Origin of the sequence: Planosporangium thailandense, from assembly GCF_011947195.1 — a bacterium.
Taxonomy (GTDB): domain Bacteria; phylum Actinomycetota; class Actinomycetes; order Mycobacteriales; family Micromonosporaceae; genus Planosporangium; species Planosporangium thailandense.
In genome coordinates this window covers 1-229,082 of record NZ_JAATVY010000006.1, presented here as the reverse complement: position 1 = coordinate 229,082, position 229,082 = coordinate 1, and the positions used below count along the sequence as shown (strand labels likewise).

Below are 229,082 nucleotides of genomic sequence, written 5' to 3'. Positions count from 1 at the left end.
TCGGCCAGGTGGCGCATGGTGAGCGCCTCGATGCCCTCGGCATCGAGGACGGCGAGGGCGGCCTCGGCGATCGCCCGTTCGTTCAGTCGTGCCTTTCTGGGCACCTCTCACGCTCCGTTCGGACCACGTCTCCCGATGTCGCTGCTCGTTATTCTTTACGCCGTACGTTTATACTGTAACGACGTACATCATTGAAGGGTAGCGCTCAAATGTCCATGGTCAAGTCCCCGGCCGGTGTTCGCACCGCGGCCCGGGTGGTCGGCGCCACGAAGCTCTACGGTCGAGGAGACTCAGCGGTCCAGGCTCTCGACAACGTGAGCGTGGATTTCCCCGCGGGGGCCTTCACCGCCATCATGGGCCCGTCCGGCTCCGGCAAGTCCACCCTGCTGCACTGCCTGGCCGGGCTGGACACGCTCACGGCGGGCCGGGTGTTCATCGGCGACACCGACGTCTCCGGGCTGTCCGACGCCGACCTGACCCTGCTGCGCCGCAACCGCCTCGGCTTCATCTTCCAGACCTACAACCTGGTCCCGACGCTGACGGCGGAGGAGAACATCGTCCTCCCGCTGCGCCTCGGCGGACGCAAGGCCGACCCGGCCTGGCTGGCGCAGGTCGTCGCCGCCGTCGGCCTGGCCAACCGCCTGAAGCACACCCCCGCCGAGCTGTCCGGCGGCCAGCAGCAGCGGGTCGCGGCGGCCCGCGCGCTCATCACCCAGCCGGAGATCGTCTTCGCCGACGAGCCGACCGGCGCGCTCGACTCGCGCTCCAGCGGCGAGCTGCTGCGCTTCCTTCGGCACGCGGTCGACGAGTACGGCCAGACCACCGTCATGGTCACCCACGACGCCACCGCCGCCAGCTACGCCGACCGGGTGCTCTTCCTGCGCGACGGCCGGGTGGTCGACGAGATGCGCGAGCCGACCGCCGACCGGATCCTCGACGCCATGAAGGGCCTCGGTGAGTGATGTTCGCGCTCACCCTCAAGGGGCTGTTCGCCCGTAAGGTACGGCTGTTCCTCACGGCGATCTCCGTCATGCTGGGCGTCGCGTTCGTGAGCGGCACGCTGGTGCTCACCGACACCGTGAAGGCGGCCTTCGACCAGCTGTACGCCGGGCTGACCAAGGGCACGGACGTGACCGTGCGGTCCAAGTCGGCGTTCACCGACACCAGCACGCTGCAGTCGACCAAGCCGGTGCCGGCGACCCTCGTCGACACCGTCCGCCGGGTGGACGGTGTGGCGTCCGCCGAGGGCTCGATCACCGGGTACGCCCTGATGCTCGACAAGACGGGCAAGCCGATCCAGCCCGGTGGCGCGCCGACCCTCGGCGCGGGCTACGTGACCGACCGCGAGCTGGCGGGCGGTTTCAGCCTGCGTAGCGGGCGCGGACCCCGGGCCGCCGACGAGGTGATCGTGGACGCGGCCACCGCCCGCAAGTACTCGTACCGCCCCGGCGACACCATCGGCATCATCTTCGAGTCCGGCGGGCAGCGGCGGTTCACCGTCGTCGGCATCGCCGGCTTCGGTCAGGCCGACAACCTGGCCGGCGCGACCCTGGCCACGTTCCAGATGTCGACCGCACAGCAGTTGCTCGGCAAGGTCGGGCAGTTCGACGCGATCGACGTGCGCGGCCGGGCCGGGGTGACCCCCGACCAGCTGCGGGGGCGGATCGCGCGCGTCCTGCCGGCCGGGACGGAGGCGGTGACGAGCGCGACGGTCTCCAGCGAGGCCAGCAAGTCGATCCAGAGCGCGCTCAGCATGTTCACCAAGATCTTCCTGGGCTTCGCGGCGGTCTCGCTGCTGGTCGGCTCGTTCATGATCTGGAACACGTTCTCGATCCTGGTCGCCCAGCGCGGCCGCGAGCACGCCCTGCTGCGTGCGATCGGTGCCGGGCGCCGGCAGATCCTGGGCAGCGTCCTCGCCGAGGCGGTCGCCGTCGGCCTGGTCGCCTCCGTCCTCGGCCTCGGGCTCGGGCTGGCAGTCGCCAGTGGCCTGCGCGGGCTGCTGGGCGCGGTCGGCATGGAGCTGCCGAGCGCGGCGCTGCAACTGCACGCCCGTACCGTGATCGCCGCCTTCGCCGTCGGCGTGCTCGTGACGCTGGTCGCGGCCCTCGCGCCGGCGTGGCGGGCCACCCGGATCCCGCCGATCGCGGCGCTGCGCGAGGCGGCCGCGCCGGCCAAGGGGGTCGCCCGGTGGCGGCTCGTCGTCGGCGCCCTGCTGCTCGTCGGGGGCGTGGCGGGGCTGGTCCGGGCGATCAGCGCGGACTCGCAGACGGCCGCGGCGGGCCTCGGCACGCTGGCGACCTTCCTGGGCGTCATGATGCTGGCTCCGGTTGCGGTCCGGCCGCTGGTACGCGTCCTGGGGGCGCCGATCTCCCGGAGCGTCACCGGTGGCATGGGCCGGCTCAACGCGGCGCGCTCCCCGCGCCGTACCGCCTCCACCGCTACCGCGCTCGTCGTCGGGCTCGCGCTCGTCGTGGCCGTGACCGTCGTGGCATCGTCGATCAAGGCGTCGGTGGGGGACGTGCTGGACCGCGCGAACAAGGCCGACCTGATCCTCAAAGCCAGCAGCCAGTTCGCGGCCGGCATCCCGACGGGCGTGGCCGACAAGCTGCGCACGCAGCCGGAGGTCGGCACGGTCTCGGAGATGCGCTGGGGCATGGCGCAGGTCGACGGTGCGACGACACCGGTGGCCGGACTCGACCCGGCCACCGTCGACCGGGTCGCCAACCTCGGCATGGCCTCCGGCTCGGTCGGCGCGCTCGGCCGGGACGGAATCCTGCTGTCGGCCGACATCGCCAAGGCGAAGGGGCTGCGCGTCGGCTCCCCGCTGACGGTGAAGTTCGCCCAGACCGGCGACCGGAAGCTGCGCGTGATCGGCACGTTCACCGACACCACCCTGATCGGTACCGGCTACGTGGTCAGCCTGGACACCTACAACGCCAACTTCTCAGACCGGCTCGACATCGCCGTGCTGGTGGCTGCCCGCCAGGGCGTCAGCACCGCGCAGGTCAAGCAGGTGGCAACGACGGCGCTGGCCGAGTACCCGAACGTCGCGATCTCGGATGCCAACGATCTCAAGGAAACCCAGAGCAAGAGCGTGGACCAGCTACTCGGCATGGTGTACGTGATGCTCCTGCTGGCCGTGGTGATCGCGCTGCTCGGCGTGGTGAACACGCTGGCGCTGTCGGTGCTGGAGCGGACCCGTGAGCTGGGCCTGCTGCGGGCGGTCGGCATGACCCGCCGGCAGGTCCGCGCGGCGGTCCGCTGGGAGGCGCTGCTGATCGCGGCCGTCGGCGCGGTCCTCGGCCTGGTCCTGGGGCTGGCGTTCGGCGCGGCCTTCTCGCGGGCCCTCGCCTCCATCGGCATCGTCACCGTCGACGTGCCGATCGGACAGCCGCTCGTCTGCGCGGTGATCGCGGCCCTCGCCGGCGTCGTCGCCGCGATCGTCCCGGCGCGCCGAGCCGCCCGGGTCGACATCCTGCGGGCCGTCGTAACGGAGTAACGCGGTAACGGAAGAAGGGAACCCCGGTACCCCGCGGGTGCGTCAGCGGCGCGCTCACGGGGTACCGGGACCATATGCGTATCGGTGCTCAGCCCAAGGGCGCCCGGGGGACCGTCGGGCACCCGTACAGCGCGCTGAACCTGCGACTGGTGCTCGCCGGCTTCGGCCTGGTCGCCTGCGCGCTGCTGGCGCTGGCGCTGGTGTGGACCGGTCACCCGGCCTTCGCGGCGGTCGCCGCCGTGCTCGCCGCGGTCGCGCTGGTCGACCTCGTCGTGATCCAGCTACGGCGCCGGCGCGCACGCGTCACCCGTACCGACAGCCACTCGCTGTTCGGCTGACCGGCTCAGCCCGGATGGGCTCCGACCGTGTCGCGGACCTGGACGCCCTTGTCCATACCGCTGTTGCGGGCACAGTTCGCACAGCAGAAGAACCGGCCGTCGACCTCCACCCCATGCCCGACGATCTTGACTTGGCACTGTTCGCAGACCGGAGCGAGGCGCTGGATGGCGCACTCGAACGAGTCGAACACGTGGACATCGCCGGCGGTGTGGATCTCGAACGACATCCAGTAGTCGTTGTTGCAAACTTCGCAAACGGCCATGTCTACGAGCGTGCGCCCGGCGGCCTGCGCCGGCAACCGGAGGAGCGCGGCCCGGCCGCCCGCCGGCCCGCCACCTAGGCTGAGCGGTATGACGACGAGCAGACCGACGATCGACCGTCCCGACGGCGAGCCCCCCACCGAGCTGCAGATCGACGACCTCGTCGTCGGTGACGGGCCGGAGGCCACGGCCGGACACGACGTGGTCGTGCACTACGTCGGGGTGGCCCACTCCACCGGCGAGGAGTTCGACGCCTCCTGGAACAGGGGCGCGCCGTTCACGTTCCCGCTCGGCGCCGGCCGCGTCATCGGCGGCTGGGACCAGGGCGTCCAGGGCATGCGGGTCGGCGGGCGTCGGCGGCTGACCATCCCGCCGCACCTCGGGTACGGCGACCGCGGCGCCGGCAACGTCATCAAGCCCGGCGAGACCCTCATCTTCGTCGTCGACCTGCTCGGGGTGCGGTAAACCGTCGGCCACGGCCCGCCGTCCGGTTTCGGCCGGGTTGGCGGGATACCCGTACGCTGAGCGGGCGCGGATGGCGTAGCCGTCCGCGCCGTCGCGTCGGGAGGTGGGCTTGCGGTTCCGCACGGTTGCGGTGGCGCTGCTGGTTGTCGTCGCCGTTGTCGGCTTGACCTGTTACGGCGCGTGGCGGGTGCTCATGCCGGCGGCGCTCAAGCCGCTGCCGCCACCGCGGGAGTGCGTGGCGCGGGCGGGCGGCACGGCGGCGCTCGAGCCCGAGCAGATGGCCAGCGCGGCGACCATCGCCGCCGTCGGAGTGCGCCGGCACCTGCCGGTACGGGCCGTTCAGGTGGCGCTCGCGACGGCGATGCAGGAGTCCAAGCTGCTCAACCTGTCCGGCGGCGACCGCGACTCGGTGGGGCTGTTCCAGCAGCGGCCGAGCCAGGGCTGGGGGAACCCGCAGCAGCTGATGGACGAGCGCTTCGCGTCCGCCGCGTTCTACGCCGCGCTCGTCAAGGTCCCCGACTGGCAGACGATGGACGTCGGTGACGCGGCGCAGGCGGTCCAGCACAGCGCCTATCCGGAGGCGTACGCGCAGTGGAGCGACCGGGCCGACGTGCTGGCCCGCGCGCTCACGGGTGGGGCCGAGCAGGCCGTCACGTGCACGCTCGGCTCCGGATCGGGTGCCGGCCCGGCGCCGCGGGGAGCGGCGGCGGCCCAGGCCGTGGTGGCCGGGCTGCGCGCCGACTGGGGCGCCGACGCGGCGGTGACCGGCTCGGACGGCGGTGAGGTGACCGTTCGGGCGGCGGATGCCCAGACCGGTTGGCGGTACGCCTATTGGATGGTGTCGCACGCCGCGGAGTGCGGCGTCGAACAGGTGCGCGTCGCCGGACGGACGTGGACGGTCAAGGACGGCCGATGGACCGGCTCCTCGGCGTCGCCCGGCGCCGCGGCGGACGCGGTCACCGTGACCGCCCGGGTCACCCGCGGAAGCTGACGCCAGCGGCTCTCGACGAGCCCGCCGCCGGGAGGGATCGACGACGGATGCGGCACTTGTCCTTTTCTGTGTGCCCCCGGTGGGATTCGAACCCACACTGTCGGAGGTTTGAGCTCCGTTCCTCTGCCGGTTGGGATACGGGGACCGACACGCCGTCATAGGGTACCGACTACTCTGAGCGGGGCGGTAACCGCCGTCGGAGTTTCGAGGTCGATCGGAGTGTCGCGAGTGGCTGACGTACCGAGCCGTCGGGTGCTCATCGCGGAGGACGAGGCGCTGATCCGTCTGGACCTGCGCGAGATGCTGGTCGAGGAGGGTTACGACGTCGTCGGCGAGGCGGCCGACGGCGAGACGGCCGTACGACTGGCCGAGGACCTGCGTCCCGACCTCGTCATTCTCGACATCAAGATGCCGATCATGGACGGTCTCGCCGCGGCGGAGAAGATCGCGGCGGGCCGGATCGCCCCGGTCGTCATTCTGACCGCGTTCAGCCAGCGCGAACTGGTGGAGCGGGCGCGCGCGGCGGGAGCTATGGCCTACCTGGTCAAGCCGTTCCAGAAGAGCGACCTGGTGCCGGCGATCGAGATCGCACTGTCCCGGTTCTCGGAAATGGCGGCGCTCGAGGACGAGGTCGCCAACCTGCAGGAGCGTTTGGAGACGCGCAAGGCGATCGAGCGTGCCAAGGGCATGTTGATGACGGCATATGACATGAACGAGCCGGAAGCCTTCAAATGGATCCAGCGCACCGCCATGGATCACCGGATGACAATGCGGGAAGTAGCCGACCGGATACTCGCTGAAGCTCCCACGAAGCCTTCCGCGAAGCCGGCATAGAGGCCGGTGTATTACACCTCACACCCCAAGAACGCGACCTCATGTAACGGTTCAGTCAAAGCCGTTCGCGGAGACTTACGGTCTGCTCGTTCCGTGCAATAGAGTCCCGCCCCAGACCGGACCGCGAAATTGGGATCCTCGTCACATCGTCGCAGCTCACGCGACGTCGGGCGGGATCCACCGGATGGAGGAGGGGTCAAGGCCTTGAGGCAGGGACTCACGCGTGCGTTGGGCGGGGTGGCCATTGTGGCGCTCGCCGCCGGGCTAGCGGCGTGCAATAAGAGCAGCAGTGGCGGCAGCGGAAACGCGGCCGAGGGTAAGAACTGCGGGTACGAGATTGCGTACCTGGGCGCATTGACCGGCCCGTCGGCCAATCTCGGCGTGAACATCGAGCAGGGCGCGGAGCTCGCCGTCGAGCAGTACAACAAGAAGAACGGCGCCAACTGCATCGTCATCAAGAAGTTCGACTCGCAGGGCAGCGCGGATGTCGCGCCCGGCCTTGCCCGCCAGCTCGTCGCGGACAAGAAGATCCTCGGTGTCGTAGGCCTGCCGTTCTCGGGCGAGTCGCAGGCGGCCAACCCGATTCTGAACGACGCCCAGATCCCCAACATCACGCCGTCGGCCACCAACCCGGTGCTGTCGACCAAGGGCTGGAAGTACTTCCACCGGGCCGTCGCCAACGACAGCGCTCAGGGCCCGGCCGCCGGCGCGTACATCAAGAACGTGCTGAAGGCGGAGAAGGCCTTCGTGGTCGACGACCAGTCGGCGTACGGCGCGGGCCTGGCCGACCAGGTCAAGGCCACCCTCGGGTCGGCGGTCGTCGACAGCGACAAGGTCGGCGGTGAGGGCAAGCAGACCGACTTCTCCGCCACCGTCACCAAGGTCGTCGCCAGCGGCGCGACCGCGCTGTTCTACGGCGGCTACTACCAGAACGCGGGAGTGTTCCGTAAGCAGCTCACCGCCGCCGGGTGGAAGGGCGTCCTGGTCGCCGGCGACGGCGTCAACGACAAGGGCTACATCGAGGCCGCCGGCAAGGACGCCGCCGAGGGCACGATCCTGACCTGCCCGTGCGCGCCGGCGTCGAAGGCCAAGGGCAGCTTCGTCACCGACTACAAGACGCGGTGGAAGGTCGACGCGGGTACCTACAGCGATGTGGCCTACGACGCGGCCAACATCTTCCTGGAGGGCATCAGCAAGGGCAACACCACCCCGGAGAAGCTGAACGACTACCTGAAGTCGGTCAACTACACCGGCGTGGCGAACACCTACAAGTTCACCGACACCGGGGAGCTCGACCCGACCCAGATCGTGGTGTGGGCGTTCAAGGTCAACAATGGCGAGGTCGTCCCGGACCAGGCGGCGCCCAAGGCGTGATCGGCTCTTCGCCGGTACGAGCAAGGACATGAGTCGACGGATCGGTGCGGTCGGGGAGGCTCCCGGCCGCACCGCTCCTTATCCGTACCTTGGAGCACCCCTTGCACTTCTCTAACCTTTTCCACCAGTTCGGCGAGCTGACCGTGACCGGGCTGGCGCAGGGCGCGATCATCGCGCTCTTCGCCCTCGGGTACACCCTGGTCTACGGCGTACTTCGACTGATCAACTTCGCCCACTCCGAGGTGTTCACCGTGGGCGCGTTCACCGCTGTCATCGTCTGGGGCGGCTTCGGGCTCAACCAGGACTCGCCAACCCCCGGGCTGGGCGGGTTCGTCGGCTACCTGCTGATCGGGCTGGTGGCGGCGATGGCGGCCTCGGCGGTCACCGCTTTAGTGATCGAACTGGTCGCGTACCGGCCGCTGCGCCGTCGCAACGCCCCGCCGCTGGCCTTCCTGATCACCGCGATCGGCGCCTCCATCGCCATTTCGGAGTTCGTCGGCGTGCTCACCCACCGCAACAACAAGGGCGTGCCGCGCCTGATCAAGCAGGAGGAGGTCTTCCCGTTCCTGGACGGCAAGGTCACCGACCTGCAGATCTTCATCGTCGTCGTCGCATTGGTGATGATGGTGGGGCTGGACCTGTTCATCAACCGCACGCGCCTCGGCCGGGGCATCCGCGCCGTCTCGCAGAACCCCGACAGCGCCGCGCTGATGGGCGTCAACAAGAACCGGGTCATCTCGCTGGTCTTCCTGCTGGGCGGCCTGATGGCCGGGGTCGCCGCCATCATGTACCTGCTGAAGATCGGCAACGTTCGCTACGACAACGGCCTGTACCTGGGAGTCGAGGCGTTCGCCGCCGCGGTACTCGGCGGCATCGGCAACCTGCGGGGAGCACTGCTGGGCGGGATCGTCCTCGGCCTGTTCGAAAACTACGTGGCGGGACTGTTCGCAACGAACTGGCACAGCGTCGGCGCGTTCGTCCTCCTTGTGGCGTTGCTGATGTTCCGGCCGACCGGCCTGCTGGGCGAGTCTCTCGGAAGGGCGAGGGCATGACGACCACCGCGGACACTCCTTCGAAGCCGCAGAAGGCGGCCCCGCCCCAGGGCAAGCGGGGCGGTGGCCTGCGCGGGCGGCTGGACAACCTGCCGACGCCGGCGCGCTGGGCGTTGATCGTGCTGGTGCTGGCCGTCGCGTATCTGCTGCCGTACGCCGGAGACGTGCCGATCATCGGTCCCCAGGTGGTGACGCAGGGGATCGACTGGCCGACCGCGCTGTTCAACATCTCCTACTACGTCCTGCTGGCCCTCGGCCTCAACGTCGTCGTCGGCTTCGCCGGGCTGCTCGACCTCGGGTACGTCGGCTTCTACGCCGTCGGCGCCTACACGGTCGCGTTGCTCGCCTCCGGCGACAGCAGTTTCGGCACGAAGTGGGTCTGGCTGGCCACCATCCCGGTCGCGATCGCGATCGCGATGCTCAGCGGGCTGATCCTCGGCTGGCCGACGCTGCGGCTGCGGGGCGACTACCTCGCCATCGTCACGCTCGGCTTCGCCGAGATCATCCGGATCACGGCGGACAACACACCTCATTTTCTGCGTGGTGACCAGGGCTTCGCGGGCATCCCGCACCCGCCGGGCAAGCACGCCGACGGTACCCCGATCTTCGGGGTCCGGGACGCGACCCCGTACTTCTGGCTGGGCGTGACCGTCATCATCATCGTCGTGCTCGCGCTGCGGAACCTTGAGCGCAGCCGGGTCGGGCGAAGCTGGCTGGCCATCCGGGAGGACGAGGAGGCCGCCGAGGTGATGGGCGTGCGCACCATCAAGTACAAGCTGTGGGCGTTCGCCATCGGCGCCTGCGTCGGCGGCCTCGGCGGCGTGCTGTTCGCCGGCGAGAACGGCTTCGTCAACTCGGCGATGTTCCAGCTGCAGCTGTCGATCCTGGTGCTCGCCGCCGTGGTCATGGGCGGCTCCGGCAACATGGCCGGCGCGATCCTCGGCGGCGCTTTGATCTCGTACATTCCGGACCGGCTGCGCGGAACGAAGATCCTGGGTACCGACGCGTACGAGTACCGGTACCTGATCTTCGGTGTGATCATCATCCTCATCATGATCTTCCGTCCGCAGGGGCTCATCCCCAGCCGGCGCCGCGCGCTGGAGCTCAAGGACCGCGCCAAGGAGGTGGCACCGCAGTGAGCGAGCCTCATGTCGAATCGACGGAATGGGAAGACGAGATGGCGCGGCAGCGGGTCGACGAGCCGATCCGCACGACCATCGGGGAACCGCACGAGGAGGCGTCGGCGGACGCCCGCCCCGACCGTCCCACGGCGGGCGCTCCGCTGCTGGAGGTTGACGACGTCACCCTCCGGTTCGGCGGCGTCGTCGCGCTGGACGGGGTGAGCTTCACCATCGGCGAAGGCGAGATCTTCGGCCTGATCGGTCCCAACGGAGCGGGCAAGACCACCTGCTTCAACGCGATGACCGGGATCTACCGGCCTACGTCCGGAGAGATCCGGTTCGGCGGTCAGCGGGTGACGGGCCTACGCAAGCACGAGATCACCTGCATGGGCGTCGCCCGGACCTTCCAGAACATCCGGCTGTTCCCGGAGATGACGGCGCTGGAGAACGTCATGGTCGGCGCCGACGCGCACCACCGGTCGAGCGTGCTGAGCGCGCTGTTCCGGCTGCCGCGCTACCGGCGCGAGGAGGCCGAGGGACGGGAGAAGTCGCTGCGGCTACTCGAGTTCGTCGGCATCCGGCACCGGGCCGGCCACGTCGCCCGCAACCTCTCGTACGGCGAACAGCGCCGGCTCGAGATCGCCCGGGCGCTTGCGACCGACCCGAAGCTGCTGTGCCTCGACGAGCCGGCCGCCGGGTTCAACCCGGCGGAGAAGGAGGAGCTGCTCCAACTGATCCGTGACATCCGGGACACCGGCGTCACGGTCCTGCTCATCGAGCACGACATGCGGCTGGTCATGGGCGTCACCGACCGGATCGTGGTGTTGGAGTTCGGCAAGAAGATCGCTGAAGGTACGCCGGCCGAGGTCCGGGACGACCCCAAGGTGATCGCGGCCTACCTGGGGGTGCCGGCAGATGCTGCTTGAGCTGGAGAACGTGACCCTGCAGTACGGGCGGATCCAGGCGCTGCACGGCATCAGCCTGACCGTCGACGAGGGCGAGATCGTGGCGCTCATCGGGGCCAACGGCGCGGGCAAGTCCACCACCATGCGGGCCATCTCCGGCCTGCGTCCGGTCGCGTCGGGCTCGATCCGCTTCAACGGCGAGGACATCACCCGGCTACGCGCCGACCTGCGGGTGGTACGGGGTGTGTGCCAGGCGCCCGAGGGTCGGGGGATCTTCCCGGGCATGACGGTGCTCGAGAACCTCGACATGGGTGCCTACACCCGCAAGGATCGGAACGGCATCGCCGCCGACCTCGAACGGGTGCTGACCCTCTTTCCGCGCCTGAAGGAGCGGGCCAAGCAGCTGGGCGGCACCCTGTCCGGCGGTGAGCAGCAGATGCTGGCGATCGGGCGCGCCCTGATGAGCCGGCCCAAGCTGCTGCTGCTCGACGAGCCGTCGATGGGCCTGGCCCCGATGCTGATCCAGAAGATTTTTGAGATCATTACCGAGATCAACCAGCAGGGCACCACGATCCTCCTGGTCGAACAGAACGCCCAACAGGCGCTGTCCCGCGCACACCGCGGGTATGTGCTCGAAACGGGGAACATCGTGCGCTCCGGCACCGGTGCGGAGCTGCTGCATGACCCCGCGGTGAAAGAGGCGTACCTGGGTGTGGCCTAGGAGCCGGCTGCGTTCGGCTCCACCGTGCCCGTTACCGTGCGAGTACAACTCCTCAGGAGGATTTGGCAACGATGTTTCTGACCACCACCCCAGGGAAGCGAGCCGCGGTCGGTCTGACCGCGGCCGCCGCGATGGCCCTCTCCCTCGCGGCGTGCGGCAGCAAGTCGGACTCCGACAGCGGGTCCAGCGGCACCGGGTCCAGCGCCGCCCCGAGCGTCAGCGTGGACAAGGCCCTGGCCGACAAGGTGCCCGCCGCCATCAAGGCCGACGGCAAGATCCTGGTCGGCAGCGACACGACATACGCGCCGAGTGAGTTCCTCGCCGACGACGGCAAGACCGCCGAGGGGTTCGACGTCGACCTGTTCGGCGCCGTCGCCGCCAAGCTGGGCCTCAAGGCCGAGTTCCAGACTGCCACCTTCGGCGACATCATTCCGGGTGTCACCGAGTCGGGTAAGTACGAGATCGGCGTCTCGTCGTTCACCGTCAACCCGGAGCGGCTGGCCCAGGCCAACATGGTGACCTACTACTCGGCCGGCACGCAGTGGGCGACCAAGAAGGGCAACCCGGCGGGGATCAAGCCGGACGACGCGTGCGGCAAGAAGATCGCCGTCCAGAAGGACACGGTCCAGGTCGACGACATCGGCGCCCGCTCCAAGAAGTGCACCGAGGCGGGCAAGCCGGCGATCACCGTCGACCCGTACCCGGGCCAGGACACCGCCACGAACGCCGTGGTGACCGGCAAGGACGACGCGATGCTGGCCGACTCGCCGGTCATCGCATACGCCGTGAAGCAGACCAACGGTCAGCTCGAGACGCTGGGCGAGATCTACGACTCGGCGCCGTACGGGTACGCCATCAAGAAGGACCAGACGGCCTTCGCCGAGGCGGTCCGCGACGCGGTGAAGGCGCTCATCGCCGACGGCACGTACAAGAAGATCCTCGAGAAGTGGGGCGTGCAGGCCGGCGCGATCGACAACCCTGAACTGAACCCGAGCCAGGGCGGCGACGCCAGCCCGAGCGCCAGCCCTAGCGCCTGACGATGAGTACCGACGTCACCGACGTGCGGGCACGGCCTGAACCGATCAAGGCCGTGCCCGTGCGGCACCCCGGTCGCTGGGTGTCCATCGCCGTTCTCGCCGTGTTGATCGCGATGTTCGTGCATGTGCTCCTGACGAACTCCGCGTTCCACTGGCGGTTCCTGAAAGAGAGCATGTTCCGGCCGCCGGTCGTTGACGGGCTGCTGCGGGGCACGCTGCTGATGACCCTCTGCGCGATGGTGGTCGGCGTTGCGCTCGGTGCGGTCATCGCGGTCATGCGGCTGTCGGACAACCCGATCCTGCGATCGGTTGCCTGGGCGTACACCTGGTTCTTCCGGTCCGTGCCGCGGCTGGTGCTGCTCACCATCTGCGGCAACCTGGGCATTCTGTGGAGCCGGGTGGAGTTCGGCGTGCCCTTCGACACCCAGTTGGGCAAGCTGTTCGGCATCTCCGCCCTGCATCTGCGCATCGGCGGGTTCACCTCGCGGGACGTCTTCACGGGCTTCTTCGCGGGCCTGCTCGGGCTGGCGCTGTCCGAGGCGGCGTACATGGCCGAGATCGTGCGCGCCGGCATCCAGTCGGTCGATCCGGGCCAGGGGGAGGCCGCTGAGGCGCTGGGCCTGACCCGCGGGCAGACGCTGCGGCGGATCATCCTCCCGCAGGCGATGCGGGTGATCGTGCCGCCGACCGGCAACGAGACGATGGCGATGCTCAAGGACACCTCGCTGCTGATCGCCGTGCCGGTCACGTACGAACTGTTCTTCCAGCTCGACGCGATCGGCCACAAGAAGTTCGACCCGTTCCCCATGTACGTCGCCGCCTGCCTGTGGTACCTGGTCCTGTCCAGCCTGCTGCTCGTTGGCCAGTACTTCATCGAACGGCACTTCTCCCGCGGCTATGGCCAGCAGGCCAGGGCGAGGATGAGGCTGCGCGGGCTCGCCGCCGAGCAGGGTGGCGGGGGAGAGGGGATCGCGACGTGAGCGACCAGCCGATGGTGCGCGCCGAGAACGTGCACAAGTCGTTCGGCCACTTGGAGGTCCTCAAGGGCATCGACCTGGAGGTACGCCACGGCGAGGTCTGCTGTGTCATCGGGCCCTCCGGCTCCGGCAAGTCCACGTTCCTGCGCTGCATCAACCACCTGGAGAAGATCAATGCCGGTCGGATCTGGGTCGACGGCGATCTGATCGGCTACCGGGAGCGTGGCGGCAAGCTGCACGAGATGCAGGCGAAGGAGGTTGCCGCGCAGCGCCGGTCGATCGGCATGGTGTTCCAGCGGTTCAACCTGTTCCCGCACATGACGGTGCTGGAGAACGTGATGGAGGCGCCGCTGCGGGTGCGCCGCGAGTCGAAGGCGCAGGTCCGCGAGCGGGCGATCGAGCTGCTCGACCGGGTGGGTCTGGCCAACAAGGTCGACACGTACCCGGGGCAGTGCTCCGGCGGGCAGCAGCAGCGGGTCGCGATCGCGCGGGCGCTGGCGATGAGGCCCAAGTTGATGCTCTTCGACGAGCCGACCAGCGCACTCGACCCCGAACTGGTGGGCGAGGTGCTCGACGTCATGAAGAACCTGGCCGCCGACGGGATGACGATGGTCGTCGTCACCCATGAGATCGGGTTCGCCCGGGAGGTCGGCGACTCGCTGATCTTCATGGACGGCGGCGTGGTGGTCGAGGCCGGTGCGCCGCGCGACGTGATCGCCAACCCGCAGCACGAGCGTACCCAGGCGTTTCTCGCCAAGGTTCTCTGAGCCGACGGTCGTGTGAGGCGGCCGGAAGCAGCGGGCTCCCGCAGCTTCCGGCCGTACCCGCAAGCCGCGCATCAATAGGAACAGCGCAGGTTGCGGGTTGGTCATGAGTCCGTGTCCACCGTGGGCGGTGCCGGCCGGCGGGGGCCGGAAAGGAGCCGGACAGGGAGCCGCTTGAAGCCGAACGTCGAACGATCGGCCTCTATGTGGTCGGCGCGGCGGTACGCCCGGGGGTACCGCCGCCCGGGGCTCCGCACCGTACCCTCGTTTTCGGCGTCAGTGGCCGTCGATCGATACGTGAACCGGCGACCGATGCCGCCGTCGGCGGAACTGAGGTAGGGGAGGTTCCGCCGACGGTGCCCGGCGCGGGCGCCCCCGCGCAGGTGCGCGCCCGCGTCGCCCGCGACCGCCAGGTACCGCGGTGCCGCCCACGTCCCCCGTGACCGCCAGGTACCGCGGTGCCGCCCGCGCCGGCCTTCCGCGTTTTGCCGCGCACCCGCCTGGGCAATCAATGGCGATCAGCGTTGTGCGCACCGGCGAGGAGGTGGCGGCCGTGGACGACGCCACGGACCGCGACGCGGCGGTCGACGGACGTCAGGAGACGTCCGCCGAGCGCGCCGACCGGAACTTCACCGAGCTGCTCCAGGAGTTGCGGGTCGCGCAGACGGGCGTCCAGATCCTGTTCGCCTTCCTGCTCACGCTGCCGTTCACACAGGGCTTCGGGAGGGTCTCCACGCAGCAGCGGGTGGTGTACCTGGCGACGCTCATCGCGACCGCGCTGGCCACCTCGTGCCTCATCGCCCCGGTCAGCCACCACCGCATCCTCTTCCGCCGCCGGCGCAAGCCGCAGCTCGTCGACGAGGCGAACCGGCTCGCTCTGGTCGGGCTGGCGTTGCTTCTCATCGCGGTGGTCGGAGCGGTGTACCTGATCTTCTCTGTGGTCGCCGGGGCGGCGCTCGCGGGCGTTGTCGCCGGCGCCCTGGGGCTCTGGCTGGCATTTGTCTGGTACCTGCAGCCGCTGCTGCAACGGCGGTCGCTGCCCCGCCCGGGCGATCTGAGGGTCACCGGCGAACGTCGCTGAGGCGACAATGCCGTGCCGCACACATGTCCTGTCGGTGGTGCCGACTAGAGTCGCCAGGCGTGACACCTTCGTCGGCTGAAACCACACCGCGACTCCTTCTGCTCGATGGCCACTCGCTGGCGTACCGGGCGTTCTACGCGCTGCCCGCGGAGAACTTCGCGACCAGGAGCGGTCAGACGACCAACGCGGTGTTCGGCTTCACCTCCATGCTGATCAACATGCTGCGCGACGAGAAGCCGACGCACATCGGTGTCGCCTTCGACGTGTCGCGGCAGTCGTTCCGCGCCGAGCAGTACGCCGAGTACAAGGCCGGCCGGGCCAAGACCCCCGACAGTTTCCCGGGACAGGTGGGCCTGATCCGGGAGGTCCTCGACGCGCTGGGCATCCGCTATGTGGAGAAGCCCGGCTACGAGGCCGACGACGTGATCGCGACGCTGGCCCGCCGGGGCCGCGACGCCGGCATGGAGGTCGGAGTCGTCACCGGTGACCGGGACGCGTTCCAACTCGTCGAGGACGCCATCACCGTGCTCTACCTCAAGCGCGGTGTCTCCGAGATGGACCGGATGACGGCCGAGAAGGTCAGCGAGCGGTACGGGGTGGGCCCCGACTGCTACCGGGACCTGGCGGCGATCGTCGGCGAGACCAGCGACAACCTCATCGGCGTGCCCGGCGTGGGCCCTAAGACCGCCGCGAAGTGGATCGGGCAGTACGGCAACCTCGACGGCATCATCGAGCAGGTCGATCAGATCAAGGGCAAGGCGGGGGAGAACCTCCGCGCCCACCTGGCCGACGTCATGCGCAACTACGAGCTCAACAAGCTGGTCGACGACCTCGAGCTGCCGGTCGGCCCCGACGACCTGCACTGGCGTGGGTGGGACCGGGAGGCAGTGCACCGGCTGTTCGACACCCTCGAGTTCCGGATCCTGCGCGACCGGCTCTACCAGTACCTGGAGGCCGTCGAGCCCGAGGCCGACGCCGGGTTCGACCTGGCCGGCACGGTGCTGGCGCCCGGCTCGGTGAAGGCCTGGCTGGAGGAGCACGCGGGGGTGGGCACCCGTATCGGCGTGGCTGTCTCGGGCACGTTCGGTCGCGGCACGGGTGAGCTGACGGGCGTGGCGCTCGCGACCGCCGAGGGGCCGGCGGCCTGGTTCGACCCGGCCGGGCTCGACGACTCCGACGAGCCGGCGGTCGCCCTGTGGCTCGCCGACCCGGAGCGGCCGAAGGTGCTGCACGACGTGAAGCCCGCGCTGCTGGCCGCTGCCGCGCGCGGCTGGGAGCTTCGCGGTGTGGTCACCGACACGGCGCTGGCGGCCTACCTGGCCAAGCCTGACCAGCGGTCCTACGACCTGACCGACCTGGCGCTGCGCTACCTGCAGCGCGAGCTGCGGGTCGAGCAGCCCGACGACGGCCAGCTCACCCTCGACGGCCTCGGCGACGAGGGGGAGGTCGAGCGCGGCCTGATGCTGCGGGCGCGCGCCACGCTCGACCTGGCCGACGCGATCGCCGCCGACCCGCTGCGCGGCGGCGACCACCACCAACGCCTACTCGCCGAGGTCGAGCTGCCGCTGTCGGAGGTCCTGGCGCGGATGGAGCGCGCCGGTATCGCGGCCGACACCCACTACCTGTCGGAGCTGGAGTCCCACTTCGCCGGCGAGGTCAAGGCGGCGGCGCAGGCGGCGTACGCGGTGGTCGGCCGGGAGTTCAACCTGGGCTCGCCCAAGCAGTTGCAGGAGATCCTGTTCAACGAGCTCGGGCTGCCGAAGACCAAGAAGATCAAGACGGGGTACACGACCGACGCGGACGCGCTCCAGTGGCTGTTCGCGCAGACCCAGCACCCCCTGCTGGAGCACCTGTTGCGCCACCGGGACGTGGCCAAGCTGAAGTCGACGGTCGACGGCCTGCTCAAGTCGGTCAGCGACGACGGGCGGATCCACACCACGTTCAACCAGACCGTCGCGGCGACCGGCCGGCTGTCGAGCACCGACCCCAACCTTCAGAACATCCCGATCCGGACCCAGGAGGGGCGGCGCATCCGGCGCGCCTTCGTCGTGGGCTCCGCCGACGGCGTGGAGTTCGAGACGCTGCTGTCAGCCGACTACAGCCAGATCGAGATGCGGATCATGGCTCACCTGTCCAAGGACCAGGCGCTCATCGACGCGTTCAACTCGGGGTTCGACTTCCACGCGGCCACCGCGTCGTCGGTGTTCTCCGTGCCGGTCGACCAGGTGACCCCCGACCAGCGTCGCAAGATCAAGGCGATGAACTACGGCCTGGCGTACGGGCTGTCCCCGTACGGCCTCTCCCAGCAGCTCGGCATCACCCCCGGCGAGGCGAGCGTGCTCATGGAGGAGTACTTCCAGCGCTTCGGTGGGGTTCGCGACTATCTGCACGCCCTGGTCGACCAGGCCCGCCGTGACGGGTACACCGAGACGGTGCTCGGCCGGCGGCGCTACCTGCCCGATCTCAACAGCGACAACCGGCAGCGGCGCGAGATGTCGGAGCGGATGGCCCTCAACGCCCCCATCCAGGGGTCGGCCGCCGACATCATCAAGGTGGCGATGCTGCGGGTCGATGCGGCGCTCCAGAAGGCGGGCATGCGGTCGCGGATGCTCCTGCAGGTGCACGACGAGCTGGTGTTCGAGGTCGCACCGGGGGAGCGGGAGGCGCTGGAGGAGGTCGTACGCACCCAGATGGGCGCGGCCTACCCGCTGGACGTGCCGCTGGAGGTCTCCGTCGGCGCGGGCCGCGACTGGGACGCCGCCGAGCACTGAAGGACGCCGCCGAGCACCGAAGACGCCGCCGGGCACCGAAACCGGTTGCCGAGTTCCCGGCCGTTCGCGAGCATCGCCGGATGCGTGCCGAGATTTTCGCGTACTACCGCCGGGGTGGGGAGACGGCCCGGCTGACCGACGGCGCTGGCCGGCTCGAGTTCCTCCGTACCTGGGACGTGCTCGGGCGGGTACTGCCGGCGCCGCCCGCTCGGGTGCTCGACGTGGGCGGCGCCACCGGCGTCTACGCCGCGCCCCTGACGGACGTCGGCTACACGGTGCGCGTCGTGGACGCCGTCGCCGAGCACGTTGCCGCAGCGGCGGAGTGGCCGGGCGTGACCGCCGAGGTGGGGGACGCCCGGGCGCTGCCGGCCGATGCCGCGAGTGTCGACGCGGTGCTGCTGTTCGGCCCGCTGTACCACCTGCTCGACCGCGCCGACCGGATCCGGGCCTGGCGGGAGGCGGCCCGCGTGGTGCGGCCCGGCGGCGTCGTCGTGGCCGCCACGATCACCCGGTTCGCGTCGCTGCTGGACGGCTTCGTGAAGGGCTACCTCGCCGAGCCGGAGTTCGGGCCGGTGGTCGACCGGGTGCTGGCCACCGGCGAGCACAGGCCGCCGGAGGGGCGCTGGTTCACGACCGCGTACTTCCACCACCCGGATGAGCTACCCGGCGAGGTGGCCGAGGCCGACCTGGAACTGGACCGGATCGTCTCCGTCGAGGGTCCGCTGGGGCTGGTGCGTGGCCTGGTCGGGGACCCGGACTGGGAGCCGGAGGTGCTCGCCCGGCTGCGTCAGGTGGAGACCGAGCCGAGCCTGTACGGGGCGAGCGGCCACCTCCTGACCGTCGCCCGCCGGTCTACGGAGTGATCTCGCGGATCGGCAGCCGGATCGGGAACGGCTCGGCGACGACGAACTCGTCGGCGCTGGTCGCCTGCTCCTTGTAGATGCCGTCGGTCAGCTTGTAGGCGTGCACCTGGACCGGGTTCTGCTCGACCCGCCAGAAGTAGGGGATGCCGGCGTCGGCGTACACGGCGGGCTTTTCTAGCCGATCGCGGCGTCGGGTGCTCGGCGAGACGACCTCGACCACCAGCATGACCTGGTGCGGCATCAAGTAGTGGTTGTCCTGACTCACCTCAGGCGAGAACAGCAGGACGTCGGGTTCACAGGTGCTGTTGGCACCGACCGCGACGCCGAGCGCGGTGCCGGCGGTGAGATGGGCCGGGCAGTGGGCGTGGAGCCATGCCCACAGCAGGTTGGCGATGCCCTGGTGCCCGACGGTGGGGGAGGGGACCACGACCATCACTCCGTCGACGAGTTCGACGCGGGGGGCGTCGTCCGGGAGGGCGAGCACGTCTTCGATCGTGTGGTTGGCCAACCGCTGCCGGACTGGGTCGGGAGACCAAGGCCGCGCGGTGGGGTCGATGGACTCTGCGGTCACGATGGTCACGCTACCCGGGAACCGGCGTCCGGGGAGGGGCCAGAACTAACCGGCTTTTCGGCCACGAAGATCGCCGTACCCGGGAAGATCCGGCCCCGCAGCGGGCTCCACTGACCCCAGATCTGCACGTGACCCTCCGGCCACTCCGGCTCGACCAGGTCGGTCAGGACGAACCCGGCGGCGACCAGTTCGCGGATCCGGTCGCCCAGCGTGCGGTGGTGTTCGACGTACGTCGCGGCACCGGTCTCGTCGTACTCCACGTACGGAGTGCGGTCGAAGTAGGAGTGGGTCGCCACCAGGCCGCCCTCGCCCGGGTCGTCGAGAAAGATCCAGCGCATGGGGTGGGTGACGGCGAAGACCCAGCGGCCGCCGGGGCGGAGTACCCGGAACACCTCGCACATCATCCGCGCCGAGTCCTCGACGAACGGCACGGCACCGAAAGCGGTACAGACGGTGTCGAACTGCCCAGTTGTGAACGGGAGGGCGAGGGCGTCGCACTGCACGAGCGGCACGTGTACGCCCGACCGCGCGGCGGCCTGCCGGGCGTGCCGGAGCATCCCGGCCGACAGGTCCGCGGCTACGGCGTGCGCGCCCTGGGTGGCCAGCCACCGCGCCGACGCCGCCGCGCCGCACCCGATCTCGAGCACCCGCCGGCCGGTGACCTCGCCTAGCAGTCGCGCGTCGGCCTCGCGCAGGCCTTCGGGGCACCACACGAAGTCGACGTCGCCCAGGAAGTCGCCGTGTTCGGCCTGGTACGCGTCCGCGTCAGCGTCCCACCAGCCGCGACTGGCCCGTCGGTTCTCCGCTGAGGTCACGTGTCTACGGGTAACTCCTGCGTCACTCACGAGCGACAACGGTACGGTCAGTCACATTCCACAAAAAGATCAGGCAGATAATCCGTCCGGTTGCGGGGGATCGTTGGACCGTGTGGTATTGCGCACGGTAGGCTGTTCGATGCACTCGTGGGCGCGTGTCTCGGCAGGGAGCAGACCCGCTAGTCGCCAGCACGCCCCGGTGTCCGCTCGGGACGACGGGGTAGGGGTGGTGACGAGTCCTCGAGAGCGTTACAGGTCACGCCTGACATCCATCCGACCGGAGCAACAACCCACATGACGAGCAGCATCGAGGCCACCTCGAGCGCACCCGCCGCCACCAGCGGCAGCAAGGTCACCGTCGACGACCTCGGCACGGAGGAAGCCTTCCTCGCCGCGATCGACGAGACCATCAAGTACTTTAACGACGGCGACATTGTCGAAGGCACCGTCGTCAAGGTCGATCGGGACGAAGTCCTGCTCGACATCGGCTACAAGACCGAGGGCGTCATCCCCTCGCGCGAGTTGTCGATCAAGCACGACGTCGACCCCGCTGAGGTTGTGTCGGTCGGTGACCACATCGAGGCTCTCGTTCTCCAGAAGGAGGACAAGGAGGGCCGGCTGATCCTCTCGAAGAAGCGCGCGCAGTACGAGCGGGCGTGGGGCACCATCGAGAAGATCAAGGAAGAGGACGGCGTCGTCCGCGGCTCCGTCATCGAGGTGGTCAAGGGTGGCCTCATCCTCGACATCGGCCTGCGGGGCTTCCTTCCCGCGTCGCTGGTGGAGATGCGCCGGGTCCGCGACCTTCAGCCGTACGTGGGGCGTGAGCTCGAGGCGAAGATCATTGAGCTGGACAAGAACCGCAACAACGTGGTTCTGTCCCGGCGCGCCTACCTGGAGCAGACCCAGTCCGAGGTGCGCACCGAGTTCCTGCACAAGCTGCAGAAGGGCCAGGTCCGCAAGGGCGTCGTCTCCTCGATCGTCAACTTCGGCGCGTTCGTGGACCTCGGCGGCGTCGACGGTCTGGTGCACGTCTCCGAGCTGTCCTGGAAGCACATCGACCACCCGTCCGAGGTCGTCGAGGTGGGCCAGGAGGTCGAGGTCGAGGTCCTGGACGTCGACCTGGACCGCGAGCGGGTCTCGCTGTCGCTGAAGGCGACGCAGGAGGACCCGTGGCGCCAGTTCGCGCGCACCCACGCGATCCAGCAGATCGTCCCGGGTAAGGTCACCAAGCTGGTGCCGTTCGGCGCGTTCGTGCGCGTCGACGACGGCATCGAGGGCTTGGTGCACATCTCCGAGCTGGCCGAGCGCCACGTGGAGATCCCGGAGCAGGTCGTGCAGGTCGGCTCCGAGGTCATGGTCAAGGTCATCGACATCGACCTGGAGCGCCGGCGGATCTCGCTGTCGCTCAAGCAGGCCAACGAGGGCTTCGTCGAGGGCGAGGAGCACTTCGACCCGACCCTCTACGGCATGGCCGCGACCTACGACCAGCAGGGCAACTACATCTACCCCGAGGGCTTCGACCCGGAGACCGGCGAGTGGCTGCCGGGCTTCGAGAAGCAGCGCGAGGAGTGGGAGCGGCAGTACGCGGAGGCCCGTGCCCGCTGGGAGGCGCACACCAAGCAGGTCCAGACCGCCCGTGCGGCCGAGGCCAGCGCCGAGGCGGCTCCCGCCGGCCCGACCTCCTCGTCGACCCCGTCGCCCGCTCGGGCAGCCGAGGAGCCGAGCGGCACTCTCGCCACCGACGAGGCGCTCGCCGCGCTGCGCGAGAAGCTCGCTGGCGGCAAGAGCTGACGTTCGTCGGCGACCAGCACTATCCGAAGCGGCCCGCACCGGCTCTGCCGGTGCGGGCCGCTTCGTGGTCAGCCGTCCATTGCTGTCAAAATCCCCGAGATCTACAACGGGACGCGTACCCGGTTGATCGGCACCTTCTGCGGTGCGGTTGACTCTGACCCGTGCTGATGGTGGGACTGACCGGCGGGATAGGCGCCGGCAAGAGCGCGGTCGCGGGCCGCCTCGCAACGCTCGGCGCGGTCGTGATCGACGCCGACCGGCTGGCTCGGGAGGCCGTCGCCGCCGGCTCTGCGGGGCTGGCCGAGGTGGTCGCCGTGTTCGGGCCGGAAGTGCTGGCCGCGGACGGCTCGCTCGACCGGGCGGCACTCGCGCGCCGGGTGTTCAACGACGAGGCCGCGCGCCGCCGCCTCGAAGCGATCATCCACCCCCGGGTACGCGCGCGGACCGCGGAACTGGTCGCGGCCGCGCCGCCGGACGCCGTCGTGGTCAACGACGTACCGCTGCTCGTCGAGAGCGGTCTCGCGCCGGCGTACGAGATCGTCATCGTCGTGCTCGCCGACGAGGAGACGCGCATCGCCCGGCTGATGGGCGACCGGGGGATGACGCGGGACGAGGCGGTCGCCAGGATCCGCGCACAGGCCACCGACGAGCAGCGGCGGGCCGCCGCCGACATCGTGATCGTCAACGACGGCACCCTTGAGGAGTTGGACCACAGAGTCGACGAGGTGTGGCGGGAGCGCCTGGCGCCGGCATGACAGTTGTCATGCCGAGGTCACGATCGACGGCGCTACGACGCGGACCCCGCGCCGACGGCCGCATTCGCCAGCACCGAATCTCCGTTCGTCATCGAGACCCGTGCCCTGCGGCGCCATGACGGCAGCACGGGACGGGCCGCGCGTCAGCGCCGACGGCGCGATCGTCGCGGCTGTCGCGGCGGGGCGGAAGCCCTGCGGAAGGGCGGGAAGCGTACGGCGCTCGCGGCGGCCGGTCAGCGCACTGCGCGCGACCGCTGCGGCGCGCTCACCGGCTAGGGCCGGGGCTGCGAACCGCGCGTCGGGGGACGGACCGGTATGTGGATCCGTCAGCGTCCCGATCGGCCGCCGCGAGCGGCCTACGTATTGACGGTAACCTGGTGATCTTCGGCACACAATCGCAATAGCGGGTCGATACTCGTGCGGGCACACCGGCGGGGGACAGCGACCGTCGGATCTTGTCATACGTCCGGCGTACGGTTGTGCCATGACGCTCGCCATTCCGCGCCTGGACCGTCGCTTCGAGGTCGTCAGTGACTACCAGCCCTCCGGCGACCAGCCGGCCGCCATCGAGGGGCTGGCCGAGCGCGTGCGCCGGGGCGACCGGCACGTGGTGCTGCTGGGCGCCACCGGCACCGGCAAGAGCGCCACGACCGCGTGGCTGGTCGAGCGGTTGCAGCGACCGACCCTGATCCTCGCGCCCAACAAGACCCTGTGCGCACAGCTGGCCAAGGAGTTCCGTGAGCTGATGCCGCACAACGCGGTGGAGTACTTCGTCAGCTACTACGACTACTACCAGCCTGAGGCGTACATCCCGCAGACCGACACCTACATCGAGAAGGACTCCTCGATCAACGAGGAGGTCGAGCGGCTGCGCCACTCGGCGACGATGAGCCTGCTCACCCGCCGCGACGTCGTCGTCGTGGCCACGGTGTCCGCGATCTACGGTCTTGGTACGCCGCAGGAGTACCTCGAGCGGGCGGTGAAGGTGCGGGTCGGCGACGAGATGGACCGCGACAAGCTGCTCCGCCGCCTCGTCGACGTGCAGTACGCCCGCAACGACATCGCGTTCAACCGGGGCACCTTCCGGGTCCGCGGCGACACCCTGGAGATCATCCCCGCCTACGAGGAGCTCGCGATCCGGATCGAGTTCTTCGGCGACGAGATCGAGCAGCTGTCCTACCTGCACCCGCTCACCGGCGAGAAGCTCCGCGAGACGGACGAGCTTCTGATTTTCCCGGCGACCCACTACGCGGCCGGTCCGGAGCGGATGGAGCGGGCGATCCGCGACATCGAGGCGGAGCTCGCCGAGCGGCTCGAGGAGCTGGAGCGGCAGGGCAAGCTGCTGGAGGCCCAGCGGCTGCGCATGCGCACCACCTACGACATCGAGATGATGCGCCAGGTCGGGTTCTGCTCCGGCATCGAAAACTACTCCCGGCACATCGATGGGCGTGAGGCCGGCAGCCCGCCGCACTGCCTGCTCGACTACTTCCCCGACGACTTCCTGACCGTCATCGACGAGTCGCACAACACCGTGCCGCAGATCGGCGGCATGTACGAGGGCGACGCCTCCCGCAAGCGGACCCTGGTCGAGCATGGTTTCCGGCTGCCCAGCGCGATGGACAACCGTCCGCTGCGCTTCGACGAGTTCACCGACCGGGTCGGTCAGGTGGTCTACCTGTCGGCCACGCCCGGGCCGTACGAGCTGGGCAAGACCCAGGGCGAGTACGTCGAGCAGGTGATCCGGCCGACCGGACTGGTCGACCCCGAGGTGATCGTGAAGCCCACCAAGGGCCAGATCGACGACCTGATGCACGAGATCGGCGTGCGCACCGAGCGCGACGAGCGGGTCCTTGTCACGACGCTGACCAAGAAGATGGCTGAGGACCTCACCGACTACCTGCTCGAGCACGGCATCCGGGTGCGTTACCTGCACTCCGAGGTCGACACGCTGCGCCGCGTCGAGCTGCTCAAGGAGCTGCGGCGCGGCGACTACGACGTGCTCGTCGGCATCAACCTGCTCCGGGAGGGGCTCGACCTGCCCGAGGTGAGCCTGGTGGCGATCCTCGACGCCGACAAGGAGGGCTTCCTGCGCTCCGGCACCAGCCTCGTGCAGACGATCGGCCGCGCCGCCCGTAACGTCTCCGGCCAGGTGATCATGTACGCCGACAAGGTGACTCCGTCGATGGCGCACGCGATCGACGAGACCAACCGGCGGCGGGCCAAGCAGATCGCCTACAACGAGGCCAACGGCATTGATCCGCAGCCGCTGCGCAAGAAGATCCACGACATCCTCGACGACATCTACCGCGAGGCCGACGAGGCCGAAGAGCTGGTTGGCGGCGCGGGCCGGCAGATGAGCCGGGGCAAGGCTCCGGTGCCCGAGACCCGCTCCCGTCGCAAGGCCGCCACTCCGTCCCGGGAAGGCATGGCCCGGGCCGACCTTGCCCAGCTGATCCAGGATCTGAACGAGCAGATGCTGGGAGCCGCGCGGGAGCTTCAGTTCGAGCTGGCCGCCCGCATCCGGGACGAGATCAGCGAGCTGAAGAAGGAGCTGCGCGGCATGGACGTCGCCGGCGTGCGCTGACTGCGATACTGGCATTCATGACGCTAAATGGAACCGCTGCCTACGGCGGCCGGGTGGACCTTCCGCCGCTGGTGGCTGCCGCCGTCGCGGCCGCGCGGGACAGCGGCTTCGCGCTGTCCTGCCTGCCCGCGCAGGGCGAACTGCTGCGACTGCTGGCGGCCGGGGTCGGTCCGGGCGTCATCGGCGAGACCGGTACCGGTTTCGGCGTCGGCCTGGCGTGGCTCGCCAGCGGGGCCGGCCCCGACGCACGCCTGGTCAGCGTGGAGCGCGATCCGACGGCCGCCGCGGCCGCCCGCGCCGTGTTCGATGGCGCGCCCAACGTGGAGGTCGTCACCGGCGACTGGACCGACCTGGCCGGGTTCGGCCCGTTCGACCTGCTGGTGCTCGACGGCGGCGGCCAGGGCAAGGGCGGCGGGCAGGCACTGGAGCCGGCTGAGTGGCTGCGCCCGGGCGGTGTGGTCGTCATCGACGACTTCACGCCCATCGACGGCTGGCCACCGCGCTACGGCGACGAGCCCGACGCGGCCCGGCTGCACTGGCTGCGCCATCCCCAGCTTCTCGCGTCCGAGGTGCGGGTGACCCCGGAGATGGCCACGATCGTCGCAACCTACCCGGGGCCCATGTGAGGCCAGGGTCCGGCGATCAGGCCGGCAGGTCGACGAAGTGCTCCACGCGGGGCGCGCCGTCGAAGTAGGGGCCGATCATCGCGCGCCACTCGGTGAAGCGGTCGGAGGCGCGGAAGTTGTCGATATGGGCCTCGACGGAGTCCCACTCGACGAGCAGGACGAACCGGGTGGGCGTCTCCACGCCCCGGGTCATACGCACCGAACGGCAGCCCGGCGTGGTCTCCACCAGGGACTTCGCCTTGGCGTAAGCGGCTGCGAAATCGTCTTCGCGACCTTCTTGCACGTCGATCAACGCCACCTCGATCACCATGCCGGCCAGCCTGCCACGTCGACGGCGGCCGCGCCGCGCCGGGGTGATGCGGTCCGGCGCGCGGTGTTGGCGGGCGGGACCCGTCGGTGACGGCCGACACGCGACACGCGCGTCATGATCTACCCGGCCGGTCGCGTACGCGGAAGGCGATAGGGGAGAATGGGTGAAGCAGGGAGGGGAGTATTCCCTCGCGACGACGTCGTCAACACGGCTGCCTCGGCCTTCGGGCCACCGGTCGCCCGGCGTCGCCGGTCGCCGACCAACGGCGGCGGGAGAGACCTCCGGAGTCACAACTGCACACCGCCGCACACCGGGCGCTGCCCGGTGCCGCCGGTGTGGCGTGCCTACCGGAGGATTTCTGTATGAACGTCGCGGGTTCGGTCTGGGCGATCAGTCTCGTCGGCCTCTGCGCGTTACTGCTGTTCGACCTCGCTGTCGTCGGCCGCCGTCCGCACGAGCCCTCGATCCGCGAGTGCGTGCTCTGGATCCTGTTCTACGTGGGCCTGGCGGTCGCGTTCGGCATGGGCCTGTTGGCGTTCCAGGGCGGCGAGTACGCCGGCCAGTTCTTCGCCGGCTGGATCACCGAGTACAGCCTTTCGGTGGACAACCTCTTCGTCTTCGTCATCATCATGGCCCGCTTCGCCGTGCCCCGCAGCGCTCAGCAGAAGGTGCTGCTGGTGGGCATCGGGCTGGCGCTGCTGATGCGGGGCGCGTTCATCGCCGTCGGGGCGGCCGCGATCAGCCGCTTCGAGTGGGTGTTCTACCTGTTCGGGGCGTTCCTCGTGTACACGGCCGTCAGGCTCGCGGCGGGTGGCGACGGCGACGACGAGGAGTTCAAGGAGAACGCGTTCATCCGGTGGGTCCGGCGGGTGCTGCCGCTGTCCGACCGCTACAACAACGCTCACATGACGATGGTGGTGGCCGGTCGGCGGCTACTGACCCCGATGCTCGTCGTGATGATCGCGATCGGTACGACCGACCTGATCTTCGCTCTCGACTCGATCCCCGCCATCTTCGGCCTCACCCAGGAGCCCTACCTCGTCTTCACGGCGAACGTGTTCGCCCTGATGGGGCTGCGGCAGCTGTACTTCCTGCTCGGCGATCTTCTCAATCGAATGGTCTACCTGTCGGCGGGGCTGTCGGTCGTGCTCGGCTTCATCGGGGTCAAGCTGTTCCTGGAGGCACTGCACAACAACGACGTCCCGTTCATCAACGGTGGGGAGCCGGTGGCGTGGGCGCCCGAGATCTCGATCGAGCTCTCGCTGGCCGCCATCCTCGGTACACTCGCGATCACCGCGGTGGCCAGCCTCATCAAGTCCCGCCGGGTCGCTCGCCGGGAGCTCGTCGGGCCGGCTGCCGCACCGCAACCCCCGTCCCCCGGCCGGGACCGGGTCTCGGACTGACCGGCGCCGCGCCGGCCGGAGGTGGCCCGGCCGGCCTGCGGACATCCGGCCGGCCGCACGGTCGCGCGCCACATGAGGCAGGCTGTCTCTCACGGGAACGACGTAACGGAGGTGGCATGCTCGAGCGTGGACTGGGTCTGATCGGCGCGCCGAACGCCCGCGACCTGGGGGGTATCGTGACCGCCGGCGGCGCGCGGGTGCGCGCGGGCGTGCTGAGCCGCTCCACCGCGCTGGGCCGCCTCACCGACGGCGACGTGGCGACGTTGGCGGAGCGCAAGCTCGCCTGGGTCGTCGACCTGCGGGACCGCAGCGAGATCGACGCGGCGCCGGCCGATCGCCTGCCCGCCGACCCGGCGCCCCGCATCCGCCACATCCCGGTGTTCGACCCGGAGCACCCGGTGTTCACGTACGTGTCGGCGGTTCTCATGGGCCACGACGTCGCGGTGGCGGCGCCGGCCGCCTCGGTCGACGGCTCGCCCGGTGCGATGGTCGAGATCTACCGCTGGATGGCCAACGACGCCCAGGCCAGGGCCGGGTTCGGTGCGGCGGTGCGGACGATCGGCGAGGCCGCCGGCGAGCCGCTGTTGTTCCACTGCAGCGCCGGCAAGGACCGTACCGGCTGGCTGACGGCGATCCTGTTCGAAGTCCTCGGGGTGGACCGGGACACGATCGTCGCCGATTACCTCGCGACCAACGACTACTCGCGGGCGACCAACGTATCGATCATGAACGCGATGCGGGCCAAGGGGCGGGTGGTGCACCCGGAGCACCTGCTGCCGCTGCTGGAGGTGCGTCCGGAGTACCTGGCGGCGGCGTACGCCGAGGTCGAGCGCGGGTACGGCGGCATGGACCGGTACGTGCGCGACGGCCTGGGCGTCCCCGACGACATCCTCGACGCGCTCCGGGACCTGCTGCTCGACCGGCCGTGAGCGCATCGACGGCGACTCCGGTCGCGACGAGTACGGGGTGGTCCACGTCGGCGCGGTACGCCGGACTGGCCGCCACGGCGCTCATGGCCCTGCTGTCGTGGACCGTCGGGGCGCTGCCCTGGCAGGATCCGGGTCAGCTGACGCCGGCGGCGCCCCTGCTGCCCGGGCCGGTCTGGCACGGGATCGGCCTCGCCCTGTGGGTGACCGCGGCGGCCGTCCTGATCGGCGCCTGGTGGGCGGTGGGCCGGGCGGCGCGCGAGGGTCGGGTCACCCCACGCGCCGTGCTGGTCACCGCGGTGCTGTGGGCGCTACCACTGCTCGCCGCCGCTCCGCTGGCCAGTCACGACGTCTACTCCTACGCCTGCCAGGGCCAGATCTACCTCGCCGGTGCGGACCCGTACCGGGTGGGGCCGGCGGACCTGCCGTGCCGGTGGCTGACGGCGATCCCGCCGATCTGGCGCGACCAGCCCGCGCCGTACGGTCCGCTCGCCGTTCTCGTCAGCGCCGCGGCTGCGCACGGCTCGCTGCTGGCCACCGTCGCGGCGCTGCGCCTGGCCGCGCTCGCCGGCCTGGCCGGGCTCGCGGCCGGCGTACCGGCGCTCGCACGGCGCTGCGGCGCGGACCCGGCCGTCGCGCTCTGGCTGGGCCTGGCCAACCCGGTCGTGCTGGTCCATCTGGTCGGCGGCGCGCATCACGACGCGCTTACCGTCGGGCTCGTCGTCGGCGGCCTCGCGGTCGCCGCGCGGGGCCGGGCCGTCGCCGCCGGCGCCCTGCTGGGGCTCGCGGTCGCGGTCAAGGCGACCGCCGTCGTCGCGCTGCCGTTCGCCGTGCTGCTCGCCGTGGCGTCGGGCCGCCGGTGGCCGCGAGCGGTGCTCTCCGCCGGGGGCGCCGCGGTGGCGGTCTTCGCCGCCGTCACGGTGGTCGCCGGGTTGGACGCCGGGTGGGTGACCGCACTGCCCGTGTCCCACCAGCCGGTGTCATGGATGTCACCGCCCAGCGCCGTCGGCGCCGTGCTCGGCGCTGTCGCCGCGGGGCCGCTGTCGCTGGCCGGCGTTCACGGCGCGATCCCCGCGACGGAGGACGCGGTGCGCGCGGGCGCCCTGTACGTCGTACTGCCCGTGACGCTCGTGGCGCTCTGGTGGCGGGCCGTGCGCTCCGGCGGTACCCGGTCCGTGACCGTCGCGGCGGGCCTGGCGCTGGCCGTGACGGTAGTGCTGGCGCCGGTCGTCTACCCCTGGTACGCGGCGGCCCCGGCCGCGGTGCTCGCGGCGGCGGCCGGCCCCCGGCTCCTGCGCGCCACCGCCGTGGCGGTGGCGGTGCTCAGCGTCGTCGTCGTTCCGGACAGCCACAACCTCGCCATCCTCACCCGCTGGCCGGGCGCGGTCGTCGAGGTGGCCGCCCTGGTCGCGCTCGCCGTGTGGGCAGCGCGGCGCAGACGTGCCCGGCCCGACTGACGCGCCGCCGGCGCGAGGCGGCCGGCGCCACCCTGTCGCAGGGGTGACGCCGGCCGTCTGCTCGACGCGTCAGTTGGCGTGCGCCCGGCGGCGGAAGATCCGCTCGCGCTCCTTCTGGTCGAGGTGGACCTTGCGGATCCGCACCGTCTCCGGCGTGACCTCCACGCACTCGTCCTCGCGGCAGAACTCCAGGGCCTGCTCCAGCGACAGCTTGCGCGGCGGGATCAGCTTCTCCGTCTCCTCGCTGGTCGAGGCGCGCATGTTGGTGAGCTTCTTCTCCTTGGTGATGTTGACGTCCATGTCGTCGGCGCGGGAGTTCTCCCCGACGATCATGCCCTCGTACACCTCGGTGGTCGGCTCGACGAACAGCGTGCCGCGCTCCTGAAGGTTCATCATCGCGAACGGGGTGGCCACCCCGGCGCGGTCGGCGACCAGCGATCCGGTCGCGCGGGTGCGCAGCTCGCCGAACCACGGCTCGTACGACTCGAACACGTGGTGCAGGATGCCGGTGCCGCGGGTGTCGGTGAGGAACTCGGTCCGGAAGCCGATCAGGCCGCGGGCCGGGACCAGCCACTCCATCCGGATCCAGCCGGTGCCGTGGTTGATCAGCTGCTCCATGCGGCCCTTGCGGGTGGCGAGCAGCTGCGTGATCGCGCCGAGGTACTCCTCGGGCGCGTCGATGGTCAGCCGCTCGACGGGCTCGCAGGTCTTGCCGTCGATCTCGCGGGTGACGACCTGCGGCTTGCCGACGGTCAGCTCGTACCCCTCGCGGCGCATCTGCTCGACGAGGATGGCCAGGGCCAGCTCGCCGCGGCCCTGCACCTCCCAGGCGTCCGGACGCTCGGTCGGCAGGACGCGCAGCGACACGTTGCCGATGAGCTCCCGGTCGAGCCGGTCCTTGACCAGCCGCGCGGTCACCTTCGCGCCCTTGACCCGGCCGGCGAGCGGCGAGGTGTTGGTGCCGATGGTCATGGAGATGGCCGGCTCGTCGACGGTGATGCGCGGCAGCGGCTGCGGGTTCTCCGCGTCGGCGAGCGTGTCACCGATCATGATGTCGGGGATGCCGGCGACGGCGATGATGTCGCCCGGCCCCGCCTCCTCGGCCGGCTTGCGCTCCAGCGCCTCGGTCATGAGCAGCTCGGAGATGCGTACCCGCTCGGTCGAGCCGTCCTCGCGCAGCCAGGCCACCGTCTGGCCCTTGCGGATGGTGCCCTCGTGGACCCGGCACAGCGCCAGCCGTCCGAGGAACGGCGAGGCGTCGAGGTTGGTGACGTGGGCCTGCAGCGGGGCGCCTTCGTTGTAGGACGGCGCCGGGATCGTGTCGAGCAGCGTCTGGAACAGCGGCTCGAGGGTGTCGGAGTCCGGCTGGCCGCCGTTGTCCGGCTGGTTGAGCGAGGCGCGCCCGTCCCTGGCGCAGGCGTACACGATGGGGAAGTCGATCTGCGACTCGTCGGCGTCGAGGTCGAGGAAGAGCTCGTACGTGTCGTCGACGACCTCTTTGATCCGGGCGTCCGGACGGTCGACCTTGTTGATGACGAGGATGATCGGCAGCCGCGCCCGGAGCGCCTTACGCAGCACGAACCGGGTCTGGGGGAGCGGGCCCTCGCTGGCGTCGACCAGCAGGACGACCCCGTCGACCATGGTCAGCCCCCGCTCGACCTCGCCGCCGAAGTCGGCGTGGCCGGGAGTGTCGATGATGTTGATGGTGACGTCGTCACCATCAGGACGGTGGTACCGGACCGCGGTGTTCTTCGCGAGGATCGTGATGCCCTTCTCGCGCTCGAGGTCCATGGAGTCCATGACCCGGTCGGCCATCTCGGCCCGGGAGTGCCAGGCACCAGACTGCCGGAGCATGGCGTCGACCAGGGTGGTCTTGCCGTGGTCGACGTGGGCGACGATGGCGACGTTGCGGAGGTCGGAGCGGGTCTGCATAAGTCTTATTGTCCTGGATGTGTCGTCTGCGGCAGGTGCCGGGGGGAAATGCGCAGCACACCACCGACGGTGGAGATGGTCGGGAGCTGTCGCGGAAGCTGCGCGCTGACGTGGTCAACGGTAGCGTGCGGGCGCGTATTCCGGGGCAACGGGCCGAACCTGGTCGGTGACCTGGCAAAACGCGATCGGGGCGGCGAACCGTCGGATGGTTCACCGCCCCGATCAGGCACGCCACGGATCGTCAGTCGGGCCATTTGCCGGTCAACCGGCGCACGCCGACGGCACCGCTCCGGTCGACCGCCGCCTTCACCACGGCGAAGATGGCGCCCTGCAGCGCGGCCGCGGCCAGGACCTCGGCCCAGCTGTACTCCTCCGAGGTGGCGTCAGGCGCCTCCTCCTCACCGGCGATCACCTTCCACACCTGCTTGAAGACCACCCCGGCCAGGACGCCCCCCGCCACGCCGAAGGCGAGGCTGAGGGGCTTGTAGAGCACCTTGGTCACCACCGACTCCTCCTCCACCGCACGAACAGCACGATCAGCGCCGCGGCGCCGGCCGCCACGACGAAGGGCACCGGGTTGCGGCGCACCGCACGGCCGGTGCGAGTCGCCAGCTCCTGGGCTCGCTCCGGCGCCTCGACCGCGGCCAGCCGGGCCTCTTCGGCGGCGTTCTGCAGCCCTTCCCGTACCCGCGCCTTGGCCTCCTGCCTGGTCTCCTGCAGGCGGGCCTTGACGTCCACCTTGGCCGCCAGCGCCTGCACGGTCTCGCCGAGCTCGGCGCGGGTGTGCGCGATGTCGGCCCGCAGCTCGTCCACATCCGCTGGTGGGGCGTACTGCTCAGGCCTGATGGCGCGCGATCCCGCTGAGCCGTCTGAGGCGCCTGGCGTCGTCGTCATCGATATCCCCTCTCCTTCACAGCCTCCGTGACGGTGCCGATGTCCTCCTTGAGGCTGCTGACGGTCCGCTCGGGCACGGGCGGGGTCGCCCGCTTGACCCGGGAGCGCCCGATCATCGCCAGCACGCCGGCCATGGCGAACAGCAGCACCGCGACGATGAGCGCGGACAGCCACGCGGGCAGCACCATCGCGAGGAGAAGCACGACCGTCGCCACGAGGGCGCCGCCCCCGTAGAGCGCCATCACGCCCGCGCCGCCCAACATGCCGGCGCCGATGCCGGCCTGCTTGCCCTTGCGGGTGAGCTCGAGCTGAGCCAGCCGCAGTTCGTCGCGGACCAGGTGGGAGATCTGCTCGGAGGCGAGCTTCACCAGATCAGCGGTGGAGCGGTGGTCGACCCGCTGCGTGATCCGTTCTTCGTTGATCAAGTCGGTCATTGTCGCTCCTCTCGGGGCCCTAACGGATATTTCCCCGTCGTGGCAGGTGCTAATCCCGGAATGTCAGTGGCCCGAGCGGGGTATGCGTGGGGGTCAGTTGCCGCGACGGGAGGACAGTGATGGATGTGACGTACCACGAAACGCCCGGCGACGTGGCCCGGCCCGGGCTCGGCGTCGATCCGGCGGCGTTGACCACCGACGACCTGCTGCGTGAGCTGCGCAGCCTGCACGACAGCAGGCACCTGACGTTCCGCCACGGCTCCGAGGACGCGCTGGCCCACCACGACCGGCGTACCGCCGAGCTGGAACGCGAGTACCTGCGCCGGTTCCCCGACCGGGAGATCGACCCGCAGCGGATGCGCGAGGGCTGAAGCTCGGCGAGGGCGACGTACGGTACGGGCGACGGATGAACCGTCGCCCGTACGTCTGCCGCCGTGGCGGTGACGGCGCTCAGCGCGGCGGAGTGCCGAGGTGGACCACCTTCGTCTGGGTCATCTCATCGAGGAGTTCCGGCCCGTATCCGTACCCCTGGCCGCTCGCCCGGCGCGGATGCGCGGCGCCGCCCGGCGCACCGCCGAACACGTTGTTGATCTTCACGGTGCCGGCGGGCAGCTCGCGCCACGCCCGGGTGGCGTGCGCCAGGTCGCGGGTGAGGACCGTCGCGGCCAGGCCGTACTCGCCGCCGCACGCCCGCTCCAGCGCCTCGTCGAACGTGTCGACCACCGCGACCGGGGCGACCGGGCCGAAGGTCTCCTCGCGCATGACGGCCATGTCGTCATTGCACCCGCTGAGGACGGTGGCCGGGTAGAAGGAGCCCGGCCCCGGCGGCACCTCGCCGCCGACGAGCAGTTTCGCGCCGCCGGCGAGCGCCTGCTCCACGTGCGCGTGCACGTGGTCGCGCATGCGCCGGTCGACCAGCGGGCCGAGCTGGGTCTCCGGGGCCAGCCCCGGTCCCGTGCGCAGCGCCTGCGCCTTGGCGACCAGCGCCTCGAGGAACGGTTCCGCGATCGCCTCATGGACGTAGATGCGTTCGACCGCCACGCAGATCTGCCCGGCGTTGGCGAACGAGCCGAGCGCCGCCTGCGTCGCGGCCCACTCGGGGTCGACGTCGGCGTCGACGATGAGGGGATCGTTGCCGCCGTTTTCCAGCAGCACCTTGGTGGGGCGGCCAGCGGCCGCGCGGGCGATCGCCCGGCCGGTCGCCGTGGACCCGACGTGGGCGACGACATCGACCGGCTGCCCGACCAGCAGCGACCCGGTCTCGCCGGCACCGAGCAGCAGGTTGAGCACGCCCTCGGGGAGGTGCTCGGACAGGATCCGCGCCAACAGCCAACCGGTGGCCGGGGTGCGCTCGCTCGGCTTGTACACGACGGTGTTGCCGGTGACCAACGCGGCGCCGATCAGTCCGCAGGAGACCGCGACCGGATCGTTCCACGGGGTGATCGCGGCGACGACGCCGCGCGGCTCGTACACCATGAGGTCGGTGGCGGCGATTCCGCCGTTGAGTGACCGACCACGGTGTACCGGGCCGAGCTCCGCGTACTGGCGCAGCGTGCCCACGCCCGCGTCGACCCCGCCACGCGCGTCCCCGAGCGGCTTGCCCATCTCCAGGGTGGTCAGCCGGGCGAGATCATCCGCGCGCGCGGCGACGGCGTCGGCGGCGCGGTGGACCGCGGCGGCGCGCTCGGCCGCGGGCGTGCGAGCCCAGGTCGCCGCGGCGGATCGGGCCGCGTGGACGGCCGCTTCGACCTCGGTGGGCGCGGACACCGGAGCGGCGAAGAGTTCGCGACCGTCGGCCGGATCGACGACGGTGATGCGCCGATCGCCGTCCACGGCGGCCCACTCCTGGCGGACGAGTCTTTCGATGTCGGTCATGGCGGCTACATGTCCCGATTCCGCAATTCGCAAACGCCGAGCGAAGTTGATCACTTCGGGTCGCGGTCCTCGATCTTCCGGGTGTGGTCGAGGGCGTGCCAGGTCGGCGCCACCTTAGCGGCCACCGCCGACAATCCGTTCGTACTCGCTTGATCGGATGACGGCGGCCGGCCGTCCGGACGTTCTTCGTCCACAGTGGTGCTTTTCGGAGCGGCCGAGAACGGGAAGTGTCGATTCGTTCACCGCTCGTAGGCTCCCTCCCCATGACATCGCTTGGGGAGGCGCGAATGTGGAAGAGGGCGTTCGTCGTGGCCGCCGCGGCCCTGACGCTGGCGGCGTGCGGACCCGACCAGTCGGATTCGCACGTTGGGACGGTTACGTCGACGGTCGTCGATGCGACACCTGACGCGTCGCCGAGCCCGTCGCCGTCCGAGGTGCCCGTGTCGCCGAGCCCGTCACTGGCCGCGCTGGTGCCGGCCACCCCGACGACGGCGGCTGTCCAGACCGGATCGGCGCCGGGCGGATCGGCTCAAGGCGGCACTACGCAGGGCGGCACGGCGCAGGGCGGGTCGACGGGCGGCGGCCCGACCCGCACGGGTACGTCCGGCTCGGGCGCCACCGGGGGTGGCAGCGCGGCCTGTGGTCAGGACTACTACCGCAACTCCGACGGGGTGTGCGTGCACCGCCCGGCCAGCGGTCCGGGCGCGCCGGCCGGCGCGACGGCGAGGTGCAAGGACGGGACCTACAGCTACAGCACCCACCGCTCGGGTACCTGCTCTCACCACGGCGGCGTCGCGGCGTGGCTCTAGAAGTCCGCTCCGGCGTCGCCGCGCAGCAGTGCCAGCATCTCCGGCAGGTCGAAGAACATGGCGGTGGCGACCGCGGACTGGCGACCAACTGTCGGGTCGGCCCCCGCGGCGAGCAGCGTCGTCACGATCGGCCGGGACTGGCGGAACACCCCGGCGCCCAGCGCCGTCTGGCCCCGGTCGTTGACCCGGTTGACGTCGGCTCCGCGCTGCACCAGCGCGGCGACGGTGTCGGGATGCGCGTGGTAGGCGGCGAGGATCAGCAGGGTGTCGCCGCTGCCGTTGGTGAGGTTGACCGGTAGCCCGGCGTCGACCTGAGCGGCAAGCTCCTCGGTGTGCCCGGAGCGGGCGAGGTCGAACATGCGGTGCGCGTACGCGAGGGTCTCCTCGTCCAACTCGTCGGCCACCGGTCCAGCGTATGCCGCCGCGAGCCGACGGATCTTGGGGAGTTTGACATCGCACGGGGGTGTCGGGCTCCCCAAGATTGGCGATAGGGATCTACTGTCGGGCATGACGCAGGCGAGATCGCATGACGTTGTCGGGGCTCTCCGGGATTTCGTCGACCGGATCGATGCCTTTGATCCTGAGGCCCGAACGGTCGGTGCGCTCGAAATCCGCGACGGCGACGACGAGGTACGGCTGACACTGCGTGCTCCGGTCGCGCGCGCCCTGGTCGAGGCGTTGCGCGGCTACCACGACCCGCGCGACCGGGGTACCTGTGACCATTGCGGCGGTCGGCGGCTGGATGACAACTTCCTGTGCCTGGACTGCCGGCGGCCCAACGGCCTGTTCGGCCAGCTGGTCATGGAACGCGCCGCCCGGCACTCTGAATCTCGGGGAGCCTGACTCGAATACGGTGTCAAACTCCCCGAGGTCCAGGGGCAGCCGCCTCCCGCAGCCGCGCGAACTCCTCGGCGAGCCGCTCCAGCGTGTAGTGGGCGTTGAGACCGCTCGGGTTGGGCAGGATCCATACGGGCGTCCCCGCGATCTTCGTCGGCTGCGGGCCGACCGCCGCCGCGCGGTCGCCGAACGCCGTCCGGTACGCGCCGACCCCCAGGACCGCGAGCCAGCGCGGACGGTACTCGTCGATCTTCGCGGTCAGCGCCGCGCCGCCGGCGACCAGCTCCTCGCGGGTGAGCTCGTCGGCCCGCGCCGAGCCGCGCGCTACGAGGTTGGTGATGCCCAGCCCGTACCCGAGGAGCTGTTCCTGCTCGTCGGGGCGCAGCTGGCGGGCGGTGAAGCCGCCCCGGTGCAGCGCCGGCCAGAACCGGTTGCCGGGTCGTGCGAAGTGGTGCCCGGTCGCCGCCGACCACAGGCCGGGATTGATGCCACAGAACAGTACGGCGAGGTCAGGGGCGATGACGTCGGGAATGGTCCGCCCGGCGGCCGCGGCCAGGTCGGCGGGGGAGGGGCGGCTGGGCGCCCGGTCAAGGCTAGGCACCGGGCAACATTGCCACACCGCCGCACCGCGACGGCCGTGGACGCCTACGCCGGGCCCACAGCCGGCGTAGACGCCCAGGGCCGTCGCGGTGGCCTCAGGCGACCACGGTCTCCAGCGGCCGGTCGTAGAAGCGGTGCGCCTCCAGCGCGGTGACGAACGCCGTGACGAACGCGTCGTCCGGGGCGCCGGACTCCTCGCGGGCGACGACGCCCGCGGCCGCACCGCCACCGCCCAGGCCGTTGGCGAACGGCGGCAGGTGCGCGGTCTCGAACAGCGACGTACCCGCCCCGAGCGCGGCGAGTGGCTTCGCGTGCTTGTACGCCTCGGCGAGGAAGTGCAGCGCCTGGGCGTTCGACCGCAGCGCCGCCGCGGCGTCCGTCCCGTCCGGCACCACCACGGCGTCGTAGAGCACGGAGGCGACGGTGCTGATCGCCCGGTCGACCGGCAGGCTCGCGCCGTCGGTGGTGCGCACCGTGCCGTCGGCCGGCGCCAGCAGCTCGGGTACGGCGTCGTCGCGCCGCAGCGCGTCGCGCAGGGCCGTCACGCTCGCCGCGTCGACCCCGTCGGTGACCAGGAAGGCGATCCGCAGCCCCTTGATGCCGCGGCCGCCCTTGTTGGTCTGGCTGAGCGCCGGCGAGCTGCGGCCGTGGTTGTCGACCGCCTTGGCCGGCTCGGCCACGCCGACACCGGCCGCCACGGCGACGGCCAGGTCGTGGTCGACGTGGTTGAGATGGTCGACGACGCGCTCGCGGATGTACCGGCGCTCGACATGGCCCAGCTCGAACCGGTACGCCTCGACGATGTGCTTCTTCTCCCACGCCGACATGCTGTTCCAGAACAGGGTCGCCTGGCCGTAGTGGTCGGCGAAGCTCTCCGGGCGTCGGCGCAGCTTGCGCCCGTCCTCCAACTCCGGGTAGTGGACGTACCCGTTCTCGCCGGGGATCTTCGGGTACCCGTCGCTGATCGAGTTCGGGTGGTAGTTGGCCTCCCGGCGCGGCACCTCGTCGTAGTGGAACCCGTCCTGCTGGTGGTTGACGACGGGCGCGATCGGCCGGTTGATCGGGATCGAGGCGAAGTTCGGGCCGCCCAGGCGCGTGAGCTGGGTGTCGAGGTACGAGAACAGGCGGGCCTGCATCAGCGGGTCGTCGGTGAAGCCGATGCCGGGCACCACGTTCTGCACGCAGAACGCCACCTGCTCGGTCTCGGCGAAGAAGTTGTCCGGGTTGCGGTTGAGCACCAGCCGGCCCACCGGCCGCACCGGTACCCGCTCCTCGGGCACGATCTTCGTCGGGTCGAGCACGTCGAAGTCGAACCGCTCGGCGTCGGACTCGGTGAACAGCTGAAGACCGAGCTCGTACTCGGGGAACCGGCCCGCCTCGATCAGCTCCCACAGGTCGCGCCGGTTGAAGTCGGGATCCCGCCCGGCGATCTGCTGCGCCTCGTCCCAGACCAGGGACTGCACCCCACGCTTGGGGGTCCAGTGGAACTTGGCGAAGGTCGACCGGCCCTCGGCGTTGATGAGCCGGAAGCTGTGCACACCGAAGCCCTGCATCGTGGCGAAGCTGCGCGGGATGGCCCGGTCGGACATCAGCCACATGATCATGTGCATGGTCTCGGGCTGGAGGGAGACGAAGTCCCAGAACGTGTCGTGGGCCGACGCGCCGGTCGGGATCTCGTTGTGCGGCTCCATCTTGACCGCGTGGACGAAGTCGGGGAACTTGATGCCGTCCTGAATGAAGAAGACCGGGATGTTGTTGCCGACGAGGTCGAAGTTGCCCTGCGACGTGTAGAACTTCGTCGCGAAGCCCCGCACGTCGCGTACCGTGTCCGCCGATCCCCGCGGCCCCTGTACGGTCGAGAAGCGGACGAACACCGGCGTCTCCGCCAGCGGATCGCGGAGGAACTCCGCGGTCGTGTACTCGGCAAGCGAATCGTCGTACGCCTGGAAGTAGCCGTGCGCCCCCGAGCCGCGCGCGTGCACGACGCGCTCCGGGATCCGCTCGTGGTCGAACCGGGTGAGCTTCTCCCGGAGGTGGAAGTCCTCCAGCAGGGTCGCGCCGCGCTGGCCGACTTTCAGCGAGTTGTCCGTGTCTTCGACCGGGATGCCCTGGTCGGTGGTGAGGTAGCTGCCGTGCTTCTCGACCGCGTGGGCGCGCAGCTGCTCGTCCTTGACCGACGTAGGTGGGTTGTCGTCGCGACGCTGGGTTGTCATGGCCCACCTCCTCAGAGGCTCGCTTGGAGAAGCGTCACCGCCTACTACCGCAAATGGAACCGTTCAACCCTGCGTCGATAGCCGGGATCGGCTCGCGACGTGTCGGGCTTCGATCGCCGGGTATAGCAGCGGTGCCGTCCGGACGCCTCGTGCGCCGGCGGCCCCTGGAGGTGGGTTCGGTGCCTTTGCGCGACGGCGCGACCGAGCAAGGACAAGGACAGAGCAAGGAGCCGCAGGGACAGAGCGGGGACCCGGACCGGCCGTTCGAGACGACGCAGCCGGCGGGCGAGCGCGACAGCCCCGCCAGTGAGAAGGTCGCCGTCGAGGAGGCCGCCGAGGCCGAGGCGCGCGCGCTGACCCGGGACAGACCCGAGCTGGGCAAGCCCGGCCCGCCGCTCAACCGCCGCTCGCCGTACATCGTGGGCATGTTCGGCGCCGCCGGTGTCGCGACCACGTACATCCTGCTCGAACTGGTGCTGCGCGCCGGCAACGTACTGCTCCTGATCGTGCTCGCGCTGTTCCTGGCCATCGGGCTCGACCCCGCCGTGCAGTGGCTGATCCGCCGCGGGCTGCCGCGCTGGGCGGCGGTGACGCTGGTGAGCCTGGTCATCGTCGGCGCGGTCCTGGGCTTCGTCGCCGCGGCGATCCCGCCGCTGGCGGCGCAGACCACCCAGCTCGTCAAGGAGCTGCCGACCTACTGGAAGCAGCTCAACAACCACAGCTCGACGCTGGGGCGGCTGGAAGCCCACTATCACCTACGCGAACGCGTCAGCCAGCTGTTCACCGCCGCCGGCGGGGCGAAGCTGTTCGGGGGCCTGCTCGGCGCCGGCATGATCGTGGTGGACGCCTTCGTCTCCGCGTTCACCGTGCTGGTACTGACCATCTACCTGCTGGCCGACATGCCCCGGATCCGGAGGCTGATCTACCGCCTGGTGCCCCGGACCCGCCGGCCGCGCGCGATCCTGCTCGGCGACGAGATCTTCGGCAAGGTCGGCGGGTACGTGCTGGGCAACCTGATCACCTCGGCGATCATCGGGGTCGGCACGTTCGTCTGGCTCGCGATCTGGCACATCCCGTACCCGCTGCTGCTGTCGATCATGGTTGCGCTCTTCGACCTGATCCCGGTGATCGGCTCGCCGCTGGCAGGACTCATCGTCACGCTCGTGGCGCTCACGATCTCGTTCCCGGTCGCGCTCTTCACCGGCATCTTCTACGCCGGGTACAAGCTCACCGAGGACTACGTGCTCGTGCCGCGCATCATGGGCCGCGCGGTCGAGGTGCCCGCGACCGCCACGGTCGTGGCGGTCCTGATCGGCGGAACCGCCCTCGGGCTCGTCGGCGCCCTGGTGGCCATCCCGGTGGCCGCCGGCATCCGGCTGCTGCTCCGCGAGGTCGTCTACCCCCGGCTCGACCGCACCTGAGGCGGTCCGGTCCGACCGCACCTGAGGCGGTCCGGTCCGACCGCACCTGAGGCGGTCCGGTTTGGCGCGCGGACCGGTGGGGTAGGTCGCGCCGGACCGGCGGACGAGAACCTTCGCGCCGCGCGGACTGCCCGTACGCGACTGTTCCGCCGTCAGGAGGCGTTTGCCATGAGTGACGCTCCTACCGTCGTCGGCATCAACCGGACGCAGGACGGCTCCGTCGCCGTGGTCACCGGCCCCGGGACCGTGTACAGCCTGCAGAAGGAGCGGCTGACGCGGCGCAAGCACCACTGGGGGCGGCTCGGCGACCTCGCCAACCTCTACGTGCCGGCCCTGGCAGCCCTGCGCGGGCCGATCGACCTGGTCGTGGAGTGCTACTCCTCCGACCCCGAGATCGAGCACCTGGCGGCGTACCGCGAGGAGATCGCGCAGTGCCTGACCTTCCGTGACGACCGCCGGGTGGCGACCGTTTCCCACCACCTCGCCCACCTGTACAGCGCCTTCTACCCCTCGCCGTTCGCACGGGCCGCCGTGATGGTCGTGGACGCGCAGGGCAGCCGCGTGAAGGACTTCACCGAGGAGTTTCCCTCCACCGAGGCGGCGCCGGACCTGCTGGAGGTCGCGTCGTTCTACACCTGCGAGCGGGGCCGCGTCGGGTGCGTCGGAAAGCAGCTCTGGCACGGCGACTGGGCCGATCCGGCCGGGCTCGGCTGCTTCTACTACCTGCTGACCCGCACGATCTTCCCCGGGGAGGGCAACGAGGGGAAGGTGATGGGCCTGGCCCCGTTCGGTCAGCCGCACGCCCTCGGCCTACCCGACCTGCCGGTCGACGGGTTCCGGGTATACATCCCCGACGAGTGGCTGGAGATCTTCGCCGACCGCGACCGGTTCGCGTTCTTCGCAACCGGCACCGGCACGTTCGAAGACTGCGCCAACCTGGCCGCCGAGGGGCAGCGCGCGTTCGAGTCCGCCCTGCTGAGGGTCGCCGGCTGGGTGTACCGCGAGACCGGCGCGGCCAACCTCTGCTTCGCCGGCGGAACGGCGCTCAACTGCTCGGCCAACGGCCGGCTCCTGCGCGAGAGCGGGTTCACCGACGTCTTCATCCCGCCCAGCCCCCACGACGGCGGCACCGCGCTGGGCTGCGCCCTCTACGGCATGATCGAGTGTCTCGAGCAGCCCAGCGAGTTCCGCTGGGTCAACGACTTCCTCGGTCCCGATCCGGACCCGGGCGCGGTGGAGGACGCGCTGCGCGCCGCGCCACCGGACCTCGTCGTCGAGCGGCCGGCCGACCTCGTCGACGAGATCGTGCGGCTGCTCGACTCCGGCCGGGTGGTCGGGCTGCACTCCGGCCGCAGCGAGTCGGGACCCCGCGCGCTCGGCGATCGGAGCATCCTCGCCGACGCCCGCCACCCGGAGCTGCAGCGGTTCATCAACTCGCAGGTCAAGGGCCGCGAGTGGTTCCGGCCGCTGGCGCCGATCGTGCTGGCCGACGCCGCCGCGACCATCTTCGACGTCGACCGGCCGGCGCCGTTCATGCAGTACGCGGCCGAGGTCCGGCCCGCCTACCGCGCCGCGCTACCGGCGATCACGCACATCGACGGGACCGCGCGCCTGCAGACCGTCGAGGAGGCCAACACCCCATTCCTGTACACGCTGCTGACCGCCTTCGCGGCGCGCACGGGCTGCCCGGTGCTGCTGAACACGTCCCTCAACCGCAAGGGCGACCCACTGGTGGAGACCCCGCGGGACGCGCTGGACTGCCTGCGACAGACGTCGATGCATGCGCTCGCGATGCCGCCGTACCTGGTGCGCAAGCGGGTGGAGCCCCCGGTTCCGGGCCGGTGACGACGGTGGTCGACAACGCGGTCGGGATCACCTGCCTGGGCCACGCCACGTTCCGCTTCACCACGCCCGAGGCGAAGGTGGTCCTGGTCGACCCGTGGACCTACGGCAACCCGCTCTGCCCCGAGTCGGCCAGGGACGTGGGCGCGGTCGACCTGATTCTGATCACGCACGGCCACCACGACCACCTCGGCGACGTGTTCACCGTCGCCCGGACCGGAGCGCCGACGATCGTCGCCGTGGCGGAGCTGGGCAACTGGCTGCGGTCGCGGGGTATGCCGCACGTACGGACGATGAACGTCGGCGGCATCGTTGACCTGGCGGGCGTGCGGGTGACGATGACGCCGGCCGAGCACAGCTCGAGCATCGACGGCGACCCCGGCGCGTACGTCGGCGTCGCCGCCGGTTTCGTGCTGCATTTCTCCAACGGCGCCCGGATCTACCATGCCGGAGACACCGCCGCGTTCCCCGGCATGCGGCTGATCCACGAGGTGTACCGGCCCGACCTTGCCCTGCTGCCGATGGGGGACGAGCACACGATGGGGCCCGAGGAGGCCGCCGTGGCGACCCGCCTGCTCGGGGTGGACCGGGTGGTGCCGATGCACTACGGGATCAGCCCCGGTTCCCGGGACGTGCCGGCCCGGTTCCGTCGCGCTCTCGACGACCTCGGGCTCGACCGGGTCGAGCTGATCGAGATGGCCCCCGGGCAGAGCATCGCGTGGGGCGGCCCGTCAGCCGGGCAGCGGGCCCGCCAGCCGGTCGAGCACGTTGTGGGTGATCCGGTCCACCGCCGGTGAGCGACCGTCGCGCAGCAGCCGCGCCCAGTCGGTGGTGGCGGCGGTGAAGACGGTCCCGTTCGCGGTGTACAGGCCCATCGTCGCGGCCCGGTTGCCGCGCCCCCAACCGCTCGCGGCGAGGTCACCGACGCCCAGGATCGTGAAGCTGTCCGGGGTCCCGTCGGCACCGGTCGGTCGGGCCGCCCACCCGCGCGCCAGCCGGCCGCGGTCGAAGTGGGCGCCGTCGCACTCGTACCCGACGAGGTACTCGTCCGGCAGGTCGCCGAAGCTGTCGCCGTCGCGCAGGCCGGTGCCCTCGTACACCCAGTGGTCGGTGTGCTGGGCCCGGTAGCCCACCGGGACGGGATGGGTGTCGCGGTCACGCTCCCCGCCGTTGCGGAAGCTCACGCCGGTGAGGGTGTTCTCGGGGGCACCGAGATCCGACCAGAAGGCCACCCGGCGGAAGGTGGCGTCGTCGTCGAACTCCACGCGCCACCAGCACGTGTTGCCGCCGAAGAAGGCGACGTTCCCGCCGGCCCGGACGAACCCCTCCACGTGCGCGCGCATCGCGTCCGACCAGTACTCGTCGTGGCCGACCGACAGCAGCAGCCGGTACCGGCGCAGCAGGTCCGGACCGCCGGCGTCGTGCACGTCGAGGTCGGTGCAGTAGTCGACGCGGTGGCCGGTGCGCTCCAACCACGAGATGAAGGGCGCGTCCCAGTGGGCGAACGTCTGCCGGGGGGTCGGGTCGTACGGGTCGAAGTTGTCGAGGTCCCACGGCGTGCCGCCCACCCCGCCGCCGGGCCGTCGCCAGGAGACCGATCGGGGGACCGGCGCCGGAACGTCACCGGGCTCGGGCAGGGTGTACAGGCACCAGCCGCCGCGGCCGGTCGTCGGGTCGTACCGGCGCGGTGTCACCTGGTTGTAGGCGTGGTAGGTCAGCAGCGGCAGCTTGTACAGGATGGACGCGCCGATCCGGTCGCCCCGGACGACGAACAGCGCCCTCGCGTGCCGGGCGTCCGGGCCGTGACCGTCCGCGCGCACGAGATCGCGCCCCCGGCCGTCGCCCTCGATGAGGGTCGCGAGGTACACCCCCGAGGGCCAGTCGCGCGGGATGGTGAACGGGTAGGCCGGCCAGCCCGGCAGCTCCTCCCCGTGCAGACCGGCGCCGGGCCGGCCCCAGTCCTGGTACGGCGGGTGGGCGGGCAGCCGGTGCCCGTCATACCAGGAGGATCGCGCGTGGAGCGGGATACCGTCGCCCCACCGGTGCAGCTCGACGCGGAACTCGGGGGCGTCCGTCGACACGCGCAGCGTCAGCCGGCCGCCGGCCGGCACGGTGGGGTGGTCCGGGTAGCCGTAGATCATGCGGGTTCCCGATCGGCTCGACGGCGACTGGCCAGCGCCGTCCTGCCTTCCCCGTCGTCCGGGGCTATTCACCACCCGTCGCGCGGCACCGGGTGTCGCGGGCGTCGATCACCAGCCCCGCGCGCGCCACTCCGGGATGGACGGCCGTTCGGCGCCGAGCGTGCTGTCGTTGCCGTGGCCCGGGTAGAACCAGGTCTCGTCGGGCAGCCGCCCGAAGATCTTGGTCTCCAGGTCGGTCATGAGCGAGTTGAAGTCGTGCGGGTTCGTCGTCCGTCCCGGCCCACCGGGGAACAGCGAGTCGCCGGTGAACAGGTGGGGGTGCCCGGCCGGGTCCCGGTAGAGCAGCGCGACCGAGCCGGGCGTGTGCCCGACGAGGTGGATGACCTCGAGCTCAGCGTCGCCGACCTGCACCCGGTCGCCGTCCTTGAGGGTCTGCGACACGATCGGGATCTCCGGCGCGTCGGCCTCGTGCGCCAGCGACTCGGCGCCGGTGATGCCGACCACGTCGGACAGGCCCTGCCAATGGTCGGCGTGCCGGTGCGTGGTGACCACGGTCGCGAGGCCCCCCTCGCCGAGCAGCGACAGCAGCCGGTGCGGCTCGTTGGCCGCGTCGATCAGCAGCTGCTCGCCGGCGCTGCGCAGCAGGTAGGCGTTGTTGTCCATGGGGCCGACGGAGACCTTGATGATGGTCAGGTCGGCCAGTTCGCGGATGTCCGGCGGACCGCCGGGGGAGACCTTGCCGGTGTACGTCACCACCACATTCTCACTTCCACACCGGCACGGTCGGTAGCGGCCCCTCCGGTGTCACCGTCAGGTCGGCGCCGTCGGAGCGACCGCTGAGCCACGCGGCGAGCGCATGGCCGCTGCCGCTGACGGTCACCGCCGGGCCGGTACCGATGGACAGCTCGTGGTCGAGGTCGGTGGCGTGCAGCCGGGCCGGCGCCATCCCGTCGGCCAGGTCGGTGGCGAGGTCGTGCAGCAGCCGGTGGACGAAGGCGTCGGACCAGTCGGCCGGCCGGTACCCGGCGTCGAGGTCGACCTGGTGGATCTCCAGTTCGCACAGCCGGGCCCAGGGAACGTAGGCCGCCGGCCGGGTGTGGCCCCCGCGCCAGCGCACGGTGTTCGCCCAGGCGTCCGGGGGCATCGCGGCGATGGCGGCGTCGAGCCGCGCCCCCGCCGCCGACAGGTCGGCGACCTGCTCGGCGACGGGCCGGCCGGCCCCGGCTTCGATGTCGGCGTCGCGCCGGCGGTCGTCGGGGTACATCGGCGTGTCGACCCCGGTGCGGGCGCCGGTCAGCAGGTTGACACACGCGTCGGCGTTGCGCGCGACGTGTGTCAGCAGGTGCCCGCGGGTCCAGCCGGGCAGCCGCGACGGCTCGGCGATCGCGGCGTCGTCGAGATCGCGCGCCATCTCGAGCAGCCGGGCCGTTGCCCGGTCGATCTCGGGAAGGAGTACGAGCGGGTCGGCGGTCATGACCACACTTTATGCCCGGTCCGGCGGCACGTTCCCGACGGCCGTGACCGACCGCGGCGAGCCGATATTCGGTTTCCCCGCCGCCGCCGCGCCCCTACCGTCGTGGGTGAACGCGTTCATCGTCATATCGGGCGGAAGGGCAGGTGGTGGGCGTGCAAGGCGTCTTTCCGCCGCATCCGTGGACCTCCACGGACCCGCCGCATCCGCAGACCTCCACAGACAAGGAAGACGATGACGTTCGACCTGGGGTCCCTGGGCTGGGATCCGTCCTTCGCCGCCGCGTACGCCGGCTATGACCGCCCCTCGCGGCGGCCGGGCCGGGTCATGCGGGTCGACCGTGGGGTCTGCACCGTCCTGGGCGAGTCCGGCGCGGTACGGGCGAGCCTCGCGGGTGCGGTCCTCGCCGCCGCCGCGTGCGACCCCGGCGTACTGCCGTGCGCCGGTGACTGGGTGGTCGTACACACCTGGCCGGACCGTCGGGTGACGGTCGAGTCCGTGCTGCCCCGCCGCAACGCGGTCGGGGGCGGCGGCAGGTATGGTCGGCCGCTCGCCGCCAACCTGGATGCCGTCGCCGTGGTCGAGCCGCTCGAGCCCGCCCCGGACGGCGGTCGGATCGCGCGGCTGCTCGCTCCGGTCGCCGCCGCCGGCGTCACGTCCGTGGTGGTCCTGACGACGGCGGGCCGGGGGGACGCGCGCCCCCGCCCGGTCGCCCCCGGCGTGCCGGTGCACGTGGTCGACGTCCGTACCGGCGCCGGGCTGGCGCACCTGCGCCGGTACACCGGGCGCGGGCGGACCCTCGGCCTGCTCGGGAGTTCCCGCGCGGCCCGGGCGGGCGTGGTCGACGCGCTGGCCGGGGCGACCGTGTTGACGACGCAGGCGCTGCGCGCCGACGGCCGGGGCAGGCGTACGACGAGCCTGCGGGGCCTGATCCCGGTGCCGGGCGGGGGTGTGGTGATCGACACCCCCGAGGCCGAGCCGGCCGACCTGCCGGCGGTCACGCTGCGGAAGCTTTCATGATCGTGGAGAGTTCGGGGGGCCATCGCCCCGCGAACTCTCCACGATCATGACTCGGAGCCGGGCGGGCGTGACCGCGCGCCGGGCCGCGTCGTTGGCCAACACGGAAGGCCCGTACCGCGACCGGCGGGGGCGGTGTGCTGCGTACTCTGGTGACGGCGGTCTGGCGGCGGCAAGAAATGTCAGACCCCCCGGATACAGTTGCTGCGGCACCCGGATGGGTGTGAATCGGGACAGACCAACTACTGAGGGCGGGCCGTGGCCGACCGACTGATCATTCGCGGAGCGCGGGAGCACAACCTGCGCGATGTCAACCTCGAGCTTCCTCGGGACGCGCTGATCGTCTTCACCGGGCTGTCCGGCTCGGGCAAGTCCAGTCTCGCCTTCGACACGATCTTCGCCGAGGGTCAGCGGCGGTACGTGGAGTCGCTGTCGTCGTACGCCCGGCAGTTCCTGGGCCAGATGGACAAGCCCGACGTCGACTTCATCGAGGGTTTGAGCCCCGCGGTCTCCATCGACCAGAAGTCGACCTCGCGCAACCCGCGGTCGACGGTCGGCACGATCACCGAGGTCTACGACTACCTGCGGCTGCTCTACGCCCGGGTGGGCGAGCCGCACTGCCCGGTCTGCGGCGAGGCGATCGCCAAGCAGACGCCGCAGCAGATCGTCGACCGGGTGCTGGCCATGGAGCCGGGCACCCGTTTCCAGGTGCTCGCGCCCGTGGTGCGCGAGCGCAAGGGTGAGTACGTCGACCTCTTCGCCGAACTGCAGTCGAAGGGCTTCGCCCGGGTCCGCGTCGACGGCGTGGTGCATCCGCTGACCGAGCCGCCCAAGCTCAAGAAGCAGGAGAAGCACACCATCGAGGTGGTCGTCGACCGTCTCGCCGTCAAGCCCAGTGCCAAGCAGCGGCTGACCGACTCGGTCGAGACGGCCCTCAAGCTCGCCGCCGGCGTGGTGATCCTGGAGTTCGTCGACCTACCCGATGACGACCCGCACCGCGAGCGGCGCTTCTCCGAGCACCTGGCCTGCCCCAACGACCACCCGCTGGCCATCGACGACCTGGAGCCGCGCAGCTTCTCGTTCAACTCACCCTTCGGCGCCTGCCCGGAGTGCACCGGCATCGGCACCAAGAAGGAGGTCGACCCGGAGCTGATCATCCCGGATGTGGAGCGCAGCCTGCGGGAAGGCGCGATCCAGCCGTGGTCGGGCGGCCACAGCCTCGACTACTTCCTGCGCCTGTTGGAGGCGCTCGGCTCCGACCTGGGCTTCAGCCTGGACACCCCGTGGCGGGCGCTGCCCAGCCGGGCCCAGAAGGCGATCCTGTACGGCTCCGGCGACCAGGTCCACGTGCGCTACCGCAACAAGTACGGCCGGGAGCGGTCGTACTACACGGGCTTCGAGGGCGTCGTGCAGTGGATCGAGCGCCGGCACAACGACACCGAGTCCGAGTGGTCGCGGGAGAAGTACGAGGGGTACATGCGCGATGTGCCGTGCGCCGCGTGCGGTGGCGCCCGGCTCAAGCCGGAGATTCTCGCGGTGACCCTCGACGGCCGCAGCATCGCCGAGCTGTGCAACCTCTCGGTGGGCGAGTGCGCCGAGATCCTTGGCCAGATGAAGCTGACCGGCCGGCAGAAGATGATCGCCGAGCGGGTGCTCAAGGAGATCAACGCCCGGCTGCGCTTCCTGGTCGACGTCGGCCTGGACTACCTGTCGCTGGACCGGGCCGCCGGCACGCTGTCCGGCGGTGAGGCGCAGCGCATCCGGCTGGCCACCCAGATCGGCTCCGGCCTGGTCGGCGTGCTGTACGTGCTCGACGAGCCCAGCATCGGTCTGCACCAGCGCGACAACCACCGGCTGATCGAGACCCTGGTCCGGCTCAAGTCGCTCGGCAACACACTGATCGTGGTCGAGCACGACGAGGACACCATCCGCACCGCCGACTGGATCGTCGACATCGGACCGGGCGCGGGCGAGCACGGCGGCAAGATCGTACACACTGGATCGGTCGCCGACCTGCTCGCCTGCGAGGAGTCGCTGACCGGGGCCTACCTGTCGGGCCGGCGGAGCATCCCGACGCCGCAGGTCCGCCGACCGCGTACGGCCGGCCGTGAGCTGACCGTGCACGGCGCGCGCGAGAACAACCTGCGCAACCTGACCGTGTCGTTCCCGCTCGGCCAGTTCGTGGCCGTGACCGGTGTGTCCGGCTCGGGCAAGTCGACGCTGGTCAACGACATCCTGCACGCGGTGCTCGCCAACCAGATCAACGGCGCCCGCCTGGTTCCGGGCCGGCACACCCGCGTGACCGGTCTGGAAAACGTCGACAAGGTGGTCGGCGTCGACCAGTCACCGATCGGGCGTACGCCGCGGTCCAACCCGGCGACCTACACCGGGGTCTTCGACCACATCCGGCGGCTGTTCGCCGAGACGGCCGAGTCGAAGGTGCGCGGATACGGTCCGGGGCGCTTCTCGTTCAACGTCAAGGGCGGCCGCTGCGAGGCGTGCGCCGGTGACGGCACCATCAAGATCGAGATGAACTTCCTGCCCGACGTGTACGTCCCGTGCGAGGTGTGCAAGGGAGCCCGGTACAACCGCGAGACGCTCGAGGTCCACTACAAGGGCAAGACCATCTCCGAGGTCCTGGACATGCCCATCGAAGAGGCGGCCACCTTCTTCGAGCCGATCTCGGCGATCCACCGTCACCTCAAGACGCTCGTCGACGTCGGCCTCGGGTACGTGCGCCTCGGCCAGCCCGCGCCCACGCTGTCCGGCGGGGAGGCCCAGCGCGTCAAGCTCGCCGCCGAACTGCAGAAGCGGTCGACCGGACGGACGGTGTACGTGCTGGACGAGCCGACGACGGGCCTGCACTTCGAAGACATCCGCAAACTGCTGCTGGTGCTGGAGAGCCTGGTCGACAAGGGCAACACGGTGATCGTGATCGAGCACAACCTCGATGTCATCAAGACCGCCGACTGGATCATCGACATGGGTCCGGAGGGCGGGCACAAGGGCGGCACCGTCGTCGCGGCCGGCACGCCCGAGGAGGTCGCCGAGATCCCGGAGAGCCACACCGGCCAGTTCCTGCGCCCGATTCTCGGGCTCGACGGCGAGCCGGCCGGCGGCACCGCCCAGGCGCGCGCCGAGAAGGCGAACGGCTCCGGTCGGCAGCCCGCGAAGAAGGCGGTGAAGAGCCCGGCCCGCAAGGCGGCCAAGCGGACGGCGACCGCCGCCCGCTGACGCTGTCCGTCGGTCATTGCCGGCGACCGCCTGGCGTGCTCACCCGACGCTGACCGCCGTGGACCACGGCGGTCGGCGTCAGGTACCCGTCTCATAATTTGTCGACCGTCGCGGGCACCGATACCGTGTCGCCCCGCACGCTGTCGTGGGCCGCGCTGAACCGGCCGGCACCCGGCTGCGTAAATACGGACGACAGAGGCTTTTCTACCGATGAGGAGCGAGATGAGCGAGACGACCAGGCGTAACGTGCTCGCCGGCGCCGCTGGCGTCGGTGCCGCCGCGGTGCTTGCCGCCTGTAGCGGTAACACATCCGACAACGGCGCAAGCGGGGGCGCGAACACCAACGCCGGCGGACAGACCGCTCCCACCACCGCCGCGCAGCAGCAGTCCGGCCAGTCCGGCCAGTCCGGCCAGTCCGGCCAAGCTGGCCAAGCCGGCCAGCAGGGTGGCGGCGCGGCGCTGGCGAAGAAGACCGACATCCCCGTCGGCGGCGGCAAGGTCATCGCCGCGCAGGGCATCGTCGTCACCCAGCCGGCCGCCGGCAAGTTCAAGGCGTTCAGCGCGAGGTGCCCCCACGCCGGCTGCATGGTCAACACCGTCGCGAACGGCACCATCAACTGCCCCTGCCACGGCAGCAAGTTCTCGGCGGCCGACGGCTCCGTCAAGGCCGGTCCCTCTCCGTCGGGGCTCGCGCCCAAGAACGTCACGGTCCAGGGCGACGAGATCGTACTCGCCTGAGCGTGCGTGGGCGTCCGGGTCGACGAACCGCCTGGGCGCCCACCGAACGCCGGTTTTGACATAGGCGCGGGCTACGCTCGCATACGTGCCTGATCCGTCCACGTACCGCCCCGCCTCGGGCACCATCCCCGAACAGCCCGGTGTCTACCGGTTCCGTGATCCGACCGGCCGGGTGATCTACGTCGGCAAGGCCAAGAGCCTGCGGCAGCGGCTCAACTCGTACTTCGCCGACGTCTGGACGCTCCATCCGCGGACCCAGCAGATGGTCACGACGGCGGGCTCGGTCGACTGGGTGACGGTCGGCACCGAGGTCGAAGCCCTCCAGCTCGAGTACGCGTGGATCAAGGAATACGATCCGCGCTTCAACGTCCGTTACCGCGACGACAAGTCATACCCGTACCTCGCGGTGACCCTCGACGAGGAGTACCCGCGGCTGCAGGTGATGCGGGGCGCCAAGCGCAAGGGCGTGCGCTACTTCGGTCCGTACGCCCACGCCTGGGCCATCCGCGAGACGCTCGACCTGCTGCTGCGGGTGTTCCCGGCGCGCACCTGCAAGGCCGGTGTGTTCCAGCGGGCGCACCGGATGGGCCGTCCGTGCCTGCTCGGAGACATCGGCAAGTGCTCGGCGCCGTGCGTCGGGCGGGTGAGCGCCGACGAGCACCGCCAGATCGTGCTCGACTTCTGCGACTTCATGGCCGGCAAGACCGACTTGCTGATGAAACGGCTCGAGCGCGAGATGCAGCAGGCCTCCAGCGAGCTGAACTTCGAGCTCGCCGCCCGGCTGCGCGACGATCTGATGGCGTTGCGCCGGGCCATGGAGAAGCAGGCCGTCGTCTTCGGCGACGGCACCGACGCCGACGTCGTCGCGTTCGCCGACGACCCCCTCGAAGCCGCGGTGCAGGTGTTCCATGTGCGCGGTGGCCGGGTGCGCGGCCAGCGCGGGTGGGTGGTCGAGAAGACCGAGGACCTCGGCCCCGGCGACCTCGTCCACCACTTCTGCTCCCAGGTGTACGGCGAGGAGGCGGCCGCGAACGGTGCGGCCAGCGGGATCCCGCGCGAACTGCTGGTGCCCGAGCTGCCGGCGGATGTGGACGCCCTGGCGGACTGGCTGTCCGGGCTGCGCGGCAGCCGGGTCACGATCCGGGTTCCCCAGCGGGGCGACAAGAAGACGCTCCAGGAGACCGTCGCGCACAACGCCGAGCAGGCCCTGGCCCGGCACAAGCTGCGTCGGGCCGGTGACCTGACCACCCGCAGCAGGGCCCTGGAAGAGTTGGCTGACGCGCTCGCTCTCGACAGCGCCCCGCTGCGCATCGAGTGTTACGACGTGTCGCAGATTCAGGGCACCGACGTGGTGGCGAGCATGGTCGTGTTCGAAGACGGGCTCGCGCGTAAGAGCGAGTACCGGCGGTTCGCGATCACGGGCCAGAGCGACGACGTGTCGGCGATCTCGGAGGTGCTGCGGCGCCGTTTCAGCCGGTACCGGCAGGAGGTGGCCGAGAGCGTGGCGGCCGCCGACCCCGGCGACCTGCCCGGCATCGATCCGGAGACCGGCCGGCCGCGCCGGTTCGCGTACCCGCCGCAGTTGGTCGTGGTCGACGGAGGCCAGCCGCAGGTGAACGCGGCCGCTCGGGTGATGGCCGACCTGGGCGTGACCGACGTGGCCGTCTGCGGGCTGGCGAAGCGGTTGGAAGAGGTGTGGATACCGGACGAGGAGTTCCCGCTGATCCTTCCGCGTACGTCGGAGGGGTTGTACCTGCTTCAGCGGGTCCGCGACGAGGCCCACCGCTTCGCGATCACCTACCACCGGCAGAAGCGGTCGAAGCGGATGGTCGCCTCCGACCTCGACGGCGTGCCCGGCCTCGGCGAGGTGCGGCGGAAGGCGTTGCTGCGCCACTTCGGCTCGCTCAAGCGGCTGAAGGTGGCGACCGTCGACGAGATCGTGGAGGTGCCGGGGATCGGCCGCCGCACCGCGGAGGCCATTCTGGCGGCCGTCGGCACGCCGGCGATCGGTGATCCTGCTCGCACCAACGGCCGACCGGCCTCCGGCCAAAGCGGCACAGTTCTCCCTACAGCGGGCATGACCGACGCCGATCGCGCGCCCGAGGCAACCTAGGATCGTTGCCGGGGTGAGCCGTCCGCGACGTCATCGCGGCAGCCGGGCGACGGGCGAGGGGGAAGCGTGACGCTACGAACGGCACCTACCGGGGAGACACCTGAGCCGCTGCGCTCGGACACCGACCTGGTCATCGTGACCGGCATGTCCGGCGGCGGCCGGAGCACCGTGGCCCGGGCGCTGGAGAACGTCGGCTACTACGTGGTGGACAACCTGCCACAGGCGCTCATGATCGACATGGCTGAGCTGGCGTTCGCCGCCGGCGGCTCGGCGCGGCGCACCGCGATGGTGCTCGACGTGCGCAGCCGGGCGTTCTCCACCGACCTGGCCGGCGCCATCAAGGCGCTGCGGGAGCGGGGTTTCCAACCGCAGGTGGTCTTCGTCGATGCCGACACGGACGTGCTGATCCGGCGGTTCGAAAGCGTCCGGCGCCCGCACCCGATGCAGGGGGAGGGGCGGCTGTCCGACGGCATCGCCGCCGAGCGGGAGCTGCTGCGGGAGGCGCGCGAGCAGGCCGACGTCTTCATCGACACCAGCCACCTCAACGTCAACCAGTTGCGGGCGCGCGTCGAGGAGATGTTCGCCGCGGAGGACACCCGCCGGCTGCGGGTTACCGTGCTGTCGTTCGGCTTCAAGTACGGGCTGCCGCCCGACGCCGACTTCGTCGTCGACGCCAGGTTCCTGCCCAACCCCTACTGGGTGCCGGAGCTGCGCGACAGGTCCGGCCGGGAGCAGGAGGTCAGCCGGTACGTGCTGAGCCAGCGCGGGGCCGTGACGTTCGTGGAGACGCTGGCTCGACTGCTCAATGCGACCGCTCCCGGTTTCGAGCGGGAGGGGAAGCGGTACGTCACCATTGCCGTCGGCTGCACCGGCGGCAAGCACCGCAGCGTCGCGATCGCGGAGGAGTTGGCGCGCCGGCTGCGCGAGGGGCGGATGGCCGCGTCAGCTCAGCATCGCGACCTGGGCCGTGAGTGAGTGAGTGAGTGGGCGGACCGGCGGGCACAGCGGGCCGGTGCACCTGCCCGGGGCGCCGGGCCGGGTGACGGCGTGCTTCCGGCCGGGGGAGCGGGGCTGCGCGACGCCGTCCGTGCCGTGCGGCTGAGAATGATCCGGCCCGCAGGGCACCGGGCGCCGAGCCGTACCATTCGCGGAGCGCACCGAAGGGTTGCCGTCACGAAAAGCGCAGCGGAGGGTCACCGTGGGTGAAGCGGATGCGGTCCGCGTCGTCGCGTTCGGCGGCGGGCACGGGCTGTCGGCGTCACTGCGCGCCCTGCGTCTGCTGCGCCAGCAGTGGAGTAGTGAGCGGCAGCCGCGGTCGCTCGACATCACCGCGGTCGTCACGGTCGGCGACGACGGAGGCTCCAGCGGGCGGTTGCGGGCCGAGCGCGGCGGGCTGCCCCCGGGCGACCTGAGGCAGGCGCTGGTCGCGTTGGCGGACGTCGACGGTCCGGATGGCACGCTCACGGCGGATCTCTTCCAGTACCGCTTCGACGGCGACGGCCCCCTGTCCGGCCACGCGGTCGGCAATCTCGCGCTGCTCGGCCTGATGGAACTGCTGGGCGACCCGGTGGCGGCGCTCGACCACGCCGCCGGGATGCTGGACTGCTGCGGCCGGGTGCTGCCCATGTCGCGCCACGCGGTGAGCATCGAGGCCGACGTGCTCGGTGGCGAGCCGGCGCGGCCCGACGACGTGGTGGTCGTGCGGGGACAGCACGCGGTCGCGGTGACCCCCGGCGCGGTGCGGCGGATACGCCTGCGGCCCGAGCACGTCGCCACCTGCGTCGAGGTGCTGTCGGCGGTGGAGGCGGCGGACTGGCTGATCTTCGGTCCCGGTTCGTGGTTCACGAGTGTCATCCCTCACCTCCTGCTGCCCGAGCTGGGCGCCGCGGTCGCCGCCAGTCGAGCGAAGCGCCTGGTCATCCTCAATCTGGTGGCGGAGAAGGAGACGCACGGACTCTCGTTGCCGGAGCATTTGGCCGCCTTGACCCGTTACCTACCGGGCCTCCGGGTCGATGTAGTACTTGCTGACGGGAAAGCGGTCGGAGACCCTGAGCCGGTACATCGTGCGGCAGAAACGCTGGGCGCACGGTTGTCGCTGGCGCCTGTCGCCGCGCCAGACGGGTCTGCTCGGCACGACCCGGCCGCGTTGGCGGCAGCCCTGGAGGCGGTGCTAGGTCTTCCATGATCGAGTCGGCCCGCTTGGGCCGGCGATGGATACTGACGCACAGACGACGGATCGGCCCACGAGGTGACGACACAATGGCGATGACCGGCGCGGTCAAAGACGAGCTCAGCCGGGTTAGCGTGACCAAGCCCTGCTGCCGCCGGGCGGAGATGGCGGCGCTCCTGCGGTTCGCGGGCGGCCTGCACATCGTCTCCGGACGGGTGGTGGTGGAGGCGGAGCTGGACACCAACGCGGTGGCCCGGCGGCTGCGGACCGAGATCGCTGAGGTCTACGGCTACGCCAGCGAGGTGCACCTGTTGGCCTCCGGCGGGCTGCGCAAGGCCACGCACTTCATCCTGCGGGTCGTCAAGGACGGCGAGGCCCTCGCGCGCCAGACCGGCCTGCTGGACGTCCGCGGCCGTCCGGTCCGGGGCCTGCCGGCGCACGTCGTCTCGGCCAACATGTGCTGCGCCGTCGCCGCCTGGCGCGGCGCGTTCCTGGCCCACGGCTCGCTGACCGAGCCGGGGCGCTCCTGCGCGCTGGAGGTCACCTGCCCCGGCCCGGAATCCGCGCTCGCGCTGGTCGGCGCTGCCCGGCGGGTGGGCATCACGGCGAAGGCGCGGGAGGTGCGCGGCGTCGACCGCGTCGTGGTCAAGGACGGTGACGCGATCGGCGCACTGCTCACCCGCATCGGCGCGCACAACAGCGTGCTGGCCTGGGAGGAGCGGCGGGTGCGGCGTGAGGTCCGCGCCACGGCCAACCGGCTGGCCAACTTCGACGACGCCAACCTGCGCCGCTCCGCCCGGGCGGCGGTCGCGGCGGCGGCGCGCGTGTCCCGGGCGCTGGAGATTCTCGGCGACACCGCACCGCACCACCTCTCCAGCGCCGGCAAGCTGCGGCTGGAGCACCGGCAGGCCTCGCTGGAGGAGCTGGGCGCCCTCTCGGACCCGCCGTTGACCAAGGACGCGATCGCCGGCCGGATCCGCCGGCTGCTGGCCCTGGCCGACAAGCGCGCCCGCGATCTCGGCATCCCGGACACCGAGTCCGCTGTCACCCCGGAGATGATGGCGAGCTGACGCCGCGCCCGGCCAGGGGAATCGACGCCAGCGAACCGGTCGGGATGATCGAAAATGGTCCCCCCGTGCGGCGGCGGATTCCCATTGGCGATATCGTCACGTTGTTCGGCGACGAGGCCGACTCGGTTCGCTCGCCGGGCGTCGCCGTCGCGTGGTCGGTCGGTCTAACGCGGTGGCACGGGCCGCGGCAGCGGCCGGATTACTCTGGGCTGCCGGCTGCCGAGGGCGCCGGCGACACGGCGAGGAGATGTGTCCTGTGACCATCCGGGTTGGCATTAACGGCTTCGGCCGCATCGGTCGTAACTTCTTCCGCGCGGTTGTGGACCAGCGCGCCGATGTCGAGATCGTAGGCATCAACGACCTGACCGACAACAAGACGCTCGCACACCTGCTCAAGTACGACTCGTTGCTGGGCAAGCTCGACGCCGAGGTCACCTACGACGACGAGTCGATCTCTGTCAACGGCAAGCGGATCAAGACGCAGGCCGAGCGCGACCCCGCCGCCCTGGGCTGGGGCGACCTGGGCGCCGACATCGTCATCGAATCGACCGGCCGGTTCACCAAGGCCGACGACGCGCGCAAGCACCTCGATGCCGGCGCCAAGAAGGTCATCATCTCGGCGCCCGCCAAGGGCGAGGACATCACCATCGTGATGGGCGTCAACGACGACAAGTACGACGCGGCCAAGGACAACATCATCTCGAACGCGTCCTGCACGACCAACTGCGTCGCCCCGATGGCGAAGGTGCTGCTGGAGAACTTCGGCATCAACAAGGGCCTGATGACGACGATCCACGCGTACACCAACGACCAGGTGATCCTGGACTTCCCGCACAAGGACCTGCGGCGGGCCCGTGCCGCGGCGATCAACATCATCCCGACCACGACCGGCGCCGCGAAGGCGACGAGCCTGGTCATCCCCGAGCTCAAGGGCAAGCTGGACGGCATCGCGATGCGGGTGCCGGTGCCGACCGGTTCGGTGACCGACCTGGTGCTGGAGTTGGGCCGGGAGACCACCAAGGAAGAGATCAACGCCGCGTTCAAGGCGGCGGCGGACGGCCCGCTCAAGGGCATCCTGCTCTACACCGAGGACCCGATCGTCTCCTCCGACATCGCCAACACCGCGCCGAGCTGCACCTTCGACTCGCAGCTGACCATGGTCAACGGCAACCAGGCCAAGGTCGTCGGTTGGTACGACAACGAGTGGGGCTACTCCAACCGCCTCGTCGACCTGGTGAAGCTGGTGGGTTCGCAGCTGTGAAGACCCTCGACGACCTGCTTGGCGAGGGCGTACGGGGTCGGCGTGTGCTCGTGCGCGCCGACCTCAACGTCCCGCTCAGCGACGGACAGATCAGCGACGACGGCCGGATCCGGGCCGTCCTGCCGACGCTGACCGCCCTGCGTGACGGGGGCGCGCGCGTCGTGGTCTGCTCCCACCTGGGCCGCCCCAAGGGTGCGCCGGACCCCAAGTACTCGCTGGCCCCGGTCGCCGACCGGATGGCGCAACTGCTCGGCTCGCCGGTCGCGTTCGCCACCGACACGGTCGGCGACAGCGCGCAGCAGACCGTCGGCGGTCTCGGCGACGGCGAGCTCGCCCTGCTGGAGAACCTGCGGTTCAACCCGGGTGAGACCAGCAAGGACGACGCGGAGCGGCTGGCGTTCGCGCGCCAGCTCGCGGCGTTCGGGGAGGCGTACGTCGACGACGCCTTCGGCGCCGTGCACCGCAAGCACGCGAGCGTCTACGACGTGGCCACGCTGCTGCCGCACTACGCGGGTGGCCTGGTCGTCGGCGAGGTGGAGGTGCTGCGCCGGCTCACGAGCGACGAGGTGGCCCGGCCGTACGTCGTGGTGCTCGGCGGCTCGAAGGTCTCCGACAAGCTCGCCGTCATCCAGGCGCTGCTGCCGAAGGTGGACAAGCTGCTCATCGGCGGTGGCATGTGCTTCACCTTCCTGAAGGCGCAGGGCCACGGCGTCGGCGCGTCGCTGCTGGAAGACGACATGGTCGAGACCTGTCGCGGGCTGCTCGCGCAGGCCGGCGACAAGATCGTTCTGCCGGTGGACATCGTCGCTGCCGACAAGTTCGCCGCTGACGCGCAGACGCAGACCGTGCCGGCCGACTCGATCCCGGAAGGATGGCTGGGCCTCGACATCGGCCCGGAGACGGTCGCCGGGTTCGCCGACGCGCTGACCGGGGCGAGGACGGTGTTCTGGAACGGGCCGATGGGCGTGTTCGAACTGGAGCCGTTCGCCGCGGGTACCCGTGGCGTGGCCGAGGCGATCACCAAGGTCGACGGGTTCACCGTGGTCGGTGGCGGCGACTCCGCCGCGGCCGTGCGCAAGCTCGGCATCCCCGAGGACGCCTTCGGTCACATCTCCACCGGCGGCGGCGCTTCGCTGGAGTACCTCGAGGGCAAAAAGCTGCCCGGTCTCGAGGTGCTGGAGTCGTGAGCTCGCCCGCTGGCCGCCGGCCGCTGATGGCCGGCAACTGGAAGATGAACCTCAACCATCTCGAGGCCATCGCGCTGGTGCAGAAGCTGGCGTTCAGCCTCACCGAGAAGCAGCTCACCGACGTCGAGGTGGTGGTGCTGCCCCCGTTCGTCGACCTGCGCAGCGTGCAGACGCTCATCGACGGAGACAAGCTGCTGCTCGGGTACGGCGCGCAGGACCTCTCGCCGCATGCCTCAGGCGCGTACACCGGTGACGTCTCCGGCGGCATGCTGGCCAAGCTGGGCTGCCAGTACGTCGTGGTCGGCCACTCGGAGCGCCGGATGTACCACCACGAGGACGACACGCTGGTGGCCGCCAAGGTCAAGGCCGCGCTCGCCAACTCCATGAGCCCGATCCTGTGCGTGGGGGAGGGGCTGGAGATCCGCGAGGCGGGCAACCACGTGGCGCACACGGTGGCGCAGTTGGACGCGGCGCTGAAGGGGCTCAAACCGGACCAGGTCGAGAAGGTCGTCGTGGCCTACGAGCCGATCTGGGCGATCGGGACCGGCAAGACGGCCACGCCCGAGGACGCCCAGGAGGTGATCGGCGCGCTGCGCAGCCGGCTCGCCGATCGTTACGGCGACGTCGCCGGCCGGGTGCGCATCCTGTACGGCGGCTCGGTGAAGGCCAACAACGTCGCGTCGATCATGGCCCAGCCCGACGTGGACGGGGCGCTTGTCGGCGGGGCGAGCATCGATGCCGACGAGTTCGTCCGGATCTGCCGCTTCAAGGAGCACTGACACCGCACGCCGACGGGGAAGGCGCGGTCCGGTCGGGCCGCGCCTTTGCCGTCAGCGGGAAATCGGTTTCCGCCGACACCGCCGTCCGGCGGCGACTCGTCCACCCCGGTGCGGCCGCCGTGATCTATGCTCGTGAGCGTCGGGCGGCCCGCCGGAGCCGCCCCATGGTGCGCGGGGGCGGCCCGACCCGGCTATCCTGGCAGACGCCGCACCTACGCGCGTTACTGAGAGGACCCGCCCCGCCATGATGGCGTTCGCCTACACCCTGATCGTGCTGCTCGTGCTGACCAGCATTCTGCTGACCATGCTCATCCTGCTGCACCGGGGGAAGGGCGGCGGCCTGTCCAGCATGTTCGGCGGTGGCGTTTCGTCGAGCCTCGCCGGCTCCTCGGTCGCGGAGAAGAACCTCGACCGCTACACCGTTCTCGTCGGGATCATCTGGTTCGCCTGCATCATCGGCCTGGGCCTGTGGCTGAAACTGGCCCAGAACGGCGCATCCTGACCTGAAACGACGGGCGCCCGGCGACACGATCCCGTGTCGCCGGGCGCCTTTCTTTCTGCCGTAGGCGCCGCTACCGGTCAGCGAAGGGACCGGAACCGCGGACCGATCTCGCTGGCCGCGGGCCGGTCCAGCAACCAGAGCGTACGTTCGACGCCGCGCACCCCTGCCGCGGGAACCTGCACCGGCCCGGCGCCGGAGAGTGCCAGGCGGACCGCGCTGGCCTTGCCGGTGCCGGACGCGATCAGCCACACCTCCTCGGCGGTGTTGATCGCCGGCAGCGTCAGGGTCAACCGCACCGGCGGCGGCTTCGGCGCGCCACGTACCGCCGCGACGGGCCGGTCCTCGTAGGCCACCGGATGCTCCGGGAACACCGACGCCACGTGGCCGTCCTCGCCGACCCCCAGCAGCAGCAGGTCGAAGTGCGGCAGCGCGGCGGTCCCCGGCTTGGCGGCCCGCGACAGCTCGTCGGCGTACCGTGCGGCTGCCGCCTCCGGGTCGGGGCCGTCGGGGCCGTCGGAGGGCGGCATGGGGTGTACCCGTGCCGGATCCAGCGGCAGCGCGTCGAGCAGCGCCTCCCTGGCCTGCAGCTCGTTTCGGTCGGGGTCGTCGTGCGGCACGAAGCGTTCGTCGCCCCACCACACGTCGACACGTCCCCAGTCGACCGCGTCGCGGGCCGGGCTGTCGCGCAACGCCCGGTACACGGCCGCCGCGATCGTGCCGCCGGTCAGCACCACGCTCGCCTCGCCCCGCTCGGCCTGCGCGTCGATCAGGCGGACCGCGAGCCGGGCCGCGACCGCCTGGGCGAGCATGCCCGCGTCCGCATGGACGATCACGCTGACTTCGCTCAAGGGTGCTCCTCAATTGAAATCGTGGACACGCGGGCCCGGAGGACCCACGTGTCCACGATCCGGTTGACTATTGCGGGGTGTTGCTCGTGTCGGCCGGCGCCCGGGTGTCCCCGGCGGCTTCGACGTCGCCGCTGACGCGCGCGCTGCCGGACACCTCAGCCTCCGGAGCGCCGGACGGACCCGTCCCCGCGTGCTCGGTCGCGCCGTCGTCGCTGCCCGCGATGTTGGCCGTGTCCGGCCGCTCCGCCAGCGCCGGGTCGTGCCAGATGTGAACCCGGTGCGGTGAGCGTCTCTCGAAGCCGTTCAGGCCGGTGGCGGCCGCCAGCGCGATCGCGTACGTCGGGTCGGGGTCGAGCCGGCGCAGCTCCTCGGCGAGGTCCTCACCCAGCGACCGGTCCGCCAGGGGCATCCTGCGGTCGGGCAGGCCGGTGCGCTGCACCAGGGCCGAGCCGTTCTCTCGCTGGATCTTCACCGTGCCCCCGTCGCGCATCTGCATCGTCAGGCCCTGCATGTGCGCGCCCGGCACCGGGAGCAGCTCCGGCTCGACGCCCAGCCGGCTGTGCAGCCAGCCGCTCATGAGCAGGGCGCTGGGGTCCTTCTCGGACGCCTCGATGGTGATCGTCGTGGGCAGGGTGTGCGAGGCGTCGAACACGCTCGCCACCAGGGTCCGCCAGGGGGTGATGCGGGTCCACGCCAGGTCCGTGTCGCCGGGCGCGTAGTCATCGGCCCGGGTCCGCAGTGCCAGGAGCGGGTCGTCGCACTGCAGCGTGTCGGTGATCCGGCGTTCGGCCACCACGCCGAGCGGGTCGTACGCGATGCGGTCCGGCGGTCCGCACCGCCACCAGGTGACCACCGGTACGTCCGGTGCCAGCAGCGGCATGACCACCGACTCGGCGTGCAGGGCGAGCCGTCCGCGCATGCGCATGACGACCGCCTCGCACGGGCCGAGCCGGCCGCCGACGACGACCTCCGCGTCGAGGCGGGATCGTGCGTGGGTGACCTCGTCACGGACGACGATCAGCAGCCGGCAGGGGTGCGCGGCGGCCGCGACCGTCGCGGCCGCCTCCGCGGCGCGGACCTCGCCCTCTTCGGTGATGACGATGAGGGTGAGGGCCAGCCCGCTCGTCACGCCGCCGGCGGTACGCCGCTCGGCCGCGAGCGCCTTGACGACCGCGCTGCCGGTCGTGTCCCAGAGCCCGATCATGACTTACTCCTGCGCTCGTGTTCAGCAATCCCGATCATGCCCGGCGCCAGGCCCGTCCGGTCCGCACCAGCATCTCGTCCGCGGCGCGCGGCCCCCACTCGCCGGCGCGGTACGGCTCCGGCTTGGTGCCCGTCCACGCCTCTTCCAGCGGGTCGACGACCTTCCAGCCGGCCTCCACCTCCGCGGCGTCCGGGAACAGCGTCTTGTCGCCGAGCAGCACGTCGAGGATGAGGCGTTCGTAGGCTTCGGGGCTCGCCTCGGTGAACGCCTCGCCGTACTGCACGTCCATCGTGATGTCGCGGACCTCCATGGTGGTGCCGGGCACCTTGGAGCCGAACTTCAGCGTAATGCCCTCATCGGGCTGGACCCGGATCACGAACTGGTTGGCGCCGAGCATCTCCACGTCCGACGGGGCGAACGGCAGGTGCGGCGCCTTCTTGAACAGCACCGCGATCTCGGTGACCCGCCGGGGCAGCCGCTTGCCCGCGCGGATGTAGAAGGGGATGCCGGCCCACCTCCGGTTCTGGATACCGAGCGTCAGGGCCACGTACGTCTCGGTGGTGGAGTCCGCGGGAACGCCCTTCTCGTCGAGGTAGCCCGGTACCCGCTCGCCGGCCACCCAGCCCGGCTGGTACTGCCCCCGTACGGTGTCGCGGGCGATGTCGGCGGGCAGCTTGATCGCCCGCAGCACCTTGAGCTTCTCGGTGCGGATCTCGTCGGCCGAGAATCCGGTCGGCTCCTCCATGGTCACCAGTGACAGCAGTTGGAGCAGGTGGTTCTGCACCACGTCGCGGGTGGTGCCGACGGTGTCGTAGAACGCCGCCCGGGTGCCGATGCCCACGTCCTCGGCCATGGTGATCTGGACGCTGTCGACGTAGAGCGAGTTCCAGACCGGCTCGAAGAGCGTGTTGGCGAAGCGCAGCGCCAGGATGTTCTGAACCGTCTCCTTGCCCAGGTAGTGGTCGATCCGGAAGACGTCGCCCGGCGTGAACGCGTGGTCGACGAGGTCGTTGAGCTGCTTGGCCGACTGCAGGTCGTTGCCGAACGGCTTCTCCACCACGACCCGGCGCCAGCCGCCGGACTTCTGGTTGTCGCTCATGCCGGTGCGCTCGAGCTGCTTGAGCACCACGGGGAACGCCGACGGCGGGATCGACAGGTAGAACGCCGCGTTGCCCTCGATGCCGTGCGAGGCGCGCAGCTCGTCGAGCGTCTGCGCGAGCCGGTCGAACGCCTCGTCGTCGTCGAACGAGCCGGGCACGAACTTGATGTTGCTGCTCAGCCGGTCCCACACCTCGTCGCGCCACGGGGTACGGGCGTGCGCCTGGGCGGCATTGCGGGCCAGGTCGGCGAAGTCCTCGTCACCCCAGTCGCGCCGGGCGAACCCGAGCACGACGAAGCCCGGCGGCAGCAGCCCCCGGTTGGCCAGGTCGTACAAGGCCGGAATCAGCTTTTTTCGCGACAGGTCGCCGGTGACTCCGAAGATCACCAGTGCGCAGGGCTCCGGGATCCTCGGCAGTCGCCGATCCTGTGGATCACGTAGCGGGTTCTTCATCGTGCCACCTCACCGCTTTCCACGGCACTCCAGTCGCTCATGACGCCGGCCTTTCACGAAACCCAGGGAAGTTCTGCGACAGCGGCGAGCAGCCGCGCCGTACCCGCCGCTCGATCGGTCAGGTGTAGTCGGAGGAGGGGACGGCGCCGCCCGGTCAGCGCCTCCCGGTCACCGGCCGCCTGCGCGGCCTCGAGCTGCCCGAACGTGTACGGCCGGCCGGGTACTGGCAGGTCTTCGGTCACCGCACCGGTGATCTGCAGGAATGTGCCGACCGGTGGGCCGCCCTTGTGGTACTGCCCGGTCGAATGCAGGTACCGCGGACCCCAGCCGAAGGTCACCGGGTGCGAGGTGTGGTCGGCCAGCCCGGCCCGGATCTTCGCCGCGTCGGACTCGGTGTACCGGTCGAGGAACGCCAGCACCGCGAGGTATCCGCCCGGGGTCAGCCGGCTGAGCAACCAGCCCAGCGCCTCGTCCACCGTGGATGCATGCCCGAGGTCCGTGCCGTAAACCTCGATCGGCCCGTCGATGAATGCCGGGCGCTCACCAGGAAGGCCCGACTGGAGAATGCGCCGGGTGTGCTCCTTGCTCTCGGCCACGTTCGGCTGGTCGAACGGGTTGACGCCCAGCAGCCGCCCGGCCACCGCCGTCGCGTACTCCCAGGCCAGGAACTGCGCGCCGAGCGGGCCGTTGACCGCGATGTGCGGGGTGATGCCGCTGCCGGGGACGGACTCCGGCGGAAGCGAACCGCCGACGGTCACCGTGAGCACGTCGTCGGCGGTCGCGCCCGGCGCGTCGGGCGCCTCCACGACCACCGGGAGGATCCCGCGTCCCTGCTTGCCGGTCGACTCGGCGACGAGCTGTTCGATCCAGTCGCCCAGCCCGACGATGCCGGTGCCGTCGGAGATCAGGGCCAGCTTGTCGCGGCCGGCGAGGGCGGCCGCGCCGAGGGCCGCGCCGAGCGTCAGCGCCGGGTTGTCCGCGTCGCCGCGCAGCGACGCGGCGAAGTCCTCGGCCTGGTCGAGAAGCTCGGCCACGTCGATGCCGGCCAGGGCGGTCGGCACGAGGCCGAACGCGGTCAGGGCGCTGTATCGACCGCCGACGTCCGGGTCGGCCAGGACGAGGTTCGCTCCCATCTCCTCGGCCCGCGCCTCGAGCGGCGAGCCCGGGTCGGTGACGATCACGAACCGCGACGCGCAGCCGGGCAGGCCCGCGTCCTCGAACGCCGTCGCGTACGCCCGCAGGTGGCTGTCGGTCTCGACCGTCGTGCCCGACTTGCTCGACACGACCACGACGCTGGTCGCGAGCCGGTCGCCGAGCGTCGCGCGTACCTGGTGCGGGTCGGTGGTGTCGAGGACCGTCAGAGCGACCCCGAGGGTGCGTGCGATGACCTCCGGGGCGAGCGACGAGCCGCCCATCCCGGCGAGCACGACGTGGTCGAGCCCCAGGGACTGCAGCTCGTCACGCAGTTCGGCCAGCCGGGGGAGCAGCTCCCGGCTGCGCCGGAACGTGTCGACCCAGCCCAGCCGGGACTTGGCCGCGGCCTCGGCATCGGGACCCCACAGGGTGGGGTCCGCGTCGGCGAGCCGCTCCGCTGCCCGGTCGGCGACGAGCTGCCCCAGCGCCTCCACAGCGCCGGGCACCGCTCGGGCTCCGTAGACGGCGAGCCCGGCCGCCGCCTGAACTTCGAGCAGTCCACTCATCGGTTGGTCTCTCTTGCCGTGTACCACCGGGCCGGTGCCCCCCGGCTCGCTGGCGCTCGACCGTCCTCCCGTGCCGCCCGGCGGTCCGCCGGGCTCACTGCTGGGCTTCAGTTTTGGCGCAGCCCGCCGCGGCCTTACCCGGGTCGTCCGCACCTGACTTCGCAGCCTCCAGCGACTTGGTGACACCGTCGAGAAGCTCGTTCCAACTCGCCGCGAACTTCTCCACACCCTCGCGCTCGAGCACGTCGACCACGTCGTCGTAGTCGATGCCGAGCCGGCCCAGGTCGTCGAGGACCTGCTGCGCGTCGGCGTAGTACGGGGTGATGGTGTCGCCCCGTACCTCGCCGTGGTCGGCGTACGCGTGGATCGTCGGCTCCGGCATCGTGTTGACCACGCCCGGGGCGATCAGCTCCTCGACGTACATCACGTCGCGGTAGTCCGGGTTCTTCGTCGACGTGGAGGCCCACAGCGGCCGCTGCGGTCGGGCACCCGCGTCGGCGAGGGTGCGCCAGCGGTCGCTGCTGAACGCCTTCTCGTAGTGCTGGTACGCCAACCGGGCGTTGGCGATCGCCGCCTTGCCCTTCAGCGCCGCCGCCTCCGGCGTGCCGATCTTGTCCAGGCGCTTGTCGACCTCGCTGTCGACCCGCGACACGAAGAACGAGGCGACCGAACCGATCGTGGACAGGTCGTGGCCGTTCGCCTTCGCCTGCTCCAGGCCGGTCATGAACGCGTCCATCACCTGGTCGTACCGCTCGAGGCTGAAGATCAGCGTGACGTTCACGCTGATCCCGTCGGCGAGCGCGGCGGAGATCGCCGGCAGGCCCTCGACGGTAGCCGGGATCTTGATGAACAGGTTCGGCCGGTCGACCAGCCACCACAGCGCCTTGGCCTCGGCCTTGGTGCGCTCGGTGTCCTTGGCCAGCCGCGGGTCGACCTCGATGGAGACCCGACCGTCGAGGCCCTTGGAGACGTCGTACGACGGGCGCATCACGTCGCACGCCCAGCGCACGTCGTACGTGGTGAGCATCCGGGTCGCCTCTTCGATCTCGACGCCCCGCGCGGCCAGTTCCTTGATCTGGTCGGCGTAGACGTCGGCGTCGCTGAGGGCCTTGGCGAAAATGGTGGGGTTGGTGGTGACGCCGGACACGTGGCACTCCCGCCGCAGCTTGTCCAGGCCACCCGTTACGAGGCGCACACGGGAAAGGTCGTCCAGCCAGATCGCCACCCCGGCGGCGGCCAACTGCGCCAGCCTGTCGCTCATCGTCGCTCCCTGAAGTTCAGTTGGTTCAGTTGCCGGTGGTTTCGCCCTTGATCGCGCTGCAGCGCGCCAACGACGCGTGCGCCGCCGCCACGACGTGGTCCGGGGTGAAGCCGAACTGCTCGTACAGGACCTTGTACGGCGCGCTGGCCCCGTAGTGTTCAAGGCTGACGCATTCGCCGCAGTTGCCGACCAGGTCGCGCCACGACATCGCGATGCCGGCCTCCACCGACACCCGGGCCCGGACGCCGGACGGCAGCACCTCCTGCTGGTAGGCGCGGTCCTGAGCGCGGAACCACTCCTGGCAGGGCATCGACACGACGCGGGTGGGCACGCCGTCGGCCTCCAGCCGCTCGCGGGCCGCCACGCACAGGTGCACCTCCGAGCCGCTGGCCATGAGGATGACCTCCGGCTGGCCGTTGGAGGCGTCGATCAGGGTGTATCCGCCGCGGGCGACGCCCTCGGCCGACGCGAACTTGGTCCGGTCGAGGGTCGGGACGTTCTGCCGGGTCAGGCACAGCGCGGTCGGCCGGTCGTTGTGGCCGAGCGCGAGCCGCCACGCCTGGGCGGTCTCGTTGGCGTCGGCGGGGCGTACCACGTCGAGGCCGGGGATGGCGCGCAGCGCGGTGAGCTGCTCCACCGGCTGGTGGGTCGGTCCGTCCTCACCGAGCCCGATCGAGTCGTGCGTCCAGACGTAGATCACGGGCTGCTTCATCAGCGCGGCGAGCCGCACGGCCGGGCGCATGTAGTCGCTGAAGACCAGGAAGGTGCCGCCGTACGGGCGGGTCGGGCCGTGCAGGGTGATGCCGTTGAGGATCGCGCCCATGGCGTGCTCGCGGATGCCGAAGTGCAGCGTCCGGCCGTACCAGTCGCCGGGGAACGCCTTGGTCGCGTGCTCGGGCGGCACGAACGACGGCGCGCCCTCGATCGTGGTGTTGTTGCTCTCGGCGAGGTCGGCCGAGCCGCCCCACAGCTCCGGCAGGACCGGCGCGATCGCGTTGATGACCTTGCCGGAGGCGGCCCGGGTGGCGATGCCCTTCTCGTCGGCGGGGAACTCGGGCAGCGACTCCAGCCAGCCGGCGGGGAGCTTGCGCGCGAGCAGGCGGTCCAGCAGCGCCGCGCGCTCCGGGTTGGCCTCCCGCCAGGACTCGAACTGCTTGTCCCACGGCGCGCGCGCCTGCCGGCCCCGCTCGATCAGCTCGCGGGAGTGCTTGAGGACGTCGTCGTCGACCTGGAATGACCGGTCGGGGTCGAAGCCGAGGATCTTCTTGGTCGCCGAGACCTCGGCCGCGCCGAGCGCCGACCCGTGCGACTTGCCGGTGTTCTGCTTGGTGGGCGCCGGCCAGGCGATGATCGTGCGCAGGTTGATGAACGACGGCCGGTCGGTGACCGCCTTGGCCTCCTCGAACGCGCGGTACAGCGCCTCGACGTCCTCGTGGTAGCCGTCCTCGCCGCGCCAGTTCACGTCCTGGACGTGCCAGCCGTACGCGGCGAAGCGCTCCGAGACGTTCTCCGAGAACGCGATGTTGGTGTTGTCCTCGATCGAGATCTGGTTGTTGTCGTAGACCAGGATCAGGTTGCCCAGCTTCTGGTGGCCGGCCAGCGAGCCCGCCTCGTGGCTGATGCCCTCCTCCAGGTCGCCGTCGGAGCAGAACGCGTAGATGAAGTGGTCGAACGGGCTCTCCCCGAGCGGCGTGTCCGGGTCGAACAGCCCGCGTTCGCGGCGCGCCGCCATCGCCATGCCGACCGCGTTGGCCACGCCCTGCCCGAGCGGCCCGGTCGTGGTCTCGACCCCGACCGTGTGGCCGTGCTCCGGGTGGCCCGGCGTGAGCGATCCCCACTGGCGAAGCTGCTGCAGGTCCTGCAGGCTCAGCCCGTACCCGGACAGGAAGAGCTGGATGTACAGGGTGAGGCTGGAGTGCCCCATCGACAGCACGAACCGGTCCCTACCCAGCCAGTGCGGGTCGGTCGGATCGTGGCGCATCACCCGCTGGAAGAGCAGGTAGGCGGCGGGGGCCATGCTCATGGCCGTGCCGGGGTGGCCGCTGCCGGCCTCCTCGACCGCGTCCATGGCGAGGACACGGACGGTGTCGACCGCGCGACGGTCAAGGTCGGACCAGTTCAGCTGAGTCACTTCGGTGCTGCTCCTTCAGGCTCCGTAGGTGAGATCGGGTGGGCGGCACGCCGATGAGCCGTCATAGATCACCCTACCCACCGCGACGGATCGCAAAGCACCGGTCGGCCAGTTATCGCGCATCGTTAGCGACGGCGGGTCGCGGGGAGTGTGACGTGGCGCGCAATGCCCGGCGGGGCGGCATCTGTACGGCCTGCCGCGTGTTCTACGATTCGTTGTCTTCACCCTGGCGGTCGTCGGGCTCGCCCGCTCGCCAAGCCGATGCCGGAAGGTGGCAATCCCGCGTGATATTCCCACCCGGGCGGTCAGTTGTCCGAGGGTGGCAGCGGTGAGCACGCTCGCCGACCGCGCCCCGTCCGCCGCAGAGCCGGAGGCCCAGGCCAGGAACGAGGTGCCCCTGCGCCCCACGGTGATCCGTGAGGTCGTCCCGCCGCGCTCGCGGCCCAAGGCGGTCTTCCAGGCGTACCTGGCGCTGACCAAGCCTCGCATCGTCGAGCTGCTCCTCGTGACCACGGTGCCGGCGATGTTGCTCGCCCGGCACCGGGTGCCGTCGGTGTGGTTGATGCTCGTGACGCTGGTCGGGGGAGCGCTCGCCGCCGGCGCGGCCAACGCCCTCAACTGCTACATCGACCGCGACATCGACCCGCTGATGCGTCGTACGTCCAAGCGGCCGCTGCCGGCCCACACGATCGGGCCCCGGTCGGCGCTCGTGTTCGGGCTGGTCCTCGCGGTCATCTCGGTGTCGCTGATGGCGGCATTCACGAATCTGCTCGCCGCGGGGCTGACCGCGGTGGCCATCGCCTACTACGACCTCGTCTACACGCTGTGGCTCAAGCGCACCACGCCGGCCAACACCTTCTGGGGCGGCGTCTGCGGTGCGATGCCGGTGCTGATCGGCTGGGCGGCCGTGACCGGCGGCCTGGCGTGGCCGGCCTGGGCGATGTTCGCGGTGGTGTTCCTGTGGCAGCCGCCGCACTTCTGGGCGCTGGCGATCAAGTGCAAGGACGACTACGCGCGCGCCGGGATCCCGATGCTTCCGGTCGTGGCCTCCCTGCGCAAGGTGGGCCTGCACTCGGTCATCTACACCTGGCTGACCCTGGCCGCGTCGATGGCGCTCTGGGCGCTGGGAATGAGCCCCTTGTACGGGGTGACCGCGCTGGTGGTGGGCGCGCTCTTCGTGCTGGAGGCGCACCGCGTGTACGCGCGGGCGCGCCGTGACGAGCCGGTCAAGCCGATGCGCCTGTTCCACTGGTCGACGACCTATTTGACGATCCTGTCGATCGCGATTTCGGTGGACGCACTCATCCACTGATACCCCGGTATTAATCCATTGGCGTCAATCGGTTCAATGTCCGGGTTTGGCGGTGACGCGCCGGTTCCCGCGTGTCGCACAGGTCCCTGGCGTGTCGCGCGTGTCGGCAGTGCGACATTTGTCGGTGGCTCTTACGCGGTTTTGTCCCAAATGCGACCCTCCAAGTCCCAAACATTATTTCCTCGTCAAGTAATGGTTGTCACAAATCGCCATTGAGTTGCGCGACTTTGACGGTGACTGTGGTTACGGTGTCGTTCATGGCAGAAGGTTCCGATACCACGATGACCCTTGATCCGCCTGTCCCCGGCAACCTTGTCGACGGGATCAGGTCGTTCGCCGGAGACCACGGCGGAGCGAAGGCAGTCGTCGAGTACGTCGGGCGGCGCGGTGCTCGCATCGTGCTCGTCGGTGAAGACGGTGCCTGGGCTGACCAGTTCGCCCCCAGCACCGACATCGCTCGGCAGGCCTGCACCAGGGCCGGCGTTGCCGTAGAGAACCAGTGGGAGCGCGAATTGATCGAGCAGATGCGGCCAGACCACGACACCTGGCGTGCGATGGGACGGCGGGCTCTCGCGCGGTGACGGAAAGGATTACCCCCCACGGTGCGACCCGGGCTGATGCCCGGGTCGCCCTTGTTACGTGCGCCGACCTGCCGGACCTGGAGCCCGACGACCGTCTGGTCATCGAGCCCCTCGCCGCGCGGGGCGTACGCGCCGAGCCGGCGGTATGGGACGACCCGAGCGTCGACTGGGCCGGCTACGACCTGGCCGTCCTCCGCTCGCCCTGGGACTACACCGACCGGCGGGAGAGCTTCGTCGAGTGGGCCCGCGGGGTCCCGCGGCTGGCGAACCCGGCCGACGTCGTGGCCTGGAACACCGAGAAGACCTACCTGGAGATGCTCGCCGACGCCGGAGTGCCGGTGGTGCCGACCGACTGGGTGCGCCCCGGTGACGGCTGGAGCCCGCCGGCCGGCGGCGAGTACGTCGTCAAACCCGCGGTGAGCGCCGGCAGCCGGGACACCGGCCGCTACGACCTCGCCGACCCGGCCCACCGCGAACTCGCGGCCGCCCACGTGGCGCGGCTGCAGGCGGCCGGCCGTCTCGTCATGGTCCAGCCGTACCTCGCCGCCGTCGACACCGAGGGCGAGACCGGCTTGATGTTCTTCAACGGCCGGTTCAGCCACGCCATCCGCAAGGGGCCGATGCTGGACGGCCCGGACGTACCGGGCGCCACGGGGCTGTACCGTCCCGAGCGCATCACCGCCCGGGAACCGTCGCCCGCTCAGCTCGAGGTCGCGGAGAAGGTCCTCGCGACCATCCCCGGCGGCGCGGACCGGCTGCTGTACGCCCGCGTCGACCTGATCTCCGGCCCGCAGGCGTCGCCGGTACTGGTCGAGCTGGAGCTCACCGAGCCGTCGCTGTTCCTGGACCGGTCCGCCGGCGCCGCTGAGCGGCTCGCGGACGCGATCGCGGCCCGCGTTTTCTCATGATCCGGAGACTTTTCCATTGATCCCGGAGACTTTTCCGGGTCCTGACCCGGAAAAGTCTCCGGGATCATGACGTCGGGGTGAGCACGGCCGGGCGCGCCTGCGCCGGCGCCGCGGGCGCCGTCGCAGGCGCGCCCGGCCGCGTCGTCTCCAGCACCGCGAGAGCGGCCACCCACACGAGGCTGGCGCCGAGCATGTGCAGCCCGACGGCGAGGATCGGCAGATGCGTGAAGTACTGCACGAAGCCGATGACGCCCTGCGCCAGTTCGACGCCGATCAGCCAGGCCGCCGCCCGGCGCGCGGCCGTCGGCGCACCCACGGCGCGCAGCGCGTACCACAGTGCCACCGACAGGCCCAGCAGTAGGAACACGGCGTCGGCGTGCAGTTGGGAGATCTCCTGCGGGTCGAGCCCGGTGCGCCGGGCGTGCGCGTCGCCCGCGTGCGGGCCGCTGCCGGTGACGATCGTCCCGACCGCCAGGACCGCCACCGTGACGACGGCGGTCAGCCGGGGCAGCGCCGCGAGGGGGCGGGGGAGCGTTGCGCCGGCCGGGGCGCCGGCCGTGCGTACCCACAGCTGGTAGGCCGCGGCGATGACCGCCATCGAGGCCAGGAAGTGCAGCGCGACCACCCACGGGTTGAGCTTGGTCAGCACCGTGATGCCGCCGATCACGGCCTGGGCCGGGATGCCGGCGAGCACCAGCACCGACCACAGCGTCAGCGGGCGGCTGCGCGGGCGCTGGTAGTACGCGCACACGACGCAGGCGAGCGCCAGCACGCCGACGACGAACGTGAGGGTGCGGTTGCCGAACTCGATCACGCCGTGCGCGCCCATGGCGGAGGTCGTGACGTACGAGGCGCCGGTGCAGCGCGGCCAGGTCGGACAGCCGAGGCCGGAGCCGGTCAGTCGGACGGCGCCGCCGGTGCCGACCAGCACGACGTTGGCGACCAGGGAGGCGAGGGCGAGACGGCGCAGCAGGACGGGCGCGCCGAGAATCCGGCGGATGGAGCTCACCTGAGCGATCGTACTGACCCCGGCCACCCATCCGGCCGTCCGCGTCGCGGCTACGGCGAGTGGTCCGGGTCACCGGGGCGCGGGTTTGCGCGCGGGGAAGGAAATACGTAACACTGGTGTTGTGAAAAACACGGCAGTGCTCGCCGAGCGTGTCGGATCCGCTGAGCAGGATTCGACCGACGGGCGCACCCGTGACCGCGTGGCCCAGCTGCTGCTGCAGTACGGGTCGGCGACCACGAGCGAGCTGAGCGAGGCGCTCGGTCTGAGCTGTGCGGCGATCCGTCGCCACCTCGACGCCATGCTCGGCGAGGGGATGGTCGAGGCGCGCGACCAGCCGGTCCGCGGCCCCCGTGGGCGGGGCCGGCCGGCCAAGGTCTTCTACCTCACCGACAGCGCGCGCGAGTCGTTCCCGCACGCCTACGACGACCTGGCCGCGTCCGCGCTGCGCTGGATCGCGCAGCACGCCGGCCAGGAGGCCGTGAGCGCGTTCGCCGCGGCGCAGGTCGCGGCGCTCGAGGAGCGCTGCCGCGCGGCGATGCGGGAGGCCGGCGACGATCCGATGGCGCGGGCGCAGGCGCTCGCGAGCGCGCTGACCGCCGAGGGGTACGCCGCGGGCGCGTCGACGATCGCGTCCGGCGGCCAGCTCTGCCAGCACCACTGCCCGGTCGCGCACGTGGCCGCCGAGTTCCCGCAGCTGTGTGAGGCGGAGACCCAGGTGATCTCGCGGCTCGTCGGCACACACGTGCAGCGACTGGCGACGATCGCCAACGGCGACGGCGTGTGCACCACGCACATCCCGACCTATCGCATGCCAGACAAGTCAGATCACGACAAGACCGATCCGATCGTGAGGACCGCCCGATGACCGAACAGATGACCGAGCCGATGGACCAGCTTGCCGGCCTCGGCAAGTACGAGTACGGCTGGGCCGACTCCGACATTGCCGGCGCGTCGGCGCGGCGCGGCCTGAACGAGGAGGTCGTTCGCGACATCTCGGCGAAGAAGAACGAGCCGGAGTGGATGCTGGACCTGCGACTCAAGGGCCTGCGGCTGTTCGGCCGCAAGCCGCTGCCGGCGTGGGGCGCGGACCTGTCGGGCATCGACTTCGACAACATCAAGTACTTCGTCCGCTCCACCGAGAAGCAGGCGACCAGTTGGGACGAGCTGCCCGACGACATCAAGAGCACGTACGACAAGCTGGGCATCCCGGAGGCCGAGAAGCAGCGGCTGATCGCGGGTGTCGCGGCGCAGTACGAGTCCGAGGTCGTCTACCACAAGATCCGTGAGGACCTCGAGGAGCAGGGCGTCATCTTCCTGGACACCGACTCCGGGCTGCGCGAGCACGAGGACCTGTTCAAGGAGTACTTCGGCACCGTCATCCCGGTCGGCGACAACAAGTTCGCCTCCCTGAACACCGCGGTGTGGTCCGGCGGGTCGTTCATCTACGTGCCGAAGGGCGTGCACGTGGAGATCCCGCTGCAGGCGTACTTCCGGATCAACACCGAGAACATGGGCCAGTTCGAGCGGACGCTGATCATCGTCGACGAGGGTGCCTACGTGCACTACGTCGAGGGCTGCACCGCGCCGATCTACTCGTCGGACTCGCTGCACTCGGCGGTCGTCGAGATCATCGTCAAGAAGAACGCGCGGTGCCGGTACACGACGATCCAGAACTGGTCGAACAACGTGTACAACCTGGTCACCAAGCGCGCCGTCTGCGAAGAGGGCGCCACGATGGAGTGGATCGACGGCAACCTCGGCTCCAAGGTCACGATGAAGTACCCGGCCGTCTACATGTACGGCGAGCACGCCAAGGGCGAGGTGCTGTCGGTGGCCATGGCCGGCGAGGGCCAGCACCAGGACGCCGGCGCGAAGATGGTGCACGCCGCGCCGCACACCTCCTCGAGCATCATCTCCAAGTCGATCGCCCGGGGCGGCGGCCGGACCAGCTACCGCGGCCTGGTCCAGGTCCTGGAGGGTTCGCACCACTCCAAGTCGACGGTGAAGTGCGACGCGCTGCTGGTCGACACGATCTCCCGGTCCGACACCTACCCGTACGTGGACGTGCGCGAGGACGACGTCGCGATGGGCCACGAGGCGACCGTGTCCAAGGTCAGTGAGGACCAGCTGTTCTACCTGATGAGCCGGGGCATGACCGAGGACGAGGCCATGGCGATGATCGTGCGCGGCTTCATCGAGCCGATCGCCAAGGAGCTCCCGATGGAGTACGCCCTGGAGCTCAACCGGCTCATCGAACTGCAGATGGAGGGAGCTGTCGGCTGACGCCGACAGCTGAATCTGGCCGGGTCGAGCTTCGAAACAGAAGGAAAGCATGACTGACACCATCGCGCCGCCGAAGACCAAGTCCCAGGCGCTGCGCTCCTACGACGTTGCCGATTTTCCGGCGCTCACGGGCCGCGAGGAGGAGTGGCGGTTCACGCCGCTCAAGCGGCTGCGCGGCCTCGCGACGGCGGCCGCCGACGTCGCGCGTGGTCCGGCGCCCAAGCACGAGTACGGGCAGCTGCCGACCGGCGTGAGCGTGGCGACCGTGGACCGCGACGACCCGCGGATCGGCTCCCTGCTGACCCCGTTCGACCGGATCAGCGCGCTCGCGTACGGGGCCGCCGAGCAGGCGCTGGTGATCAGCGTCGCGCGCGGGGCCACGCCCGAGCAGCCGGCCGTGGTGCGTGTCGTAGGCGGGGGTGCCGACGGTACCTCGTTCGGGCACACCTTCGTCGAGGTCGGTGAGCTGGCCGAGGCGACCCTCGTGCTGGAGCAGACCGGCTCGGCGGTGCTCGCCGACAACGTCGAGGTGTCGGTCGGCGGTGGCGCGCGGCTGACGTTCGTGACGGTCGCCGACTGGGCGGGCGACGCCGTCCAGGCCCAGCACGTGCGGTTCCGGCTCGGCCGCGACGCCAAGGTCACCCACGTCCAGGTGTCGCTCGGCGGTGACCTGGTGCGCCAGTACACCAGCGTCGAGTACGCCGACCGGGGCGGCGAGTGCGAGGCCTACGGCCTGTACTTCGCCGACGCGGGCCAGCACCTGGAGCACCGGCTGCTGGTCGACCACGCGGTGCCCGACTGTCGCAGCTACGTCGCCTACCGCGGCGCGTTGCAGGGCGCCGACGCGCACACGGTGTGGGTCGGCGACGTGCTCATCCGGGCGGAGGCCACCGGCACCGACACGTACGAGATCAACCGCAACCTGGTGCTGACCGACGGCGCGCGCGCCGACTCGGTACCGAACCTGGAGATCGAGACCGGCGAGGTCGCCGGCGCGGGTCACGCGAGCGCGACCGGCCGCTTCGACGACGAGCAGCTGTTCTACCTGCAGGCCCGGGGCATCCCTGCCGAGGAGGCGCGCAAGCTGGTGGTTCGCGGCTTCTTCAACGAGCTGCTCGGCAAGATCCCGGTCGAGGACCTGCGCGAGCGCCTGGCCGCCGCGATCGAAGCACGGCTGCAGGAGACTGACGCGTGAGCGAGCGGAGCGAGCGAACCATGGGCTCAGTGTGCGGCGAACGCATCGCCGAGCGAAGCGAGGCGATGGCGTGAGTCTTGTACGGATCTGTCCTGCCGACGATGTCGCCAAGGGCGAGGTCATCGCGGTGACGGTCGACGACACCCAGTTGGCCATCGTGCACTGCGAGGACGGCACCTTCCACGCCATCTACGACGAGTGCTCGCACGCCGCGATCCCGTTGTCCGAGGGCGAGGTCGACGGCTGCACGCTCGAGTGCTGGCTGCACGGGTCGCGCTTCGACCTGCGCACCGGCAAGCCGAGCGGGCCGCCGGCCACCGAGCCCGTACCCATCTATCCCGTCGAGGTCCGCGACGGTGACATCTACGTGAACCTGAGCGAGGAGAGCAAGTGAGCACCCTGGAGATCCGCGACCTGCAGGTCTCGGTCAAGCTGCCCGAGGGCGAGCTGAAGCCGATTCTGGCCGGGGTCAACCTGACCGTCCGGTCCGGCGAGACGCACGCGATCATGGGCCCCAACGGCTCCGGCAAGTCGACACTCGCGTACTCGCTCGCCGGCCACCCGAAGTACGAGGTCACCGCTGGCAGCGTGACGCTCGACGGCCAGGACGTGCTGGCCATGACCGTCGACGAGCGCGCCCGTGCCGGCCTGTTCCTGGCGATGCAGTACCCGGTCGAGGTACCGGGTGTGTCGGTGGCGAACTTCCTGCGTACCGCCAAGACGGCGATCGACGGTCAGGCGCCGAAGCTGCGCACCTGGTCGAGCGAGCTCAAGGGCGCCATGGAGCGGCTGCACATGGATCCGGCGTTCGCCCAGCGCAACGTCAACGAGGGCTTCTCCGGCGGTGAGAAGAAGCGCCACGAGATCGTGCAGATGGAGCTGCTCAAGCCGAAGATCGCGGTCCTCGACGAGACCGACTCCGGCCTCGACGTCGACGCGCTGCGGGTGGTCAGCGAGGGCGTCAACCGGGTCCGCGACACGGGTGAGACCGGCCTGCTGCTGATCACGCACTACACCCGGATCCTGCGGTACGTGAAGCCGGACTTCGTGCACGTCTTCGTCGCCGGCCGCATTGTGGAGGAAGGCGGCCGCGAGCTGGCCGACAAGCTGGAAGAGGAAGGCTACGAGCGGTACCTCGCCGGTGCCGGCCCGGCCAACGCGTAGGACGGAGTTTCGATGACCGCCACCCTCCCGACGTACGACGTGGATACCGTGCGTGCCGACTTCCCGATCCTGAGCCGGCAGGTCAACGGACACCCGCTGGTCTACCTGGACTCGGCGGCCACGTCGCAGAAGCCCCGTCAGGTGCTCGACGCGCTGCGCGCGCACTACGAGGGCTGTAACGCCAACGTCTCGCGCTCGGTGCACACGCTGGGCACCGAGGCGACGGAGGCGTTCGAGGGTGCCCGGGCCAAGGTTGCCGCCTTCATCGGCGCGGCCCGGCCCGAGGAGGTCGTCTTCACCAAGAACTCCACCGAGGCGATCAACCTGGTGGCGCACGCCTTCTCGGAGCGGGCGATCGATCCCCGGTTCCGGCTGGGGCCGGGGGACGAGATCGTGATCTCCGAGATGGAGCACCACTCGAACATCCTGCCGTGGCAGCTGCTGTGCGAGCGCACCGGCGCCACGCTGCGGTGGTTCGGCCTCACCGACGACGGCCGGCTGGACGAGTCCAACCTGGACGAGCTGGTCAACGAGCGCACCAGGCTGGTATCGCTCGTGCACGTGTCCAACATCCTGGGCACCGCCAACGACGTCGGGCCGATCGTGGCGCGGGCCCGGCAGGTCGGCGCGTTGGTGATGCTCGACGGCTCGCAGTCGGTGCCGCACCTGCCGGTCGACGTCGCCGCGCTCGGGGTGGACTTCCTCGCCTTCACCGGGCACAAGATGTGTGGCCCGACCGGGATCGGCGGACTGTGGGGCCGGTACGAGCTGCTGCAGGCCATGCCGCCCTTTCTGGGCGGCGGCTCGATGATCGAGACCGTGACCATGCAGCGGTCGACCTACGCCCAGCCGCCGATGAAGTTCGAGGCGGGCACACCTCCGATCGCCGAGGCGGTGGGGCTGGGCGCGGCCGTGGACTACCTGTCCGGCATCGGCATGGACGCCATCCACCGGCACGAGAAGGAGCTCGCCGGGTACGCGCTCGACGCGCTCGCCAGCGTGCCGGACCTGCGGGTCATCGGGCCGCGTACGGCCGAGGGGCGGGGCGGGACGATCTCGTTCGCGCTCGGCGACATCCACCCGCACGACGTCGGGCAGATCCTCGACACCGAGGGCGTGCAGGTACGGGTCGGTCACCACTGCGCCCGCCCGGTGTGCGTGCGGTTCGGCGTACCGGCGACCACCCGCGCCTCGTTCTACCTCTACACCACCACTGACGAGGTGGACGCGCTGGTGCGGGGACTGGAGAAGGTGCGGAAGGTGTTCGGGTGACGAAGGTGGACGACCTCTACCAGGAGATCATCCTGGATCACTACAAGCACCCCCACGGGCGGGGGCTGCGCGAGCCGTACCTGGCCGAGGCGCACCACGTCAACCCGACCTGCGGCGACGAGGTGACCCTGCGGGTCAACCTGGCCGACGACACGATCACCGACGTCTCGTACGAGGGCATGGGCTGCTCGATCAGCCAGGCGTCGGCGAGCGTGCTGCACGAGATCATGGTTGGCCTGCCGGTCATCGAGGCGCTGGCCCGCCACGACGCGTTCGCCACCCTCATGGCCGGCCGCGGCGAGGTCGAGCCCGACGAGGAGGTGCTCGGCGACGCGGTGGCGTTCGCGGGCGTGGCCCGCTACCCGGCGCGGGTGAAGTGCGCGCTGCTTTCGTGGATGGCGTTCAAGGACGCCCTCGCGCGGGCGGCGGAGGAGTCAATCGTGGAAGGAAGCGCATCGTGACCGAGGCCACCGCCAAGGCGTCTCTCGACGACATCGAAGAGGCGATGAAGGACGTCGTCGACCCGGAGTTGGGCATCAACGTGGTCGACCTGGGTCTGGTGTACGGCATGCACGTCGACGACGAGAACGTCGCGACCATCGACATGACGCTGACCTCAGCCGCCTGCCCGCTCACCGACGTGATCGAGGACCAGGCCCGGCAGGCGCTGTGCACGGGGCCGGGTGGCGGGCTCGTCAACGACGTCCGCATCAACTGGGTCTGGATGCCGCCGTGGGGTCCGGACAAGATCACCGAGGACGGTCGCGAGCAGCTGCGGGCGCTCGGCTTCAACGTCTAGGTTCTGCGCGATCTTGGACACTTGGCGGGCCTATGACCCCGCCAAGTGTCCAAGATCTCAGATGTGCTTGAGCGCCTCGCGTACCGACAGCGGCGACAGTACGCGCTCGTGCGCCCGCACGAACGCACGCACCCGGTCCGGGTCGATCCTCGCGTACTCACGCAGCGCCCATCCGATCGCCTTGCGGATGAAGAAGTCGCCGTGCGCCGCCCGGGCCAGGCAGTACCGGAAGAGCCGCTCGGCATCGGTGCGCTCCCGGTAACGCAACTGGTGCAGGATGGCCGTACGGGCGAGCCACAGGTTCTCGTCGCGCACCCAGGCGTCCATCGTCGCGCTTGCCTCCGGGTAGCGGGCCACGATCGCGCCGACAAGGTGGGCGGCGAGCGCGTCGACGGTGTCCCACCACGACTTCGTGGTGATGAGGGCGCGGGCCGTATCGAGGAACGCCGGCGAGCAGGCGCCCGCGTGGCGGATCAGCCAGTCGCAGGCGAAGTACTGGTACTCACGCTCGCTCAGCTCCCAGCACGCGAGCGCGGTGGCACGCAGGTCGTCCTCGCCCGGGCGGGGCAGGCCCGCGAGGACCTCCCGCGACAGCGTCCGCCGCTGGGGCGTCGGGATGCCCAGGAACGCGAACTGGTCGCGCATGTAGGCGCGCATCGGGCCAGCCTGGGCCGCGTCGGCGGCGGTGCCGAAAACGGCGCCCAGCCGGTCCAGCACGGTTCGCGCGAGCGGGGTGGGATCCATCCGGTGATCGTGCCAGCTATCGTCATCCCGTGGTGAGCAGGCCGGCGGCGGGTGGCGGGCGGTGGGTCGAGGTCGCTCCGGAACGGCTGGCCCGCTGGCTGGCCGGGTTCCGGGAGCGGCACGGCGAGGTCGTGCTCCGTCCCCTCGCCGACGGCCTCGAGATCGCCGCCGCCGACGGCGAGGTGGCCGAGTGCCACCTGGTGGTCGGAGCCGCCACGGACCTCGACGGCCTGGTGGCCGAGGCGCTGCGACCGCGCCGGCTCGGGCTGCTCCTGGTGCGCCGGGGCGGGTACGGCGTCGGTGTCGCGGCCGGGTCCGAGCTGACCGCGTCCAAAGTGGGCAGCCGGTACGTGCAGAGCCGCACCGCCGCCGGCGGCTGGTCGCAGCAGCGCTTCGCCCGGCGGCGCGACAACCAGGCGCGGGCGGCCGCCGGCGACACCGCCGAGGTCGCGCAGCGGATGCTCGTACCCGCCGCCGGCACGCTGGACGCGCTCGTCGCCGGGGGAGACCGCCGGTTGGTCGACGAGGTGCTGTCCGACCCGCGGCTGGCGCCGCTGCGGGCGCTGTGCGCCGAGCGGTTTCTCGACGTACCGGATCCCAAGCTGGCCGTGCTGAGATCGGCCGTCGTGGCGGCGCGCAGCGTCCGGATCAGGCTGCGGTCGGCTGCCGACTGAGGCCGCCGGTCAGACCCCGTTGCCGAACGTGTCGCAGGACTTCGGATCGCCGGACTGGTAACCCTGGCTGAACCAGTGCTGACGCTGCGCCGCCGAGCCGTGGGTGAACTTCGACTCGTCGACCTGGCCGTTGCCGAACTTCTTCTGGATGGTGTCGTCGCCCACCGCGGCGGCCGCCTGCAGGGCCTGCTGGATGTCGGAGTCGGTGACGTTGGTGAAGAACGCCTGGCCGGTGGCGCTCTTGGTCTGGGTGGCGTGGTTGGTCCAGACCCCGGCGTAGCAGTCGGCCTGCAGTTCCAGCATGACCGAGTAGCGGTTGGCGTTGTTCGGGTCACGCTGCTGCGCCCGCCGCATCTGCGCCTCGGTGCCGACGAGGTCCTGGATGTGGTGGCCGTACTCGTGGGCGAGCACGTACGGCTGGGCGAACTGCCCCGGCGCGCCGAACCGGCTGGCCAACTCGTTGTAGAAGGTCAGGTCGATGTAGACCTTCTTGTCGGCCGGGCAGTAGAACGGCCCGACGCCGGAATCAGCCTGCCCACACCCGGTGTTGACACTGTTGGAGAAGAAATGGGTGGGCGCCAGGCTGTACTGCTTGCCGAAGGTCTGCGGCAGTTCGGTCTTCCAGAACGCCTGGATGGAGTTGACGTAGAGGACGTTGCGACAGTCGGTGTCGGAGAACCGGTTCGGGTTGCTGGCGGCGCACTTCTGGTTGAGCGACGTGTTGTCGCCCTGACCGCTGCCGCTGCCGCCGTTCAGCAGGCTCCGGCCGAAGGTGCCGCCGCCGACCAGCAGGCCGATCACCACGACGACGACGGTGACGATCAGGCCCATGCGGCCGCCGCCGATCGGGATCGGCAGGCCGCCGAAGCCGCCGCCACCGCTGAAGCCACCGCCGCCGGATCCGCGTGCGTCCTCGATCTGGCTGGTATCGAGATCAGCGTTCTCGTTGAGGTCCATGTCGTCGTCCCCGATCGCCACTCGTCCGCCCGGTCCCGCAGGCGGTGCCGCTGTCACCACACCGAATGGTTCGCCCCGCCGGCTTCGTACCCTACGGCCACGGTCGATAACCGTGCCGACGTCCCCGGCGGGGGAGGCGGGTACAATGGTCCGGTGCTCGCCTGCAGAGACTGACCTGCTCCACGCCGACCGCTGATGCGGCCGGCGTTGCCGTGTGCCCTGGTCGGTTCCGATCCCAAGAGAGCGAGCTTTCCCACATGATTACCGCTTCCGCCCTGGAGTTGCGCGCCGGCGCCCGGATCCTGCTGTCCGACGCCACGCTGCGCATCCAGCCCGGTGACCGGATCGGGCTCGTCGGCCGCAACGGCGCGGGCAAGACCACCACCCTGAAGGTCCTCGCCGGCGAGGGACAGCCCTACAGCGGGTCGGTCGACAGCCGCGGACCGGTCGGATATCTGCCGCAGGATCCCCGTACCGGGGATCTCAGCATGTCGGCGCGGGACCGGGTGCTGTCGGCGCGCGGGCTCGACACGCTGATGGCCGAGATGCACAAGATCGAGGTCGACCTGGCCGGGTCGCCGCCGGAGCGCGACGCGCTGCTGCGCCGCTACGGCACCCTGGAGGACCGGTTCGCCGGTCTCGGCGGGTACGCCGCGGAGGCCGAGGCGGCCCGCATCTGCGCCAACCTGGGCCTGCCCGACCGGGTCCTCGAACAGCCGCTCGGCACCCTTTCCGGCGGCCAGCGCCGCCGCATCGAACTGGCGCGCATCCTGTTCCGCGACGCCAGCGAGACCGGCGGCGGCATCCTCCTGCTCGACGAGCCGACCAACCACCTCGACGCCGACTCCATCACCTGGCTGCGCGGCTTCCTGTCGGGCCACAAGGGCGGCCTCGTGGTGATCAGCCACGACGTCGGGCTGCTCGACGCGGTCGTCAACAAGGTCTGGTACCTCGACGCCAACCGGTCCACGATCGACGTCTACAACCTCGGCTGGAAGGCCTACCAGGAGGCGCGCGAGACCGACGAGCGCCGCCGGCGCCGGGAACGGGCCAACGCCGAGAAGAAGGCCGGCGCGCTGATGGCGCAGGCCGACAAGATGCGCGCCAAGGCGACCAAGGCGACCGCCGCGCAGAACATGGCCAAGCGGGCCGAGAAGCTCCTGTCCGGGCTGGAAGAGGAGCGGGTCGCCGACAAGGTGGCGAAGGTCCGCTTCCCGGCCCCGGCGCCGTGCGGCAAGACGCCGCTGACGGCGAAGGGACTGTCCAAGAGCTACGGCTCGCTGGAGATCTTCGTGGACGTCGACGTGGCCGTCGACCGCGGCTCGCGGGTGGCGATCCTCGGCCTCAACGGCGCGGGCAAGACGACGCTGCTGCGGATGCTCGCCGGCATGCTGCCGCCCGACACCGGCGAGGTCGTCCCCGGCCATGGCCTGCGCATCGGGTACTACGCCCAGGAGCACGAGACCCTCGACGTCGACCGGACGATTCTCGAGCACATGCGCTCGGCCGCACCCGACCAGAGCGACACCGACCTGCGCAAGATCCTGGGTGCCTTTCTGTTCAGCGGCGACGACGTCAACAAGCCGGCCGGAGTGCTCTCCGGCGGCGAGAAGACCCGGCTCGCGTTGGCCACGCTCGTCTGCTCCGGCGCCAACGTGCTGCTGCTCGACGAGCCGACCAACAACCTCGACCCGGTCAGCCGCGAGCAGGTGCTCGACGCGATCGCCCGCTATCCCGGAGCGATCGTGCTGGTGACCCACGACCCCGGAGCGGTCACCGCGCTCAAGCCGGACCGGGCGATCCTGCTGCCCGACGGCGCCGAGGACGCCTGGAGCGACGACCTGCTCGAGCTGGTGGAGCTGGCGTAGCCGGTCCGCACCACGCGATGGCCCGTTACCAAGGGGTGGCGAGCACCGCCTCCACGACGACGGCAACGACAACCCCGAGCACGGTCAGCAGCAGCGGGGCGGCCACCGGCGGTCCGGCCTGCCGCTCCGGCGCGACGGCGGCGACGGTCAGCCACGGGAAGAACGGCAGCCAGGCGTGCTCCACGCCGCCGCGGGCCAGCCCGGCCAGGACCGAGAACAGCACCGCCGTACCGGCGCCCACCAGGAACGGCCAGGCGGGCGTGTTCCGTACCTTCCGCAGGCTCGCCAGCAGCGGCGGCCCGACCGCGAGCAGCAGCGCCACCAGGCTGATGCCGCTCCACCACAGCGCCGACCGGTGCGGCGCGATCCGGACGGCCCAGTCGGCGTGCGCCACCCGCAGGCCGGCCGCCCACGAGAATCCGAACACGTCCGAGGCGATCAGGACCGGAACGAGCGCGCCGATCCCGCTCGCGAGGTTGAGAAACGGCCGCCGCCGGGCGAAGTACAGCAGGATCAGGGCCAGGCCCAGCCAGGGCACCGCGTACGAGAACAGCGCCGCGCCGCCGGCCAGCAGCCCGGCCACGCCCGCCCAGGCGCCGGCGCGCCACCCGGTACGCTCCCGCGCGCTGGCGTGCACCCCGGCGGCGACCATGGCGGCGCCCAGCGTCGCGACCACGGCGTCGAGGCTGACCGCGGTCCAGATCGCGTACGGTGCGAGGACCAGCACCGGCAGGTAGCGCCGGGCCGCGGTCTCGCCGCAGGTTCCGCGGACGGCGGCGAGCACGAGCGGGACGGCGAGCGCGCCGAGCGCGGTGATCAGCAGCCCGAGCACCAGGTTGTCGCGTACGCCGGCCCGGTGCAGCCCCCACAGCAGGAGCACCGGGCCTGGCGGGTGGCCACGCGCGGCGACCGAGAGCTGGCCGGCGTGCTCGGTGAAGTGGCGGACGAAGTGGGCCGGGCTGCGCCCGACGGCCGCCAGGTCGGCGGAGTACTCGTCCGGTGAGCTGAGCGCCCGGGTGAACCCGGCGGCGCCGTCCACCACGGCAAGCGCCAGGGCCCAGGCCAGCGTGCACAGGTAGGACCAGCCCAGCACGGCCCACCACCGCGTCCGGTCCAGCCAGCCGCGCGCGGCGAGCACGATGACGGCGGCCGCGACGGCGGGGGCGAGGATGCTCGACGGTCCCAGCTGGAAGCGGTACCGGCCGAGAAAAGGCGCGCTGGCGGTGCCCAATTGCGCACCCACCCTTACCGCGGCGGCGGTCAGCGCGAGACCCGTGACCGCGAGGACCGACCAGCCGGCGGCGTCGCGCCACTGCCGGCGCGCCTGGTCGGGCAGCCGGCCTGGCTGCTCCGGCTTGCCGGTGGTCGCGTCAACCCCCGCTGGAGTGGTCACGGGCCACCACGGTATCGGGTGGCGACACGGGCGTGCGTGTCGGTTGGCGCGGGTTCGATATCTGGCGCATGATCGCCTGAGGCGGTCTAATAGGTGGGACCGCACCAACCGCTCAGTCTGGGACGTGAGGAATCAACATGGCAGCCACCGCCACCACCACCAGCACCGAGAAGGGTCGCCGGATCGTCGGAGCCGAACGCCAGACGCTCGCCAAGGATCTGGTCAAGCGCTACACGAGTGGCGAGAGTATCCGGGCGCTGGCCTCTTCGACCGGTCGCTCATACGGCTTCGTGCATCGTGTTCTGACGGAGTCGGGCGTTCAACTGCGCCAGCGCGGCGGAGCGCGTCGGCGGAAGAAGGCGTGAACGAGCACGACAACGCGACCACACCGACAATCGGGGTACGACTAGATCGTGAGGGGCCGGTCGCAACGGTGACGTTGTGCCGGCCCGAGGTCCTCAACGCGCAGACACCGGCCATGTGGGCGGCGCTCCGGGACTTCAGCCGTGAGCTGCCCGGTGACGTCCGGGTCGTGGTCGTGCGCGGTGAGGGAAGAGCATTCTCGGCGGGCCTCGACCTGTCCGCGGCCGGAGCGCTTGCGTCAGGTGGCGAGGCAGCGGGGGGCCGGGCCGCGGGTGAGGAAAGCACCGTCGACGGTGTCGCGGGCGCCGGCGAGTCGTCGGCGCCGCGCGGCACGTTCACCGAGCTCGTGTCCCTGCCGCCCGAGCAGGCGGCCGAGGGCATCGCGCGGTTCCAGGAGGCGTTCTCCTGGCTGCGCCGGCCTGACCTGATCACGATCGCGGCCGTGCACGGGCACGCGATCGGCGCCGGTTTCCAGCTCGCGCTCGCCTGCGACTTCCGCGTCGTCAGCGACGACGCGGCGTTCACGATGGCCGAGGTGAAGCTCGGGCTGGTGCCCGACCTGACCGGCACGAAACGGCTGGTGGAGCTGGTCGGGTACGCCCGGGCGCTGGAGATCTGCGTGACCGGTCGCCGGGTGCCGGCGGCGGAGGCGGAACGGATCGGACTGGCCAATCTCGTCGTCGGGCGCGCCGAGCTCGACGCGGCCGTCGCCGACCTGACCGCGGCGGTCCTCGCCGCGCCGCGCGACGCCGTCGTGGAGATCAAGGCGCTGATCGCCGGGGCTGCCGGGCGCAGCTTCGCCGAGCAGGAGGCGGCGGAGCGCGCCGCCCAGGTGCGCCGGCTGCGTGATCTCGCCGGCCTCGGCGAATAATCCTGCCCAGGCGACCGTGCGTAATCGCGTTCCGCCGGCCCTGCGCAGCCGTGCCCAGGTAGCCGTGCGGGACAACACACCCGGACCGGCCGGGAAGAAAGCGTTTGCATCCAGGGTTGTCATAGCCGTTCGCGACACTGTTGCGCGGACGCGACGCGGAGGTGTGCGGTGACAGGCCCGATGGGTGGCATGGCCGGCTGGGAGATGTTGCGCTCGATGCGGCGCGGCAACGACCTGTCAGGTCGCAAGGTGGGGCGGCAGACGGCCCGGCGCGTCTTCGCGTTCGCCCGGCCCTACCGGCGCGACATCACCGTGTTCCTCGTCACCGTCGTCCTCGACGCGATCATCGGGGTCGCCACCCCGGTGCTCGCCGGTCGGGTGGTCAACGAGATCTCGCACGGCGGTCACGCCGCGGTGCGGGCGGTGGTGCTCACCGCTGTGGTCATCGCCGGACTGGCGATCGCCGACGCGCTGTTGTCGCTGGCCCAGCGGTGGTACTCGGCCCGCATCGGCGAGGGCATCATCCTCAACCTGCGCACCCAGGTGTACGACCACGTGCAGCGGATGCCGTTGCAGTTCTTCACCCGCACCCAGACCGGCGCTCTCGTGAGCCGGCTCAACAACGACGTGCTGGGCGCGCAGCGGGCGTTCACGTCGACCCTGTCCGGCGTGGTGAGCAACGTGATCCAACTGGTGCTCACCGCCGCCGTCATGTTCACCCTTTCGTGGCAGATCACGGTGCTGTCGCTGGTGCTGCTGCCGGTGTTCGTCCTGCCGGCGCGGCGCATCGGACGTCGGCTGGCCGACATCACCCGGGAGTCCTACCAGCTCGACGCGAAGATGAACGCGACGATGACGGAGCGGTTCGGAGTGGCGGGCGCGCTGCTGGTGAAGCTGTTCGGCCGGCCGGACGTCGAGGCGGCGCGCTTCGCCGACCGCGCCACCCGCGTGCGCGACATCGGCATCGAGTCGGCCATGTACAGCCGGACGTTCTTCGTCGCGATGCTGCTGGTCGCCTCGCTGGCGCAGGCGCTCACGTACGGTCTGGGCGGCTGGTACGCGGTGCGCGGCCTGATCCTGCCGGGCACGGTGGTGAGCCTCGCGCTGCTGCTGACCCGGCTCTACGGGCCGCTGACGGCGCTGTCGAACGTGCGTGTAGACGTGATGAGCGCGCTGGTGTCGTTCGAGCGGGTCTTCGAGGTGCTCGACCTGGAGCCGGCCATCCGGGAGGTGCCGGACGCGCGCCCGGTCCCGCGGGGCGCCGGCCGGGTGGAGTTCCGCGACGTGCACTTCCGGTACCCGAGCGCGTCGGAGGTGTCGCTGGCCTCCCTCGAAGACGTCGCCATGCTCGACCGGACCGCGAGCGAGCCGGTGCTGCGCGGCGTGTCGTTCACGGTCGAGCCGGGTCAGATGGTGGCGCTGGTCGGCCCGTCCGGGGCGGGCAAGTCGACCACGGCGATGCTGCTGCCGCGGGTGTACGACGTGACGGACGGCAGCGTGCTCGTCGGCGGCGTCGACGTGCGGGACACGACGCTGGCGTCGCTGCGCGACACGATCGGGGTCGTCACGCAGGACTCGCACCTGTTCCACGAGACGATCGCCGAGAACCTGCGGTACGCCCGGCCGGACGCGACCGACGAGGAGCTGTGGGCCGCGCTGGACCGGGCCCAGGTCGGCGATCTGGTCCGGGAGCTGCCGGACGGGTTGGACACCGTGGTGGGGGAGCGGGGCTACCGGTTCTCCGGCGGCGAGAAGCAGCGCATCGCGATCGCCCGGATCCTGCTGAAGGCCCCCTCGATCGTGATCCTGGACGAGGCGACCGCGCATCTGGACTCCGAGTCCGAGGCGGCCGTGCAGCGGGCGCTCAGCGCGGCGCTGACCGGCCGGACGGCCCTGGTCATCGCGCATCGGCTGTCGACGGTCCGCGACGCCGACCAGATCCTCGTCCTCGACAAGGGGCGCATCGTCGAGCGGGGCACCCACGACGATCTGGTGGCCGCGGGCGGCCTGTACGCCGAGCTGTATCGCACCCAGTTCGCGGTCGCCGACTCGCCCCGCCCGTTCGGCGAGGCGGAGCCGGTGACGACGGCGCCGGGGGCGGAGCTGGTTGACTAGTAGGCGCGGATCGAGCCGCCGTCGACGGGTACCGCCACACCGGTGAGGTAGCTCGCGGCGGGGGAGAGCACGAACGCCGCGACCCGCCCGAACTCCTCGGGTTCGGCGAGCCGGCGCAGCGGGATCTGCCCGGCCGCCTCGGCCTGAGCTTTCTGGGGATCGTCGGCCCCGGCGAACAGCTCCTTGTTGCGGTCGGTAAGGATCCGACCCGGCAGCAGGCTCACCACCCGGATTGCGCGCGGGCCGAGCTCGTCGGCCATGTCCCTGGCGACGCCGGCGAGGCCCGGCCGCAGGCCGTTGGAGATGCCGAGGTTGGGTATCGGCTGGCGGACCGAGGTGGAGAGCACGAACCCGATGGCGCCGCCCTCGCCGAGGCGGGCGGCGACGGTCCGGGCGGTGCGGACCGCACCGAGGAAGACCGTCCGGAACGACTCCAGCCACTGTTCGTCGCTGACGTGCAGCGCCGTCCCCTGCGGTGGGCCGCCGACCGAGATGAGCGCGCCGTCGAGGCGGCCGAACCGCTCGTACGCCAGGTCCACGAGCCGGTCGGGCGTGTCCGGGGCGGCGAGGTCGGCCGCCAGGCCGGCGGCGGCGTCGGTACCACCCAGCTTCTCGACAGCCGTGGCGACGCGTTCGGCGTCGCGGGAGGAGATGACCACCCGGGCGCCGTCGGCGACCAGACACTGCGCGGTGGCGAAGCCGAGACCGCGGGAGGCACCGGTCAGTACGTAGACCCGGTCGGCCAGTCCAAGGTCCATTCTCACAAACTCCTCAGCAGGAAACGCGGGTTCAGCGCAGGTGTCGGACGGTCTCCTCCACCAGGTCCAGGACGGCCTCGAGCTCGTCGGCGGGCCGGCCGGTGGCCAGGTGGAGCACCAGACCGTCGTAGGCGAGTTCGAGGAACTGGGCGAGCACGTCGACGGGTACGTCCGCGCGCAGCACGCCGGCTTCGCGCTGGCGGATCAGGCGTTCCCGGGTGGCCGCCGCGATGGCTTCCGAGCGCGCCGCCCACCGCTTGGCGAACTCGGGATCGGTGCGCAGCCGGCGGGACACCTCGAGCTGGGTGCCGAGCCAGCCGGCCACCTCCGGCTCGGCGGTCGCCTCCACGGCGGGCTCGGCCGCTCTGGCGAGCAGGTCGCGCATGACCTGGACGAGGCCGTGCTCGGCGACGGTGGCGACCATCGTGGCCGCGTCGTCCTCCGCGACCGCCAGGAACAGCGACTCCTTGTCGCGGAAGTGGTGGAAGATGGCGCCGCGGGACAGGCCGATCTCGTCTTCGAGCCGGCGTACGGTGGCGCCCTCGTACCCGTGTCGGGCGAAGCAGGTCCGCGCGCCGGCGAGGATTTCGCGGCGGCGCGCGTCGAGTTGATCCTGGCTTACCCTGGGCACGAGTCGATCGTGACAGTCCGGGCCGGTCTCCCGCAATTTCGGAAGGGATGATCATGCCCACCTCTGTCCGGTTCGCGGGCACGTCAGCCGCCTCCCGGCAAAGAGGGGTGTCCGCAAGCCGACAAAGTCACGTAGGGTCCCGGCGTGCCCCTGTTGCTAATCAGCCTCGACAACACGCTGATCGACCGCGAAGGGGCATTTCGCGCGTGGGGGCGGGACTTTCTCGAACAAATCGGAGCACCTGACTACGACCTGGACTGGTTGCTCTCGGTAGACGCTGACGGCATGACGCCGACCTGGGATCTCGCCGACGCGATCGAGGACCGGTACCGGCTGCGCATACCAGCCCTCGACCTCGTGGAGATCGTGCGCGAGGGCCTGCTCGAACGGCTGCGCCTCGACCCTCTGATCGCCTGCGCGCTCGGCATCGCCGAGGACTCCGGCTGGGTGCCGGTGGTGGTGACCAACGGCGAGACCCGGATGCAGGAGGAGAAGCTGCGCCGTACCGGTCTGGACCGCTACCTGGCCGCGTGGGTCATCTCCGACGAGGCCGGGTGCCGCAAGCCGAACCCCCGGATCTTCGCGATCGCCGCGGAGCGGGCCCGCGTCCGGCTGCGCGAGGCGTGGGTCATCGGCGACGCGCCCGAGGCCGACATCGGCGGCGCGGACGCGATCGGCGCGCCGAGTATCTGGCTGCGCCGGGGTCGGACCTGGCAGGAGCCGAGGTTCGCGCCCACCCGTGTCGTCGACTCCGTGCTCGAGGCGCTGGCCCTCGTGCTCGGCGTCGACGGCGTGTGAGCGGGCTGCTCAGTCGTCGGCGCGCTCGGCTCAGTCGTCGGCCCGCCTGTCTCAGTCGTCGGCCCGCTCGGCCGCGCTGCGCTCGACGCAGAACTCGTTGCCCTCGGGGTCGGTGAGCACCACCCAGCCCTTGCCGTCGGAGGTGCGCCGGTCGTCCACCTGCCGGGCGCCGAGCGCGAGGAGCCGCTCCACCTCGCCATCGCGGGTGCGGTCCTGCGGGCGCAGGTCGAGGTGCAGCCGGTTCTTGACGGCCTTGCCCTCAGGCACGCGGATGAACAGCAGGATCGGGTGGCCGTCGGGCGCCCGCAGCCAGGCCTCGTCGGCGTCGGGCTTGACATCGGGGTCGATCGGCCAGCCGACGACCTCGCTCCAGAACCGCGCGAGTTCGTGGGGCCGGGCACAGTCGACCGTGATGCTTGCGATGGCAGAGCTCACGCGCTCCTCCTCGGTCCGGGGGTGACGCGTCATTGTTGCACACCGGCAAAGGGATTTTGCTGGTTATCGAGCGGCCCGATCAGGCGGCGCGCGGGGCGGGCAGGCCCCGGCACGGTACGCGGTTACTGGAGGTACTCTTCGACCTCCTCGACCGGGCGCGGAGCGACGGCGTTGGGGTCCTCGTCCCGCTCCGGAGCCGTACGGCGGCGGCGCAGCAGGTCCCACAGCTGGTCGAGTGACTTCTCGACCTGGCGCAGCCGGGCCTGCTCCTCGTCCGAGGACAGCTCCCCGCTCTGCACCCGGGACCGCAGCCGGTGCTCCTCGTCGATGAGCTCGTGGATGTGCCCGAGGATCATCTTCTCGTCCATGTCCGTCAGGCTTACCCACCGTCGTGGCGGGCAACCCGGATGCGCAGGTGCCCCTGCCACCGCCTTCGAGGCGGCGACAGGGGCACCTGTCGGGTCGGTCGGTGGACCGGTCAGCTGGCCAGCATGCGGCGCAGCACGTACTGCAGGATGCCGCCATGCCGGTAGTAGTCGGCCTCACCGGGGGTGTCGATGCGCACCACGGCGTCGAACTGGACGCCGGTGTCGGTGCTGACGGTGACCGCCCGCGGCGTGGTGCCGGCGTTGAGCGCCTCGATCCCGGTGATCGTGAACGTCTCGGCGCCGGTCAGGCCCAGCGACTCGGCGTTCTCGCTGGCCGGGAACTGCAGCGGCAGGACGCCCATGCCGATGAGGTTGGAGCGGTGGATGCGCTCGTAGCTCTCGGCGATGACCGCCCTCACGCCGAGCAGCATCGTGCCCTTGGCGGCCCAGTCCCGCGACGAGCCCGAGCCGTACTCCTTGCCGGCCAGGATCACCAGCGGCACGCCGGCGTCGGCGTATGCCACCGAGGCGTCGTAGATGGTGGTCTGCTCGCCGGTGAGGTGGTTGACGGTGAACCCGCCTTCCACGCCGGGCACCAGCTGGTTGCGCAGCCGGATGTTGGCGAACGTGCCCCGGATCATCACCTCGTGGTTGCCCCGACGGGAGCCGTACGAGTTGAAGTCGCGCCGCTCGACGCCGTGCTCGGACAGGTACCGACCGGCCGGCGAGTCGGGCTTGATCGACCCGGCCGGTGAGATGTGGTCGGTGGTGACCGAGTCGCCGAGCTTGGCGAGCACCCGGGCGCCGTTGATGTCCGACACCGGGGCCGGCTCGGCCGCCATGCCCTCGAAGTACGGGGGCTTGCGCACGTACGTCGAGTCGGGCGCCCAGTCGAACGTGTTCCCGGTCGGCGTGGGCAGCGACTGCCAGCGCTCGTCGCCGGCGAACACGTCGGCGTAGTCGCGCGAGAACATCTCGCTCGCGATCGCCGAGGCCATGACCTCCTCGACCTCCTGCGCGGTCGGCCAGATGTCGCGCAGGTACACCGGCTCGCCGTCGCCGCCGGTGCCCAGCGGCTCGTTGGCCAGGTCGATGTCCATCGTGCCCGCCAGGGCGTACGCGACGACAAGCGGCGGTGAGGCCAGGTAGTTCATCTTGACGTCGGGGTTGATCCGGCCCTCGAAGTTGCGGTTGCCGGACAGCACGCTGACCGCGGTCAGGTCGTTGTCGTTGATGGCGGCGCTGATCTCGTCCTGCAGCGGGCCCGAGTTGCCGATGCAGGTGGTGCAGCCGTACCCGACCAGGTTGAAGCCGAGCTTCTCCAGGTAGGGCGTGAGGCCGGCACGCTCGTAGTAGTCCATGACGACCTTGGAGCCCGGCGCCAGGGTGGTCTTCACCCACGGCTTGCGCGCCAGCCCCCGGTCGACGGCCTTCTTCGCCAGCAGCGCGGCGCCGAGCATCACCTGCGGGTTGGAGGTGTTGGTGCAGGAGGTGATCGCGGCGATCACGACCGCGCCGTGGTCCAGCTCGAACTTCGCGCCGTCGGCGAGCGTCACCGTCACCGGTTTGCTCGGCCGGCCGGCGGCGCCGACCGCGGCCGAGATGAGGTCATGCGGGGCGTCGGCCGGGTCCGTCACCGTGCCGACGGCCGGCGAGTCGCTGGCCGGGAACGACTCCGCGCTCGCCTCGTCGGCCTTGCCCGCGACGCCGTTCTGCGCGGCCTCGACGGGCCCGGGCACCGGCGCCTTCACGTAGTCCTTGAGCGCGGCCCGGAAGAGGGTCTTCGCCGACAGCAGCGGCACCCGGTCCTGCGGGCGCTTCGGGCCGGCGAGGGACGGCTCGACGGTCGACAGGTCCAGCTCCAGCCGCTCGGAGTACTCCGGCTCGGCGTTCGGGTCGTGCCAGAGGCCCTGCTCCTTGGCGTACGCCTCGACCAGCGCGAGCTGCTCGGGCGAGCGGCCGGTCAGGCGCAGGTAGCGCACGGTCTCGTCGTCGATCGGGAAGATCGCGACGGTCGAGCCGTACTCGGGGCTCATGTTGCCGATGGTGGCCCGGTTGGCCAGCGGTACGGCGGCCACGCCGGGGCCGTAGAACTCGACGAACTTGCCGACCACGCCGTGCTGGCGCAGCATCTCGGTGATCGTGAGCACGAGGTCGGTCGCGGTCGTGCCCTCGGGCAGCTCGCCGCTGAGCTTGAAGCCGACGACCCGGGGGATGAGCATGCTCACCGGCTGGCCGAGCATCGCGGCCTCGGCCTCGATGCCGCCCACGCCCCAGCCGAGGACGCCCAGGCCGTTGACCATGGTCGTGTGCGAGTCGGTGCCCACGACGGTGTCCGGGTAGGCCACGCCGTTGCGGGTCATGATCGTGCGGGCCAGGTACTCGATGTTGACCTGGTGCACGATGCCGGTGCCCGGCGGGACGACCTTGAACTCGTTGAACGCGGTCTGGCCCCACCGCAGGAACTGGTAGCGCTCCTGGTTGCGCTGGTACTCCAGGTCGACGTTGCGGACGAAGGCGTCCTCGCGGCCGAACAGGTCGGCGATGACGGAGTGGTCGATGACCAGCTCGGCCGGGGCGAGCGGGTTGACCTTCCCGGGGTCGCCGCCGAGGTCGCGGACGGCCTCCCGCATCGTGGCGAGGTCGACGACGCAGGGGACGCCGGTGAAGTCCTGCATGAGCACCCGGGCCGGGGTGAACTGGATCTCCACGCTGGGGTCGGCGTTCGGGTCCCAGGAGCCGAGCGCCCGGATGTGATCGGCGGTGATGTTGGCGCCGTCCTCGGTGCGCAGCAGGTTCTCCAGGAGGATCTTCAGGCTGTACGGCAGTCGCGCCGAGCCCTCCACCTGGCTGATCTTGTAGATCTCGTAGCTGGCGTCACCGACGCCCAGCTGGCTCCGGGCGCCAAACGAGTCGAGGCTGGCCACGTAGTACTCCTCGCGTCATTGGTTGGTCGGCTAGCAGTCTCCCGCAGTCGGGCTCGGTCGGCTGCGGCGGGTGGGTGGGTGCCCATCGCGACCGTCCAAGAAAACCGTACGTCCGTCTTGTTAAGTTGAGCAAGCAGATGATCGTCACACCTTCGGTCGATGGGTTTCTTGCAAGGTCTTGCTGAAATTTTCGGTTACCGATACGTTTCGGCCACCCCCCCATCGAGGATGGCCACTATGAAGATTCGTCGATCTGTGACCGTCGCGCTCGGCTGCGTGCTGGGCCTCGCCATGACCGCCACCGCGTCGGCCGCGGTCGTCAACCTTCCGGAACGACCGGTCTCCGCATCCGGAACCATCTCCGGCGCGCCGACCTGGGACCGCGAGCCGTCGGCCGCGTCGCTGGCTGACGCGGCCGACGGCTCGCGGTCCCACGCCGAGCAGTTCTACTTCGCGCTGCCCGACCGCTTCGCCAACGGCGACACGGCCAACGACCGCGGGGGGCTCACCGGCGACCGGCTGGCCACCGGGTACGACCCGACCGACAAGGGCTTTTACCACGGCGGCGACCTCAAGGGCGTCACCGACAAGCTCGACTACATCAAGGGCCTGGGCACCACCGCGATCTGGCTCGCGCCGATCTTCAAGAACAAGCCGGTGCAGGCCAACGGCAGCGACGTGTCCGCCGGCTACCACGGCTACTGGATCACCGACTTCACGCGGGTCGATCCGCACTTCGGCACCGAGGCCGACCTCGACAACCTGGTCAAGGCAGCCCACAGGAAGGGCATGAAGGTCTACCTCGACATCATCACCAACCACACCGCCGACGTGATCCGGTCCGGCAGCGAGTACGTCGGCAAGGCGGATGCGCCTTACAAGGACGCCAGCGGCCACCCGTTCGACGACGCCAACTACGCCGACGGCACCCACGGCTTCCCGAAGGTCAACGTCAACTCGTTCCCGTACCAGCCGACGTTCCCCACCCCGGCGGACGCCACGGTCAAGAAGCCCGCCTGGCTCAACGACCCGACCATGTACCACAATCGGGGCAACTCCACCTACGCCGGCGAGAACGCCACCTACGGCGACTTCGTCGGCCTCGACGATCTGTGGACCGAACGGCCCGACGTGGTGCGGGGGATGACCGACATCTACGCGAGCTGGATCGGCCGGGCCGGGATCGACGGGTACCGCATCGACACCGTCAAGAACGTCGACCTGCCGTTCTGGCCGCAGTTCGCCGCCGGGGTCGAGCAGGCCGCGCGCAAGGCCGGCAAGCCCAACTTCTTCATGTTCGGTGAGGTCTACAGCGGCGACCCCGAGGTCGACTCCACGTACGTCCGGCAGGGCCGCCTGCCGGCCACGCTGGACTTCCCGTTCCAGGCCGCGGCCAGCGACTACGCCGCCCGTGGCGGCTCGGCGGGCGAGCTCGCCGCGCTCTACGCCAGCGACGACCTGTACACCACCAGCGGCACCGACGCCCGCCGGTTGCCGACCTTCCTCGGCAACCACGACATGGGCCGCATCGGCTCGTTCGTCCGGGCCGCCGGCGGTGACGCCACCACCCAGCTCGACAAGGACATCCTGGCCCACCAGCTGATGTTCCTGACCCGTGGCCAGCCGATCGTCTACTCCGGCGACGAGCAGGGCTTCACCGGACCGGGCGGCGACAAGGACGCCCGGCAGGACATGTTCGGAAGCCTGGTGCCCAGCTACCTGACCGATCCGCTGCTCGGCACCGACCGTACGCACGCGGTCGACCAGTACGACCCGAACCACCCGCTGTACCGCACGATCGCCCAGCTCGGGGCGCTCCGGCAGGCCAACCCGGCGCTGCGCGACGGCGTCCAGGTCACCCGGTACGCCGCCGACGGGCCGGGCGTGTTCGCCTTCTCCCGGATCGACCCGGCCCAGCGTGTCGAGTACGTGGTGGCGGTCAACAACGCCACCACGGCGCAGACGGCGACGTTCGGTACCTACGGGGGCAGCTTTGCGTCCATCTACCCGAGTACCGGCCGGTCGGTGGCGAGCGCGAAGGACGGCAAGCTGACCGTCACCGTCCCGCCGCTGTCGGCGGTGGTGTACAAGGCCCGCAAGGCCCTGCCCAAGCCGTCCGGCGCACCGAAGATCACGATCACCACCCCGGCGGCCGGCCAGAAGGTGCCCACCCGCACCCGGGTCGTCGCCGACGTCGCCGGCGACCCGCTCGCGTCCGTCTCCGTGGCGGTGCAGGTGGGCAACGGGCCCTGGCAACTGCTCGGCACCGCGACCCACGCCCCGTACGCTGTCTACCACGACCTGACGGGGCTGGAAGGGAACACGCGACTGCGGTACAAGGCGGTGGTCCGCGACGGCGCCGGCCACACCGCGACCGCGACCACGACCGCCTACGTCGGCACCCCGCCGGCCGCGACCGACCGCGACTACCTGGTGGTGCACTACCAGCGGCCCGCCGGCGACTACGCGCCCTGGGGCCTGTACGTCTGGGGTGACGTCGACCCGTCCTCGGTGACCACCTGGCCGGCCGGGCAGCCGTTCACGGGCGAGGACGCGTACGGTCGCTTCGCCTGGGTGAAGCTCAAGCCCGGCGCGCGCAACGTCGGCTTCCTCGTCGTCGACGCGAACGGCGTGAAAGACGTCGCGAGCGACCGCAGCGTCGATCCGAGCCAGACCGGCGAGATCTGGCTCAGACAGGGCGACGCTACGGTGTACCCGTCCGATGCGGCGGCCACGAAGACCGTGGCCGTGCACTACAACCGCCCGGACGGTGCGTACACCGGTTGGAGCCTGAGCGTCTCAGGCGCCGACCGGCAGCCCGACGGCACTGACAGCTACGGCGTCTACTGGAACGTCCCCGTCGGGGACCCCACCAAGCCGGTCACGTTCACCGTGCACAACGGCGCCACCAACGATCCGGGGGCGGACCGGTCGGTGCTGCCGGCCGCGGCGGGGGACGCCTGGGTCCGCTCCGGCGACCAGACCGTGTACCCGAACCGGGCCGCCGCCGAGCACTCCGCCGTGCTGCACTACCGGCGGCCGGCGGGCGACTACACCGGCTGGGGCATGCACGTGTGGGCCGGCGCCGCGAAACCGACCGACTGGGGCGCGCCGTTGCCGCCCGCCGGGCAGGACGCCTACGGCGACGTGTTCCGGGTCCCGCTCGCCGACGGCGCGAAGAGCCTCAGCTACATCATCCACGATGGAGATAGCAAGGACCTGCCGGCCGACCAGTCGCTCGATCTGGTGAAGACGGGCAACGAGGTCTGGCTCCTGGCCGCCCAACCGCGCTATCTGTTGCCCATGGCGGCCCCGTCGGCACCCGACACCGACATCACGAAGGCGAAGGCCCAGTGGATCGACCGCGACACGGTGCTGTGGAAGCCCGGGCCCACCGACGGCCGTACGTTCGACCTGCGGGCGGGCGGCCAGACCATCCGTCTGCACGCGGGCGTGCTGACCGAGGCGCAGCGCCAGAAGTACCCGAACCTGTGGGACTACCAGGCGTTCACCGTCGACCCGGCCGACCGGGGCAAGGTGCGCGACGCGCTGCGCGGTCAGGTCGTCGCCTACGAGCGGGACGCCGACGGCAAGGTGCTGGCGGCCACCGGGGTGCAGCTTCCCGGCGTACTCGACGACCTGTACGCGGCGGCGACCAGGGCGACGCTCGGACCGGTGTTCGCCGGCAATCGGGTGACGCTGAGCGTGTGGGCGCCGACCGCGCAGACCGTCTCCCTCGAACTGGCCGACGCGCCGACGGCCAGCCCGACGCTGGTGCCGATGCGCCGCGACGACACCACCGGCGTGTGGTCGGCCTCCGGCGCCTGGAAGGGCAGGTACTACCGGTACCGGGTGACCGCCTGGCAGCCGGCCGCGCAGAAGGTGGTGACCGCCAGCGTCACCGACCCGTACTCGGTTGACCTGTCGGTCGACTCGACCTTCAGCCGCGCCACCGACCTGAACGACCGGTCGCTCGCGCCGGCCGGCTGGTCCGGACTGCGCAAGCCCGGCGTCGACCCGTCGAAGATCCAGATCCAGGAGCTGTCGGTCCGCGACTTCTCCAGCTCCGACGACAGCGTGCCGGCCGCCCACCGGGGCACCTACCTGGCGTTCACCGACGCGAACTCGGCCGGCATGACCCACCTGCGCGACCAGGCGAAGGCCGGGCTCACCCACGTACACCTGCTTCCGGTCTTCGACTTCGCGTCCGTGCCGGAGCGGCGCGCCGACCAGCAGACCCCGGCGTGCGACCTGGCGAAGATGGCGCCCGACAGCGACCAACAGCAGGCGTGCATCGCGGCGGTGGCGAACTCCGACGGCTACAACTGGGGCTACGACCCGCTGCACTACACCGCGCCGGAGGGCTCGTACGCGGTCGACCCGGACCGGCGGATCACCGAGTTCCGGCAGATGGTGGCGGGCTTGAACAACGCCGGACTGCGGGTGGTCATGGACGTGGTCTACAACCACACGGACGCCGCCGGCACCGACAAGTTCTCCGTGCTCGACCAGATCGTGCCCGGCTACTACCAGCGGCTGCTCGACGACGGCACGGTGGCCAACTCGACCTGCTGCGCCAACACCGCGCCCGAGCACGCCATGATGGGCAAGCTCGTGGTCGACTCCGTCGTCACCTGGGCCAGACAGTACAAGGTGGACGGCTTCCGGTTCGACCTCATGGGCCACCACCCGAAGGACAACATCCTGGCCGTACGCGCGGCGCTCGACAAGCTCACGCTCGCCCGCGACGGCGTCGACGGCAAGAAGATCTACGTGTACGGCGAGGGCTGGAACTTCGGCGAGGTCGCTGACAACGCCCGGTTCACACAGGCCACGCAGGCCAACCTGGCCGGTACCGGGATCGGCACCTTCAACGACCGGCTGCGCGACGCCGTACGCGGCGGCGGCCCGTTCGACGCCGACCCGCGCATCCAGGGCTTCGCGTCGGGTCTGTACACCGACCCCAACGGCGACCCCGTCAACGGCTCGACCGCCGACCAGAAGGCCCGGCTGCTGCACTACCAGGACCTCATCAAGGTCGGGCTGACCGGCAACCTGGCTGGTTACCGATTTGTCGACTCGTCCGGAAAGGAAGTGACGGGCGCGCAGGTCGACTACAACGGCGCCCCGGCCGGGTACACCGCGTCGCCGCGCGAGGCGATCACGTACGTCGACGCGCACGACAACGAGATCCTGTACGACGCCCTCGCCTACAAGCTCCCGCAGCGCACGTCGGCGACGGACCGGGCGCGCATGCAGGTGCTCGCGCTGTCGACCACGATCCTCGGTCAGGGCGTCGGGTTCAGCGCGGCCGGCTCCGACCGGCTGCGCTCCAAGTCCCTGGACGGCAACTCGTTCAACTCAGGGGACTGGTTCAACGCGATGTCCTGGGACTGCCACGCCGGCAACGGCTTCGGGCGCGGCCTGCCGCAGGCCGCCGACAACAAGGGCAAGTGGCCGTACGCGAAGCCGCTCCTGGCCGACCCGAAGCTGGTGCCCGACTGTGCGGCCGTCGACGCGACCAGCAACGGCTACGCCGACCTGCTGCGCATCCGCGACAGCTCGCCCGCGTTCGGCTTCGCCACCGCGGCCGACGTGCAGCGGCACGTGTCGTTCCCGCTGTCGGGCGCCGGGGAGACGCCGGGGGTCATCACGATGACGGTGACCGGTGACCCGCACTGGAAGTCGATCACCGTCGTCTTCAACGCGACCCCCGGGACGGTCACCCAGACCCTGGCCGGGCTGCGGGGCGCCACGGTGGCGCTGCACCCGATCCAGGCGGCCGGGAGTGACCCGGTGGTCAAACAGTCCGGCTTCGACGCCGCGACCGGCGCGCTGACCGTGCCCGGCCGTACGGTGGCGGTGTTCGTCCAGTCGTGACGACCGCTTCCATGATCCTGAAGGGTTTTCCGTGTGCCGACACGGAAAACCCTTCAGGATCATCGCGTTGTAGCGTCGGAGGTCAACGGCAACCGATGCGCCACACGGAGGAGACCATGGAGTACCGCACCCTCGGCGGGACCGGCACGCTGGTGTCGACGCTGTCGCTGGGCACGATGACGTTCGGTGCCGAAAGCGACGAGAAGACCGCGTACGCGCAGCTCGACCGGTTCGTCGAGCGGGGCGGCAACCTCATCGACACCGCCGACGTGTACACCCGCGGCGCGGCCGAGGAGATCGTCGGCCGGTGGCTGCACGACCGGCCGGGCGCGCGCGACCGCGTCGTCATCGCCACCAAGGGGCGCTTCCCGATGGGTGACGGGCCCAACGACGCCGGACTGTCCCGCGGGCACCTGTCCCGGGCCCTGGACGCCAGCCTGCGGCGGCTCGGCACCGACTACGTCGACCTCTACCAGGCACACGCGTGGGACCCGCTCACCCCGATCGAGGAGACGCTGCGGTTCTTCGACGACGCCGTACGCGCGGGTAAGATCCGGTACGCCGGCGTCAGCAACTTCACCGGCTGGCAGCTGCAGAAGGCGGCGCTGCTCACCCGGCACCTCGGGCTGGCGCCGATCGTGACCCTGCAGCCGCAGTACAACCTGCTGGCCCGCGACATCGAGTTCGAGCTGACCGACGTCTGCCGCAACGAGAACATCGGGATCCTGCCCTGGTCGCCGCTTGCCGGCGGGTGGCTGACCGGAAAGTACCGGCGCGACCAGGCGCCCACCGGCGCGACCCGGCTGGGGGAGAACCCGCAGCGGGGCGTCGAGGCGTACGAGCGGCGCAACAACGAGCGCACCTGGCAGGTCCTCGACGCGGTGCGCGCGGTGGCCGACGGTCGCGGCGTGTCCACCGCTGTCGTCGCCATCGCCTGGCTGGTCGACCGGGCGGGCGTGACGTCGGTGATCCTCGGCGCGCGCACCCTCGAACAGCTCGACGACAACCTGTCCGCCGCCGGGCTGCACCTGACCGCCGAGGAGACCCGCCTCCTCGACGAGGCGAGCGCGCCGCTGGTGTCCGACTACCCGTACGGGGCCCCGGGCGTCGAGCAGCGCGACCGCCGCCTTCCCTAGCGGATCCTGGACGCCTGGCGGGCCTGTGGCACCGTCAGGCGTCCAGGATCTCCGAAGGGTTACTCGGCCAGCCGGCTGACGGCCGTCGCGAGCAGCCAGCCCGGGTCGGCGCCGGCCGCCGCGCCCTGCAGTCGCACCATCACCACGTCGTCGCCGCGGCGGGCCACGGCCCACCCGTCGCCGGCGTACGCCTCGTCGCCGACCCCGGGCAGCGGCGCGCCGCGCGTACGGGCGCGCATCGCGAGCCGGCCGGCGAGCCCGTGCGTGCGCGCCAGGTAGACGGCCGGCCGCGCATCGCCGGTGGTGAACGTCTGCGCCGACAGCACGCCCGCGACCGTGCCACCGGCGTCCCGGACGACCACCGGAAGGCCGATGGCGCCGGCGACGTCGTTGGCGGACAGGAGCCGGCCGGTCGTCAGGTCAGGCGTTCCGACCGCCGACGGCGGGACCGGGGCGTCGCCGGCGCCCGGGTCGGCCGCGACGTCCCCGGTCCGATGCGCGACCACGGTCAGGTCGACGACGCGGCGGGTCCACCGCCGGGCCGTCAGCCGGACCACGTCACCGACCGCGCAGCGGTCGTACCGCGCGGCGGGCAGGGCCCACGCGGTCGTCCGGTCGTCCGTCCCGTCGTCGACGGCGAGGTAGTACAGCCACGGTGTGGACGGCCGGTTGTCACCGCCCCGGGTGACGCGCCACGGCTCGGTCCACAGCACCTCGCCGGTGACCGTCACCGGCCAGGCGAGGTCCGCGACCGCCCGGACCAGCCGGTACCCGGCACGCGCCGCCACGGCCGCTCCGAGCAGCGTCATAACGAGTCCGGTCGGTCCGCGCCACCGGACGGGCAGCCCGTCGACCATCGGGTGCCGGTACCGCAGCAGGGCGTACCCGACCACCAGCCCCGCGAGCGCCCGGATGAGCAAGGGGGCGGCCCTGCTGCCGTAGCGGGCCCAGAACACCGGATACCGGACGCGGACGCGGTGCCACGTACCGCCGTACGACGACCACACCCGCCTGCGGTCGCCCAAGCCGAGGTCGATCACGGCGCTGCACATCCGGGTCGTGCCCAGCGCGGCGCCGTACGACAGGTACCGGTCCCAGACCGCCACCGCGGCCGGTGGCAGGTTGGCGAAGGCCTCGTCTCCGCGCAGGTAGGCGCGAAGGCCCAGCCAGCGGGTGGCGGCCGCGTGGCCGGCCGCCGTGTCGCGCTCGCCGCGGACGGTTCCCGCGAGCACGCACAGCCCGAAGAACGTGCCCAGCGCGGCGTCGAACGCCTCGTTCCGGGTGGTGTGCGGGCCGGTGTGACGTGCGCCGATCAGCGCCGCCACGAAGACGGCGACGGCCGTGACGGCGGCGCCGGCCAGGAGCAGTGCCAGGATCGCGGGGGAGAACCGCCGCCGGGACAGCCCGCGCGCCCGGGCGTCCGCGACCACGTCGGCGCGCAGCCGCTTCGCCCAGCTCTTCGCCTCGGCCTCAGCGCGGAAGGTCAGCGCCGTCAGCGGCACCACGCCGTCGACGGCGAGGCCACGCACCCGGTCGAGCACCCGCCGCTCGTACGCGGTCAGGTCGTCGTCTCCGGTGTTCCGGACGTGGACCGTGGTCTGCGCCGGGTCGTCGACCGGCTGGCGCAGTTCGACGAGCCGGCGCGCGGCCAGGTCGAGCAGGGTCGACTCGGCCGCGTCGGCGGTGACCTCCCACCGGTTGGCGAGCAGGCTCACCACGGCGGGCGGCTCGGCGCCACCGAACTCCTGCGTCGGCGGGGCCGCCGGGACCGGGCGCGGCCGGGTCAGGACGAGGCAGCTGGCGAAGACGGCGAACCAGCCGGCGAGCGCGCCGCCCCCGACGATCAGCGCGACGACCATCCCGTTCAGAACCGGACCTGGACGTCCTGGCGCTCTTCACCGGCCGCCTCGAAGTACGGCTCCGGCCGGAACCCGGCGACGCCGGCGACGAGGTTCGTCGGGATGGACCAGACAGCCCCGTTGTAGATCTGGACCGCGTTGTTGTAGAACTGCCGGGCGTACGCGATCTTGTCCTCGGTGTCGCCCAGCGTGGCCTGCAGCGCGCGGAAGTTCTCGTCGGCTTTGAGCTCCGGGTACGCCTCGGCCAGGGCGAACAGCCGGCCGAGCGCCTGCGTCAGCGCGCCCTCGGCGGCCGCCTGCGGGGCCGGGCCGTGCGCGGAGGCCGCCGCGCCGCGTGCGGTCACGACGGCTTCGAGGGTGCCGCGCTCGTGCGCGGCGTAGCCCTTGACGGTCTCCACGAGGTTGGGGATCAGCGAGTGGCGGCGCTTGAGCTGCACGTCGATCTGCGCCCACGACGCCGTCGCCCGGGTGCGCAGCCGCACGAGCCGGTTGTACGCGGCGATCGACCAGCCGATCACCAGGAGGAGCAGTCCGACGACGAGGACGCCGAACACGACGACCAGCGGGGGACGGGAGCCCATGGCGGGACCTTTCGACGCGACGGCGATTCCCGCGCCCGATGGTCCCCTGGGACGCATCGATCGGCAGCACTTTGTCCAAGATCCGACGGAGGCGCCGGCGGGTCCGCCGACGCCTTCGTCGATCAGCAGGTCAGCCGGGCAGCCGTGGGCCCGCTTCGCGCTGAGCCGCCAGCCACGCCTCCACCTCGTCGGACGTACGCGGCAGGCCGGCCGACAGGTTGCGCGCGCCCGCCGCCGTCACCAGCACGTCGTCCTCGATCCGGATGCCGATGCCGCGCAGCTCCGCCGGGACGAGCTCGTCCTCGGGCTGGAAGTACAGGCCCGGCTCGACGGTCAGCACGTGCCCCTCTTCCAGGCTGCCCTTGCGGTAGCGCTCGCTGCGGGCGTGGGCGCAGTCGTGCACGTCGAGGCCCAGCATGTGGCCGAAGCCGTGCAGCGTCCAGCGCCGGTACAGCGTCGAGTCCGGGCTCATCGCCTCGTCCACACTCACCGGCAGCACCCCGAGGTCGGCGAGGCCCTCGGCGAGCGCCCGCATGCAGGTCTGGTGGATGTCGTCGTACTTCACGCCGGGCCTGATGAAATCGATGCCGGCCTGCTGCGAGCGGTACACGATGTCGTAGACCTGCCGCTGCAGCGGCGTGAACCGGCCGTTCACAGGCAGCGTACGGGTCACGTCGGCGGTGTACAGGTTGACGTTCTCCACGCCCATGTCCATCAGCAGCAGGTCGCCGGGCGCGGTGCGGCCGTCGTTGCGGGTCCAGTGCAGGATCGCCCCGTGCGGGCCGTTGCCGACGATCGAGCCGTACCCGACGTCGTTGCCGTCGTGGCGGGCGCGCAGCCCGAACACGCCCTCGAGCAGCCGCTCGCTGACCGGCCGGTCGGCCGGCAGGATCCGCGCGACGTCCTCGAACCCGCGCACGGTCGCGTCGATCGCGTCCTGCAGCTGGGCGATCTCCCACTCGTCCTTGACCAGCCGCAGCTCGGAGAGGACGCGGGCCAGCTCGGCGTCACGGGAGCCGTCGTCGGTGACCCGGACGGCGGCGTCCACCACCGGGTCGTAGCCGCGCAGCACCCGGGTGCGGCCCGGCGCCAGCTCGTCGAGCGCGGCCGGCAGCGTCGCCAGGTGCGCGGTGTCGACGCCCAGCTCGGCCGACTTCTCCGCGAGCGTGTGCCGGCGACCGATCCACAGCTCGCCGTACATGCGGTCGCGGAAGAACTCGTCGGTGTCGCGGGGCGAACGGGGCCGGATGTACAGCGTCTCGTCGCCGCCCGGGCGGATGATGAGCACCGCGTCCGGGTCGTGCTCACCGGTCAGCCAGACGTGGTCGCTGCCGGGGCGGAACGGGTGCTCGGTGTCGTTGGCGCGTGTCTTGGCCCGGCCGGACGGGATGACCAGCGTCTCACCCGGGAACGCCGCGGCCAGCGCCGCCCGGCGCTTGGCGTGCTGCGGCGCCTGGGGGCGTGCCGACACGTCGAGGGCGGTGTCGCGCCAGCCGGTCCGCATGAACTCCACGAAACGCTGGGGGAACTCCGGATCGTGCGACTGCGTGCCCTCGGGGCGCTGTTCGGCCTGCTCGTTCATGCTCTGACGGTACCTCCGCCCGGGTCCGTCCCGTGGGACGGTACGCGTAGGCGTGACAAGAAGACGGTGCGCAGGCGTGACAAGATAACGGCCATGTGCGGTCTGCTCACCTTTGTCAGCGCTCACGGTCGCGCGTCGACCTGTCAGGATGGCGTCGCGGAGGCGCTCGAGAGCATCCACCATCGAGGTCCGGACGAGACCGGCGTCAACGTCGTCGACGACGACGTGGTGTTCGGCTTCAAGCGGCTGTCGATCATCGACGTGGAACACAGTCACCAGCCCCTGGCGTACCCGCCGACCGGACCGGAGGCCAACCGGTACGTCATCACGTTCAACGGCGAGATCTACAACTACCTGGAGCTGCGCGAGGAGCTCATCCGCGAGCACGGCGCCGAGTTCGCCACCACCGGGGACACCGAGGTGATCGTCGCGGCGTACCACCACTGGGGCCCGGCGGCGGTGAGCCGGCTGCGCGGCATGTTCGCGTTCGTGATCTGGGACCGGGCCGCGCGCCGGGCGTTCGGCGCCCGTGACCCGTTCGGTATCAAGCCCTTCTTCCACCTGGCCACGTCCGAGGGCATCTACTTCGCCAGCGAGAAGAAGTCGCTGCTGCCGTTCGCGGAGGCCGCCTCGGCCGGCGACGCCGGCGTCGACGCAGCCAACCTGTCGCACTACCTGACGCTGCAGTACGTGCCCGAGCCGGGCAGCCTGCACAAGGGGATCGGCCGGATCGGCTCGGGCGAGTCGTTCGTCTACGCCCCGGGTGAGAAGCTCACCACGCACCGCTACTACCAGCCCACGTTCCGCCCGACCCCGACCAGCAGCCCGCAGGCGCTCTACGACCGGATCCGGGAGACGCTGCGCGAGAGCGTGCGGGTACACATGCGCTCCGACGTGCCGGTCGGCGCGTTCCTGTCCAGCGGCATCGACTCCACCGCGGTGGTGGCGTTGGCCCGTGAGTTCAACCCGAACATCCTGACCTTCACCGTCGGCACCGACGTCAACGGCTACTCCGAGATCGACGTCGCGCAGGACTCCGCACGCCACCTCGGGGTCACCACGATTCCGACGCTCATGGGCCCGCAGGACATGATGGACGCCCTGCCGAAGATCATCTGGCACCTGGACGACCCGGTGGCCGACCCGGCGCTCGTCCCGCTGTACTTCGTGGCCAAGAAGGCCGCCGAGCACGTCACGGTCGTGCTCTCCGGCGAGGGCGCCGACGAGTTCTTCGGCGGGTACACGATCTACCGGGAACCGCTGTCGCTCGCCGCGATCAACGGGCTGCCCGACCCGCTCCAGAAGGGGCTGCGGGCGGTGTCGAAGGTGATCCCGGAGGGCGTGAAGGGCAAGAGCTTCCTGGAGCGCGGCACCACGCCGATCGAGGAGCGCTACTACGGCAACGCGCGGATGTTCACCGAGGAGGAGAAGGCGCGCCTGATGCGCCGGTACGACGGGAGCGTGCGGTACACCGACGTCACCGCGCCGATCTACGCCGAGGCCGCCGCCATGGGCCTCGACGAGGTCACCACGATGCAGTACGTCGACCTGTACACCTGGCTGCGCGGCGACATCCTGGTCAAGGCCGACCGGATGTCGATGGCCCACTCGCTGGAGCTGCGGGTGCCGTTCCTGGACAAGGAGGTCTTCGACGTCGCGGCGACCGTACCGGTCGACCTGAAGCTGCCGCCGAAGACCAACGAGACCAAGTACGCCATGCGCCGGGCCCTCGAAGGGGTGGTGCCGCCGGCCATCGTCAACCGCAAGAAACTCGGCTTCCCCACGCCGACCCGGGTGTGGCTGCGCGGCGAGATGTACGAGTGGGCGCGCGAGATCTTCCTCCGCTCGGGCGCGGACCACCTGCTGGACCTCAAGTACGCGGTGCAGCTGCTCGACGACCACCAGCAGGGCAAGGCGGACAACTCGCGCAAGGTCTGGACGGTGCTGGTGTTCTGCATCTGGCACGCGATCTTCGTGGAGCGCTCGCTCGACCCCGGCATCACGCGTAACCAGTCGGCGCTGCTGACCAAGCCGGCGATCGGCTCGGTCGTCGGCTAGTGGTCTCCCCTCGTGATCGCGGAAACTCTTCTGTGCCGGGACACGGAAAAGTTTCCGCGATCATGGGGAAGGGGCGGGGTGGCGTGGCCGAACTGATCGAGGACGCGTCGTTCGACGACGAGGACTGGTACGGCGAAGAGCTCGCCGACCGCGCCTATACCAGGTGCACGTTCTCCCAGGTTGACCTGACCGAAGCGCAGACCCAGGGCGTCGTCTTCACCGACTGCGCCTTCGTCGACGTGCGGTTCAACACCTCCCGGCACGCCTCCTCGGCGTTCGTCGGCTGCACCTTCGAACGCTGCAATCTCTTCGACGCCGAGTTCGTCGGCTGCAAGCTGACCGGCAGCACCTTCCACAAATCGGCGCTGCGCCCCCTGCGGGTGATCGGCGGCGACTGGTCGTTCGTCGGGCTGTCCGGCGCCGACCTGCGCGATGCCACGGTTGAGGGGACGCGCATGCGGGAGATCGACCTCACCGGCGCCAACTGCGAGGACGCCGCCTTCACCAACGTGGACCTCTCCGGCGCGCAGCTTCGCGGCGCCACTTTCCGGCGCTGCGACCTGCGGGGCAGTGACCTGTCCGCGTTCGAGCCCGGCGAGGTCGGCCTGGCCGGCGCGATCATCGATGCGGCCCAGGCCGTGGTGCTCGCCCAGGCGCTCGGCGTGCAGGTCCGCTGACGGCGACGCGCCCCGCGATCATGCTGAGGTCGTCAGGAAGGGCGTCAGCAGGCCGGGGGTGGCCCGATCGGCCAGCCGCAGCGCCTCGTGTACGTCCACATCGGGCACCTCGTAGCGCTGGTGCCCGGCGGCGGTGGTCGCCGTGAGCGTCGCCAGGCCCGCCCGGCGCTGGAAGAACGACTGCCTGACGTTCCAGCCGATGATCCCGTCGCAGTCCAGTGCGCAGCGGCGCCGTACCAGCGAACCCTGCCGGGTGACCAGCCGGCCACCGACCAGCGCGTGACCGAGGCTGCCGGTCCGGTCGTACGCCACGAGCCCGGCCACCGGCAGCGCGAGCAGCGCGACCTGCCAGGTCCACGCCGGCCACGCGGCCCACCACGACCCGGCGACCGGCACCGCCACGGCGAGCGCCGCCGCGCCGAGCGCGCGAGTGTACCGGCGGCGCCCGGCGCGCGGGCCGTGCCCGGTCAGCGGCGCGGTCACCGGCTCCGCGGCGTGCAGGACCTCGCCGGCCACCCGCTCGGCCTCGGCACGCGGGGCGGGCGGCAGCAGCAGGGTTCCGCCCCGCTCCGCCCCGCGGCCGACCCGCAGGCCGGTGGCGATGGCGATACAGCGGGCACCGCCCGCCGCCCGCAGCAACAGCGGCTCGCTGACCTCCACGCCTCGCAGCCGCCGCTCCTCGATCGTCGTGGCCCGCGCGGTGACGAGCCCCCGCGTGATGTGCAGCGTGCCGGCGCTGTGCCGGGTCAATCGAAAACCCCAGAACGCGAGTACGTACCCGGCCGTCGACGCCGCGGCCACCACCAGCAGGCAGGCGCCGAGCACCTCGGTGACCGCGAGGCCGAGCGGCACGCGCGACAGGTGGCCGGCGAGCGTGCGCAGCGGCCCGTACCGGGTGGGGTCGACGTGCGTCTCGTTGATCGCGCGGGACACGAACGCCGCGACCACGCCGATCGCGACGAAGCCCGACAGCGTGAACGGGCCGTAGCGGATCCAGCCCGGCCGCAGGGTCGCCAGCGCGACCTCCGTGTCCGGCGGCGCCTGTGCGACGGCTTCCGCTGCGGCGCCGACCTCCGTTCCGCCGCCGGCCTCCGCGGCGGCGACGGCTTCCGCGCCGGCCGCCCCCGGCACCGGTCCGCTCGCCGGCCGGGGCCGGCGGTGCAGCAGCTCCTCGCGCAGCCGCGCCGCCTCCGTAGCGGTCAGCCCGTCGAGGTGTACCCCTTCGTCCGTGCGGTCGGAACGGCCGGTGCCGACGGTCACCCGGGTCAGCCCGACGACCCGGTGCACCGCGTGCGCGGTGACGTCGACGGTGCGGACCCGGTCGCGGGGGACCGACAGCTCCCGGCGCCGCAGCAGGCCACGGCGTACCTGCACGTAGTCGGGGGTGATGCGGTAGGTGGTGGTGAACCAGCGCAGCATGGCGCCGACCACGACCGCGCCGAGGCTGACCAGGCCCCACCAGTCGTGCCCGCTGGTACTGCCGGCCACGAAGACGCCGAGGATCGCCGGCAGCGCACGGGGCAGCTCCAGCAGCGGGTGCACCAGCAGCATCCGCCGGCTGAGCCGGCGCCACGACGGGTCGACGTCGATGGCGGGCCGGACCGGCGGCCCGGCCAACGTCCCGCCGGCATCCTCGCCCGCGCCGTGCCATGTCACGTCGCGTCACCCCTGGTCGCCTGCGTGTTGGTGGTCAGCTCGTCGACGAGTCGCTGCGCGGTGGCGTGGTCGAGCCCGTCGATTTTGAGTGGGCCGGCCGCCGACGCGGTGGTTACCGTGACGTTGGCCAGCCCGAACAGCTGCTCCAACGGGCCCCGTTCGCTGTCGACGGTCTGGATGCGGGAGACGGGAGCGATCCGCCGCTCCTGGTTGAACCAGCCCGCCTGGGTGTACACGGCCTCCGGCGTGGCCTCCCAGAGATGGACCCGGTAGCGCCACCGCGGCATCACGACCAGGTGGATCACGGCGAGGGCGGCGGTCACGAGCAGGGCGGCCAGCGGAGCGCCGGAGGCCCGGCTGCGGACCAGCCAGATCACTTCGATCACCGCCAGGATCAGCCAGCCGCCGAGGGCCCGCACCGTCCAGTACCAGATGGCCTTGCGGCTGACCCTGTTGCGCGGTGGCCGCAGGGTGACCGGCTCGGTGCGATCCGTCGAAGTGTGCTGCACATTCTGACCATGGCACGTCCGGGCAACGGCTGGCAGGGCGACACCCGGAATGCCCTGTTGATCAATGGATATCGATTAGCATGTTCGCGGTTTCGCGGCGGCGGGAATACCACGGGTGAGAGGAGGCGAGTGGGGATGTCACCCGTCCAGATAGTCGTGATCGTCGTTGTGGTGATAGCGGTGGCGCTGGTCGCCGCCGGTGTGGTGATGGCGGCGCGGCGCCGGTCCCTGCGCAGCCAATTCGGGCCCGAGTACGACCGCCTCGTGGCCGAGCGCGACGACCGGCGGGCCGCCGAACGTGAGCTGCGGGAGCGTGTGCGTCGGCACGCCCAGCTCGACCTGCGTCCGCTGTCGGAGGAGTCCCGGGCCCGGTACGAGGCCGACTGGGAGGAGATCCAGGCCCGGTTCGTGGACACGCCGGTCGAGGCCGTCGACGCCGCCGACAAGCTGTTGAGCCGGTTGATCGCCGAGCGCGGCTACCCGACCGGGGATTTCGACGAGCTGACGGCCCACCTGTCGGTCGAGCACGCGCGGACGCTTCAGCGCTACCGGGACGCCCGTGAGGTCGGTCGGCGCACCGCTGACGGCGAGGTCGACACCGAGCGGCTGCGCCAGGCGCTGGTGCACTTCAGGGCACTGTTCGCCGACCTGCTCGGCGGGTCCTCGGCCGGTCAGGCGTCCGAGCGTCGTCCCGCCGCGCCGACCGTCCGGTGAGAGGAGCAGCGATGTCGAGCACGTCTGACCCCGCGGCTGGCGCTGACACGGCGCTCGCGCAGCGGACCGCCGGAGACGACGACGCGTCGATCCGGTGGGAGCGCGACCCCGCCGACGCCGAGGACACCGAACCGGTCGTGCCGGTCGCACCAGCCTCGCCGGCCGCGCCGACCTCGCCGGCCGTACCGGTCTCGCCGGCCGCACCGGTCTCGCCGGCCGCGCCGACCTCGCCTGTTGAGCGGCCGGCCGTGCCGGCCGGGTCGGCGCGGCTGTGGTCGGACGACGCGGCGCAGGACTTCCGGGGCAGGTGGCGGCAGGTGCAGCTACGGTTCGTCGACGATCCCAACGCCGCCGTACGCGACGCCGAGGCGCTCGTCACCGAAGCGACCGAGCAACTGGCGGCGATCGTCGCCGCCCGGCGCGACGAGCTCGGGGCGCCCGGCGACGCCGACACCGAGCGGTTGCGGGTCGCGGTCCGCCGGTACCGGGCGTTCCTGGACCGGGTTCTGGAGCTCTGACGGTCACCCCGTACTCAGGTGACCCGGCCCGACAGCTCGGCGTAGCCGCGGCGGACGGCCACGCGCGTAGCGTCCGGGTCGAACGGCGCGCGCGTCACCACCTCGTCGACGGTGGCGCCGTCGGTGTGCCCGTCGCGGATGAGCCACTCGAGGGTGGTGAGGTCGGCGTGCTGGGTCCGGACGAACGCGGGACCGACCGTCGCGCCGTGCCCGGGCACGACCACGGTCGCCGAGGTCGTGAGCTCCAGGAGCCTGACGAGCGTCTCCGGCCACTCCAGCGGGAACCCGTCGTCGAAGCTCGGCGGCGCGCCCTCCTCGACCAGGTCGCCGGCGATGATGACGTCGGCGTCGGGGACGTGGACGACCAGGTCACCCGCGCTGTGCCCGCGACCGAGGTGACGCAGCACCACCTGCCGGTCACCGAGATCGAGGGTCGCCTCGAGGTGCACCGGGTGGTCCGGCGGCCGAACCGTCACCGCCGCGAGCCCGGCGGCGAGGTCGGGGTCGGCGGTCACCCATTCGGCGTACCACTGCCGTTGCAGCCGTGCCGCCTCCTCGCCCAGCAGGCGGGCGGCCTCCTCATGCGCCCAGATCGGTCGGTCGGGGGCGGCGAGCACGGCGTTGCCGAAGCAGTGGTCGAAGTGGTGATGGGTGTTGACCACGGTCAGCGGGTACGACGTCACCGCCCGGACCGCTTCCCGCAGCTCCCGCGCCTGCGCGTCGGTGGACAGCGTGTCGACCAGCAGCGCGGCGTCGGCGCCGACGACGAGGCTGGCGTTGACGTCGAGGACGGGGTAGCGCAGGACGTACACGTCCCGTGCCACCTCGGTGAACGCGGTCATCCCTCGCCGAAGGCCCGCTCGACGAAGCGGTGCCGGTCGACGAGGATCCGCTCGACCCGGCCGTCGGCCACCACGGCGTCGCCGTCGCGCACGATGACCTCGAACGTCAGCCGTCGGCCGTCGGCCTTGGCCAACCGGGCCTCGGCGACGACGGTGCGCCCGACCGGAGTGGGCGCCCGGTGGTCCAGCTCGACGCGGATGCCGACGGTCGTCGCGCCGGGCGGCAGCCGGTTGGCCGTCGCGCCGACGGTCGCGGCTTCGACCAGCGCGAGGACGCGCGGGGTGCCCAGCACGGGAACGTCCCCGGAGCCCACCGCCTGTGCGGTGTCGGCGTCCGTGACGGTCAACTGCACCCGGCTGGCCGCGCCGACCCAGCCTCCGGTGGCCTCCAGCGCGCGGTTGGATCCGCCGCTGAGGTGCCGCTGGCCGACCGCGGGATCCGGCTGGCCGTCGATGGGGGCTGCCGCGCCCCCGGCTGGCGACAGGGTCTCGGGTGTCTGGTCATCCGGGCGCATACCGGCAGCGTAAGCCGTCGCCTCAGGTCGATGCCACGAGTTCGCCACCTTTGGCGACCCCTCGCCGGGCCGAAAGCTGGCCCGATCGGTTGAGGATGGGTGGGATGTTCGGATCTCAGTCATAGGGTATTTGTCCGGCTCATGGTGGTCCAGACCGGGAGTTGCTGTGACCGCCCGGGAGGACGCCATTAGCCTGGTGGGCGATGACGCTCACGTTCCGTCCCGAGGCTCGCACCCCCGACGACCGGGCATCCGGGTCCTCCACCCAGCACAAACGCCGCCGCCTCGTGGCGATGCTGCTGTGGGCCGCCGGCTTCACCGCCTGGTGGCTCCTGCTCGGCCTGCCCATGACCGATCCGATCCTGACGTTCGGCTGGCTGTGGCTGGCCGCGGTCGCCTGGGGCATCAACCGGCCCTGGCGCGACCACGTGCGGTTCGGTCGGGACTGGGTCGGAGTCGTCCTGCTGTTACAGATTTACAACCTGTCGCGCGGCTTCGCCGACCAGGGCGTGACGCCGCACGCGATGGAGATGGTCGCCGCGGACCGCGGCATGTTCGGCTGGCTGACCGGCGGGGTGGTGCCGACGCTGTGGCTGCAGCACCACCTTTTCGACCCCGACCGAATCCACTGGTGGGACGTGGCGGCCAGTTGGGTGTACTTCTCGCACTTCGTGGTCACCCCGGTCGTCGCGGTCGTGCTGTGGCTGCGTGACCGGACACGGTGGGCGGCGTTCGTGATCCGCTGGATCCTGTTGTCCGCCGCCGGCCTGGCGACCTACTTCCTGTACCCGGCCGCGCCACCGTGGTGGGCCGGGCGGTACGGGCTGATCGCCCCGGTGTCGAGGGGCTCCACCCGCGCCTGGGACGCCATCGGGCTGCACGGCGCGGGCAACGTCATCAACGCCGGCCAGTACTCGTCCAACCCCGTCGCCGCGATGCCGTCCCTGCACACGGCGTTCGCGCTGTTCGTCGTGGTGTTCTTCATGCCGCGGGTGCGCCGCCGGTGGTGGCCGCTGCTGCTGGCGTACCCGCTCGCGATGACCTTCACGCTGGTGTACAGCGGCGAGCACTACATGATTGACGTGCTCATGGGCTGGACCTACGTCGGCGTGGTCTACGGCGTCGCCGCGCTGGCGGAGCGGTGGTGGGCACCCATCTCCCGGGCCCGGGCGGCGCGCGCCACCGATGCGAGCGTCGCCGCCAACGCGTAGGCCTCGTCCACGTCCCGGTGCTCGCCGACGACGTGCAGCCGGCCGGCGGTGTCCACGTGGACGTCGGCGAGCCCGAGCAGCCGTTGGATCGGCCCCTGCACCACCCGTACGCTCTGCGCCCGGGCCAGCGGGGCGATGACGAGGCGGCGGACCAGCCAGCCGTCCCGGGCGTACACCAGCTCGCGGTCGTGGCCCACGGCCAGCAGCCGGTACCGCAACGGGGCGAGCCACCGGGCGCGGCGCGGCGCCGGAACCAGCGGCGGGGCCAGCAGCTCGGCGCCGAGCACCGCGCCGAGGACCGGGTGGGCGGTCCGGAGGTCGGCCACCGGCAGCAGCAGGCTCGCGTGCTTGCCGGCCTCCCGGTCGTAGGCGCCGTATCCGGCGACGTCCATCCGGGCCTGTAGCCAGCCCAGCGGCCGCCACATCAGCGGCCAGGTCACCCCGATCGCCTGGATGCGCGGGCGGGGCACGGTCTGGCTGCGGGTGCTCAGCAGCCCGTGGTACAACCGCAGGCCCGCCTCGTCCTCGCGGATGTGGAAGTGCCAGTCGTCGACGATGCGGCGTAGCGGCACCTGCACCACGCCGAGGACCGCGGTGAGCAGGCTGCCGACGGCGACCAGGTTCCAGCCCTGCTGGCTCCGGTAGGGCAGCACGGCCACCACGAGTCCCAGCGGCACGAACCAGGTGTGCGGCGTGAGCAGCTGCGCCAGCAGCACCCGGCCGTTGCGGACCCGGTGCACGATCCGCTCGGCCGGCGGCCCCGCGGTGGCGCCGTCGCGCCCGCCGGCCAGCGACAGCAGGTGCTCGCGCAGCCGGGACGCGACCGGCAGGCTGAGGTAGGCCAGCGGGGCCTCCGCCCGGTACGAGCCGATGACCTCCAGGCGAAGCTCGGCCACCCCGGTCAGGCGGGCGAGCAGGGGACGGACCACGTCGACGGTCTGGAGCCGCTCCAGCGGGATCGCCCGGGTCCGCCGCCACAGCAGACCTTCGGAGATCCGCAGCTCCCGCCCGTGGACCTGGTAGCCCGTCGTGTACCAGCTGACCGCCGCGAGCACGGACGCCACGACCAGTACCCCGGCCGAGCCGAGCGCCCAGCGCAGCGGACCGAGCTGCTGGTAGCCCTGCCACGAGAAGATGCCGATGACGATCGCCAGCACGTGTACGCCGCGCAGCAGCGGGGTCAACGGGTGCAGGCGATGGCGTGGCTCGACCGGCGCGACCGCGATCTCGGTGATCGGCGCGTCGCCGGCCGTCGCGGCGACGGCCGTGCTCGGCGCGGCGACGGTCGCGCTCGTCGTGGAGACGTCCGCGCTCGTCGTGGAGACGTCCGCCGTCCTGGCGGTGTCCGCCGTCGTGGCGTTCGTCGTCGGCGCGGCGTTCACAGGCCCTCCGAGCGGGTGTCGCCGAGCGACGAGAGCCGGTCTCTCAGCCGCGCCGCCTCCGCCGCCCGCAGGCCGGGCACGCGGGCGTCGCTCGCCGCGGCGGCGGTGTGCATCGTGACCGTGGCCAGCCCGAACGCGCGCTCCAACGGGCCGGCGGTGACGTCCACGAACTGCATCCGGGCGTACGGGACGATGGACAGCTTGCGCAGGAAGAGCCCGTGGCGAACGAGCAGGTCGTCGTCGCGTTCGGCGTACCGCCAGGTGCGCACCGACCGCAGCACGACCACCGCGCTCACCAGGCCGATCGCGGCGGCGAGCCCGGCGACGAGCAGCGGGACGCGGTTGTGGACGAACAGCCGCGCGGCGAGGTTGGCGGCCACGACGACGACCGTGCTGGCGAGCACCTGAAGCTCTTCGATCACGATCAGGCGCCCGGACACCCGCCGCCAGGCGATCGTGTCCGGCGCCGGCTCGAGGGCGATGGCCTGCGTCACAGGCCTGAGCCTATTGCTCAGGACAGGGGTTCGACCTCGCGTAGGAACCCGCGGATCCTTAAGAATTCCGCAAGTCCTGCTTTGTGATCGTCACACGCCAGCCAGGTCTTACGGCGTGTCTCGGCGTGGATACGGGGATTGTTCCAGCGCAGCGCCCATCGGGCGGCTTCCTTGCAGCCCCTCGCGGAGCAGATCAGGGATTGCGGGCTGTCTGGCGGCACGATGTGCAGTCTGCCAGCGGCCTCGAAGACGTAAAGCGCCGGGCGACCACGGGGGAAGCCGCCCGGCGACGGGTGAATCGTACCCTCGGGTCCCCCGGGAATGTCTACCCGTCTCCGCTGTTCGGTAGACCCTCTCGGCGGGCCGGTCAGCGGGCACGTCCGGGTGCCCCGGCGCGATCACGTGTGCGTTCATGCGAGGCTTGGATGCGATCGTTAGCTTGTCTGGCAGTTGTGGAGGACCGGTGGCCGAATCGACCATGCCCGCGATCCCGTCCGAGTCGAGTGGCGAACCGCCCTCCGTTACGGGTACGCCAACCACGCCGGCGCAGGACGCGACGCTGCTCGAGCGGGCTCTGTTCGAGGTCAAGCGGGTCATCGTCGGCCAGGACCGGATGATCGAGCGCATGTTCGTGGCGCTGCTGGCCCGCGGCCACTGCCTGCTCGAAGGCGTGCCCGGGGTGGCCAAGACGCTCGCCGTCGAGACCATTGCGCGGGTCGTGGGGGGCACCTTCGCACGCATCCAGTTCACGCCCGACCTGGTGCCCGCCGACATCGTCGGCACCCGCGTGTACCGGGCCTCGAGCGAGAAGTTCGACGTGGAGCTGGGGCCGGTGTTCGTCAATTTCCTGCTCGCCGACGAGATCAACCGGGCCCCGGCCAAGGTGCAGTCGGCGCTGCTGGAGGTCATGGCCGAGCAGAAGGTGTCGATCGGCGGCGAAACATACCCGGTGCCGCAGCCCTTTCTGGTGATGGCGACCCAGAACCCCATCGAGCAGGAGGGCGTGTACCCGCTGCCGGAGGCGCAGCGCGACCGGTTCCTGATGAAGATCCAGGTCGGGTACCCCACGGACGCCGAGGAGCGCGAGATCGTGTACCGGATGGGGGTGGCCCCGCCGGAGCCCTCGGTCATCTTCAGCCCCGCGGACCTCGTCGGCCTTCAGCGCAAGGCCGACGAGGTCTTCGTGCACAACGCGCTGGTCGACTACGCCGTGCGGCTCGTGCTGGCCACCCGCTCGCCCGTCGAGTACGGCGTGCCGGACGTCGCGCAGCTCATCCAGTACGGTGCCAGCCCGCGGGCGTCGCTGGGCATCGTGCGCGCCACCCGGGCCCTCGCGCTGCTGCGCGGGCGGGACTACGCGTTGCCCCAGGACGTCCAGGACGTCGCCCCCGACATCCTGCGCCACCGCCTCGTCCTGTCGTACGACGCCCTCGCCGACGACATCCCGGCCGACCGCATCGTCGACCGGGTCCTCGCCGCCGTTCCACTGCCGACGGTCGCGCCGCGACAGAACGCCGCCCCGCAGCCGCCGGCGACGTGGCCGGGGAGGCCGGCGTGACCGACCCCGCCGCTCTCATGATCCTGAAGGATTTTCCGTGCCCGGACACGGAAAATCCTTCAGGATCATGGCAAGAGGAGTGTGGATGAGTCCCGGCTTCCCTCCGGCCGGCTCGGCGTTCGACGATGCCCGCGCCGAGCTGGTCCTGCGCCGCCTTCAGTTGCTGATCACCCGCAAGCTCGACGGGCTGCTGCAGGGCGACTACCTGGGCCTGCTGCCGGGGCCGGGCACCGAGGCGGGGGAGTCCCGCGAGTACCGGCCGGGCGACGACGTGCGCCGCATGGACTGGCCGGTGACCGCCCGGACGCTCGTGCCGCACGTGCGCCGGACCGTCGCCGACCGGGAACTCGAGACGTGGCTGGCGGTGGACCTGTCGGCGAGCCTCGACTTCGGCACCGCCTGCTGCCTCAAGCGGGACCTGGCCGTCGCCGCGGCGGCGGCGATCACGCACCTGACCGTACGGGGCGGCAACCGCATCGGCGCCGTGGTTGGCACCGGCGACACCCGGGTACGGCTGCCCGCCCGCACCGGTCGCAAGGAGGCAAACGGCCTGCTGCGCCAGATCGCGGGTACCCCGGCGAAGGCCGGCCGTGACGATCTCGGCGCGCTCGTCGACCTGCTGAACAGGCCACCGCGCCGGCGCGGCATGGCCGTGGTCATCTCCGACTTCCTCGCGCCGGTCGAGTCGTGGGCCCGGCCGATGCGCAAGCTCGCCGTACGCCACGACGTCCTCGCTGTGGAGGTGCTCGACCCGCGTGAACTGGACCTGCCCGACGTCGGGGTGATCGCGTTCGTCGAACCGGAGACCGGACAGATGCACGAGGTACAGACCGCCGACCGGCGGCTGCGGGAACGCTACGCGGCGGCGGCAGCCACGCAGCGCGCCGCCATCGCGGGCGCGATCCGCGGCGCGGGCGCGGCGCACCTGCGGCTGCGTACCGACTCCGACTGGATGCTCGACATCGTGCGATTCGTCGCCGCTCAACGCCATGCCCGCACCAGGGGGACCACCCGATGATCCGTTTCCTCGAGCCGTGGTGGCTGCTGGCCGTCCTTCCGGTCCTGGCCGTGGCCGGCGCGTACGTGTGGCGCCAGTGGCGGCGCAAGGCGTACGCGGTGCGCTTCACCAATGTCGACCTGCTGCGCGTGCTCGCGCCGCGGGGGATCGGGGTGCGCCGGCACCTTGCCGCGGGCGCGTTCCTGGTCGCCCTGCTGGTGATGGCCACCGGGATGGCCCGTCCGTCGGTCGACACCCGGCAGCCGCTGGAACGGGCGACCATCATGCTCGCCATCGACGTGTCGCTGTCGATGGAGGCCACCGACGTCACACCCACCCGTATCGGCGCCGCCAAGCAGGCCGCCAACGAGTTCGTCAAGAACCTGCCGCCGAGCTTCAACGTCGGCCTCGTCGCGTTCGCCAAGGCCGCGAACGTGCTGGTCTCGCCGACGAAGGACCGGGCGGCGATCGAGCAGGGCCTCCAGGGGCTGCAGCTGGCCCAGTCCACCGCGACCGGCGAGGCGGTCTTCTCCTGTCTGGAGGCGCTGCGCAGCGTGCCGGCCGACGGCGCGCAGGGGCTGCCGCCGGCACGGATCGTGCTGCTGTCCGACGGGTACCGCACGTTCGGCCGGTCCATCGAGGAGGCCGCCGCGGCGGCGTCGGCCGCGAACGTACCGGTCTCGACCATCGCGTTCGGCACCGACACCGGGATGATCGAGATCGACGGCCAGGCGCAGCGGGTACCGGTGGACCGGCCGTCGCTGCAGAAGCTGGCGGAGTCCACCAAGGGCCACTTCTACGAGGCGGCGTCAGCGGCCGAGCTCAAGCAGGTCTACCAGGACATGGGCAGCTCGATCGGCTACCGGACCAAGCCGCGCGAGGTCACCCAGTGGTACGTCGGGACGGCGCTGCTGTTCGCGCTGGCCGCGGCGGCCATGAGTCTGCTGTGGACGTCCCGGCTGCCCTGACTCGCCCCGTCCCCGCTTCAGGCGGGGACCCGCGGCCCGCTAGGCGGGGACCGCGGCCCGCTCCAGGGCGGCCCGGTTCCAGGCGGCGAGGTCCGCGGCCGCGTCGTAGGTGGACTGCGCGAAGGCGAGCAGCGTCGCGTCCGGGTCCGCCGATGTGCGTACGGCGCGGTACGGCAGGACGAACTCGCCCAGGTCGGTGTCGTAGCGGGCGGCGGCGGGCTCGACGAGCCGGCGCCGGAACCCGGGCGGCTCCGGGTACGCGTACGCGTAGAAGCTGCCCTCGTCCGCGCCGCCCGGCCAGTACCCGCAACTGCTCACCTCGTGGCTGTACGCCTCCCGCGTGACCCGGTCGGCGGTGTAGGGAACGCTGGGGTGCGGCGGCGCGACCCGCCCCGAGAACCGGGTGACGGCGAGGTCGAACGCCCCCCAGAAGAAGTGCACCGGGCTGACTTTTCCGCTGAACCGGCCCCGGAACTCGGTGAAGACGCGGTGCGTGTGGACCAGGGAGAGCCAGAACCGGTGGGCGTACTCCGGGTCGTAGCTGGCGTGCTCGTGGTCGTCGGGGAACGGGATCTCGACCGGCACCTCCACCGGCCGTGGGTAGATCCGGACCGGGGCGCCGAGCTCGGCCAGCCGCCCCATCACCTCGGCGTAGAAGTCCGCGACCGGCCGCGGCGCGAGCGCGACCGTCCGGCGGAGGCCGTCGGTGGTCCGCAGGTCGAGGACGTGGCGGTGGAAGTCGAAGATCGCTTCGAGCCCGCGATTGCCGTACGGCATGAGGGCGGTCGTCAGACCGACCGCGTTCACGTAGAGCGGGACCTGCCACCAGTGGTTGACCATCGGTTCGAGCGCCAGCCGCACCTTGCCGACGATCTGCGTCCACAGGTGGAGGGTGTCGCGGGTGTCCGCCCACTCCGACAGCGGGAGCCGGGGCCATACCCCGGCGGAGGTCGCTCCGCTCATGACGCCCTCCACACCGATCGCGGTGGTACGAGCGGTAATCCGAGCAGTTCAAGCGTACGTCGAACGGCGCCCGAGGCGCTCAGCGGGCGCGCCCAGAGCTCAGCGGGCGCGCACAGAACTCAGCGGGCGCTCAGCAACACGAAGATGACGGCGACCCAGAGGGTGGCGAGCGTGAAGCCCAGCGGGGCGAGGTAACGGCTCATCGACGGCTCCGAAGTTCAGGCAGCGGGTGCGACCGGATGGGGTCTTCGAGCCGTGGCCGGCGTCGCGTCAGGCCTCGCCGGACACGGTGGACATCCGGTCCACGTGCCGGCACGCCCCACCGGGTGGAGGGGCGTAGGAGGGCGCGACGGAGATGCGTCAGATGGTGACGCGGATCCGGCCACGACTCGGAGGATCGCTATCTCGCACAGCGATCACCTCCACAAGGTCGGGCCGGTCGGAAAGTGGGCACGCACAAGCGCGCCACAGGCGGGCATCATCGTACACCCGGGGGTGGCGCGCCGCGTGACACGGGTATGACGCCCGACTTCTGTATACCCACCGGTAGCACATAGTCTCCGGTGCCAGGGGCACACGATCGGCAACTGACGAAGAGGGGGCACCGTGGCGCGCACGGTACTGGTCACGGGCGGAAACCGCGGCATCGGCCTGGCGATCGCGCAGGCGTTCGCCGCGCAGGGCGACCGGGTGGCGGTGACGCACCGCGGCGGCGGTGCGCCGGACGGGCTGTACGGAGTGGTGTGTGACATCACCGACCCGGTCGCGGTCGACACGGCGTTCAGCAAGGTCGAGGCGGAGTTGGGGCCGGTCGAGGTGCTCGTCGCCAACGCCGGCATCACCGACGACACGCTCCTGCTGCGCATGAGCGAGGAGCAGTTCACCCGGGTCGTCGACACGAACCTCACCGGCGCGTTCCGGTGCGCCAAGCGGGCCGCCGGCAAGATGCTGCGCGCGAAATGGGGCCGTATGATCTTCATCTCGTCGGTCGTCGGCCTGTACGGCAGCCCGGGACAGGTCAACTACGCGGCGAGCAAGGCCGGCCTGGTCGGCGTCGCGCGGTCGATCACCCGCGAGCTGGGTAGCCGTAACATCACCGCCAACGTCGTAGCGCCCGGCTTCGTGGAGACGGACATGACGGCCGAGCTGCCCGACGACCGCAAGAAGGCGTACCGGGAGGCCATCCCACTGGGCCGGTTCGCCGCGCCCGAGGAGGTGGCGGCGGTGGTGACGTGGCTCGCCAGCGACTCCGCCGGCTACATCAGCGGCGCGGTCATCCCGGTCGACGGCGGCCTGGGCATGGGGCACTGAGGCTTCGCCGTACTCACGTAGGGGGTTGGAATGTCAGGACTGCTCGCCGGAAAACGCCTGCTGGTCACCGGGGTCATCACCGACCAGTCGATCGCGTTCTCCGTCGCCAAGATTGCCCAGGACGAGGGCGCCGAGGTGGTGCTCACCGGGTTCGGCCGGCTGTCGCTCGTGGAGCGCATCGCCAAGCGGCTGCCGAAGCCGGCGCCGGTCATCGAGCTCGACGTGACCAACACCGAGCACCTCGAGGGGCTGGCCGACAAGGTACGCGAGCACGTCGACGGGCTCGACGGCGTCGTGCACTCCATCGGGTACGCGCCGCAGAGCTGCCTCGGCGGCGGCTTCCTCGACGCGCCCTGGGCGGACGTGGCCACGGCGCTGCAGGTCTCCACGTACTCGTACAAGTCCCTCGCCACGGCGTGCCTGCCGCTGATGAGCCCGGGCGGCGCGGTCGTCGGCCTGACCTTCGACGCCACCCAGGCCTGGCCGGTGTACGACTGGATGGGCGTGGCCAAGGCCGGCCTCGAGTCGGCCAACCGGTACCTGGCCCTGCACCTGGGTCCGAAGGGGATCCGGGCCAACCTGGTGTCGGCCGGGCCGCTGCGGACCATGGCGGCCAAGTCCATCCCGGGCTTCGAGCAGTTCGAGGACGCCTGGACCACCCGGGCGCCCATCGGGTGGAGCCTCACCGACCAGGAGCCGGCCGCCCGCGCCTGCCTGGCGCTGCTGTCGGACTGGTTCCCGGCCACCACCGGGGAGATCGTCCACGTCGACGGGGGCTACCACGCGATCGGCGCGTGAGCCGACGTTTAGTCCGGCCGCATCCGGCGAGTTCGTACACGTCACCCTGAGCTGACCCTCGGCGTGGAGGGGAGTGGTGTGTCGCGCCCGCCGGCCACGGCTGGCCTGACGCCGCCGGCGCCGACCGTGGCGCCGGCGCACCGCGTCGTGACCCGTGAGGAGCCGTTCGGCGTCGTCGCGTACGTCCCCGACCGCGATCACTTCTTCGCTCTCGGCGGTGCCCCGGCGCGCATCGTGGCGGCGGTCGCGCGCGGCGATCCGGTCCCGGCCGCCGAGCCCGGCGTCGTGCGCCTGCTGGCGGAGTTCGGCATCGTCGCCACGGAGCCGGCCACGCCGCAGCGCCCGCACTTCGGCACGTCGCTTCTCGGTACCTTCGACGGGCCGCCGGTCGTGCGTCAGCCGCTCGTGGTCAACTGCTTCGCCACCGCGCACTGTCCACTCCGGTGCCGGTACTGCCACGCCGACGACCTGATGCAGGCGTACCGGGACACCGAGAGCGACGACGAGCCGTGGCGGGTGGCGCAGATGGCGGCGCGCGTGCCGGCCCTCGTCGCGGTGGTCACCGGCGGCGAGCCGTTGATCCGGCCGGCGCGCACCGCGGTGCTGGTACGGGAGTTGGCGCGCTCGGGCAAGGCCGTCGTCCTGGACAGCTCCGGGGTGGGTGACCTGGACGCCGTGCTGCCGGTGCTGTGCGAGTACGGGGTGCACGTACGGGTCTCGCTGGACAGTCTCGACACCAACCGCAACGACCGGCTGCGGCCGATCAACCGGCGGTACCTGCCGGCGGGCGGCAGCGCGGGCGCGTGCGCCCGGCGCACCCTGGCCGAGGCCGCCGCGGCGGGACTGGCCACGACCGTGCAGACCGTGGTGACCGCGGGCAACGAGGATCTCGACACCCTGTGCGGGATGCGCGACGGCCTCATCGCGCTGGGCGTGCGCAACTGGGTCCTGCACGTGGTCGTGCCGGCCGGTAAGGCGGCCCTGCCCCGCAACCGCGACCTGCGTCCAGGCCCGTACGTGCTGCCCACCCTCGCCCGGCTCGTGGCGCGTTCCGCGCGGGAGGGGCTCCCGCTCAACATCAGGGTCACCGGCACCCACCGGGCGCCCAACTCGGTGCTGCTGATCGGCAGCCGCGGCGACCTGTACGTCGAGCGCGAGTTCGGGGGCAAGCTGCGGATCGCCGGCCCTGTCTCTTCCCGGACAGACGTGGTGGCGGCCTTCCGCCGCCATGTCAACCTGGTAGAGCACGTGAGTCGGTACCTCAACGGGAGCATCCAGCCGTTCCCGCCGGAGCGGTGAGGTGGCGTCGACCAGAGTCGGCGGGATGGGCGTGGCGGCCGGGGCATTGGAGACCGAGAGCAAGCACCGTATCCGGGACGGTGCTGCGGTCCTCGCCGTGCTCGACCGGCTCGGGTTCCGCGCCGACCCGGTGTCGCTGCAGGCCGACGAGTACTACGACACGCCGGTCGGGCTGCTCGGCGCGGCCAACCTGGTGCTGCGGCTGCGCGTGGTCGACGGGCAGGTGACGGCCGGGTTCAAGGGACCGCGGTCGTTCCTGCCGGACGGCTCGCACGCCCGGATCGAGGTGGAGCTGCCGGCCGCGGACGCCGAGGACGTGCGCGCGGCGCTGGCCGAGCAGGGCCTGGTGTGTGTCTGGCGGTTGCAGAAGCGGCGGCGCGAGTACCACCGACCCGGGCTGTCCATCGTGGTCTGCCTCGACGAGCTGCCCCGCCTCGGCCACTTCGTCGAGCTCGAGGGCGAAAGCGACGACATCGCCGAGGTCAGGCGGTCCCTCGGGGCGACCATCGGCCCGGCTGAACCGCTGAGCTACCGCGACCTGGCGCTGCGGTGGCTGGGGGAGCAGGGCCGCACGACGACGGCGCTGACGTTCGGGACCGCGGGGTAGGACTCCCCTCGGGCGGCGGTGATCCGGGCGGGTGCGCCGCTGTCGGCGGTAGGCTCGACGAAGCGGACCCACCGGCGTTCAACGGGTCTGTCAGCGGCCTACGCCAGGCCGACGATCCGGGTCGCCGTGAACTGTGGGGTACCCCTCCCCGCGCTACATTTGAGGGGTTCGGGGTCGGTTTTTGGCGGTGTAATTCGTGCGGATACCTCCAGTTAGGGAGGAACGCCTTGTTATCGACATACGTCACCTGGATTCTCGTGCTCATCGCGCTGGGCGCCGGTGCGTGGGTCCTCCTCCGCCCCGGTGGAGGTGCCCGGTCGAAAGCATCCGGTGGCGCGGAGCCGACTCCACCCACGCCGCCGCCGCCCGAGCAACCGCTCCCACCGCAGCAGATGTCGGCACCGCCGAGAACCACGCCGCTGCACGCGGTCACCACGCAGCGGCCGCCCGACGATCTGACCAGCAACAGGTTGGGCAGCGAGCCACCCAACGTCCGCCCCTACGGCGGACAGTCGTTCGGCGACATGCCACCGATGCCCCCGCTGGGGATGTGGAGCGACGGTTACGCCCAGTCCGTGCGGGAGCGATGGCGCGACCTGCAACTGCGCTTCATCGACAACCCGAACGAGGTCGCCAACGAAGCCGAGCGCGTCGTGGAGGAGACCGTCGAGGCCCTCACCACCTCGCTCAACGCCTTCAAAAGCGACCTCGACGCCTGGCGGCACGGGCCGGGAGACACCGAGCAGCTACGGGCGGCGGTGCACCGCTACCGCGACTTCCTCGACCGTCTGCTCGGGTCGTAGCCGTTCGGCTTCCCGCTCGACGACGGAGAGGAGGACGGGATCACCGGTGCGCACCGCCCAGGCCGGGGTGTGCCCGGACAGCCGCGGACTGGGCCGCCGCAGCCAGGCCCTCGCCAACCGGGGCTCGGCGAGCAGTTCGAGCACCCGGTGGCAGACCCGGAGCCGGTCCCACCCGTACTCGACGGTGTCCGGATCCAGCCGCCACCGCGTCAGTGGCCCGTCCACGCCGGCCGCGAGCAGGTAGGCGAGCAGGTCGCGGCCGTACGCCAGGGCGCACTCCTCCAGCCCGACCGGCTCGGTCAGTCCACTGTCCGGCACCGTCACAGGTCGATACACAGCGTTACGTTCCATGTATTGACGGTACGCCCGGGATGCTGCCCCGAGGGCCGGCTGAATTGTCGGGCGTCAGCCGGCCCCGTCCCGGGCGTCAGCCGGCCCCGTCCCGGCCGTCAGCCGGATTCGCCGAGGAACAGCGCCGAGACCTCCCGGGCGATCGCCTGGATGACGCGCGGGCGCTCGGCCGGTTCGTCGAGGGCCCGCACCACCGCCGGCCAGGAGTCCAGCGGACGGCCGCCGACCGACAGCGCCGGCCGGTTGCGCAGGTACTGCGACAGCAGCAGCGCGTTCTGCACGATCCAGTGCAGATAGTGCCCTTCGGCCCGCCAGGTCGGCAGCTCGCAGCTGCGCTCGAGGTGCGCCTTGAGCTCCTGGAAGCTGGCGCAGCGCAGCATGCCGGCGTCCTGGCGCAGGTTGACGATCCGCGGGTTGTACAGATGGCGTACCGGGTCGGCGAAGACCTCGTGCCAGAGCCGCCACATCGTCGCCTCGTCGTCGCCGCCGAGCGTCACGACCGCCTCCACCCGGTTTTCGAGCAGGAGATAGTGCAGGTACGCCCAGATCGCGAGCGGGCTCCACAGGCGCTCCGAGCGGGTGGTGGTCAGGCCGGTCTTGACCGACACCGCGTCCGCGTCGTCGGCGTCCGCGTCCGGGATGGCCTTGACGGTCCGGGCCAGGTCGTAGAGGGTGCTGTGGCGGTAGTAGTCGCGTTCGACCGCCCACGGGTGGGTGGGGCGTACGAGCAGGTCCGGGTCGAGCAGCCGCTCGGCGACACGCCCCGGTTCGCAGAACGACTCCAGCGACTCCACCAACGGCGGCCGGGCCCCCTCCACCAGGCGGAACCAGCGCTGCACGTCGGCGCGCATCACACGGCGCAGCTCATCGGGGTGTACGTCGGCGGACAGGTCGTCGAAGCACAGCAGGACGGTCATCCCGCGCGCCGACAGCGCCGCCGCCACGAGCGCCTGTACGGCGTGGATGAGCGTCGGCTGGCGCAGCTGGACCGGCCAGTAGAGCACCGCCGGCGCGGTCTCCGCGCTGCCGCCCTCGAGCCGCCAGCCGAACTCGCGGTCGAGCTGGCGCAGCAGCTCATCGGCTGACGCCCGGGCGCCCAGCAGGCGTTCGAGGCCGCTGTGCCGGATCCGGTGGCCGCTGCCGACGCCGGGCGGCGCCCCGGTCGTCGGTGCCTCGATCGCCGGCGGGCCGAGCACCGGCGGTGTGGCCGCGGGAGGAGGCGCGGCCGCGGGAGGAGGCGCGGCCGCGGGAGGAGGCGCGGCCGGGGGAGGACCGGACGGGTGCGCTGTGGACGGTCCCACCCGCAGCGCCCGCTCCAGCGCGGTGAAGAGCCGGTCGCTGTCGACGCCCCGGTAGAACGTCACCGACAGGGAGGAATCGGTGACCGGTGGTGGGGCGGCGTCGTCATGTACCGCCCACAGCACGTCGACGTCCGCGACGACCGACAGCTGGTGGAGCGCCGCGGTGAACGTGTCGTCCCAGCCGCTGTAGCCGACGACGCAGATGGTCCCGTCGCCGAGCAGGTCGGAAAGGTCACCGGTGAGCGTGGCCGGGTTGGCCCGTAGCTGCTCCGGATCGTGCAGCACCGAGCGGTCGTCGGATTCGTCGACGGCGCGCCAGTACCCGTGCAGGTGCACGACGTCGACGCCGGCCGCGCCGTTGGCCGGGACGTCCACCGGGCCGTCGCGCCGTAACGACACCGACCGCGCCTGCCCGCCGGCGCGCCGGATCGCGATCTCGATCAACGGGTCGAAGTTGGTCGTGAGGGCCCGGTGGCCGAAGCTGGCCGGCCGGGCGGCGAGCAGGGCGCCGAGCGCCCGCACGCCGTCAGGGAGCAGCCAGTCGGCGAGGTCCGCCTCGAGCTGGGCGCCGCGCTGGAAGCCGATGCGCTCCCACCGGCCGGCCGCGTCCCCCTGGGACGCCTGGGCCTGCAGCACCGCCTGCTGGACCACGATGTCGAACTCGATCGGCGACACCCACTCGGTGAACGCGCGCCGGTAGGCCAGGTAGGTCTCGACCGGCCGGTCGGGATGGGCGGCACGGATGCCGGCCAGCGCGGACGCGAGGTCGGGGTTGCCGACGCCTTCGGCCACGAACCGGTCGGCCAGGTCCACCATGGCGGCCACGCCGGGTACGGCCGGCGCGGTGACGCCGGAGCCGAGCACCAGCGACACCCGTCTTCCTCGCCGTACCTCGGTGGCCAGGCGATTGACCAGTCCGGCCTCGGTGGCCACGAACCCCTCCTCCTCGACTACCGTCCGTGCTGCAACCAGAACCAGGCATCCAGCCGCTCGCCCGACACGACCAGGTCACCGGCGGCCAGCTCGGCCTCGAGTTGGCCCGGCCGCCAGCCCAGGTAGCCGACGAACAGGCAGGCCGCCGCGAGCGCGGACCCGGTGGCCCGGTCGAGGGGTACCGTGACCGTGCCCAGACCGCCGGTCACCGGCTGGAACCCGGCGAGCCGGGCGGCGTCCGGGCGTGCCGCGGCGAGCAGGATGACCACGTCGCGTACCGGGCCGCCGTCGAAAACCGGCGCGGTGTCCAGCGGCGGCGGCAGCGGATTGGTCACGACGTCGCGCGCGGCGCGCGGTGTCCGGCGGTCCAGCCGGACACCGAGGGCGCCGGCGCCCGTGCTGTGCGCGAGCACCGCCACGGTGGCGCCCCGCAGCTCGTCGTCGGTCACCGACGTGCCGGCGACCACCACGCAGCCGGTGTACGACAGCTGTCCAGGCGGGTCAGGCGGTGGGGCGGGCGGCGCACGGTGGGCCGTCCGGGCCCGGTTGCGCACCAGCGGCACGCGCTCGCCGCCGTTGCGGGCGCGCAGTTCCGGCAGTGGGCGGGCCTGCCGGCGGTGGGCGTGCAGCACCGCGTCGTACACCGTGGCCACGTCGAGTGGGTCGGGCCCGCCCGGTACGCCCCGGCGCAGCACGGTGACCAGCGTCCCGGTGAACGCGGTGTACTTCTCGTCGGGCGGGGCGAGGGCGGCGCGGTTGGGGGAGGTGGCGACCAGGACGCAGGTACGGTCGATCTCGACCTCGTCGGCGACGGCGGACAGGTCGTCGCGCATGCCGCTGATCGCCCGACCGGCGTAGCAGCAGTCCAGGATGACGATCCTCCTGCTGGCCGGGCTGTCGAGGACGGCGCGGCGGATCCACTCGTACGGTACGGCGGTGGCGTACACCGCCGCCCGGTCGGTGTGGCCCACGGCGAGGTGGAGCTCGCCGGTGCGGTCGTCGACGACGCCGTGGCCGGCGAAGTACACCAGCAGCAGCCCGCCGACGCCGGTGCCGGCGGCCGCGGCGCGCACCGCCCGCCCCACCTCCTGTGGCGTCGTGGGGTCGGCCACCAGTTGGTAGCGGGCCGGCGGCAGCCCCCAGAACCGGTCGTCGGCCAGGATCTCGCTGATGCCGGTGAGGTTGTTGGCGACCGTGGGCAGTGGGTGCAGCTGGGTGTAGGAGCCAACGCCGACGAGGACGACCCGAGAGCGGTGCGGATCGGACAGTTGCGGCAACGTCAGCTCGATTCGATTTTGGCCGCGATCGTCTCGGCGTCGTCCGGGTCGTCGGTATCGACCGGCACCTGCCCGTCGTCATGTTCGATGATCACCCGCACCGGGCGGCCCCGGGACGCGCGCCACATGATGATCGACAGTGCGAGCTGCGCGGCCGACAGTCCGGCGCCGAGGACCACGTTGAGCACCTCGACGCCACCGCCCATGTGTACGGGGTCGCCGTCGCCGTCGGCCACGGCGGGCTCGCCGTAGCGCCGTACCCGTGGCTCTTCCCGCAGCCAGGCGAGTAGCGACCGGGAGTCGTCGCCCGAGTCGTCCTCCACCCGCACGCAGACCCGCACGCCCCGTCACCTCGCATCGATCCATGCGGCTGGTTGGAAGCTCCCGACAATACCGAATGTGCCGAGATGATGTCACTGTGTGAAGTGCGTGGAGGGGTGGGTCGAGGTGCCCTGGTCCGCACCGAGCAAGATAGCGGCATGGAGTACGACGCGATCCTGCTGGTGTCCTTCGGGGGCCCGGAAGGGCCTGAGGACGTGATCCCGTTTCTGGAGAACGTCACCCGTGGTCGGGGCGTGCCCGCCGAGCGGCTGGCCGAAGTAGCCGAGCATTACCGGCATTTCGGAGGTGTGTCGCCGATCAATGCCCAGTGCCGCGCGCTGCTGGCCGCGCTCGCCGACGAGCTGCCCCGAGCCGGCATCGACCTTCCTCTCTACTGGGGCAACCGCAACTGGGCGCCGTATCTCACCGAAACCGTTGCACAAATGCGCGACGACGGGGTGCGCCGGGCCATCGCGTTCGTGACGAGCGCGTACGGGTCGTACTCGGCGTGCGGGCAGTACCTTGAGGACATCGCGCGGGCGCGCGCCGCGGCCGGGCCCGACGCTCCGCGCATCGACAAGCTCCGGCACTTCCACGACCACCCCGGCTTCATCGAGCCGCACGCCGACGCCGTACGGGCCGCCCTGGCCACGCTGCCGGACCGGGATCCGGCGCGGACCCGGCTGGTGTTCACCGCGCACTCCATACCGACCTCGATGGACGCCACCAGCGGTCCGGACGGCGGCCGGTACTCCGCACAGGTCCACGAGGCCGCGCGGCTGGTGGCCGCGGCCGCCGCACCCGAGCTGTCGTGGGACGTGGTGTGGCAGAGCCGATCGGGCCCGCCGCAGGTGCCCTGGCTCGAGCCCGACGTCAACGACCATCTCGAAGCGCTCGCCGCCGACGGCGTGCGCAACGTGGTCGTCTCGCCCGTCGGTTTCATCTCCGACCACCTCGAGGTGGTGTGGGACCTCGACAACGAGGCCGCCGAGACGGCCCGCAAGCTCGGCCTGAACTTCGCCCGCGCGGCCACGCCCGGCACCGACCCGCGCTTCATCGGGATGATCCGTGACCTGGTCCTGGAGCGGCTTGACCCCACCGCGCAGCGCCAGGCCCTCGGCTGCGTGCCGACCTGGGACGTCTGCCCGCGCGGCTGCTGCCCGGCTCCCCGGAGGGCCGCTTCATGAGTGTGCGACCACGAAAACCGGTCGTGTCCTGGCTCACCGACATGGACGGCGTGCTCGTCCACGAAGGACAGCCGGTACCCGGCGCGCCGGAGTTCATCCGCAAGCTGCGCGACTCGGGCCGGCCGTTCCTGGTGCTGACGAACAACTCCATCTACACCGCGCGCGACCTGTGCGCCCGGCTCGCCCGCATGGGCATCGACGTGCCGGAGGAGTCCATCTGGACCTCCGCGCTCGCGACCGCGCAGTTCCTCGACGACCAGCGTCCGGGCGGCACCGCGTACGTGATCGGCGAGGCCGGTCTGACCACCGCGCTGCACGACGTCGGGTACATCCTGAGCAACCAGGAGCCCGACTACGTGGTGCTGGGCGAGACCCGCACGTACAGCTTCTCGGCGATCACGACGGCGATCCGGCTCATCGCCGACGGCGCCCGCTTCATCGCGACCAACCCGGACGCCACCGGGCCGTCGACCGAGGGGCTGCTGCCGGCGTGCGGGTCGGTCGCCGCGCTGATCTCGAAGGCGACGGGAGTCGAGCCGTACTTCATCGGCAAGCCCAACCCGATGATGATGCGCGCCGCGCTCAACACGATCGACGCGCACTCGGAGACCACCGCGATGATCGGCGACCGGATGGACACCGACGTGCTCTGCGGGCTGGAGGCCGGCATGGAGACGATCCTGGTGCTGACCGGGATCAGCACGCGCGACGACGTCGACCGGTACCCGTACCGCCCGTCCCGGGTGGTGAATTCCGTCGCGGACCTGATCGACGAAGTGGGCTAGATCATCGGGGCGTTGCAGGCGGCCACGAGCGCCCGGCGGCACGACGTCACCAGCGGGCGGAGCGCCGCGTCGCGCTGCTGCGCCTCGTACCCGTTCACCGCGCCGCCGGGGGCGGACTGGTCGGCGAGCGCCAGCACCCGGTCCAGGACGCTCGCCCGGGCGTACAGCCGGCGCGCCCGCTGGTCGTAGCCGGGCGGCAGGTCCGTGCCGTTGTCGGGGCGGCGGAGCGCGGCGAGAGCACCGGCCAGCTCCGGGCGCCACTGCGCGATGTCGAGCCTGGCCAGCGCCCGGGTCGACTCGGTGAGCGCCTGCGAGAGCTCGGCCTCGGCCTCGGCGGCGGTGGGCTCGTCGACCGGAGGCCGCGTCGGCGCGGCCAGCGGGTAGCAGCGCCACAGCACCGTCTCGAAGGTCATCCCGGAGCCGGAGGTGTGGGTGCGCACCTCCGGGACGAACCCGAGACCCGGCGTCACCACGCCCTCGCCCGCGATGAGCGCCGCGCCGCTGAACGGGCCGGGACCGGGCAGGCCGCGTGGGTCGCCGGGCGCCGGCAGTACCAGCCGGATCTCGTCGGGGTGGCACTTGGACAGGGCGGTGAGCCCTTCGGCGAGTGGGAGATCGGTCCAGCTGCCGGGGGCGTCGGCGACCAGGTGCTCCTCGTCGCCGGCGATCTCGTCGGCGACGTCGTCGTACGGGACCAGACCGGCGCGCCAAGCACGTACCCAGGTAACGAACCGGGTCGATCGGCGCACGGTCATGGTCGCCGCGTGCGCTGCGGGGGACATGCCCGCAACTGTACGTGCTGCGTGCGCGACTGTCTCGCAGCTGCCGGTGCTCGGTGCCGGTCCGGGCGCGTCGCCGTGAAGAGCCGGATCGATGCCGATAGGCTCGCCGCTCATGGGCAGGTACGACGGGGACGTGCTGGCGGGCAACTGGCGGCGGCGCAAGGTGGTACCGGAGGTCGAGGCCGAGCTCGATCTCGTCGTGGAGGACGCCGACTCCGGGTTCTGCGGCGCGGTGGTCGGCTTCGAGTTCGGCGCGGTGGTGCTGGAGGACCGGCACGGCCGGCGGCGCAACTTCCCGCTGGAGCCGGCGGCCTTCCTGCTCGACGGGCAGGTCGTGACGTTACGCCGGCCGGCGGCCGAGGCCGCGCCCGCCAGGCCGCGGCGCACCGCGTCCGGTTCGGTCGCCCTGGACAAGGTCGAGGCGCGGGTCGCGCGGGCCAGCCGCATCTGGGTCGAGGGTATCCACGACGCCGCGCTCGTGGAGCGCATCTGGGGCGACGATCTGCGTATCGAGGGCGTGGTGGTGGAGCCGCTCGACGGCATCGACGAGCTGCCGGAGGCGGTCCGCGGGTTCGGTCCCGGGCCGGGCCGGCGCCTCGGGGTGCTCGTCGACCACCTCGTCGCCGGCTCCAAGGAGAGCCGCATCGTCGCGTCGATCACGTCATCGGACGTCCTGGTGACCGGCCATCCGTACGTCGACATCTGGCAGGCGGTCAAACCCGAGCGGATCGGCATCCGGGCCTGGCCGCAGGTGCCGCGCGGCCGGCCGTGGAAGGAAGGCGTCTGCGCGGCGCTCGGCGTCGCCGAGCCGGCCGACCTGTGGCGGCGCATCCTGGCCTCGGTATCGAGCTTCCGTGACGTCGAGACGCCGCTGATCGGGGCGATGGAGCGGTTGATCGACTTCGTGACCGAGCCGGGCGAACTGTAGGCCGATAACCCCTCACGGAGACGTGCGCGTACGTGTCACGATCGGGTTGTGGGCGTGTTGTGGCTTGTCGTAGCGGTGGTCTTCGGGATCGCGGAGGTCTTCACCGGCACTTTCGTGCTGCTCATGCTGGCCGCCGGTGCGCTGGCGGCCGCCGTGACCGCCGCCGCCGACGGCGAGCTCTGGGCGCAGGGGCTGGTGTTCGCCCTGGTGTCCGCGCTCGCCCTGGTCGTCGTACGGCCGGCCATCAAGCGACACCTCGACACCGGCGGCGGCACCGAGGCCCAGATCGGGCTGGCAGCCATCGAAGGGTCGACAGGTATCGTGCTCGAGCGCGTCGATGCCGATCACGGTCTGATCAAGATCGAAGGTGAGTTGTGGCGGGCCCGGTCGTTCGACGGGACCGAGGCGTACGAGCCCGGGGAGCGGGTCCGGGTGATCGAGGTCAAGGGCGCGACAGTGATGGTGTGGAAGGACTGAGGATCACGTGGAAGCCGTACTTCTGGGGATCGTGGCGCTGATCGCGCTGTTCGTGGTGATCACATTGCTGCGTTCGGTGCGGGTCGTGCCGCAGCAGCGCATGGACGTGGTCGAGCGGCTGGGCCGGTACCACCGGTCGCTGTCACCCGGCCTCAACCTGCTGATGCCGTTCATCGACACGGTCCGCACCAAGGTGGACATGCGCGAGCAGGTGGTCAGCTTCCCACCGCAGCCCGTCATCACCTCGGACAACCTGGTCGTGTCGATCGACACCGTGCTGTACTTCAAGGTCGTCGATCCCGTCCGGGCCACCTACGAGATCGCCAACTTCCTGCAGGCGATCGAGCAGTTGACGGTGACGACCCTGCGTAACGTCATCGGCTCGATGGACCTGGAGAAGGCGCTCACCAGCCGTGACGAGATCAACCGGCACCTGTCGGGCGTGCTGGACGAGACGACCGGCCGGTGGGGCATCAAGGTGACGCGGGTGGAGATCAAGGCGATCGAGCCGCCGCCGAGCATCCGCGACTCCATGGAGAAGCAGATGCGCGCCGAGCGGGACCGGCGGGCCGCGATCCTCAACGCCGAGGGCCACAAGCAGGCGCAGATCCTCACCGCGGAAGGCGAGAAGCAGGCCGCGGTGCTGCGCGCCGAGGGTGACCGCGCGTCGCGGATCCTGCAGGCCGAGGGCCAGGCGAAGGCGATCCAGACCGTCTTCGACGCCATCCACACCGCCGACCCCAACCCGCAGGTCCTTGCGTACCAGTACATGCAGGCCCTGCCGCAGATCGCGGCCGGCCAGTCCAACAAGGTCTGGATCGTGCCGGCCGAACTGACCAGGGCCCTCGAAGGCATCGGCGGCGCGCTGGGCGGTCTCGGCGGCCTGGGCGTCGCGCCCGGCGTCGAGCGCCCCGAGGTCGACAGCGCGGCGCGGCGCGAGGTGACGCGGGCCGCCGAGGAGGCAGCCGAGGAGGCCCGGGCGGCCGCGTCGTCGGCGGCCGACGCCGCCAAGGAGGCCAGCGCCGAGGTGAGCGCTCCGGACCGCGCGGACGGCCCCGCACCCGCGGGCGGCGCCGGCGACGAGGCCCCGCAGATCGCGGCCTCGCCGCACGCACCCGCGAGCTCGCTGCTCGACGAGGAGACCCGGCGGATCCCGCGCGCGTGACGGCCGGTGGTCGGAGCGGACGATCCGTAGCCGGAGTCGCCCGACTCGGGCGTGGAAGATCCGCTTCGACCACACCGTGCGTCATTATTGCTCCGTGCCGAGCCCCATACCGATCACCGACCCCGACGACGAGCGGATCGCCGACTACCGCGCCCTGACCGATCTCGAGCTGCGCACCCGCTGGGAGCCGCCGAACGGGCTGTTCATCGCGGAGGGCGAACTGGTGCTGCGCCGGGCGCTGCGGGCGGGGTACCGGGTGCGGTCGGTGCTGGTGGACGAAAAGCGCCTGCGGCAGGTGAACGACCTGGGCGACGACGCGCCCGTGTACGCCGCCAGCCAGGCCGTCCTCGACGCGATCACGGGGTTCCACGTACACCGGGGGGTGCTCGCGTCGTTCCACCGTCGCCCGTTGCCGACGGCCGCCGAGATCCTGGTCGGCGCCCGCCGCCTCGCGATCCTCGAAGACGTCAACAACCACACCAACATCGGCGCGGTGTTCCGCGGGGCGGCGGCCCTCGGCATGGACGGGGTGCTGCTGTCACCCACCTGCGCCGACCCGCTGTACCGGCGCAGTGTCCGGGTGAGCATGGGTGAGGTGTTCGCCGTGCCGTACGCCCGGCTGGAGCCCTGGCCCGCCGCCCTCGACGAGGTCCGGCGCGCCGGCTTCACGCTGCTCGCGATGACCCCCGCGCCCGACGCGCTGCCGATCCAGCTGCTCACTGCCGAGCAGCGGGCCCGGCCCGCGCTGCTGCTCGGCGCCGAGGGCGCGGGGCTCACGGCCGCGGCCATCGCCGCCAGCGACCAGGCGGTCGTGATCCCGATGCAGGCGGGCGTGGACTCGCTCAACGTGGCGGCCGCGGCGGCGGTGGCCTTCTGGGAACTGTGCCGGGAGGCTTGAGCCGTGTTTCCGACGCTCCGTGAGGTACTCGCGCTCGACCCCGTCCGGCGCGGTTCGCCGCGCGTGGTGGCCGGCGCCGCCGGGCTCGACCGGCCCGTGCGGTGGGTGCACAGCGCTGAGGTGCCCGACATCGCGCACCTGCTGCGCGGCGGCGAACTGGTGCTCAGCACCGGCATCGGGCTGCCCGCCGACGACGACGGGCTGCGCCGGTTCGTCAGCGACCTGGCTGAGGTCGGCGCCTGCGGCCTGGTACTCGAGCTGGGCCGCCGGTACGCCACGGCGGTGCCGAGGGCGATGGTGGCGGCCGCGGAACGGCGTGGTCTTCCCCTGGTCGAGCTGCACCGCGCCACGCCGTTCGTGCCGGTGACCGAGGCCGTGCACGGCCTCATCATCGACGCGCAGCTGGCGGAGCTGCGCGCCACCGAGGAGATCCACCAGCGGTTCACCGAGCTGTCGGTCGAGGGCGCCGAGCCGGCCGAGGTGGTGGCGCAGGCCGCCGCGCTGGCCGGCGCCCCGGTGGTGCTGGAGAACCTCGCCCGCCAGGTCCTCGCGTACGACGCCGCGGGGGAGCGGGCCGAACTGCTGCTCGACGGCTGGGAGTCGTACTCGCGTCGCATCCAGCCGGCCGGGCGCACCGGGTACGACGCGGACGCCGGTTGGCTGGTCACCGTCGTCGGCGCCCGCGGTCAGGACTGGGGCCGGCTGCTGCTGCGCTGGCCCGCGCCGGGCTCGCAATCTCGGACCGCCGCGGGCGGCGCGGGCATCGCCGCGCCGCCGACCCGCCTGTCGATCCTGCTGGAGCGGGCCGCGTCGGCGCTGGCCCTGGGCCGGCTGATCCGCCGCGACGCCGAGCAGCTCGACAGCCAGATCCATCGCACGCTGCTGACCGCGCTGCTCGACCACACCAGGCCGGTCGACGAGGTGGCGCTGCGGGCGCGGGCGCTGGGCGTACCGCTGGAGCGCCGCCACCTGGTCGGCGTGGTCGTACGGCACCGCGCCGACCCGCCGGAGGCGCCGACCTCGGCCCAGGCCCGACTGCGCGACCTGGCGGAGGCCGTCGGGCAGGCGGTACGCGACACGCGCCTGGCCGGCCTCGCCAGCGTGCTCGACGACCACGCCGTGGGAGCGCTGCTGGCGTTCAAGAGCCCGGACGAGGCCGAGGTGGCGCTGTTCCGGTTCGCCACGGCGGTGCGCACGCTGGCCCGTACGGAGGTCGTGGTGGCGGCGGGTTCCGGGGTGGATTCGCTGCGGGAGGCCCGCCGCTCGCTGCTGGAGGCCCGCCAGGTGGCGCACGCCGCGCGCCGCGACCGGCGGCTGGCGGGTGCCGGCGGGACGGTGTACCGCCTGCCCGACGTCGGCCTGGCCGGGCTGCTGCACCTGCTGCGCGACGAGCCGCGGCTGCAGACGTTCGTGGAGCGTGAGCTGGGCGCGCTGCTGGTCTACGACGCTCAGCACCCCCGCGAGCAGCTGCTCGGCACGCTGCGGACGTACCTGGAGTGCGGGCGCAACAAGTCCGCGGGGGCCGAGGCGGCGCACCTGTCCCGGCCGGCGTTCTACGAGCGGCTCGCCCGGATCTCCCGCATCGTCGGTGCCGACCTGGACACCGTCGACGTGTGCCTGTCGCTGCACGTCGCGCTGCTCGCGCTCGACGCCGTCCGCGACGGGTGACGGGGCGTCAGTGCACCGACAGGTGCACGTGGTTGTAGTGGTCGCCGGCCGGTGTGCCGTCGCCGGAGGTGTAGGCGCGCCAGCCCAGGCCGGGGAACCAGATCTGCTTGTACCAGATCACGTACAGCACGCCGAGCCGGTCGCTGTTGGCGATGAACCAGGCGGCCAACTGGTCACCGTAGGTCTTGTCGGCGCCGGCCGCCCGGGCGTTGACGAAGGTGGTGGCGTTGGCCGAGAAGTCGCAGGCCCGGCCCTTGGGGTGCTCGCCGCCGCCGCCGGAGCGGAAGCACGCGGTGTAGTGCGTGAACCCGGCCGCCCGGGCCTCCTGCAGGGCGTGCAGGGTCCGCGGGGTCAGGCAGCCCGAGGTGGTCGGGTCCTTCACCGAGCAGGACTCCGCCGGCCAGCTGCCGTCGGCGTTGCGTGGCGCCGGCGCCGCGCTCGCCCGCTGCGCGCCTCCGACGCCCGCGCCGGCGCCCGGGTTGCCCAGCGCCCGCTGGGCATCCTGCGTGCGCTTCTCCATCTCGGCGAGCTGCTGCTCCTGGAGCTTCACCTCGTTGTCGAGCGCGGTCTTCTGGTCGGTGTAGTCCTTCCGTGCCGCGACGAGCGCGCGGATCTCGCGGTCGTCGCGCTCGGCGAGGTAGCTGACGGTGGCGGCGTCGTGCAGCATCGTTCCGGAGGCGCCGCCGAGCAGCACCGTGGAGACGCGTAGCCGGCTGCCCCGGTAGGCCGCGGCGGCGATGGGGCCGACCTCCGCGTCGAGCTGCGTGAGGCGCTGGCCGGTAGTCTCGATCTTCTGTTGCAGCTCGCCCTGGCGGGCGTGGGAGGCGTCGAGCCTTCCTTTCGCGTCGTTGTACGCCCTGGCGGCCGCGTCGAGCTTGGCGCGCAGGGACTGGTTGCCGGGGCCGTCCGGGTCGGTCGGATCGGCTCCGGCGGTAGCGCCGGTGCCGAGCAGGACGAGCAGCATGGACATCAGCAGTGCGACGGTCGCCGACAGCTGCCGTTGCGGGATCACCTTGCGCTTCACCGGCTCGTTCCTGACGCCACTCGCGAGCATTGACCGCGGGGAGCTTACCCGACGGCCGCGGCGGCGACGATCCCCCACCGAGCCGGGTCGCGGGCCGGATCAGGTCCGGTCCCGTTGCCGGCGCGGACGGGCAGATCTTGTGAATGCCCTGGTCAAGACCGGCCGGACGGGATCGATGTATATAACGGTTTGAAAACATCGCCCAAAGTCTTGACATCGGAGGGCCTTTAGTAAGAACTTTTACCACTAACAGTAAACAGTCTTTGCGGAAGGCGGGCGCATGGCCGGGTACGACGCGGAGGTTCCCGCGGTGCAGACCGCGCCAGCCGGCGCGCCGGTGCCCGTACACGACGGCGTGCTCGCCCGGGTCCGTACGCAGCTGCCGGAGTTCACCGGCGCCCTGCAGCGCGTCGCCGAGCTCGTGCTCACGGACCCGGCGAGCGCGGCCCGGTCGACCATCGTCGAGCTCGCCGAACGCAGCGGCACGTCACCGGCGACGGTCACGCGGTTCTGCCGGGCCCTCGGCTTCGAGGGCTACTCCGACCTCCGCATCGGGATCGCGGGGGAGACCGGCCGGGCCGCGCGTACCGGCGGCTGGTCCGTCGACATTGGACGGGAGATCCAGCCGACCGATCCGCTCGACCGGGTGCTCGGCCAGATCATGGCGACGGACACCCGCGCCATGCACGACACGGCGGCCCTGCTCGACCTGCGCGAGGTCGAGCGGGCGGCCGACGCCGTCGCGGCCGCCTCCCGGGTGGACATCTACGGCGCCAGCGGCAGCGCCCTCGTCGGCGGGGAGCTGCAGCTGTGCCTGCACCGCATCGGTATCGCGGCGTGGGTGTGGAACGACGTGCACAACGGCCTCGCGAGCGGCGCGCTACTCGGGCCCGGCGACGTCGCGCTCGGCGTCTCGCACAGCGGCCAGACCCGCGAGGTGATCGAGGTGCTCGCCGAGGCGAGCAGCAAGGGCGCCACCACGATCGCGCTCACCAGCTTCCCCCGCTCGCCGCTGGCCGACGTGGCCGACATCGTGCTGCTGACCGCCACGCAGGCGACGACCTTCCGCCCCGACGCGCTGTCGGCCCGCCACCCTCAGCTCGTCGTGCTCGACCTGCTCTACATCGCGGTCGCGCAGCGCACCCACGAGCGGGCGCACGCCTCGTTCCAGGTGACCGCGCGGGCGGTCGCCGGCCACCGGGCGTCCAGGGAGGTGGAGTAGGTGTCCGCCACCACGCCGCAGCCGACACGACCTCCGGTCGGGGACACCCCCCGACCCGCCACGCCCTTCGCCGCCGAGGCGCCGCACAACGGCGCGTCGCGCGGTGCCGTACCGCCACCGCGTCCCGGCGGTGGTCCGGTCTGCGCGGGCCGGCCGGCCTCCGACGCGCCGCGGGCGCGCCGGGCGGTCGTCCGGGACGCGCGACGTATCGAGGATGCGGGCCAGGTGTCCCCGGTTCACCTGCCCGCCGTCGTCCCCGGCGGGGACGAGCACCACATCGCCACCCCCGAATCCCGGGCATACCGGCCGGCTCCGGTGTGCCGTCTGACCTCGAAACTCAGGAGTCAACCATGTCCGAAGCTCGCGTGGCGGGAACGCCTGCGGACCCCACCCCCAACCTCGACCGTCGGTCCCTCCTACGCAACGCGGCCGCGGTCGGCTTAGTCGCGCTGCCCGGCGCCGGCCTGCTGAGCGCCTGCGCCACCAGCGGCAGCGGGGACAGCGGCACCAGCGGCGGCGGCAAGAAGACCGCCACCAACCCGTTGGGCGTCAAGGAGGACGCACCGCTCGACGTGGTCATCTTCAACGGCGGGTACGGCGACAAGTACGCCACCGAGGCGCACGAGCCGCTGTACAAGAAGGAGTTCCCGAAGGCCACCGTCAAGCACGAGGCGGTCACCGACGTCGGCAAGACGCTGCAGCCCCGCTTCAGCAGCGGCACCAGCGTCCCGGACGTCGTGGACAACTCCGGCTCCGGCCTGATGGACTTCGGCGCCCTCGTCGCCGACGGTCAGATGGCCGACCTGACCCCGCTGTGGGACGCGCCGTCGGTCGACGACCCGAATAAGAAGGTCCGCGACATCGTCGTTCCGGGCACGGTCGATACGGGCTCGTTCAACGGCAAGCCGTTCGTGCTCTACTACGTGTCCACGGTTTTCGGTCTCTGGTACTCCGGCAAGCTGTTCAAGGACAAGGGTTGGACCGTCCCGACCACGTGGGACGACTTCCTCAAGCTGCTCGACGACATCAAGAAGGCCGGCCTCACGCCGTTCGGTTACGCCGGCGCCAACGCGGCCTACTACATGTGGAACGTCATCCTCACCAGCGCGGCGAAGATCGGCGGCCCTGACGTCCTCAAAGCCATCGACAACCTCGAAGACGGCGCCTGGACCGCCCCCGCGGTCAAGCAGGCCGCCACGGCCTGGGCCGAGGTGGGCGCCAAGTACACCGACAAGGCGTTTCTGGGCCTCAAGCACACCGACGTGCAGCTGCAGCAGAACCAGTACAAGGTGGCGCTGTACCCCAGCGGTGACTGGCTGCCCAACGAGCAGTCCAAGGACACGCCGTCGGACTTCCAGTACCAGATGATGCCGACGCCGAGCGTCACCAGCTCGGACAAGCTGCCGGCGAACGCGGTCCGGGCGACAGCCGGGGAGGGCTTCTTCGTCCCGGCCCACGCGCCCAACAAGGCGGGCGGGCTGGAGTACCTGCGCCAGATGCTGTCCAAGAAGGGCGCCAACGAGTTCACGAAGCTGACCAAGTCGCCGGCGGTGACCGTCGGGTCCGCCGAGGGGGTCGACCTGGGCCCCGGCGTCAACAGCTCCCAGGCGGCGCTGAAGGCGGCCGGCAGCAACGTGTTCAACATCTTCTTCGACGGCTGGTACGCCGAGCTGGACAAGGAGTGCCGCACCGCGACGAACGAGCTGTTCTTCAACGGCGGCACCGCCGACGCCTTCTGTACGCGGATGCAGAAGAAGGCCGACGCGATCAAGGCCGACTCGTCGGTGACCAAGTTCCACCGCTGACGGGAGGCGGTGACCATGCGGCACGGTAGGTACCCGTTCATCGTCGGCTTTCTGGTCGCACCCGTGACCCTGTACGTGGTCTTCGTGATCGCGCCGTACGCGCAGGCGTTCTACATCTCGATGACCAACTGGCGGGGCTTCGCACCGCCGACCTGGGCCGGATTCGACAACTACAAGAGGATGGCCGGCGACGGCGCCTTCTGGAAGGCGATCGAGCATCACCTGGTCATGCTGATCACCCTGCCGCTGGTCACCATCGCGATCGCGCTGTTCTTCGCGTTCCTGCTCAACCTGGGTGGGCGAAGCAGGGGCTCGACCATGTCGGGAGTCTGGGGGTCGAAGTTCTACCGGGTGGTGTTCTTCTTCCCCCAGCTCCTGGCGCTGCCCATCATCGCCGTGCTGTTCGGCATGGTCTACCGGCCGAACTCCTCCGGGCTCATCGACGGCGTCCTCATCAAGCTGGGCCTGGCCCCGGTCGGCTGGCTGATCAACCCGAAGCTCGCCCTGTGGGCGGTGATCGCTGTGCTCGTCTGGCAGGCGGTCGGGTTCTACGTGGTGCTGTTCTCCGCGGGTATGGCGTCCATCCCCAAGGACATCTTCGAGGCGGCCGAGCTGGACGGGGCGCCGCAGTCGACGCTGTTCTTCCGGGTGACCCTGCCGCTGCTGTGGGACACCCTCCAGGTCGCCTGGGTCTACCTGGGCATCGCCGCGTTCGACGGGTTCGCGATCGTGGACGTGCTCACCGTCGACCAGGGCGGTCCGGACAACAACACGACCGTCCTGGCGGAGCAGATCTACCAGAACGCGTTCAAGTTCGGAAAGTTCGGTTACGCCTCGGCGATGGGCGTGGCGCTGTTCTTCCTGACGATCACCTTTGCGGCGCTCACCCTCCGGGTCACCCGCCGGGAAACCATCGAGCTGTAGGAGGACGCCGGAGATGACGACCAACACCGAACCCGGCACGTCGACGCGGCCACGGCTTCGTGACATCCCGCCACCGGCCCATCGGCGTCCGGCCGACCGTACCGGTACCCGCGACCTGCGGCTGTTCTCCCGCCTCGGCCAGGTCGCGCTCCTGGTGTGGGCGGTGGTGGTGATCGTTCCGATCGTCTGGACGTTCCTGGCCTCGTTCAAGAACACCACCGAGATCTTCAGCAGCCCGTGGACGCTGCCCGCTCACCTGAGGTGGGCGAACTGGGGGAGGGCCTGGACCACGGCACACGTGGGCCGGTACTTCCTCAACAGCGTGCTGGTGGTGGGGCTCGGCACGGCGGGCACGATGCTGCTGGGCTCGATGGCGGCGTACGTGCTGGCGCGGTACCGGTTCTGGGGCAATCGGATCATCTACTACCTGTTCGTGTCCGGCCTGGCCTTCCCGGTGTTCCTCGCGCTGGTGCCGCTGTTCTTCGTGGTCAAGAACCTCGGCCTGCTCAACTCGTACACCGGGCTGATCCTGGTCTACATCGCCTACTCGCTGCCGTTCACCGTGTTCTTCCTGGCCGCGTTCTTCAAGACGCTGCCATCGTCGGTCGCGGAGGCGGCGATGATCGACGGCTGCTCGCACACCCGCCTGTTCTTCCGGATCATGCTGCCGATGGCCCGGCCCGGCATGGTCAGCGTGGCGATCTTCAACATCATCGGCCAGTGGGCGCAGTACCTGCTGCCGGTGGTGCTGATCGCCGGCGCGCCGGACAAGTGGGTGCTCACCCAGGGCATCGCTTCGATCAACACCAACGCGGGGTACGCCGCCGACTGGGCGGGGCTGTTCGCGGCGATCAGCCTGGCGATTCTGCCCATGATCATCGTGTACGCGATCTTCCAGCGGCAGATCCAGGCCGGCCTGACCGCGGGCGCGGTCAAGTAGCCCATCCTCCGTGATCGCGGAAACATTTCCGTGTTCGGGGACGGAAAAGTTTCCGTGATCACGGGTGGGGATGTGCGGGAAGTGTCGGATGCCTGCGGTGTAATCGGATCATGCTGGTCGCCGTCCATCCCCGCGCCGAGGGCGGCGGCCACCTGCGCGACCTCGCCGACGACGGGCAGCCGCTCGGCCCCGCCGTCGAGGTCGCCGACCTCGGCGTCGCCGTCGCCGCGCGGGAGGCGGTCGACGCGCCACGGTGGCTGTGGACCTCCACGGCCGAGGCCTACCCACGGCTGCTGGACGCGGGGGCGCGCGTCGAGCGCTGCCACGACCTGGAGCTGACCGAGGCCCTGCTGCTGGGCTACGAGGGGCGGTGGGGTGAGCCGCGGGCGCTGCCGGCGGCGTGGGCCCGACTCACCGGCGCCCCCGTGCCGCCCGACCCGCCCGTCCGCGCCGTCGCGCCACCCGGGGAGGCGCAGGAGGCGCTGTTCGAGACCGGTCCGGCCCTGCCCGACCTCGGCGTCGATCCGCTCGATGCGGTCGCCCGCGTCTATCGGGCACAGTGGGCCCGGATCGCGGCCACCGACGAGCCACGCCGGATGCGGCTGCTCGTCGCCGCCGAGTCGGCCGGCGGCCTCGTCGCCGCCGAGATGGGCCGGTACGGGCTGCCCTGGCGGGCCGACCTCCACGACCGGCTGCTGACCGACCTGCTGGGGCCGCCGTCGCCGATGGGTGGCCCGCCGAAGCGGCTGGCCGAGCTGACCGAGGCGATCGGCGAGGCGTTCGGGCAGCGGATCCACCCCGATTCACCGGCCGAGGTGCTGCGCGCGTTCGCCCGGGCCGGCGTCCAACTGCCCAACACCCGCGCCTGGGTGCTCCAACGGGTGGAGCACCCGGCGGCGCGGCTGCTGCTGGAGTACAAGGAGCTGTACCGCATCTGGGTCGCGCACGGTTGGTCCTGGCTCGACCAGTGGGTGCGCGACGGGCGGTTCCACGCCGAGTACGTGCCCGGCGGGGTGGTCTCCGGCCGGTGGGCCACCCGCGGCGGCGGGGCCCTGCAGATCCCGAAGGTGGTCCGGCGCGCGGTGGTGGCCGACCCGGGCTGGACGTTCGTCGTGGCCGACGCAGGTCAGTTGGAGCCCCGCATCCTCGCGGCGGTCTCCGGTGACGCGCGGCTGGCCGAGGCGGCGCGCGGCGGGGACCTGTACGCGGCCCTCGCGGCCGACGCCTTCGGCGGCGACCGTTCCCGCGCGAAGGTGGCGCTGCTCGGCGCGATGTACGGGCAGACCGGCGGACAGGCCGCGCCGGCCCTCGCCGCGCTGCGCCGGTTCTACCCGACAGCCTGGGAGTACGTGGAGCGCGCCGCCCGCACCGGCCAGGGCGGTGGGCTGGTGCGGTCGTGGCTCGGCCGTACCTGCCCGCCGGCGTCGATGACGTGGCGGGACGCGCCGGCCGACGACGGCTTCGAACCGGTCGGCGGCGACGAGGCGGGTACGCCCGGCGACGGCGCGGCGGCCCGGGCCCGGGGCCGGTTCACCCGCAACTTCGTCATCCAGGCCACCGCTGCCGAGTGGGCGCTGGCGCTGCTGGCCAGGCTGCGCACCGCGCTCGCCGGCACCCCGGCCGAGCTGGTGTTCTTCCAGCACGACGAGGTGGTGGTGCACTGTCCGCGGGAGCGGGCGGACGCGGTGGTCGGCGCGGTGGAGGCGGCCGCCGACGACGCGCGCCGGCTGCTGTTCGGTGCCACCCCCGTGCGGTTCCCGCTCGGAGTGTCCGTTGTGGAGTGCTACGCGGACGCGAAGTGAGCCGAGGTGAAGTACTCCGCCATCGCCTGGGTGTGGGTGGAGAACGCGAGCGTGTGGGCCTCGGTGAGGACCAGCCACTCGGTCGCCTCCTCGGTCGGCGCCGACGGCGGCAGGTCGTCGACGCGGCGAGCGGGCAGCAGCCCGAAGATGTTGACCGTCCCGATCGGCGCGCTGTGCACCGCGAACAGCGCCACCTCCGCGGCGTCCGCCACGAGGCCGGTCTCCTCGCGCAGCTCGCGTACCGCCGCCTCCTGCCACGACTCGCCGACCTCGATGTAGCCGCCGGGCAGCGCGAGCTGACCGCGGGCCGGTTCGATGTCGCGGCGGACGACGACGAGGCCGCGCTGGTCCACGTCGTCGACCGGCAGCAGCGCCACCGCCACCGGCAGCGGGTTGCGCCAGGTCGTCTCGCCGCATTCGGCGCAGATCCGGGGCCAGGACGCCTCCGCCTGGTAGGGGCTGCCGCAGTACGAGCAGTGTGAGTGCTGCATAAGGATTGACCCTAGTTGACCGGGCGTGCCGCCGGCCGCGGCGCGTCCGGGCGTGGCGCGGGGAGCGCCGCATCCTGAGACCTACGGCGGGGGTTACGGCAGCGCCGCATCCTGAGACCTACGGCGAGGGTTACGGCAGCGCCGCGAACCGCTCGACCTGGCGGGTGGGGCCGGACACGATCAGCAGGTCACCCGGGTGGACGACAGTCTCCGGTCGGGCGTGGATGAAATCGGTCCCCGCCCGCTTCACCCCGACGACCGTCACGCCGTGCCGGGACCGCGGCGCGGCCTCGGCGAGGGCACGGTCGTGCGTCTCGCGCGGCGCGCGGGTCTTGGCGATGGCGTAGTCGTCGTCGAACTCGATGAAGTCGATCATCTTGCCGGTGACCAGGTGCGCGACCCGTTCACCCATCGCCGCTTCCGGGTAGACGACGTGGTGCGCGCCGACCCGCTCCAGGATCCGGCCGTGCTTGGCGCTCACCGCCTTCGCCCAGATCTGCGGCACCTTCATCTCGGTGAGGGCCAGCACGCTCAGCACGCTGGCCTCGATGTCGGTGCCGATCCCCACCACGGCGCAGTCGAACTCGCCTACGCCGAGCTGGCGCAGCGCGTCCTCGTCGGTGGAGTCGACCTGGACCACGTGGGTGAACCGGTCGGCCATCCGCTGCACGGTCTCCGGGTTCTCGTCGATGGCCAGCACCTCGTGGCCCAACCGGACCAGCGACTCGGCCACCTGGCTGCCGAAGCGTCCCAGCCCGATGACCGCGACGGTTTGGTTGTATCCGGGTTCAGCCAACGATCGGTCGCTCCTCTGGAAGTCGGTAGAGCCGGCGGCGGCTGCGCAGCGCCATTCCGGTGGCGACCGTGATCGTACCGACCCGGCCGAGGAACATGAGCAGGACCAGCACGAGTTTGGCCGCCGGGGGGAGCGCGGGCGTCAGGCCGGTGGACAGACCGACGGTCGCGAACGCCGAGATGGTCTCGAACAGCAGCGGGCCCGGTGGGTACGAGGTGAGCGTCAGGAGGGTCAGCGTGCCGGCGAAGACGAAGGCCACGCCGAGCAGCGCGACGGACAGCGCCTGCCGCTGCGTCGCCGACGAGATCCGGCGGCGGCTGATGACGACGTCCGGCTCGCCGTGTATCTCCGCCCAGATCACGAATGCCAGCACGAAGAACGTGGTCAGCTTGATGCCGCCGGCGGTGCTCGCGCTCCCGCCCCCGATGAACATCAGGGCGTCGGTCAGCACGAGCGTCTCCGGCCGCATCTGCCCGTAGTCGACCGTACTCAAGCCCCCCGAGCGCGGCATCACACCCTGGAACACCGCCGCGAGAACCTTGTCCGGAACGCCCAACCGGCCCAGGGTGCCCGGGTTCGTCCACTCGAACAGCAGTACGCCCAGCGCGCCGATCGCCAGCAGTACGCCGGTGCCGAACACCGTGATCCGGGTGTGCACCGACCAGCAGGCCGGCCGGCGGAACTCCCGTACCAGCTCGAACAGGACCGGAAAGCCCACCGCGCCGACGGCCACGGCCAGGGCGATCGGCAGGCAGACCCACGGGTCCGTGGCGAATCCCATCACGCTGTCGGAGTACAGCGCGAAGCCGGCGTTGTTGAACGACGAGACCGAGTGGAAGGCGCCCTGCCAGATCGCGGTCGCCGGCCGCTGTCCGTACCCGATCGCGAAGCGCAGCGCCAGGATGGCGGCGATCGCGACCTCGAACCAGAACATGAGCAGGGCCACCCGGATGAGCACGCCACGGAGCTGACTGAGGTCGTCGACCCGGCTCTCGGCCTGCGCCACCAGGCGGGTCCGCAGCCCGAGCCGCCGCGACACGAGCAGCCCGAGCAGCGTCGCCAAGGTCATGATCCCGTACCCGCCGATCTGGATCAGCGCCATGATCACGCCCTGTCCGAAGGGGGTCCAGTAGGTCGCCGTGTCGACCACCGTCAGGCCGGTCACGCACACCGCCGAGGTCGCGGTGAACAGCGCGGTGAGCGGCGGCGGTCCACCGCCGCCGGCGCGCGCGGCCGGCAGCATCAGCAGCCCGGTACCGACGGCGATGGCGACCAGGAACGCGATGGGCACGATCCGGGCCGGGTGTCGCAGCGTCCGACGCATGGCGATCATTGTGGCGGATCATCGGAGGCTGTCGCGGTGCGTAGGGGTACGTAGGTCGGCCCGGTGCCGTCTAGGTACCCCTGACCGGCCGAAGATAGGTAACAGGTGCCGATGCTTGAGCGGTCCTTACCGGGCGATGCTTGTCCCATCATCGAGCGGAGGAGATCACCATGATGTACGACTCGGACGCCGTACGGATCATCGTCAAGCAGCGGCAGCGGGAACTGATCGAGGAGGCCGCCGAGCGGCGGCGCTTCGGCCGCGACCGGCGCCGCCGGCACGCGTGATGGGCGGCACGCCCCGGATGTGGGCCGGCGCGGCGCGGATCTGCCCAGCGTACGGCCGTCGCGCCGGTACTCTGTCGGCGTGCGTGTCGGACGTGGAGGGCTCAGCCCCGTGATGGTGGGGCGCGATACCGAGCTGCGTCGGCTCGCTGCCCTCGCGGCCGGGCCCGACCCGCAGGTCGCGCTGGTCGCCGGTGAGGCCGGCATCGGCAAGAGCAGGCTGGTCCAGGAGCTGACGGCCGGCGTCCCGGCCGAGACGCGCGTACTCGTGACGCAGGCCGACCCGGGCGCCCTCGGGCGGCCGTTCGGGCTGCTGCTCGACGCCGTCGACGGGCTCGCCGTCGGTCGCGGCGGTCAGCCGGAGTGGCTGGCGGCCGTCGACCGCGCCGCCCTCGACGTGGTCGCCGACCCCGCGCACAGCAGCGTGGAGCGGTTGCGGGCGGCCACGGACATCGTCGCGGCGCTCGCGACGGCGCCGGCGGTCGTGGTCTTCGAAGACCTGCACTGGGCCGACCCGGAGAGCACCGCCGTGTTCGAGCGCATCCCCGACCTGCCGGGCCGCCGGCTGCTCGTCGGCACCTACCGGCCCGACGAGGTGACCCGCCGCAGCCCGGTCGCGGACCTGCTCACCCGCCTCGAACGCCGGCACACCGTCACGCACCTGCGGCTGGAGCGGTTCTCGCTGACCGATACGTCGGTGCTGCTCGAGGCGGTGTCCGGCCGGCCCCCGTCGTACCGGGCGGCGGCCTCGCTGCACAACCGGACCGGCGGCAGCCCGTACTTCCTGGAAGAGCTGCTCCGCGCGGGCGGCGACGGCGGCGTGGATCTCGAACAGCTGTGTGACCAGCCGCTGCCGTGGAACCTCGCCGAGGCGCTGCGTCGCCAGCTCGACGACGTCGATCCGCGCCAGCAGCGGGTGGTGGAGGCGGCGGCCGTGCTCGGCCACCGGATCCCCTTCGACGTGTTGGCGGCGGTGACCCAGCTGCCCGAAGCCGACCTCATCGAGGTGCTCCGCGACCTCGTCCGGCGCGGACTGATGGTCGAGACGGGTGACGACGAGTTCGGCTTCCGGCACGCGCTCGCCCGCGAGGCCGTCGCCGAGCAGCTGCTCGGCCGCGAGCGGCGGCGCCTGCACGAGCTGGCGCTGGAAGCGCTCCTGGCCGCCGGCGACGCCGACCCGGCCCTGGTCGCCCGCCACGCGCACGGTGCCGGCCGCTACGACGACCTCGTCCGCGCCGCCCGGGAGGGGAGCGCGCGTTACCTGGCCATCGGCGCGGCGCACCAGGCGCTGGCGCTGGCCGAGATGGGGCTCGAAGAGGCCCCCGAAGACCTGGAGCTGCGCAGCCGGGCGGCCCGCGCGGCCTGGCTGGCCAACCTGCTGCCCGACGCCGGCCAGCACGCCCGGCGCTGGGCCCGCGACGCCACCGCCGCGCAGGACCGCTCCGCCGCGCTGCGCCTGCTCGTACGCCTGGCGTGGGAGAACGAGCGGCGCGAGGAGATGCAGGTCCTCATCGACGAGATCCGCGACATCATCGGGCAGCTGCCGCCCGGCGCCGAACAGGCGGAGGCGGTCGCCACGGTGGCCCAGTCGTACATGCTCACCGAGCGGCTCGAGGAGGCCATCACCTGGGCCGACCGCACGATCGCCCTCGCCGACGAGCTCGGCCTGCCGCACGTACGGCTCGCCGGTGCGGTCGAGAAGGGCTCCGCGCTGCTCAACGTGCCCGGCGGGGTGAACGAGGGGCGCAAGCTGCTGCTGGAGGTCATCGAGGACGCCGAGACAGCCGGCGAGTGGCTGGTCGCCGCGCGGGGTCTGCACAACCTCATCAACAACGGTCCGCCGTTCCCGCCGACCGAGGGCCACGAGCTGCTCGAACGGATGCGCGCCGACGCCGAGCGCGCCGGCTTCGAGGCGCTCGCGGTCGCCGCGTACTTCGAGGGGCGCGCCCGCTTCGCCGTGGAGGACGGGGATCTGCGGGCCGCGGTCGAGGCGCTGGAGGAAGGGCACCGCCGCGAGCGCGGCTACGTGCGGGCCGGTCGCCGCGCGAACTTCCACGGCGTGTTCCTGGCCGGCCTCGCCCTCGAGGCCGGCGAACTCGACCGGGTCGACGCGATCCTGCCGACCCTGACCGAGCCCGGCGGCAAGCCCTCCCTGGCGGTGCTGGGGCTGACCTTCCACCTCGCCTGCCGGCGCGGGGACGTACCCGCCGCCGAGGCGGCCCTCGACGACCTCTACGCGGGGATCGACCGGATCGGGCCGCCGTACGGCGAGCAGGTCCACGACGTGGTGGCGGCGGGGCTGGCGGCCGGCCTGGCCGGCGACCGGCTACGCCCGCTCGCCGAGCGCGCCTCCTGGTCCACGGCGGTCGACGGGTGGGAGGCGCTGGTGTTCGCCCAGCTCGACGAGGCGGACGGGCGGAGCGTCGAGGCGATCGAGGGGTATGAGGCGGCGACCGGCTCGGCCGAACTGCGCGCACCCGTACGGGCCAGCGCGCACACCGGCGCCGCCCGCTGCTTGGTCCACCTTGGACAGACCGACCGGGCCCGCGACCACGTCCGCGCCGCCGACGCGCTGCTCGCGCGGTGGGCCGGCTGGCGCGTCGCCGAGGTCGACACCCTCCGCGGCCGGGTCGGCCTGGCGGCCACCGCCGCCGAGGGAGCCGGCGAGACCGTCCTGACCCCGCGCGAGCGCGAGGTCGCCGCCCTCATCGCCGAAGGCCTGACCAACGCCGAGCTCGCGCGACGGCTGTACATCTCGAAGAAGACCGCCGCGGTGCACGTGTCCAACATCCTGGCCAAGCTCGGGCTGTCGTCACGTACCCAGGTCGCCGGATGGCTGGCTAAAGGCAGAAGAGGTTAGCGGCGTTCTGCCAGCACACCGCCCGTAGCCAGTCGTCGCCCAGGTCCAGGCGGGCCAGCGCCTCCAGCTGATGGGCGTACGGGTACGGGATGTTCGGGAAGTCGCTGCCCAGCAGCACCTTGCCGGCCAGCCCCAGGTCCTTCAGACGGCCCGACAGCTCCTTCGGGAAGGGCGCCATGAGCTCGAAGAAGTCGGTGAACGCCATCGTGGTGTCCAGCCCGACCCGCTCGTACCGCTCGGCCAGGGCCAGGAAGTCGGCGTAGTCGGGGGAGCCCAGGTGCGCGATCAGCGCACACAGCCGGGGATGCCGGGCGAGGACACCGCCGATCGGGCCGGGACCGGTGAAGCCGTACGCGACCGGGGCCGCGCCGGCGTGTACGACGACCGGGGTGCCCGCCTCGGCCAGCAGCCCCCACACCGGGTCGAGCAGTTCGTCGCGCGGGTCGTACCCGCCGACCTGCAGATGCACCTTGAACACCCGCGCGCCGCGATCGAGGGCGTCCCGCACGTACCCTTCGACTCCCGGCTCCGGGAAGAACGTCGCGCTCGGCAGGCAGCCGGGGGTGGCCGCCGCGAACCCGAGGGTCCAGTCGTTGAGGTCGGCCGCCATGGCGGGCCGGTGCGCGTAGGCGAGCGCGCTGAACACTCGTACCCCGAGCTTGTCGAGGTGGCCGACCCGCTCGGCGTCGCTCCACTTGTACCGGATCGGCCACTCCCGGCCGATCAGCGGCCCGCCGGCGTCGAAGTGCGCCCAGACCCGGCGCAGCATCCGCTCCGGCAGGAAGTGGGTGTGGACGTCGGCCAGGCCCGGAAGGTCGAGCGCCCGCCAGAAGGCGGGCACCGTGGAGTCGTCGTGCATCACGCCTTGATGTTGAACCGTTGCAGCATCGGGTGGTAGAGCATCCAGGCCGCAGTGGCGAGCGACACCAGCCAGAACACGGGGCGCAGGAAGTACACCTCCACCTTGCCGCCGACCTTCACCGAGAACGAGTCGGGCAGCCCGACGCAGCGCCACATCCGTCCCCGTGCGGTCGGGATCGGCCAGAGCACCGGGCAGCCGTGGCGGGTCAGCATGTCGCCAAGGAGGTGGATGAGCCCGCCCAGGCCGAGGGCGACGCCCAGGATCGGGTACCCGCGGCCGGCCGGCAGTTCCGCGTACGCGCCCGCGGTGCCGGCGGCCGCGACGAGCGTGACGATCAGCCAGCCGGCGCGCGCCGCCCACTTCTCGAACAGGCCGCGCAGCGCCATCGCGAACGTGAAGAACAGCACAGCCAGGACGGCGGGCTTGCCGAAGTGCAGGCACAGCTCGAAGACGCCGTACCCGACGCCGATGTTGAACGGCAGCGTGTGGGTGAACGTGCGGTGCCCGTTCTCACGGTGCGGATCCCGCCGGCCCTTGGTGAGATCGTAGATTCCCAACGACAGCTTCTCGACGCACTCGGCCACGAACAGCGACAGCACCCCGAAGGTGTGCGCGACCGTCGCACCGCCCTGGTTGGTCGTCACTCGCCCGGACAGGTCCATGTCCGGCAGCAGCGCCCCGCCGGCGCACATCGCGGTGCCGACCGCGAGCTGCACCGGGGTCTGGTGAATGTGCGCGTACTGCTCGAGCGCGAGCGAGCCGATCAGCCACCCGGCCGCGCCGGACAGGGCGTGTGAGGGGCCCAGCATCCGTGATCATCCTCCCCTGGGAAACGTGGGCGAAGTATCCCAGGGGAGAGTCGATCATCGCGAACATGTGGCTATGGGTGTGTCGTACCGTTCTGTCGGGTGTTCCAAGGACCGCCATGATCGACGCCGGGTCTGCGTTACCGAGGTCACCCGGGCGATGAGACCTCGGTAACGCAGACGCCGTCGGGATCTTGCTCAGGATCGGCGCTCCCACGGAGGCCCGCCAGGGGACCATCTGCCCGGCGCACCCCATCCGCCCGGCGCACCCCAGCCGCCCGGTGCGCCCCAGCCGCCCGGTGCGCCCCAGCCGCCCGGTGCGCCCCAGCGTCCCGGTGCGCCCCAGTCGCCCGGCGCACCCCAGCTGTGCCAACCGCCGGGCCCGGCCCACGCCTGCCAGCGCCGCCACCGCAGGTGGCGCAGCACCCCGAACCACAGGAACAGCAGCGGCAGGAACGGCCAGAAGAAGTGCGCCCCCGACAGCGCCCACAGCGCGACGAGGACGCCGGAGATCAGCGCCGCGACGCCGATGTACCGGGTCACCATGCGGCGGAAGGCGCCGGCGGCCGCCGCCGGGTCGAACAGCGCCTGCCGGCCGCCGTCGGGCAGGTCCGCGGTCAGCGGGTCCAGTTCGTCGCGGTACTTCGCCGCGTACACCTGGGCCAGCCGCTCCTCGCCCTCCTCCAACGTGAGCCGCCCCTCGCTCATCGCCGCGCGCACGATCTGCGCGTACCGCTCGCGTTCGGCGTCGGATGCGCGTACCCGGTGCGGACCGCGCGGATCAGTGGACATCGGTACCTCCTGACGGGGCTTGCCGGTTTTCCATGCGGCCCCAGCCTGCGCCGCAGCACCGTCCACCGTCGTCAGCCCGCAGACGGCACCCGGGGTACGGCCGTCACCGCAACCGGCAACGGCCGGACTACACCGGTCGGCGTAGCCGCGCCGGTCCGCTACACCCGGCGTCGTACCGCGCGCCACACCGGCCACCCGATGACGGTCCGGGCGCGTCCCATCTACCGTTCCTGACGTGGAGACACCGGACCCGCCGTACTGGCCGCACCGCGGCCCGTGGGGGCGTGGCCCCTGGCACTGGCCTGGTGGGCGGCCCGGCGGGTTCGTGCTGCCGGTGGCCCTGGCGTTCGTTCAGGTGCTGGGCAGCACCGGTGCCGCCCACCGGCACGACGCCGACCTGCCGCCCTTCGCCTACGTCCTGCTCGTCGCCGGCCCGGTGGCCCTCCTGGTGCGGCGGCGCCTGCGCCCGCTCGCGCTGATCGTCGCGGTGGCGGCGACGGCGCTCTACGGGACGCTCGGGTATCCCGTGGGACCCGCGTTCCTCGCGGGGATCGTCGCTGTCCTCGGCGCGCTGCGCGCCGGCCACCGACTGCTCACCTGGGTGGTCGTGGCGGCCGGCTTCCTCACGTACGCGCTCGCCGGGCTGATCTGGCCGGCCGCCGCCCATCCGTCCGCCGGCCGGCTCGTCACCGTCGCCACCTGGCTGCTCGTCGTCTTCGCCATCGGCGAGGCGGCGCGCGCCCGCACCACCCATCTCCAGGAGTTGGTACGCGCGCGCATCGAACGGCAGCGCGCCCTCGCCGACCAGGAACAGGCGCGCGCGGAGCAGCGTCGCCGGCAGGCCAGCGAAGAGCGGCTGCGGATCGCCCGGGAACTCCACGACGTCCTCGGCCACCACCTGTCGCTGATAAACGTGCAGGCCGGGGTCGGGCTGCATCTGATGGAGGAGCGCCCCGAGCAGGCGCGCGCCGCGCTGACCGCGATCAAACAGGCGAGCGCCGAGGCGCTGCGCGAGGTGCGGGCGGTGCTCGGCGCGCTGCGCCCCGAGGACGAGGCGGCGCCCAGGTCGCCGGCGCCTGGCGTGTCGGGCGCGGGAGGCCCCAATCAGGCGGCCGGCCTGCGCACCCTGATCTCGGACGTCACCGCCGCCGGGCTGGCGGTGACCCTGGAGGTCGACGGCGCCGGGACCGCGCTGCCGGCCGAGGTGGACCGGGCCGCGTACCGGGTCGTCCAGGAGGCGCTGACCAACGTACGTCGGCACGCCGGTGCCGGGGCTGCCGCGACGGTACGGCTCTCGTACGGTGATGGCGCGGCCGTCGTCACCGTCACCAACGACGGCGACCCGATCCTGCTGGATCGTGCGCCCGCGTTCAAGGACGGCACCGGCATCGTCGGGATGCGGCAACGGGTCGAGGCGCTCGGCGGTGAGTTCCGCGCCGGGCCGCGCCCCGGTGGTGGCTTCGAGGTGTACGCACGGTTCCCGCTGGGAGGTACGGTGTGATCCGGGTGCTGCTCGCCGACGATCAGGCGCTCGTACGGGCCGGGTTCCGGGCCCTCCTGGACGCCCAGGACGACATCGACGTGGTGGGGGAGGCCCCCGACGGCGCCGAGGCCGTACGCCTGGCCACCGAGACCGTCCCGGACGTCGTGCTGATGGACATCAGGATGCCGTTGCTGGACGGGCTCGAAGCGACGCGCCGCATCGTCGCCGAACCGCGCTGCGCCGAAGTCCGCGTCGTGATCCTGACGACGTTCGACCTCGACGAGTACGTGTTCGAGGCGCTCCGCGTAGGCGCCAGCGGGTTCCTGGTCAAAGACACCGAGCCGGCGGACCTGCTGCGCGGAGTACGGGCGGTGGCGGCAGGCGACGCCCTGCTGTCACCCGGAGTCACCCGGCGCCTGATCGAACAGTTCGCCACCCGCGCCGCCGCGCCACCACCGCCGCGCACCCTCGATGCCCTGACCGAGCGGGAGCGGGAGGTACTCACGCTCGTCGGCGCCGGACTGTCCAACGACGAGATCGCGACGAAGCTGGTCGTGAGTCCCGCGACCGCGAAGACCCACGTGAGTCGGGCGATGAGCAAGCTCGGGGCGCGCGACCGCGCGCAGCTTGTCGTGTACGCGTACGAGGCCGGCCTGGTGCGGCCCGGCTGGATGGGCTGAGCCGGGTTGCCTCGTCAGGTGGCGGGGGTCTGTGGTCGGCGGCGTAGCAGGAACCAGCTCACGACCCCGGCCGCGACGAGCACGACGGCGATCGAAACGGCGACGATCAAGCCGGAGTTGGAGCCCGCGGTCTTGCGGTTTCCCTGCCCGGCGGCGTTCGCCGGCGGCATCGTCTTCTTGGTCTGACCAGGGGTCGATTCCTTGGTCTGGCTCGGGCCGGCGCTCGGGGTCAGCGGTGGCACGTTGGCCGTCAACGCGGCGACAAGGTTGACGATGCCGTAGCCGTACTGCGGGTCGCGGCCCGGCGCGCCCTTGTCCGTGGCGGTCGCGGTCAGCCGGTGCACGACTTCTTTCGCGGAGAGGTTGGGGTACTTGGATCGGACGAGCGCAGCCGCACCAGCGACGATCGCGGTGGACGCACTCGTGCCATCACCAATCGAGTAACCGGTCTTGTCGGCGGAGACGATGCGCATGCCGGGAGCACTCAGGACCATCGCGTTGCCGGTGACGCTGACACTGGCGACGTTACCGTTCTGATCGATGGCACCGACGGCAACGACTCCGTCATAGCTGGCCGGGAAATCAGCCAGCGTTTGTTTAGGTTTGTTCCCCATGGCCGCTACAACGACGGCATCGGCTGCAAGACCTGACTCGATCGCTGCGCGCAGGGCGGGCACATCTGAGCCGCCTTGCGAAATCGAAATCACTTTGGCTCCGGACCGTACAGCGGCGTTGACGCCTGCCACTATCGACTCTGGCGTGGGGCCCGTACCCCGATCGTCCCTGACCGGAAAGATCTTGACGTGCGGCGCGATCCCCAGGACACCGTCGCTGTTGCCGTGGCCATGCCCCGCAATAAGACTGGCCATTGCAGTCCCGTGCCCGTCGAGGTCCTCTAGCCCGTTAGGTGCCCCGGCCCCTGATACGTCAATTCCAGCGAGAACGTTGCCCGCCAAGTCCGGGTGACTTCCGTTAACGCCCGAGTCAACCACAGCGACGGTCACGCCTTCACCCTGGCTCTGTGCGTGCGCAGCCGTAACGTTCAGGTAGTTGAGGTGCCACTGTTTGTCGCGAATGGCATCGGCGTTGGCGGCCGGAACCGCGAAAATCGACGTCCCGAGGCCACACAGCACCACGGCGAGAATTCGGATTGCCGCCTGCCTCACCGATCGATCCCGATGACACCTGGACCTGGATCGTGGAACGACTGCTCTCGGCCCGGTTCCAGCACCGGTGTGACACCCTGCTCCACTGCCCAAGGATCATCCGGATCCCAGCCGCCTGAGTCGTGGCCTCGAACAGACTTACCTGCGCGCCGTCCCGATAGGAACGACTGACCCGTTGTGGTGCCGCGATTGCCGACTGACCCGCTCGTTCGGCCTGCCGGTGCACCGGTCTGTCCGAGTACACCGCCGACTGGGTTGACCCGCGGCTCTACTCCTGCGCTCGGACGGCCGCCGCCGACAAAAGGTTCGACTGCACCTACGGCCGGTGGCTTCCCGATAACACCGCCCGGAGGAAGCGCGCGCCCGCCGCCGAGAGTCCGAGGGGGCACTTCCTCCGCTGGCACGGCTCCGCGCGGTCCGCGGCCCGGGAAGGCTTCGAACGAACCACCTCTCGGGGTGACCGAATCACCGGGTGTAATCCTGCTGCCGATGACTCTCAAGCCCGGTGTGAACGCCATTGGGCCGTCCGGAGGCAGGACGCCACCCGGTGGGCTCGGAATCGGGGTGAATCCCGGGCTATGCGGTGTAAGCCCGGGCGTAGGAGGCGTGATGACATTGCCAGCCAGCACTGGGGAGCCACCGCTGGGGATCAAACTGACGTTCGAGTTGGCGGGAGGATTTTGGTCGACCGCTCCACCGGGTACGTATGGCGTGGTGGCATCGAACTGCGATGTGGAGCTACGCGGTGCAGGAACAACCGGGGGCTGCGCCGTCACGACCGAGGGGTCGGCCAGATGCTGCGATTCTTCACGTTTGACGAAGTTCGGCGGCGTGTACGGGGGCGGAACGGTCATCCTCCACGCCGAGTAGCTCGCCGTCCCCGCCAACGTCGCCATCGCGCTACGCGCCTGCTGCGTCAACTGCTCCTGCCGGCCCGGCGCCACCGGCGGGGGAGCGGGGCTCGGGCTCGGACTCGGCGACGGGGTCGGCGTACCGCTCGGCGCGGGCTTCGCCGACGCCGCCTGGAGCTTCGACTGGTTCGCCGAGTACTCCTGGTACGCCTTCTTGACCTCGGTACGTGCGGTCTCGACCGCGCTCGTCAGTTCCGAGAGTGCCCGGACGTTGTCGTCGGCGGCCTTGGACGACTGCTGCAGCGACTGGATCAGGTCGTCCACGTACTGCACGAACGCGGCGGAGGCGGCGTTTTTCTCCGGTGACCAGCTGCCGACGAGATCCTGCCGGTACCTGGTCAGTGTCGCCGCGTGCTCGTCGAGCAACTGCTGGGTCTTGCGCCAGGCCATGACCTGGTCCCAGCTCGTCTGGATCTGGTCGTCGGTGACGCCGTCGACCATGCTGTGGATCGTGTGAATGTCGTACATCTCCCAGGCGGTGCCGCCGCTGACGTCGCTGGGAATCATGAGACACCCCTGTCGACCAGGCCGCCGTCGGACAAACTGACCGAGCTCACGTTGCTCTCCATCGCCTCGACGGTCGGACCGGAGGTGTTGGGCTTCATCACCTGTTCCACCTGGGTCGCGGTCGCCCGGACCGTACCGTCGGCGGTTTCGTAGTTGGTCGCGACGACCTCCGCGCCCTTGCCCATCGCGTACGTGCCCGACGCGTAGTCGCGCAGCAGGTTGACGATGGCGGTGAGGCAGTCGTAGTGCTTCTGGACGACGGCGTTCATCTCGGCGAAAACCATGTCCTGGCCTACGCACGCGTGCTTGGTCATGACGTCGTAGACCTGGGGCAGGTGGGTCCCGAAGTTCTTCTCGAGGTCTTCCAGCAGCGCCGTCGCGAAGCTCCTGAGCCCTTCGACCTGCACGTCGATCGATACGGTGTCCCGCAGCCAGGCGGGCGGCCGATCGTCCTCGGGCAACATGAGAACTCCCCCGTCGCGTCCGGATGTCCGCGTAAGGTTATCGAACCCGGTCGACTTCCGGGGACCCCCGCCGGGCGCGGGTAGGTGGAATCGTGCATGGGATGATTCGGCCCATGCACGCGCGATGGGGACTGACCATACCGCTGACAGGTGTGCCGCTCGGCGCACACGCACCGCTACTGGCCGAGCTCGCCGACGCCGGCTACACCGACGTGTGGTCGTCGGAGGTGGCCGGCACGGACGCGTTCACGCCGCTGGCGCTCGCCTCCGCCTGGGCGCCGAGACTGCACCTCGGCACCGCGATCGCTCCCGTGTTCACCCGCGGGCCGGGCCTGCTGGCGATGACGGCGGTGACCCTCGCCGAGGTGGCGCCGAACCGGTTCCGACTCGGGATCGGCGCGTCGTCGCCGGTGGTCGTCCAGGACTGGAACGCCCGGCCCTTCGAGGAGCCTTTCGCGCGTACCCGTGACACGCTGCGGTTTCTCCGCAGGGCGCTCGCCGGCGAGATGGTCGACGAGGAGTTCCCGACCTTCGCGGTCCGCCGGTTCAAGCTGGAGCGCCCACCGGCGAGCCCGCCGCCGATCCTGCTGGCCGCGCTCCGTTCGGGGATGCTGCGGCTGGCTGCCGCGGAGGCGGATGGCGTGATCCTCAACTGGCTCGCCGCCGGCGACGTGCCGCGGGTACGCGCGGAGCTGGAGGGCGCCAAGGACGGCTTCGAGACCGTCGCCCGCATCTTCGTGTGCCCGACCGCTGACGCCGGGTACGCGCGTGAGCTGGGCCGTCGCATGATCGCCGGTTATCTCACGGTGCCGGCCTACGCGGCGTTCCACCGCTGGCTCGGCCGTGGCGAGGCGCTGGAACCGATGTGGCGCGCTTGGGCGGCGGGGGACCGGCGGGCGGCCACGGCCGCGATCCCGGACGAGGTGGTCGACGCGCTGATCTTGCACGGCACCCCGCAGGCGTGCCGCGATCAGGTGCAGGAGTACGTGCGGCACGGCGTACAGACGCCGGTGATCGCGCTGCTTCCCACCCCGGAGCTGAGTACGGGAGGCGTCGGTGTCCTGCGGACGACGCTGTTCGATCTGGCGCCGACAGTGACGGAGGCATGAGCGATGAAGCTTGACGGACGCGTGGTCGTCATCACCGGCGCGGCGGGCGGGATCGGAACCGCCCTCGCGCGGCGGTTCGCGGCCGAGGGCGCCGCGGGGATCGTACTGTCAGATCTTGATCTGGACGCGGTGCGCGCGCTCGCCGCCGACCTGGCCGTCGACGCGGTCGGGGTCCGCACCGACGTCACCGTGGAGGACGACGTCCGCGCGCTCGTGGAGACTGCGCTGGAACGGTACGGCCGGGTGGACGTGTTCTGCTCGAACGCCGGCATCACGTCGGGCGCCGGGATCGAGGGCGACGACGCGGTCTGGCAGCGTTCGTGGGAGGTCAACGTACGCGCGCACCTGTACGCGGCCCGCGCGGTGTTGCCGTCGATGCTGGAGCGCGGCGAGGGGTACCTGCTGCAGACCTGCTCAGCGGCGGGTCTGCTCACCGCCGTGGGCGACGCGCCGTACAGCGTCACCAAGCACGCGGCGGTCGGTTTCGCCGAGTGGCTGTCCATCACGTACGGCAACCGTGGGATCCGGGTCAGCGCGCTCTGCCCGCAGGGCGTCGACACGCCGATGCTGCGCGACGGTCTCGACGCCGGGCACGTCGGAGCGAAGGTGACCGCCGCATCGGGCGCGGTCCTGTCGCCGGACGACGTCGCCGACGCGGTGGTGGCGGGGCTCGCCGAGGAGCGGTTCCTGATCCTGCCGCACGCGGAGGTCGGCACCTACCTGGCGCACAAGACGCAGGACCCGGACCGGTGGCTGGCGGGCATGCGACGGATGGCCGCCGGCTTCACCGAATAGGGATCGGATCTTGGGGATTTTGACACCGTATCCGATGTCAAAATCCCCAAGATCTGTCTACCGGTGATTCCTGCGGGCCCACCAGACCGGGCGCGGATCGGCCGACCACAGCAGCCAGCGCCACCACGGCCGCCGCGCCCGCAGGTCCGCGATGTACGCGGTGGCCTGAGCGGCGGCCAGTTCGGCCTGCGCGGGCTCCACGCCGCCGGGAGGAACACCGCCGGGAGACGAGCCGCCAGGGAACGAGCCGCCGGGAGACGAGCCGCCGGGGAACGAGCCGCCGGGAGGAACACTGCAGGGGGCGAACGCCACCGCGTTGACCAGCCCGGCCAGCTCGGCCAGATCCGGTGCGGCAGGCCGCAGCCCGGGCGGCGCGGCGACGACGCGCGCCGCATGATCTGCGACCTCGGTGGGGGCGAGGTGGGGCGGCGGGGGACGGCCGGCCAGCCGCAGGGCGTCGAGCACCTCCCGCCAGGCCCCGAGGACGCGGCCCGGCGGGTCGCCCTCGTACAGCCGGCGCCGCCGCTGTGACCGGCGCAGCAGCACGATGAGCGCCACGCACAGCACCGGGACGCCGAAAATCCCTGTGACCGCGACGAGCGTGCCGACTGGGGGCCCCGCCGCCACCGCAGCCGCCGACGCCGAGCGGCTGGGCGCTGCCGAGGACGGCGCGACGGATGGGGGCGGCGCCGTCGACGGGGGTGGCGTGGACTGCTCCGGCCTGGGCTTGAAGTCGTCTTCGACCGGCCGGGGACGGGTGTCGGGCTGCGGCAACGGGTTGAACGCCACCCAGCCGACGCCGTCGAACAGCACCTCCGGCCAGGCCAGGGCATCCGCGCCGCGTACGGTCGGGCTGCCCGGCCGTACGCGGAATCCCACGACGACGCGGGTCGGTAACCCGACGAGCCGGCCGAGGACCGCGAACGCCGCAGCGAACTGTTCGGAGGTGCCCCGCTGCCCACCGCCGCCGGGCGGGCCGAACAGGAAGAAGGTGAGGTTCGGGTACGCGTGGCCGCTCGGCGCGTCGGAGACGAGCCGGTAGTGTTCGGCGAGGAACTGTTCGATGGCCTGTGCGCGGGCGTACGGCGTCGGATTGCCCTCGGCGAGCTTCTGACCGAGCTGCTGCATCTCCTTCGGCGCGTCACTGCCCACCCGCATGAACCTGGCCACCGTCGGCCCGGACGGCGCGCCGGCCGACGGCAGCAGGTTGACGTCGATCTTCGGCGCCCGGGACACGACGGTGTACCCGAGACCCGGGCGTAGCCCCTCCGGGATGGCGATGGTGCCGCTGGCCTGGTCGAACGATACCCGGGCGCCGTCGATCCGCTCCGGTACGGCGGCGGCCGGGACGAGCCGGCCGTCGAGCTCGTCGATCGTTATCCGCTGGGTCACCGGGGCCGTCCGGTCGCCGGTGGCCCGCGGGCCGGCGAGTACCCGCCCGGCCGGCCGGTACGTCGCGCCGACGCGCCAGGTCACGCCGTCGTAGTCGCTCAGGACCGCCAGCCGGATGCGCGTCTCGCCGCCCGCCCCGCCGGACAGCCGTACGTCGAACAGGCGCTGGTCGGGGCCGAGCGCCCAACCGGACAGCCGGACCAGCGGGCTCTCGTCGAGGATGTCCTGCTGGGGTGGCGTGACGTACCGGCGCGGATCGGCGGGGTGGCGGCCGACCCCGTGGGCGACCGGCGGCGCCACGACGGCGACGAGCGCGAGCGTACCGGCGAGGCCGGCGGCGGTGCCCGCGGCGACCCGTACCCGCAGCGCTGCCCGCTGCGCCCCGGTCAGTTCGGGGACGGCGTCGTCGTTGCCGTTCCGGGCGCTGACGGCGAGCGCGACCGCCGCGAAGCCGGCGAAGCACAGCGGCTGCCACAGCACCCGCTCGGCGTTGGGACCCACCACGTACAGCACACTCGCGTACAGCAGGCCGGGCGGTAGGCAGGCCAGCAGCGTGCGCCGGCCGCGCAGCGCCAGCTCCCCGCCGGCGAGGCCGGCCAGCCAGGTCGCGACGACGGGCACGCCGACCGTGTCCGGCTGCGGCTCGATCGGGATCATGGCCGTCAGTACGCGGGGAACGCCGTTGGCCAGCGCGTCGACGGTCAGCCGGGACAGCGGGCCGCCGAGGTGGCTGGCGGCGGCGGTCAGCCGTACCGCCAGGAGGGTGTAGCCGGCGAGGCCGAGCACGGACAGCGGGGCCACCGTCGCCGACGGCAGCCGTCGGGCGGCGACGCTCACGGTCACCGCGCCGGCGGCGGCGCCGACGAACAGCCGCGCGGCGAGCGGGTCGGAGTACAGGCGGCCGAACGCCAGCCCGGCGACGCCGAGCATGCCGACGAGCGCCGCGGGTACGGCGAGCCCGCGCAGCCAGCGGGTCACCATGCGCGTACCCCGTCCCACTCGGCCGCGAAGCCTGCCCCGTCGCCGGCGGACAGGACCGTGATGCCGTCCATCGTGGACGGCGCACCGGTCGTGTTGCCGAGCGTACCGACGACGATCGTCGGGTAGAGCCCCCGCAGCGACCCGACCGTTCCCAGGTCGGCGGCGTCACCGGGCCCGGTCAGGTAGATCAGCGTGTCCCCGGCGCGCCGGTGCCGCAGCCGGGCCACCGCCCGGTCGAGATCATCGCCGTCACCCGTGCCGCGCAGCCGCGCCTCGGCGAGCAGATCCAGGTAGGCGCGGGTGTCCGAGCGGCGCCCGTCGCGCGCGACCACGTCGCCGCTCACCGCCTGCAGGACGAGCGGAAGCTCCTCCCGGTGGGCCGCCACCACGAGCGAGGCGGCCGCCTCGCAGGCCGCTTCGAAGCTGTCGGCGGTGCCGTCCCGGCCGCCGGGGTGCGCGCACAGGCGGTCGTCGAGCAGCACCACCAGCCGCGGCAGGCTGGTGTCGAGGTGCTCGCGGACCATCAGCTCGCCGATGCGGGCCGAGGTACGCCAGTGCACGTGGCGCAGCTCGTCGCCGACCACGTACTCCCGCAGCGTGTCGAAGGTGATCGTGCCGTGCGGCACCCGGTCGACCCGTCCGTCGAGGCTGCGTACGACCCCGACGGGTACGGCCGACAGTCGGTGGACCGTCGGATAGACCCACACCTGGGCCACGTCACCGCTGGCCCGGGCGGCGGTGGCCAGGCCGAGCGGGTCACGGCGGACCACCCGCAGCGGTCCGATCGCGACGACGCCCCGCCGGTCGGTGGGTACCGGGTACTCGGCGACGGTGTCGTGGCCGGGCCGCAGCCGCAGCACCGGTACGGGCACGACGGCCGCCCCGCACCGGTCGTACGCCACGAGCGTCGCCGCCAGCAGCCGGCTGTTGTTGTGGACGGTCAGTGTCATCCGGCTGTCGTCGCCGCGCATGACCCGGTCGGGGTCGGCGCGCCGGGTCACCGCGAGGACCGGACGCCACAGGGCGTGGAGCACGGCGAGCACCACGGCGACCAGCGCCGCGCAGCCGAGGACGGCCAGCTCCGGGTACCCGAAGCCGAAGCCCGCCGCGAGCAGCGTCGGGCCGGTGGCCAGCAGCCCCGCGCCACGCCTGGTGAGCCTCATCGCGGCCGTACCGGTCAGGCCGCCGCCGGTGCCGGGACGGCGACCGTCTCGACCGCCTCGCGGAGCACGTCGAGGGCGGTGACGCCGCGTACCTGGGCGTCGGCCGACAGCAGCAGCCGGTGCGCGAAGACCGGTTCGACCAGCGCTTTCAGGTCCTCGGGGACCACGTACGCCCGGCCGGCGGCGAGCGCGTACACCCGGGCGGCCCGGGTGATGGCGATGGCGCCGCGCGGACTCACGCCGACCCGGACCTGCGGGTGGTTGCGGGTCGCGGCGGCCAGTCGCACCGTGTACGCCAGCAGCGGCTCGGCGACGTGTACCCGCTGGGCGAGCGCGACGAGCTGGCCGACCACCGCGGTGTCGGTGACCGGCGGGAGGCTGTCGGGGTTGTGGCCGGCGGCGGCGCCGCGGAGCACGTCGATCTCCGCGGCCTCGGTGGGGTAGCCGACCGACAGCTTCATCAGGAAGCGGTCGAGCTGGGCCTCCGGCAGCCGGTACGTGCCGTCCATCTCCACCGGGTTCTGGGTGGCGACCACGAGGAACGGGCGTGGTACGGCGTGCGGAACCCCGTCGACGGTGACCGTGCGCTCCTCCATGACCTCCAGCAGCGCCGACTGGGTCTTCGGCGACGCCCGGTTGATCTCGTCGGCGATGACGATGTTGGCGAAGACCGGACCGGGGTGGAACTCGAAGCCCCGGGTGGCCTGGTTGAAGATCGTGACACCGGTGACGTCGGAGGGCAGCAGGTCGGGCGTGAACTGGATGCGCCGCCACTGGCCCTGTACGGACGCGGCGACGGTCCGCGCGAGGGTGGTCTTGCCGACGCCCGGGACGTCTTCGAGCAGGATGTGTCCCTCGGCGAGCAGCGCCGTCAGCGCGAGCCTCACGACCTCGGGTTTGCCGAGCACCACCGATTCGATGCCGGCCGCGAGCCTGGCGAACAGGGTGGCGAAGCCGTGCACGTCCTCGGCGGTGGGAGCGGCCGGGTTGGCGAGGGGCGCTTGGGTCACTGACCTGCCTTCTGTGTGGGGTGCGGGCGGGCTAGCAGTGCGGCAGCACGCCCACGTAGTCGCTGCTGGTGTTGCCGTCGAAGTTGATCCACGCCAGCGGCGTGTAGTACTGGCCGCCGTTCCACTCGATCCTGATCCACCGGTTGGTCCGCTTGTCGTGGTTGTAGTTGTAGGCGTAGACACTCTCGCCGGTGGTCCAGCAGTACGCCTTGTAGCTGGCCAGGTGGGTGGTCTTGCCGACGGTGTTCTGGTGCAGCACCGCCGGGCTGGGCTGCACCTCGAGCGCGTTTCGCTGGTCGTTGCACCAGGTCTGGGTGGCCGGATCGCTCGTGCTGACGTAGTTCTGGCAGTACGCCTGGCCGTAGACGTCCGCCGTGGCCTGGCTGCCGGTGGCGCTGGCCGACCCCGCCGGTGTCGTCACCGTGACCGTGAAGCCGTAGCTGCGGCTGGGTGCGAGGCCGCCGACGGTCAGGGCGCTGGATCGGCACGCGTTGCTCGCCGACGGCCCACCGCTGACCGCCAGGGTGCACGTCGCGCCGCTCGCCCCGCCCAGGTCGGCGGAGAACGTGACCGCGATGGACGTGGTGCTCGCCGCCGACGAGCCGGTGACCGTGACCTTCGGCGCGGTGATCGTCGTCGCGGTCGTGGTCGCGTCCGGCCCGGCGCCCGCGGCATTGACCGCGTGCACGGCGACGTTGACCCTCGTGCCGTTGCCGAAGCCGGTGAGGGTGGTCGAGGTGGCGCCCACGACGTCCTGGCCGCGGCCGTTCGCGGTCACCACGTACCTGCTGATCGGGCGGCCGTTCTCCGGCGCGGACCGCCACGTCACCGTGACGGTGCCGGCCCGGTCGGTCGCGGTCCGGGCGTCGAGGCCGACCGGCCGGCCCGGTGCCGCGTACGGCACGACGGTGTTGCTCAGCGGCGACGGCTTGGAGTTGGCGCCCCGGTCGTTGACCGCGATCACCGTGAAGGCGTACTGCGTGCCGTAGGTGAGCTGCGTGCCGGCCGGGACAGTCAGGGTCGTCCTGTCGGTGTCGCCGACCTGGACCGGTGCGGAGCCGGCCGCGATCGCCGAGACGACGTACCGCGCCACGCCACGGCCCTGCCCGTTGGCGGCCGGCCAGGTCACCGCCACGGTGCCGGCGGAGTTCTCGGTCGCAGCCACGCTCGTCGGGGCGTCGGGCACCTCGGCGGTGGGCACGACCGGGTTGGCGGCGCGTTTCGGCCCGCTTCCCTTGGCGTTGACCGCGTACACCGTGAACGTGTACGTCTGGCCGTTGGCCAGCCCGGTGACGTCGAGCGACCGCTGGTCGGCGCCCACCTCGTGCGGTTTGCCGTCGCCCTCGACGACGTACTTCATGACCGGCGCGCCGTTGGACGGCGCCGCGCCCCAGCTCACCCGGGCCTGCGCGTTGCCCGCGGCCGCGCGCACGTTGACGGGCGCGCCGGGCGGGCCCACCGGCGGCTTCTGCGGCGGCGGCGGTGGCGGCGGGGGCGGGGGCGGGTCGCCACCGAGGATGTTGTTGGCGTACTTGTCGACCAGCCGGGCGCGGCCCTGGTCGTCGACGACCTCGGCATTGGAACCGGCCGGGGCGTTGATGAACAGGTGGTCCTCGCGTACCTCGAGGTCGAGAGGTGTGCCGGCGGCGCCGGGCACCGTGATGGTGGTGGCGAGCCGGCCCGCGGTGTCCAGCACGTACACGTCGCCGGTGGTCTCGTCGGCGCAGTAGAGCCGCTTGGACCAGGCCACGCACGGCGCGAGCTTCGCGCCCTCGCCCGGCACGGTGAACTGGCCGACCCGGTCGCCGTTGACCACGTAGACGGTGCGGCCGTCGACGACGGTGACCGGCACGTCGGTGCCGGTGGTGCGCGGCGGCAGTGCGCCCGGGCCGGTGAGGTTCAGCGGAGTCTTCCGCACGACGTCGTCGCGCAGGGTCGCCAGCACGGAGGCGGTCTTGTCGAGCACGGCCACGCCGCTGTCGAGTACCGACAGTGCCAGGTCGTGGCTCGGGTCCGCCACGGCAACGGTCTTGACCACCCGCGGGTCAGCCGGGGCGGCGGTGCCGGCGCGGCCGCCCCGGGTCGACCGGCTGCTCGGTGGCGCGGTGGGTTGGATGGCCACGGCGGTGCCTTCGCGCGGCACCAGAAGCCACAGCCGGCCCGCGGCGTCGAACGCGCCGCCGGACAGGCCGGGCATGAACCGCAGCGGCGCGCCGACGGGGGTGAGCGTCGCCGGGTCGAGCTGGCTCACGGCGCCCTGCACGGCGTCGATGACGAAGGCGGACTCACCGTGCAGCGCGACGGTCACGCCCACGCCGGCGGTGGTGCGGGTGCTCGCGGCCAGGTGCAGGCTGGCGAGGTCGAGCACGCTCACCTTGCCGGTGGTGACGTCGCGCAGAATGACGTACCGGTCGGTCTGGCTGACCTGCACCGTGTGGCCGAACGAGTCCGACACCTTGTACCGCGTGTCGACGCGACCGGTGACTCCGTTGACTCTCGCCACCTCGCCCTTGTTGGTGCTCCACAGCCAGGACGCCGCGTCGAAGTTGGCGATGGCGTTGTTCGACGCGCCGAGACCGAACAGCGTCGCGCCGATGCCGACGAGCAGCGCGGCGATGGTGACGACGGTGACCAGGCCACCCCTGCCCCGTGCCAGTCCGCGCACGCGCGCGCCGACCATGGATGCACCTCCCCGTAGCCGGCGCTCATCCTATGCGCTGTGCGATCGACGTCGATACCCTGCGTTTTCACCTTGTGGAAAACCGTCAGTTCGCAGGTCGCCGATTCGTGCTCGGAGAGGCGCCGCGCCTGGTGCAGATCAACCGCGACGGCACGGTGTGCTGTGGTGAATAGACGACGGCGACGAGAAAGCAATAGTCGGCTCTGGTGTTGATTCCGCTGAGGGTGTAGGTGTTCTTTCCCGATTCGACCGAACCCAGCGGAATAGGCGCGTTGTCTGAACGCCCACCAGCGATGACAAAGGGCGCAGCGCCATGTGTCGGATCGGTCCAGGCGAGGGTGATCGATGTGCCCTCGTCGCGCAGCGTCAGATCACCGGGCGGCTTCAGAGCGTCGGGCGGCGTGGCCGCGCTCGGGCCCGGGACCGGACCCCTTCCGCCGCCGGGGGCGTGGAACACCAGGAACGCCGCGATGCCGCCGCCCGCGAGGGCCATCGCCGCGATCAGGACCAGCGCCAGCATCGGTACCCGGGAATGGTGGTGCGCGTCGTCGCGCTGCGCCCGGGACGGCGGCGCGGACGGGGGAAAGGTGGCGGGTGCGGACGGGAGCGGCGGCACAGCCGGGGGAGCGGCCGGGGAAGGCGCAGCCGGGGGCGCGGCCGGCGGCGGCGGACCCGGCGCCGCGGCGCCGTCGAGGTACCGGCGGGCGGCGCGTACGTACTCGTGATCCGCCCCCAGCACCGCGGGCCCGTGCCGCAGCAGGACGCCGAAGTTGCGCCGCGCCTCGTGCCGGTTTCCCAGCTCGTCAGCGAGCGTCGCGAGGTCGTACGACAGGGGCAGCAGGTGCGGGCTGTCCTCGCCCAGCGTGAAGTGGCCGGCGGCCAGCGCATCCTCCAGCAGCCGCCGCGCGTGCGCCAGGTCGCCGAGGCGGCGGTGCAGCGAGGCGAGCAGGCGGGTCCCGGTCAGGACCTCGGCGTGGTCGGGGCCGAGCACCGTGGCCGCCGGGTCGAGCACCCGCTCCAGCAGGGCCTGCGCGCCCCGCAGGTCACCGCGGGCGGCGAGGGCGCGCGCGTCGTGCACGGCGGCGGTGAGGTGATCGGGCACGGACACGCCGCTATGCTGCCTGTCCGCCGTCGCGGTTCGCTACCCGGCGACGACGGCGTTCTCACAATGCGTGCCGGTGAGGCTGGTGCGGAACTCGCCGGGCGTCAGTCCGGTCTCGCGGACGAAGAAGCGGCCGAAGTTCGTCGGCTCGGCGAAGCCGAGCTGCCGGCCCACCGCCGCGACGGGTTCGTCGCTGCACGCGAGCAGCCGCCTGGCCTCGAGCGTGACGCGGTCGTCGATGACCTGCTTCGCGCTGCGCCCGGTCGCGACCAGGCAGGCGCGGGTGAGGGTACGCACGGAGACGCCGAGCCGGTCGGCGTAGTCCTCCACGCGACGGGTCGCGGCCATCGACGCGGCGAGCTCCTCGTGCAGACGGGTCACGAGCCGATCGGGCACCTGCGGCGCCGGCCCGGTGAGCGCGGCTATCCGTACCAGTAGGACGGCAAGCTGGTGGTGCAGCAGTTCGGCCGGTACCCCGTCGCCGGCCGCGCACCGCTCGTGGTCGGTGGCGAGCTGGGTGAACTCGGTGATGATCGCTTCCTCGTCCTCGCCGGTGGGCAGCCAGTTGGCCGGGGCGAACGGGTCGTGCAGCAGGGCACGCAGCCGGTCGGCCGTGGCGGCCGGCGGTGGGACCAGCTCCGGGGTGAACAGCAGCAGGTTGGCGTCCAGGCCGGGCTGGCCGGTGAACTGGTGTACCTGTCCCGGGCGGCCCCACAGCAGGGTGCTCGGCCGGCAGTCGTACGCGACGAAGTCCATGGTGTGCCGGCCGTGCCCGACGGTGAAGAGCATGAGCACGTGGCACGGCATGCGCAGCGGTCGCCCGAACGCGTGCTCCGGCCGGTGGGCACGGAGGTCGCTCAGGCTCAACACCTCGAGGCCGGTCGCGGGTGCGCCGGCGGGGACGGAAGCCGTTCGGACATCGACCATGATCAGCCGCCACTGTACTCGATGCGGCTGGGTCGAGCAGGTCGAGCGAGCGGCGCGACGGCGTACGCGCGCACCGGCGCCGGGCCTGGCAGGTCCGATAGAAACCGTGCGATCGGCGGGGGAGGGGGCGGGGGGGGGGGGGGGGGGCCGCCCCCGCCCCCGCCAGGGCGTGTCAGCCCTGCCGGCTGACCGCCTCGCTCAGCTCTTCCTTGTTCATGGTGGAGCGGCCCGGGATGTCGGCCTCCCTGGCCATCTCGTACAGCTCGTCGCGGGTCGCGTCCGCCAGGTCGGCGCGGCCCTTGTCCTGCGCGGCCTTGTATTCGGACTCTTCGTCGAAGCCGGCCTTGCGCAGCTCGCCCGCGCGCGCCGTCATGAACGCCTCGCCCAGCTTGTCGAGGGTGTCCTTGTCGACCGCCTCCCGCAGCGCGGGCAACACCTTGGACTCCTCTTCCTCCACGTGGTGCTTGACCGCCTGGACGAACTCCGTGAACATCTGCGTGAACTGTGGCGAGTCGACGTTCCGCACGACCTTCTGCAGCAGCTCCTCGGCCTCGTCGTGCTCGTGGTAGGCGTGGTCGACGTCGCCGGACTCGGCGGGGTCGGCCTTCTTGATGGCCGGATAGACCTTCGCCTCCTCGGCGCGCGAGTGGGCGGTCAGCCGAGCGGCGATCTCTTCGACGAGGGCCCGCCGGTCACCCTTGCCCGACTGCACCTCGCCGAACAAGCGCTCCAGCTCACGGTGATCGTTCATGATCAAGGTAACGGCATCAGACGCCATGGCTCCTCCAGATCGTCAGGTGTCACCGTCGTACCCGTCGATGACCTGCCCAAACGATCACTGTGCCGGTCTCAGCGTCGCGCCGGCCGGAAGTTCGACGGGGCGCACGCCCCGCCGGGCCGCCGGCCCGGGCTCGGCTCGACCCGCCGGCTGCGCCCGGGCGTCCTCCACCTCGAACGTCTCGATCAGTACGAGCTCGGTCGGCTGCGCCACCACCTCCGCGGGCGCGCGATCGGCCGGCGTCATGCCGGACGGCCGGAGCTTGCGCAGCAGCCGCCAGGCCGACGCGGCGACCTCGGCGTCGACGTGGAGTTCGTGCCGCGTCGCGACCAGGCGCGGGTGCGGCGGACCGCCCCGCGTGTCGCCGAGGATCGCGTACGCGGACAGCCCCACCGCCACGCCGGACAGCGCGCCGAGCGGGAGCCCGTACGCCAGGCGGATCAGCAGCCCACCGGTACCCGGTCCATTCACGACACTGAACACCGCCATCATCGCGCCGACCCACAGGCCGCCGCACCCGCCCAGCGCGGCCGCCCGTACCGCGGTGACGCGCGTGTCGGTGACGCCGACCAGCTTCAGATCACCGCCGACCAGCGCCGTCCGGTGCACCGGGAAGGAGGCGTGGGCGAGGAGTTCGAGGGTGCGTTCGGCGTCGGCGTACCGGGGGAAGGAGGCGACCGGGGTACGGCCGGCCAGACCGGCATGGTCGGTCAGGACCGTACGGGACCCGCGGCGCGTGCCGAAGTCGACAGTGGGGCGCTTCGGCTGAACGGTCACGGGTACCGCCTCCTGGTGCCGCCGGTCCGGCCGGATGGGGACTACCCGTATCCAAGATGTTTACTCGTTGATCACGCGTGGAGGCGTACGGTGATGGGTGCCGTTGCGCCGGTCTGGCGACCACGCCCCGGTCAGGTGCCGCTCCCGAGGCGGTGCCACCTGACAAAGGGCGAGGTCGCATAGGGGGTGGCCGGCAGCGGGCGCGTCCAGATCGGACGCAGGCAAAGCCGTGTTGTGCAAGTTGACCAGTCCGCCAGGTCTGGGACCGCCACTTTGTGCCCGGCGCGCTTCCCGCCCTGCGGGCTGGTTCGTGTGCGCAGGGGGGGCGAACCGTAATGACCATCGCGCTCGACCACGCTCAGTGGTCTTCCCTGTTGAACAGGGATTTCGACGAGCGCGTCTCCGCACTGGTGGAGAGCATGTGCGCACTCGTGCCGGGCGATCCGGCCCGGGCCGAGCGGCGTACGCAGCTGATCAATGTGTGCCGGCCACTGGCAGCGTGCCTGGCCCGGCGCTACCGCAACAGGGGGGAACCGCTCGATGACCTGGTACAGATCGCCACCGTCGGGCTCATCAAGGCCGTCGACGCGTACGACCCGCGGCGGGGGGTGCCGTTCGGCAGCTACGCCGTACCGACGATCGTGGGTGAGATCAAGAGACATTTTCGCGACCGGGGCTGGGCGGTACGTGTACCGCGTCGCCTGCAGGAGCTGAGGCTGCGCATCTCACGGGAGGCGGATCCGTTGACGCAGCGGCTCGGGCGCAACCCGACCGTCGCCGACCTCGCCGCCGACCTGGGGGAGCGGGAGGAGGACATCATCGCCGGGCTGGCCTGCGCCCCGGCATACCGTACGGTGTCGCTTCAGGTGTCGCTGCCGGGAGCCGAAGGCGCCGAACTGATGGATGTGCTCGGCGCCGCCGATCCGCTGCTGGAGGGCGTCGAACACCGGGAGGCGCTGCGGCCGTTGATCGCCCAGCTGCCCGACCGTGAACGGCGCATCCTGCACCTGCGGTTCTTCGCGAACATGACCCAGGCGCAGATCGCGGCCGCGACCGGGATCTCGCAGATGCACGTGTCCCGGCTGCTCGGTCAATCACTGCGGACCCTGCGCAAGGGGCTGCTGGCGGACTAGGCAGGGTGGATCGTGGGGAGGTCGGCGCCCGCTGCGGCGCCGACCTCCCCACGATCCGGTTACCAGCGACTTACCAGCGACTTACCAGCGACGCATCCAGGACCAGTGGGCGTCGAGCCAGCCGCGCAGCCGCGCGACGTTGTCGGCGCCGCTGTCGAGCCACGGCAGCGACTTGGTCATGGCGAGGATGCCGAGGACGACGCCGGCGATGCTGAACACGAGCCCCAGCAGCGCGACGTGGTGGCCGGTGACGTGCCGGCGGGACACCGCGGCCAGGCCGATCGCGGCCAGCAGCAGGCCGACCGCGCCGGCGACGACGCCGAGTGGGGCCAGCCGGCCGCTGAGCGCCCCGAGCGTGGCGCACACCCCGACGATCAGGCTCAGCGTGGCCGTGAAGCTGGTGTGCGCCCAGCGCGCCGGGCGGACCGGCTCGGCGGTGTCGGCGTCGGCGTCGGTCACGTCGGCGCGTTCGGCGCGGTCGGCGTCGAGGCGGTCGGTCTCGGCACGGGCCCGCACCGCTGCGGCGTGGTCCCGCTCGGCCTCGGCGTGGTCCCGCTCGGCCTCGGCGCTGTCGCGGTCGGCCTCGGCGTCCACGCCGTGTCGCGGGCCGGGCGCGGGGGCCGGCCCGGTGCCGAGGGGCCGGGTGGCGTCCGGCGGGGGCTCGACCGCGCCGCCCGGCGGCACCGGGCGACCACCCGGAGGCATGGGCGCCACCGCGCCGCCGGGCGGTACCGGCTGGGACGGCACGCGCGCCAGGCGGACCGTCGGGTCGCCGAGCCCGTCCCGTTCCCGGTCGGCCCGGGTCACATCGCCGGTGGTGGAGCCGGCACGCATCGTGGTGTCGTCGGCGGCCCGCTCGTCCGCGGCCTGCCGGCGGGAAAGGTCAGTGGCCATCGCACACCTCCTATGGGCCGCCCGTCTGTCGACGGCGCGCGTGCGGGCGCGCCACGGGCGGGACATTGATGAAGTACCCACCTGGTTCGCCAGGTACACCGACCACTTGGCCCGTTTGTGCCATGGTTTGCCCCGGTGGGGTGGCGGGTACCCACGTCCCATGGAACGCGGCAATTCGAAGCACGGGCCACGGCTCGACGACGAGATGGAGCACGAGGTTCGCGGCATGCTTCAAGGCGGGGTCGACACCCGCGTTGAGGAGTGGCGCGATCCCGAGCCAGCCGGCGAGGACCAGCCGAACCCGACGCGTACGCCCGTCGGGTACGAGCGGGCCGGCGCCCCTCCCGGCATGACCCCGGAGGAGGTCGATCAGCGCAGCCGGATCGGACGCTTCATTCCCCTGTCCGCTCTGCCTGGCGATCGCGACGATCTGCTCGCGGCCGCCGAGGAGATGGATGCGCCGGACGACGTCATCGACCGGCTTGCCGCTCTGCCAGCCGACAAGGAGTTCGAGACGATCAATCAGGTGTGGGCCGCGCTCGGCGGCCACAACGAGGAGCGACGTACCTGATCTGATGCGGACTCAAGCCGAGAGGTCGTGATACGCGGCGCCGCCGCGGTCGCGACCTCTCCGGCATTTCGCCGCTGATCGGAATCGGGCTCAGAGCTGCCGCAGCGCCGGCAGGAGCTGCCGCTCGGCGAAGTCCAGGAAGCCCGCCTGACCTTCGGCGCCCACCTGTACCAGCGCGACGTGGGTGAATCCGGCGTCGACGAACCTGCGCACGGCCTGCACGTGCTTGTCGAGGTCGGGACCGCAGGGAATCCCGGCCGCCACGTCCTCCTCCCGCACCGAGGCGCTGGCGTGCGCGAAAGACCGGGGATTGGGCAGCTCGGCGTTGACCGGCCAGCCCAGCCCGAACCACCGGAACTGCTCGTACGCGATCTTGCGGCACTGCTCCTCGTCCGGGCCGTAACAGATCGCGACCTGCCCGTACCGTGGCTTCTCGCCGCCGCCTGCCGCGTCGAACAGGTCGCACAGCTCCCGCTTCGGCTCGACCGCGATCATGACGTCGGCGTACTCGCCGGCGACCTCGCACGACGACCGGCCGGACACCGCGAGCCCGATCGGCACCCCGTTCTCCGGCAGATCCCACAGCTTCGCCTCGGGCACCTCGAAGTACTCGCCGCCGTGGTGCACGGTCTCGCCGGCGAGCAGCGGCCGGATGATGTCGAGCGCCTCCACGAGCATGTCGTGGCGCTGCGCCACGTGCGGCCACGCGCCCACCACGTGCTCGTTGAGGTTTTCCCCGGCGCCCAGGCCGAGGGTGAACCGGCCACCGGACATCACGCCGATCGTCGCGGCCTTCTGCGCCACCACCGCCGGGTGGTAGCGGCGGATCGGACTGGTCACGAACGACATCAGGTCCAGCTGGGAGGTCGCGTACGCGACCGCGCCCAGCACCGACCAGGCGTACGGGGCATGCCCCTGCTCGGCCAACCACGGGTAGTAGTGGTCGGAGATGACCGCGAAGTCGAAGCCGGCCCGCTCGGCGCGGACCGCGTCGTCGACCAGCTGGACCGGACCCGCCTGTTCGCACATCAGCGTGTAGCCGAAGCTCACCACCAGAGATCCTCCCGACTAGCTCAAGCTCAGTAGCTCCTGCTCTTCCACGACCGGTACGGACAGCGTCTTGTAGCCGACCTCGTCGAAGAGCACCGTCATGTGATCGCCCTCGTAGCGCAGCACCGTGCCGTCACCCCACTCGGCGTGCGAGACCCGGCTGTGCACCGGGAAGGGCCCGCCGGCGCCGGCGTCGGCCACCTCCCGGGCCGCGCCGGACAGGCAGTTGTCGCAGTGCCCGCACGGGTGCTCCAACTGCTCGCCGAAGTAGGCGAGCAACGTCTGGCCCCGGCAGGCGGTCGTCTCGGCCAGGTTGCGCATCATCTCCAGCCGGGAACGCTGCACGGTCTGCCGCCGCTCGGCCTGGGCGCGCGCCGCGTGGGCCGCCTGATCGGGCTCGGGGGCGTAGGCCGGCGCGCGCCACCGGCCACGGCGGCCGGGCACCGCGGCGCCGACCTCCTCCAGCAGGACGAGCAGCTCGCCGAGCTTGCGAGGCCCCAGCCCGGTCCGCTCGCGCAGCTCCGCGCGGGACAGCGGGCCGGAGCGTACCGCCGCGGCGAGCCGGACGAGCTCGGAGTGGGCTGGGAGACCGCCGGTGAAGAACTTGCGCAGGCCGGTGTCCTCGGTGCGGAACAGCAGCAGCGCCTGCGCCGGCTCGCCGTCTCGGCCGGCGCGGCCGATCTCCTGCAGGTAGCTGTCGGGGGAGTCGGGCAGGGCGACGTGGTTGACCCACCGGATGTTGCGCTTGTCGATGCCCATCCCGAAGGCGCTGGTGGCCACCATCACCGGTATCTCGTCGGCCAGGAACGCCCGGTGGCGCCGGCGGCGCTCGCGTAGCGCCATCCCGCCGTGGTACGCGGTCGAAGGCTGGCCGGCGCCGGTCAGCCACTCCGCCAGCTCCTCGGCGGCGCGCCGGGTGGACACGTACACGATGCCGGGCGGGGTCGACTGCTGGAGGCGATCGAGCAGGCGCTGCCACCGCTGCTCCTCGTCGACGCACTGGACCGCCTCCAGGAAGATGTTCGGCCGGTCCAGCCCGGTGATCACCACCTCGGGGTCGCGCAGGCCCAGCCGGTCGAGGATGTCCTCGCGTACGGGCGGGGAGGCGGTGGCGGTGAGCGCGACCACCGGCGGGTGGCCCAGCTCTGCCACCGCACGCCCGAGCTGAAGGTAGTCGGGGCGGAAGTCGTACCCCCAGGCGGAGATGCAGTGCGCCTCGTCGACCGCGACGAGGCTGGGCCGGGCGGCGCGGATCGCCGCGAGCCGCCGCGGGTCGGCGAGCTGTTCGGGGGTGACGAAGATGTACTCGACCTCCCCGCCAGACGCCTCCTCGAGCACCTCGCGCTGCTCGGACGCGCTCTCCGCCGAGCTGAGCCGGGCGGCGGCGAGGGCCTCGTCGTCGCGGCGGGCCAGCCCCGCGATCTGGTCGGCCTGCAGCGCCAGCAGCGGAGAGATCACGATCGTCGGACCGTCGAGCAGCGTCCCGGGTACCTGGTAGATCGCCGACTTGCCGCCGCCGGTCGGCGCGACAACGAGGGCGTCCCGACCGGCCATCAGCGCCCGCATCGCGATCTCCTGCTCGGGGCGCAGTTCCTGCCACCCGAAGCGCTCCCGAGCCGCCGAGCGCAGCGCCACCGTCACGTCCATCGACCTTCGGCCTTACCCGAGGCCGCCGACGCCAAACCCCTGGCGGTTCGCCGGCGCCTCGCTGGGTACAGGCGGGAAACAGACGGCGACGAAAGGAGCGGGCATGACCGTAGTGGAGACGGCACCACCGTGGATCGATGCGCCACCGCTCCCCGCCGAGCTTCAGGTGGAGATCACGTCGGCGTGCAACCTGCGGTGCACCATGTGCCTGGTCAGCTACAAGCCTCCGGTGAACAAGCTGGCCGGCGCGATGACTCCGGAGCTGTTCGAGCGGATCCTGGACGGGGTGCCCACGCTGCGCCGGCTCACCATGCAGGGGCTCGGCGAGCCGCTGCTGTCGCCGTACCTGATCGACCAGGTGCGGCGGGCGAAGGCGCGCGGATTGACCGTGGGCTTCAACTCCAACGCCACGCTGCTCAACCGGCGGCGCGCCGACGCGCTCGTCGCGGCCGGCCTCGACTGGCTGCACGTCTCGCTCGACGGGGCGGCGGCCACCACGTACGAGAGCATCCGGCAGGGCGCCACCTTCGACACCGTCGTCGCCAACCTCGCCGGCCTGGTCGCCGCGAAGCGCGCCGCCGGCAGCGACACCCCCTGGATCCGCGTGGTCTTCGTCGCGATGCGCCGCAACGTCGGCGAACTGCCCGCCCTGGTCCGGCTGCTGGCGAGCATCGGCGTCGACGAGCTACGGGTGCAGAACCTCAGTCACGACTTCTCCGACACCGACCCGTCCGGCCGGTACGCCGGCATCCGGGAGTTCGCGGCCGCCGAAGGGCTGTGGACCACGCCGGAGTCGGCAGCGTCGGCGCGCGCGGCGTTCGACGCGGCCACGCGGGTGGCCGACGAGCACGGCCTCACGCTGCGGCTGCCCCGGCTGGAGGCGGTACCGCCCGAGCCCGGCCGACCCGGCTGCACCTGGCCCTGGGAGTCGGTCTACATCACCAGCCAGGGCGTGGTGCAGCCGTGCTGCATGGTGATGGGCGACGACCGGGTGTCGCTGGGCCGGCTGACCGAGTTCAGCTTCACCGAGATCTGGCACTCTCCGGCGTACCGGGAGTTCCGCCGCCGGCTCGCCGCGGACGACCCGCCGGAGGTGTGCCGCGGCTGCGCGCTGTACCAGCGGACGTTCTGATGGCGGGCGAGACCGTCGACGCGGTGGTGGTCGGCGGTGGCCACAACGGTCTGGTGGCGGCGAACCTGCTGGCCGACGCCGGCTGGGACGTGGTGGTCATCGAGGCCACCGACCGTCTCGGCGGCGCGGTCCGGTCGGCGCCGCTGGCCGCGCCCGGCTTCGAGGCCGACGTGTGCAGCGCGTTCTATCCGCTCGGCTACGCCTCGCCGGTACTGTCCTCTCTGGACCTGACCGGGTACGGGCTGCGCTGGACCAACGCCCCGCACGTACTGGCCCACCTGTTGCCCGACGGGCGAGCGGTCGTCCTCGACCGCGACGTCGACGTGACGGCCGCGTCGCTGGACGAGTTCGCGCCCGGCGACGGGCGGCGTTGGCGCGCCGAGTACGAGCGGTGGCGCGAGATCGGCGACGCGCTGCTCGCGGCCGTGCTGAACCCGTTCCCACCGGTACGCCCGGGGCTGGACCTGTACCGCCGGCTGCGGGCCGCCGGACTGCTGCGGCTGGCCCGCCGGCTGCTGCTGCCGGCGCGCGTGCTCGGGCAGGAGACGTTCGCCGGTGAGGGCGGCCGGGTGCTGCTGGCCGGGATGGCGCTGCACACCGACCTGTCGCCGGCCGAGAGCGGCAGCGGCGTGTACGCGTGGCTGCTGGCCATGCTCGGCCAGCAGTACGGCTTCCCGGTGCCGGTCGGCGGCGCCGCCCGCCTGGTGGACGCGCTGGCCGAGCGGCTACGCGCGCGGGGCGGTGAGGTCGTGCTCGACACGCCGGTGACCCGGGTGATCGTCGGCGCGGGCCGGGCGCTCGGCGTGCGCGGCGCGGACGGCCGGCACTGGCGGGCCCGGCGGGCGGTGCTCGCCGACGTGCCGGCGCCGATCCTCTTCTGCGACCTCGTGGGCGCCAACCACCTGCCCGCCCGGTTCGTCGCCGACCTGGAGCGCTTCCGGTGGGACTACGCCACGGTCAAAGTGGACTGGGCGCTGTCGGGGCCGGTGCCCTGGCGCGGCGGGGCGGCGCGCGGCGCGGGTACGGTGCATCTGCGGGCCGACACGGCCGGCCTGGTCGAGTTCGCCGCCGACCTCAACGCCGGGCGGGTCCCGCGGCAGCCGTTCATGCTCGCCGGCCAGATGACCACGTCGGACCCGACCCGGTCGCCGGCCGGTACCGAGGCGATGTGGGCGTACACCCACCTGCCGCGACGTCAGAAGTGGCCGGCCGCCGAGGTCGACGCGCACGTCGACCGGATGGAGCGGGTGCTGGAGGATGCCGCGCCCGGCTTCCGCGACCTGATCGTGGGCCGGTACGTGGCGGGGCCCGACCGGCTGGAGGCGACGGACCCGAGCCTGGTCGGCGGCGCCATCAACGGCGGTACGTCCGCGCCGTACCAGCAGCTCGTCTTCCGGCCCGTGCCGGGGCTGGGCCGGGCGGACACCCCGGTGGACCGGCTCTACCTGGCCAGCTCCAGCGCCCATCCCGGTGGGGGAGTGCACGGCGCGCCCGGCGCGAACGCGGCACGGGCCGCGCTGGCCCGCGACCGTGCGCTGGTCGGCGGCCTGTACGGGGCCGGGGTCAGGGCCGCTCAGCGCACACTCTACCGGTGACCCTATCCATGATGGACGGACGCCCGGCGGGTGGCGAGGTCGCCCAGGCGGCGCAGCGACTCCTTGTTGCGCTGGTGCACGACGAGGTCGGTGGCCTTGTTCTGCAGCCAGTGCGACGGTCCTTGGGTGAAGTGCTCGCGCATCGTGACCCGGGTGGCGGAGGTGCCGATCGGGGTGAGGTCCAGGCGGACCATCGCTTCACCCAGCGGCCACAGCCCGACCCGCAGCAGCAGCATCCTGTCCTGCTCGCAGTCGAGCACGGTCGATACGTGTTTGATGGCGAACGGCCACGGGCCGGCCTTGTGATGAATCATCGTGCCGGGCATGGGGTAGTCGCGGTCGACGTCACGGATGTGCGCCGTGCCGACCACCCAGTCGCTGTACGTCCAGCCGTCGGCGAGCACGGCGAACACCTGGTCCGGGGTCGCGTTTATCACGCATTCAGTGGTGGCCACGCCCCTGTGATGCCCGACCGGTGCGCCGCTAACCGCCGCGATCACACTGTTCGAACCCCGCCGATTGGGTGGCACGCGCCGTGGGCAAATCAGGGACATGGGTACACGTGCACGAGATCAGGTCGTAGTGATTACCGGTGCCAGCGGTGGCGTGGGGCGGGCCGTGGCCCGCCGGTACGGTGTCCGAGGGGCTCGGGTGGCGCTGCTCGCCCGCGGCGAGGCGGGCTTGGCCGCGGCGGCCGAGGAGGTCCGGCGCGCCGGTGGCACCGCGCTGGCGGTGCCGGTGGACGTCGCGGAGTTCGACGAGGTGGACGCGGCGGCGGCGCGGGTGGAGCGGGAGTTGGGGCCGATCGACGTGTGGGTCAACGATGCGTTCACGTCGGTGTTCGCGCCGTTCACCGAGATCGAGCCGAAGGAGTTCAGGCGGGTCACGGAGGTGACCTACCTGGGGTACGTGTACGGCACGAAGGCGGCGCTGTCGCGGATGCTGCCGCGTGACCACGGCACGATCGTGCAGGTGGGGTCGGCGCTGGCCTACCGGGGGATTCCGTTGCAGTCGGCGTACTGCGGGGCCAAGCACGCGGTCCAGGGCTTCAACGAGGCGCTGCGCTGCGAACTGCTGCACAACCGCAGCCACGTGCGTACGACGATGGTGCAGCTACCGGCGGTCAACACTCCGCAGTTCGACTGGGTGCTGTCCCGGCTGCGCCGCCACGCCCAGCCGGTGCCGCCGATCTACCAGCCGGAGGTCGCGGCGAAGGCCATCGTGTACGCGGCCGACCATCCGGGCCGGCGGGAGTACTGGGTGGGCGCCTCGACGGCGGCGACGTTGATCGCGAACGCGGTCGCGCCGGGCCTGCTCGACCGGTACCTGGCGCGGACCGGCTTCACGTCCCAGCAGACGAGCCAGCCCCGCGATCCGCACCAGCCGGCGAACCTGTGGGAGCCGGCCGACGAGAACGTCGACTACGGCGCCCACGGGGACTTCGACGACCGGGCGCACACCCGCTCGGCCCAGGTATGGGCGTCGCAGCACCACACCGCGCTGCTGAGCGGGGCGGCGGTCGCGGCCGCGGGGGTGATGACGGCCGCCCGGCTGCTGCGGCGGTGACGGGCGGCGACACGACGAAGGGTTCGTGGTCATGACCACGAACCCTTCGTGTTCGTTGCCCCGGTTACGGCTCGGAGACCTCGTGGATCGCCATCTCCTCGGCGGTCGGCCCGCCGCCGTCCGGGCCCGCGTCCCAGGCGACCGCGTCCTTCTCCCGGTCCTCGTGCGCGCCTTCGTCGGGCTGGACCAGCCGTCCCACCGGCCGGTCGTCGCCGGGGATCACGCCGGGCCGGTCGTACAGCGAAACCGGCGAGTCGTCCGGCTCCAGCGGCGCGTCGTCGGCCAGGCCGGCTTCCGGGGCCGGCCGATCCACCTGGTCGTTGCCCAGGTCGACGTTGTCACCGGGGAGGTTGTCGACGAGGTCCGCCTGTGCGCTCGCCGTCGGGCTGGCCACGCCGCCGCCCTCCTCGAGCGGCTCCTCCTGGGCCAGTTTGTAGTCCAGCGACTCGCCGATCCGGGCCTCCTCGGGCGTCACCCCGTACCGGTCGATGGCCATCGGCGCGCGGCCGGGCAGGGGCGCCGGATCGGGGCCGTCCGCCTCGCGCGGCGACTCCGCGCGGTTCTCCTCCATGGAGATGTGGTCGTCGTCGGCGACCTCCGGCAGGCCCTCGGACTCCGGATCGGAAATGGGCTCGGGGTAGTTGTCCAGGCGTCGCATACGACAGATCTACCCATCGGCCCGTTTCTGACACCTGCCGCGCCCCGCGGCCGCCCCGCTGATCCGCAACGACACCCGTCGGGCTCCTCACGCGCAACCGCCGGGTGGTGCGCTTGGGCTGCCCGGTCCATCCGACCGGCCGGGCGAACGTGGTTACGGGAGGGCCCCATGCGGGGACAGGTGTGGAAGTTGTACCTGGCGGCGGTGACGGCCGCGCTGCTGGCATTTCTGGCCTTCCCCGTGAGCGGCTGGGCGCAGGTCGGGTGGCAGGTGGTCGTCGGGTACGCCGCTGTCGCGGCGCTGCTGGCCGGCCCCCGCCGGGACGGACCCGCCGGCCGGCTCGTGTGGTGGTGCTTCGCGCTCGGCGTGTTCGCCAACACCACCGGCATCCTCGTCGAGCAGGTGGACGCGGTACTGCACGGCGAGAACTTTCCGTCGGTGGCCGACGGGTTCTACCTCGCGCTGTACCCGGCGGTCGCGGTCGGCCTCGCGATCCTGATCCGCCGGCGCTCGGGCCACCGCGACCGGGGCGTCCTTGTCGATGCGACGACCGTGACGACCGGGTTCGGCCTGCTGGCGTGGGTCTTCATGATTCACCCCGCGGCGTCCGACGAGACGTTGAGCGTCCTCGGGCACATCGTCAGCGTCACGTACCCCGTCGGCGACGTCGTCCTGGTCGCGATGGCGGCCCGGCTGGGGTTCGGCCGGGGCGGCCGGAACCCGTCGTACTGGCTCGTCGTCGCCTCGCTGGTGACCTTCCTCGCCGGGGACGCCGCGTGGGCGGTCGCCAATCAGCTGGCCTGGGAGCCGGCCGGGGCCGCCGAGCGGTCGCTGTCCGCGTTCTTCCTCGCCGCGTACACGCTGTTCGGGGCCGCGGCGCTGCACCCGTCCGCGCGGACGGTCGGCCAGCGGGTGGAGGACGGGCCGCGCGGGCTGAGCCGCCCCATGCTGGCGACGCTCACGCTCGCGGCGTGGATCGCGCCCGGCGTGCTCGCCATCCAGGTTCTCCGCCGGCAGGTCACCGACGGCATGGCAATCGCCCTCGGCTGTGTGGCGCTGTTCGGGCTGGTGCTGACCCGGATGGCCCAGCTGCTGCGGGAGGTGGAGCAGCAGGCGGCCAAGGTGCGGGAGCTGTCGCGCACCGACGAGCTGACCGGCCTGCCGAACCGGCGGGCCTGGACGGCGGAGCTGCCGCGTGCGATGGAGCGGGCGCGGCGCGCCGGCCTGCCCCTGACGATCACCATGCTCGACCTCGACCACTTCAAGCAGTTCAACGACTCCTACGGGCACCCGGCCGGGGACCGGCTCCTCAAGGAGTCGGCCGCGGCCTGGTCGGGGCAGATGCGCGCGGTCGACCACCTGGCCCGGTACGGCGGCGAGGAGTTCATCGTGCTGCTCGCCGACACCGACACGGAGGGCGCGCTCCAGGTCGTCGAGCGGCTGCGCGCGGTCACCCCGCTCGGCCAGACGTTCTCGGCCGGCCTGGCGACCTGGGACGGCCGGGAGACCTCCGACGAGATCATCACGCGGGCCGACGCGGCGCTGTACGCGGCGAAGCGCGGCGGCCGGGACCGGACCGTGGTGGCCGACACCCTGGTCGGCGACGTCGCGGTGGTCGACAGCGCGGTCGCGGACCCGGCGTAGTCCAGCGGCGGTCGCGGACCCGGCGTAGTCCAGCGCAGGTCCTAGCCGGCCATCTTCGCGATCGCCGAGGCGTCGAGGCTCGCGCACAGCGCCTCCGGGTCGTCGTAGGTCTCGATCGCGCCGGCGTCGCGTAGCTCGGCGGCGCTCGTGCCGCCGCAGGTGACGCCGATGCACCGCAGGCCGGCGCGGTCGGCAGCCACGACGTCCCACACCGAGTCGCCGACCAGCAGGGCGTGGTCGGGCGACAGGCCGGCCTTGCGCAGCGCCACCGTAAGGATGTCCGGGTCGGGCTTGCTCGACCCGGCGTCGTCCTTGCTGGTCGCCGTGTGGATGACAGCGTCGGCGTCGAGCGCCCGTCGCAGGGCGGACAGCTCCTTCTCCGACGCCGAGGAGGCCAGAGCCACCCGCAGGCCACGGGACGCACAGGCGCGCAGCAGGGCGGCCGCGCCGGGTAGCGGGCTCAGCCGCTCCCAGTACGTGGTGTACAGCGCGAGATGGGCGTCCCGCATCGTGGAGTCGGCCGACCGGTCGTGGTCGGGTCCGAGCAGATGGTCGAGCAGCTTGTCCGAGCCCATGCCGATCGCGCGGTGTATCCGCGCCATCGGGACTCGGTGTCCGGCCTGCCGGAGCGCTTCCCACCAGGTGACGGTGTGCAGGTAGTTGGTGTCGACCAGGGTGCCGTCGACATCGAAGAGCACGCCGCGAGTGGATTCGTTCATGGACCGACCGTTACCCGAATGTGCGGCGGTGAAGCGCGGGGGCCGACGCCGCCGCGCACCCGACGACGGTGGTGGGCGCGCCGTAAGGTACAAAAGTCTGCGACGATCTGCCTGAAGTTTGGAGCGGCGTGTGGCCGAATGGATGATGAACCAGCGCCGCCTCGCGGACGGCACGGTCGTCATCGAGATTCGCGGCGAGATCGACGTCGCCCACGCCGACCAGCTCCGCAGCCAACTCGTCGCGACCGCGACCGCCGTGCGGCCGGTGCGCATCGTGGTGGACCTGATGCACGTGACGTTCATCGACTCCAGCGGTATCGGAGCGTTGGCGGCCGGTCAGAACGCCGCGCGTTCGGTCGGGGTGGGGTTCGCGGTGACCAATCCGGCACCCTTTGTCCGGCAGCAGCTGCGGATGATGGGGCTGACGGACACCTTCGGCGTGGAAGGGTGACCGGTCGCCGCGCGGGGCAGGGGTGGCGCGACGCGCCGACGCTGACATCATGGGTGCGAGCGGAAGCGGTCCGTTGGGAGTGGTGATGGCGATCCCCCGTGCCGAGCTGCTGGTCGAGGAGCGGTCCGGCGAGCCGAATGGTGGCACCGTGCTGCGCATTGTCGGCGAGCTGGACATCAGCACCGCCGACCAGTTGCGCCGGGCCGCCGCGCCGTACCTGTCCGCTGGCGGCCGGCTCGTGCTGGACCTGTCGCAGGTGACGTTCTGCGACTCCACGGGCCTCGCGTTGCTGGTCGGCTTCCACAAGCGCCTGATGGCGGCGGGGGGCGGGCTGGAGCTGTACGCCCCGGTTCAGCGGGTGCAGCACCTGCTGACGATCACCGGCCTCAACCGGGTGTTCGTGGTCCGCGCCGCCGACGACGGGCCGGCGGTGCAAGCCGGGCCGGCGGTCGACTGATCCTCGGCCCGGACCGGTCCGGGTAGGGATCCAGACGTTTGAGTCGGTCGCTGGCGGCAAACCTCGTGATCATGGGTCGTGTCACCGTCGTGATCGCCAGCCGTGACCGCGCTGTCGGGCTGGAGCGCACGCTCGCGCGGCTGCGCGCGTTGTCCGAGCGGCCGTCCGTGATCGTCGTCGACAACGGCTCGACCGACGGCACGCGGGAGCGGCTCGCCCGGGCGTTCCCCGAGGTACGGGTGATCCCGCTGGAGCGCAATCTCGGCGCGGTGGCGCGCAACGTGGGCGTGGCCGCGGCCGACACCCCGTACGTCGCGTTCGCCGACGACGACTCGTGGTGGGCCGACGGGGCGCTGGCGCGCGCCGAGGCGCTGCTGGACGCGTACCCCCGGCTGGCGCTGATCGCGGCCCGCACCCTGGTCGGGCCGTCCGAGCGGCTCGACCCCATGGCGGCGTTCATGGCGGCGGCGCCACTGGAGGGCGCCGACGACCTGCCCGGCCCGAGCGTGCTGGGTTTCCTGGCGTGCGCGGCGGTGGTGCGGCGGGAGGCGTACCTGGCCGTCGGGGGGTTCGACCCGGTTGTGTTCTTCATGGGGGAGGAGGCCCGGCTGGCGTACGACCTGGCCGCAGCCGGCTGGGGGCTGGCGTACTGCGCCGACGTGGTGGCGCACCACCATCCGCAGCCCGGTGGTGACCGCGGGCGCAAGCGGGCGCTCGCCGCCCGTAACCGGGCTCTGACGGCGTGGATGCGCCGACCGCTGCGGGTCGCGCTCGCCGAGACGGCGCCGCTGCTGCGCAACGCGGTGACGGATCCGGTCGCGCGCACGGCGCTGGGCCAGTTCGCCGTGCGGCTGCCCCGCGCGCTGCGCGGCCGGCGGGCGGCGGACCCGGCGGTCGAGGCGGCGCTGGCACGGCTGGTGGCGGCTGAGGCGCGGCACGGGTACTCGCCGGACGCCGCCGGCGCGGCGGGAGCGCCGGCATCGACGGCGGCCGGCGGGGTTGGCCGGGGCGCCGGCGGGTAAATCACCGGCACGGATCTCAAGCCGGGAGGTTGGACGCGGATGGTCGACGAGGTCGATGCCCTGCACCAGGCGCGGGAGGCCGCGCGCAGGTACGCGGCGGTGGCGCGGGAGATGGTCGAGTTCCTCGACCGGACCTCGGCGGTTCCCACGCCCGAGCAGGAGGCCGAGTACGCGGCGCTGCTGGGCCGCGAGGAGTTGCAGTACAAGCAGCGCCAGGACGCGCTGCACGGTCTGGGTCTGGTGGTGCGCAGCCTGGAGGCCCCGGGTAGCCGGGAGAACCGCGAGTAGATCCCCGTCCCGGGTGGCGGCCCGCGTTCGATCGCGAGCCGGCTGCGCGATCTCGAAATGATGATGCGTTCGCCGGGCGTGTCGCCACGCGTCTAGTCTTGACTGATTCCAGAAAACGCGATGTGGTGGGTGGACCTGCAGGTACACACCGCCCGTCCGTGGCCCGGGCCGTTCGCGCGTGCCTCCCCTGGCCTCCGCGTGGATCGTGCGCCCGCCGACCGCGGCGACGACGAGAAAGGGCAGGAGACGGTCTTCATGTCTGACAAGCCGGTACTGACCACCCGACAGGGCCACCCGGTCTTCAACAACCAGCAGCAGCGCACCGTGGGTAGCCGGGGACCGGCGACGCTGGAGAATTACCAGTTCATCGAGAAGATCAGCCACTTCGACCGCGAGCGGATCCCGGAGCGCGTGGTGCACGCCCGCGGCTTCGTCGCGCACGGCGAGTTCGAGGCGTACGGCACGATCGGCGACGAGCCGGCCAGCACGTACACCCGGGCCAAGCTGTTGCAGGCCAAGGGCAAGAAGACCCCCGTCACCATCCGGTTCTCCACCGTCATCGGCGGTCGGGACTCCTCGGAGGCGGCGCGTGACCCGCGCGGCTTCGCGGTGAAGTTCCGCACCGAGGACGGCAACTGGGACATGGTCGGCAACAACCTCCAGGTCTTCTTCATCCGGGACGCGATCAAGTTCCCGGACGTGATCCACGCCCTGAAGCCCGACCCCGTCACGTTCCGCCAGGAGCCCAACCGGATCTTCGACTTCATGTCGAACACGCCGGAGAGCATGCACATGCTGACCTGGCTGTTCTCCCCGTACGGCATCCCGGCCAACTACCGGACCATGCGCGGGTCGGGCGTGAACACCTACCGCTTCGTCAACGCCCGGGGCGAGGGCGTGCTGGTCAAGTTCCACTGGCTCAGCCAGCAGGGCGAGCACAACCTCACCCAGGAGCAGGCCAACGCGATCCAGGCCACCGACCTTGGCCACGCCTCCAAGGACCTGTACGAGGCGATCGAGCGCGGCGACTACCCCCGGTGGGAGCTCAACGTGCAGATCATGAGCGACGACGAGCACCCGGAGCTGGACTTCGACCCGCTCGACGACACCAAGATCTGGCCGCGGGAGCAGTTCCCCTACCTGCCGGTCGGCATGATGACCCTCAACCGCAACATCACCGACCACCACAACGAGAACGAGCAGGCCGCGTTCGGCACCGGCGTACTGGTCGACGGCATCGACTTCTCCGACGACAAGATGCTGATCGGCCGCACCTTCTCGTACTCGGACACCCAGCGCTACCGGGTCGGCCCCAACTACCTCCAGTTGCCGATCAACCGGCCGCGCGAGGACGTGGTGGTCAGCACCAACCAGGGCGGCGGGCAGATGTCGTACGGCGTGGACAACCGGGGCGCCAACCCGCACGTCAACTACGAGCCCTCGGCGCTGGCCGGGCTGCGCGAAGCCGACGAGTCCTACAAGGAGTACCGCCCGTTCGTGTCGGGTCAGGTCATGCGGGCCCCGATGGAGCGGCAGAACAACTACAAGCAGGCCGGCGAGACGTTCCGGTCGTTCACCGACGTCGAGCGGGACGACCTGATCCTCAATCTGGTCACCAACCTGCAGCAGTGCGACAAGCACATCCAGGAGAAGATGGTCTGGCACCTCTCGCAATGCGACGCCGACTACGGCCGCCGCGTCGCCGAGGGCCTCGGCCTCGACTACGCGGCCGTCCGGGCCTGATCGCCGGACAGCTCCGCGCCGCCGGCGGCGGGCTCCGCGCCCGCCGCCGGCGACACGCGTCCGTGCCTGTCGCCGGCGGCCCCGGCGCGCTCGCATCACCTGCGGAGTTCCGCTCAGGTTCGCCCCTTACATTCCGATGGCGAGACGTGGGCAACAGCACCGCGGTGGTGGACGAGCACCAGGTCGAGGCGTGGGTACGGCACGTCCGCCTCGGCCTGGCGATCTGCGGTGCCCTCGGCGCGCTCGGCCTGGTGGTCGTCCTCACCGGCACCTTCCCGCAGGTGCCGCCGTGGGTCACCGCGACGGTCGCCGGCGGCACCCTGCTTCCCCTTGCGATCCGCCTGCCGTGGCGCCGGTGGCGCCGGCACGCGCTCGGCGCGTCGAGCGCGTACGCGCTGTCGCTGCTGCAGTGGGCCGGCATCACGGCGTTCGCCGCGACCGACCCGGCCGGCCCGGTGTTCTACGCCGCCGCGTACGGGGTCGTCCTGCTGTACGCCTGTGTCGGCTACGCGGCCCGGGTGGTCGCGGCGTTCGGTGCTCTCTGCGTGCTGGGCTTCATCGCCCTGGCGGTCAGTTGGGGCATGCGGGACACCGGAGCGGTCATCGGCGACACGGGCTCGCTGGTGGTGCTGTCCGTGCTGTCGGTGGCGCTGGCCGCCGACCGGGAGGCCCGCGACGCCGACCGGCGGAAGGTGGACAAGCGGGGGCTGGCCCTGGTCAACCACGCCTCCGACGCGGTCGTGGTCGTCGACGCCGCCGGCGTGATCACGTACCAGAGCCAGGCGATGTGCCGCATCTTCGGCCACGCCCCCGACGAGCTGGTCGGCCGCAACTCCATCTCCCTGGTGCACCCGGACGACGCCGCGCAGACCCACGCCTGGTTCGGGCAGGTGAGCCGCTCGACGCCGGGCGCCGTGGCACGCCTGGACCTGCGGCTGCGCGATGCCCGGGGCGGCTGGCGCCATGTCGAGCTGACCGGCGCCAACCTGCTGCACGACGCGGACCTGCGCGGTCTGGTCCTGAGCGCCCACGATGTCACCGAGCGCAAGGCGCTCGAAGAGCAGCTCACCCACTCGACGTTCCACGATCCGCTGACCGGCCTGGCCAACCGCGCCCTCTTCCGTAACCGGGTCGATCACGCGATCGCCCGGGGCCAGCGCACCGGCAGCCCGATCGCGCTGTTCCTGGTCGATCTCGACAACTTCAAGCTGGTCAACGACGGGCTCGGGCACGCGGTCGGCGACCGGCTGCTGGCCGTCATCGCCCAGCGGCTGCGCGACGAGCTGCGTCCGAGCGACACGGTCGCCCGCCTGGGCGGTGACGAGTTCGCCGTGCTCGTCGAGGACGAGGTCACCGAGCTGTCGGCGGCGAGTGTCGCCGAGCGGCTGGTGGCCGCGGTCAGGGCGCCGGTCGACATCGACGGCCAGGAGTCGCTGCCCTCGGCGAGCGTCGGCGTGTCGATCCTGAAGGTGCAGGGCGCCGACCGGTCCGTGGACTCCGACGCCGACGAGCTGCTGCGCGACGCGGACCTCGCGATGTACGCGGCCAAGGCGGCCGGCGGCAACCGGTACGCGATCTTCGATCCGGCGATGCACGCCGACCTGCTCGCGGAGGCGCAGCAGCGCTACGAGCTGGAGCGGGCTCTCGCCGAGGGCCAGTTCGTGGTGTACTACCAGCCGATCGTGGAGCTGAGCAGCACCCGCCTGGTCGGCGTCGAGGCGCTGGTGCGCTGGGACCACCCGGAGCGGGGGGTGATCGGCCCGGACGCGTTCATCCCGCTGGCCGAGGCCACCGGCCTGATCGTCCCGCTCGGGCGCTGGGTGCTGGAGCAGGCGTGCCGGCAGTTGGCGCGGTGGCGCGCCGCGTACCCGAGCGCCACGGACGTCTACATGAGCGTCAACCTGTCGGCTCGCCAGTTCCAGGCGCCGGGGCTGGTCGAGGACGTCGCCGCCGCGATCGCGGCGGCCGGGATCCCGGCCGGCAGGCTGACGTTGGAGCTGACCGAGACGCTGCTCATGCGGGACACGGTGGCGACCGTCGAGGCGCTCGCCGCGCTGAAGGCCCTCGGGGTGAAGCTCGCCGTCGACGACTTCGGCACCGGGTACTCCGCGCTCGGCTACCTCCGGCAGTTCCCGGTCGACATCATCAAGATCGACAAGTCGTTCGTGGACGGAGTCGCCACCAGCCACGAGGACGCGGTGCTGGCGCAGACGATCGTGCAGCTGGGGCGGACGCTGAACCTGCAGACCCTGGCCGAGGGCATCGAGTCCACCGACCAGTCCTCCCAGCTCGAGGCGCTGGGCTGCACGTACGGCCAGGGCTACCTGTTCGCCCGCCCGGCCGCGGCGCAGCAGATCGAAGGGCTGCTGCGGGGCCGTTGACCGACGCCCGCCGCGCGGTCGATCCGTACGCCGACCGGCGGGTGAGACGTCGATCACCCTTGCGGGTCACACGGCCGGCGGCCGGAGCGCCGCCCGAAACGGACGAACTACCCTAACGCGTGAAGACGGCACGACGGGAGGCGTTCGAACGTGAGCGACGCGCGAGACGGCGAAGCTGCGGTGCCCGGGCCACGGGACGGCGAGGGGCCGGTGACCGTCGGGGCGAGCGCCGCGGTGGAGGGCGCCGCGTTCCGCGCCGCGTTGCGTCATCACGCCGGTGGGGTGGCGGTCGTGACGGTGGCGGGCCCGGAGGGCCCGCGCGGCTTCACGGTCACCTCGCTGACCGCGGCCAGCCTGCACCCGCCGCTGCTGTCGTTCTACCTCAACGCCGACTCCGGTAGCTGGCCGGCGATCAGGGCGGCCGACTACGTCGGCGTGCACCTGCTGGGCGCCGCGCACCGCGAGCTCGCCGCGCTGTTCGCCCGCCCGGGCGTGGACAAGTTCGCGCCGCCGACGCGGTGGCGCCCCGGCCGTGGCGGCGTGCCGCTGCTCGCCGACGCGACCGTCCGGATGGTCTGCGCCCGGCGCGAGGCGGTGCCCGTAGGCGATCACTTCATCGTTCTCGGCGAGGTGGTCGACGTCGAGCACAACGGTCCCGGTGGCGACCCGTTGCTGTACGCCCACGGCGAGTTCGGCCGCTGGGTGCCCATCGGCGACGCGCCCGGCATGCCGATCGACGAGCTCGGACTGGCCGACCTGGCCGAGTGGTAGGCCGGCGGCTCAGGCCAGGCGGGACAGGGCGCGGTTCGCGGCGTACCAGCGGTCGAAGTCGACCGCCGGCAGCGGGCGGGACAGGTGGTAGCCCTGCGCCACGGAGCAGCCGTCGGCGGCCAGGGCGTCGACGATCTCGGCGTCCTCGACGCCCTCGGCGACGGTGGTCAGGCCGAGGTTGCGGGCCAGGTCGACGATGCTTCGCACGATCAGCCCGTTGCTGCGCTCCGTGGTCATGGTGGCCACGAAGCTGCGGTCGATCTTGAGCTCGGTGATCGGCAGGTTCTTCAGCTGCGCCAGGCTGGTGTAGCCGGCGCCGAAGTCGTCGACGGCCAGCGAGATACCGGCGGCCCGGAGCTGGGTCAGCAGCCGCAGCGCGTGCTCCGGCTCGGTGGTGATGGCGCTCTCGGTGAGCTCCAGGCACAGCAGGTGCGCCGGTACCTGGTGGGCCTCGAGCAGGCGCAGCACGTCGTCGACCAGGTCGGGGTCGGTGAGGTTGCGCGCGGCGAGGTTCACCGCGATCTGGAGCGGGTGGCCCTCGTCGGCCCAGCGGCGGGCCTCGCGCAGCGCCATGTCCAGCACGTACCGGGTCAGCGGCCCGATCAGGCCGGTGTGCTCGGCCAGCGGGATGAACCGGTCCGGCGGCACCATGCCGCGCTGCGGATGGTTCCAGCGCACCAGGGCCTCCGCGCCGCACACGTCGCCGGTCGACAGCGACACCTTGGGCTGGTAGTGCAGCACCAGTTCGCGCTGGTCGATCGCCCGGCGCAGTTCGGACAGCAGCGCCAGCCGGCCCGGGTCGTGGGCGTCCTCGCTCGGGTCGTACACCGCGACGCCCCGGTTGCGTGCCTTGGCCACGTACATCGCCACCTCGGCCCGGCGGAGCAGCGTCTGCGTGTCGTCGCCGTGCTCGCCGGAGACGACCACACCCAGGCTCGCTTCCACGCTGAGGTCCACGCCGGCGATCTGGATCGGCGCCTCGATGGCCGCGCGTAGCTTCTCGACGACGCCGAGCACGTCGTCGAGGCTGGTGACGTCGGGCAGCAGGACGGCGAACTCGTCGCCACCGAGCCGGGCGACGGTGTCGGTCTCCCGTACGGTGGCGGCCAGGCGGGGGCCGACCTGGGTGAGCAGCTCGTCGCCGTACCGGTGCCCGAGCGCGTCGTTGATCTCCTTGAACCGGTCGAGGTCGAGCAGGACGAGCCCGACCCGTTCGCCGGTCTGGGTGGCGGTCCGCACCGCGTCGTGCAGGCGGGTGGCCAGCAGCGCCCGGTTGGGCAGGCCGGTCACGTTGTCGTGTAGCGAGTCGTGCAGTGCCTGGGCCCGTTGGATGTCGAGGTCGCGCCGGTAGCGGCGCAGCATCACGGAGAACACCGCGGCGGTGACGAGCCCGAAGCCGAACACGAGCGGCACACCCCAGGCCATCGCGTTGCTGATCCGGCCCATCGTGGCGAGCTGGTCGAGCGCCTGCCGGCGGTGCGCGGCCGCGCCGCGGTCGATCTCGAACTGGATGTTCAGCAGCGGATCGGCCTGGCTGAGCTCGATCCAGGCGGCCAGGGTCGAGTCGCCGCGGTCGATCGCCGAGTACATGTTGTCGGTGGAGGTGAGGAAGTTGTTGTGCATCGGCATGATCGCCTCGACCGCGGCCCGGTCGTTGGCGTCACCCTCGGCCTTGATGCGGGCGATTGCGTTGACGAAGCGGTGCGCCGCGGCGGTGTGCGCGGCCCGGTTCGCCGGCAGCGGATCGATGCGGTACTTGCGCTCCAGCGACTTCTCTTCGCTCACCGCCTGGGACGCCTCGAGGTAGTAGGCGGCGAGCCGGTTCGCGGCGGCGGCGTCGCTCGCGGCCTGGGCGCTGGTCCGGGCGGCCCACAGTGCGACGGCGCTCAGCGCCAGGACGACGATGACCAGTCCGGCGACGGCGATCCGGCGGGGCTTCACCCGCCGTGGGCGGGCACGCCTGGCCCGCCACGCGGCAACGGCGGGCGGTGCCAGGTCGTGAGCCCCAGCCAACAAGGCGTCCCCCAAACGTATCGACGGCTCCCGGACGAGCTATTCGGCTATCGGCGATCACGGCGGGGGCATGAGGGTTTCGCCCGAGCGGTTGCCGGTGGCCAGCGGGCCCCGCGGTGCGGGTGAGCGGCCGGGCGCTTCCGTGCGGGGACCGTTCCGGCTACGATTTCATTACGTGGTGAATTAGGGGAGGCGCGATGGACGCCGACGTCTGCGTCGTCGGGGGCGGCCCGGCCGGTCTGATGCTCGCCCTGATCCTCGCCCGGCAGGGCGTCCGGACCACGGTGCTGGAGAAACACGCGGACTTCCTGCGGGACTTCCGCGGTGACACCGTCCACCCGTCGACCCTCGACGTGCTCGACGAACTGGGGCTCGGCGACCGGGTCGCCGAGCTGCCCCATCGCAAGGTCCGTCGGCTGCGGTTCACCTTCGCCGACGGCAGCTACCCGGTCGTCGATTTCAGCCGGCTCAAGGTCGCCCACCCCTACCTGGTGTTCCTCCCGCAGTGGGACCTGCTCGAGATGCTCGCCGCCGAGGCCGCCCGCAGCCCCGCGTTCACGCTGCTGCGCTCGCACGAGGTCGTCGACGTGCTGCGGGACGCCGGCACCGTACGAGGCGTCGCGGCGCGCGGTCCGGACGGCCCCGTCGAGGTGCGGGCCCGGCTCACCGTCGCCGCCGACGGCCGCCACTCGACCGTGCGCGACCGCCTGGGGCTCGTGCCGCGTGAGTTCGGCGCGCCCATGGACGTGCTGTGGTTCCGGATCAGCCGCCGGCCGGAGGACGGCGAGGGCATCAACGCGCGGATCGGCACGGGTCGCATGCTGCTCGGCATCGACCGGGGGCCGTACTGGCAGGTCGCGTACCTCATCCCGAAAGGCGGGCACGACGCCGTCGTCGCCGCCGGACTCGACGACTTCCGGGCGGCGGTCGCCGCCCTGGCGCCGCACCTGGCCGACCGGGTCGCCGAGATCGCCAGCTGGGACGACGTGCGGACGCTGACGGTGCGGATCGACCGGTTACGGCGGTGGTACGCCCCGGGGGTGCTGCTGATCGGCGATGCCGCCCATGCCATGTCACCGGTCGGCGGGGTCGGCATCAACCTCGCCGTCCAGGACGCCGTGGCCGCCGCCCGCCTGCTCACCGGCCGGCTGCTCGACGGCGGCCTGGATGAGCGTGACCTGGCCCGGGTGCAGGCCCGGCGGGCCTTCCCGACGATCGCCACGCAGGCGCTGCAGCGTGCCGTCGCGCGCCTCGTGATTGGCCGCGTGCTCGGCTCGGTCGGGCCGGTCACGGCCCCGCTGCCGATGCGGATCCAGGCGCGGGTGCCGGCGCTGCGGGCGGCCGCCGCCCGGGTCGTCGGGGTCGGGCTGCGGCCCGAACACGTGGGCGGCGGCTAGCCGCGCGCGTACTCCGACGCCCGCCGTACCTGGTCGGCGGTCGGGCGCACCCCCGTGTACAGGGCGAACTGCTCGGCGGCCTGGAGGGCGCTGACCTCGCTGCCCAGGATCACCCGCTTGCCGCCCGCCTGGGCCCGGCGCACCAGCGGGGTCAGCGAGGGGAGCGCGACGACGTCGAAGACGGTCTCGGCGGCGTCGACCGCCTCGGGGGCCACCGGCAGGTCGTCGGCGGCCGGCCCGCCCGCCATGCCGACCGGGGTGGCGTTGACCAGCAGCCGGGGTCGGTCGGCGCCCAGTTCCGAGCGCCAGGCGTACCCGTACTGCTCGGCCAGCGCCGCGCCGGTCCGCTCGTTACGCGCCACGACGGTGCCCGATTCGAAGCCGGCGTCGCGCAGTGCCGCGACGACGGCCTTGGCCATGCCTCCGCTGCCGAGCACCGCGAAGGTGTGGTCCGGGGCGACCCGGTGGTCGGCCAGGAGCCGCGCGACCGCCAGGTAGTCGGTGTTGTAGGCGCGCAGGTGGCCGTCGGTGTTCACGATCGTGTTCACCGACCGGATCCGGGCGGCCGAGGAGTCCATGGCGTTCACGTACTCGATGCACGCCTCCTTGAACGGCATGGAGACGCCGCAGCCGCGGATGCCGAGGGCCCGGATGCCGCCGATCGCGGCGGCCAGGTCGGTGGTCGTGAAGGCCTTGTAGACGTAGTCGAGGCCGAGCTCGTCGTACAGGAAGTTGTGGAACCGGGTGCCGTGGTTGCTCGGGCGCGCGGCCAGCGACATGCACAGCACGGTGTCCTTCGTGATCTCTCGGCCCATGGTGTTCAGGCCTCTCCTCACTTCGCGCACGGCCGGTCCGGGTCGTGGTGATTGTGCCCCATCGCCGGCCCGGTCGGGCCGGCGGCCGTCGACTGATCGGGTGACACGGCGCGCCGTGGCCACGTCCCCGGTACGCGTAGGGCAAAATGATCTCAATTGCCACATCCCGGACCTCGCCCGTCGTGGACGGGCGGCTCGGCGGGTGGGGATTGGTCAGCTACCGCCCGCGGTGACGTGGGGCAAGCCGCGGTCGCACGCGGGGACGGTCCGCGCCTTCGGAGGGATGGACATGCCGGTTGGGAGGCACCGCAGGCCAAGGCGCCGCGCGCTCCTCGTGACGGTCACGACCGCCGGCGTGCTGTTCGCCGGCGGCGGCGCCGCCGCCGGCTTCATCCCCGCCGCCGCCGCGATGTCCGGTCCGGACACCGCGACGGATTCGCCGAGTCCGCTGCCGGAGAGCACCTTCGTGGGCGAGCCGATGCCGACGGTCTCGGCGGCCCAGTCGTCCGAGCCGTCGGCGAGCCCGTCGGCTGTGCCGTCACCGTCACCGTCGCCGTCGCTCGCCCCGGCCGCCGACGCCGGCGCCGCGCCGCAGCCGGGGGCCGCCACCCGGCACCGGGTGCCCGCCCGCAGACCGCCGACCCACCCGAACCCACCCGCCACGCAGCTGTCGCGCACCGCGGACCCCGCCCCGGCGCCCACGACCTCGTCGTCGACCTCGGCCCCGACGGACCCGTCGTCGTCGACCTCGTCGTCCGGCTCGAGCACGTCGGCACCGGCGACGCAGCCGCCGGCGACGACCGGCACGTCGACGGCCGGGACCTCGAAGGCCGGGACCTCGAAGGCCTCCGCCGCCGGCGCCGCGGCCCGGGCGAACTGACGACCGCCCACCGGCGGGCTCGCCGCGGCGCGCGTCAGCTCGGACCGGTGTCGGTGCTGATCCAGCTCTGATGGCTGCTGACGAAGGACGGCACGTCGTCGGCGGCCATGTCCCGCAGCAGTCGTACGCTGTCGGGCAGGAGTTGCTCGTACGCCACGCCGTCGATGTTGATCGAGTTGAACGACCCGCCGTTCGTGCGGATCATCGTCATGTCGTCGGGGCGGATGTTCTTGAGCGTGAAGATCCAGTCGGCGACGCTGACGCCGTTGTTGTAGAACGTGACGGCCTTACCGACCGACTTCAGCACCTTGTTGACCGTGATCGGGTTGGTGATCACGCCCGTGCTCGCCGTCTTCTGGAGTACCGCCTTCAGAAACTGCTGCTGGTGGCGCTGGCGACCGTAGTCGGAGTCGCCGTTGGCGAGCAGGTCGCGCTGCCGCACGTAGTCGAGGGCCTGCCAGTCGTTCAAGTCGTGCCAGCCCACGTTGTACACCTGGGGCCGCACGTTCGGCTTCTGGTACGCGACGGTGCCGTCCGGGTGGAGGACGAAGGGCGACTCGAACTTGCCGGTCCTGACGTTGGTGCCGATGTGGACCGAGGTCACCTTCTCGTCGACGTACATCCGTACGCCGCCGATCGCCTTGACCAGGTCCTTGAACCCGTCGAAGTTGACGATCGCCGCGCCGTTGAACTTGAGGCTGCCGCCGGTCAGGTTACTGATGGTCTCGGCGAGCAGTGCGAGCCCGCCGTCGCGGCCGCCCTTGCCGTGGAAACCGGCCTGGAAAGCGGCGTTGATCTTGTCTTTGCCGCCGGAGTACCCGGTCGCGCTGTCGGGCGGGATGTCCACGAGGCTGTCGCGGGGGACCGACGCGAGGTAGACCGCGTCATGGCTGGCCGGGATGTGCGCGACGATGATCGAGTCGGCGCGGGGCTCGTCGGTCCGGCCCGAACCTTCGTCGATGCCGACCAGCAGCAGGTTGATCGGGCCCTTGATGGAGGCGTGGCCGGTCGCTGCGGTGCCCAGGCCGCCGTCGCGGGTCAGCCCGTCGGCGTAGCGGACCAGCAGGAGCTTGCCCGTGATGAGCGAGCCGCCGCTGAGCACCATGAGCAGCGCGCCGACGCCGATCGCGATCCGCGCCCACAGCGGGGAGCGCTGCCCCGCCCGGTCGCGCCGCGTCCGGCCTGTCGTGGTCGGGCCCACCCGAACCTCCTGTGAGTTCGACGCTCGTGGCTTCTCTATGCCTTACGTGACCCCGATCGCCTGACGTTCAACCATCACCGCAACGGGTGTCCGCGCGGGCGCCGATCGGGCGCGATGTGCACCAGTTGAAAGGTTAACGCGAGGTCGAAAGACGTCACTGCGTCGATGGATCGCCGCACGCCGTGACCAGGGCCGGGTGCCGGGGGTCGTCGACCCGGACGACGACGTCGGCGAACTGCGCCGGGTCGACCTCGTCGGCGTAGCGGCGGTAGGCCGGCAGGGTCCACCGGTCGGCGTCGGCGGTACGGCGGGCCAGCGCGCCCGGTGACATCGACAGGTGGACGACCAGGTCGAACGCCAGCCCGGCACCGAGCAGCAGCGCACCGCTCAGCAGCAGGACGCCGCCCGCCGGAACGGTGACGTACGCCGCCCGGGTCGCCCGATCCCTGGTGGTGTCCCAGAGGGTGGGCAGGATCCGGCCGCTCCCGTCGTCGCCGAGGGGGTCGAGGACCTCGCGGGTGAGGCCGCGCACGTCGAGCCAGTCTTCGTAGAAGGCGTCCGGATTGGTCCGGCCGCGCTCCAGGCGCAGGGAGGCGGGGCGTAGGAAGTCGTCGGCGCGCACCCGCTGGACCGGTCGTCCCCGTACGCGCAGCGGCGCGACCAGCGCGTCGGCGAGCTCGTGGGGTGCGGCGGGCGGAGCGCCGTCGATCGCGACGCGCAGCCAGCGGCGGTACCGGGCGGCGTCGACGAGAGCGGCCAGCTCGTCGACGAGGGCCTCGGGGGAAACGGGTCGGATGGGCACGGCAGCCTTCCCTCTGGCACGCGCCACGCGCGTCGGCTCCCCTGTGACGCGTCGATGCCCGCGCCCGCAGCGGGCACGGGCATCGACGTACGGGGACGGCGGCGACGCGACGGTGCGTTGTTACGCGACGGTGCGTTGTTACGCGACGGTCAGGACGATCTTGCCACGGACGTGCCCGCTCTCCAGCAGCCGCTGTGCGTCCGCGGCCTGGTCGAGGGGGAACTCGCGGGCGATCTCGGCCCGCAGCCGCCCGTCGGTGGCCAGGTCGCCCAGCGCCTTGAGCTGGCCGCCGTTGGGGCGCACGAACACGTACCGGCCGCCCTGCTCCTTGACCTTGGGGTCGACCACGGAGACGTGCCGCGCGGCGGCTCGGACCAGGGCCGGGGACTGTTCGAGCGCCTTCCCGCCGACGTAGTCGGCGACCGCGTCGACCTTGCCGTCGCCGCCGACGACCTTGGTGAGGCGCTCCGGCAGGTCGTCGCCGTACTCGATGGGCTCCGCGCCCAGTGCGCGGATGAAATCGTGGTTTCGCGGCGAGGCGGTGCCGATCACCCTGGCCGCGCCGAGCGCCCGCGCGATCTGGACGGCGAAATGGCCGACTCCGCCCGCGGCGGCGTGTACCAGCACCACGTCGCCGGGGCCGACGTCGACCGCGGACAGCGACTGGAGCGCGGTGAGGCCGGCGAGGGGGAGGGCGCCGGCTTCGGCGAAGCTCAACGCGTCCGGCTTGAGGGCGCACGCCTCCTCCCGGACCCGGACCAGCTCCGCGTAGGTGCCCCACTGGATGTGGTCCTTGCGGGCGTACGCCATGACGGCGTCGCCGACGGAGAATCGCGTCACCGCCGGGCCGACCTCGACCACCTCGCCCGCCACGTCCCAGCCCGGGACCAGGGGGAAGTGGTACGGGAACGCTCCCTGCAGGTAACCGGCGCGGATCTTGTAGTCGACCGGGTTGATCCCGGCGGCACGTACCCGGATCACGACCCCGTCCGGGCCCGCGACCGGGTCGGGCAACTCCTGCGGACGCAGGACGTCCGCGTCGCCGAATTCGGTCTGCGCAACAGCTCTCATGAATGCCCCCAACTCGCGACGCCCGGGCCGCGATGCCCGCGCGGCTACCGGTGTGGCGCGCCTCACGGGCTCACCGGCTGTCGCGCCGCACCGGCTCACCCGGTCACCGGTACCCGCTCCGGGGCCGGTCAAGAGTCAGAGTTCACGGCCGTCTGAGGCGAGCACGAGTCAGAGTTCACGGCCGTCCGAGGCGAGCACGCAGATCGCGAGCAGGCGGATCACGCGCCAGTCGCCGGCGGCCCAGTCGATCTCGGCCGGGAACTCCCAGCCGGCCTCCTCCGCGGCGTGGATGAGGCCCTCGGTGTACCCCGCGAGAGCCACCGTGCTGGGGGAGCCGCGACCGTCGCCGAGCGAGTCACGCACCTCGGCGGCGTGCTGGTCGACCTCGGCCACCAGCCCGGGCCGCCGTCGCATCGCGGCGAAGCCCGGCGCGCCCACCTCCTCTATGAGCAGGCGCAGCAGTTCCCGTGAGGCGCTCAGTCGTCCTGGTATCGCAGATCCCTCGTGCATGCGGGTCTGTTCGGCCGATCCCACCCCCGGGTGAACCTATGTGACCTGAAACAAACCAAGCGGCACCCGGCACATGATGGCCGACCCATGGGGTACCGGGTGCGGGGAGGTAACCGCCATGCCACAGGACGCCTCTGTCACCTTCGTGGGCACCGCGACCACGCTGCTGCGCCTGGGGGAGTTCACGCTCCTGACCGACCCGAACTTCCTGCACGTCGGGGAGGCCGCCTACTTCGGGTACGGGCTGTGGAGCCGCCGCCGCACGCAGCCCGCGATGGACATCGACGAGCTGCCGGAGCTGGACGCGGTCGTGCTCTCCCATCTGCACGGCGACCACTTCGACCGGGTCGCGAAGGCCCGGCTGCCCCGGGGGCTGCCGATCGCCACCACGCCGTCGGCCGCGCGCCGGCTGGCGGCGACCTGGCGATTCCGCGACACGATCGGGCTGCGCACCTGGTCGCACGTGGAGTTCCGCAAGGGCGACCAGACGGTACGGGTGACCGCCGTGCCCGCCCAGCACGGGCCGACCGGCCTTCACCTGCTGATGCCCGAGACCATGGGCAGCGTGATCGACTGGGAGGTGGCCGGCGAGCGGCGGCTGCGCCTGTACCAGACCGGCGACACGCTGTACCGGTGGTGGTTGCGCGAGATCCCGGAGCGGCTGCCCGGCATCGACGTCATGCTCGTGCACCTCGGCGGCACCCGGGTCCTGGGCCTGCTGCTGACGATGGACGGCGAGCAGGGCGCCAGCCTGGTCGACCTGATCGAGCCGGGGCTCGCGGTGCCGATCCACTACGACGACTACACGGTGTTCCGGTCCCCGCTCAGTGACTTCCAGTCCGCGGTGCGGCGCCGCCACCTCGACCATCTGGTCCGCTCGATCGTGCGCGGGGAGACGATGGACCTGGAGGCGGCCGTGACGCAGCCGCAGCGTTAGCGCGAGCGCGCGTCCGGCCGACTGCGTGGTTGGCGATCTTGGACACTTGGGCCACCCATAACCGGCGCAAGTGTCCAAGATAGTTAAGGGCTGAGCTGCTGGGTGACCGAGCGGCACACGGCGGCCCCATGGTCGAGGCCGAGGCTGTCCGGGTAGCGGGTGAGCACCGACAGGCTCCACCCGTCGGTGACGGCGAGGCAGTTGACGTGCCAGTAGCCGCCCCAGTCCGTCCAGCCGTTCTTGATGGCCACGCCCGGCCGTACCTCGACGATGCCGAAGTTGCCCTCGCCCTCGACCTGGCGCATCTCGTTCAGCAGCCACGCCGTCCACTTCGGGTTGGTGGCCTTGCCGTCGGCGATGCAGTCGCCCATGCGCACCGCGTCGCGGGCGGAGGTCTGGGTCAGGCTCCACCACCCGTGGTGCACGGTGGTGTCGGTGAGGCCGCAGGTGGAGACCAGCCGGTCGATGACCGCGTCGTTGCCGCGGCGCAGGTACAGCGTCTCGGCGGCGTCGTTGTCACTGTCCCGGATCATCCGGCGGAGCAGGTCGGTGTCGGCCGCGCTCGGCTGCGCTCCGTGGAGGCCGTTCAGGTAGTCGGCCGCGATCCAGGCCTTGATCATCGACTCCGTCGAGTTGGTGCCGTCGTCGCCGCCGGTGACGATGGCGCCGGTGGTGCGGTTGAGCAGCGCCCAGCTGTCCCACTCGCCGTCCGCCTGGTCGATCGTCACCGTCTTCGCCCCCGACGGGGACGGCGACGGTGACGATGACGGGCTCAGCTTCAGCAGCGGCGCCGGGAGGGGTGCGTCGCTCCGGGGCGCGGACGCGGACCGCCCGGTCGCAGGCGTGCCGCTGGGGACAGCCATGGTCGCACCCGACGGCCTGGTCGCCTCGGTCCCGCCGGAGGCGTGGCGCCCGACGAAGCCGCCGACGACGAGCGTCGCGAGCAGGGTCAGGCTGAGGGCGAGGCCCGCTGGCTTGGTGGGCCTCGCCCCGCCACCGGTGGTGCGGGGCGAGGCCTCCCTGGGCTCGGCGTACGCCGCGCGGGGTGTCGCCCTCCTGACGTCGGCGCGGGTGCGGGCGGTTCTCGTCTCGCGCGCCGGCACCGTCCGGGCAGGCCGTGCCGAGCGGCGGGCGCTGCCGGCTGCCGCGCTCCTCGTCGTCGGGGACTGGCGGCGTGCGTTGCTGGACATCGAAGCGTCACGCTAACATCATTTGGGGGCAAAACCGGACGGATTGATTGAATACGACAATCCGTGTCGCACCTGGTCAGCGTCCGGCCGGGAACGAGACCACCTGCTGGTACGTGGGCCGGTTCTGCCACGCGATCAGCGGTTGCGTGATGCCGCCGAGCGGCGACTGGGCGATGGCGTCGGCGCACCACTGGTCGCCGGCCGCGCAGGTGGCGTCAGCCGGGTACACCTGAGTCGCCGGCTGCGCGGCCGCCCGGCCCAGGGTGGACAGCAGCACCTGCCGGCAGGCCGCCGGGTCGCCACCGCCGCAGAAGCGCCGGGGCAGCGGCTGTGCGACCGGATCGCCGAGGACCGATCGCAGATCCTTGTCCACATAGCCCCACCAGCCGTACTGGAACGACGAGCCCTTGTGCGGCTGCGCCTCGTTGGGGGACGCGCCGCCGCCGGAGTCGCCCTGCTGGCCACCTGACGGGGACTCGTTGACCTGCATGGCGCCGACCAGGGACGCGTACAGTCCGTCGCCCAGGTCCGCGTTGAACGCCGCGGCCACGAGCAGCGGCCACCACGCGTCGAAGACGCGGATCGCGTCGGCGTGCCGGTAGACCTTCGACCCGGGGGCCGTCTCGATCCGCTTCGCGCCCGCGTCCCGCCAGGCGGTCAACTCGGTGACGGCCGCCGCCAGCGCGGGGTCGGTCACCGGCTGGCTGCCGAGCACGCGCAGGAGGCTGCCAAGGACCTTCTCGCCGCGCAGGTCGGTGACGGCGGCGTCCTCGGCGACGCGTACGGTGCCCGCCCGGTCGAGCCGGCCGCCGCCCGCGAGCGCGGCCCGCACCCGTACGTCGAGCAGGTCGGCGCGCTGCACCGGGCCGAAGCTGAAGTTGCCGTCGGCGGCCGAGTAGTCCTTGGCCTGCTTGTTGTTCCAGCTGATGAAGTAGTCCTGGTTGACGCCGTGCGGGTGCTGGGCGGGAGACAGGTACGCCGCCGTGTTCGCGTCCGGGTCGAAATCGCGCCACTCGTACGCCGTGTCGGCGCGTACCGGCAGGTTGGGGTCGGCGCCGGACGCGCGGACCGGGTCGAGGCCGGAGTTGAAGTAGCCGGTGTCGCGGGAGTTGACGTAGAACCAGTTGAACGCGTACCCGATCGCGCCCGCCGCCCGCTGGAAGCCGTCCACGGTCGCCATCGCGTCGGGCTCGTTGAACATCTGGAACCCGATCGCCGAGTCCGCCTCGTGCCGGTACGTCGACCGCAGGCTGGTGAACGCCACCGGCGCGCCGCCGACCGTGCCGCGCCACGCCACGAGGCCGTACTTCGTCCGCAGCGCCTGCAGCCGGTACGAGCCGGCCGCGGTGCCGTCGGCGAGCGTCGGCTTCCATGCGTTGCGCCGTTCGAGGACCTCCATCGGCAGGCACTGCCCGTGCCACCGGTACGCGGTCGAGCGCACCGTCGCCGGCCTGCCGTCCGGTTCGCACAGCGGCACGGCGTACGTGTCGGTGATGTCCTGCTCGGCCGACGTGGCGCTCCACGAGTAGTCCAGCCCCCGGCCGATCAGGACGTACAGGTTGAGCCCGGCGAACGCGATGCCCCGCGCGGCGATGCCCGGCCCGCGTAGCTCCTGCACCATGAGCAGTTGCGGGGAGAAGTAGCCGGTCTGCGGGCCGAACACCGCGATCGGGTGCCCGGTGGCCGACTTCGCGGCCGAGATGACGACGGCGTTGGACATGCCCTGGTGGTCGGCGCCGATGTGCAGCCCGGGCAGCACCCCCTGGGCGCCGGCGGTGGCCCCCGCCGATCCGGTGCGGTCGTACACGACGGGTTCGGCGTTGACCGAGCCGGCGTCCGGCAGCGCGACCCCGGAGGTGTCCGCCGGCGCCGCGCCGTACGGGAAGCTCTGCCCGTCGTGCAGCGTCAGCACGGTCTCGGGATCGTTCTGCGCGCGGAAGGCGGTCCACACCCGGTCGCCTTCCGCGGCGCCGTAGCGGGCCCGGGCGGCGATCCGTACCAGCGCCGACTGCATCTCGCCGCCGCCCCCGCCGCCGAACAGGCCGCCGACGACCCCGGCGATCGCGATCAGGTCGGTCGGCGCGAACGGCTGCGGGCCGCCGGCGTTGGTGATGGCGTCGAGGTGCCCGGAGAGCACGTACTCGCCGGGGCAGTAGCGGCCGGCCATGCAGTCGGCGATGTACCGGTTGACTCCGGCCACGTAGCTGGCCACGTCGTCGTAGAGCTGCGCGCCCCGGGTGCCCTGCGTGCGCAGCCGGTCCACCTGGGCCTGCAGGTCGGCCTCGGTGTAGGGGGAGTTGCGCCAGACGCTCTGCTCGAGGGCCTGGTTGCCGGGGGCGCCGCCGGCGAACGAGGTGAGCTGGCCGCGCCCCAGGTGGCGCATGAGGTCCATGACGAACAGGCGGTCCTCGGCTCCGGCGTACCCGGCCCCGTACATCGTGCCGGCGCGGGTGGTGCCGGTGATGTGGGGGACCCCGGTCGCCCTGTCCCGCACGATCGTCACGTCCGAGCGGGGCCGTTCGGTGCGCTCCACCTGGCCCGCCGGCACGCCCAGCGCGGCGTCGTCGAAGAAGCGCGAGAGCTGGTCGTCGGTGAGCCCGGCGTAGTTGTAGACCAGGTTCGCGTACCGGTCGAGCTGGTCGCCCGAGTGTGGTGGCCTGGTGCCGAGCGTCTTGTGGGCGAGGATCTCGATGAGGGTGGCGTTGCCGTTCTCGCCGGGCGGCAGGATGTCGCCGCACTGGCCGAGGCAGTAGTCGTCGGTGGCGGCGGTGGTTGTCGACCCGATCGCCGGCACGGGTGGCGAGCCGACGGCGAGGGCGGTGGCCAGGGCGGCGGTGACCACGGCGAGGCGGAAGGCCCGTCGTCTGTGGGTGAGGTGTGGACGCATGGCGGCTCCTCCGGTCTCCGAATGAGCGATGTGAAAATCATTCGGAAACCGGAGCGTAACAATGGTAAAGGTCTATGTAAGTTCGTTGTGCGCCACTCGCACGACAACGTGAAACGGGCTTGCGCGATTCGCGCCCCGCCCGTGCCAAGCTCTCGACAATGTTGCACATACTGCTGCTATCCGACGGCGGGAGACAGCAATGTGTGTCACATTGCGTTGGCCTTGCAGTGGCGGCAGAGTCTCCGATGACGTGCGGACGGTGGCTGTCCCCGTCGCCGACCAGGACGCGGCGGTGGACTTCTACGTCACACGCTGGGCTTCGAGAAGCGGCTCGACGCCCCGGTCGACCAGCTCGGCGGGCGCTGGATCGAGGTCGCGCCGTCAGGGGGTACGACGACGCTCGCGCTCGTACCCGCAGGCGGCGCTACGGGCGGCGACACCGGCATCCGCCTGACGGCCACGGACGCCGCGGCCCTGCATGCCGACCTGCTCGCGCGCGGGGTCGACGTGGGCGACTTGCTGCGGTGGGAGGGCGTACCGGCATGTTCGCGTTCCGGGACCGGGACGGCAACCGGCTCGTGATCGTCGAGTCACGACGACCGCGTTGAACAAGCGGTTCACGGCGAGGCTGACCAGGAGTCCGAACAAGGGTGGCTGGACCTACGTGGTCATGCCCGACTCGGTCGAGTTCTTCGGGACCAGGGGCCCCGTCAAGGTTCGAGGGACGATCGACGGCCACCCGTTTCGGAGCTCCTTCATGGCGATGGGCGACGGCACACACAAGCTGCCGGTGAACGCCGACCTCCGCCGCGCGATCGGGAAGGAGGCCGGCGAGAGCGTCGACGTCAACCTCGAGGAGCGGCTCAACTGATCCTGTCGGCGACGGTACTACCTCTCGCCGGGGCGTCTGATCCGGAACTCCGGGAGGATCAGCCTCCCGGTTTCGACATCGCGGCGTGCGTGCGACAGGAAGAAGTGGAAGTCTCTACCGTTCATCTGGGTCACCAGCTCGGGGACTTCAACCTTCTGAAGCGTCTGGCCGGGGAACGGCACGATGGCAACGTTCATGCCGGCCACCGCACTCTCGCCGGTGTGGGCCGCTGCGACAACATTGCCGTGCGGGTCGGTGACGAAAAGCATCGTGCGTGACGGAACTCGTGACTCACTCATCGTCGTACCCCCGGGTTCACGTGTTGCCGCCGCCTTGAAGGTTGAAGTGGACCGCGCTGAGTCCCGCGTTGGTTATCGTCACCCCGTACCGGTAATAGGGCCCCTGGCCCGGACACGGGATGGGAGGACCGTTCTGCTCGACGCAGCCGACGCTGTAGTCGAGGCTCTTGTAGTGATTGGAGACCACAAGTTTGGTCGGCGCCTCGCCGGCCAGCGGGTGGGCCATAATCCACTGCGCGCCGTGATCTTCACCGGGATCGCCGAACCACACCTCGAGAATGATCGGGGTGTTCGGTGCCAGGAAATAAGGCCCGCCTGCCGGCTGCACTCCGTTGAAGTCCGCCTGCTGACGTTCGTTGAAGTCCATGGCCAGCACCTCTATCCGGTACCGGTGGCGTCCGCTGCCGACGCCTCTCGCACCAACGTGGGGACCGGATGCCGCTTCCCTGCGGTAACGCCGCCAAACCTCATGGAGCACGCGGGGCGCGACACGCTGGGTCACCCGGTTCGCGCTACGGTTCCTGGTCGTCGTACGGTTCCGGCTGCTCCTTGAGCCAGCCGAGGAAGCGCTCGTACAGGACGCCCACCTCGCGGTTCGGCAGGTCCGCGCAACAGTCCACGAAGTGGCCGCCCAGGATCGCCCCGGAGCGACACGGGCGTCCGGTCGAACTCGGCGAGCAGTTGACGGCGGCGCGTCCGACAAGGCCACGGTGTGCCGCAGCCGGCGCAGGTCCAGTGCGGCCGGACGGGAACGTGGATGTTCATGCCGGCCAGTGCCCGGGGGAGTCGGCGATAAGGGCTCTCAGGGTCGGGCACGGCCAGGCGTCGCCGCACCGGCACATCGGGCGAAGTCTCCGCCACGACCACCTCCGCACATGTCGACTGCGGAGCGCATCCCGGTACTCGTCGGTGTTGCGCGTCGGCATCGGTGTGACCTCCTGTACTGACCCGGAGGAGTGCGGCGACCACGGGAAGGGAGGAAGGAACGAATCCGTTGCCGCCGCGCTCCGGTACCTGGAGCCCGAAGCCCTGTCAGGACGAGGGCACCAGCCGATGGCCCGGCGAGGAGTGGCGCGACATGACCCACATGCACGGTTCCTCCCCGCCGGGGGTCTTGCGCTCCGACCGTCGCCGCAGCTCTCGACAGCGGTACAGCGACGGTGGCGGGGAATCAGGTTGGCAGGACCGTGCTTACAGAAACAACGTTCCATGGAAGTTCTGCACGGAAGCGCAAACGTGGAAGTTACGTTCTTGCTCCCTGGCGCTGAGGTAGGAACACTGAGCACGCTCATCAGTCGGGAGGTTGACGTGCCCAGGCCCACAGGTCCGACCATCGCTCGGTGGCAGCTCGCCCGAGAGCTACGCCGCCTCCGTGAGGCGGCCGGGATCACGCACCGCGAGATCGCCGAGGAGCTGGGCTGTTCGGAGTCGAAGATCTACAAGATCGAGTCCGGCGACGTGGGACTGGGTCGGTCGGATCTGCTGGTGATGCTTGATCGGTACGGCCTTAGGCAAGGCGCCGACGACGAGGTGCGTGCGACCCTGTTGGACTGGCAGAAGCAGGGCAAGGAACGCGGCTGGTGGGCCAAGTTCGGGCAGCTCCCCAACCCGTACTCGATGTACATCGGGCTGGAGTCGGCCGCGACCGCTGTCAGGAACTTCGAGCTGGCCGTCGTTCCGGGCCTCTTGCAGACCGAGGCGTACGCCCGGGCAGTCATCAGCGCTACGTGCTCCCACGACGATCTTGAGGAGATCGACCGTCGTGTCCAGGTTCGGATAGCACGGCAGTCGTGTCTCGTTGAGGAGCCTAAGCTGACCTTCTGGACCATCATCGACGAGGCCGCGCTTCGACGCCGGATCGGCGGGTCCGAGGTAATGCGCGGTCAGCTCGCCCACTTGCTCGACGTGGGCAAGCAGCCGAACGTAACGGTGCAGGTGCTGCCGTTCAGTGAAGGGGCGCACCCTGGCACCCTCGGCTCCATCGCCATCCTCGAATTCCCAGAAGACGTGCACTCTCCGGTTGCCTACATCGAGACGTATGCAGGTGACGTCTATCTGGAATCCGATGCTGACCTCCGTCGCGTTACGCTGACCTATACCCACATGCACTGCGCGGCGCTCAGTCCATCGAAGTCTCGTGAGCTGATCGCCGGCATCGCTAAAGAACTGGCGTAGCAGCGGAGGAGGCGCGGCGTGGACCTGTCTCGCGCCGTATGGCGCAAGAGCAGCAGGAGTCAGGGCAACGGTCAGTGCGTCGAGGTGGCCGACCTCGGCGAGGCCGTAGCGGTACGGGACTCGAAGGACAAGGCCGGACCGGTGCTGGTCTTCACTCCTGACGAGTGGAGCGCCTTTGTCGAGGGAGCCAAGGCCGGCGAGTTCGACCGGTCCTGACGGGACATCCGGATCAGACATCGCGAGGGCGACTCCAACCGGGGTCGCCCTCGCGATGTCTGAGTAGCGTTCGGGACGGGTGTGCTTCGCGCCTGATTGCGGCATGTGATCGGAAGCGACGTGGGCGGACTCATGGAGCAGAGGCGGGCACGTCGATGCTGCCGGTAGGCGTCGACGCTATCCGCCGACCAGTGCACTGGAGTGGCCGATCGTTGTAGTGACGACCTTGATCTTGCCGGTGATACTGATCTCGGTGGCCGATGTTCCCATGGGACCGATTGCCCGGAGTCCCGACGTGGCGTCCGCGGGTCCTGCGATCGTGCTCTCGATCTGAATGTTCGTCGCCGGTGGCATCAACGCTGTGACCGGGGTGTCGCGCCGACACCATCTGCGACCGCCCCCCACCACCGTTAGCACGGCTGCCCTAGAGACGAGGACACGTTATGACTGCGCCCGCCAAAGTTGACTTCGCGCTGTTTGCGCAGATTGGAGCCGAGTCGGCCCGCATCTGTGACGGGCTCACCGACGCGCAGTGGGAGGCGCCGAGCAACTGCGCCGGGTGGAAAGTCAAGCACCTCGTGGCTCATCAGGCGAGCGGGACGACCTATTCGTTCCTGAAAATTCTCGGATACCTGCTGCGCTACCGCGAGCCGGCCAAAGTCGGACATCACATGGCGCTGGACATGGGCAACTCAATGAGCCGGGCCGAGGTCGTCGCGGAGTTCCGTCGCGGCCACGCGGACAAGCCTGCGAACCTGTTCGTCAGGATTTCGGACGTGAAGCACGGCGTGCTCGACGCCGCCATTCACCTGCAGGATCTGCGACGTTCGGTCGGCGACCGTGGCGAGATCCCACGAGAGCTGAAGGAAACCTTGTTCGACCTCATCCCCGTCACGGCCGGCGCCACCGGCACCAAGGCCGTGGTCGCCGGGCTGACCCTGCGGGCAACCGACCTCGGTCGCAGCGTCGGCAGCGGCCCCGTTGTGCAGGGGCCCTTCGAAGCGATCATGATGGCCGCGGGCGGCCGCAAGGAAGCGTTGTCCGAGTTGTCCGGCCCAGGCCTCGAAGCGCTTCGGGAACGCATCGGCGCCACTGATGCTCCCATGGATGGCAAGGGATTCGAAGGGCAAGGCCGGGACGGTGCTGGTCTTCACTCCTCATGAGTGGAGCGCCTTCGTCGAGGTCGCCAAGGCAGGAACGTTTGACCAGTCCTGACGGAACATCCCGATGGAGCGAAAGGCGATCCCAGTCAGGGGCCGCCTTTCGTGGTTTCGGACAAGGGCACGGAGCCGTCAGCGGACGGCGAGACAATGAGGAACGCCGCCGGTCGCGTCCGTGTCCAGGGAGGACGGCCGGCCTGAGATCCTTGATGTTCTCGACCATGGTCGGGGTGGCTCTCGAACCTGATCTTCATCGATGTAGTGCCGATACGGCATGCGGACTGGACCGGTGGCACCCGCGGACCACGCCACCGACGGTGGTACATGCGTACCCGTCACGTGGTCCGTCCGGGGACCGGAGTCCACCGATAGTCCACTCCCGACGGTCTGACCCCGGGCGTAGGTTCCGCACTGTGCGAGGTCACCGATGCGACGGCGACGGCGGGACCGTGCGCAATCGCGAAGTGGATTAAACGCACCCTAAATGTCGCGTAGGGGATTCCCTGACGGGTGGGCGAAGGAGCAGGTCAAACGCTATCCCGCGGGCAACGGCTCAGGGCGGCCCAGGTGGGCTGCACATTTTGTGCAAACCAGCCGTACGGCTGTCACTACCCTGACCGATCGTGGGGGGCCACATGGAGGTTCGTAACCGCGACATCGGTCGTCGGGTCAGTTACTGGCGTTCCCGCCGGGGACTGACCCGACAGCAGTTCGCCGACCTGGTCGGTCGGTCCATGAGCTGGGTGGACAAAGTGGAGAGCGGCCAGCGTGGGCTGGTGCGCCTGCCGATGCTCGAAGCCGTCGCCGACGCGCTCCAGATCGACGTCGCGGCGCTGACCGACGACGACGCGGCTCACCGGGCCGTCACGCGCCCGGATTCGGTGGAGGTGCGCGCGATCCGGGCGGCGCTGTCGTCGTACACGGTGATCCTCGGCGGCGCGGACGCGCCGCCCGACCTGGTCAAGCTGCGTGGCCAGGTCGACTACGCCTGCGCGGCCTGGCTGTCGTCGCACTTCGGGACTCTGGGCCGGGTGCTGCCAGGGATCATCACGGCCTCCCAGCGGGCCGTCGCCACGCTGAGCGGGGACGAACGGCTGGAAGCCACGCGCTGTCTGGTGATGAGCTACCGGCTCGCCTCGTCGACGCTGCTCAAACTGGAGGCGCCCGAGCTGGCCTGGCTGGCCGCCGACCGGGCCATGCTGGCCGCCCGCTGCACCGACGACCCCGTGTGCCTGGCTCGCGCGACCCGCAGCGCCGCCCGCGCCATGGCCTGCCTCGGGCAACCCCGGGAAGCCCTGGACGCGCTCATCGCCATGGCCGACCGGATGGAGTCCGCGCTCGCCAGACCCGACCCGAACCTGCTGTCGTTGTACGGGATGCTGCTGCTGCCCGCCGAGATCGTCGCCGCGCAGAACGGCGACGCCGACACCGCGCTGACCATGCACCGCCGGGCCGACCAGGTCGCCCACCGCCTGACGCCCGGCTACTGTGATCCGGTCACGGCGTTCGGGGTCACCAACGTCGCCCTGCACCGGCTCGCCGCCCTCGTACGCATGGAGGAGGGCGGCCGGGCGGTGGCGTTCGCCCGTACGATCGAGCCTCAGTCGCTGGTCCGGCTGCCGCGCGAGCGCAAGGCGGCGTACCTGCTCGACATGGCGGAGGCGCACCGGCAGTGCCGGCACTACTCGGAAGCCACCGCCGCCGTACTGCGGGCCGAGCAGATCGCGCCCGACGAGGTACGCCGGCGCCCCTCCACCCACACGCTGATCCGCCGGCTGCTCAGCGTCAGCTCCGGGGAGGCCGCGCTGCTGCTGCGCCGGCTCGCCGACCGGGCCGGCGTCATCCCGTGACGGCCAGCCACGGACCCGCGCCCACTGTGACGGTGAGCCCGGTCGCGGTGAGTCCAGGGCGCCCAGCTACTTGCGGCTATTTGCGGCGGCCGAACATCGCCCGCATCGCGGCCAGAATCAACACCGTGCCGACGACGATCCCGAGCAGCCGCATACCGCCGATCGCCGCGGTTTCGGGGGACGCGAGCGGAGTCAGAGCCATGCGTCAATGGTCGCACCCGCGCGTAGCGCGCAGGGGGAGTGGACCGCACCCGTCGGTGTGGGTCTCACCGGGCCGACGGCGCGGTGTCGCGGTGGCTGTCGGAGGTGGCCGGCGTGCCGGGCACGGCGGCCACCCGTCCGCTACGCCCTGGGCTTGAGCAGAACCTTGACGGTGCCCTCCCGCTTCTGCTGGAAGTTCTCGTACGCCTTGGGCGCCTGGTCGAGCGACATGTGGTGGGTCGCGAAGTGGTCCACGCCGAGCGGGTCCTCGTCGGTCAGCAGCGGCATGATGTCGTCGACCCAGGTCCGCACGTTGGCCTGCCCCATGCGCACCTCGACCTGCTTGTCGAAGATCTCCAGCATGGGCAGCGGGTCGGCCAGGCCGCCGTACACGCCGATGACGGAGACCGTGCCGCCCCGGCGTACCGTGTCGACGGCGGTGTACAGCGCCGCCAGCCGGTCCACACCCGTCTTCTCCGCCAGCTTGGCGACCATCGAGTCGACCGGACCCGCGCCGAGCTTCTCGCCGAGTTTGGTGCGCGGCGAGCCGTGCGCCTCCATGCCGACCGCGTCGATCACCGAGTCCGGCCCGCGTCCCGACGTCATCTCCCGGATGGTGGCGACGATGTCGTCGTGGTCGTTGAGGTTCAACGTCTCCACGCCGTTGTCCCGGGCCCGGTCCAACCGCTCCGGGACCAGGTCGACGCCGATCACCCGGGCCGCGCCCCGGTGCATCGCGATCCGGGTGCACATGTCACCGATCGGCCCCAGCCCGAAGACGACCACGCTGCCGCCGGGCGGGATGGCCGCGTACTCGACGGCCTGCCAGGCAGTGGGCAGCACGTCCGACAGGTACACGAACCGGTCGTCCGGCGGGCCGTCGGGCACCTTGATCGGCCCGAACTCCGCGTACGGCACCCGCACCAGCTCGGCCTGCGAGCCCGGCACCTGCCCGTACAGCTTGGTGTAGCCGAACAGCGCCGCGCCCATGTTGTACTCGCGGACCTGGGTGGTCTCGCACTGCGTCGGCAGGCCCTCCAGGCACATGAAGCAGTGCCCGCACGCGATCTGGAACGGGACGACCACGCGGTCGCCGGTCTTGAGCGTGTTGACCCCGGGGCCGACCTCCAGCACCTCACCCATCGCCTCGTGGCCGAGGATGTCGCCCTCGGACATGTACTCGCCCAGCATCTCGTACAGGTGCAGGTCCGAACCGCAGATGCCGGCCGACGTGACCTGGATGATGGCGTCCTCCGGCTCCAGGATGGCCGGATCGGGGACCGTGTCGACACGTACGTCCCGCTTGCCGTGCCAGGTGACTGCCTTCATCGCCGCTTCCCTCCCGGTCTGATCGGGCGGCGGCACCGACCTCCCCGTCGGGCGGCGTCCGACCGCGCCCGCAGTCCTCTCGGTCTCTGCGGGCGGCTACCCGCATGGGATCAGGCGAAACCGGGCAGCTGCTCCATGATCACGCCGCCCCCGGCGCCGTCTCGTGGCGAGGGTCGTACGCGGCGCGGGTCACCGGCAGCCCCCGCTGCCGGGCCAGTCCGGCGAGGGTGACCGCGTCGCGCACGGCGGCACCGCCGGGGTCGTTGTTGAAGTACACGTACACCTCGCCGTCGGCGTCGAACGTGGCGGCGATCCGGTCGAGCCAGGTGCCCAGCGCCGCCCGCCCGTACCCCGGGCGCGGCTGGGCCCGCCCCTCGTGCAGGCGCAGGTAGCCCCAGTCCGCTGTGCGCCAAAGTGGCGTGACCGGCCGTCCCAGCCGGTCGGCCCAGCACAGCGCCGCGCCGCGGCGGGTCAGCGTGTCCCTGATCGCCGGCGTCCACCAGGATTCGTGGCGCGGCTCGACGGCCACCTTGACGTGCGGCGGGAACTCCGCGAGGGCGGCGTCGAGGAGGCCCGCGTCGGCGCGCAGGTTCGGTGGTAGCTGCAGCAGGACGGGGCCGAGCTTGGACCCCAGGCCGGCCGCGCGGTCCAGGAACCGGGCCACCGGCTCCTGGGGATCGCGCAGGCGCTTGATGTGAGTGAGGTAGCGGCTCATCTTCACCGCCACCACGAAGTCGTCGGGCGTGCGCGCACGCCAGTCGGCGAACGTGCTGCGCTCCGGCAGGCGGTAGAACGCGTTGTTGACCTCGACGGTCGCGAAGGCGGCCGCGTACCGCTCCAGCCACTGCCGCTGCGGCAGGTCGCGCGGGTACAGCCGGCCGCGCCAGTCGCGGTACTGCCAGCCGGAGGTTCCCACCAGAATCACATCTACGGGCGTACCCGCTCGGAGCGGTCGCTACGCCGACGGCCTGCCGGTGTCGCTCACCACCGACCGGCGGCCGTCGCCGGCCCCAGCGTCGGGCGCGAGGTGCGCGAGCGCTCCGGTCAGTTCGAGCACCCGCCGGACGAGCCCGGTCGCGTTCGTCACCATGAGTACGCAGCCGTTACGGCTGGTCGTGCGGTACGCCCGGTTGAGGGCGGCGACCCCGGTGGAGTCGATGAACTGCAGGCTCGCGAGGTCAACCTCGATCAGCCCGGTCGGCTCCGACTCGGCCAGCCGGCACAGCATGGTGCCGAACGGACCGGCGGCGGAGACGTCCATCTCGCCCGCGGTTACCACCGAAACGCTCCGGCCCACCCTGTCAACGGTGTAGATGAACGTCATCTGCCTCCCCAATCGACGCTGATTGTCGGCATCCATATTGTTCGCTACGCTCGGCCGGTCCGCATTTCCTGCCGTGTCGCATAGGTGACGCCCACCTGCCCGTGGAACGTTGCGCGACTCCTAGGCTTTTCCAAGGAACGGGCGCAAGGATGGCGGGAACCGTCAGCCACTCCGACAGGAGGCCAGTGTGCCCGACACTGTCAACGGGTTACCCCTGCACCCGCTCGTCGTCCACGCTGTCGTCGTACTGCTGCCGTTGGCCTGCCTGGGTGTCATCGCCGTCGCGCTGCGCGGTGCCTGGCGAGCCAGGTACGGCGCGCTGGTCGTGCTGCTGACGGCGGTGGCCACGGCGGCCATTCCGGTCGCGACCAGCAGCGGCGAGAACCTGGAGCGCCGGGTCGGCAACCCGGGGGAGCACGCCGAGCTCGGCGACAGCCTCATCTGGTTCGCGCTGCCGCTGCTGGTGGTGTCCGTGGCGCTGGTCCTGCTGCACCGGCGTACCGCGCGGGCCGTCGTGTCCGCTCCGGCGAGCGCGCCGGTCGCCGCGCCCGCGACGGTGGGGTCACCGGTCACCACGTCCGCCGCGTCCGGTGCGCCGGCGGCACCGGCGGAGACGCCGGCAGCCCCGACCCGGTCGCCGGTCGCGATCGTCGTCGCGGTGCTGGCGGTGGTGATCGCCGTGGCCACCCTCGTGCAGGTGTACCGGGTGGGTGACAGCGGTGCGCGGGTGGTCTGGCAGGGCACGGTGAGCTCGCAGACCGGGGACCGCTGAGCCTGGCGCCGGTCGGCTCGTGCCGGTCGGATCGTGTGCCGGGAGGCCGTCCGGCAGGGGCTAGGAGGTCATGATCCGGTCGGCGATCCGCTTGGCGGCGTTGCTCGGAATGGCGAAGCCGACGCCGATGTTGCCGTCGCTCTGGCCGGCGGTGGCGATTGCGGTGTTGACGCCGACCACCCGCCCGGCCCGGTCGACCAGCGCGCCGCCTGAGTTGCCCGGGTTGATGGCGGCGTCGGTCTGGATCGCGTCCGAAATGGAGAAGGTGGTCGAGTTGTCCCGGCCCGCGGCCCGCAGGTCCCGGTGCAGCGCGCTGACGATCCCGGCGGTCACCGTCCCCTGCAGCCCGAGCGGGCTCCCGATGGCCAGTACCGTGTCTCCGACCTGGACCTTCTGGCTGTCACCGAACTTCGCGGCGCTGAGCCCGGGTACCCCGCTGGCCCGGACCACCGCGACGTCGTGCGCCGTGTCCGCCCCCACGATGCCGGCCGTCGCCGTCCGGCCACCGGCGAAGGTCAGCTGGACCGACCGGCCGCGCGCCATCGACACCACGTGATTGTTGGTGAGCACGTAACCGTCGGTGTTGAGGATGATGCCGGAGCCCTCGGCGGCGCCGGCGTCGATCGACACGACGCTCGGCTGCACGGCCGCGGCCACGGCGGCCAGCGAGTACCGTTCGACCACCCCGGTGGCCGACGCGCCGAAGCTCGTCGACAGCGGGCTGGCGAGGTCCATCCGGTGTGCCACGTACCCGCCGGTCACCCCGGCGCACACCATGAGCGCGAACGTGACGAGCCCGGTGGCCAGGCGGGCGCGCCATCGGCCGGCCGGCGCGGCGGTCACCGGCCGGTTCCGGTACGGCTGGTCGGGCAGCCAGCGCGGCAGGTGCGGCTGGTCGGGCAGCCAGCGCGGCAGGTACGGCTCGTTGGGCATCCATCGCGGCAGGAAGCCGGCCGGCGGCTCCGGCCGGGGCGACGCGGGATGCGTCGGTGGCCCCCCGGGCTGCTCGGGAGCGGGTTCGATGGGTGTCATAGATCCAGCGTCGCGCGGTGAGCTTTGCGCGTGCTGACGTCGGGCTGGGAGGTGGCTGAGACTGCGTGGCCACGGCTCCGCCGTTGCCACCCGGCGCCGGTTACGGTGGACCCATGGCGGTTGTGAAGATCAACGCGATAGAGGTGCCGGAGGGTGCCGGTCCGGAGCTGGAGAGCCGGTTCGCGGCGCGGCACCGGGCGGTCGAGGGCGCACCCGGGTTTCTCGGCTTCGAGCTGCTGCGGCCCGTGAAGGGCGAGAACCGCTACTTCGTCTACACCCGCTGGGAGAGCGAGGAGGCCTTCCAGGCCTGGGCCAGCAGTGGGGCCAAGGAGGCGCACGCCGGGCAGCGGGAGCGGCCGGTCGCGACCGGCGCGACGCTGCTCGAGTTCGAGGTCGTGCAGAGGAGCGGTCCCGCCGACGCCAGCTAGGCGGCACTCGGCGTACTGCCTGCACCGTTCCGCGCTCCGCCGATAACCTAGCATCCTAGGATGGCCTACGCGATGTGGCGCCCGCCACTGAACGCGGATAGCGCCGGAAGAGGCCCGGCCCCGGGCAGCGCGGAGCGGCCGGACGCGGTCGGTCATTTGCGGAACGGGGGCCGGCGGCGTGATCCGGGGCCGGCGGCAAGACCAGGGGCCGGCGGCGTGATGCGGGGGCCGGCGGCGTCCCGTCCAACGCGGCAGCCGGCAAGGCGGTGTCCGCGGGCTCCACGGGCTTGTCGAAAACGTCGCGCCGAGACTGATGTGGCCGTCGTGCGGGGCCCGGGTGACCCCGGTCGGCGCCCCGCACGACGGCCGCTCCCCAGGTCCCCATGGGGGAGTCGCGCGGTTCATCAGTACCGTCGGCAGGCGCAGGTGTCGGTTGAGGATTTCCCCGCGTGCGCATGGGCGGCAGGCGCGGCGATCAGCGCCAGCGTTGCGCTAGCGACGTATTCAGCGCCTCATAACGTCGCTAGCCCAACGCTGGGGTACATCACAGCGCAGCGCACCCGGCGCCGGGCGGCGCGCTGTGACGTTGTCGCGGTCGCCGTGCGGTGGTAGATCGTGCTTCGACGGGTACACAGCCCGTGGACGCCGTGTCGCTGGGAGCGCCGTTGGGCACCGCTGAAGCTGCCAACGCACTGACCGGCCCGGCGTCGACACCAGCGACAACTGCACCGCGGGATGGGCGATGGACAAGGAACAGCCACCGTACGAGCGTCCGCTGAGCCGGGAGCTGCCGGAGCCGCCGGGCGGCCCGGTGGAGGTGCCCGAGCTGAGGGTCGACGAGCCGCCGCGTCGGGACAGCCCGGACGAGGACGTCAGCGAGGAGGCCGGCCTGCCGGAGCCGCCGGACTGAGGCGCGCCGCGGTCAGGCGGAGTACACCCGGCGCCACCGTACGGGCAATTCGTCGTCGCCGGTCACCTCGCCGGTCGTCCGGAGGTGGTGCAGGTGCGCGACCGTTTCGGCGAGCGCCATCCGGCGTAGCATCCCGCTCAGCCCGGCCCACCCGCGTGACCAGGTGAGCTGCGCGGCGACCTGCCATGCGGTGGCGTCGCCGAGCCCGTCGAGCGCCTTGACGATCTCGTCGCAGCGTTCCCGGTGGTGTCCGATCAGGAACCGGGCGCGGGTGTCGAGCTGGCGGAACCGGTACTCGTGCGCGGGCAGCGCCTCGCAGTCGGCGTAGGTCGCGACCTGCTCCAGCGAGCGCAGGTAGTCCGAGAGCGGGTCGTTCTCGTGCGGGCCGTGCACCCCGATGTTCGGGCTGATCCGCGGTAGCAGGTGGTCGCCGGTCAGCAGCACGCCGGCCTCGCGGTCGTGCAGGCACAGGTGTCCGGGCGTATGGCCGGGGGTCCAGACCGCCCGGACCGTGCGGCCGGGGACGGGCAGCTTCTCACCGTCGTTGACCAGCCGGTCCGGTTCGGCCATGGCCAGGTGCGGGGCCATGCGGTCCGGGTCGAGGCGGACGTCGGGGATCTCGCTCTCGGGTACGCCGCCTGCGCGCAGCCACTCGCGGTCGGCCGCGGTGCCCGCGCCACCCCACAGCCGTGCGGGCAGGGTGTCCCGCTCGGCGGGGTGCATGGCGACCCAGGCGCCGCTGGTCTCGCGCAGCCAGCCGCTGAGCCCGTGGTGGTCGGGGTGGACGTGGGTGACCACGACTCCCGTCACGTCGCCGGTGCCGGCGCCCGCCGCCGCCAGCCCCGCCAGGACGGCGTCGCGGCCCGCGTCGGAGTCCCAGCCGGGATCGACGGCCACCACCCCCGCGTCGTCGACGAACAGGTAGCAGAGGGTGTAACGCAGGGGATTGTCCGGGATGGGCACCGGTACCGACCACAGGCCGGGTCGGACCCGCTCCACGGGCGGGAGGGTCTTCGTCCGCCAGGCGTCGCGTTGCGTCACACCGGTTACCAGCACTATGTCGTCCTCGGTCACTGCGATTGATCCGAACGGAATTTTTCTGAACGATACCCGTCCGAAACTGGAGGCGCGACGCGGGCGGCGCCGGGGTACGGGTGCTCAGGCCTCCGTGCCGCCGGCGTCCGGCGCCACGACGGCCCGTAGCACGAAGTCGACGAGCCGGAGCGCGTACCGCTCGGGGTGGGTCGCGAGCTGTGCCCGCCGGTCGGCCGGCGTGGTGAGCGCATGGGTCATCGCGCCGCCCACGAGGGTGTCCAGCAGGAGGGTCACCGACGTCGTGCCGGGAAGCTCGCCCCGGTCGATGCCGCGACGCACGATCCCGCGGGCGGCCAGTACCTGCGACTGCCGGACCCGTTCGTAGTGCTCCGCCACGCCGGGGATGGCGCCGCCCTCGAGCATCAGCCGGAGCGCGGCGCGACCGGTGTCACCGGCGTAGCTCTCCAGCGTCTGCTGTGCGAGCTGGATCAGGTCGCCGCGCAGGGTGCCGGTGTCGACGTCGCTCACGCGTGCCAGGCCGACGGTGAGAGCTTCGCTGAGCAGCGCTTCCTTGCCGCTCCAGCGCAGATACAGCGAGGCCTTGCCGACCCCGGCCCGCCGGGCGACCGCCTCCATGCTGAAGCCGGCCCAGCCCACCTCGCCGAACAGTTCGAGCGCGGCGTGCGCGACCCGGCGGTCGACGCCGGGGTCGCGGGGCCTGCCGGGCGCGTGGGCGACGGTCACCGCTACACCTTCTCACGTGCGCTCATACGCCGGAGGGTGCCACGGCTGCGTCCCGAGCCGTGGCACCCTCCGGTACCGCGCATGTCGATCAGAGACGGTCGTACTGGTACAGGTTGTAATCGCGCATGAGCGCCTGCACCTTGGCCACATAGCTCCCGTCGGTGGCGTAGCCGGCCTTCCAGATCTGGTAGAGGAACTGGTCGGCGTCGTTGCTGTGGCTGAACGCCGGCTTGTATCGGCTGTTCGTGGTCAGGAACAGGCCGTGGTCGCGGAACGAGTCGGCGGCCGACGCGTACGTGCGGAAGCTGGCGTAGGTCGGGTAGCAGTTCGGGGTGCACTCGTAGGTGGCGTAGGTGTGGCAGCCGTTGGCGATCGGGCCGGGGCTGCCCCCGAAGCACTTGATCCCGAAGAAGTTGCGATCCTTGGCCGCCAGACCGCTGCGGCCCCAGCCGCTCTCCAGGATCGACTGCGCGATGGTGACCGAGGCGGGGACACCGAACTCACGGTAGCCGGCCTGGGCGGGGGCGACCGAGGCCGCAATGTACTGCGCGTTGGTCATGCTGCCGACCGGGCCGGTGCCGCCCGCGACAGGGGCGCCGCCGGCGCAGGTGGGCAGGCTGGCCGTGGTCTGCACGTACGCGTGGGAGACGTAGTTGCCGCTGGTGAGCTTGTCCCACTGGCTGCTCGCGCGGACCGCGCCGCTGACGTAGTCGCCGCCGACGGCGCAGGTCAGGGTGAGGGAGCCGCCGTTGGCGACCTGGCCGGCGCGGCTCGCGCCGGTGCTCGGGCCGGTACGGACGTTGAGCGGGCCGCCCTCGGTGTGTGCCGTTGCGGGGTAGGTAGCCGGGGTCGGGCTGGACGCCGGCGTCGTGCTGTCGCACGCCGGCAGCGTCTGGTCGGTCTGTACGTAGGCGTGCGAGACGTAGCCGCCGGTGGCGAGCTTGTCCCACTGGCTGCTGGCGCGGACGGCGCCGCGGACGTAGTCGCCGCCGACCTGGCAGGTCAGGGTGAGGGAGCCGCCGTTGGCGACCTGGCCGGCGACGCTGGCGCCGGTGGTCGGGCCGGTGCGGACGTTGAGCGGGCCGCCCTCGGTGTGCGCGGTGGCGGTGTGACCGGCCGGCTGCGTCGGGGCCGGGCTGGACACCGGCGTCGGGCTGGACACCGGTGTCGTGCTGGACACCGGCGTCGTGCTGTCGCATGCCGGCAGCGTCTGGGCGGTCTGTACGTAGGCGTGCGAGACGTAGCCCCCGGTGGCGAGCTTGTCCCACTGACTGCTGGCGCGGACCGCGCCGCTGATGTAGTCGCCACCGACTTGGCAGGTCAGGGTGAGCGCGGAGCCGTTGGCGAGGGTCGCGGTCAGCGCGGACCGCGCGCTGGGGGCACTGCGGACGTTGAGCGGGCCGCCCTCGGTACGCACGTTCGCGCCGGTGGGGCTGGTCGCCGCGGCGTCCAGCGACGCGCATGACGGCAGGGAAGCTCCGGTCTGGACGTAGGCGTGCGACACCCAGCGGCCGTTGGTGAGGCGGTCCCACTGCGCGGTGCTCCGGACCGCGCCCGAGATGTACTGTCCGGATGTCTGGCAGGCGAGGGAGACCACGGCGCCGTTGCCGACCCGGTCGGCGACGGCGGTCTGTGTCGAGGGTCCGACGCGTACGTTGAGCGGCCCGCCGGCCGTCCGTACTGTCGCGCTCACGCCGGACGAGGCTGCGGCGGCTGCCACGTTGGTGCCGAGCGCGGTACCGGTTGTCGTGGTCGCGACGAGCGCCCCCAACAGCAGCCGTCGGAGGTTCGGGTTCATGAGAAGAAGGGCCTTTCGTGCCGGTTCGATATCGACGTTCGGCTGAGGCGGTTGTCGAACCGGTTGGCGAAAGGTTGCCGGTTAGTTGCATAGCGGAAGTTTCGATGCATCGTTTAAACCGCTGGTACAACCAAAAGTTCAGGGAGAGAAATGAATACGGATCCTCAGAAAGTCGTCCTAGTCGGGCAGGGCTACGTCGGACTGCCTCTCGCGATGGCGGCGGTTGAGGCGGGTTTCGACGTGGTCGGTATCGACCTGGACGCGACCCGGGTGAAGAAGCTCAATGCTGGTGAGTCCTTCGTGGAGGACATCACGAGCGAGCGGCTCGCCGCCGCGCTGGGGACCGGCCGCTACCGTGCCAGCCAGGACTACGCCGACGCCGTCGGCTTCGACTTCTGCGTCATCACCGTGCCGACCCCGCTGCGCGAGGGCATTCCCGACCTGAGCTACATCGAGGACGCGGGTCGGGCCATCGCCGATCACGTGCGCCCCGGATGCACGGTGATCCTCGAGTCGACGACCTACCCCGGAACGACCGACGAGCTGCTGGAGCCGCTCATCGCCAGCCGCACCGGTCTGCGGGCGCCGGAGGACTACCACCTCGGGTACTCGCCGGAGCGCATCGACCCCGGTAACCCGAAGTTCCACCTCGAGAACACCCCGAAGGTCGTCTCCGGCCTGGACCAGGCCTCGCTGGAGCGGGTGCAGGGCTTCTACGGCAAGCTCGTCGAGCGCACCGTCCCGGTCACGAGCACGCGCACCGCGGAGCTGACCAAGCTGCTGGAGAACACGTTCCGGCACGTCAACATCGCCCTGGTCAACGAGCTGGCCATCTTCGCCGGTCAGCTCGGGGTGGACGTGTGGGAGGCGATCGACGCCGCGGCGTCCAAGCCGTTCGGGTTCATGCCGTTCCGGCCCGGCCCGGGCGTGGGCGGCCACTGCCTGCCCATCGACCCGTCGTACCTGTCCTGGCAGGTCAAGCGCACGCTCGGGCACAACTTCCGGTTCATCGAGCTGGCCAACGACGTCAACGACCGGATGCCCGAGCACGTCGTACAGCGCCTGATCGCCGGCCTGAACACCCGGCGCAAGCCGGTCAACGGCAGCCGGATGCTGCTGCTGGGCCTGGCGTACAAGAAGAACGTCGGTGACTGCCGGGAGTCGCCGGCGATCCTGGTGGCCGAGGCGCTGCGCAAGCTCGGCGCGGACGTGCGCGCGGTGGAGCCCTACGCCGAGTCCGGGCACCTGCCGGCGGGTGTGCCGATCGTCGAGCTGACCGCGGAGGAGGTGGCCGCGGCGGACGCCGTGGTGATCCTCACCGACCACGACGTCTTCGACTACGAGATGGTCGGTTCGTCGGGCACGTACGTCTTCGACACCCGCAACCGCTGCAGTGGAGATCACGTAGAGCGGCTGTGACGCCCGGGGCGCGGGGCCCGTACGATAGATACATCATGTATCCATCTGCTACGGGTCCCGCACCCAGCTCCGGACTGTCCGCAACCACCCGCGCGTACCAGCACGTCAAGCGCGCCATCCTCGAGCAGCTGTACCCGGGAGGCACGCTGCTCACCGAAGCCGAGATCGCCGACGCGGTCGGGGTCTCCCGTACCCCGGTGCGCGAAGCGCTGCTCCGGCTGGAGGGGGAGGGGCTCGTCGCGCTGTACCCCAAGCGCGGCGCGCTCGTGCTCCCGGTTTCCGCCCGCGAGGTCGACGAGGTCATCGAGGCCAGGCTGCTCGTCGAGGGGCACGCCGCCACCCGGGCCTGGGCCCGGCGATCCGAACTGGTCGCCACCCTCGAACCCCTGCTGCGCGCGATGCGCGACGCCCGCACGGCCGGGGACGTCCCCGCGTTCATGGAGGCCGACCGGGCCTTCCACGCCGCCGTCGTCGAGGCCGCCGGCAACCGCATCCTCGCCGACCTCTACCACCGGCTGCGCGACCGGCAGATGCGCATGGGCGTGGCCTCGATGCGCCTGTCGCCCGACCGCATGGACCGCGCGCTCGCCGACCACGGCGCCATGCTCACCGCGCTGCGTGGCGACTCGCTCGACCACTTCACCCACCTGGTGCACGAGCACGTCGCCACCACCGCCGGCAACCTCCACGGAGCGCAGGCGTGAGCACACCGATCACCGGTCCGGCGAAGAAGGCGCTCCTGGTGTGGGGCGCCGGCGTGTTCGCGTACGCGGTCGCCGTCTTCCACCGCTCCTCGCTCGGCGTCGCCGGCGTGCAGGCCGCCGACCGGTTCGGCATCGGCGCGTCGATGCTCGCCCTGTTCTCGGTCGGGCAGCTGGTCGTGTACGCGGCGATGCAGGTGCCGGTCGGGATCCTGCTCGACCGGTTCGGCTCGCGGCGCCTGCTCGTCGTCGGCGGCACGCTCATGGCCGCCGGCCAGCTGTTGTTCTCGGTCACCTCCGACGTGCGCCTGGCCATCGCCGCCCGGGTGCTCATCGGGCTCGGCGACGCGACGACGTTCATCAGCGTGATCCGGGTGGTCGCCCTGTGGTTCCCGCCGCGCCGCAACCCGCTGATGGTCCAGCTCACCGGCGTCGTCGGCCAGCTCGGCTCGCTGGCGTCGGCCGTACCCCTGGTCGTGCTCCTGCACCGCGCGGGCTGGACGGCGACCTTCCTCATGGCGGCCGGGCTGGGCGTCGTCGCGGTCGTGCTCGTCGTCGTCGCGCTGCGCGACCGGCCGTACACCGGCGAGCCGACGGCGGCGCCGCCCTCCCGTGTCGCCGCACAGGCCGGGCTGCGCGCCGCCTGGTCGGAGCCCGGGACCCGGCTCGGCCTGTGGACGCACTTCGTCACCCAGTTCCCCGGCACGGTGTTCGCCCTGCTGTGGGGGTACCCGTTCCTGGTCACCGGCGAAGGGGTGGCGCCGGCGACCGCCGCGCTGCTGCTGTCGGTGCTGACCGTCGGGGGCATCGTTTTCGGCCCGCTGATCGCCAACTTCTGCGGCCGCGTTCCCTACCACCGCTCCCGCATGGTGCTCGGCATCTCCGCCGGCACGGCCGCGGCGTGGGGCGCGGTGCTGCTGTGGCCGGGCCACGCCCCGCTGTGGCTGCTCGCCCTGCTCACCGTGGTGCTCGCGGTCACCGGCCCCGGCGCGATGATCGGGTTCGACTACGCGCGCACCTTCAACCCGGCCCACCGCATCGGCGGGGCGACCGGCATCGTCAACGTCGGCGGGTTCGTCGCCGCGATCGTGTCGATCGTGGGGATCGGCGTGGTCCTCGATGTCCTCACCCCGGGCTCCGCCGGCAACCACTACTCCCTGACCGCGTTCCGCTGGGCGTTCGCGGTGCAGTACGTGGTGTGGGGGATCGGAGCGGTGCAGGTCGTGCGGTACCGCAACGCCGCGCGCCGGGCCTTGGCCGAGCGCGACCCCGAGGGGTTCGCCGCGCTGCGCCGGGGCGGGCTGGCCGCCGCGATCGCGGACTGACCTCCCCGAGCACGGACTGATCGCCCCGAACACGGACTGACCGCCGCAACCGCGGACCGATCGCCGGCTGCTGCGAATGTCCGCCGTCGATGCGCATATTTACGCCGAGCATGGGAAGGGACGCGCCGACGACGGACCGAAGGCGGGGGTGACGCGGTGGCCATCCGGGCGGCGCTGCGCTGGCTGCGCAGGGAGCTCCACAAGGTGTGCTGGCCCGCTGCCGAGGCGCTGAGGCGCCGGCAATGGCACCGGTTCGCGCTGGCCGCGTTCTCCGCGCTGCTGGTGACCGGGCTCGGGTGCGCCTTCCGGACGCCCGGCGGCCACGCGTTCGTCGAGGCGTACGCCATCACCCGGCCCGCCGACGGGTGGGCCACCGTGGCGCTGCGGCTGCCCCTGTCGATGTTCGCGCCGGCCGCGCTGCTGCCGTTCTGGTTCGCGGTGGTGCAGGTAGCCGTGGTGTACGGGGCGGCGCAGGCGGTTCTGGGCTGGTGGCGGACCGTTCTGGTGGCCGCGGTCGGGCACACGCTCGCCACCTGTTCGGCGCACCTGTGGATCCTGCTCGGTCGCCCGCTGGGCGTCGGGCACGGGTACGACCACTTCGGCGACGCCGGGCCGTCGGTGGCGGTCGTGACCGTCATCGCGTACGTCGCGGTCACCCGCTGCGCCGGCTGGCTGGTGGGGGTCCTCGTCGCCTACGACGCGATCGAGCTCACCGTGTTCAACGGACTGTCGCAGCGCGAGCATCTGCTCGGCGCGGTGGTCGGCGCGCTCTGCGCGGCCGGCCGGGTCGCCGTGAGCCGGCCGACCCGCGGCGCGGCCGCGGGTCGGGGCGTGGACGGAGCAGACCTGGTCGAGCCGGTGTCTCAGACGCTGGCGGCCCGGGCCAGGTCGTTGCCGTAACCCGGCAGGGTGCGGAACCACTCGAGCGTCCGCTCCAGCCCGAACTCGAGCGGCTCGGTGGTGATGCCCGGGAACAGCGCACGCAGCCGCGCGTTGGCGGCCTGCGAGTCACGCACGTCGCCCGGTCGCGGCGCGACGTGATCGACCTCCAGCGGCCGGCCGAGCAGCGCCGACAGCTTGTCGATCAGTTCCAGCAGCGAGGTCCGGGTGCCGAAGGCCAGGTTGACCGGCGTATCCGAGCAGACCCGCCCGATCGCGGCGTCGGCGAGTACCCGCGCGACCGTTCCCACGTAGGTGAAGTCGCGGGTCTGCTTGCCGTCGCCCTGCACCCGCAGCGGCTCGCCGCGCAGCGCCGCATCGATGAAGGCCGGGATGACCGCGGCGTAGGCGTGCCCGGCAGCCTGCAGCGGCCCGTACACGTTGAAGAACCGCAGGGCCAGCGTCGGCATGCCGTACGACGCGGCGTACGCCAGGGCGTACCCCTCGGTGGCGAGCTTGCTGACCGCGTACGGGCTCAGCGGCCGGGTGGCGAGGTCCTCGTGCTTGGGCAGTTCGGCGATCGACCCGTACACCGACGACGACGACGCGACCACCGCGTACGCCCCCGCCTGCCGGCAGGCTTCCAGGACGTACAGGGTGCCGGTCGCGTTGGCCTCGTGGCTGGCGACAGGGTCGGCCACCGACCGGGGCACGGACGGGCGGGCGGCGAGGTGCACGACCGCGTCGGCGCCGCTGACCACGTCGCTGAGCAGCGACCGGTCCAGGATGCTGCCTTCGACCAGTTCGGCCGACACGCCGGTGAGGTTGTCGGCGCTGCCGGTGCTCAGGTTGTCGAGCGCCACGACCTGGCTGACGCCCGGCCGGCTCGCAAGCTCGCGGCACAGGTTCGCGCCGATGAATCCGGCACCACCGGTCACGACGACCTTCATGGGTTTGTGTCCTCTCTCGTCCGGGTCGGCATCTACCAGCCCCGCTCGTGCGCGATCCGGGTGTACAGCCCGTCGGTGTCGGCGACCAGGCGTTGTGCGGCGAACCGGTCGACCGTCACTTCCCGCGCCTGCTTGCTCATAAGCAGCCGCAGGTCGTCGTCGGTGAGCAGGCGGATCACCTGCGTGGCCAACTGTTCGCCGTCGCACCCGGCGAGCAGCCCGGTCTCGCCGTCGACCACGACCTCGGCGACGCTGCCGACGTTCGTGGCGACCGCGGGCACCCCGGCCAGTCCCGATTCGATCAGAGATACTGGCATACCTTCGTTGTCGGACGTCAGAAGCGTGACGTCCGACGCGGCGTACACCGTCTCGACGTCGCCGCGCCAGCCGAGGATCCGGACGGTGTCGCCGAGGTCGGCGGTCGCCTCGACCAGGTCACCGAGCAGATCGCCTTCTCCACAAACGGCAAATGTGGCCTCCGGGATGCTGGCCCGCACCGTACGGACAACCTCTACGAACCGGTCGGGCCGTTTGATACCGGTAATTCGGCCGACGTAGGCGATGACCGGCCCGTCCGCCGGCAGGCCGAGCTCGGCGCGCGCCTGTTCGCGCGGCGGCGCCGGCGGCAGGACGGTGCCGGGCGGGACGACCACGTACTGGTCGGGCCGGCCGATCCCGGCGGCGAGCAGGTCGTCGCGCACCTGGGAACCGACGGCCACCAGGCGGTCGGTGCGCCGGGCGAGGGCCCGCTCGGTACGGACGACCATCCTGGTCACGGCGGGGGAGAAGTACCCGTGCAGCAGGTGGCCGTGGAAGGTGTGCACCCGGGCCGGCACCCGCGCGATCGAGGCCGCGACCCGCCCGAGGGTGCCGGCCTTGGCGGTGTGGGTGTGCACGATGTGCGGCCGGAACCGGCGCATCTCACTGACGAGGTGGGCGAGCGCGCGCACGTCGTCACCCGGGCGTACCGACCGGCCCAGCCCGGGCACGTGGTGCACCGAGAGGTCCGGAGCGCGCAGCCGCAGGTAGTCGGCTTCGTCCGCGCCGACCGCCCCCGCGTATAGCCGCTGTTCGAAGCGGTCGGGATCAAGAGACCGCATGAGTGCGGTAACCTGCAGCGCCGGACCGCCGACGTTCATCCGGGCGATCACGCGCATCACCCGCAGGCGCTGGTCACGGACGCCGTCGGCGGCGGCTCGCGCGTCGAATTCCATATCAACGGACGATACAGGTCTAAAAGGTATTATCTGCGACATGTCTCCCAATCCGCGTGGCTCGACTACCTCGCCCTCAGGCGCCGCGCCCGGCACGCTGGCCGCCCCGGTCAGCCTGTTCATCGGCCGGCTCGGGCTCGGGGGAGCCGAGAAGCAGGTGGTCCTGCTCGCCGAGGGGCTGCACCGGCGCGGCGTCGACACGACGGTGCTCGTCATGTTCGACGGTGGCGAGCGCGAAGAGGAGCTTAGATCAGCCGGCGTTCCCGTTGTCCACCTAGGATTCCGTCGCCGGCCGTTCACCCCGGCCATGCTGTGGGGCAACTTGCGGGCGTTCGGGCGGCTTGTCGGGCATCTGCGCCGCAAGCGCGTGGGCGTGCTGCACGCGTTCCTGTTCCACAGCTACGTCCTGGCCGCGCCGGCCGCCCGGCTGGCGCGGGTACCGGTCTTCATCGCCGGCCGGCGCAGCCTCGGCCACTTCAAGCGCGGGCGGCGCTGGGTCTACGCGCTCGAGCGCGCGGCGACCTCGGTGACCGACCTGCTGATCGCCAACGCCGAGGCGGTCGCCGCGGACGCGCGTGACGACGAAGGGGTGGCCGCCGACAAGGTCGTCGTGATCTACAACGGACTGCCCGACGCCGCCTTCACCGACGTCGGCCGTACCCGCACCGCCGACCGTCCGGTCGTGCTGTGCGTGGCCAACCTCAGGTCCGGGAAGGGCCACCCGTACCTGATCGAGGCGGCCGCGGCGCTGCGCGGGCGCGGCCTGGACTTCACCCTCGCCCTGGCCGGCGACGGCCCCGAGCGTCCCGCCCTGGAGGAGCTGGCCGCCCGGCACGGCGTCGATGCGCGCTTCCTCGGCGCCCGCACCGACGTGCCCCGGCTGCTGGCCGACGCCGACGTCTTCGTACTGCCGTCGTTGAGCGAAGGGCTGCCCAACGCCGTCATGGAGGCCATGGCCGCCGGCCGTCCGGTGGTCGCCACCGACGTCGGCGGCACCGGCGAGCTGCTGCGTGGGCGCGGCGTCCTGGTCCCGCCCGGCGACGCCGCGGCGCTCGCCGACGGGCTCGAGCGACTGCTCGCCGACCCGGCGTACGCCGACGCGCTGGCCGCCGCCGCGCAGGACTGGATCCGTGCCAACGCGACCCTGGACAACATGATCAACCGGCATCTCGCCGTCTACACCGAACTTTGGGAGCGCAAATGTGCGGCATAGCGGGGGTCGTA

At 71.5% G+C, this 229,082-nt stretch carries 209 protein-coding genes, 1 tRNA gene and 2 pseudogenes (1 of these 212 running past the window's edge); 120 read left to right on the top strand and 92 right to left on the bottom strand.

Annotation, left to right across the window (positions count from 1 at the left end):
- Positions 1–104, bottom strand: partial view of a TetR/AcrR family transcriptional regulator C-terminal domain-containing protein gene (locus HC031_RS12235; RefSeq protein WP_167925355.1) — the 5' portion only. Its footprint begins 538 nt before the window's first position; the window shows 104 of its 642 coding nt (coding positions 1–104); the start codon lies at positions 102–104; its stop codon lies off the left edge, out of view.
- A 111-nt stretch (positions 105–215) separates the two neighbouring features.
- Here HC031_RS12235 and HC031_RS12230 point away from each other — a divergent pair, with 111 nt between their 5' ends.
- The 3 genes from HC031_RS12230 (at position 216) to HC031_RS12220 (ending at position 3,837) form a co-directional block, all read left to right on the top strand.
- Positions 216–962: an ABC transporter ATP-binding protein gene (locus HC031_RS12230; RefSeq protein ID WP_167925433.1), complete on the top strand. Its 747-nt coding sequence runs from the start codon at positions 216–218 to the stop codon at positions 960–962.
- On the top strand, positions 962–3,499 hold the full coding sequence (locus tag HC031_RS12225; RefSeq protein ID WP_167925354.1) for an ABC transporter permease: 2,538 nt from the start codon (positions 962–964) through the stop codon (positions 3,497–3,499). The genes HC031_RS12230 and HC031_RS12225 overlap by 1 nt, the downstream gene beginning before the upstream one ends.
- A gap of 74 nt (positions 3,500–3,573) precedes the next feature.
- The gene (locus HC031_RS12220; RefSeq protein WP_167925353.1) at positions 3,574–3,837 is read left to right on the top strand and encodes a DUF6343 family protein; all 264 of its coding nucleotides are present in this window, start codon (positions 3,574–3,576) and stop codon (positions 3,835–3,837) included.
- A gap of 5 nt (positions 3,838–3,842) precedes the next feature.
- On the opposite strand, the gene HC031_RS12215 is transcribed toward HC031_RS12220, so the two are convergent.
- Positions 3,843–4,100 (bottom strand): Prokaryotic metallothionein, encoded by a 258-nt coding sequence (locus HC031_RS12215; RefSeq protein WP_167925352.1) that lies wholly within the window; start codon positions 4,098–4,100, stop codon positions 3,843–3,845.
- An 88-nt stretch (positions 4,101–4,188) separates the two neighbouring features.
- Between HC031_RS12215 and HC031_RS12210 the strand changes: the two genes are divergently transcribed.
- Both HC031_RS12210 and HC031_RS12205 read left to right on the top strand, forming a co-directional pair.
- Entirely contained in the window at positions 4,189–4,563 is a 375-nt protein-coding gene (locus tag HC031_RS12210) for an FKBP-type peptidyl-prolyl cis-trans isomerase (RefSeq protein ID WP_167925351.1), read from the top strand.
- Between the two features lie 109 nt (positions 4,564–4,672).
- Positions 4,673–5,554 carry a hypothetical protein gene (locus HC031_RS12205; RefSeq protein ID WP_167925350.1) on the top strand — a complete coding sequence of 294 codons (882 nt, stop codon included), beginning with the start codon at positions 4,673–4,675 and terminating at the stop codon, positions 5,552–5,554.
- A 71-nt stretch (positions 5,555–5,625) separates the two neighbouring features.
- Here HC031_RS12205 and HC031_RS12200 read toward each other — a convergent pair.
- A tRNA-Leu gene (locus HC031_RS12200) sits at positions 5,626–5,699 on the bottom strand.
- A gap of 74 nt (positions 5,700–5,773) precedes the next feature.
- On the opposite strand from HC031_RS12200, the gene HC031_RS12195 reads away from it, so the two are divergent.
- The 12 genes from HC031_RS12195 (at position 5,774) to HC031_RS12140 (ending at position 19,054) form a co-directional block, all read left to right on the top strand.
- Complete coding sequence (locus HC031_RS12195) at positions 5,774–6,388, top strand: ANTAR domain-containing response regulator (protein ID WP_338090616.1); 615 nt, start codon at positions 5,774–5,776, stop codon at positions 6,386–6,388.
- Positions 6,389–6,592: 204 nt separating this feature from the next.
- Positions 6,593–7,762, top strand: a complete 1,170-nt coding sequence (locus HC031_RS12190) for a branched-chain amino acid ABC transporter substrate-binding protein (RefSeq protein ID WP_167925349.1) — start codon at positions 6,593–6,595, stop codon at positions 7,760–7,762.
- A gap of 101 nt (positions 7,763–7,863) precedes the next feature.
- A complete protein-coding gene (locus tag HC031_RS12185) occupies positions 7,864–8,814 on the top strand; it encodes a branched-chain amino acid ABC transporter permease (protein WP_167925348.1) in 951 nt (316 codons plus the stop codon).
- 68 nt (positions 8,815–8,882) lie between these two features.
- Entirely contained in the window at positions 8,883–9,953 is a 1,071-nt protein-coding gene (locus tag HC031_RS12180) for a branched-chain amino acid ABC transporter permease (protein WP_420813632.1), read from the top strand.
- A complete protein-coding gene (locus HC031_RS12175) occupies positions 9,950–10,861 on the top strand; it encodes an ABC transporter ATP-binding protein (protein ID WP_338090615.1) in 912 nt (303 codons plus the stop codon). Before HC031_RS12180 ends, HC031_RS12175 begins: the two co-directional genes overlap by 4 nt.
- Positions 10,851–11,561, top strand: coding sequence for an ABC transporter ATP-binding protein (locus tag HC031_RS12170; RefSeq protein ID WP_167925346.1), 711 nt, complete (start codon positions 10,851–10,853; stop codon positions 11,559–11,561). The genes HC031_RS12175 and HC031_RS12170 overlap by 11 nt, the downstream gene beginning before the upstream one ends.
- 71 nt (positions 11,562–11,632) lie before the next feature.
- Positions 11,633–12,598 (top strand): ABC transporter substrate-binding protein, encoded by a 966-nt coding sequence (locus HC031_RS12165; RefSeq protein ID WP_167925345.1) that lies wholly within the window; start codon positions 11,633–11,635, stop codon positions 12,596–12,598.
- 2 nt (positions 12,599–12,600) lie between these two features.
- A complete protein-coding gene (locus HC031_RS12160; RefSeq protein WP_167925344.1) occupies positions 12,601–13,578 on the top strand; it encodes an amino acid ABC transporter permease in 978 nt (325 codons plus the stop codon).
- An 11-nt stretch (positions 13,579–13,589) separates the two neighbouring features.
- On the top strand, positions 13,590–14,342 hold the full coding sequence (locus HC031_RS12155) for an amino acid ABC transporter ATP-binding protein (protein WP_167925430.1): 753 nt from the start codon (positions 13,590–13,592) through the stop codon (positions 14,340–14,342).
- 508 nt (positions 14,343–14,850) lie between these two features.
- Positions 14,851–15,420, top strand: a complete 570-nt coding sequence (locus HC031_RS12150) for a DUF6328 family protein (RefSeq protein WP_205862618.1) — start codon at positions 14,851–14,853, stop codon at positions 15,418–15,420.
- Positions 15,421–15,479: 59 nt separating this feature from the next.
- On the top strand, positions 15,480–18,191 hold the full coding sequence (gene polA / locus HC031_RS12145; RefSeq protein ID WP_338090614.1) for a DNA polymerase I: 2,712 nt from the start codon (positions 15,480–15,482) through the stop codon (positions 18,189–18,191).
- A gap of 80 nt (positions 18,192–18,271) precedes the next feature.
- On the top strand, positions 18,272–19,054 hold the full coding sequence (locus tag HC031_RS12140) for a class I SAM-dependent methyltransferase (protein WP_167925342.1): 783 nt from the start codon (positions 18,272–18,274) through the stop codon (positions 19,052–19,054).
- On the opposite strand, the gene HC031_RS12135 is transcribed toward HC031_RS12140, so the two are convergent.
- Both HC031_RS12135 and HC031_RS12130 read right to left on the bottom strand, forming a co-directional pair.
- On the bottom strand, positions 19,044–19,625 hold the full coding sequence (locus HC031_RS12135) for a Uma2 family endonuclease (protein ID WP_167925341.1): 582 nt from the start codon (positions 19,623–19,625) through the stop codon (positions 19,044–19,046). The genes HC031_RS12140 and HC031_RS12135 overlap by 11 nt on opposite strands.
- A 5-nt stretch (positions 19,626–19,630) precedes the next feature.
- A complete protein-coding gene (locus tag HC031_RS12130; protein ID WP_167925340.1) occupies positions 19,631–20,470 on the bottom strand; it encodes a methyltransferase domain-containing protein in 840 nt (279 codons plus the stop codon).
- 264 nt (positions 20,471–20,734) lie between these two features.
- Between HC031_RS12130 and rpsA the strand changes: the two genes are divergently transcribed.
- The 4 genes and pseudogenes from rpsA (at position 20,735) to HC031_RS12110 (ending at position 26,196) form a co-directional block, all read left to right on the top strand.
- The gene (gene rpsA / locus HC031_RS12125) at positions 20,735–22,231 is read left to right on the top strand and encodes a 30S ribosomal protein S1 (protein WP_167925339.1); all 1,497 of its coding nucleotides are present in this window, start codon (positions 20,735–20,737) and stop codon (positions 22,229–22,231) included.
- A 161-nt stretch (positions 22,232–22,392) separates the two neighbouring features.
- Positions 22,393–22,980 (top strand): annotated as a pseudogene (gene coaE / locus HC031_RS12120) (dephospho-CoA kinase); the annotation flags it as partial.
- 490 nt (positions 22,981–23,470) lie between these two features.
- Complete coding sequence (gene uvrB / locus HC031_RS12115) at positions 23,471–25,570, top strand: excinuclease ABC subunit UvrB (RefSeq protein WP_167925338.1); 2,100 nt, start codon at positions 23,471–23,473, stop codon at positions 25,568–25,570.
- Positions 25,571–25,587: 17 nt separating this feature from the next.
- On the top strand, positions 25,588–26,196 hold the full coding sequence (locus HC031_RS12110) for an O-methyltransferase (protein WP_167925337.1): 609 nt from the start codon (positions 25,588–25,590) through the stop codon (positions 26,194–26,196).
- Between the two features lie 16 nt (positions 26,197–26,212).
- Here HC031_RS12110 and HC031_RS12105 read toward each other — a convergent pair whose 3' ends face one another.
- Complete coding sequence (locus tag HC031_RS12105; protein WP_167925336.1) at positions 26,213–26,506, bottom strand: antibiotic biosynthesis monooxygenase family protein; 294 nt, start codon at positions 26,504–26,506, stop codon at positions 26,213–26,215.
- A 362-nt stretch (positions 26,507–26,868) separates the two neighbouring features.
- On the opposite strand from HC031_RS12105, the gene HC031_RS12100 reads away from it, so the two are divergent.
- The 3 genes from HC031_RS12100 to mptB all read left to right on the top strand — a co-directional run bounded on the left by HC031_RS12100 (position 26,869) and on the right by mptB (position 30,292).
- On the top strand, positions 26,869–27,909 hold the full coding sequence (locus tag HC031_RS12100) for a TerC family protein (protein ID WP_167925335.1): 1,041 nt from the start codon (positions 26,869–26,871) through the stop codon (positions 27,907–27,909).
- Positions 27,910–28,025: 116 nt separating this feature from the next.
- The gene (locus tag HC031_RS12095; RefSeq protein ID WP_167925334.1) at positions 28,026–28,838 is read left to right on the top strand and encodes a tyrosine-protein phosphatase; all 813 of its coding nucleotides are present in this window, start codon (positions 28,026–28,028) and stop codon (positions 28,836–28,838) included.
- Positions 28,835–30,292: a polyprenol phosphomannose-dependent alpha 1,6 mannosyltransferase MptB gene (gene mptB, locus HC031_RS12090; RefSeq protein WP_338090613.1), complete on the top strand. Its 1,458-nt coding sequence runs from the start codon at positions 28,835–28,837 to the stop codon at positions 30,290–30,292. Before HC031_RS12095 ends, mptB begins: the two co-directional genes overlap by 4 nt.
- A 69-nt stretch (positions 30,293–30,361) precedes the next feature.
- Here mptB and typA read toward each other — a convergent pair whose 3' ends face one another.
- From typA to HC031_RS12070, 4 genes are all read right to left on the bottom strand, one after another.
- Positions 30,362–32,224 (bottom strand): translational GTPase TypA, encoded by a 1,863-nt coding sequence (gene typA, locus HC031_RS12085; RefSeq protein ID WP_167925333.1) that lies wholly within the window; start codon positions 32,222–32,224, stop codon positions 30,362–30,364.
- Between the two features lie 241 nt (positions 32,225–32,465).
- Entirely contained in the window at positions 32,466–32,726 is a 261-nt protein-coding gene (locus tag HC031_RS12080) for a DUF4235 domain-containing protein (RefSeq protein ID WP_167925332.1), read from the bottom strand.
- A complete protein-coding gene (locus tag HC031_RS12075) occupies positions 32,723–33,118 on the bottom strand; it encodes a DUF3618 domain-containing protein (protein WP_167925331.1) in 396 nt (131 codons plus the stop codon). Before HC031_RS12075 ends, HC031_RS12080 begins: the two co-directional genes overlap by 4 nt.
- Positions 33,115–33,552, bottom strand: a complete 438-nt coding sequence (locus HC031_RS12070) for a phage holin family protein (protein ID WP_167925330.1) — start codon at positions 33,550–33,552, stop codon at positions 33,115–33,117. Before HC031_RS12070 ends, HC031_RS12075 begins: the two co-directional genes overlap by 4 nt.
- Positions 33,553–33,677: 125 nt before the next feature.
- Between HC031_RS12070 and HC031_RS12065 the strand changes: the two genes are divergently transcribed.
- The gene (locus HC031_RS12065) at positions 33,678–33,923 is read left to right on the top strand and encodes a DUF6158 family protein (protein WP_420813629.1); all 246 of its coding nucleotides are present in this window, start codon (positions 33,678–33,680) and stop codon (positions 33,921–33,923) included.
- 79 nt (positions 33,924–34,002) lie between these two features.
- On the opposite strand, the gene HC031_RS12060 is transcribed toward HC031_RS12065, so the two are convergent.
- Entirely contained in the window at positions 34,003–35,427 is a 1,425-nt protein-coding gene (locus HC031_RS12060) for an aldehyde dehydrogenase family protein (protein WP_167925328.1), read from the bottom strand.
- 287 nt (positions 35,428–35,714) lie between these two features.
- Between HC031_RS12060 and HC031_RS12055 the strand changes: the two genes are divergently transcribed.
- Positions 35,715–36,236: a DUF3761 domain-containing protein gene (locus tag HC031_RS12055; RefSeq protein ID WP_167925426.1), complete on the top strand. Its 522-nt coding sequence runs from the start codon at positions 35,715–35,717 to the stop codon at positions 36,234–36,236.
- Here the strand turns inward: HC031_RS12055 and HC031_RS12050 are convergent.
- On the bottom strand, positions 36,233–36,640 hold the full coding sequence (locus HC031_RS12050; RefSeq protein WP_167925327.1) for an ankyrin repeat domain-containing protein: 408 nt from the start codon (positions 36,638–36,640) through the stop codon (positions 36,233–36,235). The genes HC031_RS12055 and HC031_RS12050 overlap by 4 nt on opposite strands.
- A gap of 103 nt (positions 36,641–36,743) precedes the next feature.
- Between HC031_RS12050 and HC031_RS32505 the strand changes: the two genes are divergently transcribed.
- Complete coding sequence (locus tag HC031_RS32505) at positions 36,744–37,079, top strand: hypothetical protein (RefSeq protein ID WP_205862615.1); 336 nt, start codon at positions 36,744–36,746, stop codon at positions 37,077–37,079.
- Between the two features lie 13 nt (positions 37,080–37,092).
- Here the strand turns inward: HC031_RS32505 and mug are convergent, their stop codons facing one another.
- Both mug and HC031_RS12035 read right to left on the bottom strand, forming a co-directional pair.
- Complete coding sequence (gene mug / locus HC031_RS12040; RefSeq protein WP_167925325.1) at positions 37,093–37,674, bottom strand: G/U mismatch-specific DNA glycosylase; 582 nt, start codon at positions 37,672–37,674, stop codon at positions 37,093–37,095.
- Positions 37,675–37,768: 94 nt separating this feature from the next.
- Positions 37,769–39,886 carry a catalase gene (locus HC031_RS12035; protein WP_167925324.1) on the bottom strand — a complete coding sequence of 706 codons (2,118 nt, stop codon included), beginning with the start codon at positions 39,884–39,886 and terminating at the stop codon, positions 37,769–37,771.
- Positions 39,887–40,065: 179 nt separating this feature from the next.
- Between HC031_RS12035 and HC031_RS12030 the strand changes: the two genes are divergently transcribed.
- The 3 genes from HC031_RS12030 (at position 40,066) to HC031_RS12020 (ending at position 43,946) form a co-directional block, all read left to right on the top strand.
- Complete coding sequence (locus HC031_RS12030) at positions 40,066–41,307, top strand: AI-2E family transporter (RefSeq protein ID WP_205862614.1); 1,242 nt, start codon at positions 40,066–40,068, stop codon at positions 41,305–41,307.
- A 168-nt stretch (positions 41,308–41,475) separates the two neighbouring features.
- Complete coding sequence (locus tag HC031_RS12025; RefSeq protein ID WP_167925322.1) at positions 41,476–43,152, top strand: carbamoyltransferase family protein; 1,677 nt, start codon at positions 41,476–41,478, stop codon at positions 43,150–43,152.
- Positions 43,149–43,946 carry a metal-dependent hydrolase gene (locus HC031_RS12020; RefSeq protein ID WP_167925321.1) on the top strand — a complete coding sequence of 266 codons (798 nt, stop codon included), beginning with the start codon at positions 43,149–43,151 and terminating at the stop codon, positions 43,944–43,946. The genes HC031_RS12025 and HC031_RS12020 overlap by 4 nt, the downstream gene beginning before the upstream one ends.
- On the opposite strand, the gene HC031_RS12015 is transcribed toward HC031_RS12020, so the two are convergent.
- The 3 genes from HC031_RS12015 to HC031_RS12005 form a co-directional block, all read right to left on the bottom strand.
- Complete coding sequence (locus tag HC031_RS12015; protein ID WP_167925320.1) at positions 43,881–45,290, bottom strand: N,N-dimethylformamidase beta subunit family domain-containing protein; 1,410 nt, start codon at positions 45,288–45,290, stop codon at positions 43,881–43,883. The two genes, HC031_RS12020 and HC031_RS12015, sit on opposite strands and share 66 nt — an antisense overlap.
- A gap of 108 nt (positions 45,291–45,398) precedes the next feature.
- Complete coding sequence (locus HC031_RS12010) at positions 45,399–46,043, bottom strand: MBL fold metallo-hydrolase (protein ID WP_167925425.1); 645 nt, start codon at positions 46,041–46,043, stop codon at positions 45,399–45,401.
- Positions 46,044–46,053: 10 nt separating this feature from the next.
- Positions 46,054–46,764, bottom strand: a complete 711-nt coding sequence (locus tag HC031_RS12005) for a maleylpyruvate isomerase family mycothiol-dependent enzyme (RefSeq protein ID WP_167925319.1) — start codon at positions 46,762–46,764, stop codon at positions 46,054–46,056.
- 231 nt (positions 46,765–46,995) lie between these two features.
- Here HC031_RS12005 and rsgA point away from each other — a divergent pair, with 231 nt between their 5' ends.
- From rsgA to secG, 11 genes are all read left to right on the top strand, one after another.
- Positions 46,996–47,781 (top strand): GTPase RsgA, encoded by a 786-nt coding sequence (gene rsgA / locus HC031_RS12000; protein ID WP_167925318.1) that lies wholly within the window; start codon positions 46,996–46,998, stop codon positions 47,779–47,781.
- A 255-nt stretch (positions 47,782–48,036) separates the two neighbouring features.
- Positions 48,037–51,012, top strand: coding sequence for an excinuclease ABC subunit UvrA (uvrA, locus tag HC031_RS11995; RefSeq protein ID WP_167925317.1), 2,976 nt, complete (start codon positions 48,037–48,039; stop codon positions 51,010–51,012).
- A gap of 222 nt (positions 51,013–51,234) precedes the next feature.
- A complete protein-coding gene (locus HC031_RS11990) occupies positions 51,235–51,750 on the top strand; it encodes a Rieske (2Fe-2S) protein (RefSeq protein WP_167925316.1) in 516 nt (171 codons plus the stop codon).
- 85 nt (positions 51,751–51,835) lie between these two features.
- Entirely contained in the window at positions 51,836–53,863 is a 2,028-nt protein-coding gene (gene uvrC / locus HC031_RS11985; RefSeq protein ID WP_167925315.1) for an excinuclease ABC subunit UvrC, read from the top strand.
- Positions 53,864–53,929: 66 nt separating this feature from the next.
- Positions 53,930–54,838 (top strand): RNase adapter RapZ, encoded by a 909-nt coding sequence (rapZ, locus tag HC031_RS11980; RefSeq protein ID WP_338090612.1) that lies wholly within the window; start codon positions 53,930–53,932, stop codon positions 54,836–54,838.
- Between the two features lie 223 nt (positions 54,839–55,061).
- Positions 55,062–56,048 (top strand): uridine diphosphate-N-acetylglucosamine-binding protein YvcK, encoded by a 987-nt coding sequence (locus HC031_RS11975; RefSeq protein ID WP_167925314.1) that lies wholly within the window; start codon positions 55,062–55,064, stop codon positions 56,046–56,048.
- Positions 56,049–56,122: 74 nt separating this feature from the next.
- A complete protein-coding gene (gene whiA / locus HC031_RS11970; RefSeq protein WP_167925313.1) occupies positions 56,123–57,103 on the top strand; it encodes a DNA-binding protein WhiA in 981 nt (326 codons plus the stop codon).
- A gap of 256 nt (positions 57,104–57,359) precedes the next feature.
- Positions 57,360–58,364 (top strand): type I glyceraldehyde-3-phosphate dehydrogenase, encoded by a 1,005-nt coding sequence (gap, locus tag HC031_RS11965; RefSeq protein WP_167925312.1) that lies wholly within the window; start codon positions 57,360–57,362, stop codon positions 58,362–58,364.
- Positions 58,361–59,551: a phosphoglycerate kinase gene (locus tag HC031_RS11960; protein ID WP_167925311.1), complete on the top strand. Its 1,191-nt coding sequence runs from the start codon at positions 58,361–58,363 to the stop codon at positions 59,549–59,551. The genes gap and HC031_RS11960 overlap by 4 nt, the downstream gene beginning before the upstream one ends.
- 26 nt (positions 59,552–59,577) lie before the next feature.
- The gene (gene tpiA, locus HC031_RS11955) at positions 59,578–60,330 is read left to right on the top strand and encodes a triose-phosphate isomerase (protein WP_205862654.1); all 753 of its coding nucleotides are present in this window, start codon (positions 59,578–59,580) and stop codon (positions 60,328–60,330) included.
- 244 nt (positions 60,331–60,574) lie between these two features.
- Positions 60,575–60,832 (top strand): preprotein translocase subunit SecG, encoded by a 258-nt coding sequence (gene secG, locus HC031_RS11950; RefSeq protein ID WP_167925309.1) that lies wholly within the window; start codon positions 60,575–60,577, stop codon positions 60,830–60,832.
- Between the two features lie 77 nt (positions 60,833–60,909).
- Here secG and pgl read toward each other — a convergent pair whose 3' ends face one another.
- From pgl to tkt, 6 genes and pseudogenes are all read right to left on the bottom strand, one after another.
- The gene (gene pgl / locus HC031_RS11945; protein WP_167925308.1) at positions 60,910–61,680 is read right to left on the bottom strand and encodes a 6-phosphogluconolactonase; all 771 of its coding nucleotides are present in this window, start codon (positions 61,678–61,680) and stop codon (positions 60,910–60,912) included.
- A gap of 184 nt (positions 61,681–61,864) precedes the next feature.
- Positions 61,865–62,884, bottom strand: a pseudogene (locus HC031_RS11940) (glucose-6-phosphate dehydrogenase assembly protein OpcA); the annotation flags it as partial.
- Positions 62,885–62,918: 34 nt separating this feature from the next.
- The gene (gene zwf / locus HC031_RS11935; protein ID WP_167925306.1) at positions 62,919–64,436 is read right to left on the bottom strand and encodes a glucose-6-phosphate dehydrogenase; all 1,518 of its coding nucleotides are present in this window, start codon (positions 64,434–64,436) and stop codon (positions 62,919–62,921) included.
- Positions 64,437–64,489: 53 nt separating this feature from the next.
- A complete protein-coding gene (locus HC031_RS11930; protein WP_167925305.1) occupies positions 64,490–66,136 on the bottom strand; it encodes a glucose-6-phosphate isomerase in 1,647 nt (548 codons plus the stop codon).
- Between the two features lie 94 nt (positions 66,137–66,230).
- Positions 66,231–67,397, bottom strand: coding sequence for a transaldolase (gene tal, locus HC031_RS11925; RefSeq protein ID WP_167925304.1), 1,167 nt, complete (start codon positions 67,395–67,397; stop codon positions 66,231–66,233).
- 25 nt (positions 67,398–67,422) lie between these two features.
- Positions 67,423–69,528: a transketolase gene (gene tkt / locus HC031_RS11920; protein WP_167925303.1), complete on the bottom strand. Its 2,106-nt coding sequence runs from the start codon at positions 69,526–69,528 to the stop codon at positions 67,423–67,425.
- 391 nt (positions 69,529–69,919) lie between these two features.
- Here tkt and HC031_RS11915 point away from each other — a divergent pair, with 391 nt between their 5' ends.
- The 3 genes from HC031_RS11915 to HC031_RS11905 all read left to right on the top strand — a co-directional run bounded on the left by HC031_RS11915 (position 69,920) and on the right by HC031_RS11905 (position 72,329).
- Positions 69,920–70,840 (top strand): heme o synthase, encoded by a 921-nt coding sequence (locus HC031_RS11915; protein WP_338090624.1) that lies wholly within the window; start codon positions 69,920–69,922, stop codon positions 70,838–70,840.
- Between the two features lie 257 nt (positions 70,841–71,097).
- Positions 71,098–71,421 (top strand): hypothetical protein, encoded by a 324-nt coding sequence (locus HC031_RS11910; RefSeq protein WP_167925302.1) that lies wholly within the window; start codon positions 71,098–71,100, stop codon positions 71,419–71,421.
- Complete coding sequence (locus HC031_RS11905) at positions 71,418–72,329, top strand: ATP-grasp domain-containing protein (RefSeq protein WP_338090611.1); 912 nt, start codon at positions 71,418–71,420, stop codon at positions 72,327–72,329. The genes HC031_RS11910 and HC031_RS11905 overlap by 4 nt, the downstream gene beginning before the upstream one ends.
- A 64-nt stretch (positions 72,330–72,393) precedes the next feature.
- Here HC031_RS11905 and HC031_RS11900 read toward each other — a convergent pair whose 3' ends face one another.
- Positions 72,394–73,329 (bottom strand): COX15/CtaA family protein, encoded by a 936-nt coding sequence (locus HC031_RS11900; RefSeq protein WP_167925421.1) that lies wholly within the window; start codon positions 73,327–73,329, stop codon positions 72,394–72,396.
- A 130-nt stretch (positions 73,330–73,459) separates the two neighbouring features.
- Between HC031_RS11900 and HC031_RS11895 the strand changes: the two genes are divergently transcribed.
- The 8 genes from HC031_RS11895 to HC031_RS11860 all read left to right on the top strand — a co-directional run bounded on the left by HC031_RS11895 (position 73,460) and on the right by HC031_RS11860 (position 80,051).
- Positions 73,460–74,203: a helix-turn-helix transcriptional regulator gene (locus HC031_RS11895; protein ID WP_167925301.1), complete on the top strand. Its 744-nt coding sequence runs from the start codon at positions 73,460–73,462 to the stop codon at positions 74,201–74,203.
- The gene (sufB, locus tag HC031_RS11890; RefSeq protein WP_240942388.1) at positions 74,200–75,621 is read left to right on the top strand and encodes a Fe-S cluster assembly protein SufB; all 1,422 of its coding nucleotides are present in this window, start codon (positions 74,200–74,202) and stop codon (positions 75,619–75,621) included. The genes HC031_RS11895 and sufB overlap by 4 nt, the downstream gene beginning before the upstream one ends.
- A gap of 49 nt (positions 75,622–75,670) precedes the next feature.
- Positions 75,671–76,816, top strand: a complete 1,146-nt coding sequence (gene sufD, locus HC031_RS11885; RefSeq protein WP_167925300.1) for a Fe-S cluster assembly protein SufD — start codon at positions 75,671–75,673, stop codon at positions 76,814–76,816.
- Between the two features lie 70 nt (positions 76,817–76,886).
- Positions 76,887–77,210: a Rieske 2Fe-2S domain-containing protein gene (locus HC031_RS11880; RefSeq protein WP_167925299.1), complete on the top strand. Its 324-nt coding sequence runs from the start codon at positions 76,887–76,889 to the stop codon at positions 77,208–77,210.
- Entirely contained in the window at positions 77,207–77,980 is a 774-nt protein-coding gene (gene sufC / locus HC031_RS11875) for a Fe-S cluster assembly ATPase SufC (RefSeq protein WP_167925298.1), read from the top strand. Before HC031_RS11880 ends, sufC begins: the two co-directional genes overlap by 4 nt.
- A 12-nt stretch (positions 77,981–77,992) precedes the next feature.
- Positions 77,993–79,252: a cysteine desulfurase gene (locus HC031_RS11870; protein WP_167925297.1), complete on the top strand. Its 1,260-nt coding sequence runs from the start codon at positions 77,993–77,995 to the stop codon at positions 79,250–79,252.
- On the top strand, positions 79,249–79,713 hold the full coding sequence (gene sufU, locus HC031_RS11865; protein WP_167925296.1) for a Fe-S cluster assembly sulfur transfer protein SufU: 465 nt from the start codon (positions 79,249–79,251) through the stop codon (positions 79,711–79,713). The genes HC031_RS11870 and sufU overlap by 4 nt, the downstream gene beginning before the upstream one ends.
- Positions 79,707–80,051: a metal-sulfur cluster assembly factor gene (locus tag HC031_RS11860; RefSeq protein WP_338090622.1), complete on the top strand. Its 345-nt coding sequence runs from the start codon at positions 79,707–79,709 to the stop codon at positions 80,049–80,051. The genes sufU and HC031_RS11860 overlap by 7 nt, the downstream gene beginning before the upstream one ends.
- A gap of 57 nt (positions 80,052–80,108) precedes the next feature.
- Here HC031_RS11860 and HC031_RS11855 read toward each other — a convergent pair whose 3' ends face one another.
- Positions 80,109–80,795 carry a DNA alkylation repair protein gene (locus HC031_RS11855; RefSeq protein WP_205862608.1) on the bottom strand — a complete coding sequence of 229 codons (687 nt, stop codon included), beginning with the start codon at positions 80,793–80,795 and terminating at the stop codon, positions 80,109–80,111.
- Positions 80,796–80,824: 29 nt separating this feature from the next.
- Here HC031_RS11855 and HC031_RS11850 point away from each other — a divergent pair, with 29 nt between their 5' ends.
- Entirely contained in the window at positions 80,825–81,469 is a 645-nt protein-coding gene (locus tag HC031_RS11850) for an acVLRF1 family peptidyl-tRNA hydrolase (protein ID WP_167925294.1), read from the top strand.
- A gap of 9 nt (positions 81,470–81,478) precedes the next feature.
- Here HC031_RS11850 and ypfJ read toward each other — a convergent pair whose 3' ends face one another.
- Positions 81,479–82,426: a KPN_02809 family neutral zinc metallopeptidase gene (gene ypfJ, locus HC031_RS11845; protein ID WP_167925293.1), complete on the bottom strand. Its 948-nt coding sequence runs from the start codon at positions 82,424–82,426 to the stop codon at positions 81,479–81,481.
- Positions 82,427–82,683: 257 nt separating this feature from the next.
- Between ypfJ and HC031_RS11840 the strand changes: the two genes are divergently transcribed.
- Positions 82,684–84,294 carry an ABC-F family ATP-binding cassette domain-containing protein gene (locus HC031_RS11840; RefSeq protein ID WP_167925292.1) on the top strand — a complete coding sequence of 537 codons (1,611 nt, stop codon included), beginning with the start codon at positions 82,684–82,686 and terminating at the stop codon, positions 84,292–84,294.
- Positions 84,295–84,319: 25 nt separating this feature from the next.
- Here HC031_RS11840 and HC031_RS11835 read toward each other — a convergent pair whose 3' ends face one another.
- Positions 84,320–85,687 (bottom strand): hypothetical protein, encoded by a 1,368-nt coding sequence (locus tag HC031_RS11835; RefSeq protein WP_338090610.1) that lies wholly within the window; start codon positions 85,685–85,687, stop codon positions 84,320–84,322.
- 137 nt (positions 85,688–85,824) lie between these two features.
- On the opposite strand from HC031_RS11835, the gene HC031_RS11830 reads away from it, so the two are divergent.
- From HC031_RS11830 to HC031_RS11820, 3 genes are all read left to right on the top strand, one after another.
- Positions 85,825–86,052 (top strand): helix-turn-helix domain-containing protein, encoded by a 228-nt coding sequence (locus HC031_RS11830; protein WP_167925291.1) that lies wholly within the window; start codon positions 85,825–85,827, stop codon positions 86,050–86,052.
- Entirely contained in the window at positions 86,049–86,921 is an 873-nt protein-coding gene (locus HC031_RS11825) for an enoyl-CoA hydratase/isomerase family protein (RefSeq protein WP_338090609.1), read from the top strand. Before HC031_RS11830 ends, HC031_RS11825 begins: the two co-directional genes overlap by 4 nt.
- 180 nt (positions 86,922–87,101) lie before the next feature.
- Complete coding sequence (locus HC031_RS11820) at positions 87,102–89,036, top strand: ABC transporter ATP-binding protein (protein ID WP_205862644.1); 1,935 nt, start codon at positions 87,102–87,104, stop codon at positions 89,034–89,036.
- Here the strand turns inward: HC031_RS11820 and HC031_RS11815 are convergent.
- Together HC031_RS11815 and HC031_RS11810 are read right to left on the bottom strand one after the other, a co-directional pair.
- Positions 89,033–89,794, bottom strand: coding sequence for an SDR family oxidoreductase (locus HC031_RS11815; protein ID WP_167925289.1), 762 nt, complete (start codon positions 89,792–89,794; stop codon positions 89,033–89,035). The two genes, HC031_RS11820 and HC031_RS11815, sit on opposite strands and share 4 nt — an antisense overlap.
- A 31-nt stretch (positions 89,795–89,825) precedes the next feature.
- On the bottom strand, positions 89,826–90,425 hold the full coding sequence (locus HC031_RS11810; protein WP_167925288.1) for a TetR family transcriptional regulator: 600 nt from the start codon (positions 90,423–90,425) through the stop codon (positions 89,826–89,828).
- A 144-nt stretch (positions 90,426–90,569) separates the two neighbouring features.
- Between HC031_RS11810 and HC031_RS11805 the strand changes: the two genes are divergently transcribed.
- The gene (locus HC031_RS11805) at positions 90,570–91,223 is read left to right on the top strand and encodes an HAD-IA family hydrolase (RefSeq protein ID WP_167925287.1); all 654 of its coding nucleotides are present in this window, start codon (positions 90,570–90,572) and stop codon (positions 91,221–91,223) included.
- Between the two features lie 51 nt (positions 91,224–91,274).
- Here HC031_RS11805 and HC031_RS11800 read toward each other — a convergent pair whose 3' ends face one another.
- From HC031_RS11800 to HC031_RS11790, 3 genes are all read right to left on the bottom strand, one after another.
- Positions 91,275–91,658 carry a VOC family protein gene (locus HC031_RS11800; RefSeq protein WP_338090608.1) on the bottom strand — a complete coding sequence of 128 codons (384 nt, stop codon included), beginning with the start codon at positions 91,656–91,658 and terminating at the stop codon, positions 91,275–91,277.
- Positions 91,659–91,780: 122 nt separating this feature from the next.
- Entirely contained in the window at positions 91,781–92,026 is a 246-nt protein-coding gene (locus tag HC031_RS11795) for a DUF2630 family protein (RefSeq protein ID WP_167925285.1), read from the bottom strand.
- A gap of 110 nt (positions 92,027–92,136) precedes the next feature.
- Entirely contained in the window at positions 92,137–94,953 is a 2,817-nt protein-coding gene (locus HC031_RS11790) for an aconitate hydratase AcnA (RefSeq protein ID WP_167925284.1), read from the bottom strand.
- Between the two features lie 237 nt (positions 94,954–95,190).
- Here HC031_RS11790 and pulA point away from each other — a divergent pair, with 237 nt between their 5' ends.
- Together pulA and HC031_RS11780 are read left to right on the top strand one after the other, a co-directional pair.
- On the top strand, positions 95,191–100,833 hold the full coding sequence (pulA, locus tag HC031_RS11785; protein ID WP_240942387.1) for a pullulanase-type alpha-1,6-glucosidase: 5,643 nt from the start codon (positions 95,191–95,193) through the stop codon (positions 100,831–100,833).
- A gap of 116 nt (positions 100,834–100,949) precedes the next feature.
- Positions 100,950–101,969: an aldo/keto reductase gene (locus tag HC031_RS11780; protein ID WP_167925283.1), complete on the top strand. Its 1,020-nt coding sequence runs from the start codon at positions 100,950–100,952 to the stop codon at positions 101,967–101,969.
- Between the two features lie 59 nt (positions 101,970–102,028).
- On the opposite strand, the gene HC031_RS11775 is transcribed toward HC031_RS11780, so the two are convergent.
- The 3 genes from HC031_RS11775 to HC031_RS11765 form a co-directional block, all read right to left on the bottom strand.
- Complete coding sequence (locus HC031_RS11775) at positions 102,029–103,828, bottom strand: DUF2207 family protein (RefSeq protein WP_167925282.1); 1,800 nt, start codon at positions 103,826–103,828, stop codon at positions 102,029–102,031.
- A 5-nt stretch (positions 103,829–103,833) separates the two neighbouring features.
- Positions 103,834–104,409: a LemA family protein gene (locus HC031_RS11770; RefSeq protein ID WP_167925281.1), complete on the bottom strand. Its 576-nt coding sequence runs from the start codon at positions 104,407–104,409 to the stop codon at positions 103,834–103,836.
- Between the two features lie 130 nt (positions 104,410–104,539).
- Positions 104,540–105,991, bottom strand: coding sequence for an aminopeptidase P family protein (locus tag HC031_RS11765; RefSeq protein ID WP_167925280.1), 1,452 nt, complete (start codon positions 105,989–105,991; stop codon positions 104,540–104,542).
- Between the two features lie 93 nt (positions 105,992–106,084).
- Between HC031_RS11765 and asnB the strand changes: the two genes are divergently transcribed.
- Entirely contained in the window at positions 106,085–108,049 is a 1,965-nt protein-coding gene (gene asnB, locus HC031_RS11760; RefSeq protein ID WP_167925279.1) for an asparagine synthase (glutamine-hydrolyzing), read from the top strand.
- A gap of 83 nt (positions 108,050–108,132) precedes the next feature.
- The gene (locus HC031_RS11755) at positions 108,133–108,726 is read left to right on the top strand and encodes a pentapeptide repeat-containing protein (RefSeq protein ID WP_420813628.1); all 594 of its coding nucleotides are present in this window, start codon (positions 108,133–108,135) and stop codon (positions 108,724–108,726) included.
- An 18-nt stretch (positions 108,727–108,744) separates the two neighbouring features.
- Here the strand turns inward: HC031_RS11755 and HC031_RS11750 are convergent, their stop codons facing one another.
- Positions 108,745–110,382: a PH domain-containing protein gene (locus tag HC031_RS11750; protein WP_338090607.1), complete on the bottom strand. Its 1,638-nt coding sequence runs from the start codon at positions 110,380–110,382 to the stop codon at positions 108,745–108,747.
- The gene (locus HC031_RS11745; protein ID WP_338090606.1) at positions 110,379–110,891 is read right to left on the bottom strand and encodes a PH domain-containing protein; all 513 of its coding nucleotides are present in this window, start codon (positions 110,889–110,891) and stop codon (positions 110,379–110,381) included. Before HC031_RS11745 ends, HC031_RS11750 begins: the two co-directional genes overlap by 4 nt.
- A gap of 135 nt (positions 110,892–111,026) precedes the next feature.
- Between HC031_RS11745 and HC031_RS11740 the strand changes: the two genes are divergently transcribed.
- Both HC031_RS11740 and HC031_RS11735 read left to right on the top strand, forming a co-directional pair.
- Positions 111,027–111,605, top strand: coding sequence for a hypothetical protein (locus HC031_RS11740; protein ID WP_167925277.1), 579 nt, complete (start codon positions 111,027–111,029; stop codon positions 111,603–111,605).
- Positions 111,606–111,616: 11 nt separating this feature from the next.
- The gene (locus HC031_RS11735; protein WP_167925276.1) at positions 111,617–112,123 is read left to right on the top strand and encodes a hypothetical protein; all 507 of its coding nucleotides are present in this window, start codon (positions 111,617–111,619) and stop codon (positions 112,121–112,123) included.
- Positions 112,124–112,137: 14 nt separating this feature from the next.
- Here the strand turns inward: HC031_RS11735 and HC031_RS11730 are convergent, their stop codons facing one another.
- Complete coding sequence (locus tag HC031_RS11730) at positions 112,138–112,965, bottom strand: MBL fold metallo-hydrolase (RefSeq protein WP_167925275.1); 828 nt, start codon at positions 112,963–112,965, stop codon at positions 112,138–112,140.
- Entirely contained in the window at positions 112,962–113,357 is a 396-nt protein-coding gene (locus HC031_RS11725; RefSeq protein WP_240942406.1) for a thioesterase family protein, read from the bottom strand. The genes HC031_RS11730 and HC031_RS11725 overlap by 4 nt, the downstream gene beginning before the upstream one ends.
- 326 nt (positions 113,358–113,683) lie before the next feature.
- On the opposite strand from HC031_RS11725, the gene HC031_RS11720 reads away from it, so the two are divergent.
- Positions 113,684–114,691 carry a phosphatase PAP2 family protein gene (locus HC031_RS11720; RefSeq protein ID WP_167925273.1) on the top strand — a complete coding sequence of 336 codons (1,008 nt, stop codon included), beginning with the start codon at positions 113,684–113,686 and terminating at the stop codon, positions 114,689–114,691.
- Here the strand turns inward: HC031_RS11720 and HC031_RS11715 are convergent.
- Together HC031_RS11715 and HC031_RS11710 are read right to left on the bottom strand one after the other, a co-directional pair.
- Positions 114,595–116,073, bottom strand: coding sequence for a PH domain-containing protein (locus HC031_RS11715; protein ID WP_338090605.1), 1,479 nt, complete (start codon positions 116,071–116,073; stop codon positions 114,595–114,597). The genes HC031_RS11720 and HC031_RS11715 overlap by 97 nt on opposite strands.
- A complete protein-coding gene (locus tag HC031_RS11710) occupies positions 116,070–116,567 on the bottom strand; it encodes a PH domain-containing protein (protein WP_338090604.1) in 498 nt (165 codons plus the stop codon). Before HC031_RS11710 ends, HC031_RS11715 begins: the two co-directional genes overlap by 4 nt.
- A 478-nt stretch (positions 116,568–117,045) precedes the next feature.
- Between HC031_RS11710 and HC031_RS11705 the strand changes: the two genes are divergently transcribed.
- The 3 genes from HC031_RS11705 (at position 117,046) to HC031_RS11695 (ending at position 120,090) form a co-directional block, all read left to right on the top strand.
- Positions 117,046–118,125, top strand: a complete 1,080-nt coding sequence (locus HC031_RS11705) for an AAA family ATPase (protein ID WP_167925413.1) — start codon at positions 117,046–117,048, stop codon at positions 118,123–118,125.
- A gap of 85 nt (positions 118,126–118,210) precedes the next feature.
- The gene (locus tag HC031_RS11700; RefSeq protein WP_240942386.1) at positions 118,211–119,143 is read left to right on the top strand and encodes a DUF58 domain-containing protein; all 933 of its coding nucleotides are present in this window, start codon (positions 118,211–118,213) and stop codon (positions 119,141–119,143) included.
- Positions 119,140–120,090 (top strand): VWA domain-containing protein, encoded by a 951-nt coding sequence (locus HC031_RS11695; protein WP_167925271.1) that lies wholly within the window; start codon positions 119,140–119,142, stop codon positions 120,088–120,090. Before HC031_RS11700 ends, HC031_RS11695 begins: the two co-directional genes overlap by 4 nt.
- A gap of 39 nt (positions 120,091–120,129) precedes the next feature.
- On the opposite strand, the gene HC031_RS11690 is transcribed toward HC031_RS11695, so the two are convergent.
- The gene (locus HC031_RS11690) at positions 120,130–121,053 is read right to left on the bottom strand and encodes a DUF5996 family protein (RefSeq protein WP_167925270.1); all 924 of its coding nucleotides are present in this window, start codon (positions 121,051–121,053) and stop codon (positions 120,130–120,132) included.
- A gap of 606 nt (positions 121,054–121,659) precedes the next feature.
- Between HC031_RS11690 and HC031_RS11685 the strand changes: the two genes are divergently transcribed.
- The 5 genes from HC031_RS11685 to HC031_RS11665 all read left to right on the top strand — a co-directional run bounded on the left by HC031_RS11685 (position 121,660) and on the right by HC031_RS11665 (position 125,871).
- Positions 121,660–122,364, top strand: a complete 705-nt coding sequence (locus HC031_RS11685; RefSeq protein ID WP_167925269.1) for a 3-oxoacyl-ACP reductase FabG — start codon at positions 121,660–121,662, stop codon at positions 122,362–122,364.
- A gap of 30 nt (positions 122,365–122,394) precedes the next feature.
- Positions 122,395–123,162 carry an enoyl-ACP reductase FabI gene (gene fabI / locus HC031_RS11680; protein ID WP_167925268.1) on the top strand — a complete coding sequence of 256 codons (768 nt, stop codon included), beginning with the start codon at positions 122,395–122,397 and terminating at the stop codon, positions 123,160–123,162.
- A 78-nt stretch (positions 123,163–123,240) separates the two neighbouring features.
- The gene (locus tag HC031_RS11675) at positions 123,241–124,461 is read left to right on the top strand and encodes a radical SAM protein (protein ID WP_167925267.1); all 1,221 of its coding nucleotides are present in this window, start codon (positions 123,241–123,243) and stop codon (positions 124,459–124,461) included.
- A 1-nt stretch (position 124,462) separates the two neighbouring features.
- Positions 124,463–125,068 (top strand): CYTH domain-containing protein, encoded by a 606-nt coding sequence (locus tag HC031_RS11670; RefSeq protein WP_167925266.1) that lies wholly within the window; start codon positions 124,463–124,465, stop codon positions 125,066–125,068.
- Between the two features lie 227 nt (positions 125,069–125,295).
- Positions 125,296–125,871 (top strand): hypothetical protein, encoded by a 576-nt coding sequence (locus tag HC031_RS11665; RefSeq protein WP_167925265.1) that lies wholly within the window; start codon positions 125,296–125,298, stop codon positions 125,869–125,871.
- Here HC031_RS11665 and HC031_RS11660 read toward each other — a convergent pair.
- From HC031_RS11660 to HC031_RS11645, 4 genes are all read right to left on the bottom strand, one after another.
- Positions 125,815–126,222: an antitoxin Xre/MbcA/ParS toxin-binding domain-containing protein gene (locus HC031_RS11660; protein WP_167925264.1), complete on the bottom strand. Its 408-nt coding sequence runs from the start codon at positions 126,220–126,222 to the stop codon at positions 125,815–125,817. The genes HC031_RS11665 and HC031_RS11660 overlap by 57 nt on opposite strands.
- 98 nt (positions 126,223–126,320) lie before the next feature.
- Positions 126,321–128,456 (bottom strand): SIR2 family protein, encoded by a 2,136-nt coding sequence (locus HC031_RS11655; protein WP_167925263.1) that lies wholly within the window; start codon positions 128,454–128,456, stop codon positions 126,321–126,323.
- 17 nt (positions 128,457–128,473) lie between these two features.
- The gene (locus HC031_RS11650; RefSeq protein WP_167925262.1) at positions 128,474–129,733 is read right to left on the bottom strand and encodes a YqgE/AlgH family protein; all 1,260 of its coding nucleotides are present in this window, start codon (positions 129,731–129,733) and stop codon (positions 128,474–128,476) included.
- Positions 129,734–129,735: 2 nt separating this feature from the next.
- The gene (locus tag HC031_RS11645; protein WP_167925261.1) at positions 129,736–130,074 is read right to left on the bottom strand and encodes an effector-associated constant component EACC1; all 339 of its coding nucleotides are present in this window, start codon (positions 130,072–130,074) and stop codon (positions 129,736–129,738) included.
- A gap of 138 nt (positions 130,075–130,212) precedes the next feature.
- Here HC031_RS11645 and HC031_RS11640 point away from each other — a divergent pair, with 138 nt between their 5' ends.
- Together HC031_RS11640 and HC031_RS11635 are read left to right on the top strand one after the other, a co-directional pair.
- A complete protein-coding gene (locus HC031_RS11640; protein ID WP_167925260.1) occupies positions 130,213–131,241 on the top strand; it encodes a ferrochelatase in 1,029 nt (342 codons plus the stop codon).
- Positions 131,238–132,026, top strand: a complete 789-nt coding sequence (locus HC031_RS11635; protein WP_205862606.1) for an HAD-IIA family hydrolase — start codon at positions 131,238–131,240, stop codon at positions 132,024–132,026. Before HC031_RS11640 ends, HC031_RS11635 begins: the two co-directional genes overlap by 4 nt.
- Here HC031_RS11635 and HC031_RS11630 read toward each other — a convergent pair.
- Positions 132,023–132,808 (bottom strand): hypothetical protein, encoded by a 786-nt coding sequence (locus tag HC031_RS11630; protein ID WP_167925259.1) that lies wholly within the window; start codon positions 132,806–132,808, stop codon positions 132,023–132,025. The genes HC031_RS11635 and HC031_RS11630 overlap by 4 nt on opposite strands.
- A gap of 91 nt (positions 132,809–132,899) precedes the next feature.
- On the opposite strand from HC031_RS11630, the gene HC031_RS11625 reads away from it, so the two are divergent.
- From HC031_RS11625 to HC031_RS11605, 5 genes are all read left to right on the top strand, one after another.
- Positions 132,900–133,736, top strand: a complete 837-nt coding sequence (locus HC031_RS11625; RefSeq protein ID WP_167925258.1) for a DUF3097 domain-containing protein — start codon at positions 132,900–132,902, stop codon at positions 133,734–133,736.
- Between the two features lie 48 nt (positions 133,737–133,784).
- On the top strand, positions 133,785–134,213 hold the full coding sequence (locus tag HC031_RS11620; RefSeq protein ID WP_338090603.1) for an NfeD family protein: 429 nt from the start codon (positions 133,785–133,787) through the stop codon (positions 134,211–134,213).
- Between the two features lie 7 nt (positions 134,214–134,220).
- Positions 134,221–135,378 (top strand): SPFH domain-containing protein, encoded by a 1,158-nt coding sequence (locus tag HC031_RS11615; RefSeq protein ID WP_167925257.1) that lies wholly within the window; start codon positions 134,221–134,223, stop codon positions 135,376–135,378.
- Between the two features lie 94 nt (positions 135,379–135,472).
- Positions 135,473–136,276: a TrmH family RNA methyltransferase gene (locus HC031_RS11610; RefSeq protein ID WP_338090602.1), complete on the top strand. Its 804-nt coding sequence runs from the start codon at positions 135,473–135,475 to the stop codon at positions 136,274–136,276.
- A 3-nt stretch (positions 136,277–136,279) separates the two neighbouring features.
- On the top strand, positions 136,280–137,944 hold the full coding sequence (locus HC031_RS11605) for a PucR family transcriptional regulator ligand-binding domain-containing protein (RefSeq protein ID WP_167925256.1): 1,665 nt from the start codon (positions 136,280–136,282) through the stop codon (positions 137,942–137,944).
- A gap of 7 nt (positions 137,945–137,951) precedes the next feature.
- On the opposite strand, the gene HC031_RS11600 is transcribed toward HC031_RS11605, so the two are convergent.
- A complete protein-coding gene (locus HC031_RS11600) occupies positions 137,952–138,968 on the bottom strand; it encodes a coiled-coil domain-containing protein (RefSeq protein ID WP_338090601.1) in 1,017 nt (338 codons plus the stop codon).
- 280 nt (positions 138,969–139,248) lie between these two features.
- On the opposite strand from HC031_RS11600, the gene HC031_RS11595 reads away from it, so the two are divergent.
- The 5 genes from HC031_RS11595 (at position 139,249) to HC031_RS11575 (ending at position 145,661) form a co-directional block, all read left to right on the top strand.
- Positions 139,249–140,190, top strand: coding sequence for a MurR/RpiR family transcriptional regulator (locus HC031_RS11595; protein ID WP_167925255.1), 942 nt, complete (start codon positions 139,249–139,251; stop codon positions 140,188–140,190).
- Positions 140,191–140,540: 350 nt separating this feature from the next.
- Positions 140,541–141,995: an N-acetylglucosamine/diacetylchitobiose ABC transporter substrate-binding protein gene (gene ngcE, locus HC031_RS11590; protein ID WP_167925254.1), complete on the top strand. Its 1,455-nt coding sequence runs from the start codon at positions 140,541–140,543 to the stop codon at positions 141,993–141,995.
- Positions 141,996–142,010: 15 nt separating this feature from the next.
- Complete coding sequence (locus HC031_RS11585; protein WP_167925253.1) at positions 142,011–142,919, top strand: carbohydrate ABC transporter permease; 909 nt, start codon at positions 142,011–142,013, stop codon at positions 142,917–142,919.
- A 13-nt stretch (positions 142,920–142,932) separates the two neighbouring features.
- Positions 142,933–143,859 carry a carbohydrate ABC transporter permease gene (locus HC031_RS11580; RefSeq protein ID WP_167925252.1) on the top strand — a complete coding sequence of 309 codons (927 nt, stop codon included), beginning with the start codon at positions 142,933–142,935 and terminating at the stop codon, positions 143,857–143,859.
- 110 nt (positions 143,860–143,969) lie between these two features.
- Complete coding sequence (locus tag HC031_RS11575) at positions 143,970–145,661, top strand: bifunctional 3'-5' exonuclease/DNA polymerase (protein WP_167925251.1); 1,692 nt, start codon at positions 143,970–143,972, stop codon at positions 145,659–145,661.
- On the opposite strand, the gene HC031_RS11570 is transcribed toward HC031_RS11575, so the two are convergent.
- From HC031_RS11570 to HC031_RS11560, 3 genes are all read right to left on the bottom strand, one after another.
- A complete protein-coding gene (locus HC031_RS11570; RefSeq protein WP_167925250.1) occupies positions 145,643–146,152 on the bottom strand; it encodes an NUDIX domain-containing protein in 510 nt (169 codons plus the stop codon). The two genes, HC031_RS11575 and HC031_RS11570, sit on opposite strands and share 19 nt — an antisense overlap.
- 130 nt (positions 146,153–146,282) lie before the next feature.
- Positions 146,283–146,948, bottom strand: a complete 666-nt coding sequence (locus HC031_RS11565) for a potassium channel family protein (protein WP_167925249.1) — start codon at positions 146,946–146,948, stop codon at positions 146,283–146,285.
- Positions 146,941–148,272, bottom strand: coding sequence for a TrkH family potassium uptake protein (locus HC031_RS11560; RefSeq protein WP_167925248.1), 1,332 nt, complete (start codon positions 148,270–148,272; stop codon positions 146,941–146,943). Before HC031_RS11560 ends, HC031_RS11565 begins: the two co-directional genes overlap by 8 nt.
- Positions 148,273–148,638: 366 nt before the next feature.
- Here HC031_RS11560 and HC031_RS11555 point away from each other — a divergent pair, with 366 nt between their 5' ends.
- The gene (locus HC031_RS11555; RefSeq protein WP_338090600.1) at positions 148,639–151,416 is read left to right on the top strand and encodes a helix-turn-helix transcriptional regulator; all 2,778 of its coding nucleotides are present in this window, start codon (positions 148,639–148,641) and stop codon (positions 151,414–151,416) included.
- On the opposite strand, the gene HC031_RS11550 is transcribed toward HC031_RS11555, so the two are convergent.
- From HC031_RS11550 to HC031_RS11540, 3 genes are all read right to left on the bottom strand, one after another.
- Positions 151,397–152,275, bottom strand: coding sequence for an amidohydrolase family protein (locus HC031_RS11550; protein WP_167925407.1), 879 nt, complete (start codon positions 152,273–152,275; stop codon positions 151,397–151,399). The genes HC031_RS11555 and HC031_RS11550 overlap by 20 nt on opposite strands.
- Positions 152,275–153,087 carry a metal-dependent hydrolase gene (locus tag HC031_RS11545; RefSeq protein WP_167925247.1) on the bottom strand — a complete coding sequence of 271 codons (813 nt, stop codon included), beginning with the start codon at positions 153,085–153,087 and terminating at the stop codon, positions 152,275–152,277. Before HC031_RS11545 ends, HC031_RS11550 begins: the two co-directional genes overlap by 1 nt.
- A gap of 195 nt (positions 153,088–153,282) precedes the next feature.
- On the bottom strand, positions 153,283–153,876 hold the full coding sequence (locus HC031_RS11540; protein WP_205862605.1) for a DUF1707 SHOCT-like domain-containing protein: 594 nt from the start codon (positions 153,874–153,876) through the stop codon (positions 153,283–153,285).
- A 235-nt stretch (positions 153,877–154,111) separates the two neighbouring features.
- On the opposite strand from HC031_RS11540, the gene HC031_RS34355 reads away from it, so the two are divergent.
- Both HC031_RS34355 and HC031_RS11530 read left to right on the top strand, forming a co-directional pair.
- Positions 154,112–155,377, top strand: a complete 1,266-nt coding sequence (locus tag HC031_RS34355) for a histidine kinase (RefSeq protein WP_167925246.1) — start codon at positions 154,112–154,114, stop codon at positions 155,375–155,377.
- Positions 155,374–156,039, top strand: coding sequence for a response regulator (locus HC031_RS11530; RefSeq protein ID WP_167925245.1), 666 nt, complete (start codon positions 155,374–155,376; stop codon positions 156,037–156,039). Before HC031_RS34355 ends, HC031_RS11530 begins: the two co-directional genes overlap by 4 nt.
- Positions 156,040–156,053: 14 nt before the next feature.
- Here the strand turns inward: HC031_RS11530 and HC031_RS11525 are convergent, their stop codons facing one another.
- From HC031_RS11525 to HC031_RS11515, 3 genes are read right to left on the bottom strand one after another with little or no spacing between them, the layout of a single operon-like run.
- On the bottom strand, positions 156,054–157,205 hold the full coding sequence (locus HC031_RS11525; RefSeq protein WP_338090599.1) for a S8 family serine peptidase: 1,152 nt from the start codon (positions 157,203–157,205) through the stop codon (positions 156,054–156,056).
- On the bottom strand, positions 157,202–158,623 hold the full coding sequence (locus tag HC031_RS11520) for a hypothetical protein (protein ID WP_167925244.1): 1,422 nt from the start codon (positions 158,621–158,623) through the stop codon (positions 157,202–157,204). The genes HC031_RS11525 and HC031_RS11520 overlap by 4 nt, the downstream gene beginning before the upstream one ends.
- Positions 158,620–159,087: a hypothetical protein gene (locus HC031_RS11515; RefSeq protein ID WP_167925243.1), complete on the bottom strand. Its 468-nt coding sequence runs from the start codon at positions 159,085–159,087 to the stop codon at positions 158,620–158,622. Before HC031_RS11515 ends, HC031_RS11520 begins: the two co-directional genes overlap by 4 nt.
- 131 nt (positions 159,088–159,218) lie before the next feature.
- Between HC031_RS11515 and HC031_RS11510 the strand changes: the two genes are divergently transcribed.
- Both HC031_RS11510 and HC031_RS11505 read left to right on the top strand, forming a co-directional pair.
- Positions 159,219–160,196 carry an LLM class F420-dependent oxidoreductase gene (locus HC031_RS11510; RefSeq protein WP_167925405.1) on the top strand — a complete coding sequence of 326 codons (978 nt, stop codon included), beginning with the start codon at positions 159,219–159,221 and terminating at the stop codon, positions 160,194–160,196.
- 3 nt (positions 160,197–160,199) lie between these two features.
- On the top strand, positions 160,200–160,991 hold the full coding sequence (locus HC031_RS11505) for an SDR family oxidoreductase (protein WP_167925242.1): 792 nt from the start codon (positions 160,200–160,202) through the stop codon (positions 160,989–160,991).
- 57 nt (positions 160,992–161,048) lie between these two features.
- Here HC031_RS11505 and HC031_RS11500 read toward each other — a convergent pair whose 3' ends face one another.
- The 8 genes from HC031_RS11500 to HC031_RS11465 all read right to left on the bottom strand — a co-directional run bounded on the left by HC031_RS11500 (position 161,049) and on the right by HC031_RS11465 (position 171,801).
- Complete coding sequence (locus HC031_RS11500; RefSeq protein WP_240942385.1) at positions 161,049–163,364, bottom strand: transglutaminase TgpA family protein; 2,316 nt, start codon at positions 163,362–163,364, stop codon at positions 161,049–161,051.
- Complete coding sequence (locus HC031_RS11495) at positions 163,358–164,527, bottom strand: DUF58 domain-containing protein (RefSeq protein WP_167925241.1); 1,170 nt, start codon at positions 164,525–164,527, stop codon at positions 163,358–163,360. The genes HC031_RS11500 and HC031_RS11495 overlap by 7 nt, the downstream gene beginning before the upstream one ends.
- Before the next feature lie 14 nt (positions 164,528–164,541).
- The gene (locus tag HC031_RS11490; protein WP_167925240.1) at positions 164,542–165,537 is read right to left on the bottom strand and encodes an AAA family ATPase; all 996 of its coding nucleotides are present in this window, start codon (positions 165,535–165,537) and stop codon (positions 164,542–164,544) included.
- Between the two features lie 31 nt (positions 165,538–165,568).
- Positions 165,569–168,217 carry a fibronectin type III domain-containing protein gene (locus HC031_RS11485; protein WP_167925239.1) on the bottom strand — a complete coding sequence of 883 codons (2,649 nt, stop codon included), beginning with the start codon at positions 168,215–168,217 and terminating at the stop codon, positions 165,569–165,571.
- Positions 168,218–168,302: 85 nt separating this feature from the next.
- The gene (locus HC031_RS11480) at positions 168,303–169,325 is read right to left on the bottom strand and encodes a tetratricopeptide repeat protein (RefSeq protein ID WP_167925238.1); all 1,023 of its coding nucleotides are present in this window, start codon (positions 169,323–169,325) and stop codon (positions 168,303–168,305) included.
- 33 nt (positions 169,326–169,358) lie between these two features.
- Positions 169,359–170,246: a helix-turn-helix domain-containing protein gene (locus tag HC031_RS11475; RefSeq protein ID WP_167925237.1), complete on the bottom strand. Its 888-nt coding sequence runs from the start codon at positions 170,244–170,246 to the stop codon at positions 169,359–169,361.
- 172 nt (positions 170,247–170,418) lie between these two features.
- On the bottom strand, positions 170,419–171,024 hold the full coding sequence (locus HC031_RS11470) for a hemerythrin domain-containing protein (protein ID WP_167925236.1): 606 nt from the start codon (positions 171,022–171,024) through the stop codon (positions 170,419–170,421).
- Between the two features lie 57 nt (positions 171,025–171,081).
- Positions 171,082–171,801, bottom strand: a complete 720-nt coding sequence (locus tag HC031_RS11465; protein ID WP_167925235.1) for a hypothetical protein — start codon at positions 171,799–171,801, stop codon at positions 171,082–171,084.
- 374 nt (positions 171,802–172,175) lie between these two features.
- On the opposite strand from HC031_RS11465, the gene HC031_RS11460 reads away from it, so the two are divergent.
- Complete coding sequence (locus HC031_RS11460; protein WP_240942384.1) at positions 172,176–172,934, top strand: SigB/SigF/SigG family RNA polymerase sigma factor; 759 nt, start codon at positions 172,176–172,178, stop codon at positions 172,932–172,934.
- 81 nt (positions 172,935–173,015) lie between these two features.
- On the opposite strand, the gene HC031_RS11455 is transcribed toward HC031_RS11460, so the two are convergent.
- Positions 173,016–173,828: a hypothetical protein gene (locus HC031_RS11455; RefSeq protein WP_167925233.1), complete on the bottom strand. Its 813-nt coding sequence runs from the start codon at positions 173,826–173,828 to the stop codon at positions 173,016–173,018.
- 160 nt (positions 173,829–173,988) lie between these two features.
- Between HC031_RS11455 and HC031_RS11450 the strand changes: the two genes are divergently transcribed.
- The gene (locus HC031_RS11450) at positions 173,989–174,399 is read left to right on the top strand and encodes a DUF2795 domain-containing protein (protein WP_167925232.1); all 411 of its coding nucleotides are present in this window, start codon (positions 173,989–173,991) and stop codon (positions 174,397–174,399) included.
- Between the two features lie 90 nt (positions 174,400–174,489).
- On the opposite strand, the gene HC031_RS11445 is transcribed toward HC031_RS11450, so the two are convergent.
- Both HC031_RS11445 and HC031_RS11440 read right to left on the bottom strand, forming a co-directional pair.
- Positions 174,490–175,452: a TIGR03557 family F420-dependent LLM class oxidoreductase gene (locus tag HC031_RS11445; protein ID WP_167925231.1), complete on the bottom strand. Its 963-nt coding sequence runs from the start codon at positions 175,450–175,452 to the stop codon at positions 174,490–174,492.
- Positions 175,453–175,467: 15 nt separating this feature from the next.
- A complete protein-coding gene (locus tag HC031_RS11440) occupies positions 175,468–177,096 on the bottom strand; it encodes a RecQ family ATP-dependent DNA helicase (RefSeq protein WP_167925230.1) in 1,629 nt (542 codons plus the stop codon).
- 103 nt (positions 177,097–177,199) lie between these two features.
- Between HC031_RS11440 and HC031_RS11435 the strand changes: the two genes are divergently transcribed.
- Positions 177,200–178,228: a radical SAM protein gene (locus HC031_RS11435; RefSeq protein WP_167925229.1), complete on the top strand. Its 1,029-nt coding sequence runs from the start codon at positions 177,200–177,202 to the stop codon at positions 178,226–178,228.
- Positions 178,228–179,823, top strand: coding sequence for a phytoene desaturase family protein (locus tag HC031_RS11430; protein WP_167925228.1), 1,596 nt, complete (start codon positions 178,228–178,230; stop codon positions 179,821–179,823). The genes HC031_RS11435 and HC031_RS11430 overlap by 1 nt, the downstream gene beginning before the upstream one ends.
- Positions 179,824–179,825: 2 nt before the next feature.
- Here the strand turns inward: HC031_RS11430 and HC031_RS11425 are convergent, their stop codons facing one another.
- Positions 179,826–180,278: an SRPBCC family protein gene (locus HC031_RS11425; RefSeq protein WP_167925227.1), complete on the bottom strand. Its 453-nt coding sequence runs from the start codon at positions 180,276–180,278 to the stop codon at positions 179,826–179,828.
- 97 nt (positions 180,279–180,375) lie between these two features.
- Here HC031_RS11425 and HC031_RS11420 point away from each other — a divergent pair, with 97 nt between their 5' ends.
- Entirely contained in the window at positions 180,376–181,389 is a 1,014-nt protein-coding gene (locus HC031_RS11420) for an SDR family oxidoreductase (RefSeq protein WP_167925226.1), read from the top strand.
- 64 nt (positions 181,390–181,453) lie between these two features.
- Here the strand turns inward: HC031_RS11420 and HC031_RS11415 are convergent, their stop codons facing one another.
- Complete coding sequence (locus tag HC031_RS11415; RefSeq protein WP_167925225.1) at positions 181,454–182,047, bottom strand: DUF5709 domain-containing protein; 594 nt, start codon at positions 182,045–182,047, stop codon at positions 181,454–181,456.
- 168 nt (positions 182,048–182,215) lie between these two features.
- Here HC031_RS11415 and HC031_RS11410 point away from each other — a divergent pair, with 168 nt between their 5' ends.
- A complete protein-coding gene (locus HC031_RS11410; RefSeq protein ID WP_167925224.1) occupies positions 182,216–183,691 on the top strand; it encodes a GGDEF domain-containing protein in 1,476 nt (491 codons plus the stop codon).
- Positions 183,692–183,732: 41 nt separating this feature from the next.
- Here HC031_RS11410 and HC031_RS11405 read toward each other — a convergent pair whose 3' ends face one another.
- Entirely contained in the window at positions 183,733–184,410 is a 678-nt protein-coding gene (locus HC031_RS11405; RefSeq protein WP_167925223.1) for an HAD family hydrolase, read from the bottom strand.
- A gap of 130 nt (positions 184,411–184,540) precedes the next feature.
- On the opposite strand from HC031_RS11405, the gene HC031_RS11400 reads away from it, so the two are divergent.
- The 7 genes from HC031_RS11400 (at position 184,541) to HC031_RS11370 (ending at position 191,523) form a co-directional block, all read left to right on the top strand.
- Positions 184,541–184,861 carry an anti-sigma factor antagonist gene (locus HC031_RS11400; RefSeq protein ID WP_167925222.1) on the top strand — a complete coding sequence of 107 codons (321 nt, stop codon included), beginning with the start codon at positions 184,541–184,543 and terminating at the stop codon, positions 184,859–184,861.
- An 85-nt stretch (positions 184,862–184,946) separates the two neighbouring features.
- Positions 184,947–185,318 (top strand): STAS domain-containing protein, encoded by a 372-nt coding sequence (locus HC031_RS11395; protein WP_167925221.1) that lies wholly within the window; start codon positions 184,947–184,949, stop codon positions 185,316–185,318.
- Between the two features lie 71 nt (positions 185,319–185,389).
- Positions 185,390–186,340: a glycosyltransferase family 2 protein gene (locus HC031_RS11390; protein WP_205862602.1), complete on the top strand. Its 951-nt coding sequence runs from the start codon at positions 185,390–185,392 to the stop codon at positions 186,338–186,340.
- A gap of 39 nt (positions 186,341–186,379) precedes the next feature.
- On the top strand, positions 186,380–186,628 hold the full coding sequence (locus tag HC031_RS11385) for a hypothetical protein (RefSeq protein WP_167925220.1): 249 nt from the start codon (positions 186,380–186,382) through the stop codon (positions 186,626–186,628).
- Positions 186,629–186,883: 255 nt separating this feature from the next.
- Entirely contained in the window at positions 186,884–188,371 is a 1,488-nt protein-coding gene (locus tag HC031_RS11380; protein ID WP_167925219.1) for a catalase, read from the top strand.
- A gap of 146 nt (positions 188,372–188,517) precedes the next feature.
- Positions 188,518–190,752, top strand: a complete 2,235-nt coding sequence (locus HC031_RS11375) for an EAL domain-containing protein (RefSeq protein WP_167925218.1) — start codon at positions 188,518–188,520, stop codon at positions 190,750–190,752.
- A gap of 150 nt (positions 190,753–190,902) precedes the next feature.
- Positions 190,903–191,523 (top strand): flavin reductase family protein, encoded by a 621-nt coding sequence (locus HC031_RS11370; protein WP_338090597.1) that lies wholly within the window; start codon positions 190,903–190,905, stop codon positions 191,521–191,523.
- 9 nt (positions 191,524–191,532) lie between these two features.
- Here the strand turns inward: HC031_RS11370 and HC031_RS11365 are convergent, their stop codons facing one another.
- Positions 191,533–193,464, bottom strand: a complete 1,932-nt coding sequence (locus tag HC031_RS11365; RefSeq protein ID WP_167925217.1) for an EAL domain-containing protein — start codon at positions 193,462–193,464, stop codon at positions 191,533–191,535.
- A gap of 269 nt (positions 193,465–193,733) precedes the next feature.
- Here HC031_RS11365 and HC031_RS11360 point away from each other — a divergent pair, with 269 nt between their 5' ends.
- A complete protein-coding gene (locus tag HC031_RS11360) occupies positions 193,734–194,933 on the top strand; it encodes an FAD-dependent oxidoreductase (protein ID WP_167925216.1) in 1,200 nt (399 codons plus the stop codon).
- On the opposite strand, the gene HC031_RS11355 is transcribed toward HC031_RS11360, so the two are convergent.
- The 6 genes from HC031_RS11355 to HC031_RS11330 all read right to left on the bottom strand — a co-directional run bounded on the left by HC031_RS11355 (position 194,930) and on the right by HC031_RS11330 (position 200,212).
- Entirely contained in the window at positions 194,930–195,748 is an 819-nt protein-coding gene (locus HC031_RS11355; protein WP_167925215.1) for a shikimate 5-dehydrogenase, read from the bottom strand. The two genes, HC031_RS11360 and HC031_RS11355, sit on opposite strands and share 4 nt — an antisense overlap.
- 213 nt (positions 195,749–195,961) lie before the next feature.
- Positions 195,962–196,639 carry a hypothetical protein gene (locus HC031_RS11350; RefSeq protein ID WP_167925214.1) on the bottom strand — a complete coding sequence of 226 codons (678 nt, stop codon included), beginning with the start codon at positions 196,637–196,639 and terminating at the stop codon, positions 195,962–195,964.
- 23 nt (positions 196,640–196,662) lie between these two features.
- Entirely contained in the window at positions 196,663–197,829 is a 1,167-nt protein-coding gene (locus HC031_RS11345) for an LCP family glycopolymer transferase (protein ID WP_167925213.1), read from the bottom strand.
- Positions 197,830–197,983: 154 nt separating this feature from the next.
- Entirely contained in the window at positions 197,984–198,631 is a 648-nt protein-coding gene (locus HC031_RS11340; RefSeq protein ID WP_167925212.1) for a nucleoside/nucleotide kinase family protein, read from the bottom strand.
- Between the two features lie 138 nt (positions 198,632–198,769).
- A complete protein-coding gene (locus HC031_RS11335; RefSeq protein ID WP_167925211.1) occupies positions 198,770–199,702 on the bottom strand; it encodes an NADP-dependent oxidoreductase in 933 nt (310 codons plus the stop codon).
- Positions 199,703–199,870: 168 nt separating this feature from the next.
- Positions 199,871–200,212: a DUF6401 family natural product biosynthesis protein gene (locus HC031_RS11330; protein ID WP_240942383.1), complete on the bottom strand. Its 342-nt coding sequence runs from the start codon at positions 200,210–200,212 to the stop codon at positions 199,871–199,873.
- Positions 200,213–200,330: 118 nt separating this feature from the next.
- On the opposite strand from HC031_RS11330, the gene HC031_RS11325 reads away from it, so the two are divergent.
- Positions 200,331–201,149 (top strand): MBL fold metallo-hydrolase, encoded by an 819-nt coding sequence (locus HC031_RS11325; RefSeq protein ID WP_167925210.1) that lies wholly within the window; start codon positions 200,331–200,333, stop codon positions 201,147–201,149.
- A gap of 83 nt (positions 201,150–201,232) precedes the next feature.
- Here the strand turns inward: HC031_RS11325 and HC031_RS11320 are convergent, their stop codons facing one another.
- A complete protein-coding gene (locus tag HC031_RS11320; protein WP_420813631.1) occupies positions 201,233–201,925 on the bottom strand; it encodes a serine hydrolase in 693 nt (230 codons plus the stop codon).
- On the opposite strand from HC031_RS11320, the gene HC031_RS11315 reads away from it, so the two are divergent.
- Positions 201,828–202,355: a hypothetical protein gene (locus HC031_RS11315; RefSeq protein ID WP_167925208.1), complete on the top strand. Its 528-nt coding sequence runs from the start codon at positions 201,828–201,830 to the stop codon at positions 202,353–202,355. The two genes, HC031_RS11320 and HC031_RS11315, sit on opposite strands and share 98 nt — an antisense overlap.
- Before the next feature lie 60 nt (positions 202,356–202,415).
- Here HC031_RS11315 and HC031_RS11310 read toward each other — a convergent pair whose 3' ends face one another.
- Positions 202,416–205,226, bottom strand: a complete 2,811-nt coding sequence (locus HC031_RS11310; protein ID WP_167925207.1) for a penicillin acylase family protein — start codon at positions 205,224–205,226, stop codon at positions 202,416–202,418.
- A gap of 604 nt (positions 205,227–205,830) precedes the next feature.
- Between HC031_RS11310 and HC031_RS11305 the strand changes: the two genes are divergently transcribed.
- On the top strand, positions 205,831–206,097 hold the full coding sequence (locus HC031_RS11305; RefSeq protein ID WP_240942382.1) for a DUF1905 domain-containing protein: 267 nt from the start codon (positions 205,831–205,833) through the stop codon (positions 206,095–206,097).
- 17 nt (positions 206,098–206,114) lie between these two features.
- Here the strand turns inward: HC031_RS11305 and HC031_RS11300 are convergent, their stop codons facing one another.
- On the bottom strand, positions 206,115–206,366 hold the full coding sequence (locus HC031_RS11300; RefSeq protein WP_167925205.1) for a hypothetical protein: 252 nt from the start codon (positions 206,364–206,366) through the stop codon (positions 206,115–206,117).
- A 46-nt stretch (positions 206,367–206,412) separates the two neighbouring features.
- Positions 206,413–206,763, bottom strand: coding sequence for a hypothetical protein (locus tag HC031_RS11295; RefSeq protein WP_167925204.1), 351 nt, complete (start codon positions 206,761–206,763; stop codon positions 206,413–206,415).
- Positions 206,764–207,605: 842 nt separating this feature from the next.
- Between HC031_RS11295 and HC031_RS11285 the strand changes: the two genes are divergently transcribed.
- The 5 genes from HC031_RS11285 (at position 207,606) to HC031_RS11270 (ending at position 211,797) form a co-directional block, all read left to right on the top strand.
- Positions 207,606–208,571, top strand: coding sequence for a helix-turn-helix domain-containing protein (locus tag HC031_RS11285; RefSeq protein ID WP_167925203.1), 966 nt, complete (start codon positions 207,606–207,608; stop codon positions 208,569–208,571).
- A gap of 18 nt (positions 208,572–208,589) precedes the next feature.
- A complete protein-coding gene (locus tag HC031_RS11280; RefSeq protein WP_167925202.1) occupies positions 208,590–208,787 on the top strand; it encodes a DUF397 domain-containing protein in 198 nt (65 codons plus the stop codon).
- A gap of 443 nt (positions 208,788–209,230) precedes the next feature.
- The gene (locus HC031_RS33035; RefSeq protein ID WP_240942381.1) at positions 209,231–209,950 is read left to right on the top strand and encodes a maleylpyruvate isomerase family mycothiol-dependent enzyme; all 720 of its coding nucleotides are present in this window, start codon (positions 209,231–209,233) and stop codon (positions 209,948–209,950) included.
- Positions 209,928–210,002, top strand: coding sequence for a hypothetical protein (locus HC031_RS34770; RefSeq protein WP_420813630.1), 75 nt, complete (start codon positions 209,928–209,930; stop codon positions 210,000–210,002). The genes HC031_RS33035 and HC031_RS34770 overlap by 23 nt, the downstream gene beginning before the upstream one ends.
- Positions 210,003–210,582: 580 nt before the next feature.
- Positions 210,583–211,797, top strand: coding sequence for a helix-turn-helix domain-containing protein (locus HC031_RS11270; protein ID WP_167925200.1), 1,215 nt, complete (start codon positions 210,583–210,585; stop codon positions 211,795–211,797).
- Between the two features lie 76 nt (positions 211,798–211,873).
- Here HC031_RS11270 and HC031_RS33865 read toward each other — a convergent pair whose 3' ends face one another.
- The 4 genes from HC031_RS33865 to HC031_RS11255 form a co-directional block, all read right to left on the bottom strand.
- Positions 211,874–211,999: a hypothetical protein gene (locus tag HC031_RS33865; RefSeq protein ID WP_277349673.1), complete on the bottom strand. Its 126-nt coding sequence runs from the start codon at positions 211,997–211,999 to the stop codon at positions 211,874–211,876.
- Positions 212,000–212,139: 140 nt separating this feature from the next.
- Positions 212,140–213,327: a zinc-dependent alcohol dehydrogenase gene (locus HC031_RS11265; protein ID WP_167925199.1), complete on the bottom strand. Its 1,188-nt coding sequence runs from the start codon at positions 213,325–213,327 to the stop codon at positions 212,140–212,142.
- Positions 213,328–213,466: 139 nt separating this feature from the next.
- Positions 213,467–214,252 (bottom strand): DUF72 domain-containing protein, encoded by a 786-nt coding sequence (locus HC031_RS11260; protein ID WP_167925198.1) that lies wholly within the window; start codon positions 214,250–214,252, stop codon positions 213,467–213,469.
- A gap of 30 nt (positions 214,253–214,282) precedes the next feature.
- The gene (locus HC031_RS11255) at positions 214,283–214,651 is read right to left on the bottom strand and encodes an STAS domain-containing protein (protein WP_167925197.1); all 369 of its coding nucleotides are present in this window, start codon (positions 214,649–214,651) and stop codon (positions 214,283–214,285) included.
- 187 nt (positions 214,652–214,838) lie between these two features.
- Here HC031_RS11255 and HC031_RS11250 point away from each other — a divergent pair, with 187 nt between their 5' ends.
- Positions 214,839–215,423: a DUF2231 domain-containing protein gene (locus tag HC031_RS11250; RefSeq protein ID WP_167925196.1), complete on the top strand. Its 585-nt coding sequence runs from the start codon at positions 214,839–214,841 to the stop codon at positions 215,421–215,423.
- 60 nt (positions 215,424–215,483) lie between these two features.
- Here HC031_RS11250 and HC031_RS11245 read toward each other — a convergent pair whose 3' ends face one another.
- Complete coding sequence (locus HC031_RS11245; protein WP_167925195.1) at positions 215,484–216,455, bottom strand: S1C family serine protease; 972 nt, start codon at positions 216,453–216,455, stop codon at positions 215,484–215,486.
- A gap of 113 nt (positions 216,456–216,568) precedes the next feature.
- Between HC031_RS11245 and HC031_RS11240 the strand changes: the two genes are divergently transcribed.
- Positions 216,569–216,883, top strand: coding sequence for an antibiotic biosynthesis monooxygenase family protein (locus tag HC031_RS11240; protein WP_167925194.1), 315 nt, complete (start codon positions 216,569–216,571; stop codon positions 216,881–216,883).
- A gap of 742 nt (positions 216,884–217,625) precedes the next feature.
- A complete protein-coding gene (locus HC031_RS11235) occupies positions 217,626–217,793 on the top strand; it encodes a hypothetical protein (protein ID WP_167925193.1) in 168 nt (55 codons plus the stop codon).
- A gap of 12 nt (positions 217,794–217,805) precedes the next feature.
- Here HC031_RS11235 and HC031_RS11230 read toward each other — a convergent pair whose 3' ends face one another.
- From HC031_RS11230 to gsmA, 3 genes are all read right to left on the bottom strand, one after another.
- Positions 217,806–218,834 (bottom strand): MBL fold metallo-hydrolase, encoded by a 1,029-nt coding sequence (locus HC031_RS11230; protein WP_338090596.1) that lies wholly within the window; start codon positions 218,832–218,834, stop codon positions 217,806–217,808.
- Positions 218,835–218,951: 117 nt separating this feature from the next.
- Positions 218,952–219,572, bottom strand: coding sequence for a TetR/AcrR family transcriptional regulator C-terminal ligand-binding domain-containing protein (locus HC031_RS34350; protein WP_167925192.1), 621 nt, complete (start codon positions 219,570–219,572; stop codon positions 218,952–218,954).
- 88 nt (positions 219,573–219,660) lie between these two features.
- Positions 219,661–221,370, bottom strand: coding sequence for a sporangiospore maturation cell wall hydrolase GsmA (gene gsmA, locus HC031_RS11220; protein ID WP_167925191.1), 1,710 nt, complete (start codon positions 221,368–221,370; stop codon positions 219,661–219,663).
- A 150-nt stretch (positions 221,371–221,520) separates the two neighbouring features.
- Here gsmA and HC031_RS11215 point away from each other — a divergent pair, with 150 nt between their 5' ends.
- The 4 genes from HC031_RS11215 (at position 221,521) to HC031_RS11200 (ending at position 225,715) form a co-directional block, all read left to right on the top strand.
- Complete coding sequence (locus tag HC031_RS11215; RefSeq protein WP_167925190.1) at positions 221,521–222,789, top strand: nucleotide sugar dehydrogenase; 1,269 nt, start codon at positions 221,521–221,523, stop codon at positions 222,787–222,789.
- Positions 222,790–222,824: 35 nt separating this feature from the next.
- Complete coding sequence (locus HC031_RS11210; protein WP_167925189.1) at positions 222,825–223,493, top strand: GntR family transcriptional regulator; 669 nt, start codon at positions 222,825–222,827, stop codon at positions 223,491–223,493.
- Positions 223,490–224,815, top strand: a complete 1,326-nt coding sequence (locus HC031_RS11205) for an MFS transporter (RefSeq protein ID WP_338090595.1) — start codon at positions 223,490–223,492, stop codon at positions 224,813–224,815. Before HC031_RS11210 ends, HC031_RS11205 begins: the two co-directional genes overlap by 4 nt.
- Positions 224,816–224,971: 156 nt before the next feature.
- Positions 224,972–225,715 carry a hypothetical protein gene (locus HC031_RS11200; protein WP_167925188.1) on the top strand — a complete coding sequence of 248 codons (744 nt, stop codon included), beginning with the start codon at positions 224,972–224,974 and terminating at the stop codon, positions 225,713–225,715.
- Here the strand turns inward: HC031_RS11200 and HC031_RS11195 are convergent.
- A complete protein-coding gene (locus HC031_RS11195) occupies positions 225,679–226,644 on the bottom strand; it encodes an NAD-dependent epimerase/dehydratase family protein (RefSeq protein ID WP_167925187.1) in 966 nt (321 codons plus the stop codon). The genes HC031_RS11200 and HC031_RS11195 overlap by 37 nt on opposite strands.
- Positions 226,645–226,676: 32 nt before the next feature.
- A complete protein-coding gene (locus HC031_RS11190) occupies positions 226,677–227,858 on the bottom strand; it encodes a glycosyltransferase (RefSeq protein WP_167925186.1) in 1,182 nt (393 codons plus the stop codon).
- A 40-nt stretch (positions 227,859–227,898) separates the two neighbouring features.
- Here HC031_RS11190 and HC031_RS11185 point away from each other — a divergent pair, with 40 nt between their 5' ends.
- Complete coding sequence (locus tag HC031_RS11185; RefSeq protein WP_167925185.1) at positions 227,899–229,071, top strand: glycosyltransferase; 1,173 nt, start codon at positions 227,899–227,901, stop codon at positions 229,069–229,071.
- Positions 229,072–229,082: the final 11 nt, after the last annotated feature.

Bases quoted from the DNA above. Each gene is read 5' to 3' on its own strand.
- HC031_RS12230 (WP_167925433.1), top strand. From the start codon at position 216: ATGGTCAAGTCCCCGGCCGGTGTTCGCACCGCGGCCCGGGTGGTCGGC.
- HC031_RS12225 (WP_167925354.1), top strand. From the start codon at position 962: ATGTTCGCGCTCACCCTCAAGGGGCTGTTCGCCCGTAAGGTACGGCTG.
- HC031_RS12220 (WP_167925353.1), top strand. From the start codon at position 3,574: ATGCGTATCGGTGCTCAGCCCAAGGGCGCCCGGGGGACCGTCGGGCAC.
- HC031_RS12215 (WP_167925352.1), bottom strand. From the start codon at position 4,100: ATGGCCGTTTGCGAAGTTTGCAACAACGACTACTGGATGTCGTTCGAG.
- HC031_RS12210 (WP_167925351.1), top strand. From the start codon at position 4,189: ATGACGACGAGCAGACCGACGATCGACCGTCCCGACGGCGAGCCCCCC.
- HC031_RS12170 (WP_167925346.1), top strand. From the start codon at position 10,851: ATGCTGCTTGAGCTGGAGAACGTGACCCTGCAGTACGGGCGGATCCAG.
- HC031_RS12165 (WP_167925345.1), top strand. From the start codon at position 11,633: ATGTTTCTGACCACCACCCCAGGGAAGCGAGCCGCGGTCGGTCTGACC.
- HC031_RS12160 (WP_167925344.1), top strand. From the start codon at position 12,601: ATGAGTACCGACGTCACCGACGTGCGGGCACGGCCTGAACCGATCAAG.
- HC031_RS12155 (WP_167925430.1), top strand. From the start codon at position 13,590: ATGGTGCGCGCCGAGAACGTGCACAAGTCGTTCGGCCACTTGGAGGTC.
- HC031_RS12150 (WP_205862618.1), top strand. From the start codon at position 14,851: ATGGCGATCAGCGTTGTGCGCACCGGCGAGGAGGTGGCGGCCGTGGAC.
- HC031_RS12140 (WP_167925342.1), top strand. From the start codon at position 18,272: ATGCGTGCCGAGATTTTCGCGTACTACCGCCGGGGTGGGGAGACGGCC.
- rpsA (WP_167925339.1), top strand. From the start codon at position 20,735: ATGACGAGCAGCATCGAGGCCACCTCGAGCGCACCCGCCGCCACCAGC.
- uvrB (WP_167925338.1), top strand. From the start codon at position 23,471: ATGACGCTCGCCATTCCGCGCCTGGACCGTCGCTTCGAGGTCGTCAGT.
- HC031_RS12110 (WP_167925337.1), top strand. From the start codon at position 25,588: ATGACGCTAAATGGAACCGCTGCCTACGGCGGCCGGGTGGACCTTCCG.
- HC031_RS12105 (WP_167925336.1), bottom strand. From the start codon at position 26,506: ATGGTGATCGAGGTGGCGTTGATCGACGTGCAAGAAGGTCGCGAAGAC.
- HC031_RS12100 (WP_167925335.1), top strand. From the start codon at position 26,869: ATGAACGTCGCGGGTTCGGTCTGGGCGATCAGTCTCGTCGGCCTCTGC.
- HC031_RS12095 (WP_167925334.1), top strand. From the start codon at position 28,026: ATGCTCGAGCGTGGACTGGGTCTGATCGGCGCGCCGAACGCCCGCGAC.
- typA (WP_167925333.1), bottom strand. From the start codon at position 32,224: ATGCAGACCCGCTCCGACCTCCGCAACGTCGCCATCGTCGCCCACGTC.
- HC031_RS12075 (WP_167925331.1), bottom strand. From the start codon at position 33,118: ATGACGACGACGCCAGGCGCCTCAGACGGCTCAGCGGGATCGCGCGCC.
- HC031_RS12070 (WP_167925330.1), bottom strand. From the start codon at position 33,552: ATGACCGACTTGATCAACGAAGAACGGATCACGCAGCGGGTCGACCAC.
- HC031_RS12060 (WP_167925328.1), bottom strand. From the start codon at position 35,427: ATGACCGACATCGAAAGACTCGTCCGCCAGGAGTGGGCCGCCGTGGAC.
- HC031_RS12055 (WP_167925426.1), top strand. From the start codon at position 35,715: ATGTGGAAGAGGGCGTTCGTCGTGGCCGCCGCGGCCCTGACGCTGGCG.
- HC031_RS32505 (WP_205862615.1), top strand. From the start codon at position 36,744: ATGACGCAGGCGAGATCGCATGACGTTGTCGGGGCTCTCCGGGATTTC.
- HC031_RS12035 (WP_167925324.1), bottom strand. From the start codon at position 39,886: ATGACAACCCAGCGTCGCGACGACAACCCACCTACGTCGGTCAAGGAC.
- HC031_RS12025 (WP_167925322.1), top strand. From the start codon at position 41,476: ATGAGTGACGCTCCTACCGTCGTCGGCATCAACCGGACGCAGGACGGC.
- HC031_RS12015 (WP_167925320.1), bottom strand. From the start codon at position 45,290: ATGATCTACGGCTACCCGGACCACCCCACCGTGCCGGCCGGCGGCCGG.
- HC031_RS12005 (WP_167925319.1), bottom strand. From the start codon at position 46,764: ATGACCGCCGACCCGCTCGTACTCCTTCCCGAGATCGACCGGGCAACG.
- rsgA (WP_167925318.1), top strand. From the start codon at position 46,996: ATGACGTTCGACCTGGGGTCCCTGGGCTGGGATCCGTCCTTCGCCGCC.
- HC031_RS11990 (WP_167925316.1), top strand. From the start codon at position 51,235: ATGAGCGAGACGACCAGGCGTAACGTGCTCGCCGGCGCCGCTGGCGTC.
- whiA (WP_167925313.1), top strand. From the start codon at position 56,123: ATGGCGATGACCGGCGCGGTCAAAGACGAGCTCAGCCGGGTTAGCGTG.
- tpiA (WP_205862654.1), top strand. From the start codon at position 59,578: ATGGCCGGCAACTGGAAGATGAACCTCAACCATCTCGAGGCCATCGCG.
- secG (WP_167925309.1), top strand. From the start codon at position 60,575: ATGATGGCGTTCGCCTACACCCTGATCGTGCTGCTCGTGCTGACCAGC.
- zwf (WP_167925306.1), bottom strand. From the start codon at position 64,436: ATGAAGAACCCGCTACGTGATCCACAGGATCGGCGACTGCCGAGGATC.
- HC031_RS11930 (WP_167925305.1), bottom strand. From the start codon at position 66,136: ATGAGTGGACTGCTCGAAGTTCAGGCGGCGGCCGGGCTCGCCGTCTAC.
- tal (WP_167925304.1), bottom strand. From the start codon at position 67,397: ATGAGCGACAGGCTGGCGCAGTTGGCCGCCGCCGGGGTGGCGATCTGG.
- HC031_RS11910 (WP_167925302.1), top strand. From the start codon at position 71,098: ATGGCAGAAGGTTCCGATACCACGATGACCCTTGATCCGCCTGTCCCC.
- sufB (WP_240942388.1), top strand. From the start codon at position 74,200: ATGACCGAACAGATGACCGAGCCGATGGACCAGCTTGCCGGCCTCGGC.
- sufD (WP_167925300.1), top strand. From the start codon at position 75,671: ATGACTGACACCATCGCGCCGCCGAAGACCAAGTCCCAGGCGCTGCGC.
- HC031_RS11870 (WP_167925297.1), top strand. From the start codon at position 77,993: ATGACCGCCACCCTCCCGACGTACGACGTGGATACCGTGCGTGCCGAC.
- HC031_RS11855 (WP_205862608.1), bottom strand. From the start codon at position 80,795: ATGGATCCCACCCCGCTCGCGCGAACCGTGCTGGACCGGCTGGGCGCC.
- ypfJ (WP_167925293.1), bottom strand. From the start codon at position 82,426: ATGGACCTCAACGAGAACGCTGATCTCGATACCAGCCAGATCGAGGAC.
- HC031_RS11840 (WP_167925292.1), top strand. From the start codon at position 82,684: ATGATTACCGCTTCCGCCCTGGAGTTGCGCGCCGGCGCCCGGATCCTG.
- HC031_RS11830 (WP_167925291.1), top strand. From the start codon at position 85,825: ATGGCAGCCACCGCCACCACCACCAGCACCGAGAAGGGTCGCCGGATC.
- HC031_RS11820 (WP_205862644.1), top strand. From the start codon at position 87,102: ATGGGTGGCATGGCCGGCTGGGAGATGTTGCGCTCGATGCGGCGCGGC.
- HC031_RS11815 (WP_167925289.1), bottom strand. From the start codon at position 89,794: ATGGACCTTGGACTGGCCGACCGGGTCTACGTACTGACCGGTGCCTCC.
- HC031_RS11795 (WP_167925285.1), bottom strand. From the start codon at position 92,026: ATGGACGAGAAGATGATCCTCGGGCACATCCACGAGCTCATCGACGAG.
- pulA (WP_240942387.1), top strand. From the start codon at position 95,191: ATGAAGATTCGTCGATCTGTGACCGTCGCGCTCGGCTGCGTGCTGGGC.
- HC031_RS11780 (WP_167925283.1), top strand. From the start codon at position 100,950: ATGGAGTACCGCACCCTCGGCGGGACCGGCACGCTGGTGTCGACGCTG.
- HC031_RS11775 (WP_167925282.1), bottom strand. From the start codon at position 103,828: ATGGTCGTCGCGCTGATCGTCGGGGGCGGCGCGCTCGCCGGCTGGTTC.
- HC031_RS11770 (WP_167925281.1), bottom strand. From the start codon at position 104,409: ATGGGCTCCCGTCCCCCGCTGGTCGTCGTGTTCGGCGTCCTCGTCGTC.
- HC031_RS11765 (WP_167925280.1), bottom strand. From the start codon at position 105,991: ATGAACGAGCAGGCCGAACAGCGCCCCGAGGGCACGCAGTCGCACGAT.
- asnB (WP_167925279.1), top strand. From the start codon at position 106,085: ATGTGCGGTCTGCTCACCTTTGTCAGCGCTCACGGTCGCGCGTCGACC.
- HC031_RS11740 (WP_167925277.1), top strand. From the start codon at position 111,027: ATGTCACCCGTCCAGATAGTCGTGATCGTCGTTGTGGTGATAGCGGTG.
- HC031_RS11735 (WP_167925276.1), top strand. From the start codon at position 111,617: ATGTCGAGCACGTCTGACCCCGCGGCTGGCGCTGACACGGCGCTCGCG.
- HC031_RS11730 (WP_167925275.1), bottom strand. From the start codon at position 112,965: ATGACCGCGTTCACCGAGGTGGCACGGGACGTGTACGTCCTGCGCTAC.
- HC031_RS11720 (WP_167925273.1), top strand. From the start codon at position 113,684: ATGACGCTCACGTTCCGTCCCGAGGCTCGCACCCCCGACGACCGGGCA.
- HC031_RS11705 (WP_167925413.1), top strand. From the start codon at position 117,046: ATGCCCGCGATCCCGTCCGAGTCGAGTGGCGAACCGCCCTCCGTTACG.
- HC031_RS11700 (WP_240942386.1), top strand. From the start codon at position 118,211: ATGAGTCCCGGCTTCCCTCCGGCCGGCTCGGCGTTCGACGATGCCCGC.
- HC031_RS11695 (WP_167925271.1), top strand. From the start codon at position 119,140: ATGATCCGTTTCCTCGAGCCGTGGTGGCTGCTGGCCGTCCTTCCGGTC.
- HC031_RS11690 (WP_167925270.1), bottom strand. From the start codon at position 121,053: ATGAGCGGAGCGACCTCCGCCGGGGTATGGCCCCGGCTCCCGCTGTCG.
- fabI (WP_167925268.1), top strand. From the start codon at position 122,395: ATGTCAGGACTGCTCGCCGGAAAACGCCTGCTGGTCACCGGGGTCATC.
- HC031_RS11660 (WP_167925264.1), bottom strand. From the start codon at position 126,222: ATGGAACGTAACGCTGTGTATCGACCTGTGACGGTGCCGGACAGTGGA.
- HC031_RS11640 (WP_167925260.1), top strand. From the start codon at position 130,213: ATGGAGTACGACGCGATCCTGCTGGTGTCCTTCGGGGGCCCGGAAGGG.
- HC031_RS11635 (WP_205862606.1), top strand. From the start codon at position 131,238: ATGAGTGTGCGACCACGAAAACCGGTCGTGTCCTGGCTCACCGACATG.
- HC031_RS11630 (WP_167925259.1), bottom strand. From the start codon at position 132,808: ATGTCCCCCGCAGCGCACGCGGCGACCATGACCGTGCGCCGATCGACC.
- HC031_RS11625 (WP_167925258.1), top strand. From the start codon at position 132,900: ATGCCGATAGGCTCGCCGCTCATGGGCAGGTACGACGGGGACGTGCTG.
- HC031_RS11595 (WP_167925255.1), top strand. From the start codon at position 139,249: ATGGCCGGGTACGACGCGGAGGTTCCCGCGGTGCAGACCGCGCCAGCC.
- ngcE (WP_167925254.1), top strand. From the start codon at position 140,541: ATGTCCGAAGCTCGCGTGGCGGGAACGCCTGCGGACCCCACCCCCAAC.
- HC031_RS11585 (WP_167925253.1), top strand. From the start codon at position 142,011: ATGCGGCACGGTAGGTACCCGTTCATCGTCGGCTTTCTGGTCGCACCC.
- HC031_RS11580 (WP_167925252.1), top strand. From the start codon at position 142,933: ATGACGACCAACACCGAACCCGGCACGTCGACGCGGCCACGGCTTCGT.
- HC031_RS11575 (WP_167925251.1), top strand. From the start codon at position 143,970: ATGCTGGTCGCCGTCCATCCCCGCGCCGAGGGCGGCGGCCACCTGCGC.
- HC031_RS11570 (WP_167925250.1), bottom strand. From the start codon at position 146,152: ATGCAGCACTCACACTGCTCGTACTGCGGCAGCCCCTACCAGGCGGAG.
- HC031_RS11560 (WP_167925248.1), bottom strand. From the start codon at position 148,272: ATGCGTCGGACGCTGCGACACCCGGCCCGGATCGTGCCCATCGCGTTC.
- HC031_RS11550 (WP_167925407.1), bottom strand. From the start codon at position 152,275: ATGCACGACGACTCCACGGTGCCCGCCTTCTGGCGGGCGCTCGACCTT.
- HC031_RS11545 (WP_167925247.1), bottom strand. From the start codon at position 153,087: ATGCTGGGCCCCTCACACGCCCTGTCCGGCGCGGCCGGGTGGCTGATC.
- HC031_RS11540 (WP_205862605.1), bottom strand. From the start codon at position 153,876: ATGTCCACTGATCCGCGCGGTCCGCACCGGGTACGCGCATCCGACGCC.
- HC031_RS11520 (WP_167925244.1), bottom strand. From the start codon at position 158,623: ATGATTCCCAGCGACGTCAGCGGCGGCACCGCCTGGGAGATGTACGAC.
- HC031_RS11515 (WP_167925243.1), bottom strand. From the start codon at position 159,087: ATGTTGCCCGAGGACGATCGGCCGCCCGCCTGGCTGCGGGACACCGTA.
- HC031_RS11505 (WP_167925242.1), top strand. From the start codon at position 160,200: ATGAAGCTTGACGGACGCGTGGTCGTCATCACCGGCGCGGCGGGCGGG.
- HC031_RS11500 (WP_240942385.1), bottom strand. From the start codon at position 163,364: ATGGTGACCCGCTGGCTGCGCGGGCTCGCCGTACCCGCGGCGCTCGTC.
- HC031_RS11495 (WP_167925241.1), bottom strand. From the start codon at position 164,527: ATGAGGCTCACCAGGCGTGGCGCGGGGCTGCTGGCCACCGGCCCGACG.
- HC031_RS11485 (WP_167925239.1), bottom strand. From the start codon at position 168,217: ATGGTCGGCGCGCGCGTGCGCGGACTGGCACGGGGCAGGGGTGGCCTG.
- HC031_RS11475 (WP_167925237.1), bottom strand. From the start codon at position 170,246: ATGGTCGATGTCCGAACGGCTTCCGTCCCCGCCGGCGCACCCGCGACC.
- HC031_RS11470 (WP_167925236.1), bottom strand. From the start codon at position 171,024: ATGGCGTCTGATGCCGTTACCTTGATCATGAACGATCACCGTGAGCTG.
- HC031_RS11455 (WP_167925233.1), bottom strand. From the start codon at position 173,828: ATGGCCACTGACCTTTCCCGCCGGCAGGCCGCGGACGAGCGGGCCGCC.
- HC031_RS11450 (WP_167925232.1), top strand. From the start codon at position 173,989: ATGGAACGCGGCAATTCGAAGCACGGGCCACGGCTCGACGACGAGATG.
- HC031_RS11440 (WP_167925230.1), bottom strand. From the start codon at position 177,096: ATGGACGTGACGGTGGCGCTGCGCTCGGCGGCTCGGGAGCGCTTCGGG.
- HC031_RS11435 (WP_167925229.1), top strand. From the start codon at position 177,200: ATGACCGTAGTGGAGACGGCACCACCGTGGATCGATGCGCCACCGCTC.
- HC031_RS11430 (WP_167925228.1), top strand. From the start codon at position 178,228: ATGGCGGGCGAGACCGTCGACGCGGTGGTGGTCGGCGGTGGCCACAAC.
- HC031_RS11420 (WP_167925226.1), top strand. From the start codon at position 180,376: ATGGGTACACGTGCACGAGATCAGGTCGTAGTGATTACCGGTGCCAGC.
- HC031_RS11415 (WP_167925225.1), bottom strand. From the start codon at position 182,047: ATGCGACGCCTGGACAACTACCCCGAGCCCATTTCCGATCCGGAGTCC.
- HC031_RS11410 (WP_167925224.1), top strand. From the start codon at position 182,216: ATGCGGGGACAGGTGTGGAAGTTGTACCTGGCGGCGGTGACGGCCGCG.
- HC031_RS11405 (WP_167925223.1), bottom strand. From the start codon at position 184,410: ATGAACGAATCCACTCGCGGCGTGCTCTTCGATGTCGACGGCACCCTG.
- HC031_RS11395 (WP_167925221.1), top strand. From the start codon at position 184,947: ATGGCGATCCCCCGTGCCGAGCTGCTGGTCGAGGAGCGGTCCGGCGAG.
- HC031_RS11390 (WP_205862602.1), top strand. From the start codon at position 185,390: ATGGGTCGTGTCACCGTCGTGATCGCCAGCCGTGACCGCGCTGTCGGG.
- HC031_RS11385 (WP_167925220.1), top strand. From the start codon at position 186,380: ATGGTCGACGAGGTCGATGCCCTGCACCAGGCGCGGGAGGCCGCGCGC.
- HC031_RS11380 (WP_167925219.1), top strand. From the start codon at position 186,884: ATGTCTGACAAGCCGGTACTGACCACCCGACAGGGCCACCCGGTCTTC.
- HC031_RS11360 (WP_167925216.1), top strand. From the start codon at position 193,734: ATGGACGCCGACGTCTGCGTCGTCGGGGGCGGCCCGGCCGGTCTGATG.
- HC031_RS11355 (WP_167925215.1), bottom strand. From the start codon at position 195,748: ATGGGCCGAGAGATCACGAAGGACACCGTGCTGTGCATGTCGCTGGCC.
- HC031_RS11335 (WP_167925211.1), bottom strand. From the start codon at position 199,702: ATGAGAGCTGTTGCGCAGACCGAATTCGGCGACGCGGACGTCCTGCGT.
- HC031_RS11330 (WP_240942383.1), bottom strand. From the start codon at position 200,212: ATGCACGAGGGATCTGCGATACCAGGACGACTGAGCGCCTCACGGGAA.
- HC031_RS11325 (WP_167925210.1), top strand. From the start codon at position 200,331: ATGCCACAGGACGCCTCTGTCACCTTCGTGGGCACCGCGACCACGCTG.
- HC031_RS11310 (WP_167925207.1), bottom strand. From the start codon at position 205,226: ATGCGTCCACACCTCACCCACAGACGACGGGCCTTCCGCCTCGCCGTG.
- HC031_RS11300 (WP_167925205.1), bottom strand. From the start codon at position 206,366: ATGCTTTTCGTCACCGACCCGCACGGCAATGTTGTCGCAGCGGCCCAC.
- HC031_RS11295 (WP_167925204.1), bottom strand. From the start codon at position 206,763: ATGGACTTCAACGAACGTCAGCAGGCGGACTTCAACGGAGTGCAGCCG.
- HC031_RS11285 (WP_167925203.1), top strand. From the start codon at position 207,606: ATGGAAGTTCTGCACGGAAGCGCAAACGTGGAAGTTACGTTCTTGCTC.
- HC031_RS33035 (WP_240942381.1), top strand. From the start codon at position 209,231: ATGACTGCGCCCGCCAAAGTTGACTTCGCGCTGTTTGCGCAGATTGGA.
- HC031_RS11270 (WP_167925200.1), top strand. From the start codon at position 210,583: ATGGAGGTTCGTAACCGCGACATCGGTCGTCGGGTCAGTTACTGGCGT.
- HC031_RS33865 (WP_277349673.1), bottom strand. From the start codon at position 211,999: ATGGCTCTGACTCCGCTCGCGTCCCCCGAAACCGCGGCGATCGGCGGT.
- HC031_RS11265 (WP_167925199.1), bottom strand. From the start codon at position 213,327: ATGAAGGCAGTCACCTGGCACGGCAAGCGGGACGTACGTGTCGACACG.
- HC031_RS11255 (WP_167925197.1), bottom strand. From the start codon at position 214,651: ATGACGTTCATCTACACCGTTGACAGGGTGGGCCGGAGCGTTTCGGTG.
- HC031_RS11245 (WP_167925195.1), bottom strand. From the start codon at position 216,455: ATGACACCCATCGAACCCGCTCCCGAGCAGCCCGGGGGGCCACCGACG.
- HC031_RS11240 (WP_167925194.1), top strand. From the start codon at position 216,569: ATGGCGGTTGTGAAGATCAACGCGATAGAGGTGCCGGAGGGTGCCGGT.
- HC031_RS11235 (WP_167925193.1), top strand. From the start codon at position 217,626: ATGGACAAGGAACAGCCACCGTACGAGCGTCCGCTGAGCCGGGAGCTG.
- gsmA (WP_167925191.1), bottom strand. From the start codon at position 221,370: ATGAACCCGAACCTCCGACGGCTGCTGTTGGGGGCGCTCGTCGCGACC.
- HC031_RS11215 (WP_167925190.1), top strand. From the start codon at position 221,521: ATGAATACGGATCCTCAGAAAGTCGTCCTAGTCGGGCAGGGCTACGTC.
- HC031_RS11210 (WP_167925189.1), top strand. From the start codon at position 222,825: ATGTATCCATCTGCTACGGGTCCCGCACCCAGCTCCGGACTGTCCGCA.
- HC031_RS11195 (WP_167925187.1), bottom strand. From the start codon at position 226,644: ATGAAGGTCGTCGTGACCGGTGGTGCCGGATTCATCGGCGCGAACCTG.
- HC031_RS11190 (WP_167925186.1), bottom strand. From the start codon at position 227,858: ATGGAATTCGACGCGCGAGCCGCCGCCGACGGCGTCCGTGACCAGCGC.
- HC031_RS11185 (WP_167925185.1), top strand. From the start codon at position 227,899: ATGTCTCCCAATCCGCGTGGCTCGACTACCTCGCCCTCAGGCGCCGCG.